The organism is Streptomyces sp. NPDC101225, from assembly GCF_044767585.1.
In the GTDB taxonomy this organism is placed as follows: Bacteria; Actinomycetota; Actinomycetes; order Streptomycetales; family Streptomycetaceae; genus Streptomyces.
On the sequence record NZ_JBIWOE010000013.1, the window covers coordinates 1 to 204476 of the forward strand.

The 204476-nt window shown below is 72.8% G+C and carries 175 protein-coding genes and 5 pseudogenes; 84 read left to right on the forward strand and 96 right to left on the reverse strand.

Going from position 1 to position 204476, the window contains the following annotated elements; genetic code table 11:
• The 3 genes and pseudogenes from ACIRPX_RS19805 to ACIRPX_RS19815 form a co-directional block, all read right to left on the reverse strand.
• A pseudogene (locus ACIRPX_RS19805) lies at positions 1–192 on the reverse strand (glycoside hydrolase family 16 protein); the annotation flags it as partial.
• 149 nt (positions 193–341) lie between these two features.
• Positions 342–884 carry a VanZ family protein gene (locus tag ACIRPX_RS19810; RefSeq protein ID WP_404196377.1) on the reverse strand — a complete coding sequence of 181 codons (543 nt, stop codon included), beginning with the start codon at positions 882–884 and terminating at the stop codon, positions 342–344.
• Between the two features lie 288 nt (positions 885–1172).
• Positions 1173–1835, reverse strand: a complete 663-nt coding sequence (locus ACIRPX_RS19815) for a DUF4230 domain-containing protein (RefSeq protein WP_404195962.1) — start codon at positions 1833–1835, stop codon at positions 1173–1175.
• A gap of 195 nt (positions 1836–2030) precedes the next feature.
• On the opposite strand from ACIRPX_RS19815, the gene ACIRPX_RS19820 reads away from it, so the two are divergent.
• Complete coding sequence (locus tag ACIRPX_RS19820) at positions 2031–2591, forward strand: hypothetical protein (protein ID WP_404195964.1); 561 nt, start codon at positions 2031–2033, stop codon at positions 2589–2591.
• A complete protein-coding gene (locus tag ACIRPX_RS19825; RefSeq protein WP_404195967.1) occupies positions 2588–3076 on the forward strand; it encodes a cytochrome P450 in 489 nt (162 codons plus the stop codon). Before ACIRPX_RS19820 ends, ACIRPX_RS19825 begins: the two co-directional genes overlap by 4 nt.
• A gap of 32 nt (positions 3077–3108) precedes the next feature.
• On the opposite strand, the gene otr(A) is transcribed toward ACIRPX_RS19825, so the two are convergent.
• Complete coding sequence (gene otr(A), locus ACIRPX_RS19830) at positions 3109–4974, reverse strand: tetracycline resistance ribosomal protection protein Otr(A) (RefSeq protein WP_404195969.1); 1866 nt, start codon at positions 4972–4974, stop codon at positions 3109–3111.
• 192 nt (positions 4975–5166) lie between these two features.
• Here otr(A) and ACIRPX_RS19835 point away from each other — a divergent pair, with 192 nt between their 5' ends.
• Complete coding sequence (locus ACIRPX_RS19835) at positions 5167–6120, forward strand: ribose-phosphate diphosphokinase (RefSeq protein ID WP_404195972.1); 954 nt, start codon at positions 5167–5169, stop codon at positions 6118–6120.
• A gap of 66 nt (positions 6121–6186) precedes the next feature.
• A complete protein-coding gene (tuf, locus tag ACIRPX_RS19840) occupies positions 6187–7380 on the forward strand; it encodes an elongation factor Tu (RefSeq protein ID WP_404195975.1) in 1194 nt (397 codons plus the stop codon).
• Between the two features lie 41 nt (positions 7381–7421).
• On the opposite strand, the gene ACIRPX_RS19845 is transcribed toward tuf, so the two are convergent.
• Together ACIRPX_RS19845 and ACIRPX_RS19850 are read right to left on the reverse strand one after the other, a co-directional pair.
• Positions 7422–7802, reverse strand: a complete 381-nt coding sequence (locus ACIRPX_RS19845; RefSeq protein ID WP_404195978.1) for an anti-sigma factor antagonist — start codon at positions 7800–7802, stop codon at positions 7422–7424.
• Between the two features lie 207 nt (positions 7803–8009).
• Positions 8010–8447, reverse strand: coding sequence for a MarR family winged helix-turn-helix transcriptional regulator (locus ACIRPX_RS19850; protein WP_404195981.1), 438 nt, complete (start codon positions 8445–8447; stop codon positions 8010–8012).
• Positions 8448–8562: 115 nt separating this feature from the next.
• Here ACIRPX_RS19850 and ACIRPX_RS19855 point away from each other — a divergent pair, with 115 nt between their 5' ends.
• Together ACIRPX_RS19855 and ACIRPX_RS19860 are read left to right on the forward strand one after the other, a co-directional pair.
• Positions 8563–10017: an aldehyde dehydrogenase family protein gene (locus ACIRPX_RS19855; RefSeq protein WP_404195983.1), complete on the forward strand. Its 1455-nt coding sequence runs from the start codon at positions 8563–8565 to the stop codon at positions 10015–10017.
• A gap of 40 nt (positions 10018–10057) precedes the next feature.
• Positions 10058–11164, forward strand: a complete 1107-nt coding sequence (locus ACIRPX_RS19860) for an NAD(P)-dependent alcohol dehydrogenase (RefSeq protein WP_404195986.1) — start codon at positions 10058–10060, stop codon at positions 11162–11164.
• Between the two features lie 18 nt (positions 11165–11182).
• Here the strand turns inward: ACIRPX_RS19860 and ACIRPX_RS19865 are convergent, their stop codons facing one another.
• Entirely contained in the window at positions 11183–12133 is a 951-nt protein-coding gene (locus ACIRPX_RS19865; protein WP_404195989.1) for an NADP-dependent oxidoreductase, read from the reverse strand.
• Positions 12134–12204: 71 nt separating this feature from the next.
• On the opposite strand from ACIRPX_RS19865, the gene ACIRPX_RS19870 reads away from it, so the two are divergent.
• Positions 12205–13164 carry a GlxA family transcriptional regulator gene (locus tag ACIRPX_RS19870; protein ID WP_404195992.1) on the forward strand — a complete coding sequence of 320 codons (960 nt, stop codon included), beginning with the start codon at positions 12205–12207 and terminating at the stop codon, positions 13162–13164.
• Between the two features lie 241 nt (positions 13165–13405).
• Here the strand turns inward: ACIRPX_RS19870 and ACIRPX_RS19875 are convergent, their stop codons facing one another.
• Positions 13406–14647 carry a PucR family transcriptional regulator gene (locus tag ACIRPX_RS19875; protein WP_404195994.1) on the reverse strand — a complete coding sequence of 414 codons (1242 nt, stop codon included), beginning with the start codon at positions 14645–14647 and terminating at the stop codon, positions 13406–13408.
• Between the two features lie 318 nt (positions 14648–14965).
• Between ACIRPX_RS19875 and ACIRPX_RS19880 the strand changes: the two genes are divergently transcribed.
• Genes ACIRPX_RS19880 through ACIRPX_RS19900 form a run of 5 tightly spaced genes read left to right on the forward strand, consistent with a single transcriptional unit; the run spans position 14966 to position 19349 of the window.
• Positions 14966–16732, forward strand: a complete 1767-nt coding sequence (locus ACIRPX_RS19880) for an ATP-binding protein (protein ID WP_404195997.1) — start codon at positions 14966–14968, stop codon at positions 16730–16732.
• A 5-nt stretch (positions 16733–16737) separates the two neighbouring features.
• On the forward strand, positions 16738–17148 hold the full coding sequence (locus tag ACIRPX_RS19885; protein WP_030043913.1) for a roadblock/LC7 domain-containing protein: 411 nt from the start codon (positions 16738–16740) through the stop codon (positions 17146–17148).
• Positions 17145–17516, forward strand: a complete 372-nt coding sequence (locus ACIRPX_RS19890; protein ID WP_384267462.1) for a DUF742 domain-containing protein — start codon at positions 17145–17147, stop codon at positions 17514–17516. Before ACIRPX_RS19885 ends, ACIRPX_RS19890 begins: the two co-directional genes overlap by 4 nt.
• Positions 17497–18102 (forward strand): ATP/GTP-binding protein, encoded by a 606-nt coding sequence (locus ACIRPX_RS19895; RefSeq protein ID WP_384267465.1) that lies wholly within the window; start codon positions 17497–17499, stop codon positions 18100–18102. The genes ACIRPX_RS19890 and ACIRPX_RS19895 overlap by 20 nt, the downstream gene beginning before the upstream one ends.
• A complete protein-coding gene (locus tag ACIRPX_RS19900; RefSeq protein ID WP_404196001.1) occupies positions 18099–19349 on the forward strand; it encodes a cytochrome P450 in 1251 nt (416 codons plus the stop codon). Before ACIRPX_RS19895 ends, ACIRPX_RS19900 begins: the two co-directional genes overlap by 4 nt.
• 126 nt (positions 19350–19475) lie before the next feature.
• Here the strand turns inward: ACIRPX_RS19900 and ACIRPX_RS19905 are convergent, their stop codons facing one another.
• From ACIRPX_RS19905 to ACIRPX_RS19915, 3 genes are all read right to left on the reverse strand, one after another.
• Complete coding sequence (locus tag ACIRPX_RS19905; protein WP_404196004.1) at positions 19476–21182, reverse strand: hypothetical protein; 1707 nt, start codon at positions 21180–21182, stop codon at positions 19476–19478.
• Positions 21183–21881: 699 nt separating this feature from the next.
• Positions 21882–23516: an amidohydrolase gene (locus ACIRPX_RS19910; RefSeq protein WP_404196007.1), complete on the reverse strand. Its 1635-nt coding sequence runs from the start codon at positions 23514–23516 to the stop codon at positions 21882–21884.
• Positions 23517–23572: 56 nt separating this feature from the next.
• Positions 23573–25075, reverse strand: coding sequence for an APC family permease (locus tag ACIRPX_RS19915; protein ID WP_404196010.1), 1503 nt, complete (start codon positions 25073–25075; stop codon positions 23573–23575).
• A 129-nt stretch (positions 25076–25204) separates the two neighbouring features.
• Here ACIRPX_RS19915 and ACIRPX_RS19920 point away from each other — a divergent pair, with 129 nt between their 5' ends.
• Positions 25205–25933 carry a TetR/AcrR family transcriptional regulator gene (locus ACIRPX_RS19920; RefSeq protein WP_404196013.1) on the forward strand — a complete coding sequence of 243 codons (729 nt, stop codon included), beginning with the start codon at positions 25205–25207 and terminating at the stop codon, positions 25931–25933.
• 116 nt (positions 25934–26049) lie between these two features.
• Entirely contained in the window at positions 26050–26442 is a 393-nt protein-coding gene (locus ACIRPX_RS19925; RefSeq protein WP_404196016.1) for a VOC family protein, read from the forward strand.
• Between the two features lie 38 nt (positions 26443–26480).
• On the opposite strand, the gene ACIRPX_RS19930 is transcribed toward ACIRPX_RS19925, so the two are convergent.
• Together ACIRPX_RS19930 and ACIRPX_RS19935 are read right to left on the reverse strand one after the other, a co-directional pair.
• The gene (locus ACIRPX_RS19930) at positions 26481–26765 is read right to left on the reverse strand and encodes a DUF4235 domain-containing protein (RefSeq protein ID WP_404196380.1); all 285 of its coding nucleotides are present in this window, start codon (positions 26763–26765) and stop codon (positions 26481–26483) included.
• Positions 26766–26807: 42 nt separating this feature from the next.
• Positions 26808–27745, reverse strand: a pseudogene (locus tag ACIRPX_RS19935) (glutathione S-transferase C-terminal domain-containing protein); the annotation flags it as partial.
• A 97-nt stretch (positions 27746–27842) separates the two neighbouring features.
• Here ACIRPX_RS19935 and ACIRPX_RS19940 point away from each other — a divergent pair.
• On the forward strand, positions 27843–28811 hold the full coding sequence (locus ACIRPX_RS19940; RefSeq protein WP_404196018.1) for a cation diffusion facilitator family transporter: 969 nt from the start codon (positions 27843–27845) through the stop codon (positions 28809–28811).
• Positions 28812–28888: 77 nt separating this feature from the next.
• Here the strand turns inward: ACIRPX_RS19940 and ACIRPX_RS19945 are convergent, their stop codons facing one another.
• Entirely contained in the window at positions 28889–29332 is a 444-nt protein-coding gene (locus ACIRPX_RS19945; RefSeq protein ID WP_404196021.1) for a nitroreductase family deazaflavin-dependent oxidoreductase, read from the reverse strand.
• A gap of 320 nt (positions 29333–29652) precedes the next feature.
• Between ACIRPX_RS19945 and ACIRPX_RS19950 the strand changes: the two genes are divergently transcribed.
• Together ACIRPX_RS19950 and ACIRPX_RS19955 are read left to right on the forward strand one after the other, a co-directional pair.
• The gene (locus ACIRPX_RS19950) at positions 29653–30852 is read left to right on the forward strand and encodes a cytochrome P450 (protein WP_404196024.1); all 1200 of its coding nucleotides are present in this window, start codon (positions 29653–29655) and stop codon (positions 30850–30852) included.
• A 13-nt stretch (positions 30853–30865) separates the two neighbouring features.
• Positions 30866–31060: a ferredoxin gene (locus ACIRPX_RS19955; protein ID WP_404196026.1), complete on the forward strand. Its 195-nt coding sequence runs from the start codon at positions 30866–30868 to the stop codon at positions 31058–31060.
• Positions 31061–31156: 96 nt separating this feature from the next.
• Here the strand turns inward: ACIRPX_RS19955 and ACIRPX_RS19960 are convergent, their stop codons facing one another.
• A complete protein-coding gene (locus ACIRPX_RS19960) occupies positions 31157–31708 on the reverse strand; it encodes a TetR/AcrR family transcriptional regulator (RefSeq protein WP_404196383.1) in 552 nt (183 codons plus the stop codon).
• Between the two features lie 113 nt (positions 31709–31821).
• Here ACIRPX_RS19960 and ACIRPX_RS19965 point away from each other — a divergent pair, with 113 nt between their 5' ends.
• Both ACIRPX_RS19965 and ACIRPX_RS19970 read left to right on the forward strand, forming a co-directional pair.
• Positions 31822–32280, forward strand: coding sequence for a nuclear transport factor 2 family protein (locus ACIRPX_RS19965; protein WP_404196029.1), 459 nt, complete (start codon positions 31822–31824; stop codon positions 32278–32280).
• Between the two features lie 30 nt (positions 32281–32310).
• The gene (locus ACIRPX_RS19970; protein ID WP_404196031.1) at positions 32311–32844 is read left to right on the forward strand and encodes a flavoprotein; all 534 of its coding nucleotides are present in this window, start codon (positions 32311–32313) and stop codon (positions 32842–32844) included.
• A gap of 81 nt (positions 32845–32925) precedes the next feature.
• Here the strand turns inward: ACIRPX_RS19970 and ACIRPX_RS19975 are convergent, their stop codons facing one another.
• Genes ACIRPX_RS19975 through ACIRPX_RS20000 form a run of 6 tightly spaced genes read right to left on the reverse strand, consistent with a single transcriptional unit; the run spans position 32926 to position 39160 of the window.
• Complete coding sequence (locus ACIRPX_RS19975; protein WP_404196034.1) at positions 32926–34227, reverse strand: alpha-glucosidase/alpha-galactosidase; 1302 nt, start codon at positions 34225–34227, stop codon at positions 32926–32928.
• The gene (locus ACIRPX_RS19980; protein ID WP_404196037.1) at positions 34224–35171 is read right to left on the reverse strand and encodes a carbohydrate kinase family protein; all 948 of its coding nucleotides are present in this window, start codon (positions 35169–35171) and stop codon (positions 34224–34226) included. The genes ACIRPX_RS19975 and ACIRPX_RS19980 overlap by 4 nt, the downstream gene beginning before the upstream one ends.
• A complete protein-coding gene (locus ACIRPX_RS19985; RefSeq protein ID WP_404196039.1) occupies positions 35168–35989 on the reverse strand; it encodes a carbohydrate ABC transporter permease in 822 nt (273 codons plus the stop codon). The genes ACIRPX_RS19980 and ACIRPX_RS19985 overlap by 4 nt, the downstream gene beginning before the upstream one ends.
• The gene (locus tag ACIRPX_RS19990; protein ID WP_404196042.1) at positions 35986–36933 is read right to left on the reverse strand and encodes a carbohydrate ABC transporter permease; all 948 of its coding nucleotides are present in this window, start codon (positions 36931–36933) and stop codon (positions 35986–35988) included. Before ACIRPX_RS19990 ends, ACIRPX_RS19985 begins: the two co-directional genes overlap by 4 nt.
• 23 nt (positions 36934–36956) lie before the next feature.
• On the reverse strand, positions 36957–38258 hold the full coding sequence (locus tag ACIRPX_RS19995; protein ID WP_404196045.1) for an ABC transporter substrate-binding protein: 1302 nt from the start codon (positions 38256–38258) through the stop codon (positions 36957–36959).
• Between the two features lie 5 nt (positions 38259–38263).
• On the reverse strand, positions 38264–39160 hold the full coding sequence (locus ACIRPX_RS20000; protein ID WP_404196048.1) for an endo alpha-1,4 polygalactosaminidase: 897 nt from the start codon (positions 39158–39160) through the stop codon (positions 38264–38266).
• Positions 39161–39419: 259 nt separating this feature from the next.
• On the opposite strand from ACIRPX_RS20000, the gene ACIRPX_RS20005 reads away from it, so the two are divergent.
• The gene (locus tag ACIRPX_RS20005) at positions 39420–40391 is read left to right on the forward strand and encodes an aldo/keto reductase (RefSeq protein ID WP_404196051.1); all 972 of its coding nucleotides are present in this window, start codon (positions 39420–39422) and stop codon (positions 40389–40391) included.
• Between the two features lie 32 nt (positions 40392–40423).
• Here ACIRPX_RS20005 and ACIRPX_RS20010 read toward each other — a convergent pair whose 3' ends face one another.
• Positions 40424–41242, reverse strand: coding sequence for a phytanoyl-CoA dioxygenase family protein (locus ACIRPX_RS20010; protein WP_404196054.1), 819 nt, complete (start codon positions 41240–41242; stop codon positions 40424–40426).
• Between the two features lie 63 nt (positions 41243–41305).
• Here ACIRPX_RS20010 and ACIRPX_RS20015 point away from each other — a divergent pair, with 63 nt between their 5' ends.
• Positions 41306–42211 (forward strand): helix-turn-helix domain-containing protein, encoded by a 906-nt coding sequence (locus tag ACIRPX_RS20015; protein ID WP_404196056.1) that lies wholly within the window; start codon positions 41306–41308, stop codon positions 42209–42211.
• Positions 42212–42422: 211 nt separating this feature from the next.
• The gene (locus ACIRPX_RS20020; protein WP_404196059.1) at positions 42423–44237 is read left to right on the forward strand and encodes a ricin-type beta-trefoil lectin domain protein; all 1815 of its coding nucleotides are present in this window, start codon (positions 42423–42425) and stop codon (positions 44235–44237) included.
• Between the two features lie 9 nt (positions 44238–44246).
• On the opposite strand, the gene ACIRPX_RS20025 is transcribed toward ACIRPX_RS20020, so the two are convergent.
• The 3 genes from ACIRPX_RS20025 to ACIRPX_RS20035 all read right to left on the reverse strand — a co-directional run bounded on the left by ACIRPX_RS20025 (position 44247) and on the right by ACIRPX_RS20035 (position 47815).
• Positions 44247–45500: an SLC13 family permease gene (locus ACIRPX_RS20025; protein WP_404196386.1), complete on the reverse strand. Its 1254-nt coding sequence runs from the start codon at positions 45498–45500 to the stop codon at positions 44247–44249.
• 107 nt (positions 45501–45607) lie between these two features.
• A complete protein-coding gene (locus tag ACIRPX_RS20030; RefSeq protein WP_404196061.1) occupies positions 45608–46318 on the reverse strand; it encodes a DUF4232 domain-containing protein in 711 nt (236 codons plus the stop codon).
• Between the two features lie 126 nt (positions 46319–46444).
• Positions 46445–47815, reverse strand: a complete 1371-nt coding sequence (locus ACIRPX_RS20035) for a serine/threonine-protein kinase (RefSeq protein WP_404196063.1) — start codon at positions 47813–47815, stop codon at positions 46445–46447.
• A gap of 19 nt (positions 47816–47834) precedes the next feature.
• On the opposite strand from ACIRPX_RS20035, the gene ACIRPX_RS20040 reads away from it, so the two are divergent.
• Positions 47835–48404: an RNA polymerase sigma factor gene (locus ACIRPX_RS20040; protein ID WP_404196066.1), complete on the forward strand. Its 570-nt coding sequence runs from the start codon at positions 47835–47837 to the stop codon at positions 48402–48404.
• A gap of 21 nt (positions 48405–48425) precedes the next feature.
• On the opposite strand, the gene ACIRPX_RS20045 is transcribed toward ACIRPX_RS20040, so the two are convergent.
• Complete coding sequence (locus ACIRPX_RS20045; protein WP_404196069.1) at positions 48426–50813, reverse strand: SpoIIE family protein phosphatase; 2388 nt, start codon at positions 50811–50813, stop codon at positions 48426–48428.
• Positions 50814–51069: 256 nt separating this feature from the next.
• Between ACIRPX_RS20045 and ACIRPX_RS20050 the strand changes: the two genes are divergently transcribed.
• Together ACIRPX_RS20050 and ACIRPX_RS20055 are read left to right on the forward strand one after the other, a co-directional pair.
• Positions 51070–54165: a glycoside hydrolase family 2 TIM barrel-domain containing protein gene (locus ACIRPX_RS20050; protein WP_404196072.1), complete on the forward strand. Its 3096-nt coding sequence runs from the start codon at positions 51070–51072 to the stop codon at positions 54163–54165.
• Between the two features lie 150 nt (positions 54166–54315).
• Entirely contained in the window at positions 54316–56559 is a 2244-nt protein-coding gene (locus ACIRPX_RS20055; protein WP_404196075.1) for a glycoside hydrolase family 9 protein, read from the forward strand.
• Here ACIRPX_RS20055 and ACIRPX_RS20060 read toward each other — a convergent pair.
• Positions 56550–58025, reverse strand: a complete 1476-nt coding sequence (locus ACIRPX_RS20060; protein WP_404196078.1) for a cytochrome bc complex cytochrome b subunit — start codon at positions 58023–58025, stop codon at positions 56550–56552. The two genes, ACIRPX_RS20055 and ACIRPX_RS20060, sit on opposite strands and share 10 nt — an antisense overlap.
• Positions 58022–58927: an RNA polymerase sigma factor SigJ gene (gene sigJ / locus ACIRPX_RS20065; RefSeq protein WP_404196081.1), complete on the reverse strand. Its 906-nt coding sequence runs from the start codon at positions 58925–58927 to the stop codon at positions 58022–58024. Before sigJ ends, ACIRPX_RS20060 begins: the two co-directional genes overlap by 4 nt.
• A 175-nt stretch (positions 58928–59102) precedes the next feature.
• On the opposite strand from sigJ, the gene ACIRPX_RS20070 reads away from it, so the two are divergent.
• Positions 59103–59732 carry a hemerythrin domain-containing protein gene (locus ACIRPX_RS20070; RefSeq protein WP_404196083.1) on the forward strand — a complete coding sequence of 210 codons (630 nt, stop codon included), beginning with the start codon at positions 59103–59105 and terminating at the stop codon, positions 59730–59732.
• A gap of 19 nt (positions 59733–59751) precedes the next feature.
• On the opposite strand, the gene ACIRPX_RS20075 is transcribed toward ACIRPX_RS20070, so the two are convergent.
• Both ACIRPX_RS20075 and ACIRPX_RS20080 read right to left on the reverse strand, forming a co-directional pair.
• Complete coding sequence (locus ACIRPX_RS20075) at positions 59752–60474, reverse strand: 2OG-Fe(II) oxygenase (protein ID WP_404196086.1); 723 nt, start codon at positions 60472–60474, stop codon at positions 59752–59754.
• A gap of 28 nt (positions 60475–60502) precedes the next feature.
• Positions 60503–61003 carry a methylated-DNA--[protein]-cysteine S-methyltransferase gene (locus ACIRPX_RS20080; RefSeq protein ID WP_404196089.1) on the reverse strand — a complete coding sequence of 167 codons (501 nt, stop codon included), beginning with the start codon at positions 61001–61003 and terminating at the stop codon, positions 60503–60505.
• A gap of 145 nt (positions 61004–61148) precedes the next feature.
• On the opposite strand from ACIRPX_RS20080, the gene ACIRPX_RS20085 reads away from it, so the two are divergent.
• From ACIRPX_RS20085 to ACIRPX_RS20095, 3 genes are all read left to right on the forward strand, one after another.
• The gene (locus ACIRPX_RS20085; protein ID WP_275771916.1) at positions 61149–61394 is read left to right on the forward strand and encodes a hypothetical protein; all 246 of its coding nucleotides are present in this window, start codon (positions 61149–61151) and stop codon (positions 61392–61394) included.
• A gap of 3 nt (positions 61395–61397) precedes the next feature.
• Positions 61398–61775 (forward strand): toxin Doc, encoded by a 378-nt coding sequence (locus tag ACIRPX_RS20090; RefSeq protein ID WP_404196091.1) that lies wholly within the window; start codon positions 61398–61400, stop codon positions 61773–61775.
• 448 nt (positions 61776–62223) lie between these two features.
• Positions 62224–63831 (forward strand): RICIN domain-containing protein, encoded by a 1608-nt coding sequence (locus ACIRPX_RS20095; RefSeq protein WP_404196093.1) that lies wholly within the window; start codon positions 62224–62226, stop codon positions 63829–63831.
• A gap of 52 nt (positions 63832–63883) precedes the next feature.
• Here the strand turns inward: ACIRPX_RS20095 and ACIRPX_RS20100 are convergent, their stop codons facing one another.
• The 4 genes from ACIRPX_RS20100 to ACIRPX_RS20115 all read right to left on the reverse strand — a co-directional run bounded on the left by ACIRPX_RS20100 (position 63884) and on the right by ACIRPX_RS20115 (position 67511).
• A complete protein-coding gene (locus tag ACIRPX_RS20100; RefSeq protein WP_404196096.1) occupies positions 63884–64864 on the reverse strand; it encodes a 2-hydroxyacid dehydrogenase in 981 nt (326 codons plus the stop codon).
• Positions 64861–66030: a lactate 2-monooxygenase gene (locus ACIRPX_RS20105; RefSeq protein ID WP_404196098.1), complete on the reverse strand. Its 1170-nt coding sequence runs from the start codon at positions 66028–66030 to the stop codon at positions 64861–64863. Before ACIRPX_RS20105 ends, ACIRPX_RS20100 begins: the two co-directional genes overlap by 4 nt.
• A 79-nt stretch (positions 66031–66109) precedes the next feature.
• Complete coding sequence (locus ACIRPX_RS20110; RefSeq protein ID WP_404196101.1) at positions 66110–66799, reverse strand: alpha/beta fold hydrolase; 690 nt, start codon at positions 66797–66799, stop codon at positions 66110–66112.
• 148 nt (positions 66800–66947) lie between these two features.
• On the reverse strand, positions 66948–67511 hold the full coding sequence (locus ACIRPX_RS20115; RefSeq protein ID WP_404196104.1) for a hypothetical protein: 564 nt from the start codon (positions 67509–67511) through the stop codon (positions 66948–66950).
• A gap of 324 nt (positions 67512–67835) precedes the next feature.
• On the opposite strand from ACIRPX_RS20115, the gene ACIRPX_RS20120 reads away from it, so the two are divergent.
• Positions 67836–68270: a protease inhibitor gene (locus tag ACIRPX_RS20120; RefSeq protein ID WP_404196106.1), complete on the forward strand. Its 435-nt coding sequence runs from the start codon at positions 67836–67838 to the stop codon at positions 68268–68270.
• A gap of 462 nt (positions 68271–68732) precedes the next feature.
• On the opposite strand, the gene ACIRPX_RS20125 is transcribed toward ACIRPX_RS20120, so the two are convergent.
• Positions 68733–69743 (reverse strand): Ppx/GppA family phosphatase, encoded by a 1011-nt coding sequence (locus ACIRPX_RS20125; protein ID WP_404196109.1) that lies wholly within the window; start codon positions 69741–69743, stop codon positions 68733–68735.
• A 155-nt stretch (positions 69744–69898) separates the two neighbouring features.
• On the reverse strand, positions 69899–71401 hold the full coding sequence (locus tag ACIRPX_RS20130; protein WP_404196112.1) for an MFS transporter: 1503 nt from the start codon (positions 71399–71401) through the stop codon (positions 69899–69901).
• 168 nt (positions 71402–71569) lie between these two features.
• Here ACIRPX_RS20130 and ACIRPX_RS20135 point away from each other — a divergent pair, with 168 nt between their 5' ends.
• Both ACIRPX_RS20135 and ACIRPX_RS20140 read left to right on the forward strand, forming a co-directional pair.
• The gene (locus ACIRPX_RS20135) at positions 71570–71917 is read left to right on the forward strand and encodes an ArsR/SmtB family transcription factor (RefSeq protein WP_404196115.1); all 348 of its coding nucleotides are present in this window, start codon (positions 71570–71572) and stop codon (positions 71915–71917) included.
• 6 nt (positions 71918–71923) lie between these two features.
• Complete coding sequence (locus ACIRPX_RS20140) at positions 71924–72463, forward strand: SRPBCC family protein (protein WP_404196117.1); 540 nt, start codon at positions 71924–71926, stop codon at positions 72461–72463.
• On the opposite strand, the gene ACIRPX_RS20145 is transcribed toward ACIRPX_RS20140, so the two are convergent.
• The 5 genes from ACIRPX_RS20145 to ACIRPX_RS20165 all read right to left on the reverse strand — a co-directional run bounded on the left by ACIRPX_RS20145 (position 72456) and on the right by ACIRPX_RS20165 (position 79620).
• Complete coding sequence (locus ACIRPX_RS20145; RefSeq protein WP_404196120.1) at positions 72456–75272, reverse strand: NHLP bacteriocin export ABC transporter permease/ATPase subunit; 2817 nt, start codon at positions 75270–75272, stop codon at positions 72456–72458. The genes ACIRPX_RS20140 and ACIRPX_RS20145 overlap by 8 nt on opposite strands.
• A gap of 1 nt (position 75273) precedes the next feature.
• Positions 75274–77496 (reverse strand): NHLP family bacteriocin export ABC transporter peptidase/permease/ATPase subunit, encoded by a 2223-nt coding sequence (locus ACIRPX_RS20150; RefSeq protein ID WP_404196123.1) that lies wholly within the window; start codon positions 77494–77496, stop codon positions 75274–75276.
• Positions 77493–78299 (reverse strand): HlyD family efflux transporter periplasmic adaptor subunit, encoded by an 807-nt coding sequence (locus ACIRPX_RS20155; protein WP_404196125.1) that lies wholly within the window; start codon positions 78297–78299, stop codon positions 77493–77495. Before ACIRPX_RS20155 ends, ACIRPX_RS20150 begins: the two co-directional genes overlap by 4 nt.
• A gap of 213 nt (positions 78300–78512) precedes the next feature.
• Positions 78513–78728: a type A2 lantipeptide gene (locus tag ACIRPX_RS20160; protein ID WP_404196129.1), complete on the reverse strand. Its 216-nt coding sequence runs from the start codon at positions 78726–78728 to the stop codon at positions 78513–78515.
• A gap of 478 nt (positions 78729–79206) precedes the next feature.
• A complete protein-coding gene (locus ACIRPX_RS20165) occupies positions 79207–79620 on the reverse strand; it encodes a PaaI family thioesterase (protein WP_404196132.1) in 414 nt (137 codons plus the stop codon).
• Between the two features lie 190 nt (positions 79621–79810).
• Between ACIRPX_RS20165 and ACIRPX_RS20170 the strand changes: the two genes are divergently transcribed.
• Positions 79811–81184: a S1 family peptidase gene (locus ACIRPX_RS20170; protein WP_404196134.1), complete on the forward strand. Its 1374-nt coding sequence runs from the start codon at positions 79811–79813 to the stop codon at positions 81182–81184.
• A gap of 111 nt (positions 81185–81295) precedes the next feature.
• On the opposite strand, the gene ACIRPX_RS20175 is transcribed toward ACIRPX_RS20170, so the two are convergent.
• Positions 81296–83449 (reverse strand): SpoIIE family protein phosphatase, encoded by a 2154-nt coding sequence (locus ACIRPX_RS20175; RefSeq protein ID WP_404196136.1) that lies wholly within the window; start codon positions 83447–83449, stop codon positions 81296–81298.
• A 326-nt stretch (positions 83450–83775) separates the two neighbouring features.
• Here ACIRPX_RS20175 and ACIRPX_RS20180 point away from each other — a divergent pair, with 326 nt between their 5' ends.
• The gene (locus ACIRPX_RS20180) at positions 83776–84384 is read left to right on the forward strand and encodes a LuxR C-terminal-related transcriptional regulator (protein ID WP_404196139.1); all 609 of its coding nucleotides are present in this window, start codon (positions 83776–83778) and stop codon (positions 84382–84384) included.
• Positions 84385–84690: 306 nt separating this feature from the next.
• On the opposite strand, the pseudogene ACIRPX_RS20185 reads toward ACIRPX_RS20180, so the two are convergent.
• The 4 genes and pseudogenes from ACIRPX_RS20185 to lanKC form a co-directional block, all read right to left on the reverse strand.
• Positions 84691–86118 (reverse strand): annotated as a pseudogene (locus ACIRPX_RS20185) (ATP-binding cassette domain-containing protein); the annotation flags it as partial.
• A complete protein-coding gene (locus ACIRPX_RS20190; protein WP_404196142.1) occupies positions 86115–87824 on the reverse strand; it encodes an ABC transporter transmembrane domain-containing protein in 1710 nt (569 codons plus the stop codon). The gene ACIRPX_RS20190 and the pseudogene ACIRPX_RS20185, both read right to left, overlap by 4 nt.
• A 104-nt stretch (positions 87825–87928) precedes the next feature.
• Positions 87929–88042: a SapB/AmfS family lanthipeptide gene (locus tag ACIRPX_RS20195; RefSeq protein WP_404196144.1), complete on the reverse strand. Its 114-nt coding sequence runs from the start codon at positions 88040–88042 to the stop codon at positions 87929–87931.
• 55 nt (positions 88043–88097) lie between these two features.
• Positions 88098–90683: a class III lanthionine synthetase LanKC gene (gene lanKC / locus ACIRPX_RS20200; RefSeq protein ID WP_404196146.1), complete on the reverse strand. Its 2586-nt coding sequence runs from the start codon at positions 90681–90683 to the stop codon at positions 88098–88100.
• Between the two features lie 148 nt (positions 90684–90831).
• Between lanKC and ACIRPX_RS20205 the strand changes: the two genes are divergently transcribed.
• Positions 90832–93315 carry a SpoIIE family protein phosphatase gene (locus ACIRPX_RS20205; protein WP_404196149.1) on the forward strand — a complete coding sequence of 828 codons (2484 nt, stop codon included), beginning with the start codon at positions 90832–90834 and terminating at the stop codon, positions 93313–93315.
• On the opposite strand, the gene ACIRPX_RS20210 is transcribed toward ACIRPX_RS20205, so the two are convergent.
• Positions 93302–93757 carry a MarR family winged helix-turn-helix transcriptional regulator gene (locus ACIRPX_RS20210; RefSeq protein ID WP_404196151.1) on the reverse strand — a complete coding sequence of 152 codons (456 nt, stop codon included), beginning with the start codon at positions 93755–93757 and terminating at the stop codon, positions 93302–93304. The genes ACIRPX_RS20205 and ACIRPX_RS20210 overlap by 14 nt on opposite strands.
• A 171-nt stretch (positions 93758–93928) precedes the next feature.
• Here ACIRPX_RS20210 and ACIRPX_RS20215 point away from each other — a divergent pair, with 171 nt between their 5' ends.
• From ACIRPX_RS20215 to ACIRPX_RS20240, 6 genes are all read left to right on the forward strand, one after another.
• The gene (locus ACIRPX_RS20215) at positions 93929–94891 is read left to right on the forward strand and encodes an alpha/beta hydrolase (protein ID WP_404196154.1); all 963 of its coding nucleotides are present in this window, start codon (positions 93929–93931) and stop codon (positions 94889–94891) included.
• Positions 94892–95064: 173 nt separating this feature from the next.
• Positions 95065–95244 (forward strand): hypothetical protein, encoded by a 180-nt coding sequence (locus tag ACIRPX_RS20220; RefSeq protein ID WP_404196156.1) that lies wholly within the window; start codon positions 95065–95067, stop codon positions 95242–95244.
• 97 nt (positions 95245–95341) lie between these two features.
• Positions 95342–96409, forward strand: a complete 1068-nt coding sequence (locus tag ACIRPX_RS20225) for a glucose-1-phosphate thymidylyltransferase (protein ID WP_404196159.1) — start codon at positions 95342–95344, stop codon at positions 96407–96409.
• Positions 96406–97374, forward strand: coding sequence for a dTDP-glucose 4,6-dehydratase (rfbB, locus tag ACIRPX_RS20230; protein WP_404196161.1), 969 nt, complete (start codon positions 96406–96408; stop codon positions 97372–97374). The genes ACIRPX_RS20225 and rfbB overlap by 4 nt, the downstream gene beginning before the upstream one ends.
• A gap of 34 nt (positions 97375–97408) precedes the next feature.
• Positions 97409–98062: a sugar nucleotide-binding protein gene (locus tag ACIRPX_RS20235; RefSeq protein ID WP_404196164.1), complete on the forward strand. Its 654-nt coding sequence runs from the start codon at positions 97409–97411 to the stop codon at positions 98060–98062.
• Positions 98059–98862, forward strand: a complete 804-nt coding sequence (locus ACIRPX_RS20240) for a class I SAM-dependent methyltransferase (RefSeq protein WP_404196166.1) — start codon at positions 98059–98061, stop codon at positions 98860–98862. Before ACIRPX_RS20235 ends, ACIRPX_RS20240 begins: the two co-directional genes overlap by 4 nt.
• Before the next feature lie 88 nt (positions 98863–98950).
• On the opposite strand, the gene ACIRPX_RS20245 is transcribed toward ACIRPX_RS20240, so the two are convergent.
• From ACIRPX_RS20245 to ACIRPX_RS20255, 3 genes are all read right to left on the reverse strand, one after another.
• Entirely contained in the window at positions 98951–100906 is a 1956-nt protein-coding gene (locus ACIRPX_RS20245; RefSeq protein WP_404196169.1) for a glycosyltransferase family 2 protein, read from the reverse strand.
• 115 nt (positions 100907–101021) lie between these two features.
• Positions 101022–101606, reverse strand: a complete 585-nt coding sequence (locus tag ACIRPX_RS20250; protein ID WP_404196171.1) for a hydrolase — start codon at positions 101604–101606, stop codon at positions 101022–101024.
• A 68-nt stretch (positions 101607–101674) separates the two neighbouring features.
• Positions 101675–102136 carry a MarR family winged helix-turn-helix transcriptional regulator gene (locus ACIRPX_RS20255; protein ID WP_404196173.1) on the reverse strand — a complete coding sequence of 154 codons (462 nt, stop codon included), beginning with the start codon at positions 102134–102136 and terminating at the stop codon, positions 101675–101677.
• Between the two features lie 156 nt (positions 102137–102292).
• Between ACIRPX_RS20255 and ACIRPX_RS20260 the strand changes: the two genes are divergently transcribed.
• Positions 102293–103105 (forward strand): SAM-dependent methyltransferase, encoded by an 813-nt coding sequence (locus ACIRPX_RS20260; RefSeq protein WP_404196175.1) that lies wholly within the window; start codon positions 102293–102295, stop codon positions 103103–103105.
• Between the two features lie 56 nt (positions 103106–103161).
• The gene (locus ACIRPX_RS20265) at positions 103162–103662 is read left to right on the forward strand and encodes a metallophosphoesterase family protein (protein WP_404196178.1); all 501 of its coding nucleotides are present in this window, start codon (positions 103162–103164) and stop codon (positions 103660–103662) included.
• A gap of 770 nt (positions 103663–104432) precedes the next feature.
• On the opposite strand, the gene ACIRPX_RS20270 is transcribed toward ACIRPX_RS20265, so the two are convergent.
• The 7 genes from ACIRPX_RS20270 to ACIRPX_RS20300 form a co-directional block, all read right to left on the reverse strand.
• Entirely contained in the window at positions 104433–105098 is a 666-nt protein-coding gene (locus ACIRPX_RS20270) for an SRPBCC family protein (protein WP_404196181.1), read from the reverse strand.
• Positions 105099–105108: 10 nt separating this feature from the next.
• Positions 105109–106218: an XdhC family protein gene (locus ACIRPX_RS20275; protein WP_404196183.1), complete on the reverse strand. Its 1110-nt coding sequence runs from the start codon at positions 106216–106218 to the stop codon at positions 105109–105111.
• The gene (locus ACIRPX_RS20280; RefSeq protein ID WP_404196388.1) at positions 106211–107326 is read right to left on the reverse strand and encodes a VWA domain-containing protein; all 1116 of its coding nucleotides are present in this window, start codon (positions 107324–107326) and stop codon (positions 106211–106213) included. Before ACIRPX_RS20280 ends, ACIRPX_RS20275 begins: the two co-directional genes overlap by 8 nt.
• A gap of 92 nt (positions 107327–107418) precedes the next feature.
• Complete coding sequence (locus ACIRPX_RS20285) at positions 107419–108294, reverse strand: AAA family ATPase (RefSeq protein ID WP_404196391.1); 876 nt, start codon at positions 108292–108294, stop codon at positions 107419–107421.
• Positions 108295–108330: 36 nt separating this feature from the next.
• Positions 108331–109185 carry an FAD binding domain-containing protein gene (locus ACIRPX_RS20290; RefSeq protein ID WP_404196186.1) on the reverse strand — a complete coding sequence of 285 codons (855 nt, stop codon included), beginning with the start codon at positions 109183–109185 and terminating at the stop codon, positions 108331–108333.
• On the reverse strand, positions 109182–111545 hold the full coding sequence (locus ACIRPX_RS20295) for a xanthine dehydrogenase family protein molybdopterin-binding subunit (RefSeq protein WP_404196188.1): 2364 nt from the start codon (positions 111543–111545) through the stop codon (positions 109182–109184). The genes ACIRPX_RS20290 and ACIRPX_RS20295 overlap by 4 nt, the downstream gene beginning before the upstream one ends.
• On the reverse strand, positions 111542–112012 hold the full coding sequence (locus tag ACIRPX_RS20300) for a (2Fe-2S)-binding protein (RefSeq protein WP_404196190.1): 471 nt from the start codon (positions 112010–112012) through the stop codon (positions 111542–111544). Before ACIRPX_RS20300 ends, ACIRPX_RS20295 begins: the two co-directional genes overlap by 4 nt.
• A 229-nt stretch (positions 112013–112241) precedes the next feature.
• On the opposite strand from ACIRPX_RS20300, the gene ACIRPX_RS20305 reads away from it, so the two are divergent.
• Complete coding sequence (locus ACIRPX_RS20305) at positions 112242–114275, forward strand: GTP-binding protein (RefSeq protein ID WP_404196192.1); 2034 nt, start codon at positions 112242–112244, stop codon at positions 114273–114275.
• 94 nt (positions 114276–114369) lie between these two features.
• Complete coding sequence (locus ACIRPX_RS20310; protein ID WP_404196194.1) at positions 114370–116226, forward strand: endoglycosylceramidase; 1857 nt, start codon at positions 114370–114372, stop codon at positions 116224–116226.
• Positions 116227–116478: 252 nt separating this feature from the next.
• Here ACIRPX_RS20310 and ACIRPX_RS20315 read toward each other — a convergent pair whose 3' ends face one another.
• Positions 116479–117744, reverse strand: a complete 1266-nt coding sequence (locus ACIRPX_RS20315) for a YncE family protein (RefSeq protein ID WP_404196197.1) — start codon at positions 117742–117744, stop codon at positions 116479–116481.
• Positions 117745–117948: 204 nt separating this feature from the next.
• On the opposite strand from ACIRPX_RS20315, the gene ACIRPX_RS20320 reads away from it, so the two are divergent.
• Positions 117949–118605, forward strand: a complete 657-nt coding sequence (locus ACIRPX_RS20320; protein WP_404196199.1) for a TetR/AcrR family transcriptional regulator — start codon at positions 117949–117951, stop codon at positions 118603–118605.
• A gap of 545 nt (positions 118606–119150) precedes the next feature.
• On the opposite strand, the gene ACIRPX_RS20325 is transcribed toward ACIRPX_RS20320, so the two are convergent.
• Positions 119151–119516 carry a nuclear transport factor 2 family protein gene (locus ACIRPX_RS20325; protein ID WP_404196202.1) on the reverse strand — a complete coding sequence of 122 codons (366 nt, stop codon included), beginning with the start codon at positions 119514–119516 and terminating at the stop codon, positions 119151–119153.
• A gap of 172 nt (positions 119517–119688) precedes the next feature.
• Here ACIRPX_RS20325 and ACIRPX_RS20330 point away from each other — a divergent pair, with 172 nt between their 5' ends.
• Entirely contained in the window at positions 119689–119976 is a 288-nt protein-coding gene (locus ACIRPX_RS20330) for a hypothetical protein (protein ID WP_404196204.1), read from the forward strand.
• A gap of 192 nt (positions 119977–120168) precedes the next feature.
• Here ACIRPX_RS20330 and ACIRPX_RS20335 read toward each other — a convergent pair whose 3' ends face one another.
• Positions 120169–121920: an ABC transporter ATP-binding protein gene (locus ACIRPX_RS20335; RefSeq protein ID WP_404196394.1), complete on the reverse strand. Its 1752-nt coding sequence runs from the start codon at positions 121918–121920 to the stop codon at positions 120169–120171.
• A 173-nt stretch (positions 121921–122093) separates the two neighbouring features.
• On the opposite strand from ACIRPX_RS20335, the gene ACIRPX_RS20340 reads away from it, so the two are divergent.
• Together ACIRPX_RS20340 and ACIRPX_RS20345 are read left to right on the forward strand one after the other, a co-directional pair.
• On the forward strand, positions 122094–123182 hold the full coding sequence (locus tag ACIRPX_RS20340) for an S-(hydroxymethyl)mycothiol dehydrogenase (RefSeq protein WP_404196207.1): 1089 nt from the start codon (positions 122094–122096) through the stop codon (positions 123180–123182).
• Positions 123182–123811 carry an MBL fold metallo-hydrolase gene (locus tag ACIRPX_RS20345; protein WP_404196209.1) on the forward strand — a complete coding sequence of 210 codons (630 nt, stop codon included), beginning with the start codon at positions 123182–123184 and terminating at the stop codon, positions 123809–123811. The genes ACIRPX_RS20340 and ACIRPX_RS20345 overlap by 1 nt, the downstream gene beginning before the upstream one ends.
• A gap of 309 nt (positions 123812–124120) precedes the next feature.
• On the opposite strand, the gene ACIRPX_RS20350 is transcribed toward ACIRPX_RS20345, so the two are convergent.
• A complete protein-coding gene (locus tag ACIRPX_RS20350) occupies positions 124121–125383 on the reverse strand; it encodes an MFS transporter (RefSeq protein ID WP_404196212.1) in 1263 nt (420 codons plus the stop codon).
• A complete protein-coding gene (locus ACIRPX_RS20355; RefSeq protein ID WP_404196215.1) occupies positions 125380–125535 on the reverse strand; it encodes a hypothetical protein in 156 nt (51 codons plus the stop codon). Before ACIRPX_RS20355 ends, ACIRPX_RS20350 begins: the two co-directional genes overlap by 4 nt.
• Before the next feature lie 88 nt (positions 125536–125623).
• Between ACIRPX_RS20355 and ACIRPX_RS20360 the strand changes: the two genes are divergently transcribed.
• The 3 genes from ACIRPX_RS20360 (at position 125624) to ACIRPX_RS20370 (ending at position 128833) form a co-directional block, all read left to right on the forward strand.
• Complete coding sequence (locus tag ACIRPX_RS20360) at positions 125624–126322, forward strand: ArsR/SmtB family transcription factor (protein ID WP_404196217.1); 699 nt, start codon at positions 125624–125626, stop codon at positions 126320–126322.
• Between the two features lie 151 nt (positions 126323–126473).
• Positions 126474–127769, forward strand: coding sequence for an MFS transporter (locus ACIRPX_RS20365; protein WP_404196220.1), 1296 nt, complete (start codon positions 126474–126476; stop codon positions 127767–127769).
• Positions 127770–127918: 149 nt separating this feature from the next.
• On the forward strand, positions 127919–128833 hold the full coding sequence (locus ACIRPX_RS20370; protein ID WP_404196222.1) for an SDR family oxidoreductase: 915 nt from the start codon (positions 127919–127921) through the stop codon (positions 128831–128833).
• A gap of 2 nt (positions 128834–128835) precedes the next feature.
• On the opposite strand, the gene ACIRPX_RS20375 is transcribed toward ACIRPX_RS20370, so the two are convergent.
• On the reverse strand, positions 128836–129372 hold the full coding sequence (locus ACIRPX_RS20375) for a hypothetical protein (protein ID WP_404196225.1): 537 nt from the start codon (positions 129370–129372) through the stop codon (positions 128836–128838).
• A 49-nt stretch (positions 129373–129421) separates the two neighbouring features.
• Between ACIRPX_RS20375 and ACIRPX_RS20380 the strand changes: the two genes are divergently transcribed.
• Both ACIRPX_RS20380 and ACIRPX_RS20385 read left to right on the forward strand, forming a co-directional pair.
• Positions 129422–130219, forward strand: coding sequence for an SDR family NAD(P)-dependent oxidoreductase (locus ACIRPX_RS20380; protein WP_404196228.1), 798 nt, complete (start codon positions 129422–129424; stop codon positions 130217–130219).
• Positions 130220–130379: 160 nt separating this feature from the next.
• Entirely contained in the window at positions 130380–131078 is a 699-nt protein-coding gene (locus ACIRPX_RS20385; RefSeq protein ID WP_404196230.1) for a L,D-transpeptidase family protein, read from the forward strand.
• A 27-nt stretch (positions 131079–131105) separates the two neighbouring features.
• On the opposite strand, the gene ACIRPX_RS20390 is transcribed toward ACIRPX_RS20385, so the two are convergent.
• A complete protein-coding gene (locus ACIRPX_RS20390; RefSeq protein WP_404196396.1) occupies positions 131106–132305 on the reverse strand; it encodes a Gfo/Idh/MocA family protein in 1200 nt (399 codons plus the stop codon).
• A 249-nt stretch (positions 132306–132554) separates the two neighbouring features.
• On the opposite strand from ACIRPX_RS20390, the gene ACIRPX_RS20395 reads away from it, so the two are divergent.
• Together ACIRPX_RS20395 and ACIRPX_RS20400 are read left to right on the forward strand one after the other, a co-directional pair.
• Positions 132555–133715, forward strand: a complete 1161-nt coding sequence (locus ACIRPX_RS20395) for an ROK family protein (protein ID WP_404196232.1) — start codon at positions 132555–132557, stop codon at positions 133713–133715.
• Positions 133716–133814: 99 nt separating this feature from the next.
• The gene (locus ACIRPX_RS20400; protein WP_404196234.1) at positions 133815–134000 is read left to right on the forward strand and encodes a hypothetical protein; all 186 of its coding nucleotides are present in this window, start codon (positions 133815–133817) and stop codon (positions 133998–134000) included.
• A 758-nt stretch (positions 134001–134758) separates the two neighbouring features.
• On the opposite strand, the gene ACIRPX_RS20405 is transcribed toward ACIRPX_RS20400, so the two are convergent.
• On the reverse strand, positions 134759–136132 hold the full coding sequence (locus ACIRPX_RS20405) for a S1 family peptidase (protein WP_404196236.1): 1374 nt from the start codon (positions 136130–136132) through the stop codon (positions 134759–134761).
• A 115-nt stretch (positions 136133–136247) separates the two neighbouring features.
• A complete protein-coding gene (locus ACIRPX_RS20410; protein WP_404196239.1) occupies positions 136248–137078 on the reverse strand; it encodes an SAM-dependent methyltransferase in 831 nt (276 codons plus the stop codon).
• A 160-nt stretch (positions 137079–137238) separates the two neighbouring features.
• Between ACIRPX_RS20410 and ACIRPX_RS20415 the strand changes: the two genes are divergently transcribed.
• The 3 genes from ACIRPX_RS20415 (at position 137239) to ACIRPX_RS20425 (ending at position 139653) form a co-directional block, all read left to right on the forward strand.
• Positions 137239–138417, forward strand: coding sequence for a MalY/PatB family protein (locus ACIRPX_RS20415; protein ID WP_404196241.1), 1179 nt, complete (start codon positions 137239–137241; stop codon positions 138415–138417).
• Positions 138418–138498: 81 nt separating this feature from the next.
• On the forward strand, positions 138499–139248 hold the full coding sequence (locus tag ACIRPX_RS20420; protein WP_404196245.1) for a type 1 glutamine amidotransferase domain-containing protein: 750 nt from the start codon (positions 138499–138501) through the stop codon (positions 139246–139248).
• A gap of 18 nt (positions 139249–139266) precedes the next feature.
• Positions 139267–139653, forward strand: coding sequence for a PPOX class F420-dependent oxidoreductase (locus tag ACIRPX_RS20425; protein ID WP_404196248.1), 387 nt, complete (start codon positions 139267–139269; stop codon positions 139651–139653).
• A gap of 112 nt (positions 139654–139765) precedes the next feature.
• Here ACIRPX_RS20425 and ACIRPX_RS20430 read toward each other — a convergent pair whose 3' ends face one another.
• Positions 139766–140179 (reverse strand): Zn-ribbon domain-containing OB-fold protein, encoded by a 414-nt coding sequence (locus tag ACIRPX_RS20430; RefSeq protein WP_404196250.1) that lies wholly within the window; start codon positions 140177–140179, stop codon positions 139766–139768.
• A gap of 138 nt (positions 140180–140317) precedes the next feature.
• Positions 140318–140986 carry a TetR family transcriptional regulator gene (locus tag ACIRPX_RS20435; RefSeq protein WP_404196399.1) on the reverse strand — a complete coding sequence of 223 codons (669 nt, stop codon included), beginning with the start codon at positions 140984–140986 and terminating at the stop codon, positions 140318–140320.
• A gap of 217 nt (positions 140987–141203) precedes the next feature.
• Between ACIRPX_RS20435 and ACIRPX_RS20440 the strand changes: the two genes are divergently transcribed.
• Complete coding sequence (locus ACIRPX_RS20440) at positions 141204–141893, forward strand: peptidoglycan-binding protein (protein WP_404196253.1); 690 nt, start codon at positions 141204–141206, stop codon at positions 141891–141893.
• A 27-nt stretch (positions 141894–141920) separates the two neighbouring features.
• On the opposite strand, the gene ACIRPX_RS20445 is transcribed toward ACIRPX_RS20440, so the two are convergent.
• From ACIRPX_RS20445 to ACIRPX_RS20470, 6 genes are all read right to left on the reverse strand, one after another.
• Positions 141921–144326 carry a SpoIIE family protein phosphatase gene (locus tag ACIRPX_RS20445; protein WP_404196255.1) on the reverse strand — a complete coding sequence of 802 codons (2406 nt, stop codon included), beginning with the start codon at positions 144324–144326 and terminating at the stop codon, positions 141921–141923.
• A gap of 265 nt (positions 144327–144591) precedes the next feature.
• Positions 144592–144960 carry a hypothetical protein gene (locus tag ACIRPX_RS20450; protein ID WP_399139673.1) on the reverse strand — a complete coding sequence of 123 codons (369 nt, stop codon included), beginning with the start codon at positions 144958–144960 and terminating at the stop codon, positions 144592–144594.
• A gap of 302 nt (positions 144961–145262) precedes the next feature.
• Positions 145263–146186 (reverse strand): MurR/RpiR family transcriptional regulator, encoded by a 924-nt coding sequence (locus tag ACIRPX_RS20455; RefSeq protein ID WP_404196258.1) that lies wholly within the window; start codon positions 146184–146186, stop codon positions 145263–145265.
• A gap of 77 nt (positions 146187–146263) precedes the next feature.
• Entirely contained in the window at positions 146264–147958 is a 1695-nt protein-coding gene (locus tag ACIRPX_RS20460; RefSeq protein ID WP_404196261.1) for an ArnT family glycosyltransferase, read from the reverse strand.
• A 93-nt stretch (positions 147959–148051) separates the two neighbouring features.
• Entirely contained in the window at positions 148052–149977 is a 1926-nt protein-coding gene (locus ACIRPX_RS20465; protein WP_404196264.1) for a phosphatase PAP2 family protein, read from the reverse strand.
• 197 nt (positions 149978–150174) lie between these two features.
• The gene (locus tag ACIRPX_RS20470; protein WP_404196267.1) at positions 150175–151074 is read right to left on the reverse strand and encodes an N-acetylglucosamine kinase; all 900 of its coding nucleotides are present in this window, start codon (positions 151072–151074) and stop codon (positions 150175–150177) included.
• A gap of 242 nt (positions 151075–151316) precedes the next feature.
• Between ACIRPX_RS20470 and ACIRPX_RS20475 the strand changes: the two genes are divergently transcribed.
• The 6 genes from ACIRPX_RS20475 (at position 151317) to ACIRPX_RS20500 (ending at position 159544) form a co-directional block, all read left to right on the forward strand.
• Positions 151317–152450 (forward strand): ROK family transcriptional regulator, encoded by a 1134-nt coding sequence (locus tag ACIRPX_RS20475; protein WP_404196270.1) that lies wholly within the window; start codon positions 151317–151319, stop codon positions 152448–152450.
• A 276-nt stretch (positions 152451–152726) separates the two neighbouring features.
• Positions 152727–154058 (forward strand): ABC transporter substrate-binding protein, encoded by a 1332-nt coding sequence (locus ACIRPX_RS20480; protein ID WP_404196272.1) that lies wholly within the window; start codon positions 152727–152729, stop codon positions 154056–154058.
• A gap of 118 nt (positions 154059–154176) precedes the next feature.
• The gene (locus ACIRPX_RS20485; RefSeq protein WP_404196275.1) at positions 154177–155088 is read left to right on the forward strand and encodes a carbohydrate ABC transporter permease; all 912 of its coding nucleotides are present in this window, start codon (positions 154177–154179) and stop codon (positions 155086–155088) included.
• Entirely contained in the window at positions 155085–155987 is a 903-nt protein-coding gene (locus ACIRPX_RS20490) for a carbohydrate ABC transporter permease (RefSeq protein ID WP_404196277.1), read from the forward strand. Before ACIRPX_RS20485 ends, ACIRPX_RS20490 begins: the two co-directional genes overlap by 4 nt.
• Positions 155988–155989: 2 nt before the next feature.
• Positions 155990–157705, forward strand: coding sequence for a hypothetical protein (locus ACIRPX_RS20495; protein ID WP_404196280.1), 1716 nt, complete (start codon positions 155990–155992; stop codon positions 157703–157705).
• A 6-nt stretch (positions 157706–157711) separates the two neighbouring features.
• Positions 157712–159544 (forward strand): hypothetical protein, encoded by a 1833-nt coding sequence (locus tag ACIRPX_RS20500; RefSeq protein ID WP_404196283.1) that lies wholly within the window; start codon positions 157712–157714, stop codon positions 159542–159544.
• Here the strand turns inward: ACIRPX_RS20500 and ACIRPX_RS20505 are convergent.
• On the reverse strand, positions 159534–160187 hold the full coding sequence (locus tag ACIRPX_RS20505; RefSeq protein ID WP_404196286.1) for a nucleoside/nucleotide kinase family protein: 654 nt from the start codon (positions 160185–160187) through the stop codon (positions 159534–159536). The two genes, ACIRPX_RS20500 and ACIRPX_RS20505, sit on opposite strands and share 11 nt — an antisense overlap.
• A 103-nt stretch (positions 160188–160290) precedes the next feature.
• Between ACIRPX_RS20505 and ACIRPX_RS20510 the strand changes: the two genes are divergently transcribed.
• From ACIRPX_RS20510 to ACIRPX_RS20525, 4 genes and pseudogenes are all read left to right on the forward strand, one after another.
• Complete coding sequence (locus ACIRPX_RS20510) at positions 160291–160686, forward strand: YybH family protein (RefSeq protein ID WP_404196288.1); 396 nt, start codon at positions 160291–160293, stop codon at positions 160684–160686.
• 56 nt (positions 160687–160742) lie between these two features.
• Positions 160743–161483 carry a beta-phosphoglucomutase family hydrolase gene (locus ACIRPX_RS20515; protein WP_404196291.1) on the forward strand — a complete coding sequence of 247 codons (741 nt, stop codon included), beginning with the start codon at positions 160743–160745 and terminating at the stop codon, positions 161481–161483.
• Positions 161480–163822, forward strand: coding sequence for a glycoside hydrolase family 65 protein (locus ACIRPX_RS20520; RefSeq protein WP_404196293.1), 2343 nt, complete (start codon positions 161480–161482; stop codon positions 163820–163822). Before ACIRPX_RS20515 ends, ACIRPX_RS20520 begins: the two co-directional genes overlap by 4 nt.
• Positions 163823–163902: 80 nt before the next feature.
• Positions 163903–164267 (forward strand): annotated as a pseudogene (locus tag ACIRPX_RS20525) (hypothetical protein); the annotation flags it as partial.
• On the opposite strand, the gene ACIRPX_RS20530 reads toward ACIRPX_RS20525, so the two are convergent.
• Positions 164230–165189, reverse strand: coding sequence for a hypothetical protein (locus ACIRPX_RS20530; RefSeq protein ID WP_404196296.1), 960 nt, complete (start codon positions 165187–165189; stop codon positions 164230–164232). The pseudogene ACIRPX_RS20525 and the gene ACIRPX_RS20530 overlap by 38 nt on opposite strands.
• 11 nt (positions 165190–165200) lie before the next feature.
• Positions 165201–166673, reverse strand: coding sequence for an APC family permease (locus ACIRPX_RS20535; RefSeq protein WP_404196298.1), 1473 nt, complete (start codon positions 166671–166673; stop codon positions 165201–165203).
• A gap of 332 nt (positions 166674–167005) precedes the next feature.
• Between ACIRPX_RS20535 and ACIRPX_RS20540 the strand changes: the two genes are divergently transcribed.
• Positions 167006–167509 carry a DUF5709 domain-containing protein gene (locus ACIRPX_RS20540; protein ID WP_404196301.1) on the forward strand — a complete coding sequence of 168 codons (504 nt, stop codon included), beginning with the start codon at positions 167006–167008 and terminating at the stop codon, positions 167507–167509.
• 21 nt (positions 167510–167530) lie between these two features.
• On the opposite strand, the gene sthA is transcribed toward ACIRPX_RS20540, so the two are convergent.
• On the reverse strand, positions 167531–168934 hold the full coding sequence (gene sthA, locus ACIRPX_RS20545; protein ID WP_404196303.1) for a Si-specific NAD(P)(+) transhydrogenase: 1404 nt from the start codon (positions 168932–168934) through the stop codon (positions 167531–167533).
• A gap of 160 nt (positions 168935–169094) precedes the next feature.
• Here sthA and ACIRPX_RS20550 point away from each other — a divergent pair, with 160 nt between their 5' ends.
• Positions 169095–170225: a sulfite oxidase gene (locus tag ACIRPX_RS20550; RefSeq protein ID WP_404196305.1), complete on the forward strand. Its 1131-nt coding sequence runs from the start codon at positions 169095–169097 to the stop codon at positions 170223–170225.
• 53 nt (positions 170226–170278) lie between these two features.
• Here ACIRPX_RS20550 and ACIRPX_RS20555 read toward each other — a convergent pair whose 3' ends face one another.
• A complete protein-coding gene (locus tag ACIRPX_RS20555; protein ID WP_404196307.1) occupies positions 170279–170488 on the reverse strand; it encodes a hypothetical protein in 210 nt (69 codons plus the stop codon).
• Between the two features lie 203 nt (positions 170489–170691).
• Here ACIRPX_RS20555 and ACIRPX_RS20560 point away from each other — a divergent pair, with 203 nt between their 5' ends.
• The gene (locus ACIRPX_RS20560) at positions 170692–172956 is read left to right on the forward strand and encodes an MMPL family transporter (RefSeq protein ID WP_404196309.1); all 2265 of its coding nucleotides are present in this window, start codon (positions 170692–170694) and stop codon (positions 172954–172956) included.
• On the opposite strand, the gene ACIRPX_RS20565 is transcribed toward ACIRPX_RS20560, so the two are convergent.
• Complete coding sequence (locus ACIRPX_RS20565; RefSeq protein WP_404196312.1) at positions 172928–174037, reverse strand: PP2C family protein-serine/threonine phosphatase; 1110 nt, start codon at positions 174035–174037, stop codon at positions 172928–172930. The genes ACIRPX_RS20560 and ACIRPX_RS20565 overlap by 29 nt on opposite strands.
• Before the next feature lie 81 nt (positions 174038–174118).
• Positions 174119–175012, reverse strand: coding sequence for a Gfo/Idh/MocA family protein (locus tag ACIRPX_RS20570; protein WP_404196314.1), 894 nt, complete (start codon positions 175010–175012; stop codon positions 174119–174121).
• Between the two features lie 258 nt (positions 175013–175270).
• Here ACIRPX_RS20570 and ACIRPX_RS20575 point away from each other — a divergent pair, with 258 nt between their 5' ends.
• Positions 175271–176128: an aldo/keto reductase gene (locus tag ACIRPX_RS20575; protein WP_404196316.1), complete on the forward strand. Its 858-nt coding sequence runs from the start codon at positions 175271–175273 to the stop codon at positions 176126–176128.
• A 33-nt stretch (positions 176129–176161) separates the two neighbouring features.
• Complete coding sequence (locus tag ACIRPX_RS20580; protein ID WP_404196319.1) at positions 176162–177925, forward strand: ABC transporter ATP-binding protein; 1764 nt, start codon at positions 176162–176164, stop codon at positions 177923–177925.
• A gap of 21 nt (positions 177926–177946) precedes the next feature.
• Here ACIRPX_RS20580 and ACIRPX_RS20585 read toward each other — a convergent pair whose 3' ends face one another.
• Complete coding sequence (locus tag ACIRPX_RS20585; RefSeq protein WP_404196322.1) at positions 177947–178282, reverse strand: hypothetical protein; 336 nt, start codon at positions 178280–178282, stop codon at positions 177947–177949.
• Between the two features lie 171 nt (positions 178283–178453).
• Between ACIRPX_RS20585 and ACIRPX_RS20590 the strand changes: the two genes are divergently transcribed.
• Positions 178454–178693, forward strand: a complete 240-nt coding sequence (locus tag ACIRPX_RS20590; protein WP_404196325.1) for a DUF5133 domain-containing protein — start codon at positions 178454–178456, stop codon at positions 178691–178693.
• Between the two features lie 9 nt (positions 178694–178702).
• On the opposite strand, the gene ACIRPX_RS20595 is transcribed toward ACIRPX_RS20590, so the two are convergent.
• Positions 178703–179671, reverse strand: coding sequence for a GlxA family transcriptional regulator (locus ACIRPX_RS20595; RefSeq protein ID WP_404196328.1), 969 nt, complete (start codon positions 179669–179671; stop codon positions 178703–178705).
• A gap of 181 nt (positions 179672–179852) precedes the next feature.
• Between ACIRPX_RS20595 and ACIRPX_RS20600 the strand changes: the two genes are divergently transcribed.
• Both ACIRPX_RS20600 and ACIRPX_RS20605 read left to right on the forward strand, forming a co-directional pair.
• A complete protein-coding gene (locus tag ACIRPX_RS20600; RefSeq protein ID WP_404196331.1) occupies positions 179853–180308 on the forward strand; it encodes a DUF2269 family protein in 456 nt (151 codons plus the stop codon).
• Positions 180309–180450: 142 nt separating this feature from the next.
• Positions 180451–180666, forward strand: a complete 216-nt coding sequence (locus ACIRPX_RS20605; RefSeq protein ID WP_404196402.1) for a hypothetical protein — start codon at positions 180451–180453, stop codon at positions 180664–180666.
• On the opposite strand, the gene tgmB is transcribed toward ACIRPX_RS20605, so the two are convergent.
• From tgmB to ACIRPX_RS20620, 3 genes are all read right to left on the reverse strand, one after another.
• A complete protein-coding gene (gene tgmB / locus ACIRPX_RS20610) occupies positions 180652–181677 on the reverse strand; it encodes an ATP-grasp ribosomal peptide maturase (RefSeq protein WP_404196333.1) in 1026 nt (341 codons plus the stop codon). The two genes, ACIRPX_RS20605 and tgmB, sit on opposite strands and share 15 nt — an antisense overlap.
• A gap of 17 nt (positions 181678–181694) precedes the next feature.
• Positions 181695–181886 (reverse strand): putative ATP-grasp-modified RiPP, encoded by a 192-nt coding sequence (tgmA, locus tag ACIRPX_RS20615; RefSeq protein ID WP_384265240.1) that lies wholly within the window; start codon positions 181884–181886, stop codon positions 181695–181697.
• 131 nt (positions 181887–182017) lie between these two features.
• Positions 182018–182308 (reverse strand): YkvA family protein, encoded by a 291-nt coding sequence (locus ACIRPX_RS20620; protein ID WP_404196335.1) that lies wholly within the window; start codon positions 182306–182308, stop codon positions 182018–182020.
• 212 nt (positions 182309–182520) lie between these two features.
• On the opposite strand from ACIRPX_RS20620, the gene ACIRPX_RS20625 reads away from it, so the two are divergent.
• Positions 182521–183558, forward strand: coding sequence for a hypothetical protein (locus ACIRPX_RS20625; protein ID WP_404196338.1), 1038 nt, complete (start codon positions 182521–182523; stop codon positions 183556–183558).
• 88 nt (positions 183559–183646) lie between these two features.
• Here the strand turns inward: ACIRPX_RS20625 and ACIRPX_RS20630 are convergent, their stop codons facing one another.
• Positions 183647–184804, reverse strand: a complete 1158-nt coding sequence (locus ACIRPX_RS20630; protein ID WP_404196341.1) for a hypothetical protein — start codon at positions 184802–184804, stop codon at positions 183647–183649.
• 324 nt (positions 184805–185128) lie between these two features.
• Here ACIRPX_RS20630 and ACIRPX_RS20635 point away from each other — a divergent pair, with 324 nt between their 5' ends.
• The 3 genes from ACIRPX_RS20635 to ACIRPX_RS20645 all read left to right on the forward strand — a co-directional run bounded on the left by ACIRPX_RS20635 (position 185129) and on the right by ACIRPX_RS20645 (position 187842).
• Positions 185129–185659: a PadR family transcriptional regulator gene (locus ACIRPX_RS20635; protein ID WP_404196343.1), complete on the forward strand. Its 531-nt coding sequence runs from the start codon at positions 185129–185131 to the stop codon at positions 185657–185659.
• 85 nt (positions 185660–185744) lie between these two features.
• Entirely contained in the window at positions 185745–186923 is a 1179-nt protein-coding gene (locus tag ACIRPX_RS20640) for a DUF2306 domain-containing protein (RefSeq protein ID WP_404196346.1), read from the forward strand.
• A gap of 31 nt (positions 186924–186954) precedes the next feature.
• Positions 186955–187842 (forward strand): hypothetical protein, encoded by an 888-nt coding sequence (locus ACIRPX_RS20645; RefSeq protein WP_404196348.1) that lies wholly within the window; start codon positions 186955–186957, stop codon positions 187840–187842.
• Here ACIRPX_RS20645 and ACIRPX_RS20650 read toward each other — a convergent pair.
• From ACIRPX_RS20650 to ACIRPX_RS20675, 6 genes are all read right to left on the reverse strand, one after another.
• The gene (locus tag ACIRPX_RS20650) at positions 187826–188317 is read right to left on the reverse strand and encodes a lamin tail domain-containing protein (protein WP_404196351.1); all 492 of its coding nucleotides are present in this window, start codon (positions 188315–188317) and stop codon (positions 187826–187828) included. The two genes, ACIRPX_RS20645 and ACIRPX_RS20650, sit on opposite strands and share 17 nt — an antisense overlap.
• A 124-nt stretch (positions 188318–188441) precedes the next feature.
• The gene (locus ACIRPX_RS20655; RefSeq protein WP_404196404.1) at positions 188442–189602 is read right to left on the reverse strand and encodes an FAD-dependent oxidoreductase; all 1161 of its coding nucleotides are present in this window, start codon (positions 189600–189602) and stop codon (positions 188442–188444) included.
• Between the two features lie 125 nt (positions 189603–189727).
• Complete coding sequence (locus ACIRPX_RS20660) at positions 189728–191092, reverse strand: FAD-dependent oxidoreductase (protein WP_404196354.1); 1365 nt, start codon at positions 191090–191092, stop codon at positions 189728–189730.
• A 159-nt stretch (positions 191093–191251) separates the two neighbouring features.
• Positions 191252–192097, reverse strand: a complete 846-nt coding sequence (locus tag ACIRPX_RS20665; protein WP_404196356.1) for a chitosanase — start codon at positions 192095–192097, stop codon at positions 191252–191254.
• 166 nt (positions 192098–192263) lie between these two features.
• Entirely contained in the window at positions 192264–195068 is a 2805-nt protein-coding gene (locus ACIRPX_RS20670) for a SpoIIE family protein phosphatase (protein ID WP_404196359.1), read from the reverse strand.
• A 437-nt stretch (positions 195069–195505) separates the two neighbouring features.
• On the reverse strand, positions 195506–198094 hold the full coding sequence (locus tag ACIRPX_RS20675; protein ID WP_404196362.1) for a SpoIIE family protein phosphatase: 2589 nt from the start codon (positions 198092–198094) through the stop codon (positions 195506–195508).
• A 220-nt stretch (positions 198095–198314) separates the two neighbouring features.
• Between ACIRPX_RS20675 and ACIRPX_RS20680 the strand changes: the two genes are divergently transcribed.
• Positions 198315–199727 carry a cytochrome P450 gene (locus ACIRPX_RS20680; protein ID WP_404196365.1) on the forward strand — a complete coding sequence of 471 codons (1413 nt, stop codon included), beginning with the start codon at positions 198315–198317 and terminating at the stop codon, positions 199725–199727.
• 184 nt (positions 199728–199911) lie between these two features.
• Positions 199912–200544 carry a GNAT family N-acetyltransferase gene (locus ACIRPX_RS20685; RefSeq protein WP_404196368.1) on the forward strand — a complete coding sequence of 211 codons (633 nt, stop codon included), beginning with the start codon at positions 199912–199914 and terminating at the stop codon, positions 200542–200544.
• Between the two features lie 24 nt (positions 200545–200568).
• Here ACIRPX_RS20685 and ACIRPX_RS20690 read toward each other — a convergent pair whose 3' ends face one another.
• The 3 genes and pseudogenes from ACIRPX_RS20690 to ACIRPX_RS20700 all read right to left on the reverse strand — a co-directional run.
• Positions 200569–202299: a dolichyl-phosphate-mannose--protein mannosyltransferase gene (locus ACIRPX_RS20690; RefSeq protein WP_404196371.1), complete on the reverse strand. Its 1731-nt coding sequence runs from the start codon at positions 202297–202299 to the stop codon at positions 200569–200571.
• Positions 202300–202697: 398 nt separating this feature from the next.
• Complete coding sequence (locus tag ACIRPX_RS20695; protein WP_404196374.1) at positions 202698–203996, reverse strand: ThuA domain-containing protein; 1299 nt, start codon at positions 203994–203996, stop codon at positions 202698–202700.
• A 118-nt stretch (positions 203997–204114) separates the two neighbouring features.
• A pseudogene (locus ACIRPX_RS20700) lies at positions 204115–204476 on the reverse strand (chitinase); the annotation flags it as partial.

Consider the following 204476-nt stretch of genomic DNA (forward strand, 5'->3'; position numbering starts at 1 on the left):
GTCGCCGGTCTCGGTCTGCCATTTCGATGCGTCGACGGCGGCGCCGGCGGGTCCGTCGAAGGTGTCGGAGAACGCGACAGCGGCGGCGGACGCGGGGGGTTCCGCCTGCGCCGTGCCCGTCGCCGCGGCGCCGACCAGGGCGAGGGGCAGGGTGGCGTAGAGAGTTCTGCGGAGCAGGCGTGGGGAAGCCACGGCTCTCCCTTCCGTCGGCATCCGTGTGACGGGTGTGCCGACCGTGGTGGGGGTGAAGGGTCGCCTCTTGATTTAAGAAGTGAGGTAAGAACCGCGTCAAGACCCTGGTACGGACCAAAGGTTGAAGGGTGCGCGGGGGCGCCCGGCCCTCAGGCCCGGCGCTCCCGCGCGTGCACCGCCCGGCTCATCCGGCGCCCCAGCAGCACGTAACCGATCAGCGCGCCGGTGGTGTTGAGGATGACGTCGTCGATGTCGAAGGCGCGACCGGTGATCAGCGCGCCCTGGGCGAACTCCACCAGAAGCATGACCAGAGCGGTCAGCATCAGCACCCGCAGCAGCCCCTGGGCGCGCGGGGCGACGACCGGGACGAGGATGCCGAACGGCACGCCCAGCACGATGTTTCCGCCGACCTGCTTGACGGCGTCGCGCAGCGCCGGCTGATCCAGATACGCGTGCAGCGAGCGCCCCGGATGCAGATTGGTGTGGGCGAGCGCCGCCGACGCGGGGGACGGCTCCAGCGTCAGCCGGGCCAGCACCACGGCGAACGCCACCATGAACCCGAAGGCGCACACCATCGCGAGCAGCCGGATCGGAAAGGCCACGACATGCCGGTCACGCGGGGCCGGCCGCGTCCCGCTCCCCGCCTTGCCCGCCCTGCCGGACTTCGCGGCCTTGGTTGATTTCCCGAACAGGCCGAGCCCGCCGGTCCGGCCGGCCGTGGTGCTCCGGCCGGCCTTGCCCGTCGTGCCGGCCTTGCCCGTCCGGCCGTTCTTCGTGCTCCGGCCGGACTTGGTGGTCTTGGTGGTCTTGGCGGTCTTGTCGGACTTGGTCGTACGCAGGCGCCATGCCGAACGTGGTCCCAAGGCTGCCCGGGCCATGTGCTTCTCCATTCTTCAACTTCCCCGTGATGCATCGCGGTTACCCGCTCGACGACCGAGAATGCGGCCCCTTCGGCGGCACTGCCGGCAGGACCCACCCGGTCAGCCGCCGTAGGTCACGCGCACCTCCTTGAAGCCCAGGGAGTGCAGCAGGCCCCGCAGCATGTCGGTGGTGTTGGTCTCGGCACGCTTGGTCAGGCCGCTCTCCTTGGCCGCGTCGCCGATGTGCTTCACCGCGAGTTTCTGGACGGCCTGTTCGCTGTTGGGGTTGTCCGAGAACAGATCGCCGAGGCGGTCCAGGAGTCCGCGCTGCTTGGAGACGGCGTAGGAGCGGTCGGGGTCGAGAGCCGGCTTGCCGAGTGCCGCGTGCGGCAGCCGGAGCGTGGCGGACGTACGGTCGCCGTTGACCGTCACGTCGCCCTTGCCGACCTTGCCCAGGTCGACATAGGCGTCGACGGTCCCCGCCCCGATGTACAGCGTGCGGGAACCGCGGATCGCGTCGGGCAGGAACTTGGTGTCCTTCTCCAGGTCCACGACGACCTGGAAGTTGCCGGAGGCGGCGTCGTAGCGGCTCATGTCCTGGATGGACTGCAGAAGTGCCGGTCCCGAGCGGTCGTGCGTCTGTGTGCCGAACAGGTCCTTGAGGCCGGGGACCAGACTCAGCCGGATTCCGGCGAAGAACACCACGAGCACCAGCACGACGGCGCTCACCGCCTTCGCCCAGCCGGGCATGCGCCTGGACACGCGCCTGATGGGAGTCGTCATGCGACGGCCCTCCTTCCTACAGTTCCGGATGCCCCCCAAAACCCGTGTCAGACCGAGCCGTTGGCCGATCGGCACTCCTGACGGGGGCATACGGGGCGCACTGGGGGGTGTCTGACAATTCCCGTCGTCCGCCCGGAGGGCGGGCACCGCGGCGTCTGGCTCGTGACCCGCTACGCCGATGCACGTCAGGTACGCATGGACGCCCGGTTCGGCAGAAGTTCGCTGTACGCCGACGACGCACCGCACCTGCTCGTCGTGCCGAACCTGCTGGACGCCCCGGACGCCATGGCCAACCTCGACGGCGCACCGCACCGACGGCTGCGCGGCACCGTGCAGCGGGCGTTCATGCCCCGCGCGATCGCCCGCCGGCGGCCGTGGGTCGCCTCGGTCGTCGAAACGCTCCTCGACGCGTTCGCCGAGAGGGAGCGTCCCGCCGACGTCGTCGAGGGGTTCACCCGCCCGCTCCCCGTGTCGGTGATCTGCCGGCTCATGGGCCTGGACGGTCCGGACCGCGAGCGCATCCGCCACCGGGCCGACCACGCGCTCTCCGGCGGTGGCCACCCGCGTGAGGAAGTCGTCGCCGCCATGCGGGAGTTCGGGGCGTTCGGCGCCGGCCTGGTCGCCGAGCGGCGCAGGTCTCCCGGCGACGACCTGGTCAGCAGCCCGGTGGCGGCGGGCGACACCCCCGCATCGAGGAACGGCAGCTGGTACGCCTGGTCTGCGGGCCGGTGGTGGCCGGGCACGAGACGACGATGACCGCGCTCGGCAATCTCGTCGTCCACCTCCTCACCGACGCCCAGGACGCCTGGCCCGGTCTCGCCGTGGACGAGGAGACGGCGGCCGACGCCGCCGAGCAGCTGCTGCGCGCCGTCCCACTGAGCGAGGGGCGGGTCCTGCCCGGTCTTCTCCGGCGCGCCGTCGAGGACACCGAGGCCGGCGGCGTGACGATCCCGGCGGGCGCCGTGGTCGCCGCGCGGACCGGCTCCGCCAGCCGCGGCCCCGACGTCTTCCCGCCGGGGCCGCCGGACCCCTTCACCCCGCTGACCTCACCCACCGTGATCTTCGGTGCCGGCCCCCACCACTGCCTCGGCGCCTGGCTCGCCCGACTGGAACCGGGCCTCGCCCTGCACCGCCTGTCCGCCCGCTTTCCCGGCCTGCGCGCGGAGTTCACGCCCGGGACGATCGAGTGGCGGGAGGGCGGGATGACCCGGAGTCCCCGCAGGCTGCCCGTGTCGTGGTGAGCCACGGCCGTCCGGCGGCCCGGTGAAGGGCCTCAGCGCGAGCGCAGTTCACGATCGCCGCAGGGCCGTGACCACCACACCCCCTCGCCGTGCGTGAGCCCGGGCAGCCGCAGCTCCACCTCGCGCACCCGCCGGGCCGGCAGCTCGCCGGTGATCACCCACGCCGTGGAGCCGCCGGTGGTGCCGGTGAACTCCGCCCCGCACGAGGCGAGGTGTGCGGTCACCGGGGCCAGCGCCGCCGGCGGCACCTCGGTCTCGAACGCCTGGTACGGCTCGTACAGCCGCGTCCCCGCCCGCTTCAGCGCGCTGCGGAGCACGATCGGGGTGAGCCCCCGGAAGTCGGCGGCCGTACTGACGGGCGAGCAGTAGCCGGAGCGGATCAGCGTGACCCGGTAGTCGGTCACGGACGCGCCGGTGAGACCGGTCTCCATGTCCGTGCGCACCGTGTCCTCGATGGCCTGGTGGAAGGCGCGCGGCAGTGCGCCGAGTTCCGTCTCGTAGGCGAACACCCCGCCCGAGCCGAGGGGGCCCGGCTCGACCCGCAGCCCGATCGTCGCCCAGTACCGGGTGCCGCGGTGCCACGGCAGCTCCTCGGTGGCCTCGCCGACGCCCCGCGGTCGCTCCAGCAACCGTACGCGGCCGGGCTCGAAGTCCGCCTCGACGCCGAAGTCCTGCACGAGGGTGGCCGCGAGTACCTCCATCTGCACCTCGCCGTACAGCAGCAGGGCCGTGCCGCCGTCGGCCGCGGGGCGGGCATGGATCAGCGGGTCCTGGTCGGCGAGGCGGAGCAGGGCGGCGCGGAGGCGGGCCGACTGCTCGGGGCGCCGGGCGCGCACCAGCGTCTCCAGCGTCGGCGGCGCGAACTGCGGGGCCCGCTCGCCGAGCGCTCCCAGCCGGTCGCCGACGCGCACACCCCGCAGACCGGTGAGGGCCCCGATGTCCCCCGCGGTGAGCGCCGGCCCGCTGCCGCCGAGCACGTCGAGACCGGTCGGCCGGCCGGCCACCTCCGTCGTGCGCCCGTCGGCCTCACGCCGGAGCAGCTTGAGGCGCTGACGCGGTGTCACCTCACCGTCGTAGAGGCGCAGATAGGCGGTCCGCTGGCCGGACGGTCCGGTCCGTACGGCGAAGACCGTGCCGCGCGGGTCCGCGCCCGTGCTGGCGGGGGCCGGCGGGATCAGCCCGGTCAGGGCCTCGACGAGTTCGGCGACGCCCTGGCCGCCGAGGGCCGAGCCGAACAGGACCGGGTGGAACGAGCCGTCGGCGGTCCGCGCGGCGAGTGCCTTGCGCACCTCGTCCGGTGTCGGCCCGGGGCCGTCCACCACGGCCGCGAGGAGGTCCGGGTCGACCTCGGCGAGCGCCTCGGCCAGCAGCGGGTCCCCGGGCGGGCGGAGCGTCACGCGGGCGTCGGCGGTCCCGATGCCCGTCACGTCCGTCAGCGGTGCGACGCACGGCGTCAGCAGGCGCCGGATGTCCGCCAGCAGCCCGGCGGACCGGGCGCCCGTACGGTCGATCTTGTTGACGTGCACGAGCGTGGGCAGCCGCAGCCGGCGCAGCGTCCTCATCAGGACCCTCGTCTGCGCCTGCACGCCCTCGACGGCGGACAGCAGCAGCACCGCGCCGTCCAGGACCTCCAGGGCGCGCTCCACCTCGGCGACGAAGTCCGAGTGGCCGGGCGTGTCGATGAGGTTGATCCTGGTGTCGCCGACGCAGAGCGCGGCGACGGCGGAGCGGACGGTGATGCCGCGCTGCCGCTCGATCTGCCCGTCGTCCGTACGGGTGTCGCCGGCGTCGACGCTGCCGAGCCGGTCGATCACTCCGTGGTCGAACAGCAGCCGCTCGGTCAGGCTGGTCTTACCCGCGTCGACGTGGGCGAGAATTCCGATGTTCAGGGTGGGCATGCGAAGTCGAGTCCTCGAGAACCGTGGGCCGGTGGGGGCGCTGGTGGATTCCGAGGAGTCGGCGCATGGGATCTCCCGAGGTGGACGAACGCGTACGGCCACATGATGGCGTGCCGCCCGCGGCGGAGCGCAACCGGATTTTCCGCGGTCAGTAGCATGAAACCCCCGACATGATCATGCGAGGAGCGGATCGTGCGTGACATCTCCGTCTTCAGCGGCAGCGCCCACCCCGAGCTCGCCGCGGAGGTCTGCGCCCATCTCGGCGTGCCGCTCAGCCCCACCCGGGTCAGCCGTTTCGCCAACGACTGCCTGGAGGTGCAGCTCCAGGCCAACTGCCGCGAGCGCGACGTCTTCCTGATCCAGCCGCTGGTCCGGCCGGTCCAGGAGCACCTCGTGGAGCTGCTGCTGATGTGCGACGCGGCCCGCGGCGCCTCGGCGGCGCGCATCACCGTCGTCATGCCGCACTACTCCTACGCCCGCTCCGACAAGAAGGACGCGCCCCGTATCTCGCTGGGCGGACGGCTGGTCGCGGACCTGATGGTGGCGGCGGGCGCCGGCCGGGTGCTGGCGATGACCCTGCACGCGCCGCAGGTGCACGGCTTCTTCTCGGTGCCGGTGGACCATCTGCACGCCCGGCGTGAACTGGCCCAGCACTTCCGGCAGTACGACCTCTCCCGTACCACGGTGGTCTCGCCGGACCTCGGCAACGCCAAGGAGGCGGCCGCCTTCGCGCGGATGATCGGCGCCCAGGTGGCCGCCGGCGCCAAGCAGCGCTTCGCCGACGACCGGGTCTCCATCAGCTCGGTGATCGGCGAGGTCACGGGCCGCGACGTCATCGTCCTCGACGACGAGATCGCCAAGGGCAGCACGGTCCTGGAGCTGCTGCAGCGGCTCAGGGAGCTGGAGCCGCGGTCCATCCGGGTCGCCTGCACCCACGGACTCTTCGCGGCGGGGGCGCTCAAGCGGATCGGCGAGCAGCCCGACGTCCTGGAGATCGTGTGCACCAACACCGTGCCGGTGTCCGAGGAGGAGCGCACCGGGAAACTGCGGATCCTGTCCATCGCGCCCGCCCTCGCCGAGGCGGTGCGCCGCATTCACAACGGCGAGTCCGTCAGTGCCCTGTTCGACGCGCCGCGAAGCGAATAGACATGAGGGAGGAGCAAGGCTCGGCGTCCCGGTGACGCCTCACCCAGGTGACCAGGAGGGCTTGCAGTGGCGAAGGCGAAGTTCGAGCGGACCAAGCCGCACGTGAACATCGGCACCATCGGTCACATCGACCACGGCAAGACGACGCTCACGGCGGCCATCACGAAGGTGCTGCACGACAGGTTTCCGGATCTGAACCCGTTCACGCCCTTCGACCAGATCGACAAGGCGCCCGAGGAGCGGCAGCGCGGCATCACGATCTCGATCGCCCATGTCGAGTACCAGACCGAGCGCCGGCACTACGCGCACGTCGACTGCCCCGGACACGCGGACTACATCAAGAACATGATCACGGGCGCGGCGCAGATGGACGGCGCGATCCTGGTGGTCGCGGCCACGGACGGGCCGATGCCGCAGACCAAGGAACATGTGCTGCTGGCCCGGCAGGTGGGCGTGCCGTACATCGTCGTGGCCCTGAACAAGACCGACATGGTCGACGACGAGGAGATCCTCGAACTCGTCGAGCTGGAGGTGCGCGAGCTGCTGACCGAGTACGAGTTCCCCGGCGACGAGGTCCCGGTCGTCAAGGTCTCCGCGCTCAGGGCCCTGGAGGGCGACGCGCAGTGGACGCGGTCGGTCCTGGACCTGATGGAGGCCGTGGACTCGGCGGTCCCCGAGCCGCAGCGCGACGTGGACAAGCCGTTCCTCATGCCGATCGAGGACGTCTTCACGATCACCGGCCGCGGGACCGTCGTCACCGGCCGGATCGAGCGCGGGGTGCTGCACGTCAACCACGAGGTCGAGATCATCGGAATCCACGAGCAGAAGACCAGGACGACCGTCACCGGCATCGAGATGTTCCGCAAGCTGCTCGACGAGGGCCGGGCCGGGGAGAACGTCGGACTGCTGCTGCGCGGTGTCAGGCGCGACGAGGTGGAACGCGGTCAGGTCGTCATCAAGCCCGGGACGGTCACTCCGCACACGGAGTTCGAGGGGCAGGCGTACATCCTGTCGAAGGACGAGGGCGGACGGCACACGCCGTTCTTCGAGAACTACCGCCCGCAGTTCTACTTCCGCACCACGGACGTGACCGGCGTGGTGACGCTGCCCAAGGGCACCGAGATGGTCATGCCCGGCGACAACACCAGCGTGCACGTGCAGCTGATCCAGCCCATCGCCATGGAGGAGGGCCTGAAGTTCGCCATCCGCGAGGGCGGCCGTACGGTCGGCGCCGGACAGGTGACGAAGATCCTCAGGTAGCCGAAGGTCTCACGTGGCGGTACGGGTGAGGGCGGTGACCGTCACACCGACCCGGACGTGGCTTCGGGCTGGCCCAGGGCCGCGTCCAGGGTCGGGTGCGCCGGCAGCAGCCGGGACAGGCCGGTCACCCGCATGATGCGCAGGGTCAGCGGATGCGTGCAGACGAGCCGCAGCTCGCCGTCCTGCTCCAGGAGCCGGGCACGCGCACGGTAGACCAGCCGCAGCCCGGAGCAGTCGAAGAAGCCGACCTGGGTCAGGTCGATCACCAGACGGACGCCGGGGTGCGCCGTCACCCGGTCCAGGTACGGTGCGATCTCCAGGGCCGCGGCGATGTCGATCTCGCCACGCAGTTCGAGCACCGTATGCCCTCGGTCCTGGTGGACCCGCAGATGCCGGGTGAGCGGCGCGGGTTCCTGGTGCACGACGACATCGCCTCCAACCTGCTCCGTCCGCTGCGGTGTTGCAGGTCACCGGGGGCCGGGGTGACATCGTGCAGCGAGCCTAGCCAGCGCGGGCGAGCCCCCGGGTCCCCAGCGAGCGCAAATTCGTTTTCCGTCCAGCAAGTTACCCTCGTTGGAGCGAATTTGAGCATGTTCGGTTGACATATGTCTGTGAATTGCGCTGAACCCTCACGACAACGCGTGCCAGGACGTGGAAAGTGCCTGGCGGAACTGCTCGGTCTGACGCGTGGTGAGATCGCGCACCATCCGCTCCTCGAGCCGGCGGACGGGGTCCGCGTGCCGGGCGAGGACCTGGCGCCCGTCGTCGGTGAGCAGGATCAGCAACTCGCGGCGGCTGTGCGGATTGCGCTCCCGGCGCACCAGCCCGCGGCTCTCCAGGGACCGTACGAGATCGGCGATGGACTGGGCGGTGACGAACGAGTCGCGGGCGAGCTGTGCGGCGGACAGTCCGTCGTGCCGCTCCAGGACCGTGAGCGCGGTGTACTGCAGCGCGGTGATCCCCGACGGTCTGACCAGCTCGTCCAGGTGGGCACGCACCACCAACTCCACCTGCTTGACCATGTAGAGCAGTGACGGGGACTCCTTGGCCGCCTGTGCTTCGAGCATGACTTCAGCCTAGAGCATTGACAGGAATCCTGTCTGTATCGACACTGCACGACAGAATCCAGATCGGCAGGAATCCTGTTACTTGAAACCTTGGGTACAACGTTGAGGAGCGGCGATGACCACCTTCCAGACCGAACCGGGCCGGCTCTTCGTCGGGGGACGGTGGCGCGAGGCCGCCGACGGGGCGCGCACCGAGGTGGTCGACCCGTCCCGGGGCGCGGTCGTCACCACGGTCGCGGAGGCGGGCGCCGCCGACGTGGACGCGGCGGTGCGTGCCGCGCGTACGGCCTTCGACGACGGCGCCTGGTCCGGCCTCAGCGGCCGTGAGCGCGGCCGCGTCCTGCACCGCGTCGCCGAGCTGATCCGGGAGAACGCCGACGACCTCGCCCGGCTGGAGAGCCTGGACGTCGGCAAGCCCCTCGCGCTGTGCCATGCCGTCGACGTGACCAACGCGGCCCACGACTACGAGTACTTCGCCGCCCTCGCCCACTCCCTCGACGGCTCGGTCCGCGACACACCCATGAACGCCCTCGCGTACACCAGGCGCGAGCCGCTCGGGGTGGTCGCCGCGATCACCCCGTTCAACTTCCCGCTGATCCTCGCCGGTTCGAAGATCGCCCCCGCGCTGGCCGCGGGCAACACCGTGGTGCACAAGCCCGCCGACGAGACCCCGCTCAGCGCCCTCCGCATGGCCCGGCTGCTCCAGGAGGCGGGCGTGCCGGACGGGGTCGTCAACGTGGTCACCGGCACCGGCCCGGTGGCGGGCGAGGCGCTGCTGCGCCACGGCGGCGTCGACAAGATCGCCTTCACCGGCTCCACCGCGACCGGCCGCCATGTGGCGCGCGTGGCCGGTGAGGCCCTCAAGCCCGTCACCATGGAACTCGGCGGGAACGCCGCCCACCTCGTCTTCGAGGACGCCGACCTGGAAACGGCCGTCGCCGCGATCATCAAGGCGTTCGTCTTCAACACCGGCCAGTTCTGCATGGGCGGCCCGCGGCTGCTCGTCGCCCGCCCGGTCCACGACACCCTGCTCGGCATCCTCGCCGACGCCGTGCCGGGGGTGCCGGTGGGCGACCCCCGGCGGCCCGGGACCGTCGTCGGCCCGATGGCGGGGGAGCGGCACCTGAAGAAGGTCGAGGAGTACGTCGCCCTGGCCCGCGCCGAAGGCGGCCGCATCGTCTGCGGCGGGGAGCGGCTCGACCTCGACGGCGGCTACTACTACAGGCCCACGGTCGTCGCCGGTCTGCCCGGCGACTCCCGGGTCGTCCAGGAGGAGATCTTCGGCCCGGTCCTCACCGTGCAGCCCTTCGACACCGAGGACGAGGCGGTCGAGCTCGCCAACTCCACGCCGTACGGCCTGGCTTCGGGCATCCAGACGCAGAACCTCGCCCGCGCCCACCGCGTCGCCGGCCGCCTCCAGGCGGGCATCGTGTGGATCAACGACTGGGCGCTGCTCGACCCCGCGGTGCCCTTCGGCGGCGTCAAGGACTCCGGTTTCGGCCGTGAGTACGGGCCCGAGGCGCTCGCCGCGTACACCAAGGTCAAGTCCGTCGTCGTCGCACTCGGCTGAGTCCGGCCGAAACCACCGCATGAACAAGGGAGTTCATACGATGTCCCGCATCACCCGTGCCGCGGTCGTCGAGTCCGCGGGCGCGCCCTTCACCCTCGCCGACGTCGAGCTCGACGCGCCCGGACCCCATGAGGCCGTGGTCCGCATGGCGGCCGCCGGTCTGTGCCACACCGATCTCGGCGTCGCCGACGGCGCACTGCCCTTCCCGCTGCCCGGCGTGCTCGGCCACGAGGGCGCCGGCGTCGTCGAGGCCGTCGGCCCCGCGGTGACCGGCGTGGCCCCGGGCGACCACGTCGTGCTGTCCTTCACCTCCTGCGGCGCGTGCCGCGACTGCCGGGGCGGCCACCCCGCCTACTGCGCGACCTGGCTGCCGCTGAACCTGCTGGGCGGCCGCCGCGCCGACGGCACCAGCACCGTGCACCGCGACGGCACGGCGCTCGGCGGCCACTTCTTCGGCCAGTCCTCCTTCGCCGAGCGGGCGTTGGCGGACGAGCGGAGCCTCGTCAAGGTCGACGCGGACCTGCCGCCGGAGACGCTCGCGCCACTCGGCTGCGGCGTGCAGACCGGAGTGGGTGCCGTCTGGAACGTGCTGAAGCCGGCCACCGGCGCCACCGTCGTCGTCCTCGGTGCCGGCGCCGTCGGTCTGTCCGCCGTGATGGCCGCCGCCCTGACCCCGGCGACCCGCGTCGTCGCCGTCGACCGGGTGAGTGAACGCCTCTCCCTGGCACGGGAACTGGGCGCCACCCACACCGTCGACAGCGCGGACACCGACCTCGGCGAGGCACTCGCGGAGATCACCGGCGGGCGGGGCGCCGACGGCGTCGTGGAGACGACCGGCAACGCCGCCGTGCTGCGCCGGGGCGTGGACGCGCTCGGCGCGCGGGGCACCGCGGTGGTGATCGGCGCCCCGCCGTTCGGCACCGAAGTCGCCCTGGACGTCAACGGGTTGCTCGGCGGCAAGCGGATCGTCGGCCTGACCCTCGGCGACACCGAGACGCAGACCTTCATCCCGGCCCTGGTCCCTCTGGTGCGGGACGGCAGGCTGCCGTTGCACCGCCTGATCAGCACCTATCCGTTCACGGAGATCGACCAGGCGGTACGGGACATGCGCGCGGGCAAGGCGATCAAGCCCGTGCTCCTGTTCTGATGTGCTGAGCGCGCGGACTCAGTCCATCACGAGGACCAGCTTTCCGGACGTACGGCCCGTCTCGCCGAGCCGGTGCGCCTCGGCGGCCTCGGCCAGCGGGAAGGTGCCGGCGATCTCGGGGCGCAACTTGCCCGCCTCCACCAGCTCCGTGATCGCCTCCAGGCCGCTGTGGGACGCGTCGACGAGCATGCGCACCGCACGGACGCCGAGCCGCTCGGCCTCCCTGGGGAAGTCGTCCGAGCCGATCGGAATGATCGAGACGACGATCCCGCCCGGGCGCAGCACCCGCAGCGAGCGCAGGGCGGTGTCGCCGCCGAGCGTGTCCAGGACCACGTCCACGTCCTTGACGGCCTCGGCGAAGTCCGTCTCCCGGTAGTCGACCGTCTCGTCCGCGCCGAGCCCGCGCAGGAACGCGTGCTTGCCCGCGCTGGCGGTGCCGATCACGTACGCGCCTCGCGCCTTGGCGATCTGCACCGCCACATGGCCGACCCCGCCCGCCGCGGCATGGACCAGCACCCGCTGCCCCGGCCGCACGTCGGCGTACTCGACCAGGGCCTGCCACGCGGTCAGCGAGACCAGCGGCAGGGCGCCCGCCCGGGGGTGGTCGAGCGAGGCGGGCTTGGGGGCGAACCAGCGTGCCGGAGCGCTCACGTACTCGGCGTGCGAGCCGTGGCCGAAGGGGTACGACAGCATGCCGTAGACCTCGTCGCCGGGCCGGAAGCGGGCGACGCCGATGCCGACCGCCTCGACCACGCCCGAGACGTCCCACCCCAGGACGAAGGGCGGCTCGCCCAGGAATCCGCCGGTCGCGCGGTGCTTCCAGTCGGTCGGGTTGACGCCGGCGGCGCGGACTCGGACCAGTACCTCGTTGGTGCGCGGCTCGGGGCGCGGCAGCTCCACGTCCTTCAGGACCTCGGGACCGCCGAGGACGTCCTGGCTGATGGCTCGCATCGTGTTCACAGTGCTCATGGTGAACCAGCCTGCCGGGGCCCGCCCGGCAGGGAAATGGCACGATTGCCAACCTTCGATAAGATCGTGCCATGCGTGGTGAACGACAGGTGGAACGGGTCGTCGTCCTGGCCCTCGACGGCGTCTATCCCTTCGAGCTGGGCATCCCCAGCCGGATCTTCGGCGCGGCCGACGGGCGGTACGAGGTGCTGACCTGCTCCGTCGACGGCCGGCCGGTGCGCAGCTGCGCCGACTTCACGATCGGCGTCGAGCACGGACCGGAGGTCCTGGACACGGCCGACACGGTGGTGGTCGCCGCCATGCCCCCCTCGCACATCCCCGCCGAGCTGCCCCCGGAGGTCGCCGCCGCGCTCGCCCGCATCCGGCCGGACGCCCGTATCGTCTCCATCTGCACGGCCGCCTTTGTGCTGGCGGCGGCCGGCCTGCTGGAGGGCCGCAGGGCCACCACGCACTGGCAGGTGACCGACCACTTCCGGCGGCGCTACCCGCATGTCGAGGTCGACCCCGACGTCCTCTTCGTGCACGACGGCCGCATCCTCACCTCGGCCGGCGCCGCGTCCGGCGTCGACGTCTGCCTGCACATCGTGCGCACCGACCACGGCAGCGAGCTGGCCAACGCGGTCGCCCGCCGCTGCGTCGTACCGCCGTTCCGGGACGGCGGCCAGGCGCAGTACATCGAGCAGCCGGTCCCGCAGAGCGGGGCCGCGAGCACCGCCGCGACCCGGGCGTGGGCCCTGGAGCGGCTGGACGAGCCGCTCTCGCTGGCCGAGCTGGCCGGCCACGCCCGGATGAGCCTGCGCACCTTCGCCCGCCGCTTCAACGAAGAGGTCGGTCTCAGTCCCGGCCGCTGGCTCGTCCAGCAGCGCGTCGCCCGGGCCCGGCACCTGCTGGAGTCCAGCGACCTCTCGGTGGACCAGATCGCCGGCCGTGTCGGCTTCGCGACGGGTGCCTCGCTGCGGCAGCATCTGCACGCGGCGATCGGGGTGTCGCCGCAGGCCTACCGGCGCACGTTCCAGGCGGCCGCGCGCTGAGCCACGGGGCGCGGCCCGCGTGCCAGTGCCGTGGCCGGGACGGTTCGCCGAGCCGGCGAACCGTCCCGCTCGCAGCGCTGGTGCTGTGGCCGGGACGGTTCACCGGCTCGCGACGCCCGGCACGGCGCCCCGCCGCGTTGTCGCATCGCCCGAGTACATCCAGTACACGGGCGATGCCCCGCCTCGCGATGCACCGCACGGGACGTGGCGAGCTTCCCGGTGAACCGTCCCGGCCACAGCACTAGGCACTGTTCACGGCCGGACGCCGGGCCACGGCCGCGCCCCGGCGCAGCTCCAGCGCGCGCAGGGCCAGCTGCATCTCGAACTGGGCCTTCGGGTCGTGCAGTTGGGCGCCGAACAGTTCGTCCAGCTGGCGCATCCGGTAGCGCACCGTCTGGGCGTGCACGGCCAGGCGGACGGCCACCTCGCTGGCGTTGCGGCCGCACTGCAGCCAGCTGAGCAGGGTCTCCGCGAGCCGTTCGCGCTGCGGCGGGCGCACCTGCTCCAGCGGCCGCAGCCGGTGCTCGGCCATCGCGTCGACCAGGGCGTCGTCGCGCAGCAGCAGCAACGTGGTCAAGTGGTCCTGGCAGCGCACCATTCCGGTCTCGGCGAGAACGCCCCGGCGCATCAGGCCCAGCGCCTCGGACGCCCAGCGCTGCGACCGCGCACCGTCCTGGAGCGCCACGGTCGGGCCCATCGCGGCCCGCAGTCCCTGCAGCGCTCCCGCCAGGGCCCGTACCCGGCCGGGCCCCTCGGGGTCCGGCACCACCAGCACGGCCGGCCGGACGTCGAACCGGGCGAGGAACTCGGGCGCCACGATCGGCTGCGAGCCCGCCTTGGGGCAGTGGTCGAGCGCGACGACCGCCAGCGCGCGCGGCACCGGCCAGCGCGCGCTGCGCGCCAGGTCCGCGATCGCCTCCACCGAGGCGGGCGGATCCGCGGTGAGCAGGTCGATCAGCCGCGTACGGCGCTGCTGCAGTTCACCGGCCGCGTGCAGTCGTGCCTCCGTGAACCCGGCGGTCGTCGCGGCGGCCATCTCGTCCAGGTGCAGGAACAGCGCCTCGCCGAAGGCGGCCAGCACGTTGCGCGGCAGCAGGTCGGCATCGACCAGCGCGTTCACCCGCCGCCACGTCATCCGCGCGCCCAGCCGCAGCGCCGACTGGAACGAGTCGAGGCTGCGGCCCTCCTCGGCCTCGCCGCGGCCGATGCGCCGGTACGTCGCCTTCACCGGCTCCCAGTCCGTGTCGGGCTTCGCCATCCGCTCCAGGAAACCCTGCAGCGCGTGGTCCACGCCCCGGTGCACGCCCTGCATGTAGGTGTCGTCGGCGGGACGCGCGTACTCGGGGATCTCGGTCCTGATCGCCTCGACGACCTCCTCGGTGATGTCGGCGAAGAACGGTCTGAGGTGGTGGTGCAGGTCCGCCGGCAGCGCGTTGAACGCGCTGCCCGGCTCAGCGACCGGCACAGCGGCTCTCTTCGGCACGGCCGCGACAATACCCGTCAGTAATCCCTCAGGGCCTATCAGCGGCGCACAGGTATGGAGCCGGCTCTTGTCATCGCACGACAAGTGCTTCGGTCTGCAAAGGTATTTGTCGATGTGTGGGCCGCTGGCTGAGAGTGATGGAACCCTCACTTCCGCAGCGTGGACGAGGTTGATCCTTTCGACGTCAAACCCGATAAGCTCCCCTACGGCGCTGCGAGTTGACGCGACCGCCGTCCGTCGTCCCGCCGTGCGTATGCATGAAGTGCCCTTCCCCCTTGCACACCCCCTTGTTCGAACGTGTCGCTTGTAAGGATGCAGATGGAACTCGCCACTCCGCCGCCGGCGGCGCGGGCCCCTGTCGCCTGGTACAGCTGGTGGCTGATGCCACTGGCCTTAGGAGGCGGGACGGTTGCCGCGACGTTCATGAGCTCCGAGCGAATAGCCGCCGGCGTCGCCGGTGTAGCAGCCACCGCCGCGAGCGCCGTATGTGTACGGCTGCTGATCCGCACCCGCACGCAGCTGAGCCGCACCGAGGGCTCCTTCCGCTCCTCGCAGGCCGAGCACTCTCAGCAGTGGCAGCAGCATGTCGCGGTCCTGGAGCGTAAGTTCACCGCCGAGCGCGGTTCGCTGGAGGCCCAGCTCACCGACCAGTCCGACGCCTACGAGGCCCGCCTCGCCGAGCAGGGCTCGTCGTACGAGGCCCAACTCGCCGAGCAGAGCCGGACGTTCGAGGAGCGGCTGGCTGAGCAGGCCGCCTCCCACGAGGCGCGGCTGGCCGAGCAGGCCGACGGCTGGCAGGAGCAACTGGCCCACCAGCAGGACGCCGTGGCCCGCCTCGCGAACGAGCAGCTGCCCGACGCGCTGAAGCAGCTGCGCGCCGGCGACGCCATCGACGACCTGCTGCCCGAGCCCAACCAGTGCGCCAAGGTCGGCGCCGACCTCCAGGCCGATCTGCGCAAGGTGCTGCGCACCGCCCTCATCGGTGTCGAGGAGGAGTTCAACCGCTCGACCTCCGCCGAACAGGCCGTCATCAGCATCGGCAACCGCATCCACGTCCTGACCAGCAAGCTCCGCGGCCGGCTGCACGAGATGCAGGGCGAGCACGGCCGGCTGCCGGCCGTCGCCCAGGGCCTGATGCAACTCGACCAGGAGCTCGGCCCCGCCGACTCGCTCGCCGCCAGCATCGGCGTGCTCGGCGGCTCGGACCGGCCCGGACGCCAGTGGCAGGAGCCGCAGCGCCTGCTGAGCGTGGTCCGCGGCGGCATCGGCCGGATCAAGGACTTCCACCGCATCGAGGTCCGCCACCTGCCCGAACTCGGCGTCGACGGCGGTCTGGTGGACCATCTGACGCTGATCTTCTCGCAGCTCCTGGACAACGCCGCACGCTACTCGCCGCCCAGCGAGCCCGTGCTCGTCTCCGGCAAGGAGGTGCCCAACGGCGTCGGCATCGAGATCCAGGACTCCGGCAAGGGCCTGAGCGAGGAGAAGAAGCGTGAGGCCGAGGAGGCCCTGACCGGCACCGCCGCCGGGCCGGGCATCGGCGGCATCTCCGAGGACGCCAACATCGGTCTGCGTGTCGTCGGCGCGCTCGCCCGCCGCTACGGCATCCGCGTCACGTTCGCCGACTCGCCCTGGCTCGGCACCTCGGTGGTGATCGTGGTTCCCCACAAGTACTTCAGTCCGCTGCCCGCGGCCACGGGGGCCACGGCGCCCACGACGGCCACCGCGGCGAGCCCGGCGGCCCAGCACGCCGCGGCCGCACCGGTGTTCACGGCGGCGTCCGTCGAGCCCGTGACCGACCCCTCCGAAGCGGTGGACACCACGCCGGGCGGGCTGCCCCGGCGCCGCAGCAGGCGGAACGATCCGGTGCGGCACCAGTCGGCCGAGCACTCCGAGCGGACCGAGGAGACCACCGTCTCCACCATCCCCCCGGACGCCTCGTTCACCGGCCTCGCCGCCTTCGCCACCGCCGGCCGTACGCCCGGCGCGGAGGCCGGCCCGGAAGCCGCCACGGAGACCATCACGGAGGAGACGGCGCCCGCCGGGCCCGAGTCCACCGAGCACCGCACTGAAGAGAGCGACTAGTCCTCATGACGCAACAGGGAACCGACGTGAGCTGGGCGCTCCGCGACCTGGTCGAGTCCATCCCCGAGATCCGCTTCGCGCTCGTGGCCTCCAGTGACGGCAAGGCCATCACCTCCTTCGGCGCCGAAGACCCCGACGACGTCGACCGGTTCGCCGCGGTGGTGGCCGGGCTGCAGGCACTGGCCCAGCCGGTCGCCGAGCAGTTCCCCAAATACGCGGGGCAGCTCAGGCTGGCCATGATCGAGGTCGACGGCGGCCACCTCTTCGTCGTACGCGCCGGTGTGGAGACCTATCTCGGGGTCCTTGCCCGGGAAGGCCTCGACCAGGGACTGCTCGGACACCAGATGAGGGATCTGGCCCGCAGGATGGGGGAGCTCCTCGGCACCACTCCGCGCCTGGAGGAGCACTCTGGATGAGTGCTCCCCGCCGGCCCACCGACCCGTCCGGTCTCGAGCGGTACTACGTCCTCACGGGCGGACGCAGCGGACCGGGCGGTTCGGCGTCGAGCCTCGACGTCGCGACCCTCATCGTCTCCGCGACCGCGCCCGCACCGGGCATGCAGCACGAGCACGAGGAGATCGTCCGGCGCTGCCGCGATCCGCTGTCGGTGGCCGAACTCGGCGCCCACCTCGGATTGCCCTTCAACATTCTCGCGGTGCTGCTGGCGGATCTGCTCGAGGCAGGCCGCGTCGAAGCCCGTGATCCCATCCCGGCGCACGACGCCGGTCGCGGGCCCGACCTCGCGCTCCTTGAGGAGGTACTCAGTGGACTTGAACGGCTTTGACCATCCCGGCCGCCCGGCCGCCGGGGGAACCCGCTCGGTGAAGGTGATGATCGCCGGCGGCTTCGGCACGGGGAAGACCACCATGGTCCGCTCGGTCAGCGACATCAAGCCGCTGACCACCGAGGAGACGCTCACCCAGGCCAGCGCCGACGTCGACCATCTCATCGGCGTCGCGGACAAGACGGAGACGACCGTCAGCCTGGACTTCGGCAAGATCAGCCTCAACGACAGCCTGATGCTGTACCTCTTCGGGACGCCGGGGCAGGAACGCTTCTGGTTCCTGTGGAACGGCCTGTTCAAGGGGGCGCTCGGCGCGGTGGTCCTCGTCGACACCCGGCGTCTGGCCTCCAGTTTCCGGGCGATCGAGGAGATGGAGCGGCAGAACGTGCCGTTCGTCGTCGCCCTGAACGTCTTCCCCGACTCCAAGGACTACCCGGTCGAGGAGATCCGCGACGCCCTCGACATCCCCGAACACATCCCGGTCGTGGCCTGCGACGCCCGCGACCGGGCGTCCAGCCGCGACGTACTCGTCGCGCTGATCCACCATCTGAAGGACCGATCGGCCGTCGCACTGGAGTCCCGATGAACGCCCAGCCCTTAAACGGCCCCGACACCCCGGGCGGCTGCCCCGTCGCCCACGGCGACGCCGACCTCACCCGGCTGTTCGGGCCGGAGGCGTCGACGGACCCGCTCGGCATCTACGAGCGGCTGCGCAAGGAGCACGGGTCCGTGGCGCCGGTCCTGCTCGAGGGCGACGTCCCCGCCTGGCTGGTGCTCGGCTACCGCGACAACCGGCGGGTGCTCGACAATCCACGCCAGTTCAGCCGGGACGCGCGGATCTGGCGGGACTGGCGGGAGGGGCGTGTTTCCGAGACGTCACCGCTGATCCCGATGGTCGGCTGGCGGCCCGACTGCGTCTCCCAGGACGGCGAACCGCACCGCCGGCTGCGCGGCGCGGTCACCGACGGGCTGCTGGCGGCGTCCAGCCGCGGCGTGCGGCGACACGCCACGTTCTTCGCGAACAAGCAGATCGACGCGTTCGCCGACGCCGGGCGCGCCGACCTGGTGGCCGACTACACCGAGCACCTGCCGATGCTCGTGCTCACCCGGATCCTGGGCCTTCCCACGGCGGACGGGCTGCGCCTGGTGGAGTCCTGCGCCCAGGTCTTCAAGGGCGGGGAGGGCGCCCTCGAGCACAACGACCGGATCATGCAGATCCTCGCGCAACTCGCCGAGCGCAAGCGGGCCGAGCCGGGCGCCGACTTCGCCACGGCCCTGCTGGAGCACCCGGCCGGCCTCGACCACGACGAGGTCGTCAGCCATCTGCGCCTGGTCCTGATCGCCGCCCACACGACCACCAGCAATCTGCTGGCCCGTGTCCTGCAGCTGATCCTCACCGACGCCGCCCGGCTGTCCGGTCTGGTTGGCGGGCAGCTGAACGTCTCCTCGGTGGTGGAGGAGGTCATGTGGGACACCCCGCCGCTGGCCGTGCTGCCGGGCCGGTTCGCGGCCTCCGACCTGGAGCTCGGCGGCCATCACATCCAGGAGGGAGAACTGCTCGTCCTGGGCCTGGCGGCCGGCAACCTCGACCCGGAGGTGCGGCCCGACTCGGCCGTCGTCGTGCAGGGCAACCAGTCGCACCTGGCGTTCAGCGCGGGACCGCACGAGTGCCCGGGGCAGAACATCGGCCAGTCCATCATCGAGATCGGCGTGGACGTCCTGCTGCACCGGCTGCCGGGCCTGCGCCTGGCCGTGCCGTCGGAGGAGCTGTCCTCGACCGCCTCCACCTGGGAGTCCCGGCTGGACAGCCTGCCGGTCGAGTTCTCCGTCTGACACCGTCGCTGCCCGGCCGGCGCCCCCGGCCGGGCAGCGACGTCTTCTCATGCCTCCGGCAGGCCGTTCACCGGGCGCCTTCCGCGTCGCGCGGGCCCCCGGAGGCCCGGCCGCACGGTGGAGGCATCAGCCGTCGAGCCAGTCGCCCGTGACGCCCGTGGGACGGTATCCCGTGGCGTTCCAGAGGAAGTGCGGGTGGGCGCAGCCGAACATGTAGGCGAGCAGTGTGGTGTCCTCCCTCCCGGTGCCGGGGTCGTGCAGGGTGGCGAACCTCTCGGATCCGACGACGCCGGCGTCCTGCTGGACTGCACGGGCGCGGGCCGGGGACGCCGATGCCCTCGATGCCTCCACGGCGGCGATGTAGGTGCGGCGCAAGATCTCCCACGTGCTGTCGACGTTGCCCTGCCAGGGGCCGTGCAGTGCCTCGAAGGCATGGAGCTCGGCGTCGAAGAGGGGCCAGGTCCGGGGGAACTGGTCCCGGCAGCGTGCGGACAGCTCGGCGGTCCCCGCGCTGAGCGCCTCCACGGTGGGCCGCGGAGCGATGGTGAGGCTGGTGCCGTGGGTGAGGATGCCGCTGCACGGGTTCGGCTGCAGGTCGCACAGCGCGCATCCCTCGGCCGGTGGGATGCCTTGGGTGATGCCGTCGAACCACAGGGCGTGGCGGCCCGTCAGCCCCATCCAGACGATGGTGGTGGTCATCAGCCAGGTGTTCCACATCGGGCGGTGCGCCTCGGGCATGCAGCCGTACTTGACGAGGGCTATGGCACAGGCGGCGTAGAGCGCCTTGGTGTGGCCGGGCATGTCGGCGAGCCAGAAGTTGCTGATCTCGCCGGTGAGGGCGTCGGCCCGTACGTCGGCCATGTCGTCGATGACGCGGCACAGCAGCAGCGAGGCGAGGTTCTCCTCCTGCCAGAGTTCGCTGTCGGGCGCGACGTGCCAGAACAGGCAGTCGAGCATCTGCAGGACGGAGTAGGTGCTCTGGCCGAGTGGGTTGGCCTGAGGGAGCACGACGCCGCCCGTCTGGTGCTGCTGGAGCCAGTACTCGTCGACGGATCGCTTATGGGCGGCGAAGAGTCCGGAGACCAGGGCCCGTGCGCTGTTGATGCTGAAATTCTCGGCCAGGCGGTCCTCGACGTGCCGAGTGAGGCGCGTGGTGTCGATGGTGTCGATCACGCGCTTGTATTCGTGGAAGACGAGGATGTCGTCCTCGAAGCGGTGGCGGTGGCCCAGGTCCCGTTCGAGGTCGTTCATCTGCCGGGTCCAGGACCATCCACCGGTCAGCACGCTGTCGAGTTCCCGGCGGTAGGGCCAGGTCTTGACGGTGAGGGGACGACCGGCGCTCTGCCGCCAGTCGTAGTCGCCGGGCGTGCGTGCGGGGGGTGCGGGCAGCCGACGGCACAGCGGGCAGGCGCAGGCGGCCGTCCGCTCCTGCTCGCGGGGCGGGGTGAGTGCGCGGCTCCGCCAGGCCCCTTCCAGCATCGTGCAGGTCAGCCGGCACACCTCGGCATCGGTGCCGACCTGGGGGAAGGCCGCTTCGATCACGCGCAGGCCGGCGTCGAGGCGCTCCAGCCTGGCGGCGCCCTCCTCGTCGGGCGGGAGGAACGCCGGCCGTGCCAGATGCAGCGCTCCCTCCACCTGCAGCGAGGTGCCGGAGTGGGGGGATCTGAGTGCGTCGAGCCGCTGTTGAGCGGCGTTCTGATGCCTTCGGTACTGCTCCGTGCTGCCCTTGACGCGTTCCACCAGGAGGCGCGCCAGGCTGCCCGCCGCCTCCGTGGACCGGAGCTGGGCGCTCGGCCGCGCCGGGAGCGAGCCGTCCGAGGACGTCTTCGACACGGCACCTGCGACTCGGGATTTCACACCGGTCTCCCATCAAGCTGTGTTTCTGGCAACGGAATCGACCTGCCGTGGTCGTCGGCGGGTCGGGTCCGGGAATCTTCTGCACCTGTCGCGACGGCCTCGCCGAACAGGCGGGCCCACGTGGGCGGCCGGGGGTCGTCCTGCTGCGAACGACCGTGAGGGACACGGCTGCTGTGCCGGCGAACGAGGACGCGGAGCGGATCGCCCGGCTGCCCTTCGGGCCGAACCGCCCTGTGCCCGCTCGGTCCTTGAACGCGGCGAGCCGCTCGGACACGGCGGAGCCGTCCTCGACTCCGCCGGCCTTCCCGGAACGGTCCGCCCTTGCCGAAGCGCCCCTACTGCGGGACGAGCGCTCCCGTCGCGGCCTCGGCCGCGCCGGTCAGGGAGCACTCGGGGCCCGCTTGTCCGGCGCGGACGGCACTCCTCGGGGCACTCCGGACGTCTGCTGACGGGGGTGTCGTGGGGGGGAGGTCGAACGTGACGGCCTGAGGCATGCGATTCCTTCCGGGAGACGGCGATGCAGAGTCCCCCCGGGCCCTGCGGACGGGTGGCCGACATGGCCAACCGTGCACTCGAACTCAGCTTCTATGGCCGTAAGTTGAACCGAGAAGCGATACGAGGCTTCCCAGAGCGTAAATGATCTACGCGTGACCTCGCCGTGATGTCCGTTACTGCTTATGCCTCATGGGCTGCGTACACTACCTCCCCTCCCACACAGGTGAGCGCGACGCCCGTCCGGGCGAGCTCCTCCGCGGGGGCCGAGAACGGGTCGCGGTCCAGTACCACCAGATCCGCCAGCGCACCGGTCCGGACCTGGCCGGTTTCGTCCAGGTGGTTCACATGGGCCGACCCCGCGGTGTACGCGGTCAACGCCTCGGTGAGGGACAGCCGTTCGCCGGGCAGGAACACCGGGGCTGCTGCGCCGTCGGGTGCCAGGCGATTGACCGCGACATGGATGCCCTGGAGCGGATCGGGGCTGCTGACCGGCCAGTCGCTGCCCGCCGCCAGCCGGGCCCCGGAGCGCAGCAGCGCGCCGAACGGGTACTGCCACCCCGCCCGTTCGGCCCCCAGGAAGGGGATGGTCAGCTCGTCCATCTGCGGCTCGTGCGCGGCCCACAGGGGCTGGATGTTCGCCGTGGCGCCCAGAAGGGCGAACCGCGGCACGTCGTCGGGGTGCACGACCTGAAGGTGCGCCAGATGCGGCCGGGTGTCGCTCGGTCCGTTCGCCGCCCGCGCCGCCCCGATCGCGTCCAGCGCGTCGCGTACGGCCCGGTCGCCCAGCGCGTGGAAGTGGCATTGGAAGCCGAGTGCGTCCAACTCGGTCACGTACTGCGGGAGTCGGCCCGCGTCGATGAAGCTCTTGCCGCGGTTGGCGGTGGCGCAGCCGCACCGGTCCAGGTACGGGTCGAGCAGCGCGGCCGTGCCGTTCTCGGCGACCCCGTCCAGCATCAGTTTCACCGTGCCGGCGCGGAACCGGCCGTGGCTCAACACCTCCCGTTTCTCGGCGAGTTCGGGGATCTGCTCGGCCCCGCGCTCCCGGTCCCACCACAGCGCCCCGCGGACCCGCGCGGTCAGCGAGCCGTCGCGCGCCGCCGTCAGATACGCGGTGGCCGGATCGTCCATGCCGAGGAAGTCCCCGACGAGCGCGTCCTGCCAGGCCGTGATGCCGAGGGCGTGCAGATGCCGCTGCGCGTGCAGCAGCGCCGCCAGCCGGTCGGCCGCGGTGGCCGGCGGGGCCAATCGCCCCACCAGCCGCATCGCGCCCTCCTGCAGCGTGCCGCTCGGCTCGCCCGCCGCGTTCCGCTCGATCCGCCCGTCGGCGGGGTCCGGGGTGTCACGGCCGATGCCCGCCAGCTCCAGGGCCCGGCTGTTGGCCCAGGCGCCGTGGTGGTCCCGGTTGGGCAGATAGACCGGCCGGTCGGGCACGGCCGCGTCCAGGAGCTCCTTCGTCGGCGTACCGCCCTCGAAGGCCTCCATGGACCAGCCGCCACCGAGGATCCACTCCCGCTCGGGCCGCGCCTCGGCGTAGGCCCGGACCGCGGCGACCGTCTCCGCGGCCGTCCGGGTCCCGGTCAGATCGCACTGGGAGAGTTCGAGGCCGGCCGGGACGGGATGGACGTGCGCGTCCTGGAAGCCCGGCAGCAGCAACCGCCCGGCCAGGTCCACCACGTGGGTCCGCGGCCCGGCGAGCTGGTGGACCTCGTCGTGCCCGACGGCGGTGATGCGGTCGCCGGTGACGGCCACGGCGGTGGCGGTGCGGCCCTCGGGGGTGAGGACCGGGCCGCCGGTGAAGAGGAGATCTGCGTGCATGTTCCGTTTCCTGGTGGGCTGGGGGACCGTTGCCGGCGCTCTGCGGCCGGAGGTTCCTACGGGGCGGTGGGGAGCAGCTGCGGAGCGTCGGCGTCGGTGCCGTCGCCCGTGCGGAAGTACGGCGACCTGCGCACCCACTTGGCCCAGCCGGCGGCCACGAAGCCGGAGGCGATCATCACCAGCGGAGTGAGCAGCAGGAACCAGCCGTTGTCCGCCCGGAGTTCGAGATGGTCGGCCGAGCGGTAGAAGGACCAGCCGAGGTAGCCGCCGAGCCCGAGCAGCGCCAGGGCGCTGAGCGTGGGCAGCACCACCGCCCGGACGCCCTCCCGCGGGCTCTCGCGCAGCAGCGTGCGGAAGCGGACGGCCGCGGCGAGCGCCGTGAGCGCGTAGGACAGGGCGACCACGATGCCCACCGCGCTCACCGTCGCCATGATCATGTCCGCGAGCCGCGGGATGACGAGGGCGAGTGCGGCGATCGCCGTCGCCAGCCCGCCGATCAGCAGCGTCCCGGCGGCGGGAGTGCCGTAGCGGCGGCTGACCCGGGACCAGACGGGGCCGAGGGTGCGGTCCCGGCTCATCGCGAACATCCCGCGGGCCGTCGGGATGACCCCGGCCTGCAGGGAGGCCACGGCGGAGAACATCAGCGCCACGAGGGGGAGTGCCGCCAGCGGCTGTGCGGCCAGCCGGTCGCCGAAGAAGGCCAGCCCCTGGGCGCCGTGTCCGGCCAGCTCCTGCTCCGACAGCACCCGCTGGAAGGCGACCGAGCCGATCAGGAACAGCGTCAGCATGGTGACCAGGGTGATCAGCCCGGCCCGGGAGGCGTCCCGGGGATCGCGCACCTCCTCGTTGACACTGAACGCGGCCTCGAAGCCCCAGTAGCAGAACACCGACAGCAGCAGCCCCTGCGCGAGCGCGGACGCCGACGGGATCGCGAACGGGTCGAACCAGCTCAGGCTGAAGGCGTGCGGGCCGGTGACGATGCCGTAGCCGCAGAACCCGAGCAGGACGAGGTACTCGAAGACCAGCAGCCAGGTCTGCAGCCGGGCCGCGGTCCTGATGCCCGTGACGGCCGTCAGCGTGACCGCCACGAGGACGAGGATGCCGACCGCCGTGGTCTGCGCGGTCGAGCCCGCGTCCAGGGCCAGGCCGCCCACCCGGTGCAGCCCGGCCTCCCCGGCGAGCTGGATGAGCGCCGACCCGGTGACCGCGGTGGTGTACGCGAGGAACGCCAGCGTCGCCACGATGTTCACCCAGCCGACCATGAAGCCGAGCCACGGGCTGAGTGAACGGCCCACCCAGACATAGCCGTTGCCCGCGTTCGGCTCCACCCGGTTCAGCCGGGAGAAGGCGCCCGCTATGCCGAGGACGGGCAGGAACGCCAGCAGCATGACGGCCGGCAGATGCAGGCCCACCACACCGGCCGTGACCCCCAGGCCGATGCCGATGCTGGTGGTCGCGGCCGTACTGGAGGCGGCGATGGCGATGCCGTCCAGCACGCCGAGGGACTTGCGCAGCACGGGCCGCGCTGGTGGTTGTGCACCGAAGGGCTGATCGGACATGGCCGGTTCTCCGCTCGCACCGAGGGGCCCTGGTCGGCCCCGGTGACCGCACATGAAACTGCCCGGGGCCTTAACAGGTCAACGGTGTTGTCATAAGGTGGCGGACCACCGGACCGAGGGAGGCGGACCATGAGCGAGCGCGTCGTCCCACCCGATGCACGCCGGCGCAGACGCCCCACCAAGCAGGGCGTCGTCCTCTCCGAGGAGCTGATCGTCGCCACCGCCCTGCGGCTGATCGAGGAACACGGCGCGGAGGCCCTGTCGGTGCGCCGCCTCGGCCGCGCCCTCGGCGCCGACCCCAGCTCCCTCTACCGCTACTTCCGGCACACCGACGATCTGATGCTCGCCGTCACCGACGAGCTGATCGGCCGTACGCTGCGCACCTGGCGCCCCACCGGCGACTGGCGCGCCGACCTGCGCGACCTGGGCCTGCGCATGCACGCGGGCGCCCTCGCGCATCCCCGCGCGGCGGTCCTGAGCTCCTACCGGGTGACCGGGCGCGTCCACGAGATCCAGGCCGTGGAGACCATCCTCGGCGTGCTGCGGGACGCCGGCTTCCCCGACCCCGACGCGGTCCGCATCTACCACGCCTTCGTCGACCAGTCCCTGGCCTTCGGCGCCCTCGACTCGGCGAGCGTCGCCCTGCCGAAGGCGGCCCGGGAGGCGGAGACGGCCGTGTGGAGGGCGACGTACGCCCGGCTGCCCGCCGAGACCCACCCGCACATCGCCGCCACGGCGCACCATCTCGTGACCGACATGAACCGCAGCTCCTACCCGGCCGCCCTGGACCTGCTGCTGAGCGCGGCGGCGGCGCGGCTGGCGGAGACCGGGCAGGAGCACGGCGCCGGCCCCCGGTGACGACGGCGCGGACGGGGGAGCGGCCGGTCGGCGACTGAAACGCCCGGACGGGGATATCCGCCAAGGTACCGAGCGGCGGCGCAGGACGCCCCGCGCCCGAACCGTACGGAGGAGACATGCCACTGGTGGAAGCGGGCTTCGTGGTGCTCGACTGCGCCGAGCCCGAGAAGCTCGCGGTGTTCTACGGGGAACTGCTGGAGGCCGAGCAGACGGACGTGAGCGTCAACCGCGTGGAGATCAGGGGCGCCGACGGCATCCGGATGGCCTTCCGCCGTGATGCGAACGCGACCCCGCCGAGCTGGCCGCGCCCCGAGAACTCCCTCCAGGCGCACCTGGACTTCGTGGTGGCGGACCTGGACGCGGCGGAGCGCAAGGTGGTGGAGCTCGGCGGGCGCCCGCTGGAGACGAAGGACGCGACCGGGCCGTTCGAGATGCGCGGGTACGCCGACCCGGCCGGCCACTCCTTCTCCCTGCTCCGCGCCACGCCGAGGGCGCCCAAGCAGGGCTGACGGCCCGCTCGGGCGTCAGCCCCGGCGGCCCGGGTCCGTCAGTCCCGGCCGCCCGGGTCGGCGGCCGGCCAGACGCCCGTCGAGCGCTCGATGGCCTTCGCGCCCGTGCGGTCCACCGCGCTGCGCACCACGGCGAACAGCGCGCCCTGGACCGCCGCCGCGAGCAGGATCTCGCCCCAGCCGCGGTCCCGGTCCAGGGCGTCGGGCGCGTCCTCCTCGTGCCGCAGCGCCATCCACGTCTTGCGGAAGACGAGGCCGGCGAGGGCTCCACTCGTCCAGCCCATGACGAACCCCAGCGGCTTGTAGGCCAGAGGCAGTTTCATCTTCTTCTTCGTCTTCGCCACGTCTTTCTCCTTCATCGCTCGGGGCCGCCCTTCGGCCGCGATCTCCTCGCCCGCGGGCACGGGCCCCGGTGGTGTCCCGTCACCGAACGGACGCCCGCCCAGCTCCTCCCGGAAGTGGGGCGCGAGCCAGCCGGACAGCTCCGGTCCGACGGGGACGATCCCGGTCGGGTTGATGCCGGTGTGGACCTGGTAGTAGTGCCGTTTGATGTGATCGAAGTCGACGGTGTCACCGAACCCGGGCGTCTGGTGGAGACGACGTCGAAGCGGACCAAGGTGGTGAACAGCCGGATGTCCGCCTCGGTGATCGTGCCGCCGACAAGATAGCGCTGTCCCTCCAGACGACGCGACAGCAGCTCCAGGCGCTGGTAGACAGCCGTGCAGGCGTGCTCGTACTCCTTCTGGCCGGTGGCGAAACCCGTCCGGTGCACACCGTCGTCGACGTCCTCGTGGACGTCCGCCATCACCGCGTCGATCTCGTCGCGCCGCTCGTGCGGGTACAGGTCGGGAGCCCCGTCGCGGTGCAGGGAGGCCCACTCGGTGGCGAGGTCGAGGGTCAGCTGCCGGTAGTCGTTGCCGACCAGTTCGCCGCTGGGGACGTCGACGAGGGCCGGCACGCTCACCCCGCCCGGGTGGCCGGTCTCCCGCCGGTCGTACGCCTCGCTCAGGAAGCGGATGCCGAGGACCGGGTCGCGGCCGTCCGGGTCCAGGGTGAAGCGCCGGCTGCGGTCGTCCTGGACGGGATCGGCGACGGCCGGGGACAGCGCGTCCTCCAGGCCCAGCAGCCGGCGCGCGACCAGCGCGCGGCTCGCCCACGGACAGGCCCGGCTGACCACCAGCCGGTAGCGGCCGGCCCGCACCGGCCACCCGTCCCGGCCGTCCGCCGTCACCCGGTCGGTGAAGTGGCTCCTGGACCGCCGGAACGCCTCGTGGCCGTAGGAGCCGTTGGCCCCGCCTCCCATCGTTCCTCCCTGCGTCGCGTGTCCCCGTGAGCTACGCGTTCCCCGATTTCCGCCGCGCGCACGGTGTGATCACGCAGGACAGGGGCATTCGGCGAAGGTGAGTGGGACATCCTCGAACTCCAAGAAGGACCGCAGGACGCGCGTCACCGTGCTGGTGGCGCTCACCGCCAACCTGCTGATCGCGGTCGCCAAGGCCGTCGGCGGCCTGCTCGCCGGCTCGCCCGCGCTGCTGTCGGAGGCGGCGCACTCCGTTGCCGACAGCCTCAACGAGGTCTTCCTGCTGGCGGCGCTGCGCCGCAGCCGGCGCCCGGCCGATCGGCGGCATCCCTTCGGCTACGGCAAGGAGCGGTTCTTCTGGTCGCTCCTCGCGGCGGTCGGCATCTTCGTCATGGGCGGCTGCTTCTCCGTCTTCCAGGGCGCCGAGGCCCTCAAGAACGGCGCCGACGAGAAGTTCAGCGGCTATGTGGCGGGCCTGATCGTGCTCGGCGTCGCGTTCGCGGCCGAGGGCGCCTCCCTGCTGCGGGCCCTGCACCAGGTGCGCCGCCAGGGCGGCGCGGCCGGTATGCGCGACCCCGCACTGCGCACGGTGGTCGCCGAGGACGGCACCGCGGTGCTCGGCGTGACGCTGGCCGCCGCCGGCATGGCGCTGCACATGGTCACCGGGAAGGTGGTGTACGAGGCGTCGGCCTCGTTCGCGATCGGCGCGCTGCTCGTCTACGTCGCCTACCGCCTGGGCCGCGAGGCACGGGACCAGCTGATCGGGGAGTCCGCGGACCCCGAGACGGCGGACCGGATCCGCTCCCTGCTGGCCGGGGAGCCCGAGATCGACAGCGTGGAGGCCCTGTTCACGATGAAGACGGGCCTCGACACGGCCCTGGTCGCCGCCCGTGTCGACCTGGTGCCGGGGCTGGACAGCGAACAGGTCGAGGAGGTCGCGGTGCGCATCAAGCGGTCCCTGGCGAGGCACGTGGCCGAGGCGGACCAGATCTTCCTCGACATCACCGACCGGCCGGCCGGTGAGGCACGGGAAAGCCCCGCCGCGACGGGGGAACGCGGCGGGGCCTGACGCACGCGTGCCCCGGGACACCGGGTTCATGCGCACGCGGACGAAGATTTTTTGCGCACCGGTCCGCGAACCGGTCGCTACGCCGCCGGTTCGAGGACGAAGACCGGGATCTGCCGGTCGGTCTTGCGCTGGTAGTCGGCGTAGGGCGGATACGCCGCCACCGCACGCTTCCACCACTGGTCCCTCTCCGAGCCGGTGAGCTCACGCGCCGTCATGTCCTGCTTCGACGGACCGTCCTGGAGCTCCACATGGGGATCACCCTTGAGGTTGTGGTACCAGGTGGGGTGCTTGGGCGCGCCGCCCTGGGAGGCGACCACCGCGTACCGCCCGTCGTGCTCGACACGCATCAGCGGTGTCTTGCGGATCTTGCCGCTCCTGGCACCGCGGCTCGTGAGCACGATCACGGGCAGCCCGGTGTCCAACAGGGTCGTCCCCTTCGTGCCGCCGGAGCTCTCGTACAGCTCCACCTGGTCGCGCACCCACTGCTCCGGGCTGGGTTCGTACGCACCCTCAAGAGGCATGACTTCTGTCCCATCGTCGAGTCCTTGCAGGCCGGTACCGTCCATCAACACCGGCGTGCCCGCGAATCATCCAGACCGGTGGTCCGTATCGGGCCACCACCATCTGTAGGCCCGGCGCCGTGATCACGCCACTCGGCGGCGCCGTCCCCTGCCCCGGGGGCGGCGCCCGGCGCGGCGCGGGTGGCGGTCGGGCGCCTGAGCGAGTATCCCCGGCCAGAATCTCCGAACCACCGATCTGGCCGAACTTCTCATCGCCTCATAGATGCCTGGGGCATCTAATGAAGATCTGCACGACGCACTCTTCGTCTGCGAGGTCTTCCATGCCGGAAACGGAACCTGTGGCCTTCCCCCAGGACCGGACCTGCCCCTACCAGCCCCCCACCGCATACGAGCCCCTGCGTGCCACCCGCCCGCTGAGCCGGGTCACGCTCTACGACGGCCGTTCGGCCTGGCTGGTGACGGGGCACGCGCTCGCCCGCGACCTGCTCGCCGATCAGCGGCTGTCGACCGACCGCACCCATCCCGAATTCCCCGCGCCCACCGAGCGGTTCGCGGCGGTGAAGGAGCGGAGGCTGGCGCTGCTCGGCGTCGACGACCCGAAGCACCGTGTCCAGCGGCGCATGATGGTGCCCAGCTTCACCCTGCGGCGCGCCGTCGAACTGCGCCCGCGGATCCAGCGGATCGTGGACGAGCTGCTCGACACGATGATCGCGCAGGGGCCGCCCGCCGAGCTGGTGAGCGCCTTCGCGCTGCCCGTGCCGTCGATGGTGATCTGCGCGCTGCTCGGAGTGCCCTACGCCGACCACGAGTTCTTCGAGGGCCAGTCACGCCGGTTGCTGCGCGGGCCCAAGGTCCAGGACGTCGAGGAGGCGCGCCGCCGCCTGGACGCGTACTTCGAGGAGCTGATCGACCGCAAGCAGAAGGAGGCGGTGCCGGGCGACGGAGTCCTCGACGAACTCGTCCACCGGCAGCTGCGCGAGGGGGAGCTGGACCGCCAGGACGTCATCGCCTTCGCGACCATCCTGCTGGTCGCGGGGCACGAGACGACCGCCAACATGATCTCCCTGGGCACCTTCACCCTCCTCCAGCACCCGGAGCGGCTGGCCGAGCTGCGCGGCGATCCGGAGCTGCTGCCGGCCGCCGTCGAGGAGCTGATGCGCATGCTGTCGATCGCCGACGGGCTGCTGCGCAGGGCGACGGAGGACATCGAGGCCGGCGGGACGACGATCCGGGCGGGGGACGGCGTGGTCTTCGCGACCTCGGTCATCAACCGCGACGAGGACGTCTACCCCGCACCCGACACCCTCGACTGGCACCGGTCCGCCCGCCACCACGTGGCGTTCGGGTTCGGCATCCACCAGTGCCTCGGGCAGAACCTGGCCCGTGCCGAGCTGGAGATCGCCCTGCACAGCCTCTTCGACCGGCTGCCCACGCTGCGTCTCGCCGCCGCGGCGGACGAGATCCCCTTCAAGCCCGGCGACACGATCCAGGGGATGCTGGAACTCCCCGTGACCTGGTAAGAGGCCGCACGCCATGCACATCGACATCGACAAGGACACCTGCATCGGCGCGGGCCAGTGCGCCCTGTCCGCCCCGAAGGTCTTCACCCAGGACGACGACGGCTTCAGCACGCTGGTGCCGGGCCACGAGGACGGCGCCGGCGACCCCATGATCCGGGAGGCGGCACGGGCCTGCCCGGTGGGCGCGATCACGGTGTCCGGGGACTGAGCTGCCGGCCGCCCCCGGCCGCGCCGCCGGGGACGGCCGGGCCCGGCGGAGGATGCCGAGGCGGTCCGCCGCGAGCGCCGCCGCGGACCGGGCGGCTCACCCGGCCCGCAGCAGGACCCGCGCCGCCTCCCGCGCCTCCCGTGCCGGCCCGGTCTCCCGGGTGATGCCCGCGGTGACCATGGCGCCCTCGGCGAGCAGGAACAGCTGTCCGGTCAGGGCGCCGGAGAGGCCCGCGTCCGCGACGAGTTGGGCGAGGTAGGCGCGGAACGCCCGCTTGTGTGAGCGCACTTGGGCCGTCACGCGCTCGGAGGTGGCGCCCAGTTCGCCGTAGGAGTTGATCCATGCGCAGCCGCGGAAGCCGTCCTCGCCGAACCACCGCTCCAGCCAGTCGAAGACGGCGAGGATCCGCTCCTCGGGATCCCCGTGCCGCTGCACATGGTCGGCCAGACGGGTGCGCCAGCGCGCGTCGCGTCGTTCCAGGTAGGCCTCGACCAGCAGTTCCTTCGCCGGGAACAGCTGGTAGAGCCGCTTGAGGGAGACGCCCGAGGCACCCCGGACGGCGTCCATGCCGACGGACTGGATGCCCCGCCCGTAAAACAACTCCTCGGCGGCGTCCAGTGCCTGCTCACGGGCGACCGCGCTGTCCATGACGGCCATGGGCGTACTCCCTCTCCTTGACGCGAGAACGTGCGTTCTCCTACGGTAGCAGCCGACCGGAGAACGCACGTTCTCCGCAGTTTCCCGCCCGTCGAGGAGGAACCATGGCCGACCGTCCGCCCCTGCCCCCGTTCACCCGAGAGACGGCCGCACAGAAGGTGCAGGCCGCCGAGGACGCCTGGAACACCCGTGACCCGCACAAGGTCTCGCTCGCCTACACGCAGGACTCGGTCTGGCGCAACCGCGACACCTTCGTCACCGGCCGCGCCGAGATCGTCGAGTTCCTCACCGCGAAATGGCGGCGCGAACTGGACTACGCGCTGCGCAAGGACCTGTGGGCCTTCGACGGCCACCGGATCGCCGTCCGCTTCCAGTACGAGTGCCACGACGCCGACGGCCAGTGGTACCGCGCCTACGGCAACGAACTCTGGGAGTTCGACGAGCACGGCCTGATGACCCGCCGCGAGGCCAGCATCAACGACGTGCCGATCGAGGAGAAGGAACGCCGCATCCACGGACCGCGGCCCGCAGCCGAGCGCGGACGGTCCTTCCCGCTTCAATGACGGTCCGGCCTTCTTCAGTAGGGTTCCCGGATGACCGAACAGGCCGCGAAACCCTTCCTCTACGTCGTCGTCTGCGCCGCGGGCATCGCCGCCGACGTCGGCGAGCTGATCACCGCCGCGCAGGCGCGGGGGTGGGAGGCCGGGGTCATCGCGACGCCGGTCGCCATGAACGGCTTCTTCGACACCGCCGGCGTTCAGGCGCGGACCGGCCGCCCCATCCGCTCCGCCTGGCGCACTCCCGGCGATCCACGGCCCTTTCCGCCGCCGGACGCCGTGGTGGTCGCGCCCGCCACCTTCAACACGATCAACAAATGGGCGGCCGGTCTGGCCGACACCCTGGCGGTGGCGACGCTGTGCGAGAGCTACGGCCTGGGCGTCCCGGTCGCCGTACTCCCGTGCGCGGCCGAGGCGTTGGCCGCCCACCCCGCCTACCGGGACAGCCTGACACGCCTGCGCGGGATGGGCGTGCGGTTCGGCGAGCCGTACGCGGGCGAGCCCGGACAGGACGGCTCGCGACCGGAGTTCGGCTGGGAGCGGGCGCTGGATCTGCTGGCCCGCGGCTGACGCCGGCACGCCTGAGGACCCGCCCGCCCATGCGCCGGAGGCCGGCGCGGAGCGAGCGGCCCGGGCCCGGTCGCCCGCCGGTCAGTGCCCCAGCTCCGCCCGCAGGTCCGGCTGCAGCAGCTCCCCATGAGCCCGTACGAGGTCGTCGCACAGGTCCCAGATCCGCTCCACCGGCAGCGCCGCGGCCGTCGCCGGGTCGGCCATCGCGGCGTGCCTGATGTGGCGCGGCTCGCCGTCGGTGGCGGCCCGGACCACCAGATCGGTGACGGAGAGGTAGGCGCGGTTGAGCGCGGCGCACTGCGGGGGCAGGGCCCCGACGCGGGTCGGCCGGACGCCCGACGCGTCGGCCAGGCACGGTACTTCGACCACCGCGTCGGGGGGCAGGTTGCCGATCAGGCCGCGGTTGGGGACGTTGCCGTAGACCGTGCGCGGCGTGCCCGTGACCGTGCTGTGGATGATCTGCGGGGCGTACTCCATCGTGCCCTCCACCGGCAGCGGGCGGCCCGCCGCGAGGGCGTCGCGGGTGCGGTCGTAGCTCGCCGCGTTCTCCTTGATGATCTCCAGGTACGCGCCGACCGGCAGCCGCAGCCGCTCGATCTCGCTGTCGTGGTGCAGATACCAGGGCACGTACTCGGAGGAGTGCTCGCTCGTCTCGGTCGGGTAGTGGCCCAGTCTGCGGTACATGTCCACGCGGACCCGGCGCAGCAGACCGGGATCGCGGGCGATCGCCTCGTCCAGGAGGGGGTACAGGTCCTGGCCCTGCCGCTCGAAACGCAGCACCCATGCCTGGTGGTTGACGCCCGCCGCCAGATAGCTCACCTCCTCGAAGGGCACGTCCACCAGGGTGGACAGGTCGTGCATCGTCCAGTACACCGAGTGGCACAGTCCGGTGACCCTCAGCCGCGGGGCGACACGGCTCAGATAGAGCACGTTCATCGCCATCGGGTTGGTGTAGTTCAACAGCTGTGCGTCGGGGCAGAGTTCGGCCATGTCCTCGGCGATGCCCCGCAGCACGGGGAACGTCCGCAGCGCCCGGAAGATGCCGCCGATCCCGAGGGTGTCGCCGATGGTCTGGCGCAGGCCGTAGCGGGCCGGTACCGCGAAGTCGGTGCGGGTGGCCGCGTCCATGCCGACCTGGACGATGTTGACGACGAAGTCGGCGTCCGCCAGCGCCGCCCGCCGGTCCAGGTGCGCGGAGATCACCGGCTTCGCCCCCCGCACCTGCGCGATGTGGCGGGCGGCGCCTTCCGCGGTCGCCAGCCGCTCGGGGTCGATGTCGTGCAACGCGACACGGGCGTGGGCGAGTTCGGGGAAGGCGAACAGGTCCGCCAGCAGGCCCTGCGTGAACACCACGCTGCCCGCCCCCACGAAGGCGATCTTCATTCGGTCCCTTTCAGGTCGGCGACGGCACATGCCTCGTCCCACGTGGGCTGCGCCGCCGTACCGCCGTGGCCGCGCGTCGACAGCGAACCGCAGGCGACCGCGACCCGGACGGACGTCCGCAGATCCAGCCCGCGCAGCCGCGCCGCGACGAAACCGGCGTCGAAACTGTCCCCGGCGCCCACCGCGTCGACGGGATCGACGGGGACCGCCCCCACGCGCAGCGGCTCCCCGCCGGCGCAGGCGAGGGCGCCGTCCGCCCCGTCCTTGACGACCACCGTCGGGCCGTACCGTGTCAACGACTGTGCGGCGTCCGTCAGTTGGGCCACCCCCGACAGGGCGCGGGCCTCCGCCGCGTTCGGCAGCAGGACGTCCGTGACCTTCAGGACCCGCTCCAGGGGGGCGCGGTCCCAGCGGGCTGCGGGGTCGTCGTTGGTGTCCAGCGAGGTGGTCGCCCCGTGCGCGCGGGCCTCGGCGAAGACGTCGGCGAGCGACCGGGCCAGGCGCGGCATCAGGAAGAAGGAGGCGGCGTGCACGTGCCGTGCCCCGGCGAGCAGTTCGGCCGGCACGTCCTGCGGTCCCGTCGCGGCCAGGCAGCCGGACGAGGTGAGGATCGCGCGGTCGCCGTCGCCCGTGGTCACGATCGCGGTGAGCGGCGTGGGCAGCCGGGGGTCCACGACGAGAGGGCCGGTGTCGACGCCGCGCGCCGCGAGGGCCTGCCGCGCGAACGCGCCCGCCGCGTCGTCGCCGACCCGCCCCGCGAAGGCGACCCGCAGCCCCAGACGGGCCGCCCCGCACGCCATGATCGCCGCCGAGCCGCCCAGCACCAGCCGGCCGTGGTCCACGAGCTGTTCGCGCTGGCCGAACTCCAGCCCGCTCACCGGGCCGAGCACCACGTCGGGGTTGACGTCCCCGATCACCAGCAGGTCGTACGACACTTCTGTCACCCCTTGATCCCGCTCGACGTGAGCGACTGGACGAACGTCTTCTGGGCGAGCAGGAACGCGATCAGCACGGGCAGCACCGTGATCACGTTGCCCGCCATCACCGCGGACCACTTGGTGTGGTGCTGGCCCTGGAAGGTGGTCAGGCCCAGCTGGAGCGTGTACTGCGTGTCGTGGTTGATGGCGATCAGCGGCCACGACAGGTCGTTCCACGCGGTGAGGAAGGTCAGGACGGCGACCGTGGCGAGTGCGGGCCGGGCCAGCGGCAGCACGATCGAGAACAGCACCCGCAGCCGCGAACACCCGTCGATCCAGGCGGCCTCCTCCATCTCGCGCGGCAGCGAGCGGAAGAACTGCCGGAACAGGAACACCGCGAACGGCGTCACCAGCGACGGCACGATCAGCGCGCCCAGTGTGTCGATCAGCCCGAGCCACTTCATCACCAGGAAGGTCGGGATCATCGTCAGCTGGAACGGCACGACCATCGTCGCCAGCATCAGCCCCAGCACCAGCCGCGACCCGCCGAACCGCATCCGCGCGAACGCGTACCCGCCGAGGGCGCCGAACAGGAGGTTCGACGCGACCGCGACCGTCGACACGATCAGGGAGTTGAGGAACCAGCGCGGGAACATCGCGTTGCCCAGCACGTACCGGTAGCCGCCCAGATGGATGCCGTCGGGCCACAGCGCGGGCGGGAAGCGGTTGATCTCCGCGTCCGACATCACCGAACTCAGCAGCAGCCACACCAGCGGCAGCGCGAAGGCCAGCGTGAGCGGGGCGAGCAGCAGATGCCAGCCGACCGTCGTACGGCGCGCGTTCATCGGGCGGCTCCTTCCGCACGGCCCGGCCGGCGCCGGAGGAGATGCAGCGCGCCGCCCGCCAGCAGCAGCGCGACCGCGAGGACGTACGCCGAGGCCGCCCCGTACCCGGCCGTGAAGAGCTGGAAGGCCTGCTGCCAGACGAAGTAGACGACGACGGTCGTGGAGTCGAGCGGGCCGCCCTTGGTCGTGACGTAGATCAGGTCGAACACCTGGAGCGCCGTGATGAGCTGCCACAGGAGCAGGAACACGGTGACCGGCTTCAGCGCGGGCAGCGTGACGTGCCACAGGATCCGGCGGCGGTCGGCGCCGTCCAGCCGCGCCGACTCCACCAGTTCGGGCGGCACGTCCTGAAGGGCGGCGAGATAGACCACGACGCAGAACCCGACGCCGTTCCACAGGGAGATCAGGACCAGCAGGTACAGGGCCTGGCCGGGGTCGGAGAGGAAGCCCTGCCTGGAGACGCCGAGATGGTGCAGCAGCGCGTTGGCGACACCGAAGTCCGGGTCGAGGATGAAGGAGAACAGCACGCCCTGGGCTGTCGCCGACACCACGAAGGGGATGAACACCAGCGTGCGGTACAGCCCGATGAAGCGGATGCGGCGGTTGAGGGCCAGCGCGAGGGCGAGACCGCCGGCCAGGCTGAGCGGGACGTACAGCGCGGCGTACAGCAGCGTGTTGCCCACCGCCGTACGGAAGCCCGGGTCCCGGGCGAGGGCGCGGTAGTTGTCGAGGCCCACCCAGCGGCCGGGCGTGACGAGGTCGTCCGCGCGGAACGACAGCAGCAGCGACCAGACGACGGGCACGATGCTCAGGCCGAGGATCACCACGACCGACGGGCTGATGAAGGCCCAGGCGGCGGCCCGTTCGCGGCGGGCGCGGCGGCGGGCGGCCGGGACGGCGGGGGCCGGTGGGGCGAGCGTGAGGGCGCGGGGCAGTGTGGACATGACGGTCTCCCGTACCGGGGAAGTCACCTGGGGATCAGCAGGGCCGCGTCGGCCTTCTCGGCGCATCGGTGCACGGCGTTCGCCGGGGAGGCCCGGCCGAGCAGGACGGAGACGGCGGCCTCGCCGAGCGCCTGGGAGATCTGCGGGTAGGCGGCGTGGATGGGGCGGACGCGGGCCGAGCGCAGGGCGTCGGTGAACACGTCCAGGCCCGTGGTGCCGGCACTGTGCCGCCGCCACTCGGGCCGGGCGGCCGTCGCCGTGCTCAGCGGCAGGCTGCCCGCCGAGGCGTCCCAGCGCACGTCCTGCGCGGGTTGCGCCATCCAGCGCACGAACTCCCGGGCGGCCCGGGAGCGGGCGCCGCCGTTGTCGAACACCGTCCAGGTGTCCGGCCCCGAGATGGTGATCGCCCGCCCGCTGTAGGAGGGCAGCGGCACCACGTCGTAGTCGATGCCGGCGGTGATGATGTCGGGCAGCTGCCAGGGCCCGGTGGGGACCATGGCCATGCGGCCGCTGAGGAAGACCTGGTACATCTGCTCGCTGCCGGTCTTCATGTCGACGTACACGCTCTTGTCGCGGGCGAGGCGGGCGACCGTCTCCAGGGCCCGTACGCCCTGCGTCGCGAAGCCGATGTGCCTGCCGTCCGCCGCGACGACCTCTCCGCCGAGGTCCCAGATCATCGGCCACAGCCGCCAGACGGTGTCCTCGTCGCCGACGCCCGGCCAGCCGGTGCCGAAGACCCCTCGGCCGGAGTCGGTCAACTTCCGTGCCGTGGCGGTGAATTCGTCCCAGGTCCAGCCGGTCTTCGGGAAGGGGACACCGGCCCGCCGGAACAGCGTGCGGTTGTAGACGACCGCGAGCGAGTCGAGCACCGCGGGCGCCGCCCGCACCCGGCCGTTGACGGTCACCGCCTCGCGCACCGGCTTCCAGTACGAGCTCCACGGCGTCGGACCCTCGCGCATCGCGCCGGTCAGGTCGACCACACGCGGTGAGCGCGCCACGCTGGCCAGGTCCGAGCCGAAGATGTAGGCGATGTCCGGGTAGGAGCCGGCCGCGAGCGCGGCGGTCACCTTCTGCAGCATCGCGTCGGCGAGCACCCCGCCGCCGCCCGCGTCGACATGGATCGCGGGATGCGTGCGGTTGAACTCGGCGACCAGCCGCTCCAGCGCCTTGCGGGCCGTGTCCGCCTGCCCGTGCCACAGCTCCACGGTCACCCTGCCGTCGGCGCCGCCCCCGTCCGGGCCGCCGCCGGCGCACCCGCTCACCGCGGCCGCCGAGGCCGCGCAGGCCGCGCCCAGCAGGCCGCGCCGCGTCATGCCGTCGGTCATCGCGCTCACCCCGCCCTGCGGACGTAGTGGGCGCTGCCCGGCGTCGACACCATCACGTCCCGGCGGACGATGCTCAGCCGGTTCCGGAAGCCCGCCAGGGCCTTGCGCAGCCCGCTGTCCGAGTACTCGATCACCAGGACCCGGTCGTCGAAGGCCTTCGCGTACGTCCCGCACTCGTCGTACTCGGCGCACTCCTCGGCCACCGCGAAGTCGAGCCCCGCCCGCTTCCTGAGCCCGGCCAGCTCCACCGTGTTCTTCTGCCCGATCGCCAGATGCCGCTCGTGCGCGCGCCGCGACAGGAGCGTGATGAAGGCGGTGGCGTCGTCCGCGGTCAGCAGGTGCCGGGAGCGGGTGTAGCTGTCGTAGTTGTCGGGCTCGACGGCGTCGTAGCCCTTGGCCGCGCAGCCGTCGATCCAGGCGCCGACCCGCGCCGCCACGCGTGCGCGTTTGGCCGGCGTGCGGATGTCGAGCAGCGCCTCGCCCCAGTCCTCGTCGATGACGACCTTGCCCTTCGCGTCCCGCAGCAGCAGGTCGGCGGGCCAGGAGCCGCTCTCGTCCGGCTGGGCCTGGAAGGCGTTGACGTAGCAGATGTTGTAGAGGCCGGGAGCCGGCGCCGCCGTACGGTCGCGGCTGACGATGCGGACGCCCGCCGGTGGGGGGTAGGCGCCGCCGATCTGGTAGTCGAAACCCGCGTGGCGGGGCGGGAGGCGCACCCCGGCCGCCGGCGACGGGCCGGTGGCCGCCGCGTGCGGGCCGGAGGTCCCGGACGCCTGCGCGGGAGCGCGCGACGGCCCCGGCGGCTCGGGGGAGGATCCGCACGCCGACACTCCGGCGACGAGAAGAACACACGCGCCGACGGCCGTCCCGAGACCTCCGACGCGGTAGACACCCTTGGCGGGCATGTCCGCTCCATCAATCGCGGGTACGACCCCGCCTCGGACCGGGTGTCCGGTCGGTCCTGGCGACTTGGGCCGGACTTGGAGCTCGTCCGCTACCGGCTGGGCGCACCTCTGGATGCCCCGCTGCGCGCGGCGGCACGTCCCTGGATGAAATCGTCCGGTGCCGCCCGCCGTCAAGTGGGAACGGCAAAGCGCGGGTGCACGGGACGGCACGTCGTACGCTCGCCACTGATACCCGATCCCGAAGGCAGGAGCAGCAACGATGCAGTACGTGAAGCTCGGTTCGACGGGCCTCGACGTGTCGCGGATCTGTCTGGGCTGTATGACCTACGGGCTGCCCGACCGCGGCACGCACGAGTGGACGCTCGACGAGGACGCCTCGCGTCCGCTGATCCGGCAGGCGCTGGAGGCCGGGATCAACTTCTTCGACACGGCGAACGTCTACTCCGACGGCACCAGCGAGGAGATCGTCGGCACGGTGCTGCGCGAGTTCGCCGACCGTGACGAGATCGTCCTCGCCACGAAGGTGAACGGCCGGATGCGGCCCGGGCCCAACGGCGCGGGCCTGTCCCGCAAGGCGATCCTGTCCGAGATCGACCACAGCCTGACCCGGCTCGGCACCGACTACGTCGACCTGTACCAGATCCACCGCTTCGACCCGCACACCCCGGTCGAGGAGACGATGGAGGCCCTGCACGACCTGGTGAAGGCGGGCAAGGTCCGCTACATCGGGGCGAGTTCGATGTTCGCCTGGCAGTTCTCCAAGATGCAGTACACGGCCGAGCGCAACGGCTGGACGACGTTCGTGTCCATGCAGAACCACTACAACCTCCTCTACCGCGAGGAGGAGCGCGAGATGCTGCCGCTCTGCGCCGACCAGGGCGTCGGCGTCCTGCCCTGGAGCCCGCTCGCGCGCGGCCGGCTCACCCGCGACTGGGGCACCGTGACGGAGCGCAGCGCCAACGACAACTTCGGCAGCCGTCTCTACCTGGACAGCGACCGTGGCGTCGTCGAGGCCGTGACCCGCGTCGCGGAGGACCGCGGCGTCCCGCGCGCCCGGATCGCCCTGGCCTGGCTGCTGCACCAGGACACGGTGGCGGCCCCGATCGTCGGCGCTGCCAGGCCGCACCACGTCGAGGACGCGGTGGCGGCGGTCGAGCTGGAGCTGAGCGACAAGGAACTCGAGGAGCTCCAGCAGCCGTACGCACCCCACGCGATCGTCGGGCACAGCTGACCCGTGCGTCGGGCACAGCTGACCCGTGCGCCCTAATGAGGTCCCTGCGGTGCGAACTCCGTGCCGCACGGGCCCGCTCCCTCGCTCGGGGGCAGCGGCACCCGCTCGCCGTCCAGCGTCAGCGTGCGGTAGTGCGTCCCGATGCGCGCGGCGGACCGGCCGACGTAGTGGGCGATGAACGACCGGCGGAAGCGGTCCGCGGTGCGGTTGGGCTGCGAGCCGTGCACCAGGCTGCCGTTGAAGAACAGCACGTCCCCCGGTGCCATGTCGACCGGCACGGCCGCCAGGCCCGGCGGCGGGGGCACGTACTCCCGCGCGAACGACACCTCCGCGTCCGCCTCCTCGGGGCAGAACACGTCCATGCGGTGGGTGCCGGGGACGACCTCCAGGCCGCCGTTGTCCCGGTCGATCACGTCGCAGGCCACCCAGGCCGCCACACACGTGCCCGGCTCCACCCGCAGATAGAAGTTGTCCTGGTGCAGCGCCTGGCCCCGGGCGCCGGGCGGCTTGAAGTAGAACATGCTCTGCGCGGCCAGCGCCTCCTCACCCAGCAGGACCTCCAGCACCGCGCCGAGCCGGGCGTCGAGCAGCACACGACGCGCGGGCTCGCTGATCTCGTGCGGGTGCATCACCCGCGGATAGGCCGCCAGCGGGTCCGGCGAGACACGCGGCCGGAAGTGCCCGGGCACCGGACCGGCCGCGTGCAGCCGTGCGAAATGCGCGCAGAGCCGGTCGATCTCGTCACGCCCGAACAGCCCGCGCACCACCGTGAAGCCGTCCTTTTCGAACCGCCCGAGCGCCTCCCGGGCCGACGGGGAGGCACCGGCCGCGCTCTTGTCCGTGGCTGTCATACGCCCACTCCTCGGTCGGGTGCAATACGCTCGTCACGCTAGGCCGCGGGGTGGCGCAGGAGGATGCCCGTGAACGCTGACGGATTGCCCGAGACTGCCGCGCCGCCGCCCGGGCTGGTGGTGGTCGGCCGCTACGACCAGCCCGAGGGGTACGGCGTCACCAGGCCGCGCGGTGCCGGCAGCTGGCTGTTCATCTGGACCACGGGCGGGCGCGGCCGGCTGCGGCAGGGAGCCGCCGAGGCGCGGGCCGGTGTGGGGGACCTGGTGGTGCTCGCGCCGGGCGTGCGCCACGACTACGCGGTCGAACCGGGCGCCGGCAGCTGGCGGTTCTGGTGGGTGCACTGCCAGGCCCGTCCGTCCTGGGCGCCCTGGCTGCGTCCCTACGGGAGCGGCGACGGACTGTTCGCCGTCACGCCGACCCCGGCGGTCCTGCACGACCGGGTCGCAGCGGCCTTCGGGCGGATGCTCGCCGACGCCCGCTGGACGGGCAGCGGGTCCGTGCCCGTCACCGCGCCGCGGGACCGGGTCGCGGTGGCGCACGGAACCGTGGCGCGGGAACTGGCCCTGTCCTCGCTGGAGGAGATCGTCCTGCTCACGGCGGCCGCCGCGCGCCCGCCGTCGCCGCCGCCCGGCATCGACGTCCGGGTGCGCCGCGCCGAGGAGCTGATCGCCGCCGACCCGGGCGCCCCGCACACCGTCGAGGGGCTCGCCCGCGGCGTCGCCCTCTCGCCCTCACGGTTCGCGCACCTGTTCACCCGGCAGGTCGGCCGGTCCCCGATGCGGGCGCTGCGCGAGGCCCGGCTGCGGCACGCCGCCCGGCTCCTGGAGACCACCGGCCTGCCGGTGGACCGGGTGGCCGCGGCCTCGGGGTTCGCCAGCCCCTTCCACTTCAACCGGGTCTTCCGCGAGCGGTACGGGGTTCCGCCCGGCGGCTACCGGGCGGGAGTCCAACGGCCGCGGCCGGAGTAGCTCTTCCTTTCCCGGCCGTCGAACAGATCGATTGACGAAGTGTCAATAGCCGCCCACGGGCGGGCAATGGGGAAAACCGTGTGATCTCTTGTTGGGCATCCCTGACCTGTGGAAAGGTGTGCCCTGTCGGCGCACGGCCAGGACAATTCCGCCGGGTTCCCATACCACTTGGTATGGACTTTATGCCGCACGCCCCGAGAGGAATGCAGCCGTGAAACACACCGGCCTGTCGAATTCCCCCAGGTCCGACCGCCGGTTCGACGTGACGGACGAGCAACTGGGCGCCGAACTGAAGAAGTGGACGGGCTCGACGCCCGCGCTGCAGCCCGTCGGTGAGCTCCTCGACCGCCACTGGGAAGCCGGATTCGCCTACGCCCGGCTGTGCACCGACGCCGCCCCTTCCGCGGGAATGCTCACGACCGCCGCATTCACCCGGCTTTTCGGCGAGACGCTGCGGCAGAACGGGCCGACGTCCGCCTGGCGGCCCCAACTCCTCGTCACCGTGCGCCGCATCGCGGCGGAATGGGACAACGACCACAGACGGGAACACCTGAACCCCGGACTGTGCGCGGGCGGCGAGCGCGCCGCGGCCCTGCTGCTCCCGTCGGCGGGCCGCCGACTGCTCTCCGGAGCCTTCCAGCGGGTGCCCCAGTCGGCCCGCTGCCTGCTGTGGCACATCGAGGTCGAGGCCGAAGCACCGGACGTCCCCGCCGGGTTGCTGGGCCTGGAGGTGGAGGACGCGCGGGTCGAACTGGAGCGGGCCCGCGAGCGGCTGCGCGAGGAGTGCCTCCAGGTCCACCGCGAACTCGCCCCCGAGCAGGAGTGCCGCCGCTTCCTGCGGATGCTCGACGTGACCTACCGCCGCGGCGGCACCGACATCGACCCCGACCTCGGCGCCCACCTCTCGCGCTGCCGGCACTGCCTGCACACCGCCGACCAACTGGCCCAGTTCAACCACGGACTCGGCCTCGCACTGGCGGAGGCGGTGCTCGGCTGGGGCGCGCGGGCCTACGTCGAGTCCCGCACCGCCTTGCCCGAGGACCCCGGTCCGCTTCCCCCGGAAGTCCCCCTCCCGCCGATACCGGGCGAGCCCTTCGCCCCGGTCTCCGGGCCGGCGCCGCGCCCCGAGGGCCGCGTCGCCTCGCGCCGCTCGGCCCACCGGGCGGCCCGCCGCCGCGCCGCCGCCCGCCGCCGCAACCTCGCGCTGGCCGTCGTGACGGTGAGCGGGCTGATCGTCCTGCCGCTGATCCTCTGGTCGGTCCTCGGCTCCGACGGCACCACCACGGCCGGCGGCCACCCCACACCCACGTCCGGCCAGGGCAAGGGATCGCCGACCGCCGACCCGTCCTGGGTCGGCACCAGCACGGGCGCCCAGGGCACCCTGCGCGGCCGGCTGCGCAACCTCGGCTCCGGACTGTGCGTCGCCGTGGTCGGCAGGAAGCCCGTCGAGGGAGCCGAGGCCCAACTCACCGGGTGCTCCTCGGCGGGCGTCCAGCAGTGGTCGTACGCGACCGACGGCCGCCTGCGCAGCGTCGCGGACCCGGGCCTGTGCCTCGACTCCCACCTCGGCTTCTCGGTGCGGCTCGTCCCCTGCACGGGCACCTCCGATCCGAAGGGCAGGAACGTCCGCTACGACTTCACCCTTCAGGGCACCCTCGTGCCGCGCTGGAACCAGGACCTGGCGCTCGCCCCCGCCGCCACCGACGGATCGGGCGCGCTCGTGGCGAAGAACCGTGACGGCGGCGACGTCCAGCGCTGGGTGTTCGCCACCTCGAAGGCCGACCTCCAGATGCAGGCGGTCAACTGGGACGCCGACGACAGCCACGCGCCCACGGCCTCGGCCGGAGCCACCCCGAAGGCGTCGAGGACGCCCAGCGCCACGCCGACGCCGTCCGCGGCCCCGACCACCGCGCAGCCGACGCCCACGAGCGCGTTCCCGACCGGCCCCTCCTGCTACGACGACCCGTACGCCTGCGTCCGGGACGGCGGCCGTTACGGCGGGCGCGGCGGTGGCGGCCGCCACTGAGCGCGGCGCTCAGCCGGCCACCCGCAGCGACAGCCACAGCGCCGCCACGGCCGGCACGAGCGCGGCCGGGGTGGCGAGCAGGCCCAGCCGGGTGAACTCCACGAGCTGCACCTCCTGGCCGTGACGGTGCAGGATGCGCCGCCACAGCAGCGTCGCCAGCGAGCCCGCGTAGGTGAGGTTCGGGCCGATGTTCACCCCGATGAGCACGGCCAGGACGGCTCCGGGGCCCGCCGCGGCGGTGAGCGGCAGCAGGACGAGCACCGCGGGCAGGTTGTTGATCAGGTTCGCCAGCACGGCGGCCAGGACGGCGATGCCCAGCAGCGCGGGGAGTCCCGAGCCGCCGGGCAGCACATGACCGAGCGCGTCGGCGAGGCCGTTGTCGACCACCGCCCGCACCACGATGCCCAGCGCGAGGACGAACGCCAGGAATGCCGGCTGCGCCGCCCGTACCACCGACAGGGCGGAGGCCCGTCGCCGTACGAGCGCTCTGACCGCCAGGACCAGGGCGCCCGCGGCGGCCACCCAGGCCGGCTCGACGCCCGCCGTCGAGGCCACCACGAACCCGGCCAGCGTGCATCCGACGGTGACCAGCGCGAACAGGGGCAGCCCGGGTGCCGGACCGGGCGCCTGGCCCTGGACGGAGAGGGACAGGTCCCCGGCGAACAGGCGCCGGAAGAGGAGGTACTCCGCGCCGATCGCGACCAGCCACGGCAGTGCCATCAGCGCCGCGAAGCGGGTGAAGCTCAGCCCGCTGGCCTCGAACGCCAGCAGGTTGGTGAGATTGGAGACCGGCAGCAGCAGCGAGGCCGTGTTGGACAGATGGGCGCACGCGTACAGATGCGGTCGCGCCCGTACGCCCGCGCGCGCCGCGGTGGCCAGCACCACGGGTGTCAGCAGCACCACGGTGGCGTCCAGGCTGAGCACGGCCGTGACCGCCGAGGCCAGGACGAAGACGGCCGCGAGCAGCCGCCCGGGGGAGCCCCCCGCGCGCCGCGCCATCCACGCCCCGCACGCCTGGAAGAGCCCCTCGACGTCGCAGAAGTGCGCCAGGACCAGTACCGCGGCCAGGAAGCCGACGACGGGGCCGAGGCTCGCGGCCTCGGCCCGTGCGTGGGCGGGGGAGATCGCCCCCGCCGCGAGCACCACCGCGGCGGCCGGGACCGCCAGCACGGCCTCGGGCAGGCCCTTGGGCCGCAGCACCGCCCACGCCAGCACGGCGACGAGCAGCAGGACGGACAGCGTTTCGGCGAGCGGGGTGTTCAGGGCGGGTCCTTCACGGCGGTTCTGCGCAGGGACCTTCAGGGCGGTTCAGCGCGGGGACCTCCCATGAAAACAGGTCCGGGTGAGGAGCCTGCCCGGCCCCCGGCCGTTCAGGCGCCGGTGCCGGCGCGGAACACCGTGAGGCGCACCGAGGAGGCGTTGCCGGACACCGGCACCTGGCCGCCCTGCCAGCTCACGGTGAGGCTGTCCCGCTCGTCCGGCGGGGTCACCAGCAGCGAGGCAGGCGTGGCCGCGTGGGCGCCGCTGACCTCCGGGTTGGAGAACGACAGACCGGCCCAGGCGCTCCGGCCCGGAGCCAGCGACACCGTCGCCGGGGTGCCCGGGGAGCGCACCGGGTCGGGGCCCATCTGCCCGCCCGACCCGTTGACGAACGCGGCACCCGGGTAGCCCCGCACCGTGCAGGTGCGCGAGGAGGTGTTGGTCAGGACGATCGGGAAGTTCTCCTGCCCGGCACCGGGGTCGTTGCGCCCGACGCTCGCCCTCAGCTCCGAGGTGTGGCACCGGCTGCCGCCGGAGGTGCCGGCCGGTGTGGACGCGCCCTTGGCCGGGGCGGTGGACGTGGAGGAGGGCTTGGCCGTGCTCGCCGTGGAGTCCCCGGCCGCGGTGCGCGACGCGGAGGCGGACGGGCTCGCCTGGCCGGTGCCCTGGCTCGCGGTGGCGGGCGCGGCCGTACCCGAAAGGGTCTCCGGAGAGCTCGCCGAGGCGCCGCTGTCGTTGCCGCAGGCCGTCAGCAGGCCCAGCACGGCGACCGCGCTCGCGGCCAGCGCCGCCCGGTGGACCGAGGGGGACTTCATGGTCATGTTCCTCAACACTCCCGGAGATTCCACGCATACGTCCTGGCATGTGCGTACGGCGCTCTGTGCCCCGTCATACCCCTCCGATGCACGGCCGGCCGGAAAAGTTCTCACCCGGCCGTGTGGTTTCGGTCAGCCTCCGACGCGCACGGAGCCGAGGACACGGTCGGTGGCCGAGGCCCGGCCGCTCTGACGGATCTGCACGTACACCCGAGTCTGCGCGCCGCCGTGCGCCGGGGCGAGCGCGGCCTCCGTCACCGAACCGCCGCCCGGGCAGCCGGACCAGGTCCGCACCCGGCCCCGCCACGCCGCGCCGTCGTAGCCGCGGCTGCCGTCGTAGTGGCAGGTGGGGTGGGTGAGGGCGGTCACCGCGGCGGTGAGATCGCCGTGCTCGCTCAGGCCCACGAAGACGCCGTTCACCTCGGCCCCGAGGTCCTGCCACCGGGTCAGCCGGTCCGCGACGGCCAGCCCCGGCTCGTGCCCGGCGGGCAGGCCGAGCGCCTTCGGGTCCCACCCGGAGTCGCGCAGCTGGCGGCCCCAGCCGTCGGGGACCTCGGCGACCACCCGGCCGGTGGTGTCCGTGACCCGCAGGTCCGCGGCCGGGGCGTGCCGATCCACCAGAGAGGCCGTCACCCCGATGGCGGCGACGGCGGTCGCCGCGGCCGTGAGGACGGCGGCCGTGCGGCGCCTGCGCGGCCGGTGGCCGGAGGCGACGAGCCGCTCCAGCTCCTGGGCGAAGGCTTCGGCGTCCGGCCAGCGGCGCCTGCGGTCCGGTGCCAGCGCCCGCATCAGCGCCCGCCGGACCGCGGGGGCCAGGTCGGCGCGCAGCCGGTCGGGGCGGACCACCTTGCCGGGCTCACCCGGAACGCTGCCGGTGACCAGGTGGTAACCGACCGCGCCCAGGCTGTAGACGTCGGCCCGGGCGTCGATGCCCGCGCCCGGCTCGGCCTGCTCGGGCGGCCGGTATCCCGCCGAGCCGGCCGCCTGGGTGAGACCCGAGGCCTGAGCCAGGCTCTTGGCCAGCCCGAGGTCGGCGAGCAGCACCCGCGACGTGCCGGCGGGACCGTCGGCAGCGGCGCACAGCAGGACGTTGCTCGGCTTGATGTCCCGGTGCACGATCCCCGCCGCGTGCAGCGCGGCCGCGCCCCGGGCGGCGAGCGCGGTCAGCCGCAGCGCCTCGGACACGGGCAGCGGGCCGCCGGCCCGCAGGTCGGCCAGGGTGCCGCCGTCGGCGTACTCCATCACGAAGTAGGGCCTGCCGTCGGGCAGTTCACCGATGTCGTAGACCTGTACGATCCGGTCCGAATTGGCCCGGCGCAACATCCGCGCCTCGGACAGGAACCGCTCACGGACGTCGAGCCGGTGCGACCAGTTGTCGGCGAGCACCTTGACCGCCACCGGCGCCTCGAGCTCGTCGTCGTGGGCCAGCCAGACCGTGCCGAACGCGCCCGTGCCGAGCCGCCGTTCGAGGCGGTAGCGCCCGATGCGCTCGACGGAATGCATACGACTATCATGCCTGGGCGTGGATCGTTTCCGAGGAGAGCCCCTGGTCGCACCGACCGAGGACCTGGCCCGTGGCGCCGCCGCGGGCGACGCGACGGCCCTGGAGGAGCTGCTCCAGGCGATCGGACCGGAGGTCCTGCGGCGCTGCGCCCGCTTCCTGCCCTGCCGCGAGGACGCCGAGGAGGCGGCGCAGGACGTCCTGCTGCAGATCGCCCGGAAGATCACCACCTTCCAGGGCCGCAGCCGCTTCAGCACCTGGCTCTACACGGTCGTCGCCAACTGCTGCCGCCAGAAGTACCGCGAACTCAAGCGGCGTGCGGCCGAGCAGCCGGTGGCGATCGACACCGAGCGGCACGTCGACCCGCGCACGACGAGCGTCATCGCCGGCTCCCGGCTCGATCTGCTGGACGCGCTGGACCGGCTGGAGCGCGAGCACCCCCAGCTCGTGGAGCCGCTGGTCTACCGCGACATCTGCCAGCTCGACTACGCCCAGGCGGCCGAGCGCGCGGGCATCCCGCTGGGGACGTTCAAGTCGCGGCTGCACGAGGCGCGCAAGCAGGTCAGGCCCTGGCTGACGGAGGTGTCCTGACGGCGCGGTGGGCCGCCGCCCTCAGGTCTCGTCCAGCAGGGCGATCTCCGACCAGATCGTCTTGCCGTCCGCCGTGTGCCGGCTGCCCCAGCGCTGGGTGAGCTGGGCGACCAGCAGCAGACCGCGCCCGCCCTCGTCCCAGGTCTTGGCGCGGCGCAGGTGCGGAGCCGTGTGGCTGGTGTCCGACACCTCGCAGATCAGGGTGGCCGTGTCGTGGATCAGCCGCAGCCGGATGGGGTGGGCGCCGTACCGGATCGCGTTGGTGACCAGCTCGCTGACCACCAGCTCGGCCGTGAACGTGGCCTCCTGGAGCCCCCAGGTCTCCAGCTGCTCGACCACCTGCTTGCGGATGGGGGCGACGAGCGACGGGTCGGCGGGGATGTGCCAGGTGGCGACCTGCGAGGAGGGCAGGCCCCGGGTGCGCGCGAGCAGCAGGGCCACGTCGTCGGGGGCGCCGCCGGTCGGCAGCAGCCGGTGCAGGACGCGGTCGCAGGTCTCGTCCAGCGAGTCCGAGTACGTCGACAGGGCCTCGCACAGCAACCGGTGACTGGCGTCCACGTCCCGCTCGCGGGACTCGATCAGCCCGTCCGTGTAGAAGCTCAGCACGCTGCCCTCGCGCAGTTCGAGCTCGGTGGACTCGAAGGGGAGCCCGCCCAGGCCGAGCGGCGGTCCTGCGGGCAGCTCGACCTGGCGCGGCGCGCCCCCCGGCGGCACCACGACAGGCGGCGGATGCCCGGCCCGGGCCATCGCGCAGCGCCGCGAGACCGGGTCGTAGACGGCGTAGAGACACGTGGCGCCGACCTCGCCGGGGCTGCCCTCGTGCCCGGCCTCCGCGGACAGCCGCACCACCAGGTCGTCGAGGTGCGTCAGCAGTTCGTCGGGCGCCAGGTCGATGTCGGCGAGGGTGCGCACGGCGGTGCGCAGCCGGCCCATGGTGGCCGAGGCCTGGATGCCGTGCCCGACGACGTCCCCGACGACCAGGGCGACCCGCATCCCGGACAGCGGGATCACGTCGAACCAGTCGCCGCCGACCCCCGCCCGCGCCGCCGGCAGATAGCGGGAGGCGGCGTGCACCGCGGCCGTGGCCGGCAGTGAGCGGGGCAGCAGGCTGCGCTGCAGCGCGAGGGCGGTCTCCCGCTCGCGGGAGTAGCGGCGGGCGTTGTCGATGCAGACGGCGGCGCGCGCCGTCACCTCCTCGGCCAGCAGCGCGTCGTCGGGTGTGAACGCCTCCTGGCGCCGGAACCGGCACAGGACCGCGACACCGAGCGTTTGCCCGCGGGCCCGGATCGGCACGGCCATCGCCGAGTGGATGCCGTACTCCTTGACCCGGTCCAGGCGTCGAGGGTCCCGGCTGAGCCACCGCGCGAGGTCGCCGGCCTCGGTCGTCGCCACGACGGAGTGGCCGGTCAGCAGCGGATCGGCCTGCGCGGAGGGGGGCGGGTAGCGGTCCACGTGCCCGATCTCGACCACGGCCTCGGGCGTGCCGGGGTTGACGGACAGGTGCGCGGTGCGGCGCAGGACCACCGGGGCGGTGGGCGGTCCGGTGAACGGCTCGCCGCCCGGGTCCTGCGGGTCCAGCAGATCCACGCTGACGAAGTCGGCGAGGGCGGGCACGAAGAGCTCCGCCAGCTCCTCGGCGGTCCGGGTGACGTCGAGGGTGGTGCCGATGCGGACGCTCGCCTCGTTGACGAGCTGGAGCCGCTCGCGGGCCTGGTCCTGCTCGGAGAAGTCGTGGGCGGCCACGCACACGCCCCGGACCTCCCCGGCCGTGTCGGTGATCGGGGACATCCGGGCCAGCCAGACGTTCGGCCGGCCGTCGAGGCCGATCGGCACGTACGTCCGCACGTCGTGGCCCTGCCCGGTGGCCAGGACCCGGCGCAGATGGCGCTCGATGTCGGTGCCCCGGGGGCTGCCGCTCACCTCGGCCAGCCGCAGCCCCCGCACCTGCTCCTCCGGCAGCCCCAGCACATCGGCCATGACGTCGTTGATCCGGCGCAGCCGCAGCCGGTCGTCGCAGATGGCGACGGCGCACGGCGACTGGAGCAGCCCGGCCCGCTCCAGCGGATCGTCGTCCGAACCCGGCCGGTCGCCTTCCAGGGGGCTGACCACCACCCATTCGGCGGGGCCGCCGTCCGCGGGTTCGGTGCGGTGGGCCAGCAGCCGGACGGGGACGGAGCCGCCGTCCTGGTGGCGCAGGGTGACCAGGCCGTGCCAGCGGGACCCCTCGGTGTCGAAGACCGCGCCGGTGGCCCCGCCGACCACGAACTCGGCGGCGGGTCGGCCCACGGTGTCGTCCGCCGTCCAGCCCAGCAGGCGCTCGGCGCCGGCGTTCCACCCGAGGAGGGTGCCCTCCGCGTCGACGACGGCGCGCGCCGTCGCGGCGTCGTCGAAGGGATTGACCGGACTCATCGTCGCCACTCCATTGCGCACACTCACAGTGAACAAGCGCGTCACTTGAGTTCCAGCCTAGTGCCGCGGCGGGCTCCGCGGGACGGTGACCCCGGGCCGTCCGGGAGGGTCGGTAGAAAGCGCATACCCGGACGATGTGGCCCACGGAGCAGGCGGACCGCGCCGGACCCTTGACGGCGGCGTGCGCCCTGACGAAAGAATCTGTTTGTTCGTGATCAATCGTGAGTACTTCTGGGCCCTGATGAGGGGGAGCTCCATGACAGTGACGCGAAGATCGGTCCTGATCGCCTCCACGGCCACGCCGGCCGCGGGAGCGCTGATCGGCAGCCCGGTGGCGCGGGCCGCGGAGGCCGTGGCGGGCGGATCCGGACGCCGCACCGTGGCGCTGCGCGACGGCTGGCGCTTCGCGCTCGTCAACGCGGACGGCATCACCGACCCCACCGGTGCCTACGCCCGCGCCGCCGACCCGGGCTACGACGACTCGGCGTGGCGCGAGGTCGCGGTGCCCCATGACTGGAGCATCGAGCAGACGCCCACCACCGAGCACGGCACGACCGGCGGCACCGGGTACCTGCCCGGCGGCCTCGGCTGGTACCGCCTCGCGTTCACGCTGCCGCCGTCCTTCTCCGGCCGGCGGATCTCGGTCGAGTTCGACGGCGTCTACATGGACTCCTCCGTCTACTGCAACGGCACCGAGGCCGGCCGGCACCCCTACGGCTACACCGGCTTCGCCTTCGACGTCACCGACCTGCTGCACACCGACGGCCGCACCGAGAACGTCATCGCGGTCAAGGTGCGGAACCGGCTGCCCAGCAGCCGCTGGTACTCGGGCAGCGGCATCTACCGCGAGGCCCGCCTGGTCGTCACCGAGCCGGTGCACGTCGAACGCTGGGGCACGTACGTCACGACACCGGACGTCGGCACGGACCGGGCCGTCGTCCGGGTGCGGACCTCGGTGGTCAACGAGTCCGGCGCCGCCGGCCAGGTCGAGATCCGCTCGACGGTCAAGGACCCCGACGGGCGGACGGTGGCGCGCGCGGCGAGCACGGCCGCGGTCCTGGACACGGCGGCCGAGACCCATGAACTCACCGTCGCCAGGCCCCGGTTGTGGGACTTCGCCGCACCGCACCGCTACACCCTGGAGACCGAACTGCGCGTCGGCGGCAGGAGCGTCGACACCTACCGCACCACCTTCGGCATCCGCACCTACCGCTTCGACCCCGACGAGGGCTTCCGGCTCAACGGCGTCCACAGCAAGATCAAGGGCGTCGACCTGCACCACGACCAGGGCGCCCTCGGCGCGGCGATCAGCATCGACGCCGTGCGCCGGCAGATGACGATCATGAAGTCGATGGGCGTCAACGCCTTCCGCACCTCGCACAACCCGCCCTCCCCGCAGATGATCCAGGTCTGCGAGGAACTGGGCATCGTGATGATGGTGGAGGCGTTCGACTGCTGGCGGACCGGCAAGACGACGTACGACTACGGCCGCTTCTTCGACGAGTGGTGCGAGAGGGACGCCACCGAGATGGTGCGAGCGGCCCGCAACTCGCCCGCCGTGGTGCTGTGGTCCATCGGCAACGAGATTCCCGACTCCACCTCCACCGCGGGCCTCGCGATGGCCGACCGCGTCATCGGCGCGATCAAGGCGGCCGACGACACCCGGCCGCTGGTCATCGGCTCGGACAAGTACCGGTCGCTGCCCGCCAAGGGCTCGGCGGCCGACCTGATGCTCGCCAAGCTCGACGGGCTCGGCCTGAACTACAACACCGCCAAGTCCGTGGACGCCCTGCACGCGGCCTACCCGCACCTGTTCCTCTTCGAGTCGGAGTCCTCCTCGGAGACCTCCACCCGCTCGACGTACCAGGAGCCCGAGCACCTCAACACCGGGGAGAACCACACCCCGGGCGGGCGCGCGACCTCCTCGTTCGACAACAACCTGGCCTCCTGGACCATGAGCGGGGAGTACGGGCACAAGAAGGACCGGGACCGGAAGTGGTTCGCGGGCCAGTTCCTGTGGTCGGGCATCGACTACATCGGCGAGCCGACGCCGTACAACGTCTTCCCGGTGAAGGCGTCCTTCTTCGGCGCCGTCGACACCGCGGGCTTCCCCAAGGACATGTACCACCTGTTCCGGAGCCAGTGGACCGACGAGCCCATGGTCCATCTGCTGCCGATGAGCTGGAACCACGCGTCCGGGCGGACGGTCGAGGTCTGGGCGTACTCCAACGTCGACACCGTGGAGCTGTTCCTCAACGGGACGTCCCTCGGGACGCGCACGTTCGACACGAAGAGGACCACGGACGGCCGTCCGTACCTGGAGACCACGGAGGCGACCGGCGACGACAAGACCTTCACCAGCGGCCCCTACCCGGGCAGTTACACCAGCCCGAACGGCAGCGCCGGCAAGCTCCACCTGATCTGGAAGGTGCCGTTCGAGCCCGGTGAGCTGAAGGCGGTGGCCCGGCGGGGCGGCAAGGCGGTCGCCACGGACGTGCTGCGCACGGCGGGCGAGCCGCACGCCGTACGGCTGACCGCCGACCGTGACTCCCTTGCCGCGGACGGGCGTTCGCTGGTCTTCGTGACGGCGGACGTGGTCGACGCCCGCGGTGTGGTGGTGCCCGACGCCGAGCACCTGATCACGTTCGGTGTGCGGGGCGGCTCGCTCGCCGGCCTCGACAACGGCCGGGAGGAGAGCGCCGAGCGCTATCAGGCGACCACCCGCACCGCCTTCCACGGCAAGGCGCTCGCGATCGTGCGCTCCGGCACGAAGGCCGGCGGCCTGAAGGTGACCGCGCGGGCGGACGGGCTGCGGACCGGCACCGCGACCGTGCGCACGACACACGCCCGCTCGGCCGCCACCACCCCGGCGGCCGCGTTCCGGCCGGACCGCCCGGCCGCCCCGAACTACCCCTGCGCGGACGCCAGTTACTCGGGACGTCCGGACACGCTGCCCGCGGCGATGCTCGACGGCGACGCGGCCACCGGCTGGTCCAACGCCTTCTCCAAGGCGGCCACGGCCCTGCTCCCGGCCTTCAACGGCGCACGCGAGAGGGACTGGGTCTCGGTGGACTACGGGCGGGCCCGCGGCTTCGGCCGGGTGGAGATCTCCTTCACCGTGGACGCGACGCACAGCCTGCCCGCGGCCGTCGAGGCGGCCGTGTGGGACGGCCGGCGGTACGTGCCCGTGACCGGGGCGGCGGTCGACTGGGCCACCGCCTCGGACGCGCCGACGGTCGTCACCTTCGACGTGGTGCGCGGCTCCCGGCTCCGCCTCACGCTGACCAGTGCCCACCCGGGCGGGGCGGCCGGGGCGGTGCGCATCAGCAAGCTGGTGGCGCCCGGCGGCTGACCAGGCCTCGCGGTCCGGACGGGAAACCGGTCCCGTCCGGACCGTTGACGGGTGTCATGGCGCCAACAAACATGTGCTGCGTCCGCATCTGGGAGCGCTCCCACAGCATCCGGCGAGCGTCACCCGTCCCTCGGCCCGAGGAGCCCAGACGTGAAACGACGCAGAACCACGCTGCTGACCATCGCCGCCCTGCTGGGAGCGGCGCTCACCGCGCTGCCCGCCGGTCCGGCCGCGGCGGACGAGGTCGAGCAGCTGAAGAACGGCACGTTCGACACCACCACCGACCCGTGGTGGACGACCGCCAACGTCACCGCGGGACTCTCCGGCGGCGGGCTCTGCGCGGACGTCCCGGGCGGCACCGCCAACCGCTGGGACGCCGCCGTCGGCCAGAACGACGTCACCCTCGTCAAGGGGGAGTCGTACCGGTTCGGCTTCAAGGCGTCCGGCTCGCCCGGGGGCCACGTGGTGCGGGCGGTCGTCGGACTCCAAGTGGCGCCCTACGAAACCTACTTCGAGGTGAGCCCGCAGCTCTCCGTGTCCGGCGACACCTACACGTACACCTTCACCTCGCCCGTCGACACCGCCCAGGGCCAGGTCGCCCTCCAGGCCGGCGGCAGCGCGGACGGCTGGCGGATGTGCCTGGACGACGTGTCGCTGCTGGGCGGCGTGCCGCCCGAGGTCTACACGCCGGACACCGGGCCGCGGGTGCGCGTCAACCAGGTCGCCTACCTGCCCTCGGGGCCGAAGAACGCCACGCTCGTCACCGATGCCACCGCGAAGCTGCCCTGGCGGCTGAGGAACGCCGGTGGTGCGACGGTCGCGCACGGCTGGACCGTGCCGCGCGGGGTCGACGTGTCCTCCGGGCAGAACGTCCACTCGGTCGACTTCGGCGCCTACCACCGGGCGGGCCGGGGCTTCACGCTGGTCGCCGACGGCGAGACCAGCAGGCCCTTCGACATCGGCACGAGCGCCTACGAGCGGCTGCGGCTCGACTCGCTCAAGTACTACTACACCCAGCGCAGCGGCATCGCGATCCGCGACGACCTGCGGCCGGGCTACGGCCGGGCGGCCGGGCACGTCGACGTCGCGCCGAACCAGGGCGACTCCGACGTCCCCTGCCAGCCCGGGGTGTGCGACTACCGGCTGGACGTCACCGGCGGCTGGTACGACGCGGGCGACCACGGCAAGTACGTCGTCAACGGCGGCATCGCCACCTGGGAGCTGCTGAGTACGTACGAGCGCGAACGGCTGGCCCGCACGGGCGAGTCGGACAGGCTGAGGGACGGCACGCTCGCCATTCCCGAGAGCGGCAACAAGGTGCCCGACATCCTCGACGAGGCCCGCTGGGAGCTGGAGTTCCTGCTCAAGATGCAGGTGCCCGACGGGCAGCCGCTGGCCGGCATGGCACACCACAAGATCCACGACGAGCAGTGGACCGGTCTGCCCCTGCTGCCGAGCGAGGACCCGCAGAAGCGCGAACTGCACCCGCCGTCCACCCAGGCGACCCTCAACCTCGCGGCGACGGCCGCCCAGGCGGCCCGCCTCTACCGGCCCTACGACCGCGCCTTCGCGGCCAGGGCCCTGACCGCCGCCCGCAAGGCATGGTCGGCGGCGCTTGCCCACCCCGACATGTACGCCTCGCCCAGCGACGGCACCGGCGGCGGCACCTACGACGACACCGACGCCACCGACGAGTTCTACTGGGCCGCCGCGGAGCTGTATCTCACCACGGGGGAGCGGCAGTTCGCGCACTACGTGACCGCCTCACCCGTGAACACCGCCGACATCTTCGGGCCGCTCGGCTTCGACTGGGGCCGGACGGCGGCCGCCGGGCGCCTGGACCTGGCGACCGTGCCGAGCAGGCTGCCCGGACGGGACAAGGTGCGCCGGACGGTGGTCGAGGGCGCGGACCACTACCTGGCGACGCTGAAGTCGCAGCCCTACGGCATGCCCTACGCCCCCGACGGCAACGTCTACGACTGGGGCTCCAGCCACCAGGTCCTCAACAACGCGGTCGTCCTCGCGACGGCGTACGACATCACGGGCTCCTCCCGTTACCGTGACGGCGCGGTGCAGAGCATGGACTACATCCTCGGCCGCAACGCGCTCAACATCTCGTACGTCACCGGCTACGGCGAGGTCGACTCGCACAACGAGCACAGCCGCTGGTACGCCCACGAGCTCGACCCGAACCTCCCGAACCCGCCGCACGGGACCCTCGCGGGCGGCCCGAACTCCTCCATCCAGGACCCCTACGCACAGAGCAGACTCCAGGGCTGCGTCGGCCAGTTCTGCTACATCGACGACATCCAGTCCTGGTCGACCAACGAGACCGCGATCAACTGGAACGCGGCCCTGGCCCGGATGGCGTCCTTCGTGGCGGATCAGGACTGAGGCTCACGCTCCACCAGCTCACCCCGGTCGCGCAGATGCGCGGTCAGGGTGTGCAACTCGGCCTGGTCGAGCGGCTGGTGCACCTCGACGTACTCCCCGTGCGGCAGCCGCTTGATCACGCCGGTCTCCCGGCCGTGCAGCACCAGCTCCCGGTCGCGGAGCTGGAGACCCAGACAGATACGGCGGGTGGCGACGAAGACGAGCACCGGCACGGCGAACACCGCGACGCGGACCAGCCAGGTGACCGTGTTGATCGACAGGTGCAGCCGGGTCGCCACGATGTCGTTGCCGCCGCCCGCCAGCAGGATCAGGTAGAGGCTGATCCAGGACGCGCCGCTCGCGGTGCGGACCGGCCGGTTGCGCGGGCGGTCCAGCAGGTGGTGCTCACGCCGGTCGCGGGTCACCCGGGCCTCCAGGAACGGGTAGACCCCGATGAAGACCAGGAGCAGCGGGAAGACCACGACGGGGATCAGCACGCCGAGCACCAGGGTGTGGCCCCACAGGGTGACCTCCCACCCCGGCATCACGCGCACCAACCCCTCCGCGAAGCCCAGGTACCAGTCGGGCTGCGCCCCGGTGGAGACCTGGTCGGGGCGGAAGGGGCCGTAGACCCAGACCGGGTTGATCGACGCCACCGCGGCGACGATCGAGAGGGTGCCGAAGACCAGGAAGAAGAAGCCGCCGGCCTTCGCCAGGTACACGGGGTAGAACGGGGCGCCGATCACGTTGCGCCCGGTCCGTCCCGGGCCCGCGAACTGCGTGTGCTTGTGGTACACGACCAGCAGGACGTGCGTGACGACGAGGGCCGCCATGATGCCCGGGATCAGCAGGATGTGCAGCGAGTAGAAGCGGGCCACGATGTCGTGGCCGGGGAACTCCCCGCCGAACAGGAACATCGAGAGGTACGTCCCCACGATCGGCACCGACAGCAGGGCGCCGTTGACGAAGCGCAGACCCGTCCCCGACAGCAGGTCGTCGGGGAGCGAGTAGCCGAACAGGCCCTCGAACAGGCCCAGGAACAGCAGGGTCCAGCCGAACAGCCAGTTGATCTCACGGGGCTTGCGGAACGAGCCGGTGAAGAAGTGCCGCATCATGTGCGTGACCATCGCGGCGACGAAGACCAGCGCCGCCCAGTGGTGCAGCTGCCGCACCAGCAGTCCGCCGCGCACGTCGAAGCTGATGTCGAGCGTGGAGGCGTACGCCTCCGACATCCGCACGCCGTTGAGCGGGACGTAACTGCCGTGGTACGTCACCTCGTTCATCGACGGGTGGAAGAAGAGCGTGAGGTAGACGCCGGTCAGGATCAGCACCACGAAGCTGTAGAGGCATATCTCGCCCAGCAGGAACGACCAGTGGTCGGGGAAGACCTTGCGCAGATACGTGCGGCCGAGCGAGTGGATGCCGAGGCGGCCGTCGAGCCAGTCGGCGACCCGTTCGCCCCGGCCGGGCGTTGTGGTGGCGCTCACTCCTCCTCCTTGTGCACGTGCGTGAGCTTGTCGGGGTTGGTGACGATGTAGATCCCGCTGACCTGGTCGCCCTCGGGCGTGAGGTCCATGACCATGACGGCGTACGGGGACTCGCCGTCGAAGAGCACCGCCGCGTCGTCGCCGTTGACGCGGCGGTAGCGCAGCTCGAGCTCGTGCTGCCGGCCCCCGCCCCGGTTGGCGTAGCCCCTGATCAGCCGGACCGCCTTGTCGCGGCCGTGCACCGGGCGCAGCCCCGCCGGCTTGCGGACGCCGCCCCCGTCCGTCCACACCGTCACGTCCGGCGCCAGGATCTCCATCAGCTCCCCGATGTCCCCGCCCAGCGCGGCCCGCACGAACCGCTCGGTCGCCTCCCGCCGCACCCGCGGATGCGCCCGGTAGCGCGGCCGCCGGGCGTGCACATGCTCGCGCGCACGGTGCGCGAGCTGGCGTACGGCGGCGGGGGAGCGGTCGATGATCTCCGCGATCTCGGTGTGGGCGTACCCGAACACCTCGTTCAGCACGAACACCGCGCGTTCGAGGGGGGTCAGCGACTCCAGGACCACCAGCATCGCCAGGGACACGGACTCGGTGCGTACGGCCGGATCGCCGGCGTCCGTCTCCTCGGCGACCAGCGGCTCGGGCAGCCACGGGCCGACGTAGGTCTCGCGCCGCCGGGCCACCGAGGTACGGCGCTGCAGGGCGTGGTTGACGGCGATGCGGACCAGGTACGCGCGCGGGTTCGCGACCCCGGCGGTGCCCCGGCCCGTCCACGACAGCCAGGTCTCCTGCAGCACGTCCTCCGTGTCGGCGACGCTGCCCAGCATGTTGTAGACGAGACCGAACAGCAGCTCGCGATGGTCCATGAAGACGTCGGTCGCCTCGTCGACAGAGCTCTCGGACATACGTGGGCCTCCCCAGTGACGCGCTCACTACTCCGAGGCCGGAGAGGGGCCGGATTGTGACATCGCACGGCCGGAATGTGACGTACGTCTCAGCGAATCCCGACCACGTCACAGTCGTCCGACGTGCCGCCCTCTTGAACGGGAGTGAGAGACCCGAACCGGAAGAAGTCACGCGATGACCGACAGTAAGCACAAGACGATCGACTTCACGCCGATGTACGCCTCCCATGACGCGTTCCGGCGCGACCTGGAGCGGCTCGCGGACGCCGTCGCCGAGGGGCGGGCCGCCACACCGCCGGTCCGCGCCGGCTGGGAGAACTTCAAGCACCAGCTGCACATCCACCACACCGCCGAGGACCGCGAGCTGTGGCCGCGGCTGCGGGAGCGCGTCGCCGGACGCCGGCGTGATCTCGCCCTGCTCGACGAGATGGAGGCCGAACACTCCCGTATCGACCCCCTGCTCGCGGCGGTCGACGGCGCGCTGGCCGACCGCGCACCCGAACTGCCCGATCTCGTACGGGCGCTGGGGGCCACCCTCGACGACCATCTCAAGCACGAGGAGGACAGTGCCCTGCCGCTGATGCAGGACGCGCTGACCCCCGCCGACTGGGCCGGATTCACCGGACGGATGCGCGAGACCCAGGGGCTGCGCGGCGCCGCGCTGTTCGTGCCGTGGATCGTCGACGGAGCCCCGGCGGCGGACCGCAGCGCCTTCCTGGGCGCCCTGCCGCCGCCCGTTCGCGTGCTCAACCGCCTCTTCTGGCAGTCGAGTTACCGGCGCAAGGGGCTGTGGGCACCGGCCTAGGCCCCGAGGCCCGGCGGGGTCAGGACGCGTCGTGGAAGACGATGCCCAGGCAGTGCCGGCGGCCGGAGCGGACGGTGCTCACGCCGTGCCGCATCGCTCCGGCGGACCAGCCGCGCCGGGTGCGCACCGGCCGGTCCCGGGTGGTGAAGACCAGCCCGTGCCCCTGCCGCAGCGCGGTCGCCGTGCCCCGGGACTGGGCCCGTGGCCGCTGCTCGACCATCAGGAACTCGCCGCCGGTGTAGTCGCCGCCGTACGCGTCGAGACCGACGACCACCTGGAGCGGGAAGAGCATGGCGCCGAAGACGTCCCGGTGCAGGGCGTTCCAGTCGCCCTCGCCGTAGCGCAGCAGGATCTGTGCCGAGCGGTCCTGCCCGGCCGCGTGGCATGCCGCCAGCCAGTCCTGCAGGGAGTCCGGCCAGGGTGCCGGGCGGCCGAGCCGGGCCGCCCAGTCCCGCGCGACGGGCAGCAGGCGCGGGTAGAGGGCGGCGCGCAGCGCCGACACGGCGGCCGGCAGCTCATGGGTGAAGTAGCGGTACTCGCCGGAGCCGAAGCGGTGCCGTGCCATGTCGACCGTGGTCCGGAACAGCTCCGGCTTCTCGTACAGCGCGGCCAGGTCACGGCACTCGGCGGGCGTCAGCAGCGGTCCGGTCGGCGCGCTGCCGTGGACGTCCAGCTCGGCGGCCAGCGCCGCCCAGTCGGTGTCCGCGGCCCGCTCGCGCGCCTGATCCGGGGTGAGCGTCATGGCGTCTCCTTCCGTCGCGCGGCCCGCCTCAGGCGAGCATCTGCTGCAGCGCGCCCTCGTGCGTCAGCAGCCGCACCTTCCGCTCGACGCCGCCCGCGTACCCGCGCATCGAGCCGTCGGCGCCGATCACCCGGTGGCAGGGGCGGACGATCAGCAGCGGATTGGCGCCGATCGCGGCACCCACGGCCCGGATCTCGGCGCGCGGCACGTCCAGCCGCGCGGCGAGCTCGCCGTAGGTCGTCGTGGTGCCGTACGGGATCTCGTCGAGTGCCCGCCACACCCGCTGCTGGAACGGCGTCCCCTCGGGCGCGAGGTCCAGCGCGAAGCGCGGGAGCCGGCCCTCGAAGTAGGCGGCGAGCCGGCGGCGCGCCTCGCCGAACGCCCCGGCGTCGCGCCGCCACCCGGAGCGGACGACGGGTGCGGTGCGCTGTCCCGGCAGGGAGAGCGACGTCAGTGCCGACCCGTCGCCCACCAGCAGCAGTTCACCCACCGGGCTGTCGGTCGTGGTGTACGTCGTGTAGGTCTTCATGGCTTCAGTCTGCTGCGCGGCGCGGCCCGGAACCGGCGGATATCGGACCTGGTCCTGCATCGTCGCCGAGGCCGTCGGGTACCGGGAGAAAGGGCTTCGACCAGCGGATATTTACGAGTAAGTACCCCGGCGGTACGGTGAAGGCATGCCAGCCCTGAATGTCGAGTTCAGCGATCGCGAACTTGAGGACCTGCGGCAGATCGCCAAGGAACGCGGTACGTCGATGAAAGCGCTCGTACGCGAGGCCGCCGCGGCGGACATAGCCCGCCACCGCGCCCTGCAGGAAGGAGCGGAGGCCTTCCGCCGCTTCTTCGCCTCCCACGCCGACGAGTTCGCGGCCGCCTTCCCGGACGACGAACCGGCCCACACCGGCGAGGGGCGGGTCGCCTGACCGATGGCACCCGTCATCCACATCGACGTGCCCTGGCTGCTCCAGCGCCATGAAGAGGTCCTGCCGGACCAGCCGACCGTCAACGACTTCTCCGCCCTGGTCGCCGCCGTCGCCCGCCACCGGGTCGACCCGCCGCGCCTCGGCGTGGACTCCGACCCCGCCTGGCGCGCCGCCGCCCTGCTGCACACCCTCGCCCTGCTGCGGCCCCTGCCGTCGGCCAACGCCCGCTTCGCCTGCGCCACCGCCGTGGCCTACATGTTCGTCAGCGGCGTCGGCATCGACCCGCCCTACGGCGCCCTGGTCGACCTGGCGCGCGATCTGATGTCCGCCAAGACCGACGTCTACGGCGCCGCCGACCGGCTGCGCGCCTGGCAGATCTGAGGGCCGCCGACCGTGCCGGTGCCACCCGCCGCCCCCCGGGGCCGCCGGCCGAGGGCGGGAGGAACAAGGCCGGCGGCCCGTGTTGCGCAGGAGAGCCGCCGTCCTGCGCAGGGCCTCCGAGAAGGGCCGGTACACAGTCCACTACGGGGTGGCGCACGCCGGGAGCGTGCGCAGTGCTCCGGCGCGTGCGCCTGATTCACACGGGGCGCATGGAATGTCGAAAGCTCATGGGGCCGGGGTGAGTTGCCGCCGAATCTGACCATCTTTCAAAGATGCGGATGTTGCCCAAGTGCCTTGTTGGTCATGAGCGTCCTGTGCCAGGGTGAACTACCCGTGCGAGGGGTGTCATGGCCGGGTGGCGATCGCCCTATCGGAAACCGGGTCGAATGGACATACCTGAATTCACGCCCTCCTGTGTGTCCCCTGCGCGTGGGAAGGAATCCGCTCAGTGCCCACCCCCCGCCCACCTCGCCCCCCTTACCCGCCGGCCGGTGGGGTTCCCGGAGAATCCGACGAGAACCTCGCCGCCCGGCTGAGGGGCCGTCCCGACGGCGAGGTCGCCCAGACCGTCGCGCTGCTCATGGCGCGGCACTGGCAGCCCGCCCGCGACTACGCGGCCATCTGCCTCGCCTCCACGGCCGAGGTCGCCTCCATGGTGACGTCGGCGGCCTTCCACCAGGTCCTCGACCGGCTGGCGCTGGGCGAACCCGCGCTCGCGGTGCGCCCCCGGCTGCTCGTGGCCGTGCGGGAGACCGTTCGCGTGTGGTCCGCGCAGGAGCGAATATCCGGTGTTCTGCCGGAGTTGCAGAAACCCGCCGGCGGCCGCGGTATGCGGTCGGCGAAGTCCATGACACCCGAAAATCGCAAGCTGGCCGAGCGTTCATTCCTCGGTCTTCCCGGACTCTCCCGGTGTTTGCTCTGGCACGTCGAGGTCGAGGCGGAGCCGATTGCCGTTCCGGCCGCGCTGCTCGGTATGGACACCGAGACCGCGTCGGCCGCGCTCGAACAGGCGCGTGACAAATTCCGCGAAGGCTGTGTGCAGGCGCACCGGGAACTCGCGCCGAGCAAGGATTGCCGGTTCTACAACCGCCTCCTCGACGTCCCCATTCGCCGCGGCGGGGCCCTGCTGCCGGATGTCCAGCAGCACTTGACGCAGTGCCGCTACTGCCGTTTCGCCGCCGAACAACTGGGCCATTTCGAGGGCGGGTTGGGCGTGCTCCTCGCCGAGGCCGTGCTCGGCTGGGGTGCCCGCCGCTACCTCGAATCCCGCCCAGGCCGCGCCGGTCAGGCCGTGCGTACGCGCGGCACCGCGCGGCACGGCGGCCGGCGCTCGCGCGTCCTGCCCCGTCTCCCCCTGGCCGTCCGCCGGCCTCCGGGCCTGCCGGGGAATGCGCGGGTACTGCTGACCGGAGTCGGCGTCGTCTCCGCGGGGCTGCTCGTGACGGCGTTCATGACCGGCCTGTTCTCGTCCGACGACGGCGTCGGCCCGGCCACGTCCAAGGGCGCGGGCGGCGCCTCCGCGCCGGGCGCGACCGCGCAGTCGTCGCCCGGTACGGCCCAGCTCCCCGCGATACCGGGGCAGTCCAGGCTGCGCAACGCCGGCGCCGGGCTCTGCCTCGACATCAGGGGCACGGTGCGGGCGGGGGCCGCGGCCGAACTGGCGACGTGTGCGAACGTCCCCACCCAGCTGTGGTCGTACGACAGCGACGGACTGCTCCGGAGCGCGGCCGATGCCACGCTGTGCCTGGACTCGCACGTGGACGCGGGCGTGGTCGTCCTCGGCACGTGCGCCGGCGAGCAGGGCGGACGGGGCAACGACGTGCGCTACGACCTCACCGTGCAGGGGGAGCTGCTGCCCCGCTGGGACGAGCAGCTCGCCCTCGCCTCCACCGCCGCGCAACCGGGCGCGGACATCGTCGTCAAGGTGCGCGACCACTCCCCGGCGCAGCGCTGGCTGGCCGATCCCACGGCGTCGGCCGGCCCGGGCTCCCTGTCGATCACCGGGACCCGCACTCCGGCGGTGCGGCCGGCCGAGCTGGCGGAGCGGATCTCGTGACCGGGGTGCGCCCGCCCCGGTGAGCGCGCTCGGCGCTCGGCGGTGAGCGCGGTCAGTTCACGACGTCCTGCGGCTCCCCGCCCGCCAGGTACCCGGTCACGTTCTGCACGGCGGCCAGTGCGATGCGGATCAGCGTCTCCCGGGTGACGCCGCCGACGTGCGGGGAGAGCACCACGTTCGGCGCCCTGAGCAGGCGCAGGGCCGGGGTGGGCGGTTCGGGGTCGAAGACGTCGATGCCCGCTCCGGCCAGGGCGCCCTTCTCCAGCGCGTCCGCGAGGGCGTCCTGGTCGATCAGGGCCCCCCGCGCCGTGTTGACGACGAACGCCGTCGGCTTGAGCAGCGCGAGCCGTTCGGCGTCGAGCAGGCCCCGGGTCCCGTCGGTGAGCGGAGCGTGCAGGGAGACGTAGTCGGCCGTGCGCAGCAGTTCGTCGAGCGGAACGTGGCGCGCGCCGCCCAGCCGGGCCTCCGTCTCCTCGGGCAGCCTGCGGCGGCCGGCGTAGACGACGCTCATGTCGAACGCGACCGCGCGGCGGGCGACTTCCCGCCCGATGGTGCCGAGTCCGACGATGCCCAGCGTCTTGCCGCACAGCTCGGTCAGGGAGCGCTGGAGGCGGGGGAGCGCCCAGTCGGCGCCGACGAGCGCGGTGTGCGCCGGGATCAGCTGCTTGGCCAGCGCGAGCATCAGGGCGAAGGTCTGCTCGGCCACGTTCTGCGACTCGGCGCCGCTGGAGCCGATGTTGGCCACGTTCACCCCGCGGGCACGGGCGGTGTCCACGTCGACGTAGTCGAAGCCGTGGCTCGCGCACTGCACCAGCCTCAGGTCCGGTGCGGCGGCCAGGTGCTCGGCGCCCACGGGCGCGAGCGCGGTGATGATCACGTGCGCCCCGCGCAGGGCCGCCGGGTCCTCTTCGGCCGTCTCGACGACGGTGACGTGCGCCTCGGCGGGGAAGAGGGTGGCGAGCCCGGCACCGGCGGTGCGGCCGCCGACGTGCGGGGCGATGACGGCGAGCACGTTCTGCGGGGCGGTGGTCATGCGGATTCCTCGACGAGGTCGGCGGGGCCGGGCGTGGCGGGGGTGGCGTGCCCGGACAGGGCGAGCGTGAGGTCCAACTCGGCCAGCAGGCAACGGATCACATGCTCGACGCCCGCTTGCCCGTCGAGCCCGAGACCGTACACGTACGGCCGCCCGAGCAGCACCGCCTGCGCGCCGAGCGCGAGGGCCTTGAAGACGTCGTCGCCGGTGCGCACGCCGCTGTCGAAGAGCACGGTGAGCCGGTCGCCGGCCGCCTCCGCGACCCGGGGCAGCGCGTCCGCGGCCGCGACGGCACCGGCCACCTGACGGCCGCCGTGGTTGGAGACGACGACGCCGTCCATCCCGGCGTCGGCGGCGAGCCGGGCGTCGTCGGGGTGCAGGATGCCCTTCAGGACGATCGGGCCGTCCCAGTTCTCCCGCAGGAAGGCCAGGTCGGGCCAGCTCTTGCCGGGGTCGGAGAACATGCCGACGAAGTGCATCACAGCCGCGTTCGGGTCCTCGTGGACCGGCTTGGCGAGGCCGGCCTGGAAGGCCGGGTCGGAGAAGTAGTTGGCGGTGCCCACCCCGTGCAGGAAGGGGAGATAGGCCTGGTCCAGGTCGCGGGGGCGCCAGGACAGCAGCGGGGTGTCGAGGGTGACGACCAGCGCGGTGAACCCGGCCGCCCGGGCCCGGCCGAGGAAGCTGCGGGCCACCTCGACGTCCTTGGGCCAGTACAGCTGGAACCAGCGCTCGCCGTCCCCCATGGCCTCCGCGACCTGCTCCATCGGCGTGCTGGAGGCGGAGGACAGGATGTACGGCACTCCCTGCGCGGCGGCGGCCCGGGCGGCGGCCGGCTCGGCGTCCGGGTGCATGATCGACAGCACGCCGACGGGTGCCAGCGCCAGCGGGGCGGGCAGGGCCCGGCCCAGCACCTCCACCGACAGGTCCCGCTCGTGCACGTCCCGCAGCATCCGCGGCACGATCCGGCGCCGCTCGAGCGCGGCCCGGTTCGCGCGCGCCGTGCTGCCGTCGCCCGCGCTGCCCGCGACATAGCCGACGGGCCCGGGACCGAGACGCCGCTCGGTCAGCTCCTCCAGCCGGGTCAGATCCGTGGGCAGCCGCGGAACGGCGCCGGTCATCCCGTTGAGATAGATCTCGTACTGGAAGTCCGCCCAGTGCCTGGCCATGGGGTGGTCCCGCCTCTCGTCGCTGAGAACGCGCTGCACGCCGACCATACCGGCGGGTAGACAGGGCGGAAACGCGGGGTCAGACGGCCGATTCGCGCAGGATGCGGACGAGTTCGCGAGGCTGCGAGAACATCGGCCAGTGGCCGGTGTCCAGCTCGGCCGGCCGCCATCGCTCGCTCGTGAGGAGCGCGGCCACCTCGGCGCTCGGCTCGGGGCCGTCCAGCAGGCACTTGACGTAGGTCGTCGGCAGTTCGGCGGGGGAGTGGGTCAGCCGGGCCGGTTCGGTGAGCGAGGCGCCGGGGTGCGGTGTGCCGGCGGACACGATGCGCGCGATCTGCTCGTCGGTGAGTCCCTGCCCGGCGAACTCCGCGGCGTCGAGCGGTGGCCAGAATCCGTCGTTCCGGGCGATGGACCGGCGTACCTGGTCGCTGGGCCAGCCCGACAGGAAGCAGGCTCCGTCGCGGGGGACGCTCGCGTCGACGTACACCACCCGCCCGAGCCGGCCGCCGATCCGCTCCGCCGCCTGCCCCACGGGGATGCCCGCGTAGCTGTGCCCGACCAGCACCACCTCGTGCGGGTCGAGGCGCTCGACCTCGTCAACGACGTCCTGGACGTGCGTCTGCAGGCCCGCCGCACGTCCCCGTTTCTCGGCGAGCCCCGTCAGCGTCAGGGGATGGGCCTCGTCCCCGGCGGACCGCAGCCCGGCCGCCACCTCGTCCCACGCCCATGCGCCGAGCCAGGCACCGGCCACCAGTACGAAGTGAGTCATGGCCGCAATGTAGCCGAGGGGTACGACAACGCCCCTTCCCCGGTTCTCCGGCGCCCGGTCCCGGCGGGCCGACGCCCCCCGCACCGGTGCACGGTTCCCCCGCCGTCCGCTCGTCCGCCCTCGGCGCCGCATGCGTGCGACGGCTCCCTCACCCCTCGTCCGGCAGGGCCTCCGGTGCGGCGTCCTCCGGCTCGGTGTCCGGGCCCTGGGCCCGCACCCGCTGGACGTGTTCCAGGGAGTCCCGCAGTTCGGCGAGCCAGTCGTCGGTGTGCCGCTGGACCAGGCGCACGCACCAGGCGAGGGCGTCGCTGCGGCTGCGGGCGACACCGCCCGCCATCAGGGTGTCGAGCACCTGGCGCTCGGGCTGGCGCAGCCGCGTCATCACCGGTGCGGCGACGTGGGTGAACAGGGCGCGCTCGCCGCCGCACTCCACGCCCCAGGAGACCTTGCGCCGGAAGCGGTGCTCGGCCTCGCGCGCCACTTCCACGCGTGCGTCCCTGGTGCGCTCCCGGAACTCCTGGATCCTGCCCCGCGCCGCGGCCTCCCGCTCGGCGTCCGAGGCGTCGTCGGCGAGCCGGGGCGCGGGGATGCGGCCGATCACGGTGATCTCCTCGCGGTCGACCGTGAGCTCGGTCAGCTCCTCGAAGAGGTCCTCGGGCACGCGGCCGGCGAACCAGCCGCGCAGCTTCTCTCGCTGCTCTGTGGTAATCATGTAATGACGATTACTCGTACGCGCCATGAACGCAAGAGGGCGGGGCGGGGTCGGTCGACAGCTCAACCGGAATGTTTCAGGCCTATTAACCAAGCGCCCGAATCCGGCCAGTTGGCTGCTTCGGGCGATCAAGGGCCGCTCAGTTCCGGGGTTTGTGCGTTCGAATTCCGTAACTTCGCGCCACTGATTGAATACAGAAGGTTACTCAAACGCGTGGGGTCGAGGTGTTTTTCCGCGCCGGAGTCGGCAGACTCGCGCTCGCCGGTCCGGCACCCATCCGGAAGCGTCCGGCACACCCTCGAATCCAGCGGAAGGATGCACACGATGCGGAACACCGCGCGCTGGGCAACGACCCTCGCTCTCACGGCCACCGCCGTCTGCGGACCCCTCACCGGCGCCGCCCTCGCCGACCCGGCCCCCGTCGCCGGCTCGCTCTACGCCCCCTCGGCCCTGGTGCTCACCTTCGGCCACGGCGACAGCGCCGCCACCGCGACGCCGCTGCGCGCCGTCACCCTGTCGTGCGCCCCGACGGCCACCGGCACCCATCCGGCGCCGGTCCAGGCCTGTGCCGAACTGCGCGGCGTGGGAGGCGACATCACCGCCCTCACGGCGAGAGACGACGTGCTGTGCACCAAGCAGTACGACCCGGTCGTGGTGACGGTGGACGGCGTCTGGCGGGGCAAACGTGTCTCCTACGAGCAGACCTTCGCCAACTCGTGCGTGAAGAACTCCTATCTCAGCAGCGTCTTCACGTTCTGATGGACCGGGATCGCGGAGTGCCGCCGCGCATCTGAAGCGGCCCGCAGTTGGGGAGTGCGAGTCCCTTGTCGCGAGGTACCCGGCGATCTCGTACCAGGGGTCGGCAGGGCGGAGTGGGGCCGCCCGCCGGCTTCCTGGAGCATGTCCGCCCCTCCCCGGGGAGTGCGGGGAGGGGCGGAAGCGTTTTCACCAGGCCCGCACCGGGCGGCAGACGGAGGACGTGGGGCGCCTCGGAGACCAGGCGCAGCCGGCCGCCGCGCCCCCCGGCCCGCGTCCCGCCCCGGCACGGCACGCGCGGTCCCGCGCGGTCGATGCACTCCACCGCGCGCAGGTCCACCAGCGCGTCCGCGCGTGGCCGTACGGTCGCCGCGCGGAGGCGCTCCGGGACGGACTCCGCGGCCGCCAGGCCGATGCCGCCGGCCTGCCTCCTCGGCCCTTTGCGTCCCGGGGCCCCTGCCCGGTTCAGGTGGTCGCGGCCGCCAGCTGGAGCAGTCGCACCGGGTCCGGGGGCGTGGGTGTCTCGCCGGCCCGGGTGATCTCCGCCCACCAGGACGGCCCGTCCTCGATGTGGCGCAGCAGCACGCCCTCGCGGATCGCCCAGGGGCAGATGCTCACCGTCTTCAGGCCCGCCAGCTTCAGCGCGGTGTGCCCGACCACCGCCCCGGCCAGGCTCTGCCGGGCGCGCGGTGCGGAGATGCCGGGCAGCCCGGCGCGTTCGGCGACCGGCAGGGCGGCCAGCCGGCCGACCGCGTCCCGCAGGTCCGCGCGGCGCAACTGCCGCTCCTCGAACGGGCCGTGGCGCCCGGGCGCCGCCCCGCACAACCGCCCCAGCTGCTGGAACGTACGAGACGTGACGACCGCGGTGCGCGGCCCCTCCCAGCGGATCCGCGCCGCCACGTCGCGCAGTTGGTGCCGGACCGCGCGGCGCAGCGCCCGCACCTGGTCCGGGGTGGGCGGCCGGTCGTCGGGGAAGAACTCATGGGTCAGCCGTCCCGCGCCGAGCGGCAGCGAGGCCACGAAGTCGGGCAGGCGGCCGCGTCCGAAGGCCACTTCGAGGGAGCCGCCCCCGATGTCCAGCAGGGCCAGCGGTCCCGACCGCCAGCCCATCCAGCGCCGTGCCCCCAGGAACGTCAGCTCGGCCTCCAGCTCGCCCGGCAGGGTGCACAGCGCGATCCCGGTCCGCGCGCGGACGGTGCGCAGTACGTCCCGGCGGTTCGGCGCGGCCCGCACCACGGCGGTCGCGAAGGCCAGCGGACCGGCGGCACCCCAGCGGGTCGCGGTCCGGCTCGCCTCCGCGACCGCCGTGACCAGCCGCCGCACCGCCTCTTCGGGGAGGGCGCCGCCCGGCTTCACCTGCTCGCTCAGCCGCAGCCGCCACTTCGCGGTGTGCACCGGCAGCGGCACCCCGCCCTCGGCGTCCGCCACCACCAGCCGGACCGTGTTCGATCCCACGTCCACGATGCTTGTTCTCATGGCCCGGTGGGTACCCCGCTGCGCACGCGCGCACGCGCGCCGTGGGTGCCGAGGTGAACCGGCAGAACTGCGCCGGGGCGCCGGACAGGGGAGAGGGGCCGCCGTCTCCCTGCGGACGGCGGCCCCTCGGACCGGTGCGGCTCAGGTCCCCCGGATCACATGTGGACGACGGGTGCGGTGTCCTCGTGCTGCTCGGGAAGCCCGCGGCGGTAGAGCAGGAACGCGATCACCGCGCCGGCGGCGAACAGACCCGCCGACCACCAGAAGGCGGTGGTGTAGCTCTCGATCGTCGCCTGGGCCCGGGCCAGCTTGTCGGCGGGGTTCCTGCCGACCAGGTAGTGGGTGGCGGCGCTCGCGGCCAGCGTGTTGAGCAGCGCCGTGCCGATCGAACCGCCCACCTGCTGCATGGCGTTGACCGTCGCCGAGGCGACGCCCGCGTCCTCGGCGGCCACTCCGCCGGTGGCCAGCTGCATGGCCGCCGGCATCACCAGGCCGAGGCCCGCGCCGATGATGACGAGCTGCGGCAGCACCGCGCCCGCGTAGGTCGAGCCGAGGTCGATCCCGGCCAGCCAGGCCATGCCGGCCGCTGCGATCGCGAAGCCCAGCGGCACGACCGTCTTCGGCCCGATCCGCGGTACCAGCACCGTGGTGCCGAGCTGCGCCGCCACCATCAGCGCGCCGACCATCGGCAGGAACGCCACGCCGGTCCTGGTCGGGCTGAAGCCGAGGTTCAGCTGGAGGTAGTAGGTGAGGAAGAGGAAGACGCCGAACATGCCGCCGGCGGAGATCAGCACGGCGAGGAACGACGCGGCGCGGTTGCGGTCGAGCAGGATGCGCAGCGGCAGCAGCGGGTGCGCGGCCCGGTTCTGCCACCAGGTGAAGGCCGCCAGCAGCAGGCCGCCGGCGATCAGGAAGCCCCAGGTCAGCGGTGAACCCCAGTCGTGCGTCTCGGCGTTGGAGAAGCCGTAGACGAGGGAGAAGAGACCGGCGGCGACGAGCACCGTGCCCGGCACGTCCAGCGTGGCGCTCCGGGCGTCGCGGTGGTTGGTCAGCAGCACCCAGCCGCCGACGAAGGCCACGACGGCGATCAGCACGTTCACGTACAGCGTCCAGCGCCAGTCGAACGCGTCGGTCAGTACGCCGCCGAGCAGCAGGCCCACCGCGCCGCCGGCACCGGCGATGGCGCCGTAGACGCTGAACGCCCGCGCGCGCTCCTTGGCGTCGGTGAACGTGGTGTTGAGCAGGGAGAGCGCGGCCGGGGCGAGCAGCGCGCCGAAGGCTCCCTGCAGGGCGCGCGCGGTGACCAGCATCCCGAATCCGTTCGCGGCACCGCCGAGCGCGGAGACTCCGGCGAAGCCGACCACGCCGACGAGGAAGGCGGTCTTGCGGCCGAACAGGTCGGCGATACGGCCGCCGAGCAGCAGCAGGGACGCGAAGGCCAGCGCGTAGGCGGTGACGATCCACTGCCGGTTGCCGTCGGAGAAGCCGAGGTCGGCCTGGGCCGAGGGCAGGGCGATGTTCACGATGGTGGCGTCGAGCACCACCATCAGCTGCGCGACGGCGATGACCGCGAGGATCCACCATCGCTTGGACGACGCCTCGGGCGGCGCCTCGACCGCACCCTGGCGGGTGCCGTCGGTCAAGGTCTTCTGGGACATGGGAGAACCACTCCAGGGAAGTCGTTCGAGCAGTACATAAACGAAACTGTTTCGTACACGTAGAAGTTAGACCACCGCGAGCGAAACGGCAACGTTTCGCTGGGGGAGGTGTGGCCGGGCTCTCATATGCCTTGCGTGGAATATAAACGGCGAGGCATACTCGGTCTCGTGTCCGACGCCGCCCTGTGGGCCGCCCTCGCTGACCCGCACCGGCGGGCCATCGTCGCGCTGCTCCTGGAGCGGCCGCGGCCGGTGGGCGAGATCGTGGAGGCGTGCGGCCTGAGCCAGCCGAGCACCTCCAAGCATCTGAAGGTGCTGCGCGAGGCCGGCCTGGTCCGGGTCCGGCAGGACGCGCAGCGTCGCGTCTACGCCCTCGACCCGGCCCCGATCGCCGAGCTCGACGCGTGGCTCGTGCCCTACCGCGCGCTGTGGAACCGCAGCCTGGACACGCTGGGCCGGCGCCTCGACGCGACGGCCCCGGACGACGATCCCGAGGAACCCGCCCCGAAGGACTGATCCGCCATGGCCGCTGATCTCACCGGCACCTGTCTGACCCTGGACGACGGCCGCCCGGCCGTCCGCTTCAGCCGCGTCTACGACCATCCGGTCGAGCGCGTCTGGCAGTTCGTGACCGACGCCGGGGAACTCGCCCGGTGGTTCCCCTCCCGCGCCGAGATCGACCCGCGTCCGGGCGGCACGATCGCCTTCGGCGGCGACCCGAACACGCCCGAGTCCACGGGCCGGGTGCTCGGCCTCGACGAGCCGCGCCACCTCTCCTTCCTCTGGGGCGGCGACGAGCTCCGCTTCGACCTGGAGGCGCTGGACGGCGGACGCACCCGCTTCACGCTCACCCATGTCCTGCAGGCCGCGGACACCGCCGCCCGCAACGGCGCGGGCTGGGAGGTGTGCCTGGCCGCGCTCGACGCCAGGGCGGGCGGCGGACGGTTCGAGGGACCGCCCGCCGGGGCGAGCACCACGTGGAAGCGGTTCTACGACCGCTACGTCGAGGCCGGTGTACCCAGCGGGGCACCCGTGCCCGGCCTCGACCGACCCCTCACGTGAGCTGGCGCCGCACCAGCTCGTGCAGCCGCCCGCCCGTGTCCGCGAGCAGCCGCGCGGGCGGGCCCTGCTGGGCGATCCTGCCGTCCTCCATCACGATCACACGATCGGCGTCCAGCACGGTGGACAGACGGTGCGCGATGACGAGGCGGGTGGCGTTGAGTGCCTTGGTCGACTCGATCACCGTGCGCTGCGTCTCGTTGTCCAGCGCGCTGGTCGCCTCGTCGAAGAAGAGGATGCGCGGCCTGCGGATCAGCGCCTGCGCGATCATCAGGCGCTGACGCTGGCCGCCGGAGACGGCGCCGCTGCCCGAGACGATGGTGTGCAGGCCCATCGGCATCCGCTTGATGTCCTCGGCGAGGCCCGCCATCTCGGCCGCCGCCATCGCCTCCTCCGGTGTGTACGGCTCGGTGCCGCAGATGACGTCCAGGATGGAGCCGGTGAAGGGCTGTGCGTGCTGCAGCACCACCCCGCACTGCCGCCGCACGGCCGACTGGTCGAGCGCCGCCAGGTCCTGGCCGTCGTACAGGACGCTGCCCGAGGCCGGCTTGTCGAAGCCGATCAGCAGGCGGAGCAGGGTCGACTTGCCGCAGCCGCTGGGGCCGACGACCGCCACGAACTCGCCGGGCCGCACCTCGAAGGAGAGGTCGTCGAGGACGAGCGGGCCGTCGTCGGAGTACCGGAACGACAGGCGCCGCGCCTCGAGGGCGCCGGTCAGCGGGCCCGGGCGGGTGCTGCCGGTGCGCACCTCCGGGGTGGCCTCCAGCACCGGCTTGATCTCCTCGAACAGCGGCAGCGCGGCCACCGCCGACACGAACGCGCCGGTCAGCTGGGTCACCGAGGTCAGCACCATCGTCACCGAGGTGTTGAAGGTGAGGAACGCGGCCGCCGACATCACCCCGCGCGCCGGACCCGCGAGGAGCATGAACATCAGCAGGGTGCACAGCGGCAGGTACACGGCGCCCATCACCGTGGTGAGGTTCTTGATCCGGCCCACCTTCTGCTGGAGTTCACGGCTGCGGGCGAACTCCGCGGCCCAGGCCGCGTACGCGTAGTTCTCGGCCGCCGCCACCCGGAGCTTGGGCAGCCCGCGCAGCGTCTGGAACGCCCGGTTGTTCAGCTTGTTGCCGAGCACGACCAGCTTGCGCTGCCAGCGCACCTGCCACAGGCCGAGCCCGAGGAAGACGGCGGAGATGACGACGAGCATGCCGATCGCGGCCAGCGCCATCGAGGCGCTGTACCAGAACAGCAGCGCCAGGTTCATCGTGCCGATCGTCACCGACTGGGCGACGACGGGGCCGACGCCCGCCATCAGCCGGCGCATCGCGCTGATGCCCATGGCCGCGCTGGCCAGCTCACCCGTAGAGCGCTGCGTGAAGAACGTGGTCGGCAGTCTCAGCAGCCGGTCCCAGACGGCCGGCTGGAGGGCCGCCTCGATCCGGCCCTCCAGACGCAGGATGGTGAGGTTCTCCAGCAGCATGAAGGCCGCCGCCACCAGGCTGGTGAGCATCACGGCCAGACAGACCTGGACGATCAGGTCCGTCTGGGCCTTCGGCACGAACTCGCCGAGCACCTTGCCGGTGGCGATCGGCACCAGCGCGCCGATCGCGACCGTCACCAGACCGGCGGCCAGCAGGTTGGAGAGGTCGCGGCCGGTTGCCCGCATGCTGAACCGCAGCAGCCCCAGCGGACTGAGCCGGCGGTCCGGGAGCGGCCGGTAGAACATCACCGCGCGCGGCTCGAACTCCTCCGCGTTGGCCTTCTCGATCGGGGTCTCCCGCCCGGTCGCGGGGTGTACGGCGACGTAGCCGCCGCGCCGCCACAGCAGCGCGACCGGGGCACCCGACAGCGCCCGGTGGCCCACCAGCGGGCCGACGTCGTCCCGCCACCAGCTGCCGTCCAGCCGGACCGCCCGGGTCCGGACGCGGGAGGCGATGGCCACGAGCTCCACCGGGTCCAGCCGGTCGTTCTCCGTGCCGCTCCGGGCGGGTTCGGCCAGCCGGATGCCGGCCGCCTCGGCGACCAGCCTGCACGCCGCGTACGAGGCGTCGGCGTCGGCGGCCGTGGCGCGCCTGGCGGAGGACTTGCCGATCGAGGCGAGCAGGGTGCGGTCGGCCTCGGCCCGGACCGCCTCGCCCGCCTTGATGCCGGCCGCCGTCCGCGTCTCGTGCGTACGCTCCAGCTGCTCGATCCAGCGGTCCAGCGTGGTCAGCAGCCGGTACTGCTGGTCGACCATGCTCTGCCAGACGGCCGGGTCCATCAGCAGGTCGGCCGCCGCCTCGGCGCCGTACAGCGAGCCGTACTGGACGCTGCCCGGCGGCACCTGCATCCAGAAGACGTCGTCATCGGTCATCTCGGCGGCGCGCTCGGTCGCCATCGGGGCCTGGAAGAGGATGGACAGGCTGCGGCCCACGCCGAGGGCGAGGGCGTACTCCAGGGGGCTGGTCTGCGGCGGGACGTACTGGGGGTGGCCGTACTCGTCGTAGGACCAGGTCTGGGTGTTGGCCGGCTGGTACAGCTCGCGCAGCCCGATGCGGTGCACCACGCAGTCGCGCAGCGGACGCGCCACCAGGGTGTGCTGAGGCCCGGCGACCGGGCCGAGCAGCAGCGAGCCCGCCTCCAGGCGGCCGAGGTGGTGCCAGTGGCCCTGCTGCACCGCGTCCACCGCGAACAGGTCGAGGCTGCCGGACGCGACCAGCCACAGCACCTGCGGGCCCTCCAGGTCGAGCCGGGTCAGGCCGGTGCAGTCGATGCGCGAGCCCATGGACCCGAGCGCGCCGAGGACCAGGTCGCCTTCCTGAGAGGTCGTCATCTCACCGTTCCCTGACCAGCGCGGCGTACGCGCCGCCGTGTGCCACCAGGTCCTCGTGCCGTCCGCGTTCCACGATCGTGCCGTGCTGGAGCACGACGATCTCGTCGCTGTCGCGCACGGTGCTGAGCCGGTGCGCGATCACCACGCAGGCGCAGCCGCGCCGGCGCAGGTTGTCCATCACGACCAGCTCGGTCTCCGCGTCCAGGGCGCTGGTCACCTCGTCGAGGACCAGGATGCTGGGCCGGCGCACCAGCGCCCGCGCGATCTCCAGGCGCTGGCGCTGCCCGCCGGAGAAGTTGCGGCCGTCCTGCTCCACCTTGCTGTGGATGCCGCCGGGGCGGCGCGTCACGACGTCGTACAGGGCCGCGTCGCGCAGGGCGTCCACCACCGCGTCGTCCGGGATCGACGGATCCCACAGCGCCACGTTGTCGCGCACCGAGCCCTCGAAGAGGAAGACCTCCTGGTCGACGAAGGAGACCGAGGCGGCGAGCGCGCCGCGGGGAAGGTCGTCCAGACGCCGTCCGTCGATGCGGATCACCCCCTCCCACGGGGTGTACAGGCCCGAGATCAGCCGGGAGACGGTGGACTTGCCGCTGCCGGAGCCGCCGACGAGGGCGACCTGCTGGCCGGGGCCCACGGTCAGGTCGAAACCGGTGAGCAGCGGCTTGTCCAGCGGGTTGTAGCCGAAGCTGATGTTCTGCAGCTCCACGTGGCCGTGCAGGCGGCGGGTGGAGTCGCCGGCGCCGTGGCGGCCGTAGAGCGGGTCGGCCTGGAAGTTCTCGACGTCCTTGAGGCGGGCCACGTCGGCGGCGAAGTCCTGGATGCGGCCCGCGACGCCGTTGAGGCGGGTGATCGGGGCGGTGAAGCGGGTCACCAGCGACTGGAAGGCGACCAGCAGGCCGACCGAGATGCCGCCCTCGACCGCCCGCATGCCGCCGATCCACAGGATCACCGCGCTGTTCAGCGACGCCAGCGTCGGGGCGACCACGCCCAGCCAGGCGCTCGGCACCCCGAGCCGCTGCTGCTCCTCCAGCGTGGTGGCGTGCTGCCCGGCCCACTTGCGGAAGTAGCCGTCCTCGCCGCCGGTCGCCTTCATCGTCTCGATCAGCTGAAGGCCGGTGTAGGCGGTGTTGGTCAGCCGTGCGCTGTCGGCACGCAGCTTGGCCGTCCGGGTCGCCCGCAGACGCACGACGACCCGCATGGCGACGATGTTCAGCAGGGCGACGCCGATGCCGACGAAGGTCAGCTGCGGATCGTAGGTGTAGAGCAGGATCGCGTAGAGCACGACGACCACGCAGTCCACGCCCGCCGCCGCGAGGTCGCGGGCCAGGGTCTCGGCCACCTGGTCGTTGGACTGCAGCCGCTGCACCAGGTCGGCCGGGCTGCGCTGGGAGAAGAACGTCACCGGCAGCCGCAGCAGATGGCGCAGGAAGCGGGCGCTGGAGAGCGTGGAGGAGATGATCCGGCCGTGCAGCAGATTCGACTGCTGCAGCCAGGTCAGCAGCACCGTCAGCAGCACGCACGCGCCCATCGACGCGAACAGCACGGTCAGCAGCGAGGTCTTGCCGCCGATCAGGAACTCGTCGATGTAGGTGCGGCTGAGGGCGGGGACCGCCGCGCCGACCAGGACCAGCAGGAGGCTCGCCAGGACCGCGGCGGGCATGGTGCCCGCGGTACCGCGCAGCCGGGCCGGCATCGCGCCCAGGACGCCGGGCCTGCGGCCGCCCTTCGCGAAGCCGTCGCCGGGCTCCAGCACCAGCACCACGCCGGTGAAGCTGCCGTCGAAGTCCTCCATGGGCACGAAACGGCGGCCCTTGCCGGGGTCGTTGATGTAGACCCCGCGGCGGCCGAAGCGGCGCCCCATGCCGTCGTAGACGACGTAGTGGTTGAACTCCCAGAACAGGACGGCCGGTGCCCTCACCTCGGCGAGGGCGGCCGTGTCCATCTGCATGCCCTTGGCCGTCAGACCGTAACTGCGCGCCGCCTTGAGGAGGTTGCTGGCGCGCGAGCCGTCGCGGGAGACGCCGCAGGCGATGCGCAGCTCCTCCAGCGGCACGTGCTTGCCGTAATGCCCGAGGACCATCGCGAGGGAGGCGGCGCCGCACTCCACGGCCTCCATCTGCAGGACCGTGGGCGTGCGGACGGTCTTCGCCCTGCCCGTGGGCACGGGGCGCTTGGGCGGAGCGGCGCGGCGCCTGCTCCGCGTCTCCTGTGCGGTGCTCACGGCAGCAGCCAATCGACGGGACGCTGGTCGGCCAGCCGGATCGAGCCCGAGGCCAGGGTCATGGAGGAGAGGCGGAAGGGCGGTCCGTCCTTGGACGACCACCGGTAGCCGCTCTTCGTGCTCGACGACGTGTCCAGCCGGACCGTGACGGCCACCGGGCGGCCCTTCCTGGTGAACTGCTCGCCCAGCTGGCTGTCCCCGAGGAACGCGGCGATCTGCTGGGACGACTGCGCGGAGCGGTCGACGGACTTCACATGGCCGCGCAGCACGCCGTACGTCTGGGTGGGCACCGAGGAGACGGTCAGGTCCACGGTCGCGTCCGCGGGGATGGAGGCCGCGTTCCCGGCCGGGACGTAGACCGTGGCATAGAGCGGGTCGTCGGCCTTGGCGACCTTCTCCACGGCGGCGACGTTCGCGCCGGTCCGGATGATCTGGCCGATGGTGGCGGCGAGGCCGGTGATCCGGCCCGCGGCGACCGTGCGGACGACGGTCTCACCCTGGGCCGTCCTGACCTTCAGGACCGGGGCGTCGGCCGGCAGGCGCTCGCCCTGCCGGGCGACGACCGCGGTGACCTGGCCCGCGACCGGGCTCTGCAGGAGGTAACTGCCTTCGCCGTGCGTGAGGATGGCGGGGGCGCCGACCGTGGAGGTCACCGAGCCGGTCACCGCCCACACGGAGGCGGCGGCCATGGCGACCACGGTCACGGACAGCACGAGCCAGCCCTGGGGACGGGCGAAGCGCACCGGAAGGTCCAGCTCCTCCGGCGACTGGAGCTTGGCGAGGGCCTGTTGGCGAAACTGCACGGAACTTCCCTCACCTGAAAACGAGAGAGGACCGGCTCGCGCGAGCCGGCTGGTTCGGTCAGGCGCGCCTCGCGATGTCCGTGTCGGTCACGCCGGCCGGCCTGCTTTTCTGCTGGGGGTCCGGGGGGCGTCCCCCGGGAAGATGCACCACGACAACCGAAGGCCCCGGAGCCGCGACACGGCCCCGGGACTCGACGATCACAAAAGGCGCGATCAGAGACCGGCGACCAGGCCCGTGACCGGGGCGGTGTTCAGGCCGGTCACACCCTCGACGGTGCCGATGGCGGTGTCGACGATGCCGGAAACCGGGGCAACGCTGTCCAGGGCGCCCGTGACGGTGTTGACCGCGTTCACGGAAAGCCCGCCGGAGACGTTGTCGAGCTCGGCGTCGGAGATCTCGGCGGTCTCGACACGGGGGGTGGAGTTCATGATGGAACTTCCCTTCGTATGGATATTTCACAAGGGGGAGCGGCCCCCTCTGGGGGACAGAGCGACGGCCGCGACCGCGAGCGCCGGGCGCCCGTTGCCGGGAACCCTTCGCGGCCCCCGCGGTGCGATGGATCAAAGCACGCTGCGGGGCCGCGCTTCCAATCAACCAGGCGTCTCACCAGGCAACTTGGGCCACAGGAATACCGATCGGTGCAGGACCGCGCACGAATCTGTGGCGAGTTCTTCACATGCGTCACGGCATCGGTTCGCCCCGGGTCTTGCCGCCGGATCGACGAATCCGACACTCCCGTCACAACGGCCGGGCGCAAGCCGCGGGCGTGTGCAGATCCCTCGCGGGCAGTGACCCCGTTGCGCAGTGGCTGTGCAGATTGGTTGAAGCTTGGATTCAGATGCGCGTTCTGAACGGAGGGTCGCCGTTCGACCGCACAGCGTGTCGGCCGGGTGCGCCCGGACCGCGTCAGCCCAGCAGCGCGTAGACCGTGCTCGCGCGCGCGGCCAGCTCGCCCGACACCGCGTCGGTCATCGCGATGTCCGCGAACGCCATCCGGCGGCCGAGTTTGGTGAGCACCGCCTCGATCAGGACATCCGCACCCGTCACCGCCCGCTGGAACGAGGTGGACTGCTGCACCGTCGTCATCGGGACGAACGCCCCGCGCGCGGCCGACACCGCGATCACGGTGGCCGTGTCGGCGCCGGCCATCAGCGCCTGCCCCGACAGCCCGCCGCCCTCCCGCGAGAGACGGTCCGACCAGGGCAGACGCAGCGTGGCCCGGTCGTCGCCCAACGCCTCCACCCGCAGCCCCAGTTCCAGGACCCAGGGGGCGAAGTTGGCGGAGAGGATCTTGTCGCCTTCGGCGGTGGTCATCGTCATACGGGCGATTGTTCCCCGCGCCGGATCGTCCGTCGCGGACCATGGCCGATTCGGCATCGGGCAACGCGAGTTGGCAAACGGAATTGAACGCACCGCCCGGCCCGTGCGTACCAACAGCCATCCAGGCGCCCGAACAGAACAACTGCCGCACGACGGCACAGACTCCGGTCCCCCCAGGAGGTCGAGAAGCTTGAGTCACAAGCGAATTCCGAAGCGCAAGGCCGCGATCGCCGCGGGCAGCGTCGTGGCGCTCGGCGCGGCCGCGATCCTGCTGCCCCACGCCAACGCGTCGCAGGACGGCACGTCGGCCGACGGCGCCCCCAGGACCATGAAGGCGACCGACGCCTCGGATCTCGCCTCCCGGCTTCAGGGCCTTCTCGGCCAGGCCTTCGCCGGGTCGTACTACGACGCGGCCGCCCAGCAGCTGGTCGTCAACGTCATATCGGGCGACAACAACAACGTGGTCGTCCAGGCGAAGAAGGCGGGCGCGAAGGTCCGCGAGGTCGGCAACAGCCTCGCCGCGCTGAAGGCGGGCGCGCAGACCCTGAAGGCCAAGGCCACCATCCCGGGCACGGCCTGGGCGGTCGACCCGAAGACCGACCAGCTCGCCGTCACGGCCGACTCCACGGTCACCGGCGCCGACTGGGACAGACTGACCTCCACGGTCAAGAGCCTCGGCGACGGCATGGCCACGGTGAAGCGCTCCTCCGGCACCTTCAAGACGCTGGTGTCGGGCGGCGACGCCATCTTCGCCCAGGTGCAGGGCGGCACCGTCCGCTGCTCCCTCGGCTTCAACGTCACGGCCTCCGACGGCAGTCCTGCCTTCCTGACGGCCGGTCACTGCGGCGTGGCCGCCAAGCAGTGGTCCGACTCCGAGACCGGTCAGCCCATCGCCACCGTCGACCAGGCCACCTTCCCCGGCAACGACTTCTCGCTCGTCAAGTACGACGACCCCAACACCCAGGCGGCGAGTGAGGTCAACACCGGCGAGGGCCAGGCCGTGCAGATCGCCCGGCCCGCCGACGCCACCGTCGGTGAGCAGGTGTTCCGGATGGGCAGCACCACCGGCCTGCACGACGGCACCGTCACCGGGCTCGACGCCACCGTCAACTTCCAGAGCGAGACCGACCCGAACGGCGTCGACACCGTCACCGGCCTCATCCAGACCGACGTCTGCGCCGAGGCCGGCGACAGCGGCGGCTCCCTGTTCACCCAGGACGGCAGCGCGGTCGGCATGACCTCCGGCGGCAGCGGCGACTGCACCAACGGCGGGGAGACCTTCTTCCAGCCGGTCACCACCGCGCTGCAGGCGACGGGCGCGACGCTCGGCGACGGGGGCGCGGGTGCGGGCGCCGGTGACCAGAACGGCTCCGCCGACCCGTCCGCCTCCGCGGGCGACCAGGCCGGCGGCGGTGACGCGGTCGGCGGTGGCGGCACGGCCGACCCGTCCGGCACGGCGGGCGACGGGACGGATGACCAGTCCGGTGCGGGCCAGTCCGGTGCGGGCGCCGGCCACCGCAGCGGCGCCGGCCACGGTTCGTCGTCGCTCACCAGGACCCACTGATCGGCCGGACGAGCGGTGGCAGGTCGACGGTGGACGGTCCGGCCCTCCGGCGGGAGGGCCGGACCGCCCCGTACCGGTATCCGGCCCGTACCGGCATCCGCCCCGTGGGCCTCAGGTCTGGGCCCGCGCCCTGAGCAGCAGCATTGCCACGTCGTCGAGGCGGTCCTGCGCGGCCGGGCTGTGCCGTAGCAGGTGGTCGGCGAGCTCGTCCATCGGCAGCTCCCCGGCCTCGGCCAGCCGCTCCCCGAGACCGGCCAGCGCGTCCTCGATGTCCATGCCGGGGGACTCGATCAGGCCGTCCGTGTAGAGGGCCAGAACGGAGCCGGGCGCGAGGTCGACCTCCGTCGTCGGGTACACGGCGCTGCCGTCTATCCCGAGCAGCGGGCCGCCGGCCAGGTCCAGCACCCGCACCCGCCCGTCGGGGCGGCGCAGCAGCGGCGGCGGATGTCCGGCCCGGGCCATCACCGCCCGCCCGCGCGCGGGATCGAGCCGCAGATAGAGACAGCTCGCGAACAGGTCGGCGCCGAGGTCGATCAGCAGCCGGTTGGTGCTGCGCATGACCTCCTCCGGAGCCTGCCCGACCGTGGTGTAGGCACGCACGGCGGTACGGATCTGCCCCATCAGGCCGGCCGCGGTCACGTTGTGCCCCTGCACGTCACCGATCACCGCCGCGGCCACCCCCTGCGAGGGGACCAGGTCGTAGAAGTCGCCGCCGATCTCCATGCCGTGCGTGGCGGGCAGATAGCGGGCCGCCGCCTCCAGGCCGGGCAGCAGCGGCAACGAGTGGGGCAGCAGCGCCGCCTGGAGGCCGTGCGCCAGCTGGTGCTTGGCGTCGTAGAGCAGGGCCCGCTCCAGGGCCTGCGCGATCAGGCCGCCCAGACTCGTCAGCACGGCCCGCTCGTCGGCGGGGAACGCGTGCGGTTCGGCGTAGGCGAGCACGCACGTCCCCACCGGGCGGCCGGAGGCGACCAGCGGCAGATAGGCCCAGGCCGCGAAGCCGTCGGGAGTGGCGTGCCGCGACGGGTACAGGCGCTCCAGCTGCTCCTGCGAGTCGAAGAACGCGGGCACCCCGGTGTTGAGGGCGTGCGTGCCGGGCGTCGGCTCCGCCAGCGGCAGTCCGTCGAACCGCTCCACGACGTGCGGGTCCGGGTAGCCGCGGTGCCCGAGCACATGCAGCCGTCCCGCCCGTGAGCCGAGCATCACCAGCGCCTGGCTGCCGACGGCGGGCGCGATCTCGTCCGCGACCAGTTGCACCACGTCCTGCACGCCCACCGCCTCGGTCAGCGCCCCGGCCAGGGTCAGCACCTGGGAGATGGTCACCAGCCGGGAGGGGGCGTCGCCGGGCTGCGGGGCCGCCCGGTGCATCTCCGCCACCGCCCGCGCCCGGGTGACCCGGACGCTCAGCCCGGACGTGCTCGGATACAGCCGGAACGACAGCCAGTCGCCGGGCGGCCGCAGCGCCACGAACGACGTGGTCTGCTGGCTGAGCAGCGCGCCCCGGTAGCGGTCCTCGTAGACGGGGTCGTTGAGCCAGGGCACCGACGCCCACAGCTGGGTGCCGAGCAGCGAGCTGACCGGGAGCCCGATCAGCTCGGCCGCCGCCGCGTTGGCGAAGCTGACCCGGCCGTGCAGATCGAGCGAGCAGAGCCCGTACGGCAGCCGCGAGACCATCCGGGCCGCCTCCACCGAACCGAGCGAGCCCGCCGCACCGCCGACGGCCGGCACACCGAGCAGATCGGGCTCCTGCAGCACTAGACGGCTGTCGTTCATGGCACGTTCCAGCCGCAGCGCGAGCCGGCCGCAGGCCGCGGTCAGATGCTCGCGCTCCCGGTCCGACAGCTCGGGCGGATGGGCGCCGGGCCAGGTGACGAAGACGGCGCCGTACGCCGTCGACTCCGTCGCCACCGGCAGCGCGGCCAGCGAGAAGTGGTACGGCAGTACGACCGAGATCCGGGGGTAGCTGCGGGCCATCTGCTCCTCGCCGCCCACCCACACCAGCCGCCGCTCCCGCAGCGCGTCGGCCACCGGGATCGGCGCGCTGAGCCCGACCCGCTCCCAGGGGGCGGCGAAGGCGCGGGGCAGCCCGGCCATCACGGCCATCTCCAGCACGGGTTCGCCGGGCGCCAGCAGGTACACCGCCCCGGAGTGCGCGTGGACCTCGTCCATCATCGAGGCGAGCGCCAGGGACAGCAGCGGGCGGCCGACGCGCGTCCTCGCGGCCACCGGCGCCTGTACGGACCTCTGCCCGTCGGACACGCCGACCACCTCCTCGCACGGCCGGGCGACGGGTCCCAGGGACTAAATCTGCCCCGTGACGGGCGCGCGCGCACGGCGAGCGGTGCCACGAGGCGCCGCGCCGGTAGGGCGAACCGGCGCAGGAGTGCCCCGGAACGGTGGAGAACGGGTGCGTACCCCCTTGGCCCGGAACCATTCCCCTTCAGTCGTTGCGCGTGGTGGCGCGCGGACGCGGGGCGTGCGCCCCCGAGCCCCGCAATGGCCGGATCTTCGCGCCCCTCGGGTGGTGCGGGCGCCAAGAATGGGCACGCGTTCACCACTCATCGGACCGGCGGACGGGAAACGAGGGGCGGGCTGTGATCCGGGTATTACTGGTGCACGATGCGTGTCTGGTGCGATCGGTGCTGGCGGAGTGGCTGCGAAGGGAGCCGGACCTCCGGGTGGAGGACGTGCCGTGGCGGCGCGCGCACGGCCGGGCGCGGCTGCTGCGCCCGGATGTGTGCGCGGCGGATCTGGAGGCCGCGGACACCCACGGCGGCCCCCCGCTCGGCGACCTGTGCTTACGCGGCCAGGACGAGATACGGCCGCGGCTTCTCGTCCTGGCGACCGCCCACCGACCCGGTCTGCTGAAGCGGGCCATCGAAGCCGGCGCGACCGGCTACGTGGACAAGGAGGGCTCACCCGACCACCTGGTGCGCGGTATCCGGCGGGTCGCCTCGGGGGAACGATTCGTCGACGACTCGCTCGGCTACGGATTCCTCAAGGCCGCCGAGATGCCGCTGACCCGGCGCGAGCTGAGCGTGCTGTCCCTGGCCGCCGGGGGCGCCTCCGTCGCGGAGATCGCCGGAAGCCTCCACCTGTCGCACGGGACCGTGCGCAACTACATGGCGGCCATCACCCGCAAGACCGGTGCCCGCAACCGTATCGACGCGATCCGCATCTCGCAGGGGGAGGGCTGGCTCTGACGGTGTCCCGGGCAGGGCCGCGTCCGGCGCCCCGGGCGTCCAGCCGCCGACGAGGTCCCGGTACAGCGGCGACCTCTCCAGCAGCTCGTCGTGGCTGCCGTACGCCGTGCCCCGCCCGTCCATGACCAGCACCCGGTCCGCGCGCCTGGCCGAGCTGATGCGGTGCGCGACGACGACGAGGGTGCCGCCCGGCCGCCGCGCGAAGGCGCGCTCGGCACGTTCCTCGGCCTGCGGATCCAGATGGCAGGTCGCCTCGTCGAGCAGGGCGAGCGGGGCGTGTGACAGATAGGCCCGGGTCAGCGCGATCAGCTGCCGCTCGCCGGCCGAGAGCGCCGCCGGGTCGAGCGGGGCGCCGGGCCCGCCGAGGGCGTCGAGCAGCGGACGGAGCCCCACGGCGTCGGCCGCCGCGAGCAGTTCCGCCTCGGGCACCGGGTCCGTCCGCAGGTGGGCGAGGTTCTCGGCGACGGTGCCGGTGAAGACGTACGCCTCCTGCGGGATGAGCACGCGACACCGTGCGGCCGCGGCGGAGGGCACCGGCAGCCCGCCGATCCGGATCGTGCCGTGCCGCGGCTCCAGCAGCCCCGCGACCAGCGCGGTGAGCGTGGACTTCCCGATACCGCTGGGGCCGACGACGGCCAGATGGGCGCCGGGGGAAAGGCACAGGTCGAGGTCCTCGATCACCGGGGCCGCGGCCGGGCCGTAGGCGAAGGTGAGGGAGGTGACGGAGAGGGCGGGGGAGCATGCCCGGGGTCGCCCGCGCGGGTTTGCCGGTGCCTTCGGCGCGGGCCCCGACGCCAGGCGCCGCAGGACCACCGTCAGGCGTGAGCCGCTCGTGCCCAGGCCGTGGACCAGGCTGCCCAGGGCCGGCAGGAGGGACTGGGTGACGTAGGCGAGGGCGCCGACCAGGGCGCCCGCGGTGACGCCGCGGGACAGGAACCAGGGCGCGGCGGCGAGCAGCAGCACGATCGGGACATGGCCGCCGAGCCCGAGCGCCGCCACTCGTACGACGCCCCAGCGGGCGAGGGAACATGCCGCGCGCAGCTCGGCGTCGACGCGCTCCGCCGTGTCGGCGGCGATCCGTTCCTCGGCGCCCGCGGCGGTGATGTCCCGCAGTCCCGGGCAGACGGCGCCGAGGCTGTCGGCCAGGGCCTCGTCGGCGACGAGGAACGTCTCCTGCCGGCGGGCCAGCGGCCGCAGCGACGCCGCGAACAGGGCGACTCCGGCCACCAGCGGCGGGCCCACGGCCAGCAGCAGCACCGGGGCGAGTGAGAACAGCCCGGCCAGCGCCCCCGCGGCCGTGAACACGAACGACCGGGACACCATCACCAGTCCGGCGAAGGTCTCCCGCGCGATCTCCACCTGCTGGGTGAGGCCCGACAGCGCACCGCCGTCACCCTCGCCTACACCGCGGGCGACGACCCGGTGCACGAGCCGGTCCCGGAGCGGCTCGACCAGCGCGGCCACGGCCACATGGACCCGCCCCGTCCCGTACGCCCCCACGACGACGGCGAGCGCCGCCACCCCGAGCCAGGTCAGCCCGACGTCCGTCCGCCCGGCCAGGAAACCCGCGTCGAGGGCGCGGGCGGGGGCGTATCCGGTGAGGAAGGTCTGCCCGGTCTCCAGCACGGACCAGCCGCCGAGCCGCAGGAGGGCCCCACGGCGGGCCCACAGGAAACGCAGGCCACGCGCACGCAGCCCGTCGTGGTCCGTTCTCCCGCGCCGCCCGTTCGTCATACCGCGCCACCGTCCCCGAACACCGCCCGGTAGCCGTCCAGCCGCCACAGCCGGGCGTGCGTCCCCACCGCCCGCACCCGTCCGCCGTCCAGCCAGGCCACCGCGTCCGCCCGGGCCGCCGTGGCCGCCCGGTGCGCGACGAGCAGCCGGGTGCCGTGGGTGCCGCGGGCCAGCAGGGCGTCGGTGATCTGCGCCTCCGTCACCGTGTCGAGGCTGGAGAGGGCGTCGTCGAGGACGAGCAGGCGGCCGCCGTGGGCGAACGCGCGGGCCAGGCCCAGACGCTGGGACTCGCCGCCGGAACGCGGGGCGTCGGCGCAAGCGGTGGCGTAGCCGTCCGGCAGGCGCCGTACGAAGTCGTCCGCACACGCGAGCCGGGCCGCTTCGCGGACAGTGGCGGCGGAGAGGGGCCGCGGGCCGAGGGCCACCGCGTCCTCGACCGTCGTGCCGAGCAGGGCGGGACGTTCGAAGGCGTGGCCGACGGCTCGGCGCAGTTCGGCGTGGCTCAGCTCGCGCAGGGGGACGCCGTCGAGCAGGATCTCGCCGGCGTCCGGGTCGGCCAGGCGTCCGGCGAGCGCGGCGAGCAGCGACTTGCCCGTGCCGGAGCGGCCGACCAGCGCGAGCGTGCTGCCGCCGGGGACGACGAGGTCGACGCCGTCGAGCACGGTGCGCCCGCCGCGCCGGGCCGTCACGCCGCGCAGCTCCAGGCGCCCCGGACCCGGCGGGAGCCGGCGGTCGCCGTAGGGTGTGGCCGGTTGCGAGAGGACCTCGTCGAGACGCGCGGCGGACGCCCGGGCCCGCGCCAGGGCCGCGAACTGGCCGACCAGCACGCCGACTCCGGTGGCGAGCATCGCGTACCGGGACGCCGCGAGCACCTCGCCGACCGACAGCCGGTGCCGGACGAGGAGCAGTCCGGCCACGGCGACGATCCCGAGCTGGAGCAGCGGCGCCACCGTGCCCGCCTGCGCCGCGGCCCGCCCCTGCACCCGCCACATGCGGTGTCCCGCGCGCGACAGGTCCGGCAGCGGCCGCAGGATCCGTGCCGCCTCCCGGTGCGCCGTGCCCGCCGCCTCGACGGTGCGGTGACCGGCGACCGCCTCCGTGAGCGCGCCGGCGATCCTCCCCTGCACCCGCTGGTAGTCGGCCACGCAGCGGGTCGTGTCCCGGGCGAAGGCGCGCAGCAGGAGGGTCAGCACCGGTGCTCCGGCCAGGAACACGGCCGCCAGCCAGGGGTCGATCAGTGCGAGGGCGACCACGCCGCCCACAGGACCGGCGACCGCGGCGAGCAACGCGGCGCGGGCGGCCGGCGCCGTGCCCGCCTGGGAGGCGTTGCCGACCAGCCGGGCGACCAGGTCACCGGTCCCGAAGCGGGCCGCCGCACGTGGGCCGACGGCCAGCACATGGCCCGTCAGCCGCCGCCGCAGCCACGCCGTCGTGCGCGCGTCGAGGGTGCCGCCGAGCACGGTCTCGCCCGCGTCGAGCAGCACGGCCAGCAGCACGAGGCCCGCGCAGCACAGCACCGAGCGGGTCGCGGGGGCGTGGGCCAGCAGCAGGTCGAGGGTGCGGCCGAGGGCGGCCGGCAGGAGCAGGCCGGCGCCGGTCGAGGCCGCACCCACCAGGCACAGGGCCACACTTCGGGCCCCACCGCCACGGGGGCCGCAGACCGGCGGCGCGGCGGGATCCGCGGCACGAGTCGTCGTGGTCGTCATACGGCCGCTGCCTCGCATCCGGGGTCGCAGGGATGCCGCAGGACCCCGGGCGGCCCGTCCCTCGCGGGTGCGGGCCGCCCGGAGCCGTGGGCGTGCGGGCTGCGTCAGACGCAGAGGATGACGCTCGCCGCGCTGACACAGGAGAGCAGGCTGACGGTGCTCGCGCCGCCGCCGGTGTGCTCGTCGGATTCCATCGTCTGCAGGTCGAGAAGTGCCATGGTGTGTCCTTCCTTGGGTGTCCATCCGTGGGGACGGGGTTGGGTCACGACTCCGTCAGGTTGCGGAGCCGAGTCGTGGGAGCCGCCGCAGCGGCGGCAGGAACGGCAGGTGCGCGCTGCCTTCGCAGGCCGCGTCGAGCGCGAGCAGACAGCCTGCCGTCCCGGTGGCGAGGTCCATGGACAGCCGCATCATCTGGTGGCCGGGAAAGGCCAGTTGCCCTTCGTAGGCCATCGCGTACCAGCCGAGCCCGTCGATCTGCTCGGCGAGCCGCCGGGCGGTCGCGTCCGGGTGGGTGGTGCGGCCGAGGTGCAGGATCAGTCCGGCACGGCCCTGGAAGAGGCCGGGCTGGGCGTAGAAGCGGCTGGTGGCGGCGGTGAGGATGCCGGCCCGCGCCTTGTCGAACTCCGCGTCGTCGGCGCGTTCGAGGAAGTCGTCGAGGACCATGCCCACACCGGCACTGCCGTCCCCGAGATAGGGCAGGGTGCGCCGGCCCTCGTCGACCTCCAGGCCGCCGCCGCTGCGCTGCACGACGCAGCATTCGAGGTCCCGGCTCAGCGCCTCACGGGCCGCCGCCAACAGCCGTGCCTCACCGGTGCGTTCGTACTGCCGCAGCAGGAACAGCGCGGGGCCGGTCGCGCCCCGCAGCAGTCCGGCCCGCCGCCCGCGCCGCTCGGGACGTGGCTCGTCCAGACGCCGTACGAGCAGGTCCGCGGCCTCGGCCGCCCGGTCGCGCAGCTCCGGCTCGCCCGTGCCCGCGGCCAGTTCGCCGAGGACCAGGCCCAGGCCGGCCAGGCCGCCCTGGAGGTCGGAGGACAGGCTCTGCCACCGCTCGGAGAGGACGACCTCGATCAGGTCCAGGGCCGGCTGCCGGTGGCCGAGGCGGTCGAGTACGTGGGCCACACCCGCGAGTCCGTCGTACAGGCCGAGCGGTGTGCCGGCCGGCGGCGGGTCCGTGTGGGCCAGGAGCCAGCGCTCGCCCTCCTCGTACCGGGCGGCCCCGCTCTCGGCCAGCGCGTACAGCACACCGGCCGCGCCGTGGGCGAGCCCGAGGCCGCCGCCGTCGGAGAACTGGGCGATGTCGCCCGGGAAGAGGCGGTCGTCGCGCTCCGGGGTGGCCGAGGAGAGGATCGCCTTGACCATCGAATCCCGGCTGTGCGGCCGGTCGGCGGGCCGGACGTGGGCCGGTGCGCCCGGCCCGGCTCCCCGGGTGATCTCGGCGACGGCCTCGTCCAGGAACTGCCGCGGCACGTCCGGGAATTGCTCCGCGATCACCTCGGCCAGATGCGCCGCCTTCTCCCGGTCGACCACGAACAGCGTGGTGACCGGCAGGAACAGGGCGAGCCGGAGGCAGGCGAGCGCGTAGCGGTCGACGGCGGTGCCGGTGCGGTCCGGCGGAGCGAAGAAGCCCGGGTGGGCGACGACTTGGCGGCCGTTCTCGGTGACCGGTGCGGCCGCCTCGAAGTCGAGCAGGAACACCGACTCCTCGTCCGGGGCGACCATGATGTTGAAGACGTGCAGGTCGTTGAAGACGATGCCCCGCGCGTGCACCGCCTCCACCGCACGCTCGACCGCCCCGTGGATGCGCACCGCCCACCGCGTGTACCGCGCCACGGCGTCCGGGTCCGGGTCCGGCGTGAGCAGCGGATGCCGTTCCGCGAAGAAGGAGTTGAGGGTGCGTCCCTCGACGAAGTCCATGACCAGGAAGCGGTGGTCGCCCAGGACGAACCAGTCCCGCACCTCCGGCACCACGCCGGTCCCCGCCACCTGCTCCAGGGCCTGCTTCTCGCGCTCCAGCCGGGCGATCGCGTCCGCGCCGTCGGCGGCCAGCCCCGCGTGCGGCCGGCCTTCCTTGAGGACGACCTTCCGCCCGTCACGGGTGTCGGTGCCCGCGTACACGCCGCCGCCGTTGGAGAAGTGCAGCGCCTTCTCGATGCGGTACGGCAGGTCGCCCACCGTCGTGGTGTTGCGGGCCGCCAGCTGGGGTGCGAGGAACGCGGGCAGCGTCACCCACTCCGGCACCTGGAAGGACGGCGCCCGCCGGTCCGGCACCAGCCGCCCCTCGCCGTCGCGCACCGCCGGTACGAGCGAGCCCCGTTCGTCGACGGTGAAGGTGCGGGCGAAGGCGCCGTGGCGCACGTAGAGCGGACCGTCGTTCCAGCGCAGATCGGTGAGGATGTACGGGCCTTCCAACCCCTCCAGCAGCGAGCCCAGTTCACGCAGCACCTGGTGGAGGCGGTCCTCGTCGGCCGGGTAGACGGTGACGAACTTGCCGCTGGTGTCGCGGCCCGCGTACTTGGCGTTGCGCAGATGCAGCAGATGCGGGGCCGGCACGAACTTGAACGGGATGCGGCGCGGTACGCAGTAGTCCCACACGGCCGCGGCGACGCGCTCCGCGTCGGCCCGCGTGGCCGAGGCGTGGATCTTCCAGCCCTGGGCCGGGCCCGGCTCCGGGCGCCCGTCCGCGCCGAGCGGCTGCAGCATCAGCCAGTCGCCGGTCCGCGCCGACGCCCAGCCGTCCGGCACCCGGCGGCGCGCGGTGTCGAACCAGGGCGCGTCCTGCTGTCCGGCCGCGCCGAGCCGGTCCGGCGTCTCGTAGAAGTGTCTGTCGGCGAGCGCGTACACCTCGTACCGCTTGTCCATACGTCCCCCCTCCGTGGTCCGGCATCGAGATTTCCAGCCGGGCGGTGGTGCGGGACAGTCACGGGTGTCACCAGAACACCGTGCGCTACGCATGCGTCAACTCATGTTCGGAGGGTTTCGACCGGGCGAGTCCGGCAGGCCGCACGGAATGCGCACAGGGGCTGCGCACGCGTCGCATACGCGCTGTAATACGGACGTGGTCAGTGAGGGCGCTGAGGGACGCAGAACTGGAACGCTGCGTGCCGAAGACGCCCTGAAAGCGCTCACCTCCGGTCCGGGCTCACCCGATCGGGTGCGCCGTGTCCTGGAACAGGCGCTCGTCTTCGCCTCGGCGGCCTTCGTCGCCGTGTACGCGCCGGGGGAGGACGCGGACCTGCTCTGCCTGGGTGAGTCGGCCGGTGTGCCGAGGACGCTGTTCGGGCTGCGGGAGACCTATGCCCGCACCGGTACCTCCCCCGTGGCCGCGACCCACCGCTCCGGAAGCCCGGTGTCCCTCGGTCCCGGGGACGCCGGCGCGCAGCCGGGGGACTTCTTCCTCACGGTGCTGCCGGTGCCCGGGGACGGCGACGGCGGTCGCGCCTGTCTGCTGGCCGTCAGCGAGCGGGCCGACGGCTTCGACCCCGAGGACCGCAAGCGCCTGGAGCTGATCGCCGACGCCGTCGGCTGCCCCGCCCCGGCCCGGCCCCCCGAGGACGGCGAGCTGCCGGCCGACGCGTTCAGCCTGGCCATGGACAGCGGCCGGATCGCGGTCGGCGACGACATCCTGGAGCTGTTCGCCCTCACCCGCGCCGAGTTCGACGGCAAGGTGGAGACGCTGCTGGGCCTGACCGTGCCGGAGGACCTGCCCTCGCTGATGTCCGTCGTCGAGACCGACCACACGGCGCCCGGCGACCGCGACCTGGAGTTCCGGGTGCTGCAGCCCTCCGGCCCGCCGATGTGGCTGCGCCTGCGCGGCCGTCCGGTGCCCGGTGGCGACGGGCAGCCCGCCCGGCTCGAGGGCACGGTCGCGGACGCCTCCACACTGCGCTCCGACGTCACCGACGTGGCCCGCGTGCAGCGCCTCGCGGCGATGCTGGCCACCGCGGGCACGGTCCGCGACGTCAGCCAGGCCGTGGTCGCCGCCCTGCGCAAGCCGCTGCAGGCGGAACGGATCGCGCTCGCCGAACTGGAGGGCGACCGGCTCGTCGTGACGGTCCTCGACCCGCCCGAACCGGAGTCCTGGCCCGAGCTGTGGCGCCTGGAGTGGCGCTCCGAGTGGCCCGACGCGCCCGTGCGTGCCATGCCCACGCTCGCCGCCGCGCTGCGTGAGGGGCGCGCCCACATCTGGCCCGCGGGCACGCCCCTGGAACCCGCGCTCGCCGACGTCGGCCCCGGCGGACTGGCCGTCCTGCCGCTGCCCGCCGGCAACCGGATGGCCGGCGCCTGCCTGATCGGCTGGGACACGCCGCACGACTTCGGCCCCGACGAGCGCGCCCTGCTCACCGCCTCCGCCGGCCTCGCCGGGCAGGCGCTGATGCGCGCCCACGCCTTCGACGCCGAGCACGAACTCGTCGGCATGCTCCAGCGCCAGCTGCTGCCGCGCCGCCTGCCCAAGCTGCCCGGCGCGGTCGCCGTCGCCCGCTATCTGCCCACCACGGCCGGGCTGGAGGTCGGTGGCGACTGGTACGACGTGATCCCGCTGCCCGACAACCACGTCGCCCTCGTCATCGGCGACGTCCAGGGGCACAGCGCGGCGGCCGCCACCCTGATGGGCCAGATGCGCACGGCGCTGCGCGCGTACGCCGTGGAGGGGCACCCGCCGGACGTGGTCGTCTCGCACGCCAACCGGCTGCTGGTGGACCTGGAGACCGACCTGTTCGCCACCTGCTGCTACGTCGACGTGGACATGGAGGAGGGCTCCGCCTGGTACGTCCGCGCGGGACACCTGCCGCCGGTGCTGCGCCACCCGGACGGCAGCACCCACCTGCCCGACGCGGAGGGCGGGCCGCCGCTCGGCGTGGTCGCGCAGGCCGACTTCCCCATCGGCGTGCTGCGCCTCCAGCCCGGCACCGTGGTCGCGCTGACCACCGACGGTCTCGTCGAGTCCGCCCAGGCCGACATCGACGACGGCCTCGACCGGCTGGCCCACGAACTGTCCCTGGCCGACCCCGCCCGCCTCGGCCAGGTCGCCGACGCGCTGCTCGGCAACGCCCACCGCAGCGACGACGTCGCCCTGCTCCTGCTGCGCTACGACGGCATGGCGCTGCGCCCGCGGCGCGAGAGCTGGACGGTGTGGCGCGTCCCCGAGGCGGTCGGGCACACCCGCCGCTTCACCCGGCGCACGCTGCGCGCCTGGAGCGTGTCGCGGGACGACGCCGACACCGTGCTGCTCATCGTCTCCGAGCTCGTCACCAACGCCCTCGTGCACACCGACGGCCAGGTCCGCCTCGATCTCACCCTGCTCGACAACCGGGTGCGTGTCTCGGTCGCGGACTCCTCGCCCCGTACGCCCGTCAAGCCGACCAGCATCGGCTGGGAGGCCACCGGCGGCCGCGGCATCCTCCTCGTGGAGGCGATGTCGGACATCTGGGGGACGGTGCCGGTCAGCGGCGGCAAGCAGGTGTGGGCCGAGGTCCCGATCAGCCTGCTGTGACGTTGGCCGTGAGCAGCCGCAGCAACTGCTTGGCCTGGGCGTCCTGTTCGGGTGTCAGGCCCATGGCGTCACCGATGGCGAGGGGAACGGCGGCCGCCCTCTCGCGCAGCCGCGAACCGGCCGCGGTGAGCCGGATGGCGACCGACCGCTCGTCCTCCGTACGGCGTTCGCGGCGCAGCAGCCCGCTCGCCTCCAGCCGCTTCAGCAGCGGGGACAGGGTGCTGGACTCCAGCTGGAGCGAGGCACCCAGCTCCCGTACGGAGATCGAGTCCTGCTCCCAGAGCACGAGCATGACCAGGTACTGCGGGTAGGTCAGGCCGAGTTCGTCCAGGAGCGGGCGATAGCGCGCGGTGACGGCGCGGGAGGCGGCGTACAGGGCGAAGCAGAGCTGGTCGTCGAGGAGCAGTGACCCCTCGCTCGGTTCCGCTGCGGCTGGGCTCACGGCGTGGCTCCTGGTTGGCGTGCTGTTCACGGCGATCACACCCTATCGTTCGGGTCTGTCCGATTGTATCGAGCACGAACTGATACTGCCCTTATTAGTTGCGCGCGACTTAGTCGCGAGCTACTGTTCGAGGTGTGCCGCAGCCCGCGGCACCTCTTCCCAGGAGGCGCCATGTCCACCGCACCCCGCCCCGTCCTCGAGGCCGCCGCCCAGGCCTTCGCCGAGGCCACCGCGAACCCGCCGTACCTCCCCGACCTCGGTCCGGCCGAGGGCCGCAAGGCCGTCGACGAGGTGCAGTCCGGCGAGATCGCCAAGCCCGCGGTCGACGAGGAGTGGATCACCGTGGCCGGCGGCCCCACCGGCCGGGTCCGCGTCCGTGTCGTCCGCCCGGCCGGCGCCACCGGCACCCTCCCGGTGATCGTCTACCTCCACGGCGCGGGCTGGGTCTTCGGCAACGCCCACACGCACGACCGGCTGGTACGCGAACTCGCCGTCGGCACCGGTGCCGCGGTGGTCTTCCCCGAGTACGACCTCTCGCCCGAGGCGCGCTACCCGGTCGCCATCGAGCAGAACTACGCCGTGGCGCAGTGGGTCGTCGAGCAGGGCGCCTCGAAGAACCTGGACGCCTCCCGCATGGCGGTGGCCGGCGACTCGGTCGGCGGCAACATGACCGCCGCCCTGACCCTGATGGCCAAGCAGCGCGGGGACGTGCGGCTGGTCCAGCAGGTGCTGTTCTACCCGGTGACCGACGCGAGCTTCGACACGCCCTCCTACCACCAGTTCGCCGAGGGCTACTTCCTGCGCCGGGACGCGATGCAGTGGTTCTGGGACCAGTACACGGCCGACGAGGCGGACCGCGCCCAGATCACCGCCTCCCCGCTGCGTGCCACGACCGAGCAGCTCACCGGCCTGCCGCCGGCCCTCGTCATCACCGGCGAGGCCGACGTCCTGCGCGACGAGGGCGAGGCGTACGCGAACAAGCTGCGCGAGGCCGGCGTCCCGGTCACCGCGGTCCGCTACCAGGGCGTCATCCACGACTTCGTGATGCTCGACGCCCTGCGGGAGACGCACGCCGCCGAGGCCGCCATCGCCCAGGCCGTCGGCGTTCTGCGCGGAGCACTCGGCACGGCCTGACCGTCCGCGTCCCGGCCGCGGCGGACCGGAGCGCGCCGTACGGCGGATGCACGCGCATCCGCCGTACGGCGCGCTGGCGTGCCCCGGAGACCGCACCCGGAGGACGGCGTTTCGCCCGGCTGCGGCGGGGGACCCGAAGCGCGGGCATCGATGTGGGGAGAGGATGAATCAACGTGACCGCGCAGACCTCTGCGAAGCTCGTGCTACGCCGGCCGGAGTCCGGCTGGTCGAAGGCGCGGCGCCTGCGGGGCCAGGGCGTCGTGCGGACCTGTATCCCGGCCGTCCCCGAGGGCGACACGACCCGGACGGACCAGTACGGCCCGGAGGGAAACATCGTGCGGGGCGAGGACTGAACCGGCTGTCCGGCGGGCCTGCGGGGCGCCACGGTCCTTACCGAGATGCCACCTTGTGAACCTTCGCCTTACCGTCTTCGACGCTAGGGTGAAGCAGATGAAGGCTCTCGTGCTGTCCGGCGGTGCCGGTACCCGATTGAGGCCGATCACGCACACATCGGCCAAGCAACTGGTCCCCGTGGCCAACAAGGCGGTGCTCTTCTACGGACTGGAATCCATCGCGGAGGCCGGTATCACCGAGGTCGGTGTCATCGTGGGCGACACCGCCGAGGAGATCCAGGAATCCGTCGGCGACGGATCGAAGTTCGGGCTGGAGATCACCTACATCCCCCAGGAGCGGCCCCTCGGGCTCGCCCACGCGGTACTGATCGCCCGGGACTGGCTGGGCGACGACGACTTCGTCATGTATCTCGGCGACAACTTCATCGTCGGCGGCATCAGCCCGCTGGTCGAAGCGTTCCGCCGCAACCGGCCCGACGCCCAGATCCTGCTCACCGAGGTGGCCGACCCGCGCGCCTTCGGCGTCGCCGAACTCGACGCCGACGGCCAGGTCGTCGGCCTGGAGGAGAAGCCCCAGGAGCCCAAGAGCGACCTCGCCCTGGTCGGGGTCTACCTGTTCACGCCCCGCATCCACGACGCGGTGCGGGCCATCCGGCCGTCGTGGCGCGGCGAGCTGGAGATCACCCACGCCATCCAGCAGCTGATCGACGACCACGCCGACGTGCGCTGCACCGTCATCAAGGGCTACTGGAAGGACACCGGCAACGTCGTCGACATGCTGGAGGTCAACCGCACGGTCCTGGAGACCCTCGACCGCCGTATCGACGGCGCGGTCGACGAGGACTCCGAGACGATCGGCCGCGTGGTCCTGGAGGAGGGCGCGCGCATCGTGCGCTCACGCGTCGTCGGGCCCGTCGTCATCGGCGCGGGCACGGTGGTGGAGGACTCCTACATCGGCCCGTTCACCTCCGTCGCGCAGAACTGCCGGATCGCCGACAGCGAGCTGGAGTTCTCCATCGTGCTGCGCGACTCCTCGATCCAGGGAGTGGGCCGGATCGAGAACTCCCTGATCGGCCGGCACGTCGAGGTGACCCCCGCCCCCAAGGTGCCCAGCGCCCACCGGCTCGTCCTCGGAGACCACAGCAAGGTGCAGATCCACACATGAACCTCCTCGTCACCGGCGGCGCCGGATTCATCGGCTCCTGCTACGTCCGCACCCTGCTGGCCTCCGGCGCCCCCGGGGGACCGCGGATCACCGTGCTGGACAAGCTCACCTATGCCGGGAACCTCGACAACCTCGATCTCGACCATCCCCGGCTCGAGTTCGTCCAGGGCGACATCCGCGACGCCGAACTCGTCGACAAGCTGATGGGCGAGGCGGACCAGGTGGTGCACTTCGCCGCGGAGTCCCATGTGGACCGCTCGATCGCCGGCGCGACCGACTTCGTGCTCACCAACGTGGTGGGGACCCAGACCCTGCTGGACGCGGCCCTGCGCCACCGGGTGGGCCCCTTCGTCCACATCTCGACCGACGAGGTCTACGGCTCCATCGCGTCGGGCTCCTGGCCGGAGGACCAGCCGCTGAGCCCCAACTCGCCGTACTCCGCCTCCAAGGCGTCCTCCGACCTGCTGGCCCTGGCCCACCACCGCACCCACGGCCTGGACGTGCGCGTGACCCGCTGCTCCAACAACTACGGGCCGCACCAGTACCCCGAGAAGGTCATCCCGCTCTTCGTCAGCAACCTCCTCGACGGCAAGAAGGTCCCGCTCTACGGCGAGGGCCTCAACGTCCGCGACTGGCTGCACGTCGAGGACCACTGCCAGGGCGTCGAACTCGTCCGCACCCAGGGCCGGCCGGGGGAGGTGTACAACATCGGCGGCGGCACCGAGCTGAGCAACAAGGAGCTCACCGGTCTGCTGCTGGACGCCTGCGGTGCCGGCTGGGACCGCGTGGAGCACGTCGAGGACCGCAAGGGCCACGACCTGCGCTACTCGGTCGACTGGAGCAAGGCCCGCGACGAACTGGGCTACCGCCCGCGCCACGACTTCACCACCGGCCTCGCCGACACCGTCGCCTGGTACCGGGACAACCGCGCCTGGTGGGAGCCCCTGAAGGCGCGGCCGGCATGAGGCGGCCGGCGGGCGGGCCCGGCGCGGCGAGGACGTGGCGGGTCTGGACGGCGCCGCCCGGGACGTCGCCCGGCAGACGGATGTCCGGCACGCGGATGTCCGGGAGACGCCGGCCGGACACCGTCCCGACCTGGTGGCCCACCGCGCCGCGTACACGGCGGTGGGTGGCGCCCCCATGATCCACGTCGCCACCGAAGACGTCCCCGCGGGCGACGCCTCCACGCCCTACGGCCAGGACCACCCCACGGCGTCGCGCACCGCCCACGGCCGTACCGAGCCCGCCGGCGGGCGGGCCGCGGTCAAGGAGCTGCCGACATCGACCGCGATTGTGCGAACCGCTTGGCTCCACGGGGTCCACGGGCGTAGTTTCGTCCGCACGATGATCGATCCGGAGTCACGCCGCGACACCCTCGACGTCGTCGAAGACCAACGCGGGCAGCCCACGTGGAGCGCGGACGTCGCCGCACGCCTCGCCGACCTGGGCCCGTGGCTGGGGCGCGGCGTGCGTGGTGTCTTCCATGCCACCAGCCCCGGCGAGGCCGGCCGGTACGAGCCGGCCCGTACCCCCCGCCCGCGTACAGCGCCCCCGCCCCCGCCCGCCCGCAGGAGCTCGGCCCGCCGCCTCGGCGCGACCGGCAGGCCGCCCTGCACGAACTCTTCCCCTGATCCGCAAGGAGTCCCTTCGTGAAACGCCATGAGTTCCTGCGGGAACTGCACAAGGTCACCGCAAACCGCAACTACCTGGAGATCGGAGTCAACGACGGCCGCAGCCTGACGCTGTCGCGCGTCCCCAGCATCGCGGTCGACCCCGCCTTCAAGGTGGTCACGGAGATCAAGTGCGACGTCCACCTGGTGAAGGCCACCAGTGACGACTTCTTCGCCCGCGACAACCCCCTGCAGTACCTGCGCGGCGGCCGGCACCCGCTGCGCAACCTGCGCCGGGGCCGCAGCCCCCTCGGGTACTGGCGCCGCACCACGCTCGACCTGGCGTTCATCGACGGCATGCATCTGTTCGAGTTCGCGCTGCGGGACTTCATGAACATCGAGAAGCACGCCGACTGGGCCAGCGTGATCGTCTTCGACGACATGCTGCCGCGCAGCATCGACGAGGCGGCCCGCGACCGGCACACCACGGCCTGGACCGGCGACGTCTACAAGGTCATCGAGATCCTGACCCGCTACCGGCCCGACCTCGAACTGGTCCTGGTCGACACCCAGCCCACCGGCCAGCTCGTCATCTTCGGCGCGGACCCCAAGAACACGGTGCTGACGGACAAGTACGACGAGATCATCGCCGAGTTCGAGGTGCCCGACCCGCAGAAGGTGCCCGAGGCGGTCCTGGAGCGGGTCAAGGCGGTCAAGCCGGAGACGCTGATGGGCGCCGACTTCTGGCAGCCCATGGTCCGCGCCCGCAACCGCGGCCTGAGCCGGTCCCGCGGCTGGAAGGCGCTGAGCTCGGCCCTGGAGCCCTACGCGGTCGGCCGCTGACCACCGCCTGCGCCGTTTCCGGCAGGAGGCGGTGCGGGCCTCCTGCCAGGGTCGGGACGGCGTGCCGGAGCCGAGTGATCGCGCTCTGTCACGCCTTTGCGGCCCGGGGCTTCGGCGCGGCGCGCCGGCCCAGTGCCACGGCGAGTCTCCGGCGCACCCTGCGGGCGAGCCGTCGCAGGGCCGAGGGCTGAGGAGCCCGCGCCACCCCGACCGCGTGGGAGTCCGCGCGCAGCACGAACGGCAGCGGCAGGAAGCGCCGCTCGGCGGCGTCGGGGGCCGCGCACAGCGCGGTCCGCCAGGTCGCGCCGCCGAGGTCGGCGACGGGCAGGCCGGCCTCCAGCACGGCCCCGTCCCCGGCGGGGGAGAGCGTGCCGGGCGTCTCGACGGACCGGGCGGGCGAGGTGAGCCGCAGCAGCACCGCCGTGCCGGCCGGCACGTGCAGCGGCAGCGGCGCGCGCAGCCGGTTCCCCGACAGCTCCACGGCGTCGGGGGAGAGCCCTCCGAGGCCCAGCCGCTTGCTCGCGCGGTCGACGTCCAGCGAGAGATGGCCGTGCCGGTCGGTCCAGTACGGCAGGACCACGTGCCCGCCCACGACGGCGCCGCAGGTGGCGGCACCGGCCTTGCGCGGGCCCGGTCCGATGCGGGTCTGCTTGCTCCAACCGCCCACCCTGGCACGGGCGTAGAAGTCCCACAGCCCGATGTGCGCCGGTGTCCCGTCCACCGCGCGGGCGGGGTCGAAGCCGACCGTCGCGCGCAGCACCAGGCGGACGCGCCCGCTGTCCTCGACCGGCACGATCTCGCGGGTGACCTCGACCGGCTGGAAGTACTGGGCGCCGCTGGAGCGTTCGCGCATCAGCAGGTCCAGCGTCGCCCGCCCGAACTCGGCGACGGCATCGGTGCCCACCCGGGCGATCGCCTCCTCGGTGCTCTTGGGCGGGCCGTCCAGCGGGGTGGGGACCCCGCTGCCGGGGAACGTCAACGGCGTTCCGCCGGAGGTGAGTTCGGTGGTGCAGTCGAACAGCAGCCTGCCGTCGCGCCACTCGAACGTGCCCGGCCGGGCGCTCAGCCCGAGCCCGGCCTCCCACTCGGCGAACGCCAGCAGGTCGTCGTAGCGGTAGGCGCTGATCAGCGAGGCCACGACCTGCTGTGTGGCGGGCAGTCCGGCGGCGACGGCGGGGCCGAAGCGCTCGGTGACGACGTGGTGGATCTCCTCGAACTGCTTGCGCCGGTAGTCGTCGGGCATGGCGAGCAGGCGCCCGGCGCGCATCCGCTCGACCATCTCGACGCGCAGCCAGCGCCGGTGGAGGCCGTCGCGGACCGGGCCCGGTTCGGTGTACCGCTCGACGACGTCGAGCGCCTCCCGCAGGTTCTTGAAGTACCCGACGGGGTCGAAGCGCTGGAAGCCCGCGTTGCCGGAGTCGCCGCGGCGCACGTGGTAGTAGCAGACGTAGTCGCCGATGACGCAGACGTTGGCCGCGCGCAGGTACGCCTCCACGACGAAGACATGGTCCTCGAGCCGCCTCCTGCCCTCGGGGAAGCGCAGGCCGATCTCGTCGAGGAAGGCCCGGCGGAACATCTTGTGCGGGGTGAGGCTGTCGATGAGGGGGGCGTCCTCGACGCTCGCCCGCGGCCGGTTGCGGCGGAAGAGCTCCACCGGCACCTGACGGCCCTGGCCGGCCATCTTGCCGACGACGACGTCGGCGCCGTTCGCCACACCGTAGCCGTACATCCGTTCCAGGGCCTCGTCGCCGAGGCGGTCGTCGTGGTCGACGAACATGACGAACTCGCCCTGAGCCGCGGCGATTCCGACGTTGCGGGGCTTGCCGGACCAGCCGGAGTTCTCCTGGTGGATCACCTTGACCCGGGGCTCGTCCGCGGCGAGCGCGTCGAGCCGGGCGGAGGTCCCGTCGGTGGAGCCGTCGTCGACGAAGATCACTTCGTACGCGTCGGACGGCAGGGACTGCCTGAGCAGTGAGGCGATGCAGTCCTCGATGTAGGGTCCCGGGTCGTGGACGGGGACGATGACGCTGACCTTGACCGGCATCGTGCTCCGGGCCCCCTCGGGTCGCTCGCGGTGTGTTGACGCGGGTGGCCAGATGCTATCTCCGCCGGGGGCTTCGTCCCACTCCGGGACCTTCTGCCGTGTCCTGGCGGGTCGGTCAGGAGTGCGTCTTGGCGAGCAGTTCCAGGATCTCGGCCGTGGTGCCCCGCTCGCCCAGGCGCGGGAAGATCCGCTCGACGCTGTTGCGGTGGGCCTCGGGGTCCAGATCGGTCATGGCGTCGGTGGCGAGCGTGACGTGGTAGCCGTGCTCGTGGGCCGCGCGGGCGGTGGACTCCACGCCGATGCTGGTGGCGACGCCGGTCAGGACGATCTGTGTGACACCGCGGCGCCGCAGCTGGACGTCGAGGTCGGTGCCGTGGAAGGCGCCCCAGTTGTGCTTGGTGACGGTGATGTCGCCGGGGCGACCGGCCAGTTCGCCGACTATGGCGTCCCAGCCGGCGGGGCGCGCGCCGCCCGGGCGGGACGTCTCGCTGCGGCCGGGGACGGCGTCCGCGCCGTCCCCGGAGAAGGAGACCCGCACCAGGACGACGGGCAGGTCACGGGCGCGGAAGGCGTCGGCGAGTTCGGCCGTCCGGGTGACGACCTCGGTGGTGGGGTACGGCTGGGCGGGCGCGGCCACGATGCCGGCCTGGAGGTCGATCACGACGAGGGCCGTGCGCGGGTCCAGTGCGGTGACGGTCATGGGTGAGGCCTTTCGAGGGGGGCGGGTGTGCTCGGTGAACGGTCGGGCCACGCCCGGGGCGGTGCGCGTCAGGGCCGGGTGAGCCGCTCCAGCAGCGTCAGCCCTTCCAGCAGCCGCTGCCGCTCGTCCTCGGTGAAGCGGTCCTGGAGCGTGCGCGCCAGCCACTCCTCGCGCGCCTGCCGGTCGCCCTCGGCGCGCTGCCGGCCCGTGTCGGTCAGGGTGACCAGCTGACGGCGGCCGTCGTCCGGGTCGGGGCTGCGCCGGATCAGCCCGTGCCGGTCGAGCGCGGCGAGCGTGGTGGCCATCGACTGCGGCCGTACGCCCTCGGCGACGGCCAGCGCGCTCGCGGTCGCGGCGCCGTGCTTGGCGATCAGGGTGAGCGCGGAGACCTGGGGCGGTGTCAGCTCCTCGCTCCTGGCGACCTCCCGGATGCGGCGGCGCAGCCGGCTGAAGACGACCCGCAGGTCGCGCGCCGCGCGGGCGGCGGAGTCGGAGATGCCCTCGGCGGGGCCGTCGGCCGTTCCGTTCATGGCCCCACCGTAAAACTGTAAGGTGAAACTGTCCAGCTCAACCTGAACAGTTTCACCTGTGCATCTCTGGGCGTGCCGTCAACTTGGCCTGTCCTCCCGCCCGTTGGACTACCGTGGTCGGCGACAGAGGCACGGCGACGAGGGGAGCGGGCCTTGGTGAACGAGCACCCGACGGGCGGCATCGCGCCGATCGACTCCTCCGTGGCGCACCCGGCGCGCGTCTACAACGCCTGGCTGGGCGGACGGGACAACTACGTCGCCGACCAGGAGGCGGCCGAGCTGGCCGCGACGGCCAATCCGCAGATCGTGCCCGCCGTCCGGGCCAACCGGGCCTTCCTGGGACGCGCCGTGCGCGAGCTGACCGCCAGGGCCGGGATACGCCAGTTCCTCGACATCGGCACCGGAATCCCGGCGGCGGACAACACCCACGAGGTGGCCCAGCGGCTCGATCCCGGCGCCCGGGTGGTCTACGTCGACAACGACCCGGTCGTCCTCGCCCACGCGCGGGCGCTGCTGATCGGCACCCCGGAAGGGGCGACGGACTACCTCCAGGCCGACGTGCGCGACGTCGACGGCATCCTCGCGTCCGCGCAGGAGACCCTGGACCTGTCAAGGCCGGTGGGGCTGATGCTGGTCGCGGTCCTGCAGTACGTGCCGGACGCGGACGGCCCCCACGCCCTCGTCCGGCGCCTGCTCGACGCGCTGGCTCCCGGCAGCCACCTCGTCCTGTCCCACCCGGCGGCGGACATCGGCGCGGAGGCGGTCGCCGCGTCGATGCGCGTCTACAACGAACGGGCCGCCGACCACGCCGGCGCGACCCCGCGCACCCGCGCCGAGGTCGGCCGCTTCCTCGACGGTACGGAACTGCTCGACCCGGGTGTCGTGGAACTCCCCGACTGGCGCCCCGGACCCGAGGACGCGCCCGCGCCGGGTCTGCCCATGTGGTGCGGAGCCGGCCGCAAACCCTGACCGGCCGCGCGAGCCTCCCGGCAGACCTTCCCGGTCACCACTACTAGGCTGCCGTCGTGCGCCTGCTGCTGACGACCGACACCCACCTGCCCCGGCGCGCCAAGGAGCTGCCCGCCGAGCTCCTGGCCGAACTCCCGCGCGCGGACGTCGTGTTCCACGCCGGGGACTGGGTCGACACCGGCACCCTCGACCTGCTGGAGGCCCGCTGCCGCCGAGTCGTCGGTGTGTACGGCAACAACGACGGCCCGGAGCTCCGGGCCCGGCTGCCCGAGGTGGCCTACGCCGAGCTCGGCGGGCTGCGCTTCGGATGCGTGCACGAGACGGGCGCGGCGCGGGGCCGCGAGACCCGCTGCGCCGCCCGGTTCCCCGATCTCGACGTCCTGGTCTTCGGGCACAGCCACATCCCGTGGGACACCACCGCCCCGGGCGGCCTGCGGCTGCTCAACCCCGGTTCCCCGACGGACCGCCGCCGGCAGCCCCACTGCACGTACATGACCGCAACCGTGACCGGCGGCCTGCTCACGGACGTGGCACTGCACCGGCTGCCCCGCGGGTGACCGCCCGCTCCGGGGCGCTCTTCCCGGGCGGCGGCGAGAGGTGTTCCGGACGCGGCCTCAACAGGATCCGGGCCGCTTCAGGCGAATGGAAGCGGCCCGGGCGCTGCGAGTGTGCGCTGTCACGGACCTCCTTCCCGCAGAAGGCGCTGTGTGCGCGGAGGCACTGTCACCTCCGTTGAGCGCCGACTACCCCGCTTCCTGCGGCTCACACCTCGGAATTCGGCCGATCCGGACCCGTCGTCCCGGTGAACTGGGCCGCGTGCCGTCCGACGAGTCGCCGGTACGCCGTCTGCCCGCCGGCCGGCTCCCGCAACGGGCCCACCGTCCGGTCCTCCCCGTGCCGCAGTCCGGCATGGACAACCGCGCGGAGCGCGAGCACCGCGGGCCGCCGTGCCCGGCACCGCACCTGCCGCTGCCGGGCGGTCTCCCGGCCAGGAACGTCGGGCCCGGCGCGGTCGTCGGCCCCGGCACCCCGGCCGTGACCGGCCCCGCGGCGGACCTGGTCCCGGCCTGGAGGGTGCCGCCCGCGCGGGCCCGGGACGTCTCCCGCGGGCGGGCCGGCGCGGACGACGCGACCTGGGCTCGGGGCCGCCGCCGTGCGCTCACCGGCTCGCCGCCGGTGCCGCACGATCCCCGCGTCCCGGGAGCGGCCGACGGGGATCACCGCCGCACCGCCGCACCGCACCGCCGCACCGCACGGCCGCACCGCACCACCCGGAGCCGGTCAGCCGATCACCGGGACCGGCTCCTGGCCCGCCGGCCCGCCCGCGTCAGTGCCGTCGTCTGCGCCGCAGGCCCAGGACCACCACGGCCACCACGAGAACCACCCCCGCTGCGACCGCCGCCCGCTTGGCCACCGGCAGCCCGGCCGTGCGGAGCAGATCGATGGGCTCCGCCTCCGCGGGCGGCGCCTGCACCGCCGCCTTCCCGCCCTCCGCGGACGCCTCACCCGCTGCCGTTTGCCCGCCCGCCGCGGGCTCCTCCGTTGCCGCGGGGGCGCCGATCCGCTCCGACAGACAGTCCGCGAACTGGCCGATGATCCGGTCGCCGACCTCCGCCATCACACCGCGCCCGAACTGCGCCGGCCGCCCGGTCACCTTCAGATCGGTCTGCACCGACACGGTCGTGCCGCCGTCGCGCTCGGCCATCGTGGCGGTCACCGTGGCGCGAGCGGTGCCCTGGCCGCGGGTCTCCCGGCCGCTGGCCGTCAGCACCATGCGGTGCGCCGCCTCGTCCTGCTCGTCGAAGACGGCGGTGCCCTTGTAGGTGACGGTCACCGGGCCCACCTTGACCTTCACCGAGCCGGTGACGGTCTTGCCGTCGTACTCCTCGACGGTCGCCCCGGGCATGCACGGCGCCACGCGCTCGATGTCGAGGAGCGTCCCCCAGGCGTCGTCGACCGGGACCGGCACGGTGAACTCGTGGTGCAGTTCCATGACTTGCCTCCTACGGGCGTTGCGTCGAAGGGTGGATGGCGCCACCGGTGGCCGTCAGCGGGGCTCCGGTGCCGCCCCAGCGCAGCGAGACGATCTCCGCGGCGACGGACACGGCGACCTCCTCGGGCGTACGGGCGCCCAGGTCCAGACCGACCGGTGAGCGCAACCGGGCCAGTTCGGCCTCGGTGAGACCGGCCTCGACCAGGCGTTTCATGCGGTCGTCGTGCGTACGCCGGCTGCCCATCGCCCCGATGTACGCGGCCGGCCGGCGCAGCGCCTCCTCCAGCAGCGGGACGTCGAACTTGGGGTCGTGGGTCAGGACGCAGACCACCGTGCGCTCGTCGGTGGGGGTGTCGCGGAGATAGCGGTGCGGCCAGTCGACGACCACCTCGACCGCGCCCGGGAAGCGCTTGGGCGTGGCGAACACCGGCCGGGCGTCGCAGACCGTGACCCGGTAGCCGAGGAAGGTGCCGATGCGGGCGACCGCCGCCGCGTAGTCGATCGCGCCGAAGACGAGCATGCGCGGCGGCGGGGCGAAGGAGTGCAGGAAGACGGTGACCGCGTCCTCACGGCGCTCGCCGTGCGGGCCGTAGTGACGCAGCCCCGTCGCGCCGAGGGCGAGTTCCCCCCGCGCGTCGGCGGTGACCGCCACGTCCAGACCCTGCGTCCCCAGGGTGCCCGCGACCTTGTCCGGCCAGACGGAGAGGGTGGCCCCGATCGGCGCGGGCCCGTCGGTCACCGTCGCCACGGTCACCGGCCGGCCCGCCGCGACGGACTCCGCGACCTCCGTGAAGCCCGGGTCGGTCGTCCCGGTGACGGGCCGGATCAGCAGCGTGATCTCGCCCCCGCAGGTGAGGCCGACCGCGAAGGCGTCCTCGTCGCTGTACCCGAAGGTCTCCAGCCGCGCCTCGCCGCTGTCCACGACCTCCTTGGCGAGCTCGAACACCGCGCCCTCGACGCAGCCGCCCGACACGCTCCCGACGACCTCGTCGCCGGGCCCCACCGCCATGGCCGCGCCGGGATCGCGCGGTGCGCTGCGGCTGACGGTGACGACGGTGGCGAGGCCGAAGGGGGCTCCCGCCGTGTACCACCGGCTGAGGGCCGGGAGGATGTCACGCACGATCGGCTCCTTCCACGCGGACCCGCTCGGCCCCGCGTACCACTGCTGCCAGCTCTTCCAGCGCCGCCAGGCTGTGGCCGGCGACGAAGGCGTCCACGCTCGGCAGCGCCGCCGCCATCCCGGCGGCCAACGGCGCGTAGCCGGGGCGTGCCTTGAGGGGGTTGGCCCAGATCACCCGGTGCGCCAGCCGCCGCAGGCGGCGCATCTGCGTTCCGAGCAGCTCCGGGTCGCCGCGCTCCCAGCCGTCCGACAGCAGCACCACGACCGCGCCGCGTGCCATGCCCCGCTGCCCCCAGCGGTTGAGGAACTCGCGCAGCAGCTCCCCGAGCCGGGTACCCCCGCGCCAGTCGGGCACCGCCGCCGCGAGGGCGGCCATCGCCAGGTCCGGGTCGCGGTGCGAGAGTTCGCGGGTCACACGGGTCAGCCGGGTGCCGATGGTGAAGACCTCCGTACGGCTGCCGCGGGCGGCCGCGTGCGCGAAGCGCAGCAGGGCGTCCGCGTACGGCGCCATCGAGCCGCTGACGTCCACGAGCAGCACGACCCGACGGGGCCGGTCGGCCCGGGTGTGCCGGCGCAGCCGCGCGGGCTCCCCGCCGCGCCGCAGCAGCTCGCGCACCGTCCGGTGCGGATCGACGTCCCCGCGCCGGGCCGGCCGCCGGCGCGCGGTGCGCCGTGCCTCGCCGCGCAGCGCGAACGCGGCCAGCAGACGGCGCAGTTGCTCCCGCTCGGCAGAGGTCAGCTCGGCGACATCACGGTGGCGCAGCACCTCGGAGGCGCTGGCGAGCGCGGCCGCGGGCGGTGCCTGCGGGTCCTCCTCCCGGGCGGCCGGGCCGGGCTCGGGGCTCTCCCGCAGGACCAGCCGCAGCCGTGGCGGGGGAGTCGCGGCCGCCGCCCGCCCGGTGGGCAGCCCGCCCCCGAAGTACGCGGCGAACACCCGCTCGTAGCGTTCCAGGTCGTCCCGCCCGCCGCACAGCGTGAGCCGCCCCGCCCAGTACACGTCGGCGCGCATCCCGGGCCGCAGTTCGTCCACCGCCCGCAGGAAGGCGTGCACCCGTTCGGCGCTCGCCTCGACACCGGCGGCCCGCAGGGCGCGCGCGAAACCGAGCAGGACGGCGTCGGCGTGTCCGCCGTCCGGACCGTGCCGCTCGCCCCGCCCCCTTGCCCCGGCGTCCACCCACCCCGTGCCGTCCGCCACCCCGCTCACGCCCCCCGCGCCGCGAGCACCGCCGCCAGATCCAGCCCTTTGGCCCGCTCCGCGTCCTCGCGGTACTTCAGCACCGAACCCAGCGTCGCCACCGCCAGCTCCGCGTCCACCTCGCTCGCGCCCAGCGCGTCCAGCGCCTGCGTCCAGTCGATGGTCTCGGCGACCCCCGGCGGTTTCAGCAGGTCCTGGGAGCGCAACGCCTGCACCAGCGTGGTCACCTGCTCCGCCAGCCGTGCCGCCACCCCGGGCAACCGCCGCCGTACGATGGCCAGTTCGCGGGCGAAGCCCGGGTGGTCGAACCAGTGGTACAGGCAGCGCCGCTTCAGCGCGTCGTGCACCTCGCGGGTGCGGTTGGAGGTCAGCACCACCACCGGGGGCACCTCGGCGCGCAGGGTGCCCAGCTCCGGGATGGTGACCGAGAACTCCGACAGCAGCTCCAGCAGGAACGCCTCGAACTCGTCGTCGGCGCGGTCGATCTCGTCGACCAGCAGCACCGACGGCTGCGTCTCCAGCGCCTTGAGCAGCGGCCGGGCGACCAGGAAGCGCCGGTCGTACAGCTCGCCCTCCAGGCGGTCGGCGTCCGTGACACCGGCCGCCTCCGCGGCCCGCAGATGCAGCAGCTGACGGGGGAAGTCCCAGTCGTACAGGGCCTGCGAGGCGTCGATGCCCTCGTGGCACTGCAACCGGATCAGGGGCGCGCCGAGCGCCTCGGCGAGGGCGGACGCCAGCGCGGTCTTGCCCACGCCCGCGTCGCCCTCGCAGAAGATCGGCCGGTGCAGCCGCACGGCCAGGAAGCAGGCCGTGGCCAGCCCGTCGTCGACGAGGTACCCCGTCTCCTCCAGGCGGGCCCGTACCTGCTCCGGGCCGTCGATGTCCGCGCTCGGGTCGTGCTTGTACGTGATCGGTCCTCACCCCATTCCGGCGGCGGTCAGCACCGCCCGCCTGGTGAGGACCCGCGCCAGGTGCTCGCGGTACTCGGGCGAGGCCGACATGTCCTGCGCGGGGTGGGCGCCCTCGGCCGCCGCCTCGGTGGCCCGCCGGACGGCCTCGGCGTCGCCGGCCCCGGTCAGGGCCTGCTCGGCGGCCGAGGCGCGCAGTGGTGTCGCGCCCATGTTGGTGAGACCGACCCGCGCCTCGGCGATGTGCCCGTCGTCGCGCCGCACCAGGGCGGCGACGCCGACGATCGCGTAGGCCTGGGCCACCCGGTGGAACTTCTCGTAGTGGAAGCCCCAGCCGTCCGTCTTCGGCACCCGCACCTCCACCAGGAGTTCGTCGGGGGCCAGCGCGGACTGCAGGTAGTCGACGAAGAAGTCACGGGCCGGGATCGTGCGCCGCCCGTTCGGCCCCTGCACCACCATCTCGCCGTCGAGCGCCAGCACCACGGCGGGCAGGTCGGCGGCCGGGTCGGCGTGCGCGAGCGAGCCGCCGAGGGTGCCCCGGTGGCGTACCGCGGGGTCCGCGACGGTGGCCGTGGCCGACGCCAGCAGCGCCGCGTGCCGGCGGACCAGCGGATCGTGGATGACGTCGTGGTGCGTGGTCATCGCGCCGATGACGAGCGTGCCGCCGTCCTCGCGCACCCCGCGCAGCTCGGCGATGCGGCCGACGTCCACGACCAGCTCGGGGAAGGCCAGCCGCAGCCGCATCAGCGGCACCAGGCTCTGCCCGCCGGCCAGTACCTTCGCCTCCTCGCCGGCGTCGGCGAGTGTGCGCACCGCCTCGTCGACCGTGGCCGGCCGGGTGTAGTCGAATGCCGGGGGAATCATGCCTGGGCCTCCCTCACCGCTCGCCAGACCCGCTCCGGGGTGCAGGGCATCTTGATGTCGTGGACCCCCAGCGGACGCAGCGCGTCCACGATCGCGTTGACCACGGCGGGCGTCGACGCGATGGTCCCGGCCTCGCCGACCCCCTTGACGCCCAGGGGGTTCGAGGTGGCCGGCGTCTCGGTCCGGTCGGTGGTGAACTCGGGCAGGTCCGCCGCCGACGGCACGAAGTAGTCCGCCATCGAGCCGGAGACCAGGTTGCCCTCGTCGTCGTAGACGGCCTCCTCGTACAGTGCCTGCGCGATGCCCTGCGCGAGACCGCCGTGCACCTGTCCCTCCACGATCATCGGGTTGACGACCTTGCCGACGTCGTCGACGCAGACGTAGGAGCGGATGTGCGTCTGCCCCGTCTCGGTGTCGACCTCCACGGCGCACAGGTGGGTCCCGTGCGGGTAGGAGAAGTTCTCCGGATCGAGCAGGTGCTCGGCGTTGATGCTGGGCTCGATGCCGTCCGGCAGGTCGTGCGAGGTGAAGGTCTCGAAGGCGATCTCCTGGATCGTCTTGCGGGCCTCCGGGGAGCCCTTCACGGAGAACACGCCGTCCGTGAAGTCCAGGTCCTGCTCGTTCGCCTCCAGCAGGTGGGCGGCCACCTTCCGCGCCTTGTCGACCACCTTCTGCGCGGCGTGGTGGACGGCGGACCCGCCCACGACCAGCGACCGCGACCCGTAGGTGTCCATGCCCTGCGGGGACGCCTGGGTGTCGCCGTGCAGCACTTCGACGTCCTCGAACGGCACGCCCAGCACGTCGGCGGCGATCTGGCTCCAGCAGGTCACATGGCCCTGGCCGTGCGGGCTGGTGCCGGTGACGACCTCGACCTTGCCGGTGGGCAGCATCCGGATGCTCGCCGCCTCCCAGCCGCCGGCCGCGTACCTCAGGTCGCGCAGCACCCGGCTCGGCGCGAGCCCGCACATCTCGGTGTACGTCGACACGCCGATCCCCAGCCGGACGGCGTCGCCCCGCCGGTTGCGGTCGGCCTGCTCGGCCCGCAGCTTGTCGTAGTCGAACAGCGCGAGGGACTTCTCCGTGGCGGCCTCGTAGTTGCCGCTGTCGTAGGTCAGACCCGCGATCGAGGTGTACGGGAACTCCTCGTGCCCGATCCAGTTCCGGCGCCGCAACTCCACCGGGTCCAGGCCGAGTTCGACGGCCAGCTCGTCCATGATGCGCTCGATGGCGTATGTCGCCTCCGGGCGCCCGGCGCCGCGGTAGGCGTCGGTGGGCGTCCGCGTGGTGAAGACGCCGGTGCAGGTGAAGTCGTAGGAGTCCATCTTGTAGATGGCCGGGTACATGAAGGCGCCCAGGATCGGGATGCCCGGGGTGACCAGCATCAGGTACGCGCCCATGTCGGTCAGCAGGTCGACCTTGAGGCCGAGCAGCTTGCCGTCCCGGGTCGCGGCGATCTCCAGGTCCTGGATCATCCCGCGGCCGTGGTGGGTGGCCAGGAAGCCCTCGGAGCGGGACTCGGTCCACTTCACCGGCCGGCCGATCCGCCGCGCCACGGCCAGCGCCAGCGCCTCCTCGCCGTACACCTGCAGCTTGGAGCCGAAGCCGCCGCCGACGTCGGGGGCGATCACCCGGATCTTGTGCTCGGGGATGCCGGTGACCACGGCCATCATGACGCGCACGATGTGCGGGATCTGGGTGGCCGAGTACAGCGTGTACTCGCCGGACGCGGCGAGCGGGGTGGCGACGACCGCGCGCGGCTCCATCGCGTTGGGGATGAGCCGCTGGTGGTGGTAGCGCCGCTTGAGGGTGACGTCGGCGCGCTGCCGTACTGTGTCGAAGTCCTCGCCCGTCTTCAGCGGCCAGACGTAGCTGCGGTTGGTGCCCTTGTCCGAGTGGACCAGGGGGGAGTCCTCGGCGAGCGCGGCCTCCAGGTCCAGGACCGGGGGCAGCGGCTCGTAGTCGACCTCGATCGCCTCCAGGGCGTCGGCGGCCGCGTAGCGGTCGCGGGCCACCACGAGCGCCACCGGGTCTCCCGCGTAGCGCACCTCGTCCACGGCCATCGGCGGGTGGTCGGGCAGCACGATGTCCTCGGTCACCGGCCAGGCGCAGGGCAGCGAGCCCAGGCCCTCGGCGAGGTCCGCGCCGCTGAACGCCGCGATGACGCCCGGGCGTTCGAGCGCCGGCGAGACATCGACGCGCGCGATGCGGGCATGCGCCATCGGGCTGCGCAGGATCGCCATGTGCAGCAGGCCGTTGACGCTGATGTTGTCGGTCCAGTTGGTCTGGCCGGTGATCAGCCGGGCGTCCTCCTTGCGGGCCCGGGAGCGGCCGACCTCGGGTTCCACGGCCTGGTCGGTCATGCCGTGACCTCCTCTTCGGAGGCGGCCTGTACGGCTCGCACGATGTTCTGGTAGCCGGTGCAGCGGCAGAGGTTGCCCTCGAGGGCGTGGCGGATCTCGTCCCCGGTGGGGTGCGGGTGCTCGCGCAGCAGGTCGCGGGCCGCCATCAGCATCCCCGGGGTGCAGTAGCCGCACTGGAGGGCGTGTTTCTCGTGGAAGGCACGCTGGAGGCCGGTCAGCTCACCGTCGCGGGCGAGTCCCTGGACGGTGGTCACCTCGCCGCCGTCGGCCTGCACGGCGAGCACGGAGCAGCTCTTCACGCTCACGCCGTCGAGTTCGACCGTGCAGGCCCCGCAGTTGGAGGTGTCGCACCCGATCGGGGTGCCGGTCAGACCGAGGCGATCGCGCAGGTAGTGGACCAGGAGGAGACGCGGTTCCACGTCGTCCTCGTACGTCGTTCCGTCCACCTTCACCGAGATGTGGGTCATTGGCCCTCCCAGGACCACGGGGGCGTGATGTTCGTCACTCTATGACCGACCAGGGGCGACGGCGAGTGCTGTGGCGCAGTTCGTTGAGCGTTAATCCATTGCTGCCGGGGGCCCGGCTCTGCTGGACTTTCCCGAGTCGTGCCGTCACGCGATCCAGGAGAAGCAATGCGCACACCGCTCATGTCCACCCAGGAAGGAACACCCACCTCTGCCAAGGACATGAAGCTTCGTGCACTTGCTCAACCTCGGCATCCTCGCGCACGTCGACGCAGGTAAGACCAGCCTCACCGAGCGGCTGCTGCACACGGTCGGGATCACCGACGAGATCGGCAGCGTCGACGCCGGCAGCACCCGCACCGACACCCTCGCGCTGGAGCGCCGGCGCGGCATCACCATCAAATCGGCGGTCGTGTCGTTCGCGGTCGACGACGTCACGGTCAACCTCATCGACACCCCGGGTCACCCCGACTTCATCGCCGAGGTGGAGCGGGTGCTCGGCGTGCTCGACGGCGCCGTCCTGGTCGTCTCGGCCGTCGAGGGCGTCCAGGCGCAGACCCGTGTCCTGATGCGGACCCTCCAGCGGCTGCGCATCCCCACCCTGCTGTTCGTGAACAAGATCGACCGCCGCGGCGCCCGCCACGACGGCGTCCTGCGCCAGATCTCCGGCCGGCTGACGCCGGCGGCCGTACCGATGGGGCGGACGGGGGCGCTGGGCACGGCCGACGCCTGGTTCCGGCCCGCCCTCGGTACGGCGGCGCTGGACGTGCTGGCCGATCATGACGACGCACTGCTGGCCGCGTACGTCGAGGGGGATGCCGCGGATGCCCTGCAGGGGGGAGACGGCCTCGCGCCCACGGCGGCGGGCGGCATGTCGCAGCGCACCGCGCAGGCCCTGCGCGCGGCCCTGACCGCCCACACCCGCCAGGCCCGGGTCCACCCCGTCTACTTCGGCTCCGCCCTCACCGGCGCCGGCATGGACGCCCTCGTCACCGGGATCAAGGAGCTCCTGCCGCCGGCCGCCGGCGACCCCGGTGGGCCGGTGTCGGGCACCGTCTTCAAGGTCGAGCGCGGCCCGGCGGGCGAGAAGGTGGCGTACGCGCGCATGTTCACCGGGACGCTGCGCACCCGCGACCGGATCCCGTTCGGGCCGGATCGCCAGGAGGGCCGGATCACCGCGATCAGCGTCTTCGACCAGGGTGCGGACGCCCGGGCCGACGCGGTGCCCGCGGGCCGCATCGCCCGTCTGTGGGGGCTGACCGACATCAGGATCGGCGACGCGATCGGCGAGCCGCGCGGGGCGTACGAGCGCGTCTTCGCCCCGCCGACGCTGGAGACGGTGGTCGTCCCGGGCCCGGGGACGGACGGCCGGAAGCTGCACCTCGCGCTGGCCCAGCTCGCCGAACAGGATCCGCTGATCGACCTGCGCCACGACGAGATCCGCCGGGAGACCTCCGTGTCGCTGTACGGCGAGGTGCAGAAGGAGGTCGTCGAGGCCACCCTCGCCGAGGAGTACGGACTCGAGGTCACCTTCCGGGAGACCACGACGATCTGCATCGAACGGCCGTCCGGTACGGGAGCGGCGGTGGAGTTCGACAAGAAGGACCCGAACCCCTTCCTGGCCACCGTCGGCCTGCGCGTCGACCCCGCCCCGGCCGGCTCCGGCGTCGGCTTCCGCCTGGAGGTCGAGCTGGGCTCCATGCCCTACGCCTTCTTCCAGGCCGTCGAGGACACCGTGCGGGAGACCCTCGGCCAGGGGCTGCACGGCTGGCAGGTCACGGACTGCACCGTCACGATGACCCATTCGGGTTACTCGCCGCGGCAGAGCCACGCCCATCAGGGCTTCGACAAGAGCATGTCGAGCACGGGCGCGGACTTCCGCGGCGTCACCCCGCTGGTCCTGATCGAGGCGCTGCGCCGGGCGGGCACCCAGGTGTGCGAGCCGATGCACCGCTTCCGGCTGGAGGCCCCGGCCGACACGCTGGGCGCCCTGCTGCCGGTGCTCGCCGCGCTGCGGGCGGTGCCGCGGACGACCGTGACGCGGGGTGCGGCCTGTGTGCTGGAGGGCGCGGTCCCGGCGGGCCGGGTGCACGAACTGGGGCAGCGGCTGCCCGGGCTGACGCGCGGCGAGGGTGAGCTGGAGAGCGCCTTCGACCACTACGCGCCGGTCGCGCGGGGAGCGGTTCCCGAACGTCCGCGCACCGACCACAACCCGCTCAACCGTAAGGAGTATTTGCTGAACGTCACCCGCAGGGTGGGGAGTTGAGCCGGGACCAAGGTGATGCGCGGTCGAAATCCTGATACTTACTCAGGAGTCAGAAGCATTGACGGTGTCAGGACATCGCCGGACTGTGGTGAACATGCCGAATATCCGGGCACGTCTGCTCGCTGTTCTGGTCGTCCTCCTCGGATCACTGACGGTGGCGGGCGCGCCGCCCGCCACCGCCGCCACGCTCTCCGGCTCCCTCTGGTTCGACGAAACCCCGCTCACCGTGCGGAACGGCCGGTTCGTCGACGGCAACGGCCGCGAGGTCGTGCTGCGCGGCTACAACGTCTCCGGCGAGACCAAGCTGGAGGAGAACGGCGGCCTGCCCTTCGCCTCGCCGGCCGACGCGAAGAAGTCGGCGACCGCGCTGCGCGCACTCGGCGGCGGCAACTCGGTCCGCTTCCTGCTCTCCTGGGCCCACGCGGAGCCCACCCGGGGAACGGTCGACACGGCCTATCTGGCCGCGGCCACCGAGCAGATGCGGGCCTTCCTCGACACCGGCATCCGGGTGTACCCGGACTTCCACCAGGACCTGTACTCCCGCCACCTGTTCGACGCGGGCAGCTGGTACACGGGCGACGGGGCCCCCAAGTGGGCCGTTTCGCTGGGAAGTTACCCGCGGGAGTCATGCGGGATCTGCTTCTTCTGGGGCCAGAACATCACCCAGAACCAGGCCGTGACCAAGGCCCAGTACGACTTCTGGCACAACACCTACGGCCTGCAGGACTCCTTCCTCGACACCGCGCAGAAGACCATGACGTACCTCCAGCAGCATCTGAGCGAGGCCGAGTTCGCGTTCGTCGTCGGCTTCGATCCGTACAACGAGCCCTACGCCGGCAGCTACGAGCCGGGCCGGACGAGCCGTACGTGGGAGCAGAGCCTGCTGTGGCCCTTCTACGAGAGGTTCCGGGCCCGGATGGACCTGGCCGGCTGGCAGGACAAGCCCGCGTTCGTCGAGCCGAACCTCTTCTGGAACGCCGACATCGACTCCCAGAGGCAGGAGGGCGGCCTCCTCGACGCCGGGACCCTCGGCCCCCGCTACGTCTTCAACACCCACTTCTACGACCAGAAGGCCATCTCCGGCATCCTGATGTGGGGCAACGCCTCCGACGGCCAGTACAGCACCGACTTCGGCACGATCCGCGACCGGGCCTCCGCGACCGCGACGGCCGCGGTCGTCAGCGAGTTCGGCCATCCCCTGTCCGGTGCGGTCTCCGGCAAGGCTCCCACCGTCGACAAGGCCATGTACCAGGCGCTGGACTCCCGTGTCCCCGGGGCGAGTTGGTGGAGCGACCCGGCCGCGTCCGGCCCGGTGCTCTCCGGCACCCAGTGGCAGTGGGACATCTACAGCGGGCGCCACCACGAGCTGATGAACGACAACCCGGACAAGGTACGGACGGCAGCGGACGCCTGGAACGACGAGGACCTCTCCGCCGTGCGGCTCGACGACTCGGGTGCGGTGACGCTGCGTCAGGACGCCCGGCTGCTGGACCGCGTCTACCCGGGCGCCACCGCCGGGACGACGCTCGCCTTCACCTACGAGGACCGTTCGCGTGACGGTGCCACGACCCTGACCTGGAACCCGGTGCCGGGTTCACTGCCGAACGTGTCCCGGCTGGTCGGCTCCGGCCGGTACGGGCTGCTCGTCTGGCGCTCGGGTCCCGGGTCGGCCCCCACCGAACTCCACCTGCCCGCCTCCTTCCCGGCCGCGGCCACCACCGTGGTCTCCGACCTCGGCACGGCGTACGGCCCGCCCGCCTACACCCCGACGGCCCCGATCGCCGCCGCCCCCGAGCCGGGCGGCACCGGCAGCCGCCGCCTCCTCCTCACCGACGCGGACTCGGGCGCCGTGCACTACGCCCTGGTGACGAACGGCGCCACCTCCCCGTCGGCCGCGCTGCTGGAAGCGGCCAGGTCGGAGCTGTCGGCCTGGGCGGCAGGGCACTTCTGACGGACAGGCGTAACGGGCACGGCCCGCCGCCGCTCACCGGTGGGGCCGGTCGCGCGGACACCGGCGGGGCCGGTCTCATGAGCATGCTCCGGAGCCGCCGTGCCGAGGAGCCGGCGGCTCGGGGGCGTCCGGGCTCCCCCGCACCTCTGCCCATGGACGGTCCGCGGTGGGCCCGCATCCAGGAGACGGCCCGTGCCCGGACCGCGCGAGCGGCGCCGGACGGGGGTGTCCTCCGGCGCCACTCGGCGGGCGTCAGCCGGCGGACGGCCCCGTCCAGTCGGCCTGCACATGCCCGAGCCGCACCCGCTGCGGATGGTCGCCGACCGCGACGGAGGTGACCTTCCGTCCGGTCGCGAAGTCGATCGCGGTGATCTGGTCGGCGCCGCTCTCGGAGATGACGCAGTCCTTGCCGTCGCCGCTGACCGTCGCCCAGTACGGCTTGGAGGCGGGGATCAGCGGACCTTCCTGGAGCGTCGCGCGGTCGACGACCGTCGCGTAGTCGTCCATCGTGCCCGCGACACACAGTTCGGTGCCGTCCGGATTCATCGAAAGGCCGTGGTGGCGCGAGTCGTTGACCCAGGTGGTGCGGTCCTCGCTGGTCGCCGGGTTCTTCGGCAGCGTCTTCATCCGGGTGATCCTGTCGCCGGCGACGTCGTACTCGAAGAAGCCGTTGAAGAAGGACACCTGGAAGTAGAACGTCGACTCGTCGGGGGAGAAGACGGCCGGGCGGACGGCGTCGGAGAAGTCCTTCAGGCCGAACGCGTCCAGGCGCTGCCGCATGTCGATCGTCCTGACCCGCTTGTACGTCGTCGCGTCCACCACCGTGATGTGGCGGTCGCCCTTCGTCCAGTCCCAGGCCGGGTCGTCGAGGGAGGTGGTGACGTCTCCGATGGACATGTTCCAGATGTACTTGCCGTCCTTGGTGAAGATGTTCTCGTGCGGCTTGTCGCCCGTCGTGAACGAGCCCAGCTGCCTGCCCGTGCCGATGTCCAGCACGTGCACGGTGTTCGAGGTCGAGGCGGACACCGCCACGCGGCTGCCGTCGGGGGAGACGGCCATGTGGTCGGAGCGGTAACCCGACACGGGGAAGCGCCAGTTGATGCCGCCGGTGGCGAGGTCGATGGAGACGACGTCGGCGAAGCTGGGCCGCGAGACCACCACCGATCTGCCGTCCGGCGTGGAGTACATGTCGTCCACGAACTGGTCGTGGCCCTCGCCGACGCCGTTGCGGATCGCCATGAAGTAGATCCACTTGATCGGATCGGCGTTGATCTCGGCCATCCGCCGGTCCTTGTCCGGGATGACGTCGAGACGGCCGACCTTCGCGAAGTCGCCGCTGGACCTGACGACGTCGGCCGTGCCGTCCCAGTTGTTGCCGACGAACATCACCTCCCGCAGGGGGGTGGCGGAGTCCGTGTCCGCGGCGGAGGCGGCGGAGGCGGCGGTTGCGGGGGCGGCGACGGTCAGGACGAGGGCGGCGGCCATGGAGCAAAGGTGCCTGGGTCTGAAGGCAGGCATGAGTGCTCTCTCCTCTGGAAGGCGGGGCGGGCGGGGAAGCGAGGGTGCGCGGGCTGACGTGATCGGTGCATGCCAAGCGGAAGGTGCGAATCTGAAGTGACGTGCCTTCAGATTCTTACTTACCGGAAAGTAAGGAAGAGGCGCCCTTCTCCACAAGACTGCGTACACGACAAAATTGGCGGAGCGGGTGACGAAGGAGGGTCAGTGACGGGCAGGCTCAAGGCGCCGACCGGGCGGTACGGGGGCAAGACCGCCGCGGAACGGCAGGCCGAGCGGCGCAGACGATTCCTGGACGCCGCGCTCGAACTGTTCGGCGCCGACCCCGGCTACCGGGCCACCACGGTCGCCGCGCTGAGCGAGGCCGCCGGCCTCTCCACCCGGCAGTTCTACGAGGAGTTCCGCACCCTCGAGGACGTGCTGGCCGCGCTGCACCTCCAGGTCAACGACTGGGCCGAGGAGGCCGTCGTCACCGCCTTCGCCGACGTCGAGGGCCGCCCGCTCGCCGAGCGCGTCGCCGCCATCTTCCGCGCCTACGCCGCCTGCGTCACCGGCGACACGCGCCGGATCCGCATCACCTTCGTCGAGATCATCGGTGTGAGTCCCCGGCTGGAGGCGCAGCGCCTCGCCCGCCGCTCCCGCTGGGTGGACCTCATCTGCGCCGAGGCGGAGGCGGCCGCCGCCCGCGGCGAAGCGGCCCCGCGCGACTACCGCATCGCGGCGACGGCCTTCATCGGCAGCGTCAACGGCCTCCTGCACGACTGGAGCGCGGGGTGGGTGGACGCGACGCTGGACGACGTGGTGGAGGAACTGGTCCGGCAACTGCTGGCGATCATGCGGCCCACGGGGTGGGGAGAGAGCTGACCCGTCCCCGTACGGGCTGGGCGAGCGCCGGCAGCAGGACCCCGACGGCCACGACCGCGGCCACACCAGCAACCAGCCGGCCGGCAGGCGGCGGCGCGGAGCGCGGTGGACCTCCTCGTACTCGCGCCGCGTCTCGCGGGCACGGGCTCGGGCGCAGCGCGGACGCGTACGCGTACACGGAGGCGGGCACCCGCCGACTGCTGATCATGGCGCCGTCCACCGGCGCGGTCCTCGGACTGGAGACCGTCTTCACCAGGGCCGACCCGGAGTACGGCGTCAAGGCCGGCGACGTCATGGAGTGCAGCGCCTGGATGCGCTGAGCACACCGGGCGGGCGTCAGCGACGCAGGGCGCGCCGCCTTCGGGCGGCGGGGAGCGGACGGGAGCGTCCCGCTCTCACGACGGACCGCAGCAGCGCGAGGGAGGCCAGCCGGCGCGCCGCGGGGGACCGCCCGGACCGGGCCGGACGGGTGCGCCCGAGCGCCGCACGAGCCGAGAAGGTCCAGGTCAGTCGGGATGTGACCTGGACCCTCGCGGTTCTGCCTCCTACTCGTCCCATGCCTGGATCAGGATCTCCTCGGTGATCTTTCCGTCGTGCAGCGTGACCATCGACTCGGCGAGGACACGCGTCCCGTCCGAGTACCGGCACGACTGGCTGTAGGCGGCGTGGTCACCCTGGATGATGCAGTGGTCCATCTTGTGTGTCATGTCCCGGCTGTAGATGTCCTCGAACAATGCCCCGATCTCCTCGCGACCGCGCAGGACCCTGGGCTTGCTGGGCTGGGTGTTGCGGTCCACGATGCGTATCTGCGCGTCGTCCGCGTAGAGCGACAGAAGGTCTGCCGCCGTGTGTCCTTCGACGCCCCGTCGCAGCGTGTCGGCGCTGAACGCGGGAGTTGCCGTGGTCCCCATGCTGACCTCCTCCGAAGGCCGCGACCCGACGAGGAGCGGGCCGCGAAGGGCCTCTCCTACGAGGCTCCCCCGCCGCGGCAGGCTCGGCAAGCGCAGCCGGAACGCTGCCCCTGACGGGTGAGTGACGCACGGTGCCCGTGACCGCCCGAGGTACGGCGGCGTTGTGCGAAACATGATCTCAACACGACGTATCGTCGCCGCCGTTGGTCTCGCCGCCGGCGTCACCGCTCTCGCCGCGCCGCTCGCCAGCGCGTCCGACTCGACCATCCAGAACCGGGACGGGAGCGAGCTCAACCCGATCAGCGCGATCGACTCGCTCGCCACCGCCGGCATCCCCGCGGACCGCCAGGCCGAGATGCCGCGCCCCTCGGAGCAGCTCAGCCGCCTGAACGACCTCTCGCAGCTGGACAAGGTGGCGGGCATGGGTGCCGCCGGCGCGGCGCTGCCGGGCGCGCTCTAGGTCGTTCTGCGAAAGTAGCGTCGTCCGCCCGCCGGGCAGGCGGGACGTTCGGAACACACCCTGGCCCGCCGGCGTCACGTCGCTCGTCCAGGCCGAGGGCCGCCCCGTCATCCGGGCGGCCCTCCGCCATGTCGCGTCCCGGTCACCGCGCGCCGCCGCACGCGAAGCGGCGTTCACCTCGCGAACCCGGGGTCAGTCGGCCGTCGCGAGGAACTGCGTGGCCGCCAGCTCGGCGTAGAGGGGATCCGCGGCGACCAGTTCACGGTGGGTGCCCACCGCGCGCACCCGGCCGGCGTCCATCACCACGATCCGGTCGGCCATCGTCACCGTGGAGAGCCGGTGGGCCACGACGAGCACCGTCGTCGTCCGCGCCACGTCGGCGACGGTGTCCCGCAGCGCGGCCTCGTTCACCGCGTCCAGCTGCGAGGTGGCCTCGTCGAGCAGCAGCAGCCGCGGCCTGCGCAGCAGCGCGCGGGCGATGGCGACCCGCTGCCGCTCACCGCCCGACAACTTGGTGCCGCGGTGACCGACCAGGGTGTCGAGCCCCCGGGGCAGCCGGGCCACCAGCCCGTCCAGGCGGGTCGTCTTCACCACCCGGGTAAGCGCGTCCTCGTCGGCCTCCGGGTTGCCCAGCAGCAGATTGTCGCGCAGCGAACCGGACAGCACCGGGGCGTCCTGCTCCACATAGCCGATCGCCGACCGGAGTTGGGGCAGATCCCAGTCGCGCACGTCCCGTCCGTCGAGCGTGATGGTGCCGGAGCCGGGGTCGTAGAAGCGCTCGATGAGGGAGAACACCGTGGTCTTGCCCGCGCCGGACGGGCCGACGAACGCCGTCATGCCGCGGGCCGGCACCGCGAACGTCACCCCGTGGTGCACGTACGGCAGGTCCTCGGCGTACCGGAAGCGGACGTCCTCGAAGGCGAGCGCGGCCGGTTCGGCTCCGGGGGTGGGCAACGGGGCCGGCCGGGCCGCCGGTTCGGAGGGCAGACGCAGCGCCTCCTGGATGCGGGCGAGGGCGGCGGAGCCCGTCTGGTACTGCGTGACCGCGCCGACCACCTGCTGGATCGGCGACATGAGATAGAAGACGTACAGCAGGAACGCGACCAGCGTGCCCACCTCGATGGCTCCGGTGGCCACCCGCGCCCCGCCCACCGCGAGCACCGTGATGAAGGCGATCTGCATCGCCAGACCGGCCGTGTTGCCCGCCGCCGCCGACCACTTGGCGGCCCGCACGCTCTGCCGCCACGACTCCTCGGCGGCGTCGTGCAGCGTCCGCTCCTCGCGGTGCTCGGCGCCGGACGCCTTCACCGTGCGCAGCGCGCCGAGGATCCGCTCCAGGGAGGCGCCCATCACGCCGACCGCGTCCTGCGCCTGGCGGCTCGCGCGGTTGATGCGCGGCACGATCACGCCGAGGACCGTGCCCGCGCCCAGGATCACGGCCAGGGTCACGAGCAGCAGCACCGGATCGACCAGTCCCATCATCACCACCGTCGCGACGAGCGTGAGCCCGCCCGTGCCCAGTCCGACCAGCGAGTCCGTGGTGACCTCGCGCAGCAGCGTGGTGTCCGAGGTGATCCGGGCCATCAGGTCGCCCGGTTCGCTGCGGTCGACCGCGGTGATCCGCAGCCTCAGCAGATACGACGACAGGGCGCGCCGCGCGCCGAGCACCACCGACTCCGCGGTACGCCGCAGCACGTAGCCGCCGAGCGCGCCCACCGCCGCGTTGGCGACGACCAGGGCCGACATGGCCAGCAGCGCGCCGGTGATGGCCCGGTCGTGCGAGAGGTCGTCGATCAGCCCCCGGGCCACGAGCGGCAGCAGCAGCCCGGTGGCGCCCGTGACGAGTGAGAGCAGAGCGCCCGTCAGCAGGGCCCACCGATGCGGTCGTACATAGGCGAGGAGCAGCCGCCAGGCAGGCGGGCTCGGCTCGATGTCTGCGGCGATGCTCACGGCGCTCCTCGGCGGTCGTGCGGGGCATTCAGGCTACGTCGGCGGCGGCTGCCCGGGCGCGGCCGTTCCGGGACGCCCGCACCCACCGTCGCGGGGCGGCGCCGTTACTGATCAGTCACGCGTAGGGTCGGAGGGACGGACGTACGCCGATGAAGGGGTTCAACACCATGGCGCAGGAAGTTCGCGGCGTGATCGCACCGGGCAAGGACGAGCCGGTGCGGGTGGAGACGATCGTCGTGCCCGACCCGGGACCCGGGGAGGCGGTGGTCCGGATCCAGGCCTGCGGAGTCTGCCACACGGATCTGCACTACAAGCAGGGCGGGATCAGCGACGACTTCCCCTTCCTGCTCGGTCATGAGGCGGCGGGCGTCGTGGAGTCGGTGGGGGAGGACGTCACCGACGTGGCGCCCGGCGACTTCGTGATCCTCAACTGGCGTGCCGTGTGCGGTCGGTGCCGGGCCTGTCTGCGCGGGCGCCCGCAGTACTGCTTCGACACCCGCAACGCCGAGCAGAGGATGACCCTCGCCGCGACCGGCCAGGAGCTGTCGCCGGCGCTGGGCATCGGCGCGTTCGCGGACAAGACGCTGGTGGCGGCCGGGCAGTGCACGAAGGTCGATCCGGGCGTCTCGGCACAGGTGGCCGGGCTGCTGGGCTGTGGCGTGATGGCCGGGATCGGCGCGGCGATCAACACCGGCGGGGTCGGCCGCGGCGACAGCGTGGCCGTGATCGGCTGCGGCGGGGTCGGCGACGCGGCGATCGCCGGGGCGCACCTGGCGGGCGCGGCGAAGATCATCGCGGTGGACCTCGACGACCGCAAGCTGGCCAACGCCCGGGAGATGGGCGCCACGCACACCGTCAACTCCCGGGAGACCGACCCGGTCGAGGCGATCCGCGAACTGACCGGCGGCTTCGGCGCGGACGTGGTGGTCGAGGCGGTGGGCCGCCCGGAGACGTACCGGCAGGCCTTCTACGCCCGCGACCTCGCCGGGACGGTGGTGCTGGTCGGCGTCCCGACCCCGGAGATGAAGCTGGAGCTGCCCCTGCTGGACGTGTTCGGCCGCGGCGGCGCCCTGAAGTCGTCCTGGTACGGCGACTGCCTGCCCAGCCGCGACTTCCCCATGCTGATCGACCTGCATCTGCAGGGCCGGCTGCCGCTGGACAAGTTCGTCACCGAGACGATCCAACTCACCGACGTGGAGAAGGCGTTCGAGCGGATGCACCACGGCGACGTGCTGCGCTCGGTGGTGGTGCTCTGATGACCGCGCGCATCGAACGCCTCGTCACCTCCGGGCAGTTCACGCTCGACGGCGGCACCTGGGACGTCGACAACAACGTCTGGATCGTCGGCGACGACCACGAGGTGGTCGTCATCGACGCGGCCCACGACGCCGACGCCATCGCCGAAGCCGTGGGAGACCGTCGGCTGACGGCCATCGTGTGCACGCACGCCCACAACGACCACATCGACGCGGCGCCCGCGCTGGCCGACCGCACGGGTGCCACGATCTGGCTCCACCCGGACGATCTGCCGCTGTGGAAGATGACCCACCCCGACCGTGACCCCGACGCCCATCTCGTCGACGGCCAGGTCATCAAGGCGGCGGGTGCCGACCTCACGGTGCTGCACACCCCCGGCCACGCGCCGGGCGCCGTCTGCCTCTACGACCCGGCCCTGGCCACCGTCTTCACCGGCGACACCCTCTTCCGGGGCGGCCCCGGCGCGACGGGCCGCTCCTACTCGCACTTCCCGACGATCATCGACTCGATCCGTGAGCGCCTGCTCAGCCTCCCGCCGGAGACGAAGGTGCTGACGGGGCACGGTGATCCGACGACGGTCGGGGCGGAGGCCCCGCATCTGCAGGAGTGGATCTCGCGGGGGCACTGAGCCTTTCCGGCCGGACGGTGCGGGAGCCGTGTCCGCGCCGTCGGCGGGCGTCGTGCCGTGCCGGCGGCGCGTCCGGAGGCGTGCATCGAAGCGCGGGCGACTTCCCGGCGACCCGAGGGCGTGGCCGGGCGTCGTCAGGGCGCTCCTGCCTGTCCCGTGGCGCTCCCGGCCGTGCGGTCAGGGCGCTCCCGGCCGTGCCGTGGTGATCCCGGCCGTGCCGTCGGGGCGCTCCCGCCCGTCCCGTGGTGATCCCGGCCGTGCGGTCAGGGTGCTCCCGCCCGTGCGGTCAGGGTGCTCCCGGCCGTGCCGTCACACGGCCGGGTGTCGTTCGCCGATCCAGCGTGCCGCGAGCAGGCCGGACGCGGCCGTGAGGACCGCGGCCGCGACGACCGTGGCGTTCAGGCCGAGGGTGTCGGCCAGGAGACCGGCCAGCAGGGCGCCCACGGCGTAGCCGATGTCGCGCCAGAAGCGGTACGTGCCCAGGGCGTTGGCGCGCCAGGTGGGGTGGGCGTGGTCGGAGACGGAGGCGATCAGTGCCGGGTAGACCATGGCGGTGCCGAGGCCGAGGAGCACCGCGGACAGGACGCCGGCGAGGAGGGGGCGGTCGAGGAGGACGAGGGCCAGGACGAGGCCCCCGGCCTGGACGAGCATGCCGTACACGATGAGCGGCTTGCGGCCGACGCGGTCGCAGAGGTGGCCGCCGGGGATCTGCCCGAGGCCCCACAGGACGGGGTAGAGCCCCTTGACCAGGCCGACCGCGCCGAGGCCGAGGCCGTGGTCGGTGAAGAGCAGCGGGAAGACGCCCCAGGTGAGGCCGTCGTTGAGGTTGTTGACCAGCCCCGCCTGGCTCGCGCCGCGCAGTGAGCGCCGGCGCCAGGACGTGCGGGCGAAGACCGCCGCCAGGCTCGTGGTCTCGCCGACCGGCAACGGCTCGGCGCGCTGGGCGAGTTCGAGGGACACGTGGGCCGCGGTGTCGCGCACGGCCAGCGAGAGGGCCAGCCCCGCCGCCACGAGGACGACGCCGACGAGTTCGGGCGCGGGGCGCAGGCCGTGGCTGGAGGCGAGGTATCCCGTGACGAGGGCGGTGGCGCCGACCGCGGTGTAACCGGCCGCTTCGTTGAGGCCCGTGGCCAGGCCGCGGCGCGCGGGACCGGCCAGGTCGATCTTCATGTTGACGGTCATCGACCAGGTCAGGCCCTGGTTGACGCCGAGCAGGACGTTCGCCGCGACGATCCAGCCCCACGACGGTGCCCAGGCCAGCGCGAACGGTACGGGAACGCCGATCAGCCAGCCCGTGACCAGGAGTTGCCTGCGGCGGAAGCGGGCGGTCAGCGCGCCGGCCGCCAGATTCGTCAGCGCCTTCGTGACACCGAAGGCGATGATGAACGAGAAGACGGCCAGGTCGCTGGTCAGGCCGAACACGTGCGAGCCGATGAGGGGGACGGTGGTCCGCTCCAGCCCGACCAGGCCGCCGACGCAGACGTTGACGACGACCAGCAGCGTGAACTGGGCCCAGTTCTCCCGCAGCCCCAGGCGGACGGGCGCCGCCGCACCCCGTGTCGCGGTGCTCACCGCGGACCGCCCGGGGTGAGCCGGCGGCCCGGTGCGGCGGCGCGGCCGGACGGCCCGGCCGCGACCCGCAGGCCGGCGCGGCCGGACGGGCGGGCACCGGTGCCGAGCGCGGTGCCGGACGGCCGTATCGGGTGGTCGTCGGCGAACCCCATCGATTCCTCCAGCAAGGGGATGCGAGAGGCCGTGTGGTCAGGCCCCTCACCGTCATCTACACTATTCCATGGATATGTGGAGGATGGCATGGCGGGAACCACCCCGGGCGCGGCGGGCCAGGTCGCGGCCGGCGCGAAGACCCAGTTGTACGAGGCGTTCGCGGCCAGCGGCAAGGCGCTGGCCAGCGGAAAGCGCCTGGAACTGCTCGATCTGCTGGCGCAGGGCGAGCGCACGGTCGACGCCCTGGCCAAGGCGGCGGGGCTGAACCTGACGACAGCCTCGGCGCATCTGCAGACCCTCAAGCAGGCCGGGTTCGTCGCCACCCGCCGCGAGGGCGTGCGCATCCACTACCGGCTCGCCGGGGACGACGTGGCCCGGCTGTTCGCGCTGCTGCGCACGGTGGCCGAGGCCCACCAGGCGGCCGTGCCCGCGGCGCGGGACGCCTACCTCGGTGCGGACGGCGCCCGGGCGGTCACCCACGAGGAGCTGCGTGCCCGCGTGGCGGCCGGGGACGTGATCCTGCTCGACGTCCGCCCGGCGGAGGAGTACCGCGCCGGGCACATCCCCGGTGCGCTGTCCATCCCGGTCGACGAACTGGCGGGCCGTCTGGGCGAGTTGCCCGAGGAGGCCGAGGTCGTCGTCTACTGCCGCGGCGCGTACTGCGTCCTCGCCCACGACGCGGTACGGCTGCTGACCGGCCGGGGACGGCGGGCGATCCGTATGAACGACGGCATGCTGGAGTGGCGTCTGGCCGAACTGCCCGTGGAGGCAGGGGACGTGGCATGAGCGACGGCCTCCCGTCCGGTCACCCGCGGCCGGCACGTGACGCGTCACGGCTCGCGCCGGGGCGGCGTATCGCGGAGGCGGACACCAGGACGCGGCGGCCCGGCACCGGCCGGGCGCTCGCCCCCTCACCCACGGCCACCAGGAAGAGGACATGACGCGACCCGCACCAGACACCGGCACGACCGGCCCCATACCCGGCGTACCGGGCGCACCCGGCGTGCCCGACGCCGCCCGGGCCCAGCGCCACATCCTCCGCGTCCTGGTGACCTCGCAGCTCCTCAGCGGGGCCGGGCTCGCCGCCGGTGTCACGGTGGGAGCGCTGCTCGCGCAGAAGATGCTCGGCAGCACCAGCCTGGCCGGGCTGCCGAGCGCCCTGTTCACCGCGGGATCGGCGCTCACCGCGGTCGCCGTGGGCCGTGTCTCCCAGACCCGTGGACGCCGGCCCGGCCTGGCCGCGGGCTATCTCACGGGAGCCGTCGGCAGCGCGGGCGTCATCACCGCCGCGATCCTGGACAATCCCGTCCTGCTGTTCGTCGCCCTCTTCGTCTACGGCGCCGGCTCCGCCACCAACCTCCAGGCCCGCTACGCCGGAGCGGACCTCGCGCACCCGAGCCACCGCGCCCGCGCCGTGTCGACCGTCCTGGTCGCCACCGCCCTCGGCGGCGTCGCCGGGCCGAACCTCGCCGCACCCACCGGCAACCTCGCCGCACGCGTCGGCGTCCCCGCCCTCGCCGGCCCCTTCCTGCTGTCCGGCGCCGCCTACGCCCTCGCCGCGCTCGTCCTGGCCGTCCGGCTGCGCCCCGACCCGCTGCTCACGGCGCGCGCCCTCGCGGAGACGGACCCGGCGGGCACCGCCACCGCCGGCACACCGGAGGGGAGCGCGGAGGGCCGCGGCGGCGTGGTCCTCGGCGCGCTCGTGATGGTCCTCAGCCAGCTCGTCATGGTCGCGATCATGACGATGACACCGGTCCATCTGCACGACCACGGCCACGGCACCGCCGCCTCGGGCCTCGTCATCGCCCTCCACATCGGCGCGATGTACCTGCCCTCGCCGCTGACCGGCCGGCTCGTCGACCGTTACGGGCCGCTGCGGATCGCGGCCGCCTCCGGACTCACCCTCCTGGCCGCCGGCCTTCTCGCGGGCATCGCGCCCGGCGACTCCGTCGCCCTCCTCGCGCTCGCCCTGGGACTGCTGGGACTCGGCTGGAACTTCGGCCTCGTCTCCGGCACGGCGATCATCAACGACACCGTGCCGCTGGCGACCCGTGCCACGACGCAGGGGGTGGTCGACGTCTCCATCGCGATCGCCGGCGCGACGGGCGGCCTCTCCTCCGGCCTCGTCGTGGCCGCGGCCGGCTACCCCGTGCTCGCCCTCACCGGCGGCATCCTCGCACTGGCGGTCCTCCCCGCCGTCGCGGCGACGGCACGCCGAACGAAGTCCCCGTGACAGCGGATCCGCCGCATTCCCCGAACTCCCCGCATTCCCCGAACTCCCCGACCTCTCCGTACTTCCCGTAAAAGACGACAGAGGATGTCCGCCTTCCCCGGCACGATCGGTCCTGACAGCAGGAACCGCAGCAGAACGGGAGGCCACGGATGCCGGGACCGCTGAAGGGCAGGGTGGCGCTGGTCGCCGGGGCGACGCGGGGTGCCGGGCGCGGGATCGCGGTGGAGCTCGGCGCGGCCGGGGCGACGGTCTACGTGACCGGGCGCAGCACCCGCGCCCGGCGTTCCGAGTACGACCGCCCGGAGACCGTCGAGGACACCGCCGACCTCGTCGCCGAGGCGGGTGGCGAGGGCATCGCCGTGCCCACCGACCACCTCGACCCCGCACAGGTCCGCACGCTCGTGGACCGCATCGCGGACGAGCAGGGCCGCCTCGACGTCCTCGTCAACGACATCTGGGGCGGTGAGAACCTCTTCGCCTGGGACAGCCCCGTCTGGGAGCACGACCTCGACGACGGACTCAGGCTGCTCCGGCTCGCCGTGGAGACCCACGCCGTCACCAGCCACCACGCCCTGCCGCTGCTCCTGCGCCGGCCCGGCGGCCTGGTCGTCGAGGTCACCGACGGCACCGCCGACTACAACCGCGACACCTACCGCGTCTCGTTCTTCTACGACCTCGCCAAGGCGTCCGTCCTGCGCATGGCCTTCGCGCTGGGGCACGAACTCGGCCCGCGCGGTGCCACCGCCGTCGCGCTCACCCCGGGCTGGCTGCGCTCGGAGATCATGCTCGAGAACTTCGGCGTGCGCGAGGAGAACTGGCGCGACGCCCTGGAGCGCGTCCCCCACTTCGCCATCTCCGAGACCCCGCGCTACGTGGGCCGCGCCGTCACCGCACTCGCCGCCGACCCGGACGTCGCCCGGTGGAACGGCGCGTCCCTCTCCAGCGGCTCCCTCGCCCAGGAGTACGGCTTCACGGACCTCGACGGCAGCCGCCCGGACGCCTGGCGCTATCTGGTCGAGGTCCAGGACGCGGGGCGGCCGGCCGACGTCGCGGGCTACCGCTGACGTCAGGGCTGGGGCACGACCGGCAGCGGCCAGCGCGCCGCATGCCCCGGCGGGAGCGACAGATCCTCGCGGACCGCCGTGTAGAAGCCCTCGCGTCCGGCGCGCTGCCGCTCCAGCAGGGACCGCCAGGCGGCCGGATCGCGCGTACCCTCCCGCACGAAGCGCTCCATCTCCATCACCGTGACGATCCACCCCCGGGCGTGCTCGACGACGTCCGGGCTGCCCAGCAGGATGAGCGCCTCGCCGTGGGGCTCGCGGGCCGTCTGGACCTCGGCCAGCAGCGGCTCGGCGTCCTGGGCCGACAGAGGATGCGGATGCGGGTCGTTGCCGAGGTGGGCCGCCACCCGGTAGGTCAGCGCGACCTGCTGCTTCAGGGCCTGCGACCAGTCCGTGTAGACCGTGAACCGCCGCTCCTCCCAGCGCGCCGCCTGCTCCCGCCGGAAGCGGACCCGGTCCCCCCGTACCACCGCCAGATACGAGCCGAGCGCGCCGATCACGACGCCTATCAGGGCGGGGAGTTGCTGCAGAAACGCGGTCATGGACGCACGTTATCCGCCGGGTGGATCGTGCGGCGGGTAGGTTCGGCCCATGGCTGACACCAAGCGCTTCGAGGGGTACGGGGTTCTCGTCACCGGCGCGGCCCGCGGTATCGGTGCCGCGGTCTCCCGGCGCCTGGCCGAGGAGGGCGCGCGGGTGCTGCTGACCGACGCGGACGCGGCCGAGGCCGAGAAGACCGCGGGCGCGCTGCGTGAAGGCGGCCTCGCAGCCGAGGCACGCGCCTGCGACGTGGCCGAGCGGGAGGCCGTCGAGGCGGCCGTCGCGCACGCCGCCGCCACCTTCGGGTCGCTGGACGTCCTGGTCAACTGCGCGGCGAGCTGCACGCCCGACACCCCGCTGTTCGAGGGCGGCGGGGACGACGCCTGGGACCGCGACCTCGACATCACGCTGACCGGCACCTACCGCTGCTGCCGGGCCGCGCTGCCGCACCTGGCCGCCTCCGGCCGCGGTGCCGTCGTCACCATCGGCTCCGTGAACGCCGTCCAGCACTTCGGCAACCACGGCTACAGCGCCGCCAAGGCCGGTCTGCTCTCGCTCACCCGCACCATGGCCGGGCACGCCGCGTCGCGGGGTGTCCGCGTCAACCTCGTCATGCCGGGCACGGTGCGCACCTCGGCGTGGGAGGGCCGCGAGGACGAACTGGAGTCGCTGCGCACGCTGTATCCGCTCGGCCGGGTCGGCGAGCCCGGCGACATCGCCGCCGCCGTCGCCTTCCTCGCCTCCCGCGACGCGGCCTGGATCACCGGTACCGCGCTCACGGTCGACGGCGGCCTCACCGCCGTCAACACGGGCTTCCTGCGGGCGACGCACAAGGACGGCGAGAGATGAGCCACAGCGCCCCACCCCTGTCCCTGTGATCTGGGGCACTGCGCATGTCACCGTTTCGTCGCATCGTGGGCGATTCCTGCAACCGAACGCGCCGTACGCCGGTCTAGCTGGCAGAGATCGCAGATCAGACGCGCCAACGACACGAAAGGCAAGGCCGGCCATGGGGGACATACGCAGACGGGGCGCCGTCGCGCTCGGGCTCACCGGACTGATGGCGCCGCTCGCGCTCGCACTGGGCACCGCGCCCGCGCAGGCGTCCACGAGCTGCACCACGAGTACCGGGCCCTATCAGAAGCAGGTGGAGAAGTTCCTGGGCCGACCGGTCGACGGCCGGCAGTCGGCCACCGACTGCAAGGCCGTCAAGGCCTTCCAGACCAAGCACGGCATCACGCCGAACGTCGGCTACGCGGGCCCCGTCACCTGGGGCGTGATGAACCTGATGAACAAGCAGAAGGCCGTCGGCAGCCACCCCAACAGGGACGGCAGGTGCCCGACGAACAAGGGCCGCATCGCCTGCGTGAACCTGACGCTCCAGCTCAGCTGGATCCAGGACGGCAGCCGGCTCGTCTACGGCCCCGTGCCGGTCCGTACCGGCCGTGACGGCTACGAGACCCGTACCGGCCTGAAGAAGATCTACTGGCGGCACCTCCACCACGTCTCGAGCATCTACCACGTGCCGATGCCCTACAGCCAGTTCTTCGACGGCGGTCAGGCCTTCCACTCGGTGAACCTCAGCATGTGGAACCCGCCGGGCTCGCACGGCTGCGTCAACATGACGCCCGCCACCGCCAAGAAGTACTGGTCGCTGCTGAGGACCGGCGACGACGTCTTCGTCTACGGCCGCAAGCCCGGCACCTGACAGGGACACCCGGCTCGCGGCGGGCACTTACGCGGGCGCGTCCCCGAAGTCCGGGATCTCCAGCCGTACGCCACCCTGCCGCGCGGAGTCGTGCGCGACGATGCCCGGCAGGGTGTAGCGGGCGGCCACCCACGCGTTGACGGACGGCAGCGACCGGGTGTTCACGGCGGTCACGAAGTCGTCCACCAGGAAGTGGTGGCTGCCCTCGTGCCCGTTGTGCAGGTGGTCGAACTCCCGCGGCAGCCGGGCGCGGTCGTGCACCGGCGCCGAGCCGGAGGTGAAGGCGGCCCGCAGCTCCGGGGCGATGTGCTGAAGTGACGGGTCGTCAGGTGCCATGGTGGGCTTGGGCTCCAGCAGCTCGCTGATGTCCCGCACGCCCTTCTTGTCCTGCCACAGCGCCACCGTGGCGAGCTGCTCCATGCTCGCGTCCGTGCCGAAGAACCGGAAACGCGACTCCCGGATGTGCGAGGGGTAGCCGACCCGCCGGAACTCGTTGGTGCGGAACGAGCCGCCGCCCGCCACCTCGAACAGCGCGGTCGCGTTGGAGAAGTCGTTGCCGAACTGGCTGACCTCCTTGTCGAAGACGCCGTCGCCGCGCTCGTCGACCACCCCGATCGCCGACACGCTCGTGGCGTACGTCTGCCAGGCGCCGAGCACGCCGCCCACCGAGTGCGTGGGGTAGAGCAGCGGGGGGTAGCTGGCGGTCTGCTTCCAGTTCTCGCCGCCGCTGTACTGGTACGCCTCGTAGAACCCCAGGTCCATGTCGTGGACGTAGTCGCCCTCGGCGTAGAAGATCCGGCCGAAGGCGCCCTCGGCGATCTGGTTGCGGGCGTGCACGGTCGCCGGGTTGTACTGGCTGGTCTCGCCCATCATGTACGTGAGTCCGGTCCGCCCGACCGCCTCGACGATGGCCGCGATCTCCTCCGTGGTGATCGCCATGGGGACCGCGGAGTAGACGTGTTTGCCGGCGTTCAGGCCCTGGAGCACGAGCGGTCCGTGCGTCCAGCGCTGGGTGAAGATCGCGACCGCGTCGACGTCCGGGGACTCCAGCATCGCCTGGTACGAGGGGAAGGTGCCCGCCAGACCCTGGGCGGCGGCGAGCCGGCCTGCCCGGTCCGGCAGCAGGTCGGTGACGTGGACGTCGCTGACGCCGGGATGGGCCTGGAACAGCGTGGCGAACTGGCCGGAGAACTGGCCGGCGCCGACGATGCCGAGCGAGAACGTCATGTGAGGCGTGCCCTTCACTGGTACGGAGATCACTGCGCGAGGATCGGGTCGATCTGCGGTGTCGATCACCACCGCAGCGCCGGCGCGACGGACACCCCTGCCGGCCGTCCGTCACCTCTTCTCTTACTTTCGGTACAAAAGAATCATGACGTCAAGAGTCCCGCGAGGATCATTTCGTACTGTCGATCCGCGGGCTATCCTGAACCTGTTGTTTTCGCGGTGAAAAAAAGTAGCGGGAGTCCGATCGTCATGACCACAGCCGCTGCCAGCTGGCTGCCCCTGAGTCCCGGTGAGCGCTCGGTGGCGATCGAGGTGCTCGTCAACGGCCCGCTGTCCCGCACCGCGCTGGCCCGGCGGCTCGACCTGTCCGCGGGCAGCCTCACCCGGCTGACCAAGCCGCTGATCGAGTCGGGCCTGCTGATCGAGGTCGCCGAGGCGGGTGTGCCGGCGGAGGTGCGTCAGGGGCGCCCCTCACAGCCCCTCGACGTCGTCGCCGAGTCCCGCTCCTTCATCGGCTTCAAGATCACCGAAGACATGGTCTACGGCGTCGTCACCACACTCCGGAGCGACATCGTCGCCCGCGACGACCGTCCCCTGGAGACCCACGACCCGGCCGAAGTCGCCGACGTGCTGTCGGAGATGACGGCCGAGCTGGCCCGCGCCCACCCGTGCCTCGCCGGTATCGGCATCGGTGTCGGCGGCATGGTCGAGGACCGGTCCGTGGTGAAGGAGTCGCCCTTCCTGCACTGGCGGGACGTCCCCCTCGGCGAGCTGGTCGAGGAGCGCACCGGACTGCCGGTCGTGGTCGAGAACGACGTCGCCGCCCTCGTCGAGGCCGAGACCTGGTTCGGGGCCGGCCGGGGCCTGGACCGCTTCGTCGTGCTCACCATCGGCGCCGGCATCGGCTACGGGCTGGTCCTGGGCGGCAGGCGCGTGCCCTGCGCCGAGGAGGACCGCGGCTTCGGCCGCCACTGGATCATCGACCCCAGCGGCCCGCTCACCCCGGACGGTGAACGCGGCAGCGCCGTCTCGCTGCTCACCGTCCCCAGCATCCGCTACCAGATCCGCGCCGCCACCGGACGTGACTGCACCTACGAGGAGATCCTCGGCCTGGCCTCCGCCGGTGGCCCCATGCACGCCCGGGTCGTCGGGGAGGCGGCGCGCGCCCTGGGTACCCTGCTCGCCCAGATCGCCAACTTCGTCATGCCGCAGAAGATCCTGCTCGCCGGCGAGGGCGTCGGGCTGATGGATGTGGCCGGCGACACGGTGCGGGAGGCGGCCGCCGCCCAGCGGCATCCGCTGGCCGCGCCGGTGCCCCTGGAGACCAAGGTGTCGGACTTCCACGACTGGGCCCGGGGGGCCGCCGTCCTCGCCATCCAGGTGCTCGTTCTCGGGGCCGCGGAGGCGTGAACTCGGCGGCCCGCCTTGGCGGATGACGTGACCAGCAACACGGTCCTTTATGTCCGTTTCGTGCGACCTTACTCACGGCGCCTTCACTTCTGGGACCGTATGCTTCACATCATGTCCACCACCGTTGAACCCGCCTCCGATCGCTCGGCGGACGAGGTCAACGAGGAGATCCGGGCCCTGTGGCGCCGGTCGGGCGGGACACTGAGCGGCGAGCAGCGCGAGGAGTACCAGCGCCTCGTCCTGGAGTGGGCCGCGGCGGCCCCGCCCCGGTCGCGGGCTGCCTGAGCAGGCACCGAGCCCCGCGCCGCTGCGCGACCCCGGTCCGGCGGAACCCGACGCCGGACGGGCCTCTCCTCGCTCCGACCACCGCCGTCCGCCACGGCATCGTCGCTCCCCCCGTCCCGCCTCCGGCCTCGCCCGGGGTGGGAAGGCACCCCCGCCGCCGGTCCGGTGCCGTCCCGCCGGGCCTCGTGCACGGCCGGCACCAGCCCCGACCGGCTCGGCGGGCTCGTGCTCGCCTGCGGCACCGCCCTCCTCGTGTCCACCTCCTCCGTCCACGTCCATGTCACCGGCCCGCTGCGGCGCGGGGCCTCGCCCCCGATGTCCGCTCCGGGGCCCTCGCGTGGGCCCGCTTCGTCGTCACGGCGCGGGCCACGTGCGCAACAGATCGTCCGAATCCTCCGCCGTGCGGGACAGCCGGCCGTACGGAGTGGTCCGTCGTGCGGAGTGGCCCACTGTGCGGTACGGCGCTCGTGCGGAGTCGTCCGCCGTGCGGAGCGGCCCCCGTGCGGAACTCCCCGCCGTGCGGAACGCCCCGTCGCGTCTGACGCGTCGCAGTCTCGTCGCCCAGGTGCTGCTCGTCGGGGCCGATGCCGTCCTCCCGGCGGTCCTCCGGCTGCCCGCCGCGCCGCGGACGTTGTCCGCCGGCGCCGTGGTCCTCGCCTCGCATCGTCCCGCGCTCCCCGTCGTCCTCGGCCTGGCTCCGCCGCGCGAGGGGGTCTCCGGCGGGCAGGAGTGCTGCCGGGCCCCGGCCGAGCCGTCGGTCAGCTCCAGGTGGCCGAGTAGTAGCGCCGGTACTCCTTGCGGTCCTGCTCCGCGCGGATCCAGCGGGTGGCGACGAGCGCCAGCAGGCTGCCGCCGATGACCAGCATCCCGGGACCGGCGTTGTTCGGATTCGCGAGCCGGGCCAGCAGCGTCTCGCCGTCGTCCGCGAGGCCCGAGACGGGACCCGAGGAGCCGGGGGAGGCCGCGCCGGGAGCGATCGCGCTGTGCGTGGCCGAGGAGGACGGCGTGGCCGTGCTCTGGCCGGCGGCCTGCTTCGACACGATCATCTGGACGCCGAGCGCCTGCATCGCCTTGGTCACCGGCTGGAAGAACGTCGTCCCGCCCGAGGTGCAGTCGCCGCTGCCGCCCGAGGTCACGCCCAGCGCGACGCCGTCGGAGAACAGCGGGCCCCCGCTGTCCCCGGGCTCGGCGCAGACGTTCGTCTCGATCAGGCCGGTGACCGTGCCCTCCGGGTAGTTGACCGTGGCGTCCAGCCCCTTGACCTCGCCGTCGTGCAGCCCGCTGGTGCTGCCGCTGCGGAACACCCGCTGCCCCACGGCCGGATCGCCGACGCCCGTGATGCGCACGCCGTTGCCGTTCCCGATGGCGACGACGTCGGCGCCGGCGCCCGCCTTGCCGGTCGCGTACTGGACCAGCGAGAAGTCACTGCCGGGGAAGTCCTGCCGCACCGTCTTGCCGAGCTGCTGGTTGCCCTGGTTGTCCGCGAACCAGATGGACCCGGTCGGCCCGCAGTGCCCGGCGGTGAGGATGAAGTCGCTCTTGCCGTCGGTCACGTTGAACCCCGCCGAACAGCGGCCGCCGGTCGACAGGATCGGCTGCGCGCCGTTGAGCCGGGTCGTGAACTCGCCCTGCGTGCGCTCCGTGCGCACGAACGAGCCGATGCCGGTGGCGACCTTGGTCATGTCCGACCAGTCGGAGGCCGAGACGGTGCTGTCGCCCTGCACCACCACCTGGTTGGTGCGGTAGTCCATGACCCAGGCGGTGCCCGCCACGCGGGGCGCCGCCCGCAGGGTCGACGCCGCCGCCCTGAGGTCGTTCATGCTGTGCGGCACCATCTTGGCCCGGGCGCCCGCGCTCTCGACCTGAGCCGCGGCCTCCTTGTCGGTCACCGCGACCACCGGGCGCCCGTCCGTTCCCGTCCAGGTGCCGGCCGTGCGGGCGGTGCCGAGCCGGGACACCAGCGCGGCGCCGGGATTCTCCGAGGTGCCGGAGGCGCTGAGCGGGAGGGCGGAGGTGCCGGGCGACTCGCTCGCCATGGCGGCCTGCGTCACCATCGCTCCCCCGAGGAGGAGGCCGCCGACGGCCGCCAGCCGCGTCGCTCGCCGGACGATCCGTCGTCGTGCGTGCCTCATGCATGGCTCCCGAACCCGTACGCGCGGCGTCAACACCGCGGGGCACTCCGGTCGTTGAGCGCCCTCCCTCCATACGGGCCAGGGGGCCGTCGCGTTCAGCGCGCGGGCGGTCTTCTCAGGCCTTGCGGCCCACCCCGCCGTACATGGCCACCTCCTGCGGCTCCTCGCCGTCGCACGCCTCGGGCCGCCAGCGCGAGCACGAGACCACACCCGGCTCCAGCAGCTCCAGGCCGTCGAAGAACCGGGCCACCGCCTGCGGGGTGCGCTGGACCAGCCCCGGGATGCCGCGCTCGTTCCAGAACCGGACGGCCGCGTCCACCTCCGGCAGCGCGGGGCTGGTGATGGTGTGGGACAGCACGAGATGGCTGCCCGAGGGCAGCGCGTCCATGAGACGGCGCACGATCCCGTACGGGTCCTCGTCCTCACGCAGGAAGATGACCACCCCGAGCAGCATCACCGCGACCGGCCGGCTGAGGTCCAGTGTGTCGGCGGCCCGTTCCAGGATCGCGTCGACGTTGCGCAGGTCCTCGTCCAGATGGTCGGTGCGGCCCTCGGGCGAGCTGGTGAGGAGGGCGCGGGCGTGCGCGAGCACCAGCGGGTCGTTGTCGACGTAGACGACCCGGGCCTCGGGAGCGAGGCGCTGGGCGACCTCGTGCGTGTTGTCGGCGGTGGGCAGGCCCGTGCCGATGTCCAGGAACTGCCGGATCCCCGCCTCGGCCACGAGATGACGTACGGCCCGTCCCAGGAAGCGGCGGTCGGCGCGGGCGTACGCGTCGATGGCCGGATGGAGTTCGCGGATGCGGTCACCCGCCACCCGGTCGACCTCGTAGTAGTCGCTGCCACCGAGCCAGTAGTTCCAGATCCTGGCCGTGTGCGGGCGCAGCGTGTCGATACGTCTGCGCAGCGCCGCGGCGTGGTCCTCGGCGCATGCCGGATTCTCCGTCAAGGGGTCCGCTCCTGAAGTGCCATGTGAGGGGTGGCATCAACCGGCCATCCAACCACCGGAGTTGAGGTTTGCCGAGGGCGAGGAGCGGGCGCTTTCACCGCGATGCCGGCCATGCACCGGGTTGTTCCAGGTGAGAGGCGTGCGCCCTATCTTGAGCCCCATGACCAGGATCCCGCACGCCACGTCCGGTGAACCGAATCCGCTGCGCATCCTCTCCCTCGACCACCTCCGCCGTCGCACGAGCGTGAAATGGCGCACCCATCCGGCCGACGTGCTGCCCCTGTGGGTGGCCGAGATGGACGTCCCGCTCGCCGAACCCGTCGTCCGCGCGGTCTCCGAGGCAATGGTGCTCGGGGACACCGGCTATCCGTCGGGCACCGCCTACGCCGAGGCGCTCGCCGCGTTCGCGGAGCAGCGGTGGGGGTGGGACGGGCTCGCCGTGGAGCGCACCGCGATCGTGCCCGACGTGATGCTCGGCGTCGTCGAGATGCTGAGGCTGGTCACCGGGCCCGGGGACCCGGTGATCGTCAACTCGCCGGTGTATCCGCCGTTCTACCAGTTCGTCGCGCACTTGGACCGGCTGGTCCTGGAGGCGCCGCTCGGGGCGGACCTGCGCATCGGCCTCGGCGCGCTGGAGGCGTCCTTCCGGCAGGCCGTCGCCGGCGGACGCCGCGCCGCCTACCTGCTGTGCAGCCCGCACAACCCGACCGGCACCGTGCACACGGCCGAGGAACTGTCCGCGGTGACCGCCCTCGCCGGCCGCTACGGCGTCCGCGTCGTCGTGGACGAGATCCATGCCCCGGTCACCGCGACGGGCACGGACTTCGTGCCGTACCTGAGCGTTCCGGGCGCGGAGAGCGGCCTGTCCCTGATGTCCGCGTCGAAGGGCTGGAACCTGGCGGGCCTGAAGGCGGCGCTCGCGATCGCCGGACCGGCGGCCGCCGCCGACCTCGCCCGTCTGCCCGAGGAGGTCGGCCACGGCCCGAGCCACCTCGGCGTCATCGCCCACACGGCCGCCCTCACCGACGGCACCGCCTGGCTCGACGCGCTGCTGTGCGGCCTCGACGCCAACCGCCGCCTGCTGTCCGACCTGCTCGCCGAGCACCTCCCGGCCGTCGCGCACCGTCCCGGGGAGGGCACCTACCTCGCCTGGCTGGACTGCCGGGCCCTCGGCCTCGGCGACGATCCGGCCGAGGTGTTCCTGGAGCGGGGGAGGGTGGCGCTGAGCCCGGGCCCGCACTTCGGCAGCGGCGGGGCGGGGCACGTACGCCTCAACCTGGCGACCTCGCCCGAGATCATCACCGAGGCCGTACGGCGGATGGCGGCGGCGCTCGCCTGAGACCGGCCCCCGGGACGGCCGGGGCGAACTGCGGCCGGGTGCGGGTGTCATGGACGCGATACGTCCCTGCATGATGGCCCCATGCGCGTACTGATGCCGGTCCCCGACCACGACTTCGACGTCACCGAGGTCGCCGTGCCCTGGCGCCTGCTGACGGACGCCGGGCACGAGGTGGTCCTCGCCACCGAACGCGCCGGTACCCGCCCCGCGGCGGACCCGCGCCTGCTGACCGGCGTCCTCTTCGGCCGGCTCGGCGCTGAGGCCGAGCCCCGGCGGTTCTACGAACAGCTCACCGAGGCGCCCGAGTTCGGTGCCACGGCCGGCTGGGCCGACGTGGACGTGACGGCGTTCGACGGACTGCTGCTGCCGGGCGGACACGCGCCCGGCATGCGGCAGTACCTCGGCTCGGCGGAACTGCGGGAGCAGGTCGCCCGGTTCTGGGCGCTCGGCCGACCGGTCGGCGCGATCTGCCACGGAGTGCTGGTCCTGGCCCGGACCCGGGACCCCGGCACCGGACGCAGCGTCCTCGCCGGGCGCCGGACGACCTGCCTGCCGAAGTACATGGAACGCACCGCCTACCTGACCACCGCCTGGCGTCTTGGCCGCTACTACCGCACCTACCCGGCATACGTGGAGGACGAGGTGCGCGCCGCGCTCGCCGAGCCGGCCGCCCAGTTCGAGCGCGGTCCCCGGGAGCTCACCCGGCGCGGCACGGCGGCCGACGACACCCACGCCTTCGTCGTCCGGGACGGCGCCTATCTGTCGGCGCGCTGGCCGGGAGACGCGTATCTCTTCGCCCGCCGGTACCGGGAACTCCTCGAACCACCCTGAGGTGCCTAGACTTTCGTCATGGACCACATGTCCCTGGAGCGGCTCGGCACCGAGAAGTACGTGCTGATCACCAGCTACCGCAAGAACGGCACCTCGGTCGCCACCCCGGTGTGGGTGGTGCGCGACGGCGACACGCTCGGGGTGTGGACGGTCGCCGACTCGTGGAAGGTGAAGCGCATCCGGGCCCGGAAGGACATCCTGATCGGACCTTGCGACGTGCGCGGCCATCCGACCGGCAACCAGATCCCCGCGGTCGCCGAGATCGGCGACGAGGAGACCGTCGCCCGCTACCGCCGGCTCATCGTCGGCAAGTACGGGATCGTCGGCCGCCTCACCCTGTTCGGCAGCCGGCTGCGCCGGGGGCCGAAGGGCACCGTCGGCATCCGCGTCACACTCGCTCCCTGAGCACCCGAGGCACGGCGGACGGGGGTCCACGCCCCGTCGAGCACCGTGCCGCTCGGCACCGCACCGCCGGACGGCCGTGCGGGGAACCGGCTTCCCGGACCGGGTGCGCCGGTCAGGTCCAGGCGCGGTAGGGCTCGTCGACCAGCTGGAAGACGGGCTCGCCGCGGACCGGGTCCTTGGCGGTCGACAGCCGGACCCGGTCACCGCTGTGGATGCCGATCAGGGGGCCCATGACCCTGCCGCGCACCACGAAGCCCTCGGCCATCTCGACGAGCGACACGTTGCGCGCCGCGGGGGTGTTGCGGTGCACGACCGTCGCGTGCCGGACCGTGCCCGTGCCCTCGCTGCGCTCCGTCCGCAGGTCGCCGCCCTGGCAGACCGGACACAGCAGCCGGTGGTACATCGAGGTGCCGCACCAGGTGCAGCGCTGGAAGAGGAGCGTGTCCGCATCACGCACGGCGGGATCGAGCAGGCCCGCCGCGGAGCCCGCCGCCTGACTGGCCACGTTTCCTGTGTAGCTGTACACGCTGGTCAACTCCCTGCGCCTCGGCCGGAATCCCACGTGCGCGGATCAACCGTGCACGGACGTGCCCGGTTGACCGTGCCACCGTGCACGCGACCAATGTATGGCACTCAGTGCCACTCGTAAAGGCACTGCGTACCCTCAATTGTGTCCGAGCTCGGACTCGATCTCCTGGACGACCCGCCACAGGGGGGCGTCGCGCCGGGCCACGACGACCACCACGTCCTGCGGCCCGGTGCTCACCCGGTGCGGGGGAAGCGTGCCGAAGGCGGCCTGGACGTAGCCGAGGGCGTGGTCCACCGCGGCCTCGGCGTCGTCCTCGCCGTCCGAACGCAGCCAGGAGCGCAGCGCGTTGTTGTGCGCGGCCACCACGGCGGCCGCGATCACGTCGGCCCGCAGGATGCCGTCGCGCCGGCCGGCGAACCGGGCCCGCAGGTACTCCGCGAGGGCGCGCTCGTAGCGCCACACCACGGACAGCTCGTACGCCCTCAGCCCCGGCACCTTCTTGGTGAGGCGGTAACGCTGCACGGAGAAGGCCGGGTTCTCGGCGTACATCCGCAGCACGAGCCGGGCCGCGTCGCAGACCCGCCGCACGGGTTCGTCGTCCTTGTCGCTCGCGCCGAGGAAGGCCGTCATGTCGGCCAGGCACCGCTCGTGATCCGGGAAGACGACGTCTTCCTTGGAGGGGAAGTACCGGAAGAACGACCGCCGTCCGACGCCGGCCAGCGCCACGATGTCGTCGACCGTCGTCTGCTCGTAGCCCCGCTCCAGAAAGAGCTGGAACGCCGCCGCGACCAGCGCGTCCCGCATCGCCGGCTTCCCGGCCGCCGCCTCCGTAGTCATGACCGGAACGTAGCATCGTTACGCCGTGCATGGCACTCGGTGCAGCGGCGTGGGGGACTCAGTGCTCTCGGCGTCCGGGCGGCGAGGCGGCCCGGTGTGCGGTGCTGAACTTCCGGGGCGGCGGCCGCGTATCACTCGTCGGGGGATGGCGGAGGCCCCTGCCTGGGGGCGGAAGGAGAGCACTGTGCCCACACCGCCGGGTTCCGGGGCGCCGCAGGACCGCCCGCCCCTGGAACCCATCCGCGTCCTGCGGCCGCGCCGCACCGACGCCCTCGCCGAGCTGTTCAAGGAGATGGAACAGGGCCGCGAGGACCTCGAACCCGTCGCCGTGCCGGACCCGCGGTCCTGGGACGAGGGCGAGACGCAGGAACTCCCGCGCGTGGCCGCCCAGGACGACACGGCGACGCCCGGCGGCGGACGCCGGGCGGCCGGGGACGGCTGGGGATTCGGCCCCGGACTGCGCCGTGCCGCCATCGCCGTCGCCGTCTCCGCGGCCGCGCTCGTCGGCTTCGGCAGCGCCCTTCTGCTGCCCGGCCGCGGCGACCACGCCGCCGGGCACACGCCCCGCCCCACGGCGTCCGCCGAACCGACCGCGACCGCCTCGGCCGCCGCCACCGGCGCCTCGGACCCCGACGGCCCCGGCACCCTGCGGGAGGGCGACAGCGGCCCCGGGGTGTCGGATCTGCAGCAACGCCTGCTGCGCGTACCGGACATCTACCCCGGCGGCTCCACGAGCGGCAGCTACGACGCCACCCTCAAGGCGGCCGTCGCCCGCTTCCAGCTCTGGTACGGCATCAGCGGCGACGAGACCGGCGTCTACGGCGACGACACCCGGCGGGCCCTGGAGTCACGGACGGAGTACGGCGCGGGCTGAGGTGCCGGCGGCACGAGGCGCGGTCCTCTACTCCGGCTCCGCCGGGACCCTCAGGTCCAGGACGCAGACGTCGTCACGGCGTTCGCCCTCCAGCATCGAGGCGAGCAGCGGCCCCAGGGACAGCGAACCGGGCTCGGCGGTGTGGCCCAGGACGGCGTCGGCGAGGCGCTTCAGACCCCGGTCGATGCTCTCCCCGGGCCGCTCGACCAGGCCGTCGGTGTAGAGGAGGACGCGGTCGCCCGGTGCGAGGCGGCACACCCCCTCCTCGTAGTCGGGCGCCCGGCTCGCCCCGAGCAGCATGCCGCGGGGGCGGTCGAGATAGCGCACCTGGCCGTCGCGCAGCAGCAGCGGCGGCGGATGACCGGCCTGGGCCCAGACCAGGCGGCGCGCGGCCGGGTCGTAGCGGGCGAGGACCAGGGTCGCGGTGCCGTGCGGGTCGCGGGAGTGCAGCAGCAGCGTGTTGAGCCGGGCGAGCGCGCCCGTCAGGGAGGACCCGGTGATGACCATGCCCTTGGCGGTGAACCGGAGCTGGGCCATCGCGGCGACCGCGCCGATGCCGTGCCCGGCGACGTCGCCGACCATGAACAGCGCGTCGCCGTCCGGCAGTTCGATGGCGCTGAACCAGTCGCCGCCGACGTGGACGCCCGACTGCGCGGGCAGATAGGCGACGTCGACGCGCAGCCCCGCCAGGCGCACCGGCCGGGTGGGCAGGGGGAGCAGGGCGTGCTGGAGCAGGCCGGCCAGCGTCCGCTCGGCGCGCAGGACGTCGTGCTGGGTGAGGATGGCCCGCTCGCTCTCCACGAGGGCGAGTTCCGCGCTGCGCTGCGCGGTGAGGTCCTGCACCACACCGTGCACCTCGACGGTGGTCCCGGCGGAGTCCGGGACGGCCTCCGCCACGGCCCGCAGATGCCGCAGCCCGTCGGCCGTCCTGACCCGGAAGGGGACGTCGAACGTCCGCCCCCTGGCCAGGAGTTCCCCGATGGCGTGGGTCAGGGCGGGCCCGTCCTCGGGCAGGGCGAGACCGGGCAGGTCGGTCAGCGCGACGGGACCGTCCGCCGGGTCCCGGTCGAAGAGGGCGAACACCTGGGACGACCAGGTGACCTCGTGCGTGATCAGGTTCCAGCTGGCCCAGCCCAGACTGCCCAGCCGCTGGAGGTCGGCGAGCCGCTGCTCCTGCCGGTCGGAGGAGCCGTGCCGGACCCAGGTGACGACCAGGCCCTGGCCCAGCCGCGCGGCCCGCACGGTGTAGTTGAACAGCTCGGTGGCGCCGTCCACCGTCTCCTGACGGCCGAACGGCTCGCTCTCGTACGGCGTTCCGGTGGCCAGCGCGTCCTTGAGGCCCTGCCACATGGGCTCCTCCGCGAGCGCCGGGCAGCACTCGCGGAAGCGCCGGCCGACCAGTTCCCGCCCGGCGCGGCCGACGACGTCGACGGCCTGTGCGGTCGCCGCGTCGATGCGGTAGTCCTCGACGGCGCCCACGGCGGTGCGCACCGGCGCCAGCAGCATCGCCGCCTCCGGCAACGCGTCGAACACGGCCTGTACCGCGGCCGCGGAGGCGTCGGCGGTGTCGTGCGGGCGGATGCCGATCGTGAGCAGCCGGCCGGCGCAGAGCCGGGCCACCGCCTCAAGATGTGCCCGGGCGCGCGGCGAGAAGGGCCCGGCACCGGAGCGCAGAACCCCGACGCACGCGTCGGGCCCGTCTCCGGTGCGCACGGGCAGCCAGGCCCGGGACCGCCACCGTCCGGGCGGATCGATCAGCAGGTACTTCTTGCGGTCCCTCTCGGCGTCCTCCAGCCAGCGCGGCTGCCCGGTGCGCAACGCCTCGAGCGGGGCGATCCCGGTCAGGGGCGGCACCTGGCGCCACTGCTCGGCCAGGACGTCGTCGACACCGGCGTGCCCGATCAGCTGGAGCTCTCCGGCGGGCAGCCAGGCGTAGATCATGACCGCGTCGGCGTCCACCTCCGGCGCGAGATGCGCGAGCAGGCACCGGGCGAGATCCTGCGGGGTGGCGACGCGGACGAGTTCCCCGCCCAGCGGGCCGAGATCCGCGGGAGTGTCCTCGGCGTCCTCCGCGTCGCGGTCCGGCTCGGCCGCGGGCGCGGAGCGGCCGGCGGGCGTCTCCTCCCCGGCGGTGCCGGCCATGGCGGGCACCAGCGTGCCCAGGGTGATCCAGCACTCCTCCAGCAGCGAATGGCCGGCCGCCTCGGCACGCCGCTGGAGTTCCTCCTCCGCGGCGTCGGGGGAGCAGCCGGTCAGCACCATCGTGACGCCCTTGGCCTGGTCGAGGACGGCCGCCCGCGCGGCCAGGTCGCGCAGCCGGTCCATCTCGGCGCGCTGTCGGGCGACCACCTTGGCCAGCGCAACGGTGTCCGGCGCGGCGCGGGATTCCGCACCTGGTGCGGGCTCGCTCGTCACGCGTCGAGCATCGCACATCGCGGGCGTTCCGATCGTGGTCCTGTGGGCTCCGTCTCACCCGGAACAGGAAGGCCGCGGACCTGGCGGCCGGCGTCCGTCGCGGAAGCCGGGCACCGCGTGGTGGCGGTGCCCGCCCCGGGACGCGGGCGGGCGATGGCCGCGGCACACCTGCCGGACGAGCACGCCGGCGGCGGCCGGTGGGCCGCCGCGCTGCCGGGTGGTGCTCACGGCCATCGCGTGGGCCACGTGTGACACGGATCGCGCGTCGTGGCAGGAGGTGCCGTCAGCGCCCGGAGTCGATCAGGGCCTGGCTGACCGCGCGCACGCTGCGCGCGATGTGCTGGAGCTGCATGACCTCGGCCGCGTACAGCTTGATCGTGTGCTCGATGACCGACTCCTGCAGGCCGAGCGCCGGCAGGTCGGCACGCGCGGTCTGCAGGGCGGTGCGGGCGACGCGTATCTCCTGCTGCACCTGGATGTGCGCATGGCGGGCGAGCAGCACGGGATGGCGGATCAGGGCCGGGTAGCTGCCGTAGCGCGCGGGCACCAGTTCGCGCAGCCACTTGGCCGCCGAGCGCTCCCAGTCGTAGGAACCGGGCTGCTTGACCTGGCACGGCCAGTCCGGGCTGATGCGCGTAGTCGTCAGTTGCATGATCGTCGCTTCCGGTCTGCGGCGTCGGAAGGGTGGTCCGACAAGGGCGGGCGGCCCCGGCCTAGGGGATGACCGGGACCGCCAAGGGCCTCGCACGGACGAGGCCCGCCCGGACACCTCGAGCGCCGACGCGGGTAGGAGACGGCGGCTCCGGGGGTGTCCGGGGTGACGCCTGAGCAGTATTTATATATGCCGTCCGCTTTGCAAGACGCATGAAAACATTCATGCGCGATATGTGGTGAAAGGTCCCTTTGTCATGCGTGAAAGCCGGAGTGAGTGGTGTTGCTCCTGGCCGCGGCGGCTCAGTCGCGCAGGAAGAACTGGTGCTGCTCGGAGATCTGCTCGTACTCCTCCAGGCGTGCCTGGGTGCGCTCGGGGTCGGCGTCGGTCATGGCCTGCAGCAGCGCGGAGGAGATCACGCCGGGCGCCGCGTAGGTGTCGAAGACCAGCCGGGAACCGGTGCCGGTGGCGAAGACCACCTCCGCCTCGGCGGCGACCGGGCCGAGCGCCAGATCGGTGACCAGGGCGATCCGCAGTCCGGCACTGCGCGCGACCCGCACCGCGGTGAGGGTCTCCTGGGCGTGCCGGGGCATCGAGAACGCCAGCACCCACGTGCCGCCCGCCTCACGCGACTGCAGCAGCGCGTCGTAGGCGACGCTGCCGCCGCGTGTCACCAGCCGCACGTCCGGGTGGATACGGCGCGCCGCGTACGCGAAGTACTCCGCGAGCGCGGCCGAGATGCGCAGCCCGAGAACGGTCAGCGGGGTGGAGGCCGACAGCTTGCGGCCCAGATCGATGACCTGGTCCGGATCGGCGAAGTCACGCCGCAGGTTCTCCAGGTTCTCGATCTCCGCGTCGACCGCCGCCTGGAGCTCGTTGCTGACGTTCTCCTCCGTCGCGCCGGGGCCGCCGGCCAGGGTCCCGAGGGCGATCGACTGCAGCTTCTCGCGCAGCGCCGGGTAGCCGCTGAAGCCGACCGCGGCCGCGAAGCGCGTCACCGAGGGCTGGCTCACGCCGACGCGTTCGGCGAGGTCGGTGATCGACAGGAAGGCCGCCTCGGTGATGTGCTCGATCAGGTACTGCGCGATACGCCGCTGGCCGGGGGAGAGCCGGGGCCGGTCGAAGAGCGTCCGGAGCTGGGAGGCCGGGGCGGCCTCGACCTCGGGTGCGGTCTTGCCCGAGGTGATGGCGGATGCCTGTGCGCGTGCCTGCTGCGGCGATGGCACCGGTGCGCCTCCTTTGTCTCCCACAGTGCTTCAACATAGCTCACGCACCGTCGTGACCAGGGGTTGTAGCGCACCTCTCACCGCCGGTAGACGGTGATCGAGTACCCCACCTCGTCGACCGCGTGGCTGCTGTGGATCAACGTGGCGAGCCGGCCCCGCGCCTTGGCCGCCGCCGAGTCCGACACGACGAGCAGCCCGTGGACCTGACGCGGCGCCACCTTACGCGGGTCGCGGGCGGCGATGCCGTAGTACGACGGCACGCCACTGCCCTTGTAGACGAGCCAGACCCGCTCGCCGCGGTACCGCTCGTGCAGCCGGTCCGCGAGGCGGCCCAGGTCCTGGCCCCAGTCCACGTTGGAGTCGTGCAGCCGCAGATGCGTGCGGGCCGGACCGCCGAACGCCTCGTTGGAGTACGGCAGATAGTAGGGAAACGTGCGCAGCGAGCTGACCGCGACGAACAGCACCAGTGCCGTGGTCACGAGCGGCGCCCACCGCCACCGGACCGTCAGGACGCAGCCCGCGGCCACCGCGAGGAACATCGGCACGAAGACGGCGTACCGCGTCCCGAAGTCCCGCGCCCCGGTCATGGCGGCGGCCAGCAGCACGGCGGCGGGCAGCAGCACATAGGGCGCCGCGGGCCGCAGCCGCCGTACCGCCACCATCACGACGGCACCGGCGATCCACAGGGCGAGCATGCCCAGCGGTGTCTTCACCAGCAGGGCGGCCGGCAGGTAGTACCAGCGGGAGCCGGTGTAGAGGTGGCCGAAGAGGAAGCCCTGCCACGGGTAGTCCTCCAGCCCGAACTGGATGCGCATACCGTCCCGGTAGGACGCCGGCAGCGGCATCAGCCGCACGAGCAGGCCCTTCAGGCCGTGCACCGCGGGCGCCGGCCGGCCGGGCGCCGGGCGCAGCCGCGGATCGACGGCCAGATACGAGATCCATACGACGGCGACGGCCACGGCGCCGGTGACGAGCGCGGCTCCCGCGGACCGCGTCAGCCGCCTTGGCCGGTCCCCGGAACCCGCGCGCCACATCGACCAGGCGGCCAGCGCCATCAGGACCGGGACCACCGGGAGCACGTTCATCTTCGTGGCCAGCGCCGCGCCGAGGGCGACGCCGCCCAGCGGCACGTACAGCCGGGGCCCGCGCCGCGCCCGCCACAGCAGCCACGCCGACGTCAGCGCGAACCCGGCCGCCGGCACGTCCAGCGTCGCCAGCGAGCCGTGCGCGATGACGTCGGGGGAGAGGGCGTACAGCGCGAGCGCCGCCGATCCGGCCGCCCGGCCCGCCAGTTCACTTGCGAAGGCGAGGACGACGAGCCCGAACAGCAGGGTCAGCACGATCATCGGCAGCCGGGCCCAGAACATCAGCCGCCAGGGATCGTTCCCGGACTCGTACAGCAGATGGCGGCCGAACTCGCTCTGGTCGCCCTGGTACGCCGTGTCGACGTGCGGGGCGGCGATCGCCACCCCGGCCGCGACGATCAGCTTGCCGAGCGGCGGATGTTCGGGGTTGAAGCGCACGCGGTGCTCGTGCAGGTAGTCCGCGGCCGTGGCGACGTAGATGGGCTCGTCGATCGTCGGCGTCTGCTGCAGGGCGGTGGTGACCATCGCCGCCGCCATCTGACCGAGCAGCACGACCGCCAGCAGCGGCAGCAGCCACCGCCTGCCCGGCCGGCGCGACGTCCGGGCGGCCGTCGCCCGTCCCGGCGGGTGCGCCGCGTCGTCGCGGGTGCCCGGTGCGAGGACCGAGTGCTGTTCGTGCGCCATCATCCGCCCCGCGGTGACACCGGCCGCGAGGGGGCGGGGGTGGTCCGGGCCCGTCCCATGGGCCCTACTCTCGCACCAGCGCCCGCCCCCCGTGCGTCACCGCTCCAGGAGTCGTACCGACAGACCTTCCGTCGTGTAGACGGGTACGGCCCGCAGCCGCTCGGAGTTCAGCTCGACGCGGTCGAACGATCCGCGCAGCCGAGGGGCCCGCAGCACGCGCACCGTGCTGCCCGCGGCGGGCGGCCTGCGGTCGTCGAGCCGCAGCGACAGCACGCTGCCGGAGCCCAGCAGCGCGCGCCGCGTCACCTCCAGAGCGGGCTCGTGGCCCGGGCGCAGGGACAGCTCCAGCGTGCCGGACTCCTGGGCGTACACGCCGTGCACCCGCAGCGGCCGCCGCGCCCGCAGCGTGCCGCCGGTCACCCGCACGTCGCCGTGGCCCAGCGCCTCGCACGAGGCGGCCACCAGCGTGCCGTCCGCCACGACGGTGCCGCCGGTGTACGTGTTGCGGCCGGTCAGGGTGAGCGTGCCGGTGCCCCGCTTGGTGAGCCCGCCGGCGCCGTCGATGTCGTTGCGCCAGCTGTCGGCCGCGTGGAAGCCGCCCGCCGCCGCGTCCAGCGTCACGCTCACGTCGGAGTCGAAGGCGCCGTAACCGTCCGCGGCGGCGAACAGGTCGAGCCGTCCCCACTGCTCGAAACCGTCGAGCAGCACGTACCCCGAGGGCAGCGCGGTCGTGCGCAGCACCTCGCGGCGCCGCTCCGCGTCCAGGTACGGCAGCCGCGTCTCCAGCAGCGCCTCCGCGCCCTTCGGCACGGTCAGCGGCAGGCTGCGGCCCCGGCGGGTGAGGACGTAGGTCAGGTGCGGCGCGACCGCGCGGGCGTTGGCGTCCCGGTCCGCGTAGGGGTCGTCCGGGTCCGAGTGGGCGTGGGCGAGGAGGCTGTCGGCGGTGGTCCCGGTCCGCGTGGTGAAGTACTCCAGTGCCTGGGCGCGGGCCGCCGCCTTGAGGGCGGCGTTGGCCGGGTCGGCCAGGGTGGCGGCGGCGAGGGCGGTGGCCATGATGCGGCCGCCGAGGACGTCGACCGTGGAGTGCATGCCCGCCACGATCCGGGTGTGGCTGAGTTCGAAGGCCCGCGTCACCAGCTCCTGGAACCGCTCGGGCACGGCGTACGCGTAGGCCAGGCAGGCCAGGTGGAAGGCGTTGGTGTGGCCGCTGGGGAAGCCGCCGTCGTCGGCCGGGCTCGTACTGCGCTGGCGCAGCAGCTGCGGGGCGACGGCCACCTTCGAGTCGTACACGGGAAAGCCGAGCGCGTCCGTGCGGCCCGTGTCGACGACCTCGCTGTCCTCGTTCATGCGCCAGGGACGCGGGTACTGGTAGGCGTACTTGGACGGATTGCCGGAGGCGTACGGGCCACGCACCGTGTCGACCAGTTCGGCCACCCTGCCGAGGGCGGAGTCGTGCGATCCGGCGCCGAGCGCGGAGCCGGCCGGGGCATCGGCGGGCACGGCGTCGTCGATCTTGGTGGGCGGCGTGCCGTCGGGGGCGACGGTGATCGAGGTGACGGCCTTGGCGCCCGCCCGGTAGAGCCCGGCCAGCGGGCCCAGGCCCGCGATCATCGCGTAGCTCTGGTGCTGGCGGTCGTAGAGGAAGGCCTCCTTCGCCTGCGCGTCCGTGCGCGCACCCGTGACGCGGGCGCAGTAGCGCATGTTGGCGCGCAGCACCTCGGGCCGCAGCGGCGTGCCGGTGTTCCAGGCGCCGCCGGTCTTCCAGACCTGGGCGAAGCCGCCGAGGGCGCGCACGACGGCATTGGTCTCGGGCGTGGTGTTCGCCGCGACGTTGGTCCGGTAGTCGTCGACGAACGCGGCCGGCGCCGTGGCGGCCTTGGCGTCCGCCGCGGCCGACCATGTGACGAAGGTGGGCGCGGCCAGCACGCCGGCCGAGGCGCCCAGGGAGGTCTTCAGGAATCCCCGTCGGCCGACGGCGGGTCGACGGGCCGGGGAGGAGCCGTGTCCGGCTGATGACGGCATGCGAGTGCCTCTCTTGGGTTCTGCGGCCCTGCGGCCGGCAGGAGGAGCGGGCGGAGAGGGCGCGCGGGACGCCCGGGAGGAGCGGACCGGGCGGGTCCCGTGAACCCGTTGAGCGAAGATCTACGGCCGGGCCCTGGCCCGTCGGCGAGAGGCCGGGGACCGGGACGTGGCGGGTGCGTGAACGCGGGCCGGCCGGTTCACAGGAGAGAGCGGGCCAGCGCCACGGCCCCCTCGACCGGAGGCACACGCAGCGGCTGCGGGCGTGCTCCCGGTACGGCCGCGGCGAGCGAGGCCACGAAGGCGTCGTACAGCGGGGGCTGGGCGAGGATCGTGCTGCCCGCGACCACCACGTCGTCCGCCGCGATACCCCGTTCCGCGAGCTGCCGCACCAGACCGGCCAGCGAGCGGCCGGCCGCGGCGATCACCGCGTGGGCGAGCGGTGAGCCCGCCTCGGCGGCCGCGAACACGGCCGGCGCGTGCCGGCCCCAGTCCGCGGAGACGTCGGCGGCGCTCTCCAACGCGGCGCCGAGCGCCGGTACTTCGGGGACGCCGACGGAGGCGAGCAGAGCCCGGGCGAGAGCGCCGGGCGCCTCCCCGCGGTCGTGCGCCGCCCATGCCGCCCGAGCGGCCTCGCGGACGAGTCCGGCCGCACCGCCCTCGTCGCCGAGCACCGCGCCCCAGCCGCCGACCTGGACGGGATCGCCGTCCGCCGGTCGGCCCACCGCCACGGATCCGGTGCCCGCGACCAGACCGACGCCCTTGGCCAGGCCTGCGGCGGGCACGAGCAGTTCGGCGTCGCCGACGACCGACGCGGGCACGTCGAGGTGGGGTCGCAGCTCCGTACGGATGCGGGCGCACTGGCGTGGTGTCTCGCAGGCGTGGCCGCCCACGCTGACCGCGGACGGGTGCGCGCCCGCGGGCAGCGCCCCGGCGACCAGCGCGGCCAGCCGGCCGGCCGCGGCCACCGGGTCGTGGGGCCGCCAGCCGCTGCTCGACGTCACCTGGTCGGCGACGCGGCGGGAACCGGCGTAGGCACGCAGATGTGTCTTGGTGCCACCCACGTCGATGCCGACCACGAGGGGCGTGGAGTCCTGCACGGAACCTCTTTCGTCGTTGCGCTGCACTGCACTTGCGTTGCACTGCGACGGCGGGCGAACCGTGCCTGGAACAAGGGGAGTCGGGGAACTAGTGAAGCCCCGGGACGGGCCTCTGACGGACACGGCAGGCGAGTACCGTGAAGTTCGTTAGGAAGTTAACTAACGAAGTACAGTGCGTCAAGAGGTGTCGCGCACTCGATCACCGAGCGGCCCTGACCTGTGGGAGAACTGTGATACACGACGTGGCGCAAGCCCCCCGCCTGACCGAGAGCGCGAGCGCCGTGTTCGCGGTGCTCGCCGAGGCGGGCAGTGCGACCCGGCCGCAGCTCGCGAGCCTGGCGGGTCTGTCCAAGCCGACCGTGTCCTCCGCCGTCGCCGAACTGGAGGGCGCCCGGCTCGCCGCCCACTTTGGCACCGCCTCCGGCACCACGGGCCGGTCCGCCGCCGTCTACGGTCTCGGCCCGGCCGCCGGCGCCGTGCTCGCCGTCGACCTCGGGCCCGCCGTGACCCGGGTGCGTGGCTGCGCCCTGGACGGCACCCTGCTCGCCGAGGCCGCAGGTACCCGGCCCGAGGCCCCCGACGTGGTGCGCGAGGCGCTGGCCGCGCTGCCCGAGGGGGCCCCGCTGCGCACCGTCGTCGTCGCCGTCGGCGATGTCACCGCGCGCGGCAAGGAGGGCTTCGGCGTGCGTCCCGCGACGGCCAAGGCCGGTCCGGTCTTCGACGCCATGGCCGTCGCGCTGCCGCCGGGTGTGCCGGTCCACCTGGAGAACAACGTCAACTGCGCCGCGCTCGCCGAACTCCACGAAGGCGCCGCCCGTGGCCGGCGCACCTTCGGCTATCTGCGCATCGGCGTCGGCATCGGTCTCGGCATCGTGGTCGGCGGGCAGGTGCTGCGCGGGGCCAACGGAGCCGCGGGTGAGCTGGCCCGGCTGCCCTATCCCTGGGACGAGGGCCGCGAACCGCGCCACGAGGCGATCGAGGAATACATCGGCGCACGCTCGCTCCTGCGGCGGGCGGCGGACGCCTGGCGCCACGAGGACGGGCCCTGCCCCCGCACCGCCGAGCAGCTTTTCGCGCTCGCCGGCGAGGGCCGCGAGAGCGCCCGCGCGGTGCTCGGGCGGCACGCCGCGGAAGTGGGCCGGCTCGCCGCCGCGGTGACCGCGGTACTGGATCCGGGGCTGATCGTCCTGGGCGGCAGCACTGCCGCCGACCCGCAGATTCTTCCCGGCGTGCGGGCCGAGCTCGCCCGGCTGAGCTGGCCCACCGAAGTGGTCAGCAGCACCGTCGGTGACCTCGGCACGGTCGTCGGTGCCGCCCGGCTCGCGGTCGCCCGCGGAGTCCAAACCGTGACCCAGACCGCGCGGGCGAAGGATTGACGGCCTCCGACTCGGTCTGCCAATGTCCGGACAAGCGCTTTCTAAGCCGGTCGGGACATCGGCTTGGGCCGGCGTCCCGTCCGTACGCGACGTACGGCCGCCGCACGAGGGTGAGCTTGTGCGGCGACGGCCCCCAGGGCCGGGGACCCCGCCCTTCGAGGAGCGATGCGGCCGGGCGAGGCCGCGCCCCCCGGAAAGCGAAATTTCCTGCAAAATGCACCCGTGCCGCCTTGGTCGGCGCCGTGCTCCGTCCCCGATGACGAAATGGGATCGAAGATGATCAGTATGGGTGTGCGGCGCTCCCGCCGACTCGGCCGCGGCGGCATACGCCGCGTGGTTCCCCTCGCCGCCGTGGCGACGGCAGGTGCCCTTCTGCTCTCCGCCTGCGGCGGGTCGGGGGCCGGCTCGGGCGGAAACTCCAAGTCGCTGACGTTCTGGATCTCCACCGTTCCGGGACAGGACGCGGGCTGGAAGAAGCTGGTGGCGCAGTACAAGAAGGAGACCGGCGTCAAGGTCAAGCTCGTCAACATCCCCTACGACGGCTACCCGACGAAGCTGCACAACGCCGCGCAGGCGAACTCGCTGCCCGACGTGGCGGACGTGCCCGCGCTGGACCCGATCTGGTCGAACAAGCTGATCGACCTCAGCTCCATCGCCGGCGACAAGAGCAACAACATCAACGCCAACTTCCTCGCCAAGGACTCCTCCGGGAAGGTGCTGTCCATCCCGTCGGACGTCACCGCGTCCGGCCTGTTCATCAACGAGACGCTGTTCAAGAAGGCCGGCGTCTCCTTCCCGGCCTCGCCCCAGAAGACCTGGACCTGGACCGAGTTCGTCAAGGCGGCGGACAAGGTCCGGGAGAAGACCGGCGCCAAGTACTCGCTGACGTTCGACCAGTCGCCGTCCCGGCTCCGCGCCATGGTGTACGAGATGGGCGGCCAGTACGTCCACGCGGACTCCTCCGGCACGTTCTCGGTGGACGCCGCGACCAAGAAGGCCGTCAGCACCTTCGTCGGATGGAACGACGACAAGACCATGCCGAAGTCGGTCTGGACCAGCGGCGCCGACCCGTCGGCCATGTTCCAGAGCGGTGACGTGGTCGCCTACTGGTCCGGCGTGTGGCAGGTTCCCGCCTTCGCGGAGAGCATCAAGAAGTTCGACTGGGCGAGCGTCCCGACCCCCGCCCAGCCGGTGCAGGCCAGCGACGTCAACAGCGGCGGCATGATGGTCGGGTTCAACAACAACGGCGCCGCGGCCACCGCCGCGCAGAAGTTCCTGTCCTGGGTCTACGAGCCGGCCCACTACCAGGAGCTGTGCGAGGCGTCCGGGTTCCTGCCCGTCGAGAGCGGCCTGAACCCGAAGTACCCCTTCACCTCCGAGGCGGCGCAGGCGGCGTTCAAGCTCTACAACGAGGAGATCCCGCTCTACGCGCCGATCTCCGGCTACTTCAACACCGCGCAGACGAACTGGGTGCTGAAGGGCAAGAGCCTCACCACCGACCCGACCAAGACGGAGCTCGGCAAGGCGATCAACGGCCAGCAGTCGGTCGGCAAGGCCCTGGACAACATCGTGGCCGGCTACAACCAGCAGGTCGGCGGCGGATCGTAGGCCACCGGGCCGGGCGGCGGGGTCGAGACAGACCGCCGCCCGGCCGCGGCCCTCCGCGTGACGCCGGCCTCACCGCCGGGCCCGCAGCAATCCATTCCACCAGCACGGAGTCAGGAAGATGACAAAACGCGCCTCGGACGTGTCCGCGAGCCCGCCCAGGAGACGCAGCAGCCACACCCTCGCGCCGCTCGTCCTCATCGCGGCCAATGCCGTGCTCTTCGCGCTGTTCTTCGTCTGGCCGGCGGTGATCGGGCTCGCCTACTCCTTCACGAACTACACGGGTGTGGGCGCGTTCCAGTTCGTCGGACTCTCCAACTACCACGACCTGATCGGCGACTCCTCGTTCTACGACGCGCTGACCCGGACGCTGCTCTACACCGTCCTGTTCGTGCCGCTGAACTTCGTGCTCTCGCTGCTCATCGCCAACGTCCTGGTGAGCAAGCACGCCAAGGGCACGTCGGTCGCCCGCATCGTCTTCTTCGTCCCGTGGCTGCTGTCACCCATCGTGGTGGGCGTCCTGTGGCGGTGGCTGTTCGGGGAGAACTTCGGACTGGTCAACTACGTCATCGAGAAGCTCGGCGGGCACGCCGTTCCGTGGCAGTCGAACGCGAACCTGTCGCTGCTGGTGGTGGTGATGGCGGCATCCTGGGCCTGGACGGGCTTCTCGATGCTGCTGTTCATCGCGGCGATCAAGAACGTGCCGGTGTCCTACTACGAGGCGGCCTCGCTCGACGGCGCCGGTCCGTGGCGCCAGTTCATCAGCATCACGCTGCCGAGCATCGCGCCCACCTCGTTCATCGTCATCCTGCTCAACACGATCAACGCGATGAAGGAATACCCGCTGTTCGTCTCCCTCAACAACGGCGGACCCGGCACGTCGAACAACCTACTTGTCCAGTACATCTATCAGACCGGCTTCAACCGGGGCCAGATCGGCTACGCGAGCGCCGCGTCGTTCGTGCTCATGCTCGTCCTGATGGCCGTCGCGGTCATCCAGCTGATCGTCAACCGGCGGGTGGAGAACCGATGACAACCACAGACATGCCGCGCCGGGTCGACGCCGCCCCCGGACAGACCGCCTCCCGAAAGCGGCATCGCGGCGCGGGCGGCGGCGGCCTGCGGCGGGCGGTACCCGCGACGACCCTGCTGTGGATCCTGGCCTGCCTCTACGGGCTGCCGGTGCTGTGGTTCATCCTCAGCTCCCTCAAGCCGGCCGGGGACCTGTTCTCGTATCCGCTGACGCTGGTCCCGCACCACCCGACCCTGTCGGGGTACCTGACGGCGTGGCGCAGCGCCAACTTCTCCCAGTACTTCATCAACACGACCATCGTGTGCGTGATCACGACGGTCCTCACGGTGGGAGCCAGCTGCTGCACCGGATACGCCCTGGCCAAGTACGACAACAGATGGCTCAAGGTGTTCTTCGTCTGCATCCTGGCCACCACGATGCTGCCGTCCGAGGTGATGCTCGCCCCGGAGTTCCTGGTGGTCCGCAACCTCGGCCTCTACAACTCCTTCGGCGGCATCATCCTCCCGGCCGTGCTCACCGCGACCGGATGCTTCATGTTCCGCCAGTTCTTCCTGACCGTCCCCGACGAACTCCTGGAGGCCGCGCGCATCGACGGCGCCCGCGAACTGTCGATCTTCCTGCGGATCATGGTGCCGCTGTCCCGGCCCATCATGCTGACCCTCGCCATCCTGTCCTTCCAGTGGCGCTGGAACGACTACATCTGGCCGCTCCTGATGCTCAACGACCCCAGCAAGTTCACCGTGCAGATCGGCATCCAGAGCATCGTCGGCGCACAGAACATCAACTGGTCCGTCCTGCTGGGCGCATCGGTCATCTCCATGATTCCCCTGATCGTCATCTTCCTGGTCTTCCAGCGCTACGTCATGGGCGCCGACATCAACGCCGGACTGAAGGACTGACCGTGCCCACCCCGCTCGACCACGAGTTCGTCCGCGCGGCGGCCCGCGCCGCCGACCGGCCGGCCGCCCCGCTGGCGGCCCACCCCGCCGAGGAACCCGCCGGCGTGACCCACCGCGTGCTGGCACGCCGGGTGAAGACCCTGATCGCGGCGTACCGTTCCACGGACTCGGCCCTGCACGGCAGCGGGCGGGCCGTCGCGGCCGCGACGACCCATCTGCGCGCCCTGCGGTCCGCGCAGACCGCCACCGGCCTCTTCGCCGGCGGAGACAACGTGCAGTCACCGCCGGATTCCGCCTTCACCGTCAACGACGTCTGCGACGCGCACGTCCTGGCCGACGGCGCGGGGCCGGCACTGCGCGACGTCACCTCCGCGCTGGCCGAGATCGCCGGCGCCGCCACCGGCGGGCTTCTGACCGGCGGGGTGCACACACCGAACCACCGCTGGGAGCTGTGCGCGGCGCTGGCCCGGCTGCACCGGTCCTTCCCCGACGGCCGGCTGCTCGACCGCGTGCAGGAATGGCTCGCCGAGGGAATCGACATCGACACGGAGGGCCTGTACTCGGAACGGAGCGCCAACTACGCGGCCCACGTGACCAACCCGTCGCTGCTCCTGCTGTCCGACGTGCTCGGCCGCGCCGACCTGCTGGACGCCGTCGAACGCAACCTCACCACCACCCTGGACCTCATCAGGCCGGACGGCACGGTGGAGACCGTCCACTCGCGGCGCCAGGACCAGCACCACCCCTTCCCGCTGGCGCCCTACCTGCCGCACTACCGGCTGCTCGCGATCCGCACCGGACGGGGCGACTTCGGCCGGGCGGCACGGCAGGCGGCCGCCGGCGGCATCGACGACCCCGGCCTGCTCGCCGAGACCCTCCTCACCCCGGACCTGTGCCGCACCCTGCCGACCCCCGCCGCGCCGGCACGTCCGCGCGACCGGTACCTCACCACCGCGGGCCTGGCCGCACGCGCCTCCGCCACCGCGCACACGGTGGTGTACGGCGGCTCCGACGTGCCCCGGCACCGGCGTATCCGCTCCGGCCTCGCCTGCAATCCCACCTTCCTGCGGCTGTTCGCCGGCGCCGCCGTCCTCGACGCGGTCCGGCTCTCGCGGGCGTTCTTCGACATGGGCCCCTTCCGCGCCGCCGACATGCAGCGGCTCACCGGCACCCGCTACCGGCTCACCGAAACCCTCACGACCGCCTACTACCAGCCGCTGCCGCCGGAGCGGCGACGGGGCGACGGCGCCTACCGCATGGCGGACGAGGGACGGTTCTCGGCCGCGATGGCCTTCGCGGACCGGCCACGCGACGAGATCTCCCACACCACCCGCGTCGACGTGGACCTGAGGGAGGACGGTGCCGACCTGCGGATCGACATCGGCGGACCACGCGTGCCCTGGGCCCTCGAACTGACCTTCCGGCCGGGCGGCGTGCCGGAGGGTGCCGAGCCGCTGGGCGACGGACGCTGGTGCCTGACCACCGGGCCGATGACCTACCGCGCAGGTGACGACGAGATCCGGGTCGAGGCCGACGTGCAGGCGGGCGAACCGCTCGCCGGGCCGGACCGCGGCGACCTCCTGCGGTACGACCCGGGGCAGGACCACACCGTGGTGGGCGGCACCGACGCGACGGCCGGGCACCGCCTCTACCTCGGCGGGTACGGCCCGCAGACACTGACCGTCGCCCTGCACGCCGCCTCGCACGGGAAGGGCTGAGACCACGTGCACCTCCTCCACCAGCGCGGCCCGCTGCACGACCTGCCGGACACCCCGGAGGCGTACGACGCCGTCCTCGCCGACGTCGTCGAGCAGGCCCTGGCCCGGCTCACGCCGGAGGGCAGCCTCGAACACCCCGACTGCGTCGACGACGTCGGCGACACCTCGCTCGGCATCACCTCCCTGCTCGCGCTGGCCTGGCAGCGCGGCAGGGACCCGCGGCTGCCCGAGGCGGTACGCCGCAGCCTCGCCTTCCATCTGCGCGAGCGGGTCTACGTCCGGGACAACCCCGGCTACCCGAATCTGAGGGTCCGCAACTCCGGTCTGCCCCACGCCCGTTACGTCCTCGCACCCGGCGCGCACCCCATCGGCGACTGGCCCAGCACGGTCTGGGCGCTGCTCCAGGCCGTCACCATCCTGGACATCGCCGAGGGCCTGGTCGACGACGCGCAGCGGGCCGCGTTGCTGGAGGTGGCACGGGGCTACTGGCGCTGGCTGACCGAGGCCACCTTCTTCAACCCGCAGGAGGCCGGCAACCAGGCCATCGGCTGCGTCGTCGGCGGCCTCATGCTGGCCCGCCGTCTCCCGCGGCAGGACGGCGAGTCGGTCCGCTCCCGGGCACTCGGTCTCTACCGCGAGAAGATCCGTGCCCACCGGGTGCCCGACCGCGGCGCCCTGCTGCCCCCGGAGCACCGCGGCGCCTACGACAACAACTACGGCCCGATCTCGCTCTCCTTCCTCGCCCAGGCCCACCGGGTCAGCGGCGAGGAGATGTTCGCCGAGGACGGCGACACGCTCGCCCGCTACCTCGACGCCCGCCTCACGAACGGCGGCTTCGACCACGGCGGTCCCCGCTACAGCGAGCAGCACTCCGGCTTCGAATCGGTCCTCGGGCTGCGCTACTTCGGCCACCGCATCGGCGCCGACCTCGGCCGCTACCGCGGCGACACCCGCTGGGCACGCCACGCGGCCAGGCCCGACGGCGGGGCCGACGGCCACTTCGCCTGGATGCTCGTCTGGCAGATCCAGGACCCCACACGCTGGCACCGCACCCCCTCCGCCGTGCCCGCACGCCACCAACTGCGGTCGGGAACCGTCTCGGTGGCCTTCGACGACCGTATGACGCCCTCCGTCGTCGAGGCCGCCGGCACCTACTACCTGCCCGCGGCCGTCAACCGCCAGCACGGCTTCGGCCCCGTGCTCGACGGGTTCGTGTTCTGCCGCCCCATGGGCGAGGTCCGGGTGCGCGACCTGCGCTCCGAAGGACTGGCGGCGAAACTGGTGACGAAGCCGGTGGTCGGCCGTGACCACGTCCTGCGGCAGGTGCGCTCCCTCTACGTCACCGACGGCACGAGCCTGTGGACGACGGTCGCCGTCGAACGGCTGCCCGGAGTGCCGTACCTGCTCGCCGGGCTGCCGTACGCGGCCGACGACGGCGACCGGGTGCGCCGGACGGCCGACGGCACGGTGGCCTCGGCGGGCGCCCTGCGGCTGACCCACCCCGCGGCGCGGGGCGCCGAGCACTTCGACGCCCGTGCCGAACTCACCCAGGAACAGGCGGCGTTCGCGCTCGCCGCCGATCCACGCGGCTACGGCGACCCCGACGAGGGCTGGCGCCACCTGGTCAGCTCCACCGCCCTGGAGGCGGGACCGATCGCGGACGCGCCGGACGATCTGCACGTGTTCGCCGTGCGCTACGGCACGCACGGGCCGTTCACGCTGTCCGTGGACCGGGCGGGCGAGCACCTCACCTTCCGCAGCACCGCCTTCACCGCGGTGATCGGGGACGGCGACGAGCGGGGGGAGCCGGAGCTGACCCTGCGCCCGGTCAGTGGGTGAGCGCCAGGTCGCCCATCGGCACCACGAGGTCCGCCCGCTCCCGGGCCGCCGCCACCAGTTCGGCGTTGCGCCGGTCGCTGCGCATCACCCAGGCGACCGCCTCCGCGTGCCCCTTGCCGAACCGCTCGTGCCGGGCGATCAGCCGCCGCAGCCGCTCCTGCTCGTCCAGGTCGCAGAACCACACCTCGTCCAGCCGGCCGCGCACCCGCGGCCACACGCCCGACGCGAGCAGCAGGTAGTTCCCCTCCGTCACCACCAGACGGGCCGAGGGAGGCACCGGGACCGCCCCGGCGATCGGCTGCTCCAGCACCCTCTCGAAGCCGGGCGCGTACACCACGTCGCCGGACTCGTCCTCGCGCAGCCGCTGGAGCAGCGCCGCGTACCCGGCCGCGTCGAAGGTGTCGGGCGCGCCCTTGCGGTCCCGGCGGCCGAGCCGCTCCAGCTCGACGTCGGCGAGGTGGAAGCCGTCCATCGGGACGTGCGCGACCCACGGCAGGCCGCTCCCGTTCAGCGCGCGCACCAGGTTCTCGGCGAGCGTGGTCTTGCCCGCACCCGGGCTGCCGGCGATGCCGAGGACCACGCGCCGCCCGTCGCGGGGCCAGGAGCGGGCACGGGCGAGGAGATCGTCGAAAGTCAGCGGCACAGGGCAGAGTGTGTCACCCGGCCCGTTGACCGATGAACCACGGGGCCGCGGGGAGTCGTCCCTGTACGGGGGAGACGTCCCCGGTGAGGGAAGGAGCGGTGCCGTGCCCGACGACGCAGCACAGATCCGCGCACTGGTCGAGAGGTGGGCCGAAGCCGTCCACCGCGGTGACCTCGACGCGGTCCTCGCCGACCACGCCGAGGACATCGTGATGTACGACGTCCCGCCGCCGCACGAGGGGCTGTACGGCCTCGCCGCCTACCGTGCGACCTGGCCGCCGTTCTTCCGGTGGCAGGCCCAGGGCGCCTGCTTCGACATCGAGACCCTGGACGTCACCGCCGGCACCGACGTCGCCTACGCGCACGCCCTGCTGCGCTGCGGGACGCCCGAGGAACTGGCCGAACGCCCCACCCTGCGGCTGCGGCTGACCCTCGGTCTGCGCAAGGAGCGAAACCGCTGGCTGGTGGCCCACGAGCACCACTCGTTCCCGCACGACTGACCCGTGTGGCGGGCGTCACGATGTTGAACGACCTGCGGGCGGGGAACCGGTCCGGTATGACGCAGCTCGGTCTCCCTGAATCCATCCAGGCCTGCCTCTTCGACCTCGACGGGGTCGTGACCCGGACGGCCGTCGTGCACGCGGCCGCCTGGAAGGAGACGTTCGACGCCTTCCTGCGTGAGCGCGACGGCGAGAACTTCCGGCCCTTCGACTCCGCCGCCGACTACGACGAGTACGTCGACGGGCGCCCCCGCGCGGACGGCGTGCGCACCTTCCTCGCCTCCCGCGGCATCGAGTTGCCCGAGGGCAGCCCCGACGACCCGCCGGACGCGGCGACGGTCAACGGCATCGGCAACCGCAAGAACGCCCTCGTCCTGAAGAAGATCCGCACCGACGGCGTCGAGGCGTACGAGGGCACCATGCGCTACATCGCGGCCGTACGGGAACAGGGACTGCGCACCGCGATCGTCTCCTCCAGCGCCAACACCCGGGACGTGCTCCGCTCGATCGACGCGGAGCGGCTCTTCGACGTCCGCATCGACGGCGTGGTGGCCGCCGAGCGGGGGCTGCCGGGCAAGCCGCACCCCGACACCTTCCTCGCGGCCGCACGGGACCTCGGCGTCGAACCGTCCCGGGCCGCCGTCTTCGAGGACGCCCTGGCGGGCATGGACGCGGGCCGCTCCGGACGCTTCGGCTACGTCGTCGGCCTCGACCGGGTCGGCCAGGCCGACGCCCTGTACGCGCACGGTGCCGACGTCGTCGTGAAGGACCTGGACGAGCTGGGAGGCCGCGCGTGATCACCCACCTGTCGTACACCGTCGAGCCGTGGGCGGTGCGCGAGACCCGGCTCGACCTGGACGTCCTCGCACAGAGCGAGTCGGTCTTCGCGCTCTCCAACGGCCACATCGGCTGGCGCGGCAACCTCGACGAAGGGGAACCGCACGGCCTGCCCGGCTCCTACCTGAGCGGCGTCCACGAGCTGCACCCGCTGCCCTACGCGGAGGCCGGCTACGGCTACCCCGAGTCCGGCCAGACCGTCATCAACGTCACCAACGGCAAGCTCCTGCGGCTGCTCGTCGACGACGAGCCCTTCGACCTGCGTTACGGCCGGCTCGTCTCCCACGAGCGGGTGCTCGACCTGCGGCGGGGCGTGCTGGAACGGACCTGTGAATGGACCTCGCCCGCCGGGTCCACGGTCCGGGTGCGCTCCACCCGCATGGTCTCGCTCACCCAGCGGGCCATCGCCGCCGTCGCCTACGAGGTGGAGGCCGTCGACAGCCGTTCCCGGGTGGTGATCCAGTCGGAACTGGTCGCCAACGAGAGCCTGCCCGGATCGGACGGCGACCCGCGCGCGGCCCAGGTGCTGGCGTCTCCGCTGGAGGCCGAGGAGGACGTCGCCGTCGGCCACCGGCTGCGCCTGGTGCACCGCACGCGGCAGAGCGGGCTGCGCGTGGCGGTGGCCGCCGACCACCGGGTCACCGGCCCGGACCGCACCACGACCAGCAGCGAGAGCAACGTGGACACGGCCCGGCTGACGGTCACCTCGGTGCTGGAGCCCGGTGAGACCCTGCGCGTGGAGAAGATGGTCGCCCACGGCTGGTCCGCCGCCCGCTCACGGCCCGCGATGAGCGACCAGGTCGAAGCGGCCCTGGCGGCGGCCGGACACAGCGGCTGGGACGGCCTCCTGGAGGACCAGCGCGCCTACCTCGACGACTTCTGGGCGCGTGCGGACGTCCAGGTCGACGGCGACGAGGAGATCCAGCAGGCCGTCCGCTTCGCCCTCTTCCACGTCCTTCAGGCCGGCGCCCGCGCCGAGCAGCGGGCGATCCCCGCGAAGGGCCTGACCGGCTCCGGCTACGACGGCCACGCCTTCTGGGACACCGAGACGTTCGTGCTGCCCCTGCTCACCTACACCGCGCCCGCGGCGGTCTCCGAGGCGCTGCGCTGGCGGCACAGAACCCTGGACGCCGCCCGGGACCGCGCGGCCCAGCTCGGGCTGAGCGGCGCCGCGTTCCCCTGGCGCACCATCGAGGGCCAGGAGGGCTCGGCGTACTGGCCGGCCGGCACCGCGGCCTTCCACGTCAACGCCGCCGTGGCCCACGCCGTCATGCGCTACACGGCGGCCACCGGTGACATGCACTTCGAGCGCGAGGCGGGTGTCGAACTGCTGGTGGAGACGGCCCGGCTGTGGCGCTCGCTCGGCCATCACGACCACGCGGGCGTCTTCCACATCGACGGCGTCACCGGTCCGGACGAGTACAGCGCGATCGCCGACGACAACACGTACACCAACCTCATGGCCCGCGCGAACCTGGTGGCCGCGGCCGACGTCTGCGAACGCCACCCGGAGCAGGCGGCGCGGCTCGGTGTCGACGACGAGGAGAGCGCGGCCTGGCGGGATGCCGCCGAGGCGATGCACATCCCGTACAACGAGGAGCTCGGCGTGCACGAGCAGCACGCCGGCTTCACCCGCTACCAGCGCTGGGACTTCGCGGGCACCGGCCCGGACCACTACCCGCTGATGCTGCACTACCCGTACTTCGACCTCTACCGCAAGCAGGTGATCAAGCAGGCCGACCTGGTGCTCGCGATGTACACCTGCGGCGACTACTTCGACGACGAGCACATCGCCCGCAACTTCGCCTACTACGAACCCCTCACCGTCCGGGACTCCTCCCTCTCGGCGTGCGTCCAGGCCGTGATCGCCGCCCAGGCCGGCCATCTGCGCCTCGCCTACGACTACACGGCCGAGGCCGCGCTGATGGACCTGGCGGACCTGGAGCACAACACCCGCGACGGGCTGCACATCGCGTCGCTGGCCGGCACCTGGATGGCACTGGTCGCGGGCTTCGGCGGGCTGCGCCGCGACGGCGACTCGCTGTGCTTCGCGCCGCGCCTGCCGGAGAAGTTCAGCAGGCTCGCCTTCTCGCTGCAGGTCCTCGACCGCCGGTTGCGCGTGGAGATCGGTCCGGACAAGGCCACGTACACCCTGCTGTCCGGAGCACCGCTGACGATCCGCCACCACGGCGACCCGCTGACGCTGCGCCGCGACGACCCGGCCGTGCGCGCGGTCCCGCGGCCGGCGGCCGGACCGCCCCCCGCGCAGCCTCCGTACCGCACCCCCAACGCCCGCTGACCCGAACGCCCCCGCCACCGGCGGGGGCGTTTCCCGCGGCTCCGCTTCAGGTAGGACTCCCGTTGTCGGTTCGAGGCGGAGGGGGAGCGGCGGCGAGCGACTCGGACGGCCGCTTCCCGCACGGCACCACCGTGCTGGCGCCGGCCTACCGCGACGGCGTGCCGATCTCCGGCGACCGCCGCGCCACCATGGGCCATCCGGCAGAACCCCGGCCAGGCCATGCAGGGCCTCGCCGTCGTACCGCTCCTGACCGGCTACGACGCGTCGGCCCCGGAGGGGGACAGGGGCCGCATCTCCGGCGGGCGGGCCGGACATCAGCCGCCGTATCTTCCCGGTCGTGTCCGTGATCACCGAGGACGGCTTCGAGCGGCTGCCCGAGCCGGGGACGGAGGAACCGACCCGGGAGATCACCGGCGCAACTTCAGCTGCTTGCGCCATCTCATGATCTGCTGCTGCGGATCTCCCGTGTACGACCAGGGAGTTCGGGTGGCCCGTCGGCCCAGCATCCGCAGCAGCGGACCCGCGACGTCCGGGACACCGCCCAGACAGGCGGCGTGCGCCAGGTGGTTGAGGTCGCGCAGTTCGCCGGGCGCGATGCCGTTGTGCGTTCCGCCCATGATCCAGCGCTGCCAGGTCCGGCGCAGGTCGCTGACGGCGCCGTCGTGGCTCCAGTGCTGCCCGAGGCCCACCGCGGAGCGGCCGCCGTGCGCCGTGTCGAGGGCGTAGCGGTACTCCTCCACCCGTGCGTACTGCACCAGCACCGGCAGCGCGCAGCCCGGTGGTGCCACACCGGCCGCGTCGCGGGCGAAGTCGTACATCAGGCCGTGGGTGCCGTGCCAGCGGGCCGAGTAGTAGTGCAGGACCTGGAGATGCCCCTCCACGCTGTACGGGTCGCGCTGGTGCAACTCGTCCCACCAGCGGGCCAGTTCCTGCCGCCGCACCCCCGCCGGGTACAGCCGGGACACCGAGATCAGCGAGATCCACGGGGTCGGGTCGTCCAGGTAGGACTCCGTGGCCAGCAGACACGCCGTCACCGCCGTGTCGATGCGCTGCGGGTCGATCGGCATCCCCCGGCCCGCGGCGATGGCCAGGTTGAACGCGCGTGCCGTCTCGGTCGCCGCGCGCAGCACCAGCGCGTCGCCGCTGCGGGGTTCGGCCGCGAGCCACGACTCCACCGTCGAACTGCCCGCGCAGGCCTGGGCGAGCAGACGGACCCGGTGGCCGCGGGCGAGCCAGCTGGGGCCGGTGACCCGCAGCAGGTCACGCAGCCCCTGCCAGCGTCCGATCACGATGTCGTGGCAGGCGTCGGTGAGGGCCGTGTCCCCGCAGTCCGGGTCGAAGTCGGGAGCGAATCTGTCGCGTGCCATCGGGGCCTCCCTCAGAAGTCGGTGGAGAGACCTTCGTGGACACGCGCGTTCGGCACCGTCAGATCGTCGGGCACGTACACGGCCGCGACGGTCCTCGTGGCGTCCAGCCGGGCGGGCCGGTAGTAGTCGCTGCCCTGTTTCCAGTACCAGAGCATCGGGACCAGGCCGACGGCCAGGCCGCCGATGCCGATGACGATCGCCGCCGGGGCGAGCTCGCTCAGCGACTCGACGAAGATCCAGAACATGAACGCGGCGCCGAACAGCGGCCACAGCCCGCCGAGCAGGAAGTCGGCCGGCGACCTCAGCAGCATCTTGCGGTAGGCGACGACCACCGCGAGTCCCGCGAGGCCGTAGTAGACGGCGATCTGGAGGCCGATCGCCGAGATGGCGTCGGAGAGGATGTCGCCCACCGAGCCCAGGGCGTTGGAGGCGATGAACATCGCCAGTGCCACCCCGCCGACCACCGTGATCGCCACCCACGGGGTGTTCCAGGTGCGGTGCACGCGGCCCAGCGCGGAGGGCATCGTCCGGTCGCGGCCCATCGCGAACAGCGAGCGTGTGACCTGGATGAGGGTGGTCTCCAGGGTGGCGATGGTCGACAGCATCACGGCCACGATCAGCAGCTTGCCGCCCCAGCCGGGCCAGATCTCCCCGCCGAGCGCGCCCAGCACGTTGGCGTCGTTCTCCTCGATCTGCCGCGAGCTGAGGATGACGTTCACCGCGATGGTGAACACCTCGAACAGCAGGAAGACGATGCCCACTCCGATCAGGCCGGCGAGTCCGGTCGTACGACGGCTGTCGCGGGTCTCCTCGCTGAGGTTGCTGGTGACGTCCCAGCCCCAGTAGTAGAAGGCGGCGACGAGGGCGCCCGACGCGAAGCCCGCCACCCCGTGGAAGTGGCCGAAGCCGAGCCAGGACCAGTCGAAGGTGTCGGCGTTGCCGGTGTGGAACAGCGCGAGCACCGCGAACAGCGCCAGCAGGGTGAGCTCGACGCCGGACATCAGGAACTGGGCGCGTACGGTCAGGCGGGCACCGCCCAGCACGACCAGCAGCATGAGGAGGAACCAGGCGGCGCCGACCACCGTCGACAGCGCGGTGTCGTCGGCGAGGCCCTCGTCGTAGAGGGAGAGGGTCATCGCGCCGGCCGGCAGCGAGCCGGCCACCATGAAGATCGTCGCCGAGATCACCAGGGCCCAGCCGCTGATGAAGCCGAGGAAGGGGTGGAGCGTACGTCCCACCCAGGAGTAACTGGCGCCCGCGTTCACGTCGATCCGGCCGAGGTAGCTGAAGGCGAGCGCGATACCCAGCATGGGTATCGCGCAGTACGGGAGTGCGGCCGGCCCGGCCAGGCCCACCGCGCCGACGAGGACGGCCGTGGTGGCGGCGATGGAGTAGGCCGGCGCACTGCCGGCGACGGCCATCACCACGGTGTCGAACATACCGAGGGCATTGGCCTGCAGCCCTCTGCCCCTGATGTTGCTCATGTGCGCTGCTTTCCGTCTTGCACGGCGTCAGGGACGGCGGCGGCCCGGACGACGTAGGGAGTGGGGGGTTGAACCCGCCCCGGGCGCACGAGGGTTGGCCTCGGGCCAGGGGCGGAGAACGGCATGATGGAACCCGCACGACCGGTGCGTTGCCGGGCAGTCACAGCGTGTGTGCGAGTGATGATAGCCCTCCACTCAGCGCGTACAAGATTGACCAGGGGGTAATCTCCGGGGCCGTCCGGGACGGCCCGTGGTTGGACCGCGCGCAACGGGAAACGCGGATCGGGACGCCGTACGAGAAGGCGTCGGCCGAGCGCGCGAAGGAGACAGTCATGGGCAGTGAGGGCACGCGTCCGGAGCCGATGGCCGACGACGCCTACCAGCCCACCGGAACCAACGAGGAGCAGGCGGACGCGGCGCCGCTCGACCTGGAGGACGCCCTCGACGAACGCGGGTACGACGACGTCCTCGACGAGGGCTACTCGCCGCCGGAGAAGCCGCTCGGTGTCACCAGGTACGGCATCACGGCCGCCGAACAGCACGACGGGGAGCCCCTCGACGTACGGCTCGCCCAGGAGGTCCCGGACGTGGCGCCGCCGCCGGGCGACGGGATCGGCGACCTGCCCCGCGGCGAGGGCGAACCCGTCGACCCCCAGGCCGGTACGGAGCGCGCGGGCCGCCTCGTCGCCCCGGACGAGGGCGCCCACCCCGGCACCACGTCGGAGGCGGTCGCCTCCGACGTGGGCATCGACGCCGGGGCCGCGGGCGCCGAAGAGGCGGCCGTCCATGTCATCGCGGACGACCCGCAGCCGCCCGACGCCGGGCGGGACGGCTGACGTGGGCGCCGGGCGCGGGCGTCAGTCCCCGATGCGGTCGATCTGCCGGAGCTTGTTGGTGGCGTCCAGGGCGGCGACCTTGTAGGACTCCGCCAGCGTCGGGTAGTTGAAGACCGCGTCGACGAGATAGTCGACCGTGCCGCCGCAGCCCATCACGGTCTGCCCGATGTGGATCAGCTCGGTGGCGCCCGAGCCGAAGCAGTGCACGCCCAGCAGCCTGCGGTCGTCGGGGGAGACCAGCAGCTTCAGCATGCCGTGCGAGTCGCCGACGATCTGGCCGCGCGCGAGTTCGCGGTAGCGGGAGATGCCCACCTCGAACGGCACGCTCTCCTCGGTGAGTTGATCCTCGGTGCGGCCGACGAAGCTGATCTCCGGGATGGTGTAGATGCCGATGGGCTGCAGGTCCTGCATCCGGCCGACCGGCTCGCCGCAGGCGTGGTAGGCCGCCGTCCGGCCCTGCTCCATCGACGTCGCCGCCAGCGCGGGGAAGCCGATCACGTCACCGACCGCGTAGATGTGCGGGACCTCGGTGCGGTAGTCCTCGTCGACGGTGATCCGGCCGCGCTTGTCTGCCCTCAACCCGGCCTTCTCCAGGTCGAGTTCGTCGGTCAGGCCCTGCCGGCCCGCCGAGTACATCACGGCGTCGGCCGGTATCTTCTTGCCGCTCTCCAGAACGGTGAGCGTGCCGCGCGCATGCCGCTCCACCGCCGCGACGGTCTCCCCGAACCGGAAGGTCACGGCGAGGTCCCGCAGGTGGTACTTGAGCGACTCGATGATCTCGACGTCGCACATGTCGAGCATCCCGGCGCGCCTCTCGACCACCGTCACCTTGCTGCCCAGCGCCGCGAACATGGAGGCGTACTCCATGCCGATCACACCCGCGCCGACGATGACCATGGAGCGCGGGACGCGTTCGAGCGCGAGGACGTTGTCGGAGTCCATGATCGTGCTGCCGTCGAACTCGACGCTGTCCGGCCGTGCCGGGCGGGTGCCGGTGGCGATGACGACGTTCGCCGCGCTCAGCATCCGTTCGTGGCCGGTGATCTCGCGCAGGGCGACCGTGTGGGGGTCGACGAAGCGGCCGGTGCCGGCGAACAGGGAGACGTGGTTGCGGGAGAGCTGGCTGCGGATGACGTCGACCTCGCGGCTGACCACGTGCTGGGTGCGCGCGGTCAGGTCGGCGACGGTGATGTCCTCCTTCAGCCGGTAGCTCTGCCCGTACAGATCGCGCTGGGTGAGACCGGTCAGGTACAGCACCGCCTCGCGCAGGGTCTTGGAGGGGATGGTTCCGGTATGGATGGAGACCCCGCCGACCATGTCGGGGCGGTCGACCACGGCGACCCGGCGGCCGAGTTTGGCCGCGGCGATGGCGGCCTTCTGGCCACCCGGGCCGGATCCGATCACAAGCATGTCGAAGTCGGGCACCTCCGGAGTCTGCCAGCCGACGGCCCGTCTCGAAAGGGTGAACGGGCAACTGCCGGGCGATGATCGGAATCTTCTTGATCGAACTCACCTCGGCCGGGCAGGAGTTGCGCCCGCCGGCCGAGAAGGTGCCGGCGCCGCCGCCGGGGGCGATAATGCGGCCATGGGCCATCGACTCGCCGACACGAGCGCCCCCGCCCGGCTGGCCGCCCCCGACGAGGGCATCGGCCGGGACGAACTGGCGCTGGCCACCCGCAACCACGGCATCCCGCTCGAGGCGCTGCGCTACGACGTCACCCCGCCGGGACTGCACTACGTACTGACGCACTACGACATGCCGTACGTGCCCGAGGACGCGCCCTGGACGCTGAGCGTCGGGGGCCTGGTCCGCCGTCCGCTGCACCTGGACCTGGCCGCGCTGCGGTCGTATCCCCAGGTGACCACCCGGGTGACGCTGGAATGCGCGGGCAACGGCCGGGCCCTGCTCACGCCCCGCCCGGTGAGCCAGCCGTGGCTGGTCGAGGCCGTCGGCACCGCGGACTGGACCGGCGTCCCGCTGCGGCTGCTGCTCGCCGAGGCCGGCGTGGACGCGGACGCCGTCGACGTGGTCTTCACCGGCGCCGACCACGGCGTGGAACGCGGCGTCGAACAGGACTACCAGCGGTCCCTGCCGCTGGACGTGGCGACGGGCACCGAACCCGAGGTACTGGTGGCGTTCGCCATGAACGGCGCCCCGCTGCCGCCCCAGCACGGCCACCCGCTGCGGCTGGTGGTGCCCGGCTGGTACGGCATGGCCCATGTGAAGTGGCTGCGCGAAGTCACCGTCACCGGCACACGGTTCACGGGATTCCAGCAGACGGTGGCCTACCGCCTGCGGCAGGACCCCGCGGACGAGGGCGAGCCGGTCACCCGGATCGCGCCGCGCGCCCTCGTGGTCCCGCCCGGCTTCCCGGACTTCATGTCGCGGGCCCGGGTGGTGCGGCCCGGACCGGTGCCGCTGGAAGGGCGGGCCTGGTCGGGGCGGGCGCCCGTGACCCGGGTCGAGGTGAGCACGGACGCGGGGCGCAGCTGGCACGAGGCGGAGCTCGCGCCGGACGGCGGGCGGCGCTGGGCGTGGCGCCACTGGCGGTTCGCGTGGACGGCGGTCCCCGGCGAGCACGTGCTGAGCGCGCGGGCCACCGACACCGAAGGCCACACCCAGCCGCTGGACCAGCAGTGGAACCGCGGCGGTTTCGCCAACAACCTCGTCCAGCGGGTGCCCGTGCTGTGCCTGGAGCCCGGCGCCACGGAGTGAACCGGCGCCGGGCCGCGAGGGAGACGAGAAGGCTAGGGGGTGTCAGACACCCGCTAGGGCAGGGTCTTCTCGAGGGCGGCGGGGCCTTCCGCCGCCAGCTTGCGCCTGGCCCACTCGAGGCTGCGCGGGCTGATGTCCCTGCCGGTGGCAAGAACGAGGTCCTCCGGCGACACATCGGTGCCGGTGCGGGTGTGGAGCAGGTCGTCCGGGGTGGCGCGGTCCTCGGACGGCCCGGACGCGTCGGGCTCTGGCGTCGGCTTCATCTCTGCTCCTCGGGTCCGGAACGCTTCTGCTAACACCATTCAACGCCCGGGCGCCGAGTGCATCCGGAAGAGGGTTCCCGGTCCGAGATGCCGGGGCGAACAGCCGGGCGTCTAATGAGAGGACGGTCCGCCCGGATCCAGCGAGCGGCAGAGGGAACGTCGAGAGGGCAGCGACCTCTCGACCGGCAGAGAAGACCGAGGCCATGGCACCGACCCGCAGCGAGGCGGGGGTACCGGGGACCGCAGCCGGAGGCGTGCTCCGACGGCTCGGACAGTGGTGCGCCCGCCATTTCGTGATCGTCATCATCGCCTGGCTGGTCGCCCTCGTGGCGCTCCAGTTCCTCAACAGATCCTTCGGCGGTGAGTACTCCGACAACTTCACCCTGCCGGGCGTGCAGTCCCAGCAGGGCCTGGACGTACTCAAGAAGCACGACCCCGCGGCCGGCGGCTACAGCAGCCAGATCGTGCTGCACGACGGACAGAAGTCCCTGACCGGGCTCGGCTCGCAGATGTCCACCACGGTCGGCGACCTGCAGAAACTGCCGCACGTACTGTCGGCCCAGAACCCGCTGTCGGTGCCCGCCTCGAAGGTCGGCCCCCTCTCGTCCGACGGCAGGACCGCCTACATCACCGTCCGTTTCGACAAGCAGCCCTCGACGCTGGGCGACACCTATCTGAACGGCGTGGACAAGGCGGTCCAGCCGCTGCGTTCGGCCGGCGCCCAGGTCGAGTACGGCGGACCGCTCGGTGAACTGGCCCGGCCCGCCGCCGACGACCGCGCGAGCGAGGCCATCGGCTTCGGTGTCGCCATCGTCGTCCTGCTGATCGGCTTCGGCAGCGTGATCGCGGCCGGTCTGCCCCTGCTGACGGCGCTCGTCGGCGCGGTCGGCGGACTCGCGATCCTCGGCCTGTTCGCCGCCGCCTTCACCTTCGCCACCGTCTCGCCGACCCTGGCCACGATGATCGGCCTCGGCGTCGGCATCGACTACGCCCTGTTCCTGACCACCCGGCACCGGCAGAACCTCATGGACGGCGCCGATCCGGTGCACTCCGCGGGCCACGCCACCGCCACCAGCGGGCGGGCGGTCCTCGTCTCCGGCACCACGGTCATCATCGCCCTGGGCGGCCTGTACGCCTCCGGCGTGAGCTTCATCGGCAAGCTCGGCCTCGCCGCCGCCGTGACCGTCGTCTCGGCGGTGCTCGGCGCCCTGACCCTCGTACCGGCCCTGCTCGGGCTGATCGGCCGGCGCATCGACCGCCTGCACGTGCGCAAGCCCATCGCGGAGACCGACGCCCCGCCGGGCACGACGCCGCAGGGCACCTGGCACCGCTACGCCCAGCGCGTGGAGCGCAGGCCCTGGCAGTTCCTGGCGGCGGGCGTGACGGTCGTCGTGGTCCTCGCCATCCCGCTGTTCTCCATCCAGCTCGGGCACGTCGGCGACGGCGCCGACCCCACCTCCTTCACCGACCGGCGGGCCTACGACCTGATGACCAACGCCTTCGGTCCCGGCTCCAACGGCCCCCTGACCGTCGTCATCGACCAGAGCTCCGTCCCGTCCTCCCAGCGCTCCGCCCTGTCCTCCACGGCGCAGAAGACCCTCAACGACGTCGCCGGCGCCTCGACCGTCACCCCGCTGACGCCCACCCCGGACGGCGACGTGCTGATCAGCACGGTCTACTCGGCGCAGTCCCCGCAGAGCGCCACCACCACGGACCTGGTGAACGGCCTCGTCCACACCACGCTCCCGGAAGCGGTCTCCGGCACGGACGCCAAGGGCTACGTCACCGGCACGACGGCGGCCCAGGTCGACTTCCGCGACATCGTGTCGAGCCGGCTGCCGCTGATCATCGGCGTCGTGGTGGGCCTGGCCTTCCTGGTGATCCTCGCCGTCTTCCGCGGCGTCCTCGTCGCCGTCAAGGCGGCCGTCCTGAACGTCCTGTCGATCGGGGCCTCCTACGGCGTCGTCGTGGCCGTCTTCCAGTGGGGCTGGGGCGGGCCCGCGCTCGGCGTCCACGGCAAGGTGCCGATCGAGAGCTACGTGCCGATGATGATGTTCGCCATCATCTTCGGACTGAGCATGGACTACGAGATCTTCCTGCTGTCCCGGGTCCACGAGGCGTGGCTGCGCACCGGTGACGCCAAGGCCTCGGTGGCCCATGCCCTGGAGATCACGGCACGGGTGATCACCTGCGCCGCGCTGATCATGATGAGCGTCTTCGCCGCGTTCATCATCAGCGACAACGTGGTGGTCAAGATGCTCGGACTGGGCCTCGCGGTCAGCGTGCTGATCGATGCGAGCGTCGTACGGCTGCTGATGGTCCCGGCCGTGATGACGCTGCTGGGACCGCACGCCTGGTGGACGCCGCGCTGGCTCGACCGGATCCTGCCGCACATCGACGCCGAGGGCGACCAGGAGCAGTCCGCCACGCAGGAGAACGTCAGCGACCGTCCGGTGACCCGGACGTGAGGACGAGCATGGTCACGTCGTCGACGACGGCGGGGCAGTACCGCACGAGATCGTTCCAGACCCGTTCGGCCAGCACCGCCGGGTCGGTGTCGGCCAGGTCCGCGAGGCGTGCGGGCAGCGGATAGAAGGCGCCGGTCCCGTCCCTGGCCTCGCTGACCCCGTCCGAGGCCAGGAAGAGGCTGTGGCCGGGCTCCAGCCGCAGGGTCAGCCCGGTGGGCGGGGCGCCGTCGGACAGGCCGAGCCCGAGCGGCGTCCCCGCGGTGAGCTCGACCTCGGTGGCCTCCCGGCCGCGCAGCAGCAGGGGCGCCGGATGCCCGCAGGAGACCATCCGCACCGAGCGCGCGTCCCGCGAGAACTCCAGCAGCACGGCGGTCGCGAACAGTTCGGCGTAGCGCGAGGAGGCGGAGTCCGTCAGCAGCCTGCGGTCGAGGCGGGCGGCGACCGACTCCAGGTCCGGCTGGTCGAGCACTGCCTCCCGGAAGGCCCCCAGCAGGGAGGCCACCGTGGAGATCGCCGACAGTCCGTGCCCCTGGACGTCGCCGAGCACGGCCCGCACCCCGTACGGCCCCTCGCGCACGTCGAAGAAGTCGCCGCCCACCAGGGTGCCGCGCTGCGCGGCCCGGTACAGCCCGGCACAGCGGACCGCCCCGACGCGTTTTGGCAGGGGCGGCACGAGCGCCCGCTGGGCGGCCTCGGCGACCGTGCGCTCCAGATCCAGCTGGGCGTCGCGGTGACTGCGCACGTAGGACACGAACACGCTCAGCACCGCCACGAAGACGATGGTCAACAGGTCGGTGTTGCCGGGGTCGTTGAGCTGGAAGGCCGGCACGTTGAACACCACCACCACGGCGGCGCCGAGCAGCGCGGTCGCCCAGGGACCGTACGACAGGACCGCCAGCGGCGGGATCGCTCCCAGCAGGAACCCGATGTCGAGCGGATCGGGACTGATCAGCGCCGCGGTGCACACGCCCGCGATCAGCAGCACGGGCAGTGCCCTCACCCACCACGGCGGCGGCGCGCCCCGCAGCCAGCCCCGCCGGGTGCGGTCCCCGCGCGCTGACAGTCCGGCCACCTTTCCCACACCACCACGCTCCTACGGCGGGGCGGGTACCGCATGCCGGGGGAGGGGATGCCGCCGCCGCGCCGCCCGGCGCAACACGTCCTAGACGGCGCGGCCGTCCAGCAACGTCTCGGCCTGCGCCAGGATCTCCGTGACCCGCAGCCCGAAGGCCGCGTCGCACGGGTGCGGGCGGCCGGTGCCGGCGGCGGTCAGGAGCGCGTCGGCGGCGTGGACCAGGGCGGTGACGGCGTTCCCGGAACCGGCGGGGAGTTCGGCCACGCCGCTCTCGCCGCGGAGTTCGACGGCGGTGCCCGCCGCCGCGGCGGGGGCCGACAGGCTCAGGGTGAGGCTGCTCGACGCGCCGCCCGCGTGGTCGAGGACGAGATGGACGGTGTCGCCGGGGCCGGGCGCGGCGGCCGTGACCCGGCGCACGTCCCCGAGGACGGGCAGCAGCACCGACAGCGCATGGGGTCCCACGTCCCACAGGGCGCCCTTCTCCCGCCGCCACGGCGAGGCGGCGAACGGGCTGTCGCTGCCGCTGCCGTACAGCGACCCCAGCCACTGCGCCCGCGCGGTGAACCAGCCGCCCGCCTCGGCCTGCGCGGCGATCCATGCCTCGGTCCCGGGCATGAAGCGGCTGGTGAAGAAGACGACGGAGGCGACTCCGGCCGCCCGCACCGCCTCGGCCACCGCCCGCCCCTGCTCCACCGTCGTCGCGAGCGGCTTGTCCAGCAGCAGATGGCACCCCGCCCGCGCCGCCCGTACCGCGAGGTCCGCCTGCACGGCGGGAGGCAGGGCCACGGCGACCGCGTCCACGTCGGCGAAGAGCGCGTCGACGTCGTCGTAGGCGCGCGTGCCGTGCCGGTCGGCCAGTTTCGCGGCCGCCTCCGGGCGGCGGCCCCACACTCCGGTGAAATCCAGCCCCGGGTGCTCACCGAGCGCGGGGGCGTGAGCCATCTCCGCCCAGGGGCCGGTGCCCAGCAGTCCGATGCGCATGCCGCCGCCTCTCCCGTGCGCCGCCCCTCGTGACGGCTGATCGTGAGCGAGCCTCGCACACCGACCGGCGGACCGCGCAAGCCGATCGGCGGTGCGGGACGATTCAGCGGCCCGGCTGCTGAATGCGTTCTCTTTCCTCTATTGGACCTCCGGCCCACCGGGGGTTCACGCTGGAATGCGGTCCGGCACCGCCGTACGCCCCGTGCGGCGAGCCGGACATGATTCGGTCCCGCGACAGCGGAAAGAGGTCACGAGCCCATGCACACCCGCCGTATCGGTGACGTCGAAGTCAGCGCGATCGGACTGGGCGGAATGCCCATGTCGATCGAGGGGCGCCCGGACGAGGCGCGCTCCCTCGCCACCATCCACGCAGCCCTCGACGCCGGCGTGACGCTGATCGACACCGCTGACGCCTACCACCGTGACGCCCACGAGGTCGGCCACAACGAGACCCTGATCGCCAAGGCCCTCGCCTCCCACGACCGCGGCAAGGACGTCCTGGTCGCCACCAAGGGCGGCCATCTGCGCCCCGGCGACGGCAGTTGGACCCTGGACGGCAGCCCCGCGTACCTGAAGGAGGCCTGCGAGGCGTCCCTGCGCCGGCTGGGCGTGGAGGCCATCGGGCTCTACCAGTTCCACCGTCCCGACCCGAGGGTGCCCTACGCCGAGTCCGTCGGCGCGATCCGGGACCTCCTGGACGAGGGCAAGATCCGTATGGCGGGCATCTCCAACGCGAGCCCCACGCGGATCAAGGAGGCCAACGAGATCCTCGGCGGCCGTCTGGTCTCCGTGCAGAACCAGTTCTCCCCGGCCTTCCGCTCCAGCGAGCCGGAGCTCGACCTGTGCGACGAACTCGGCATCGCGTTCCTGCCCTGGAGCCCGCTCGGCGGCATCTCCCGCGCCCGTGAACTCGGCTCCGCCTACGCGCCGTTCGCGCGCATCGCCGAGGCCCACGGGGTGAGCCCGCAACGGGTGTGCCTGGCGTGGATGCTCGCCAAGTCGCCGGTGGTCGTGCCCATTCCGGGCGCCAGCCGCCCGGAGACGATCCTCGACTCCCTCGCCGCCACCGAACTCGTCCTCCCGGCCGACGAGATCGCACAGCTCGACGCCGTCTGACCCGGCCCACGGTCACCACGGAGGACCCCGCCGATGGCGTCGTCGGACAGACCCCTCGACCACCGCTACCGCGACGAACACCCGATCCGCACCCTCGGATACCTGTTCCGCGCCGACCGCCGCCACCTGATCGCGGCGGTCGGCGTGTTCACGGTCAAGCACAGCCCGGTCTGGCTGCTGCCGCTGATCACCGCGTCCATCATCGACACCGTCGTCCAGCACGCGCCGATCCGCAGACTCTGGCTGAGCACCGGGATCATCCTGTTCATCCTGCTGGTCAACTACCCGCTGCACGTGCTGTACGTCCGCCTGCTGTACGGCAGCGTGCGCCGCATGGGCACCACGCTGCGCTCCGCGCTGTGCACGCGCATGCAGCAGCTGTCCATCGGTTACCACGCACGCGTGAGCGCCGGCGTGCTGCAGGCCAAGGTCGTCCGTGACGTCGAGACGGTCGAGCAGATGGTGCAGCAGACCGCCGAGAGCGGGCTCGGCGCCCTCACCGTGCTCACCGGCGGACTCGTCATCATCGCCGTGCGCACACCGGAGTTCGTGCCCGTCTTCCTCGTCGTCGTGCCCGCCGCCGCGTTCGTCGTGGCCCGCCTCCGGGCCCGTCTGCGCACCCACAACGAGCGCTTCCGGCACGAGGTGGAGACCCTGTCGTCCAGGGTGTCGGAGATGACGCGGCTCATCCCGGTCACCCGTGCGCACGGGCTGGAGGGCAAGGCGCTGCGCCGGATGGACGGCACCCTCAGCCGGCTGCTGACCTCCGGCCTGCGCCTCGACCTCGTCAACGGCCGCTTCGGCTCGCTGGCCTGGGTCGTCCTCAACGTCGTCGGGGTGCTCGTCCTCGCCGGGGCCGCGACGGTCTCGTACTACGGCGTCTGGGGTGTCACCCCCGGTGACGTCGTCATGCTCAGCGCCTTCCTGACCACCCTCACCAACTCCACCACCACGCTGGCGAGCCTCGCCCCGGTCATCACCAAGGGCCTGGAGTCGGTCCGTTCGGTCGGCGAGGTGCTCCAGGCGCCCGAACTCGAGGACAACGAGGGCAAGTCGGAGGTGACCTCGCTGCGCGGCGCCGTCACCTTCGAGAACGTCGCCCACGCCTACGACGGCGGGCGGCCCGCCGTACGCGACTTCACCCTCGCGGTCACGCCGGGCGAGACGATCGCCCTCGTGGGCGCGTCCGGCGCGGGCAAGTCCACGGTGCTCAACCTCGTCATCGGGTTCATCCGCCCGACCTCCGGCCGGCTGCTGCTCGACGGCACCGACATGAGCACCCTCGACCTGCGTACCTACCGGCGCTTCGTGTCCGTGGTGCCGCAGGAGTCGATCCTCTTCGACGGCACCGTCCGGGAGAACGTCGCCTACGGCATGGACGACGCCGACGAGGAGACGGTGCGCGCGGCGCTGCGCGACGCCAACGCCCTGGAGTTCGTCGAGCGGCTGCCGCAGGGCCTCGACACCCTGGTCGGGGAGCGCGGGGCGCGGCTGTCCGGCGGCCAGCGCCAGCGTCTCGCCATCGCCCGCGCGCTGATCCGGGACCCCAAGGTGCTGATCCTGGACGAGGCGACCTCGGCCCTGGACACCCGCTCCGAGGCCCTGGTCCAGCAGGCGCTCGCCCGGCTGCTGGACGGCCGCACCACGTTCGTCGTCGCCCACCGCCTGTCCACCGTGCGCGGCGCCGACCGGATCGTGGTCATGGGTGACGGCGACATCCTGGAAACCGGAACCCACGAGGAGCTCCTGCGCGGCGGCGGCGCGTACCGGGAGCTGCACGGCGGCCAGGTCGCCTGACCGTCCGCCGCGCGGCACCCGTCAGGCGGCGCTGCTGCGGCGTGTCCGGTGCGGGCAGGCCGTGTCGTGGTGGACGCCGAGGCTGGTCCACCAGCGTTCGCAGCAGGCGGCTTCGAGTTCCGCGTGGACGACCTCGTCCGCCGCGGTGCGCGCCGGGCGCCCGGGTCGTGCGGCGGCCGCGCGCAGATCACGGATCAGGGTCTCGCGGACGACGGCGATGACGGGAACCAGACTCGCGGCGGCGAACAGCAACGCCGCCCACCGCGGGCCGTACAGGAATTCGAGGACCGTGGTCCAGGCCAGTCCGCCGCTGGTGGCGAGGTGGAGGGCGCAGAGAAGACGGCCGGAGCGAGTCATGGACTTCACCGTTCGTGCTGGGAGAGTTACGCTCTGTTCAACGTCTCGGGGCCCGCCGGGAATCGGGTCGAGGGGCGGTATTTCGTCCATGGGGTCCTGTGGTGCGAAAGACGTGAATGGTCCGGCCCTGCCCGGGAACACGGGGTGCGGACACCGAGAGAGGGGCGTTTCGTGCGCGTAGCCGACCCGAAGGCCGTCAGATCGCTGCTCACCCGATACGCGTCGCTGCGCATCGCGCAGGCGGAGCGGGAGAAGCCGCAGACCGCGCGGGAGTTGACGGAGGTCGGCCGCGCCCTGTGCGCCATGATGGGAACGGCGAGCGTCGAGGCGGCGATCGCCGAGGCCGATGCCCTGCTGATCGCCTCGCGGCGGCCGGCGGGCCCGGACGGCGGCCTGTCGCTCGCCGTCTGACCGGCCGCCTCAGGGGCGCGCGGCCGGGACCCGCGTCCTCCCGTGGAACGCGGCGCGGTACGTCTGCGGTGTGGTGCCGACCACCCGCCGGAACCGCTCACGGAACGCCGTCGGCGAACCGAACCCCGACTGCTGCGCGATCCGTTCGACCGGGCGGTCGCTGTTCTCCAGCAGATACTGGGCCCGGCGCACACGTGCCCGCAGCAGCCACTGCAGCGGCGTCGTCCCCGTCTGCTCACGGAAGCGGCGGCTGAAGGTGCGCTCGCTCATCCCCGACCGCGCCGCCAGCATGCCCAGGGTGATCTCGCCGGCCAGGTTGTCCTCGATCCACTCCAGGACCGGTTCGAGGGTCGAGCCGCGCGGCACGGGCGGCTGCTCGTGCACGATGAACTGGGCCTGCCCGCCCTCGCGTTCGAGCGGCATCACGGAGAGCCGGGCGGCGTCCGCCGCGACGGCCGATCCCAGGTCGCTGCGGATCATGTGCAGGCACAGGTCCAGCGCCGCGGCGGCGCCCGCCGAGGTGAGGATCTGCCCGTTGTCGACGTACAGCACGTCGGGCGCCACCTCGACCTCCGGGTAGCGCCGCGCCAGTTCGGCCGCGGCCACCCAGTGCGTGGTGGCGCGCAGGCCGTTCAGCAGTCCGGCCTCGGCCAGCACGAAGGCGCCCGCGCACACCGACGCGATCCGGGTGCCGGCCCGCGCGGCCTCCCGCAGCGCGTCCAGTACGCGCGGGGGGAACTCCTCGACGAGCTGCGAGCAGCCCGGGACGACGACGGTGTCGGCGTCCATCAGTGCCTCCAGACCATGACCGACCCGGATCTCGAAACCGTCCGCGCGGACGTCCCGCGACGCGGCGCACAGCCGCACCCGGTACGGGCGGCGCCCGTCCGGCAGCCGTGTACGGCCGAACACCTCCATGGGAGCCGCCATGTCGAACGGCACCACATGGTCGAGTACGAGGATCGCCACCGTGTGCATGAGCGCCAGGATAAACGAATTCCCGCCAGCTCTGTGACCTGCGATGGAGTGGGAAACAGCAGATGGATCGGCTGGCGGGAACCCGTTGGAATCTGTCGTTTCCGCCCCTGTGCGGGTGCTGCGAAGATCCCTAGCGTTTGCCGGGCACCGCTTGATCGCACCCCGGAAAGGCTCCCGCCCGATGACGAAGGTCCTGCTCGCCCTCCACGTCCTGGCGGCCATCGTGGCCGTCGGCCCCGTCACGGTCGCGGCGAGCATGGTGCCGCCGGCGGCACGCCGTGCCGGCTCCGACGCGGCGGCGGTGGGCACCGTCCGCCTGTTGCACAGCATCTGCCGGGTCTACTCCGGCGTCGGCGCGGCGGTCCCGGTGCTCGGGTTCGCCACCGCCGGCGCGATGGGCGTCCTCGGCAGCGGATGGCTCATCGCCTCCATCGTCCTCACCACGGCCGCCGCCGGCCTCCTGATCGCCTTCGTCCTGCCCCGTCAGGAGGAACTGCTCGCGGGGCTGGACGCGCGGCAGCCCGTCGAGCGGTCGAGCATCGCCCGACTCGCCATGTTCACCGGTGTGTTCAACCTGCTGTGGGCGACCGTCACGGTACTGATGATCATGCGGCCCGGCTCCACGACCGGCGCCTGACCGCCCGGATCACTCCGGGCCGGGTATCCGTACACCCGTCCCCGCGTCAAGTGCTCCTGGGAATTCACGCCACTGTCTGTCCCGGCCCTTACACTCGACAGCCGTGCCCATGCGCATGGGCCGCCATACGAAAGGCACGTCGGTGTTCCAGGATTCCCCCATCTACGACCGCCTCGTCGCCGAGCGCGGCGACGTCCCCACTCAGACTCGCCGGGAGGCCGAGCGTGTGAGCCGGGAACTGGAGTACGCCATGCGGCCGCTGCAGTCCTTCGGTGGCGCACCGTCCTCCGAGCGCCGCGCCGACCCGGGAGCGGGCTGGCAGCGCACGGCGCTGATGCCCGGCTCACTGCCCGCCTGACCCGCGGTCCGCGCGTCCTCGACAAACGGTGCTGTCGGCGCCGTTGACCTGCGTCTGTTCCTGCGGGCCGGGACGGGCGAGCCACTCCGCGACGGTCCGGGCGATCGGCTGTCCCGTCTCCACCTCGACGAAGCCGAACTGCCCCGACTGGTTGCACTCCAGGAACCACCAGGTGCCGTCGGCGTCCTCCGCGAAGTCGAAGGCGCCGTAGGCCAGTTCGGCACTGCGCAGATAGGTGCGGACCGCGTCGGCGACGCGGGGCGGGACGTCGGTGGCGCGCCAGGGTATGTCGGACGAGGCGAAGCGCACGTCGACCGAGGCGGGGTCGTCGGGGTGCGCCCTCTCGTCGGTCGCCTTGCGGGCCGCGAGCAGCCGGTCGCCCACGACCGTCAGCCGGATGTCGGCCTTCTTGCCGACCCGGCGCTGCAGCAGCGTGGGCCCGTAGGCCACGGCGGCGAAGTCCGTGTCCGGCGCGACCCGGCTGGTCGGTACCGCGCGGGGCGGGTCCTGCGGGTGCGCTCCGGAGACCGGCTTGACCACCAGATCGGGGTAGCGGTCGGCGAACTCGCGGGCGGCCTGCGGGAAGGTGGTGATGAGCGTGGCCGGTACGGGCAGTCCGCAGCGCTGGGCGTGCCGGAGCTGCCAGGGCTTGTGGCGGGCCCTGCGGGCCGCGTCGGGATGGTTCATCCAGCGGGCGTCCGAGCCGCGCAGCATGCCGTAGAGCGCCTGGGTGGACTCCTCGGTCAGCCAGGCGGAGGGCTCGCTCGCGCGGGTGGCGGCCGCGCCGGGCCTGCGCACCCACACCGACCGCAGGCCGGAGATGCTCACCAGACGGCCCGCGGACTGGAGATGACCGCGGAAGGCGCCGTGCACGTACTCGCCGGACAGCGCGACGCCTCCGGGCAGGTCCGCGGGATCCAGGCGGACCACCGGGACCCCGGACGCGTTCAGATGCACGACCACCATGTCGGCGGTCACGTCCTCTTCACTGGTCAGGATCAGGACAGTCATGTTCGGCTGTGATGTGTTCAGTCGTCGAAGTGTGTCTTGGATCCGGCGGTGGACGTCGTCGTCCCCAACTCTCTGAGCAGGGCGTGATCACCGGCGGCGACCCGGCCGTCCATGAGCACGTTCAACTGCAGCCCGGGGTCGTACACATACGGAGTCGTGGCCTCCAACTCCACCGCCGGACGTGCGTAGTTGAGCGCGAACGGTTGCATCGTCTCTCCCTCGTCAGTACTGCGCCGACCCGGCGCGCCCCGCTCTGGGCGCCGCCCGGTCCGCCGACTGCCTTGCCCTTCCAGTCAGTTATACGAATCGAACGGGTGGTTGGTTTCCTTACTCTGCGTAGTCAGAGGGAGGTTTCGTGACGATTCGGCCCACCGGGGGAGCCGTGCAGTGTGCGCAGAGCGAGGAGCAGGACGCCGATGTCGTCCAGATAGATCGGGTCGGGCAGGAGGTCGGTCGGCAGCAAGAAGTAAAGGACAGCGCCCCAGAAAACCCAGCGTGGCCCGGTGGGCAGCCCGGCACGCCTGAGGTCGCGGCGGGTCCGCAGCAGTCTCACGAACAGGGCCACGGCCACGCCGAGGACCAGTGCCGCGAGGGCGAGTGTGATGACGATCACCGTCGTGCTCGGTTTCACGGGTCCTCCACATCCGGCGGGCCGAACGGCCCGCCCCTCCCTCGGATTCCCGCTTCCGCCCTACGTACGTACCCCTGGTTCATACCCGTGGCCCACCCGGGTGGCACGCGGTGGAGCTACCACCTAGTAATGACACTGCACTGCAACGCCGGCACCCGCGTCGGGAGACGCGGGTGCCGGCGAACCTTCGATCTCTTCCATGGAGGAGAGTCATGAGCATCCGCTCGTCATCATCCAAGCCGAACGACCCCTCCATAGCCGCCGCGAACGAGGACCCGGTCAGCGCCCTGGTGCACGCCGCGGTCGCCGACCGTCCGCTGGAGGAGGTCGCCGATCTCATCACCCTGCTGGAGGAGTCCCCGCAGTACGCCGACGCCACCGTCGACGCGCTGCGCGCGGTGGGCACGGACCGCTCCGTCGAGGACGTCACCCGGCTGGTCACCCTGCTGACCCGGCCGCCCCGCGACGCCGCCAGCGCCGACGAGGCCATCCGTGCGGCGGCCGAGAACCGCCCGGTGGAGGAGGTGACCCGGCTGATGGCGCTGCTCCACCGCACGCAGACGGAGCGTCACTTCGGCCGCGAGGCCGCACGGGCCGCCGCCTCCGCGCGGCCGGTCGAGGACCTCGTGGAACTCATCGGCAAGCTGAGCGAGGAGCGCGCGGCCCTCGCCACCCTGCCCGATCCGGAACCTCCCTCCGTGCGGCCGGACGGCGAGACCGGCTGGGGCCCCGGCGGGGCCTTCCCGCCGCCCGTCCCGCCGGCCCCGCCGTCCGCCGGCTCCGGCATCGTGCCGCACCGGCCGGCCCGTGCGCCGAGGCGTCCCGCCGAGCGCCCGACGTGGCCGGGCCTGATCGTGGCGGGCGCGCTCTTCCTGTGCGCGTTGCTGTGGTTCCCGATGTACCAGGAGGGCGAGCCCGTCGCGCTCTACACCTCCTCGATCGCGGTGTCGGCGCTGTGCGCGGTGCTCGCCGTGGTGGTGACCCTGCGGCCCGTCCCGCCCGCCCTCGCGCTCGCGATGGTGGTGACGGCGGTTCTCGCCGCGGCCCAGCTGTACCAGGGCCGCTTCCACTCGGCCTGGCTGTCCCGGGGCCTGGACCTCACGCTCGCACCGGGCTGGATCGCGGGCCTGGCCGCGGTGGCTGCGGCGCTGGCGGCGCTGACGGCCCTGGTCGTACGCCTCGCCTCCAGCGCGCCGGAGGCGACCGCGCCGACGCGGCGCCCGCTGGCCGCCGTCGGCCGGCCGGAGTGACGAACCGGCCCCAGGGGGTGCCAGCGGGTTCCGGGGCGGCCGCGCGGCCGCCCCGGAACCTTTTCCCGGGCGGCGCGCGGCCGGTGTCTCAGCTGTCGGCCCCTTCCGGTCGGCCGTCTGCCTCGCTTCCCCCGTCGGCGCCGGCCGCCGGCCGCAGCGCCTTGCCCTTGAGCCGCTCGAACGTGCGCGTCAGCTGCTGGAACGGCGAGCCCGGCGCGGGGGCGGGCGGCCGGGGCTGTGGCTGCGCGGGAACGTCGGCGCCGTTCTCACGCAGGACGGTCAGCGCCTCGTGGGCGCGCTCGGCGGCCTCGCGGTACAGGTCCCGCGACTTCGTCATCGCCTCCAGCGCCTCGGAGTACATCGCCACCAGCCTGCGCTCGTGGTCGAGTTGCTCCTCCAGGGTCATCAGGTCCCAGTCGTCACGCAGCTCCCGGACGGCCTCGGCACCGCCGTCCGGCAGCGGCAGGGGCAGCGCCGCGAACCGGCTCAGCGCGTCGACCAGCTCCGTCGGCCGTGTGCCGTCGAGGAAGACGGTGCGTACGGAGAACGCGTCCGCGTCGAAGCCGGGCGGCGCCGGGTCCGTGGGCAGCATCACGGCCCCGCCGCGCGGCACCTGCACACCGAACTCCCGCAGCGCGCGGTTGACGATGCGCAGTTGCTCGGGCGCGGCACGGTGCTCCAGCACGCGGTGCCGCAGACTCGGCGGCAGCAGCGGGCCCAGCGGCCGGCGGCCCGCCTCGTCGGGCGTCATCGCCTCGTGCACGACCACGTTGATGCTCCAGCCGCCGCGCACGCAGCCGCGCAGCAGACGCCGGATCTCCTTGTCCTCCGTGGGCAGATGCGCGGCGCCCCGCAGCCGCAGCCCCGTGGCGGGCTCGTGGTCCCAGGCGGTGCCGGGGTCGTCGGGCCAGAACATGGTGGCGGGCGAGGGCCACTCCTCGTTCCACGGGCGCTCCGCCTCGGCCGCGAGCACCCACTCCTGACCGCCCTCCACGGGACGGGCCAGGGTGAGCCGGGCGCGCACGGTCGCCGTCCCGGCGGCCTTCCAGCGGGCCTCGAAGATCCGTTCGGGGCCCTCCTCGCCGTCGGGCCCGGGCAGTTCGTGCTGGTCGTCGAGGACCGTTCTGTCCTGGAGCCGCCGCAGGGTCGCTCGGACGACCTCAGGGGCGTCGGTTCCGTCATGGCGGCCGCGCGTCAGCCACAGGTTGGGGGACGGGGCCGGTCGGACATTCGGGGAGATGCGCATGGGTCCATCTGAGAACGGGGGCACGTGCGGACACCAGTATCGTCCGGGCGGGTCGGTTGAGATCACACGGGGTCTGCACACGGAATGTGCGTGGCGCACACGGGGTGTGATCGATCTGCTCCAGGACATGACAGTTCACGCGTGTTCCGCCGAGCCGCGGGGCGGCCACAATGGCGGCCGCGAACAGGACCCGCCCACCATCCGCTTCGGGGCGGGGCCTGTTCGCGCCGTTTCAGGCGGTGCCGGAGTCCGGCCGGCACCGCCGCCCGCCGGCCGCTCGCGGCCCCGCTCCGCGCCGAACGGCGCGGGCGATACGGTCGCCCCATGTCTGACGCCCGGTTGACCACGTCCTCGTATCTCGTGCTCGGCATCATCGGCGAACTGGGCGAGGCGAGCGCCTACGACGTGAAGGTGGAGGCGGGCCGCACCGTGGCCCCGTTCTGGCAGGTGCCGCACGCGCAGGTGTACGCGCAGTGCGACCGCCTCCTCCAGGCGGGACTGCTCTCGCAGGTGCGGCGCGAGAGCGGGCGCAACCGGCGGGTGCTGAACCTGACGGACGAGGGCCGGGCCGCCCTTCAGCGGTGGCTCGCCGACCCGGAGTTCGTGCCGGTCGAGGCCCGGGAGCGCGGCATCCTCAAGCTCTGGTTCGGCGGCCGGCCCGACGTGCTGGCCCCCACCCAGCTCCACGAACACCGGCGCACGCTGGGGGAGTACGAGGAGCTGGCCGACAGCGTCGGCGAACTGCTGACGCCGGGCCAGCGCGAGGCCCTGGAGTTCGGCATCCGCTATGAGCGGATGATGGTCGACTTCTGGCGGTGGGTGGAGCGGCGGGACGAACGCACGACGGACCGTTGACCCCGACGGCGGCTCGGCCCTACCTTCTCGACAGTCCAGAAGAGACTATCGGGGATCGGAGTGGCGCCCCGGGCAGGGAGTCGTCGTGCGTCGTCCAACGAGGGGCAGCCTGCGCCGCGGCGCCGTCGTCGCCGTGACGGTCATGTGCGTCGCGTACGCGCCGATCGCGATGACCGAACTGTGGCCGTACGCCCGCCCCGGCGCGCCCGCCTTCGGCGAGTGGCTGCTGGGCCGCATGGTCTCGCCGCACTACGTCACCGACGCGCTCGCGACCCGGATCGCGCCGTACCGGCACAGTCTCGTGCCGTTGATCGCGCACTCGGTGCTGGGCGGGGCGCTGATGCTGCTGGGCCCCGCGCAGCTGCTCACGGCGGCCCGCCGGCGCACCCGTCTGCACCGCGTCCTCGGCGTCGTCTTCGCGGCCACCGTGTACGCCTCGATGGCGGGCGCCGCACTCTACCTGGCGCGCACGGCACCCGAGGACGCCTTCAGCGGGGCGGCCTTCTGGATCGTCCTCGCCACCATCCTGGTCGGCACCGTGCTGAGCGTGACCTTCGGCGTCCTGGCGGCCGTCGGCGGCCACCCGGACCTGCACCAGCGCTGGATGCTGCTGTGCTACGGCTACCTGCTGACCGCGCCGCTGCTGCGCCTGGAGTGGGGCACCCTGCCCTGGGTGCTGCCGGGCCTGCCGATGACGGCGATCAACCTCGTGGCCGTCCAGCACCTCGGCTCGATCGTCGTGCTCGGCGCGCTGGTCGCCTCGCGCACCCTCGACCGGCGCGCGCGGGTGGGCGGCGTGACGGGCACCTGGGCCCCGCTGCCCGTCCTGGCCGCCGCGCATCTCGCCGGAGCGGCCGCGCTGGTGTGGATCGTCCGCTCCTACCTGGACCTCGGTGCCACGGGGCACCGGCTGCTGGGCGCCTACCTGCTGCCGTACGCCGTCGCCTACGCGGTGATGGCCGGCGGTGCCCGGCGCTCCGGCCGGGCCGGGCGGAGCTGGGCCCGAGAGGAGTGGCGGCTGCATCTGACCGCCCTGTGCCTGGCACCGGTGCTGTCGGTGGGCGCGGTGCCCGTGCTCCAGCGGGGACTCGACCTCGACCGGTCCACCGCGCTGTCGGCGGGCGTGGCCATCGGCTGCGGGATGCTGGCGTTCGCCGCCACCGCCGTGGTGAGCATGCGCGTGATGTACGCCCGCGAGGTGCTCAGGCGCGCGGTCCCGGCGGAGCCCGCCCCCGCCGTCGGTGTGTCGTCCCCCCTCGCGTAGCCGCTCGGACCACCAGGGAACGGAAGTGGCCATGCCGAACACGTCCGACGCGTCAACTCCCGCCCTTGCCGGGGCGGACGGCCGCCCGCTGACGGCCGGGGTGGCGACGCTGGCCACCGCGGTGGCGGTCGTCAGCCTGCTCGCCGGGGCAGTGCTGATGCTCGTGAACCTCACCGGGCACGTCTTCGGGGCCTGGCCCTCGCCCGACCCGCTGAGTCAGGGTCTGGTGGGCGCGGCCATGCTCGGCACGGCCCCGGCGCTGTTCACGGTCGGCAAGGTCCGCCTGTGGCAGGAGGCCCGAACGCTGCTGTATCCGCTGGCCGTCGTCCTGATCGGCCTGTTCGGGGTGAGCCTGCTCAACGCGAAGGACCTCTACATCGCCCAGGGCGGTTCCGTCGTCCCCGTGCTGTTCAGCCTGGGCTGGGTGTTCACGCTCGGCCTGCTCGCCGTGGCCGCCGTCGCCCTGCTGACCTGGCAGCACCTCACCCCCGGCGCGCCGCTCGCGGTGCGCGCGGCGCCCCTGCCCGGTTGGTCGAAACCCCTTCTGGCGGTGCTGGGTTCGTCCTGGCTGGGCATCGGGGCGGGTCTGCTGACCCGCCCCGGATTCTGGGCCGCCTTCGTCCCCTGGGACACCGGCCGCGCCGACGCGCAGGCCCTCGGGGTGTGGGCCCTCGCCCTGGGCGTCGGAGTACTCGGCTCACTGGCGGAGGACGACCTCGGCCGCACCCGTCCCGCCCTGCTCGCGCTGCCCGGCACCGGGGCCGCGGTCACCGTCGTGCTGGCCGTGCGCGCGGCGAGCGTGGACTGGTCCTCCGGCCCGGCGCTGAGCCTGGTCTGCATGGTGTCCGGGCTGCTGTGCGCGGGAGTGAGCGGGCGTGTGCTGCTCGCCCGCTCCTCCGCCGTCACCCGTGGAACGTGATGTACCCGTTCCCGTCACGGTCGTTCGCGGCCTTGGTGTAGGCGTGCGAGTCGGCGTGCGCGCCGGACGGCTTGTAGAGGTAGATCGTGTCCTTGTCGTTGTTCCAGATGAAGTTGCAGTTGTTGCGGTACGCGACGTTCTTGCTGTCCGACTCGGTGCCGTGGCCGCCGCGCAGCTTCACGTAGTCGCGGGGCTGCAGGTAGTGGTTGTGGGTGAAGGTGAACCGGTTGCCGGCCTTGTCCTTGACCACGTAGCCCTTGAGGTTCACGGTCGTGTGCGACGAGTAGTTCTTGATCGTCAGGTACTCGTTCTTGGTGTTCCCGGTCGTGCAGCTGTTGGAGTCTCTGCCGGGTGCGTCGTACTGGACGCCCCTGATCTTCAGCGCCGAGGAGTACTCGGTGGCGTGGGCCGGAACGGCGGCCAGTACGGCGAGAGTTCCCGCGGCGGCGGTTGCGGCGACTGCGCGTATACGCATGGAGATCTGCCCCCCTGTGTGAATTTCTGGTGAAGAAAGTGCAGAGTATAGGGTCGGGCCGCATCGAGGGATGAGTTCGCCGATTTCGCGCCGGAAGACGCTGCGGGGCGGTAATGAGGGGGCGTCAGGCCCAGGCGTGGGACTGCCAGTCCAGCAGCCGTACGATCTCGTCCTCGCCGGGGCGGGCGGGGGCGGCGGCCCGGCTCGCGGGGGACGGCGAGGGCACGCCCCGGGAGATGTTGCCGCTGACCGTGATGTTGTGCTCCACGCGAGGGCGGCGCAGCTCCTCGTAGCGGGCGAGGGCGGCGTCCGTGTCCGGCGCGTCGCGCAGGCACTTGGCGAGCACCACCGCGTCCTCCAGCGCCATCGACGCGCCCTGGCCGGTGGCGGGGGAGGCCGCGTGCGCCGCGTCGCCGACGAGCAGGGTGCGGCCGGCGCGCCAGGGGCTGCCGGTGGGGATCTCGGTGGCGTTGGTGACCAGGACGTCCTCGCCGGTCGCGGCGACGATGTCCGCGGCCGGCGTGGAGTCCTTGCGCAGCAGCGGGAGGAGCAGCGCGCGCCAGTCGGCCGGGGTGCCGTGGGCGATCCGCTCGGCGGGCAGCGGATCCGCGGACACCCGGGCGAACCAGTACGTCTCCCCGTCCGGCGAGACCGCGAAGCCGAAGGCGGCACCGGTGCCGCGGATCATGGTGATGCCCGCGTCCCCGGCGGGCAGGGGCGCGGCGCCCGTGTAGCCGTAGAAGACCTGCTGGCCCGCGTAACGGGGCTGCACGGCGGGGGCGGTCGCGTTGCGGACGGTGGAGCCGAGTCCGTCGGCGCCGATCAGGAGGTCGCCGGTGGCCCTGCTGCCGTCGGCGAAGTGGGCGGTGACACTGCCGGCGTCCTCCACGACGAAGGCCAGCCGCGCGCCGTGCCGGATGCCGATGCCCCGGCGTGAGGCCTCCGCCTGAAGACCGGAGTTGAGGTCGCCGCGGCGCAGGCACCGGTACCGCAGCAGCGGGTCGCCGGCCTCGCCGATGGGGGTCCGCGCCAGCTCGGCGCCCGTGCCGTCGAGGACCCGCATCGAGGTCAGCGGGAAGCCCAGCGCGGTGACGGCGGCGGAGGCGTCGAGCTGCGCCAGCGCCCGCATGCCGTTGCTCGCCAGGGTGAGGAACGCGCCCAGGTCCTCGGCCGAGTCCGGATGGGCCTCGTGCACCTGGACGTCCAGCCCGGCCTTGTGCAGCGCGAGTGCCGTCGCCGTGCCCGCGATTCCGCCGCCGATGACCAGTACCCGCGCCACGCCCACCCCGTTCGTCCCCGTACGGCCCCCGTGGTCGTACCTCCCCGTGGAAACGTCCGGACGGCGGCGGTGGTTCCGCTCCGCCGCCATGATCCTGGCCTGTCGTGCCGGGCGGCACGACCGGCCCCCGGTCAGGCGCCGCTCTCGCGGAGCATGTCCTCACGCTCGACGATCTTCACGCGCTCGCGGCCCTGCGGCTCGCCCAGCGCCTTCTCGGCGGCGTCCAGCCTGTACCAGCCCTCCCAGGTGGTGAAGCGGATGCCGCGCTCGCCCAGGAAGGCGTCCACGGCCTCGGGCTCGGGGGAGGCGGGGGTCTGCAGCCGGCCGTTCGCGTGGTCGTCCAGCAGGTTGGCCACCGTCTCGTTGGCGTCGCCCTTGGTGTGGCCGATCAGGCCGACCGGGCCGCGCCGGATCCAGCCGGTGACGTACGTCGACCGCAGGTGCTCGCCGGACTCCTGGACGACCCGGCCGCCCTCGTCCGGGACGGTGCCGGACTCGATGTCCCAGGGCAGCTTGGGGAGTTTGTCGGAGAGGTAGCCGACCGCGCGGTAGACCGCGGTGACGTCCCAGTCCTTGAACGCGCCGGTGCCCTTGACGTTGCCCGTGCCGTCGAGGGCGGTGCGCTCGGTGCGCAGGCCGACGACCTTGCCGTCCTCGCCGAGCACCTCGGTGGGCGACTCGAAGAAGTGCAGGAACAGCTTGTGCGGGCGGTCGCCGGCGTCGCGGATCGCCCAGTTCTCCAGCGTCTTGGCGACCATGTCGGCCTGCTTGTTGCCGCGCCGGGTCTCGATGGAGCCCGCGTCGTAGTCGATGTCCTCGGGGTCGACGATCACCTCGATGGTGGGCGAGTGGTCCAGCTCCCGCAGCTCCATCGGGGAGAACTTCGCCTGCGCCGGGCCACGGCGGCCGAACACGTGGATCTCCAGCGCCTTGTTGGCCTTGAGGCCCTCGTGCACGTTCGGCGGGATCTCCGTCGGCAGCAGCTCGTCGCCCGTCTTGGCGAGGATGCGGGCGACGTCCAGGGCGACGTTGCCGACGCCGAGCACGGCGACCTTCTCGGCCTCCAGCGGCCAGGTGCGCGGCACGTCCGGGTGGCCGTCGTACCAGGACACGAAGTCGGCGGCGCCGTAGGAGCCGTCGAGGTCGATGCCGGGGAGGGGCAGCGCGCGGTCGGCGGTCGCGCCCGTGGAGAAGATCACGGCGTCGTAGAAGGCGCGCAGGTCGTCCAGGCTGATGTCGGCCGGGTAGTCGACGTTGCCGAAGAGGCGGATCTGCGGCTTGTCGAGCACCTGGTGCAGGGCGGTGACGATGCCCTTGATGCGGGGGTGGTCGGGGGCCACGCCGTAGCGGATCAGTCCGAACGGCGCGGGCATGCGCTCGAAGATGTCGATGGACACACCGGGTTCGGCGGCCGCGTCGGACTTGAGCAGCGCGTCGGCCGCGTAGATCCCGGCGGGGCCGGCTCCGACGATGGCTACCCGCAGGGGGCGGGGCATGATCAGGTTCCCTTCGAGCGGCGAAAAGATCGACTCGAACAGGAAGCCTAAACTAAGGCAAACCTAAGTCGGTACGCGGGTCCGGCCTATGGGCTCATAAGCCACGTTTATGGGGTGCCGCCGTACCGCTCGGTGGGCGGTACGGCGGCCCGCCCGTCGTCAGCCGATGTGGTAGCTGTCGCCGTACACCTTCCAGTCCAGCGGAGTGTTCAGGCAGAGGTTGCCGTTGCGCAGGAAGATCCGCTGCTCCGTGTCCACCCGGCTGGTGTCGCTGTGGGCCTCCTCCTGCTTCATCGCCCACACCCGCGCGTCGAGGAAGGCGTTCAGGTACGCCGTCTCGCCGCCGCCCTGTGCCGGCGTGCTGGCCTTGCCGAGGGCGCGCCTGCGGATGTTGCGGAAGCTCGTGGGGTCGTCGCCGTCGCCGTGCATCACGATGGCGTCGTAGTAGGCGAACTGGCCCAGTGTGCCGAGCCGGTCGGCCTTGCCCTGGCGCACGGCCGGGTTGAAGTACACCCGGTCGCGCTCGTCGTTCTGCGCCTGCTGGAACGCGCTGTCGCGGGCCGCCCTCGCCCAGTCCCGGGGGAAGCCGGGGTCCAGGCCGTCGTGCGAGTCGGTGCCGTTCACCGCGCGCAGCGCCGGGAGGTACTTGGCCAGCACGTTGCCGGGCTTGCGGTCGGCGTAGAGCTGGACCAGGTCGAGCATGTCGCCGGTGCCGGAGCAGAAGCCGATGATCCCGGCGGTGTAGCCGCGGCCGTCGCCGATGTCCTCGATGTACTTGTACTGCGCCTTCCAGTCGAGCGAGGAGTTCTCCGCGCTCGACACCAGCTTCATGGCGATCTCCTTCTTCGCCGCGTCGTCGAGCGGGGTGCAGGCCGCGGCCGTCGAGGCGGAGGCGTGCGACGGCCGCAGGAGCGGTACGGCGGCCAGGGAGGCGGCGGCCGCCGCCAGGACGGTGCGCCGGGCGATGCGGCTGGGATGGGCGGACTCGTCGGAGTGGTGCGTCACGGGGTCTCCAAATCGTGGTGGGGGGTGGGGGAGTTGGCCGTGCGTGACACTGATAGGAAGGTTTCCTATCAGCTACGGCCGGGAGGGGACACCCGTCACGGAAGAAGTTCGTAGGGACGCACGAAGAAGGTACGGACCAAAAGGGGTGAGACGGGCGGAGGCGCCGTCAGGGCAGCGGCTGCTCGGCCCAGATCACCTTGCCGTCGGGCGTGTAGCGGGTGCCCCAGCGTTCGGTCAGCTGGGCGACCAGGAACAGGCCGCGGCCACCCTCGTCGGTCATCGCCGCGTACCGCAGGTGCGGCGAGGTGCTGCTGCTGTCGAAGACCTCGCAGATCAAGGTGCGGTCCAGCAGCACACGCACCTGGATGGGGTCGGCGCCGTAGCGGATGGCGTTGGTGACCAGCTCGCTCAGGACGAGTTCCGTGCTGAAGGCCAGCTCCTCCAGACCCCACGCGGTGAGCCGGCGGCTGACCGACGCGCGTACCTCGCCCACCGCCGCCGGGTCGTTGGGCACCTGCCATTCGGCGATGTGGTCGGCGGGCAGGGCCCGGGTGCGGGCGACGATCAGGGCCACGTCGTCACTGGGCTTGGCCGGCAACTGGGAGTCCAGCACCGACCGGCACGTCTCCTCCGGCGAGTCGCCGGCGCGCTCCAGCGCGCCCCGCAGGAGTTCCAGCCCCTCGTCGATGTCCCGGCCGCGGTCCTCGACGAGCCCGTCCGTGTACAGGACGAGGCGGCTGCCCGCCTCCAGCGTGAGGTCGGCCGTCTCGAACGGCAGGCCGCCGAGTCCGAGCGGGGGCCCGGCGGGCACGTCGGGGAAGCCGACACTGCCGTCGGGCCGGATCAGCGCGGGCGGCGGATGACCGGCCCGCGCGATCGTGCACATCCGCGACACCGGGTCGTAGACCGCGTAGAGGCAGGTGGCGCCGGTGACCAGGGCGCTGTCGCCGTCCGTGGTCTCGTCCTGGTCGATACGGCCGACCAACTCGTCCAGCAGCGAGAGGAGTTCGTCGGGCGGCAGGTCGAGCGCGGAGAAGTTGTGGACCGCCGTGCGCAGCCGGCCCATGGTGGCCGCGGCGTGCAGGCCGTGCCCGACGACGTCGCCGACCACGAGCGCGACACGGGCCCCCGAGAGGGGCAGTACGTCGAACCAGTCGCCGCCGACCCCGGCCTGCGCGGGCAGATAGCGGTAGGCGATGTCGAGGGCGGACTGCTCGGGCAGCGTACGCGGCAGGAGGCTGCGCTGCAGGGTCACGGCCATGCTGTGCTCGCGCGTGTAGCGGCGGGCGTTGTCGATGGAGACCGCGGCGCGCGTCACCAGCTCCTCGGCGAGGGCCAGTTCCTCCGCGTCGAAGGGGTTCGGCTTCTGCGAGCGCCAGAAGCTCACCACGCCCAGGACCAGGGTCCCGGCACGCAGCGGCACCGTGATCAGCGAGTGGATGCCGTACTCCAGGACCTGTCCGGTGCGCTCCAGGTCCTGCGCGTGCCAGCCGGGCGCCGCGGCGAGATCCGGCTCCAGGACCGCCTGCCCGGTGCGCAGGCTGCGGGCCTGCGGCGAGGTGTCGACGTACCTGATCTGCCGGCCCACCTTGTACAGCGGGGCGTCCTCCAGGACCCCGCGCGCGGCGGCACGGCGCACGGCCGTCGCCCCCTCCGGCTGGCCGCCGGCCAGCACGGCGTCGAACAGGTCGACGGTCGCGAAGTCGGCGAACCGGGGCACGGCGAGCTCCGCCAGTTCCTCCGCGGTACGGGCGACGTCCAGGCTCGTGCCGATGCCCACACCGGCGTCGTAGAGCATGTTGAGGCGTTCCCGCGCCGTCTCGGCCCGGCCGGACAGGGCGCGCAGCTCGGTGGAGTCACGCAGGGTGGCGACGCTGCCCGGCGGGCCGCCCTGGACGTCGGTGGGCCGCTGGTTGACGGCCAGCAGGCGGTCCTTGACCCGGTGCACCTCGTCCGTGGCCACGCGGCCGGAGGCCAGCAGCTCCGCGGTGTCGGGGTCGAGGCCGAGGTCCAGCGCGTGCCGGCCCTCCGCGTCGGCGGGCAGGTCGAGCAGGCGCTGCGCCTCGTCGTTGGCGAGCAGCAAGGAGCCCTCGCCGCTGACGATGAGCACGCCCTCGCGCACCGCGTGCAGCACCGCGTCGTGGTGCTCGTACATGCGGGTCATCTCGTCCGGGCCGAGGCCGTGCGTCTGCCGCAGCAGGCGTCTGCTCACCAGTGCCGTGCCCGCGGTCGCCAGGGCCAGGCCCACGGCCGCCGCCGTCAGGACCAGCGGGAGCTGGCGGTTGGCGGCGCCGCCCACGTTCGCGGTGGTGATGCCCGCCGACACGAGGCCCACGACCTTCCCGTCCGGGGCCTTGATCGGTACGACCGCCTGGACCAGGCGCCCGATGGTGCCGTTGATCTCCTCGACCACCGTCCCGCCGGCCAGCGCGGGGGCGATGGTGCCCACGAACTTCTTGCCGATGCGGTCCGGTTTGGGGTGGCTGTAGCGGATGCCGTCGGTGTTCATGACGACGATGAAGTCCACACCGGTCGCCTTGCGGGCGGCCTCCGCGCGTGGCTGCAGGATCGTCGTGGGGCGGGGGGCGCTCAGGGCCGCGCGCGTGCCGGGCGCGTTGGCGAACGCCTCCGCCACGGCGACCGAGCGGTTGCGGGCCTCCTGCGTGCTGTCGTGCCGGGCCTGCAGGTACAGCGCCACCACCGCGGCGACCACCAGCAGCAGCACGATCACCACCTGCAGGACGAAGACCTGCCTGGCGATGCTGCGGCCCGTCAGCGCCGACCGCAGGGCCGCGGCGCGCCCCGGCTCCGCTCCACCTGGATGGCCGTTGCGGTGAATGAACGCTTCCGCGGGTGCCCGTGTCGTCCGGTGCCCGTGCGCTCCGTGGGCACGACCGCTCGCACGGCGGGCGCGGGGACCGCCGGGGCGCCGGTGCGACCGCGTCCCGGAACGGTCCGGAAGACGGACCATGTGCCCATGTCTACACTGCCGCGCCGCGTGAGGCGAGAGGCGTCACCGAGGGTGACAGGGCCTTCAGGGGTGGTGGCGGGGGTGTGCGGCGCGCCGGGACGGCGCGGTGGACGGCTGGGTGACGGTCTGTGGCGGCGGGACCGTGGCGGGGCCGCGGGGGCGGTGACGCGACGGCGGGGCGCGGAGTGTTGGGCCGATACGGTGAGCGGGCCGACGCCGGATGGCGGCCCGGCACACGGACACACGGACCACGGGCACACTGGACCACGGGCACACCGGACGCGTGGCCTACGGGCACACCGGATGCGTCGCCTACGGACACACCGGACGCGTGGCCTACGGACACACCGGACGCGTGGCCTACGGGCACACCGACGCGCGGACCGGGGACACACGGAAACGCCGGCGGCCCGGCCGGTCGTCCAGGCGCGGCCGGGTCATTGCCCGCTTCCCTCCGCCGCGCGGCGCGTCGCCAGCAGGAGGGCGATGTCGTCGGGGCGGTCCCGCAGGTGGCGGGCCATGGCGGTGAGGCGGTCGGCGATTCCGGTCAGGGTGCGGCGGCTCGGCCGGCTGGCGGGGGCGCCGGCCTTCGACAGGGCCACGCGCAGCGCGGTGATGCCGTCGTCGATGTCGACCCCGGGGCGTTCCACGAGACCGTCCGTGTAGAGGGCGAGCACCGCACCCGGTTCGATCTGCAGTTCGGAGACGGGGTAGTGGGCCTGCGGGTCCACCCCGAGCACGACCCCGCCCGGCAGATCCAGCACCTCGGTGTGGCCGTCCGGGTGACGCAGCAGCGGTGGCGGATGTCCCGCCCGCGCGACGCGCGCCCGGCCCGACACCGGGTCCAGCCGGACGTAGCAGCAGCTGGCGAACTGACCGGGGTCGAGGTCGATGAGCAGATGGTTGGTGCCGCTCATCACCTCGTCGGGCGGACGGTCGCCGAGCGCGAACGCCCGTACCGCGCTGCGCAGTTGGCCCATGGTGGCCGCGGCCTGCACCCCGTGCCCCTGGACGTCCCCGATGACCAGCGCCAGGCCGTCCCCGGCCTCCACGACGTCGTACCAGTCGCCGCCTACCTCCATGCCCTGGGTGCCGGGCAGATATCGCCCGGTGGTCTCCACCAGCGGGTGGGCCGACAGCCGGCGGGGGAGCAGGACCTGCTGCAGCCCGCGGGCGAGCGCCGCCTCGCTCTCGTAGCGCTGTGCCTTCTCCATGGCGTGCGCGATCAGCCCGGCGAGCGCGGTGAGCACCGTGCGCTCCTCGGTGCTGAAGCTGCGGGAACGGTCGAAGCCCAGGATGCAGGAGCCCACCGGCCGCCCCGAGGCGATCAGCGGCAGGAACGCGCGGGCACCCTCGTCCGCGTCCAGCGCGATCCCGGGGTAGGCCGCCGCCAGCTGTTCCATCGAGTCGAAGAAGATCGGCCGGCCCGTGGTCAGCGTCTCGACGCCGGGGAGATGGGCGTCCAGGGCCACGCCTTCGAAGGGGGCGAGGAATCCCTTGGGGAAGCCGCTCTCCAGGGACAGGTACAGGTGGCGGTCCTGCAGCAGATAGATGGCGAGCCGGCGGCCGCCGAACGCGGGCAGCACCTCCCGCATCACCACGGCCGCCACCTGACGCGCGGTGACCGCCTCGGACAGCGCGATGGCCAGCACGATGGGCCGGTAGAGCGGAGCCATCGAGGGGCTCGCCGGGGCCGCCGGGGCCCCGACCGGCACCGGCTGCGGCGCGAGGTCCGCGGAGCCGTCCGCCACCCGGTTCGCCGGACGGAACGTGCACGTCAGGACGTCCCGCCCCGGATAGACGCACACATCGAGCCAGGTGCCCTCGTACGACCCCGGGTCACGTCCGGACGACGCCCCGCCGACCTCGTACGACGCCGGGTGGCCCGGCCCGCCGCCCTTGCCGGGCCGTTCCAGATGGAAGCGCACCGGGCCCGGGGTGAGCAGCGCGCTGCGCAGGTGGTCCTCGACGGCCGGCTGGTTCAGCCAGGGCACGCCCTCCCACAGCGGGCGGCTGAGCAGCTGCGTCCGCGAGCGGCGCAGCAGCTGTCCGGCGCGCGGGTTGGCGTAGAGGATCAGCCCCAGCCGGTCCAGGCACAGCACACCCTCGGGCAGCAGGTCGGCCGCGGCGTCGGCGGCCGCGCCGGGCCCCGGGTCGACGACGAAGCCGCGGACGGGATGCGCACCGGACGGTGCGCCGGGCGGGGAGGGAGAGGCGTACGGGCTCCACAGCTCCACCAGCCGCAGCGCTCCGTCCTCGGACCGTACGTACAGCGGCAGCGGCGGCGGACGGCCGCCGGCCGTCTCCCTGAGCGCGGTCAGCACGCGATCCGTCTCGGCGGGGGCCACGGCGTGGGCGAGCGTCTGCACGGAGGTGGCGAACTCGTCGGCCGGCATCCCCAGCAGCGCGGGCAGCCGCTCGTCCGCCGTCACCACGTCCGTCACCGGGTCCCAGGCGAAGCCACCGGCGCGGCCCGCGGGCGGGTGGGTGCCGGGCGGCCGCACGCACAGGGGCTCGCCGTCCCAGGCGACCGAGGGCCTGCCGCCGTGCTCCAGGCGCCGAAGCGACGCGCCGAGGTCCTCGGCCAGCCGCACCATACGGTCGCGGTGGTGCAGCAGTTCGGTCGAGTCGGTCGCCGAGGGGCACAGCACGGTCAGCACCCCGAACGTCGTCGTGCCGCCCACGACGGGCACGTACAGCGAGCCGAACTGGAACGGCAGCCCCGCCGCGAACTGGGGATACCGCCGCATGGTCTCCGTCGCGTTCGGCAGCACCACCTGCACGCCGAGCCGGTAGGAGTCCGCCACCGGGAACGGCCGGTCCACATGCATCCGCCACCACGGCCGGAACAGCGGCCCCGGCAGCCCCGTCAGCACCGCCAGCCGCAGCAGCCCGGGCGTGCCGGAGCGCAGGTAGACCCCACCCGCGTGGGCCCCTGCCGCACCGACCGCCTCGGTCGAGACGTCGATGAGCAGCGAGGCCAGCTGCCCGGGGCTTCGCTGTGCGTCCTCCGCGCTCCGCGTCATCGGCCCTACCTCGTCCGTGAGCCGCCCAGGGGTGACACAGCAAGAATGCGCCACCACGGGGCTGCAGCGCACCTGCGCGGCGCAATACGGCACACGGACCTCGATGTGACGCAAAGATCACGGTGGCCGGTGCATCGGGCGTATGGGTCATGGGCATGCATGTCGGCGTTTGACCCCACCCCCACGATGTGACCTCACCCCCACCAGGAGTGATCGCCCGATGAGTGCCCCCACCACGGCTCCCGTCCCCACCCCCACGGCCCCCGGCGGCCTGCCGCTGGTCGGCCACGGACTCCGCCTCGCCCGCGACCCGCTGCCGTTCATCAGCTCACTGCGCGCCCACGGCAGTGTGGTGCGCATACGGATCGGCCCCACACCCGCCTACGTGGTCACCGACCCCGCGCTGACCCGGCGTGTCCTGGTGGCCGACGCCGCCCACTTCACCAAGGGCGGCAGGTACAACGACGCGCTGCGGGTCTTCCTCGGCGACGGAATCGCGACCGTGGCCGACGGCGACACCCATCTGCGCAACCGCCGGCTGATGCAGCCCATGTTCAACAAGGCGCACATCGCCGAGCACGGCGACGCCATGATCGAGCAGGTGCGGACGATGGTCGGCGCCTGGACCGCGGCCGAACCGCGCGACGTACTCGCCGACATGAATGAGATCACCCTCGCCGCGTTCCTCGTCGCCGTGTTCGGCGCGGACCTGCCCGCCCACCTGGAGGGCGAGTTCACCGCCCTCATGCCCGACATCATGAAAGGAACGATTCGGCAGGTCGTTCTCCCGCCCTGGATGACGCGGCTGCCGCTGCCCGCCAACCGCGCCCACGCCGACCGTGTCGCCCGCCTGCGCACCCTCATCGACCAGGCCATCGACCACCGGATGGACGGCACCGCACCCGGACCGGCTTCGGCGGACGCCGCCTCCGGCGCCGGGGCGTGCCCGTACGCGGCCGAGGCCGGCCGGCGGCGGAGCGGCCTGTTCGAGACCCTGATCGGCGCCGAGGACCAACTCGGCCGCCGGCAACTCCAGGACGAGACCATCACCCTGCTGGCCGGCTCGATCGAGACCACCGGCACCACGCTCGCCTGGGCGCTGTACGAGATCGCCGGCAACCCCGCCGTCGAACGACGCCTTCGCGAGGAACTGGCCTCGGTGTGCGGGGACCGGCCGCTGCGCCACGACGACATCGACCGGCTCCCGTACGCCCGGCGCGTTCTGCGGGAGGCCATCAGGAAGTACGGGGTGATCTGGATGGTGACGCGGACCGCCGCCCGCGACATCGTCCTCGGCGGACACCTCATACCCGAGGGCGCCGACGTGATGTGGAGTCCCTATCTGCACCAGCACGACTCCACCCGCTTCCCCGACCCGGACAGCTTCGACCCCGACCGCTGGGAGACGGACGGTGCCGCGGACACCCGAGGGTCCTTCCTCGCCTTCGGCGACGGCCGCCGCAAGTGCATCGGGGAGAACTTCGCGTGGGTCGAGCTCCAGATCGTCCTCGCGACCGTCCTGCAGGCCTGGCCCCGGTTCGAGGTGACCTCGCCTCCGCCGCGTGCCCAGGCCGTCATCACGGTCGAACCCGATGCCTTGGCCATGGAGTTCCGTGCGGACGCGGCCGCCTGACGGTCACCCGGGCGGCTTCCCGGGCACGGTGACGGTGCCGCAGCCCCATGGGCGTCGCCCGGCAGGCGGAGACGGACGGCTGCCGACGGTGTGCCGGGCCCCGCCCGCCAGGCCCCGGACCGAGGAGCGGGCGGGTCGTGCCACTCCCTTGTGGGAGCGCTCCCAATCGCGGCAGGATGCTGCGATGACCGCAACCCCCGCCATCCGCCCCTACCACCCCGACGACCGGGACGCCCTCGACGACATCTGCATCCGTACCGCCCACAACGGCCAGGACAGCCGCCCCTTCTACGCCGACCCCACCCTCTTCCCGGTGACCTTCGCGGCGCCGTACGCACATCTGGAGCCGGAGCTGGCCTTCGTGCTGGACGACGGGCGGGGGCGGGCCGTCGGTTACGTCCTCGGGACCGCCGACACACCCCGCTTCGTCGGAGCCTTCCGCGAGAAGTGGCTGCCGCTGGTCGCGGACCGCTACCCCGAGCCGGCCGGCGAGCCCGGGACCCCGGACGAGGCGCTGATCCCGTTGCTGCACCACCCCGAGCGGATGATCGTCCCCGAGGTCGCCGCCTACCCGGCCCACCTGCACATCGACCTGCTCCCCGGCTGGCAGGGGCGCGGGTACGGACGTGCGCTGATGCGGACCTTCCTCGCGGCCCTGCACGAGCAGGGCGTCACCGCCGTGCACCTGTGCATGGTCACGGCCAACACCCCGGCCCGGGCGTTCTACGACCGGCTGGGCTTCCGGGAGATCCACGTGCCGGACCCGGGCCCGGTCACCTATCTCGGGCGTACGACAGGGCAGTTGGCGACGCTGTGACGGCCGGGCCCGTCGACGCGCGCGTCAGATCCAGGTGTCCAGCCACATCCGGGCGTGCCAGTCGGCGTACGGGATGGTCTGTCCGGTGTAGATCGGGAAGAAGTAGATGAAGTTCCACACGATGAGGAGCACCAGGGCGCCCGCGCTCACCGTGCCGATCAGCCGGCGCCGCTCGTCCGCCCCGGGCGGCCCCAGCAGGGCGCCCACCATCATGGCCACGGCCAGGCACAGGAACGGCACGAACACGACGGCGTAGAACGAGAAGATCGTGCGGTCCTGGTAGTTGAACCAGGGGAGGTATCCCGCGCCGACCCCGCACAGCACGGCGCCCGCGCGCCAGTCCCGGCGCAGCGCCCACCGGAACAGCAGGTAGAGCAGCGCCGCGCAGGCCGCCCACCACAGCAGCGGCGTGCCCAGGCCCAGGATCTCCTGCGAGCAGCCGGCGGCGGCGTGGCAGCCGTCCTGCCCGGGCTTCGGCGACTCGTAGGAGAACGCCACGGGCCGCCCCTGCACCAGCCAGCTCCAGGGGTTGGACTGGTAGCGGTGCGGCGTGTGCAGGCCGACGTTGAACTGGTAGACCGCGTGTTCGTAGTGCCACAGGCTGCGCAGCGGAGCCGGGATCCAGGACCAGGTGCCGCCGCGCCCGTCCGCCCAGTGGCGGGCGTAGCCCTTGTCCGACAGGAACCAGCCGGTCCACGTCGCCAGGTACGTCAGGACGGCGACCGGAACCATGGACAGCACCGACCGGCCGAAGTCCTTGCGCAGCACCGCGCGGTAGGGACCGTACGCGCCGGCCACCCGGCGGGAGCCGACGTCCCACAGGACGGTGAGGGCGGTGAGGAAGACAAGGACGTACAGGCCGTTCCACTTGCTCGCGGCGGCCAGCCCGAGCAGGACGCCGGCGGCGAGGCGCCAGGGGCGCGGGCCCGTTCCGGCGTGTTCGCCGGTGTACGCGTCGGGTCGCGCGAACCCGTCCCCGTCGACGGGCAGGGCGGCCGCCAGCCGGGCCCGTGCCCTGTCCCGGTCGACGAGCAGACAGCCGAACGCCGCCAGCACGAAGAACATGACCACGATGTCGAGCAGGGCGGTGCGGCTCATCACGAAGTGCAGGCCGTCCACCGCGAGCAGCGCACCGGCCAGACAGCCCAGCACGGTCGAGCGGAACAGCCGGCGCCCTATTCGGCACAGCATGAGGACGGACAGCGTGCCCAGCAGCGCCGTCATGACCCGCCAGCCGAACGGGTCCAGCCCGAACAGCCCCTCTCCCGCGGCGATGACCCACTTGCCCATCGGCGGATGCGCGACGAAGCTGCCGGCGTCCGAGAGCGGGATCACCTGGGGGTGCGCCAGGATCTGCGGGTCGGCGACCTTGCGGTCCGGCCAGGTGCCCTCGTAGCCGAGCCGCAGCATCGACCAGGAGTCCTTGGCGTAGAACGTCTCGTCGAAGACGAGCGCCCGCGGGCTGCCGAGGTGCCAGAAGCGCAGCGCGCCGGCGAACACGGCGACGAGGAGGGGGCCCAGCCAGCCCGTGGACCGGGCGAGGAGCAGGGCCGGCCGTGGCCCCAGGCCCAGCCATGCCCACAGCCGTGTGTCCGGTTCGGGGAAGGGCGGGACCAGGCGGGTTCGGGTGTCGGTCCGGGGAGCCGCGGTGCGGCCGAGCCGGCCCGGCCGCTGGGCCCAGGGGGCGGATCCGGGCCGGACCGCCGTGCGGGCGTCCGCGCCGACGCCGGACCGGGTGGGGGTGTCACTCGTCACCGGGTCATCGTAGGGAACGCCCGTAGGGGCCGGGCGCGGCCCCGACCGCCGGGGCCGCACGGACGGCGTCTTCTGCCCGGGCAGCGTGCCGGGGCCGGTCGCCCGCCGGGTGTCGTACGGGTTGATCGTCCGGTCGCCGGCCGGCATCACCGGCGACGACGGCGACGCCGTGCACCTCGAGGGCCGGTCCGTGGAGCGGTCGCGGACCGGGCCCGGCCCGACGCTCTTCGGTGGCCGGCTCGGCCTCCGGCTCGCGCAGCCGGCCGCGCACCGGACCGTGCTGCCGCACCGGACCGTGCTGCCGTGCGCGGCTGTTGAAGGGGTGTGCGTGGATCGCCTTTCGGTGACGGGACGCCGGTCCGCAGGGAGATCCGGACCGGCGCCAGGTCATGCGTCCGTCATGGGGTCTGCCGCGAAAGTCCCTGGCTCTGTTCGGTGAGCTGGAAGCTCTGGGTGGCCGAGCCGTCGCAGGTGTGCTGGGTGAGCCGGACGCCGTCGGTCGCCGCCGCGCCGGCGGTCAGGCACCTGCCGCTGTGCCGCGTGACGAAGTGGTAGCGGCCGGCCGACTCCCGCACGGGCTGCCACTGCTGGTTCTGTCCGCCCGAGTACGACCAGAGCTGTACCGGCGCGTTGTCCGCCGTGGAGCGGTCGGTGACGTCGAGGACCTGCTGCGGATTGCCGCGGGCGGCGATGCGGACGTAGCCGCTGTCGGTGGTGCGGAACTGGTACTCCTGCGCGGCGGTGCCGTTGCAGGTGTACTGCTGGATCGCCGTGCCGTTGGCGGTCGCGGCCGCCTTGGCGTCGACACAGGTGCCGTTCCCGGTGTTGCGCACCGTGTACCAGGCGGTCTCCGAGATCGAGTCGGACGGCGGCAGGCCGGCGTCCGCGCCGCCCAGCCACTTCAGTCCGTCCAGCAGGAAGCGGTTCTGGGTCGCGCTGGCGAAGGTCGACGACAGGGTGGTGTTGGTGGCGTAGTCCATCGCGTTGTGGCCGAAGTTGGCATACAGCATGCGGTACTTCGTGTTCGTCCACAGGATCGGGTAGTAGCCGCTGTACCAGCTCTGGTTCGGATCGGTGCCGAGCGGGAAGCTGCTCGGGTCGACGGAGGCGAGGATCTTGATGTCGGGGTTCTCGCGCAGGTCGTTCGACCAGCTGTACCACTCGCTGACGGACGAGGTGAACGTGTCCGGCAGGTTCCTGGTCGCGGGGTTGGTGTGGTCCTCCACCTTCAGGACGGCGGTGGTCGGACCCCAGGTGTTGGAGACGAAGTCGCCGCTGCCGAGGAACTGGTTGTGGTACCAGTTCCAGCTCTGCGCGTCCGTGGTGAACGCGGAGACGTGGAAGCCCATCCAGGCGCCGCCGCCGCGCATGTAGGTCTCGAATCCGGTGCGTTGGGCGGCGGTCTGCGGCAAGTCGTCCAGGAACAGGACGACTTGGTAGCCGTTGACGCCGCCGTTCGCGAGCAGGTCCCAGTTGTTGCTGGCCGTGTAGGTGAAGCCGTTCTGCGCGGCCTGCCGGGGGAACCACTGGTTGGCCTCGTGGACGAAGCTGATGTGTGCCGCGTCGTAGGTGCCGTTGTAGAGGGCGAGCACCTTGAACGGCTGCGCCGCGGCGTGGGCGCGGGGTACCGACAGCGCCGTCAGCAGGATCGCCAGCAGCGCGATGATGCGGAGAGTGCCGGATCGTATGGCGTGCATCGCGGGATGCCTCCTCTTGGGCCGGGTCCGGGTGGGGGCCGGTCGGGGGTGACCGACGAGGTTCGCCACAGCGGTGGACGCGTCCCGGCGTGGCAACTCGGGACGCCCGTGGGGCGGTTCAGCCGGTGTACTGCGAGAGGACGCGGGTGTAGTCCCAGTCGGACTGGCCGACTCCGGAGCAGCTGTCGGTGCTGCCGCCGGTGCAGGGGCGGTCGCGGTTGGCGGACCAGAAGGTCAGGCGGGCCAGGTGGTGCTGCTGGGCGTAGGCGAGGATGGTGCGGAAGTCGTCGACGGTGACGGTCTCGTTGTTGTCGGTGATGCCGTTCATGGAGGAGATGCCCATGTCGCGGTAGGCCTGGTCGTCGGTGTAGCCGTAGGCGTTCTCGAGGGCGTTCTTGAGGCCCTCGGCGGCCTGCCGGGTGAGGGTGCCCATGTTCTGGCCGGCGCCGCCGAAGTCGAAGGGCATGATGGCCCAGGCGT

Bases quoted from the DNA above. Each gene is read 5' to 3' on its own strand.
- ACIRPX_RS20140 (WP_404196117.1), top strand. From the start codon at position 71,924: ATGGCCGCTGATCTCACCGGCACCTGTCTGACCCTGGACGACGGCCGC.
- ACIRPX_RS20680 (WP_404196365.1), top strand. From the start codon at position 198,315: ATGAGTGCCCCCACCACGGCTCCCGTCCCCACCCCCACGGCCCCCGGC.
- ACIRPX_RS19970 (WP_404196031.1), top strand. From the start codon at position 32,311: ATGACCGAACAGGCCGCGAAACCCTTCCTCTACGTCGTCGTCTGCGCC.
- ACIRPX_RS20340 (WP_404196207.1), top strand. From the start codon at position 122,094: ATGGCGCAGGAAGTTCGCGGCGTGATCGCACCGGGCAAGGACGAGCCG.
- ACIRPX_RS19865 (WP_404195989.1), bottom strand. From the start codon at position 12,133: ATGAGCACTGTGAACACGATGCGAGCCATCAGCCAGGACGTCCTCGGC.
- ACIRPX_RS19870 (WP_404195992.1), top strand. From the start codon at position 12,205: ATGCGTGGTGAACGACAGGTGGAACGGGTCGTCGTCCTGGCCCTCGAC.
- ACIRPX_RS20300 (WP_404196190.1), bottom strand. From the start codon at position 112,012: ATGACCCACATCTCGGTGAAGGTGGACGGAACGACGTACGAGGACGAC.
- ACIRPX_RS20445 (WP_404196255.1), bottom strand. From the start codon at position 144,326: ATGTGCGATGCTCGACGCGTGACGAGCGAGCCCGCACCAGGTGCGGAA.
- ACIRPX_RS19820 (WP_404195964.1), top strand. From the start codon at position 2,031: ATGGACGCCCGGTTCGGCAGAAGTTCGCTGTACGCCGACGACGCACCG.
- ACIRPX_RS20370 (WP_404196222.1), top strand. From the start codon at position 127,919: ATGCCGGGACCGCTGAAGGGCAGGGTGGCGCTGGTCGCCGGGGCGACG.
- ACIRPX_RS20345 (WP_404196209.1), top strand. From the start codon at position 123,182: ATGACCGCGCGCATCGAACGCCTCGTCACCTCCGGGCAGTTCACGCTC.
- ACIRPX_RS20465 (WP_404196264.1), bottom strand. From the start codon at position 149,977: ATGCCGTCATCAGCCGGACACGGCTCCTCCCCGGCCCGTCGACCCGCC.
- ACIRPX_RS20660 (WP_404196354.1), bottom strand. From the start codon at position 191,092: ATGCCCCGCCCCCTGCGGGTAGCCATCGTCGGAGCCGGCCCCGCCGGG.
- ACIRPX_RS20290 (WP_404196186.1), bottom strand. From the start codon at position 109,185: ATGATTCCCCCGGCATTCGACTACACCCGGCCGGCCACGGTCGACGAG.
- ACIRPX_RS19885 (WP_030043913.1), top strand. From the start codon at position 16,738: ATGACGCAACAGGGAACCGACGTGAGCTGGGCGCTCCGCGACCTGGTC.
- ACIRPX_RS19960 (WP_404196383.1), bottom strand. From the start codon at position 31,708: ATGGACAGCGCGGTCGCCCGTGAGCAGGCACTGGACGCCGCCGAGGAG.
- ACIRPX_RS20535 (WP_404196298.1), bottom strand. From the start codon at position 166,673: ATGAGCAACATCAGGGGCAGAGGGCTGCAGGCCAATGCCCTCGGTATG.
- rfbB (WP_404196161.1), top strand. From the start codon at position 96,406: ATGAACCTCCTCGTCACCGGCGGCGCCGGATTCATCGGCTCCTGCTAC.
- ACIRPX_RS20630 (WP_404196341.1), bottom strand. From the start codon at position 184,804: ATGCGCATCTCCCCGAATGTCCGACCGGCCCCGTCCCCCAACCTGTGG.
- ACIRPX_RS19945 (WP_404196021.1), bottom strand. From the start codon at position 29,332: ATGCCTCTTGAGGGTGCGTACGAACCCAGCCCGGAGCAGTGGGTGCGC.
- ACIRPX_RS20405 (WP_404196236.1), bottom strand. From the start codon at position 136,132: ATGAGGCACGCACGACGACGGATCGTCCGGCGAGCGACGCGGCTGGCG.
- ACIRPX_RS20460 (WP_404196261.1), bottom strand. From the start codon at position 147,958: ATGATGGCGCACGAACAGCACTCGGTCCTCGCACCGGGCACCCGCGAC.
- ACIRPX_RS20215 (WP_404196154.1), top strand. From the start codon at position 93,929: ATGTCCACCGCACCCCGCCCCGTCCTCGAGGCCGCCGCCCAGGCCTTC.
- ACIRPX_RS20675 (WP_404196362.1), bottom strand. From the start codon at position 198,094: ATGACGCGGAGCGCGGAGGACGCACAGCGAAGCCCCGGGCAGCTGGCC.
- ACIRPX_RS19985 (WP_404196039.1), bottom strand. From the start codon at position 35,989: ATGAACGCGCGCCGTACGACGGTCGGCTGGCATCTGCTGCTCGCCCCG.
- ACIRPX_RS20365 (WP_404196220.1), top strand. From the start codon at position 126,474: ATGACGCGACCCGCACCAGACACCGGCACGACCGGCCCCATACCCGGC.
- ACIRPX_RS20295 (WP_404196188.1), bottom strand. From the start codon at position 111,545: ATGACCGACCAGGCCGTGGAACCCGAGGTCGGCCGCTCCCGGGCCCGC.
- ACIRPX_RS20375 (WP_404196225.1), bottom strand. From the start codon at position 129,372: ATGACCGCGTTTCTGCAGCAACTCCCCGCCCTGATAGGCGTCGTGATC.
- ACIRPX_RS20635 (WP_404196343.1), top strand. From the start codon at position 185,129: ATGTCTGACGCCCGGTTGACCACGTCCTCGTATCTCGTGCTCGGCATC.
- ACIRPX_RS20550 (WP_404196305.1), top strand. From the start codon at position 169,095: ATGGGCCATCGACTCGCCGACACGAGCGCCCCCGCCCGGCTGGCCGCC.
- ACIRPX_RS20205 (WP_404196149.1), top strand. From the start codon at position 90,832: ATGCGCACAGGGGCTGCGCACGCGTCGCATACGCGCTGTAATACGGAC.
- ACIRPX_RS20125 (WP_404196109.1), bottom strand. From the start codon at position 69,743: ATGAGAACAAGCATCGTGGACGTGGGATCGAACACGGTCCGGCTGGTG.
- ACIRPX_RS20120 (WP_404196106.1), top strand. From the start codon at position 67,836: ATGCGGAACACCGCGCGCTGGGCAACGACCCTCGCTCTCACGGCCACC.
- ACIRPX_RS20580 (WP_404196319.1), top strand. From the start codon at position 176,162: ATGGCGTCGTCGGACAGACCCCTCGACCACCGCTACCGCGACGAACAC.
- ACIRPX_RS20090 (WP_404196091.1), top strand. From the start codon at position 61,398: ATGGCACCCGTCATCCACATCGACGTGCCCTGGCTGCTCCAGCGCCAT.
- ACIRPX_RS20270 (WP_404196181.1), bottom strand. From the start codon at position 105,098: ATGGAACTGCACCACGAGTTCACCGTGCCGGTCCCGGTCGACGACGCC.
- ACIRPX_RS19995 (WP_404196045.1), bottom strand. From the start codon at position 38,258: ATGACCGACGGCATGACGCGGCGCGGCCTGCTGGGCGCGGCCTGCGCG.
- ACIRPX_RS20005 (WP_404196051.1), top strand. From the start codon at position 39,420: ATGCAGTACGTGAAGCTCGGTTCGACGGGCCTCGACGTGTCGCGGATC.
- ACIRPX_RS20255 (WP_404196173.1), bottom strand. From the start codon at position 102,136: ATGAACGGAACGGCCGACGGCCCCGCCGAGGGCATCTCCGACTCCGCC.
- ACIRPX_RS19930 (WP_404196380.1), bottom strand. From the start codon at position 26,765: ATGAAACTGCCTCTGGCCTACAAGCCGCTGGGGTTCGTCATGGGCTGG.
- ACIRPX_RS20355 (WP_404196215.1), bottom strand. From the start codon at position 125,535: ATGGGGTTCGCCGACGACCACCCGATACGGCCGTCCGGCACCGCGCTC.
- lanKC (WP_404196146.1), bottom strand. From the start codon at position 90,683: ATGGACAAGCGGTACGAGGTGTACGCGCTCGCCGACAGACACTTCTAC.
- ACIRPX_RS20315 (WP_404196197.1), bottom strand. From the start codon at position 117,744: ATGCCTGCCTTCAGACCCAGGCACCTTTGCTCCATGGCCGCCGCCCTC.
- sigJ (WP_404196081.1), bottom strand. From the start codon at position 58,927: ATGTCCGAGAGCTCTGTCGACGAGGCGACCGACGTCTTCATGGACCAT.
- ACIRPX_RS19950 (WP_404196024.1), top strand. From the start codon at position 29,653: ATGCCGGAAACGGAACCTGTGGCCTTCCCCCAGGACCGGACCTGCCCC.
- ACIRPX_RS20105 (WP_404196098.1), bottom strand. From the start codon at position 66,030: ATGGCCAGGCACTGGGCGGACTTCCAGTACGAGATCTATCTCAACGGG.
- ACIRPX_RS20110 (WP_404196101.1), bottom strand. From the start codon at position 66,799: ATGACTCACTTCGTACTGGTGGCCGGTGCCTGGCTCGGCGCATGGGCG.
- ACIRPX_RS20130 (WP_404196112.1), bottom strand. From the start codon at position 71,401: ATGTCCCAGAAGACCTTGACCGACGGCACCCGCCAGGGTGCGGTCGAG.
- ACIRPX_RS20530 (WP_404196296.1), bottom strand. From the start codon at position 165,189: ATGGCACGCGACAGATTCGCTCCCGACTTCGACCCGGACTGCGGGGAC.
- ACIRPX_RS19815 (WP_404195962.1), bottom strand. From the start codon at position 1,835: ATGACGACTCCCATCAGGCGCGTGTCCAGGCGCATGCCCGGCTGGGCG.
- ACIRPX_RS20555 (WP_404196307.1), bottom strand. From the start codon at position 170,488: ATGAAGCCGACGCCAGAGCCCGACGCGTCCGGGCCGTCCGAGGACCGC.
- ACIRPX_RS20415 (WP_404196241.1), top strand. From the start codon at position 137,239: ATGACCAGGATCCCGCACGCCACGTCCGGTGAACCGAATCCGCTGCGC.
- ACIRPX_RS19890 (WP_384267462.1), top strand. From the start codon at position 17,145: ATGAGTGCTCCCCGCCGGCCCACCGACCCGTCCGGTCTCGAGCGGTAC.
- ACIRPX_RS20115 (WP_404196104.1), bottom strand. From the start codon at position 67,511: ATGATTACCACAGAGCAGCGAGAGAAGCTGCGCGGCTGGTTCGCCGGC.
- ACIRPX_RS19955 (WP_404196026.1), top strand. From the start codon at position 30,866: ATGCACATCGACATCGACAAGGACACCTGCATCGGCGCGGGCCAGTGC.
- ACIRPX_RS20695 (WP_404196374.1), bottom strand. From the start codon at position 203,996: ATGCACGCCATACGATCCGGCACTCTCCGCATCATCGCGCTGCTGGCG.
- ACIRPX_RS20435 (WP_404196399.1), bottom strand. From the start codon at position 140,986: ATGCGGGACGCGCTGGTCGCGGCGGCGTTCCAGCTCTTTCTGGAGCGG.
- ACIRPX_RS20650 (WP_404196351.1), bottom strand. From the start codon at position 188,317: ATGCGTATACGCGCAGTCGCCGCAACCGCCGCCGCGGGAACTCTCGCC.
- ACIRPX_RS20385 (WP_404196230.1), top strand. From the start codon at position 130,380: ATGGGGGACATACGCAGACGGGGCGCCGTCGCGCTCGGGCTCACCGGA.
- ACIRPX_RS19880 (WP_404195997.1), top strand. From the start codon at position 14,966: ATGGAACTCGCCACTCCGCCGCCGGCGGCGCGGGCCCCTGTCGCCTGG.
- ACIRPX_RS20390 (WP_404196396.1), bottom strand. From the start codon at position 132,305: ATGACGTTCTCGCTCGGCATCGTCGGCGCCGGCCAGTTCTCCGGCCAG.
- tgmB (WP_404196333.1), bottom strand. From the start codon at position 181,677: ATGACTGTCCTGATCCTGACCAGTGAAGAGGACGTGACCGCCGACATG.
- ACIRPX_RS20075 (WP_404196086.1), bottom strand. From the start codon at position 60,474: ATGACGCTCACCCCGGATCAGGCGCGCGAGCGGGCCGCGGACACCGAC.
- tgmA (WP_384265240.1), bottom strand. From the start codon at position 181,886: ATGCAACCGTTCGCGCTCAACTACGCACGTCCGGCGGTGGAGTTGGAG.
- ACIRPX_RS20420 (WP_404196245.1), top strand. From the start codon at position 138,499: ATGCGCGTACTGATGCCGGTCCCCGACCACGACTTCGACGTCACCGAG.
- ACIRPX_RS20160 (WP_404196129.1), bottom strand. From the start codon at position 78,728: ATGAACTCCACCCCCCGTGTCGAGACCGCCGAGATCTCCGACGCCGAG.
- ACIRPX_RS20395 (WP_404196232.1), top strand. From the start codon at position 132,555: ATGACCACAGCCGCTGCCAGCTGGCTGCCCCTGAGTCCCGGTGAGCGC.
- ACIRPX_RS20560 (WP_404196309.1), top strand. From the start codon at position 170,692: ATGGCACCGACCCGCAGCGAGGCGGGGGTACCGGGGACCGCAGCCGGA.
- ACIRPX_RS20515 (WP_404196291.1), top strand. From the start codon at position 160,743: ATGACGCAGCTCGGTCTCCCTGAATCCATCCAGGCCTGCCTCTTCGAC.
- ACIRPX_RS20380 (WP_404196228.1), top strand. From the start codon at position 129,422: ATGGCTGACACCAAGCGCTTCGAGGGGTACGGGGTTCTCGTCACCGGC.
- ACIRPX_RS19850 (WP_404195981.1), bottom strand. From the start codon at position 8,447: ATGCTCGAAGCACAGGCGGCCAAGGAGTCCCCGTCACTGCTCTACATG.
- ACIRPX_RS20250 (WP_404196171.1), bottom strand. From the start codon at position 101,606: ATGACCGTCACCGCACTGGACCCGCGCACGGCCCTCGTCGTGATCGAC.
- ACIRPX_RS20400 (WP_404196234.1), top strand. From the start codon at position 133,815: ATGCTTCACATCATGTCCACCACCGTTGAACCCGCCTCCGATCGCTCG.
- ACIRPX_RS20085 (WP_275771916.1), top strand. From the start codon at position 61,149: ATGCCAGCCCTGAATGTCGAGTTCAGCGATCGCGAACTTGAGGACCTG.
- ACIRPX_RS19900 (WP_404196001.1), top strand. From the start codon at position 18,099: ATGAACGCCCAGCCCTTAAACGGCCCCGACACCCCGGGCGGCTGCCCC.
- ACIRPX_RS20000 (WP_404196048.1), bottom strand. From the start codon at position 39,160: ATGCCCGCCAAGGGTGTCTACCGCGTCGGAGGTCTCGGGACGGCCGTC.
- ACIRPX_RS19975 (WP_404196034.1), bottom strand. From the start codon at position 34,227: ATGAAGATCGCCTTCGTGGGGGCGGGCAGCGTGGTGTTCACGCAGGGC.
- ACIRPX_RS20480 (WP_404196272.1), top strand. From the start codon at position 152,727: ATGATCAGTATGGGTGTGCGGCGCTCCCGCCGACTCGGCCGCGGCGGC.
- ACIRPX_RS20050 (WP_404196072.1), top strand. From the start codon at position 51,070: ATGACAGTGACGCGAAGATCGGTCCTGATCGCCTCCACGGCCACGCCG.
- ACIRPX_RS20685 (WP_404196368.1), top strand. From the start codon at position 199,912: ATGACCGCAACCCCCGCCATCCGCCCCTACCACCCCGACGACCGGGAC.
- ACIRPX_RS20145 (WP_404196120.1), bottom strand. From the start codon at position 75,272: ATGACGACCTCTCAGGAAGGCGACCTGGTCCTCGGCGCGCTCGGGTCC.
- ACIRPX_RS20015 (WP_404196056.1), top strand. From the start codon at position 41,306: ATGCCCGTGAACGCTGACGGATTGCCCGAGACTGCCGCGCCGCCGCCC.
- ACIRPX_RS20010 (WP_404196054.1), bottom strand. From the start codon at position 41,242: ATGACAGCCACGGACAAGAGCGCGGCCGGTGCCTCCCCGTCGGCCCGG.
- ACIRPX_RS20570 (WP_404196314.1), bottom strand. From the start codon at position 175,012: ATGCGCATCGGACTGCTGGGCACCGGCCCCTGGGCGGAGATGGCTCAC.
- ACIRPX_RS19910 (WP_404196007.1), bottom strand. From the start codon at position 23,516: ATGCACGCAGATCTCCTCTTCACCGGCGGCCCGGTCCTCACCCCCGAG.
- ACIRPX_RS20045 (WP_404196069.1), bottom strand. From the start codon at position 50,813: ATGAGTCCGGTCAATCCCTTCGACGACGCCGCGACGGCGCGCGCCGTC.
- ACIRPX_RS20670 (WP_404196359.1), bottom strand. From the start codon at position 195,068: ATGGTCCGTCTTCCGGACCGTTCCGGGACGCGGTCGCACCGGCGCCCC.
- ACIRPX_RS20595 (WP_404196328.1), bottom strand. From the start codon at position 179,671: ATGCACACGGTGGCGATCCTCGTACTCGACCATGTGGTGCCGTTCGAC.
- ACIRPX_RS20080 (WP_404196089.1), bottom strand. From the start codon at position 61,003: ATGAAGACCTACACGACGTACACCACGACCGACAGCCCGGTGGGTGAA.
- ACIRPX_RS20360 (WP_404196217.1), top strand. From the start codon at position 125,624: ATGGCGGGAACCACCCCGGGCGCGGCGGGCCAGGTCGCGGCCGGCGCG.
- ACIRPX_RS20310 (WP_404196194.1), top strand. From the start codon at position 114,370: ATGCCGAATATCCGGGCACGTCTGCTCGCTGTTCTGGTCGTCCTCCTC.
- ACIRPX_RS20450 (WP_399139673.1), bottom strand. From the start codon at position 144,960: ATGCAACTGACGACTACGCGCATCAGCCCGGACTGGCCGTGCCAGGTC.
- ACIRPX_RS20575 (WP_404196316.1), top strand. From the start codon at position 175,271: ATGCACACCCGCCGTATCGGTGACGTCGAAGTCAGCGCGATCGGACTG.
- ACIRPX_RS19920 (WP_404196013.1), top strand. From the start codon at position 25,205: ATGAGCGAGCGCGTCGTCCCACCCGATGCACGCCGGCGCAGACGCCCC.
- ACIRPX_RS20165 (WP_404196132.1), bottom strand. From the start codon at position 79,620: ATGACGATGACCACCGCCGAAGGCGACAAGATCCTCTCCGCCAACTTC.
- ACIRPX_RS20485 (WP_404196275.1), top strand. From the start codon at position 154,177: ATGACAAAACGCGCCTCGGACGTGTCCGCGAGCCCGCCCAGGAGACGC.
- ACIRPX_RS19965 (WP_404196029.1), top strand. From the start codon at position 31,822: ATGGCCGACCGTCCGCCCCTGCCCCCGTTCACCCGAGAGACGGCCGCA.
- ACIRPX_RS20225 (WP_404196159.1), top strand. From the start codon at position 95,342: ATGAAGGCTCTCGTGCTGTCCGGCGGTGCCGGTACCCGATTGAGGCCG.
- ACIRPX_RS20100 (WP_404196096.1), bottom strand. From the start codon at position 64,864: ATGACCACCGCCCCGCAGAACGTGCTCGCCGTCATCGCCCCGCACGTC.
- ACIRPX_RS20245 (WP_404196169.1), bottom strand. From the start codon at position 100,906: ATGCCGGTCAAGGTCAGCGTCATCGTCCCCGTCCACGACCCGGGACCC.
- ACIRPX_RS20035 (WP_404196063.1), bottom strand. From the start codon at position 47,815: ATGCATTCCGTCGAGCGCATCGGGCGCTACCGCCTCGAACGGCGGCTC.
- ACIRPX_RS19825 (WP_404195967.1), top strand. From the start codon at position 2,588: ATGACCGCGCTCGGCAATCTCGTCGTCCACCTCCTCACCGACGCCCAG.
- ACIRPX_RS20645 (WP_404196348.1), top strand. From the start codon at position 186,955: ATGCCGAACACGTCCGACGCGTCAACTCCCGCCCTTGCCGGGGCGGAC.
- ACIRPX_RS20070 (WP_404196083.1), top strand. From the start codon at position 59,103: ATGACCGACAGTAAGCACAAGACGATCGACTTCACGCCGATGTACGCC.
- ACIRPX_RS19915 (WP_404196010.1), bottom strand. From the start codon at position 25,075: ATGTCCGATCAGCCCTTCGGTGCACAACCACCAGCGCGGCCCGTGCTG.
- ACIRPX_RS20325 (WP_404196202.1), bottom strand. From the start codon at position 119,516: ATGGGGACCACGGCAACTCCCGCGTTCAGCGCCGACACGCTGCGACGG.
- ACIRPX_RS19860 (WP_404195986.1), top strand. From the start codon at position 10,058: ATGTCCCGCATCACCCGTGCCGCGGTCGTCGAGTCCGCGGGCGCGCCC.
- ACIRPX_RS20600 (WP_404196331.1), top strand. From the start codon at position 179,853: ATGACGAAGGTCCTGCTCGCCCTCCACGTCCTGGCGGCCATCGTGGCC.
- ACIRPX_RS20195 (WP_404196144.1), bottom strand. From the start codon at position 88,042: ATGGCACTTCTCGACCTGCAGACGATGGAATCCGACGAGCACACCGGC.
- ACIRPX_RS20030 (WP_404196061.1), bottom strand. From the start codon at position 46,318: ATGACCATGAAGTCCCCCTCGGTCCACCGGGCGGCGCTGGCCGCGAGC.
- ACIRPX_RS20540 (WP_404196301.1), top strand. From the start codon at position 167,006: ATGGGCAGTGAGGGCACGCGTCCGGAGCCGATGGCCGACGACGCCTAC.
- ACIRPX_RS20330 (WP_404196204.1), top strand. From the start codon at position 119,689: ATGATCTCAACACGACGTATCGTCGCCGCCGTTGGTCTCGCCGCCGGC.
- ACIRPX_RS20490 (WP_404196277.1), top strand. From the start codon at position 155,085: ATGACAACCACAGACATGCCGCGCCGGGTCGACGCCGCCCCCGGACAG.
- ACIRPX_RS19855 (WP_404195983.1), top strand. From the start codon at position 8,563: ATGACCACCTTCCAGACCGAACCGGGCCGGCTCTTCGTCGGGGGACGG.
- ACIRPX_RS19925 (WP_404196016.1), top strand. From the start codon at position 26,050: ATGCCACTGGTGGAAGCGGGCTTCGTGGTGCTCGACTGCGCCGAGCCC.
- ACIRPX_RS20425 (WP_404196248.1), top strand. From the start codon at position 139,267: ATGGACCACATGTCCCTGGAGCGGCTCGGCACCGAGAAGTACGTGCTG.
- ACIRPX_RS20625 (WP_404196338.1), top strand. From the start codon at position 182,521: ATGAGCATCCGCTCGTCATCATCCAAGCCGAACGACCCCTCCATAGCC.
- ACIRPX_RS19990 (WP_404196042.1), bottom strand. From the start codon at position 36,933: ATGTCCACACTGCCCCGCGCCCTCACGCTCGCCCCACCGGCCCCCGCC.
- ACIRPX_RS20190 (WP_404196142.1), bottom strand. From the start codon at position 87,824: ATGACGACCACGACGACTCGTGCCGCGGATCCCGCCGCGCCGCCGGTC.
- ACIRPX_RS20585 (WP_404196322.1), bottom strand. From the start codon at position 178,282: ATGACTCGCTCCGGCCGTCTTCTCTGCGCCCTCCACCTCGCCACCAGC.